Below are 230686 nucleotides of genomic sequence, written 5' to 3'. Positions count from 1 at the left end.
TCATTACAGTGGTACGTGAAGGTGCTTCTATAATCGGTATATTCTTTATGATGTTTTATTACAGTTGGCAATTATCGCTTGTCTTAGTAGTGATTGCACCTATCGTTTCTTTCGCTATTCGTTCAGTATCTAAACGATTTCGCCAAATTAGTAAGCGAATACAAAAATCTATGGGACAGGTAACAACTAGTGCTGAACAGATGCTTAGAGGACACAAAGAAGTATTAATTTTTGGTGGACAAAAAGTAGAAAAGAAACGTTTTAACAGTGTTAGTAATCGTCTGCGACAACAAGGGATGAAAATGGTAACAGCTTCTTCAGTCTCTGATCCGTTAATTCAATTTATTGCATCGCTAGCATTAGCATTCGTATTATATGCTGCAAGTTTTCCATCTGTCATAGACACTTTAACTCCGGGTACTATCACTGTTGTTTTTTCATCTATGATTGCATTAATGCGACCTTTAAAATCATTAACCAATGTTAATGTACAATTTCAGAAAGGCATGGCTGCATGTCAGACACTTTTTTCTATTCTCGACATGGAAACTGAAAAAGATAAAGGAATAATAGAAATAAAACGTGTTAAAGGTAAGATTAGTTTCGAACATGTAACTTTTTTCTATCCAGGTAAGGACATGCCATCTCTATTAAATATCAATTTTAGTATCCCAGCGGGACAAACTGTAGCATTAGTTGGTCGTTCTGGATCAGGTAAATCAACTATTGCTAACCTACTAACACGATTTTATGATATTAAAGAAGGAAAAATTCTGCTTGACGAAATTGATGTACGTGATTATAAACTTTCTTCATTGCGCAACCAGATATCTTTAGTTGCTCAGAACATTCATCTATTTAACGATACTATCGCTAATAATATAGCTTATGCTCGAAAAGATAAAGATAAATACTCTAGGGCACAAGTTGAAAAAGCTGCTCGTATGGCTGATGCCATGGAATTTATTGATAAAATGAGCAAAGGATTAGATACTATCATAGGAGATAATGGTGTATTGCTTTCTGGTGGTCAACGCCAGCGCATTGCCATTGCACGAACTCTGTTACGTGATTGTCCTATTCTGATTCTTGATGAAGCTACATCTGCGCTAGATCCTGAATCTGAACGAGCTATTCAAAAAACTCTTGACAAAATTAAAAACAATTGTACTTCTTTAGTTATAGCTCATCGATTATCTACTATTGAAAACGCTGATGAAATTCTAGTAATAGACAATGGTCAAATTGTAGAACGTGGAAATCACGCGCAACTTATGGCTCTCCAAGCTGTGTATGCACAGCTATATCGGTTGCAGTTAGTCAATGAAAACACAACGCATTTGGTCTAATACTTCTCCATTTTACTTTTTAATTCCATTTTCTTGGTTATATGGACTTATCACAACACTCATTCGATTTAGTTATCATTATGGATGGAAAAAAACTCATCATTTTCCATTTCCGATAGTAGTCGTAGGAAATTTAACTGTTGGAGGTAACGGGAAAACACCTCTAGTGTTGTGGTTAGTCAAAATACTACAGCAACGTGGTTGGCGAGTTGGAGTAGTATCACGAGGATATGGTGGATACTCATCATACTATCCACTTTTACTGAATGCATGTATTAATAGCGATCAGTGCGGCGATGAACCACTATTAATTTGGCGTCGTACTGGCGTACCGGTAGCGGTATCACCCCGGCGTACTGAAGCAGTAGCAGCTTTATTTAAGAAACATACTTTAGATATCGTGATATCTGATGATGGTTTGCAACATTATGCATTAGCACGAGATATTGAATTAGTAGTGATTGATGGTGATCATCGATTTGGAAATGGCTGGCGTCTTCCTGCTGGTCCTATGCGAGAATGTGCTAATCGTCTAAAAACAGTTCATGGCATTATTGTTAACGGTGGCAATGCTAAGCCTGGTGAATTACAAATGCGACTTCAAGCAGGTATTCCAATCAATTTATATAGTGGTGAACGTTTAGCCCTTACCAATCTGACTCCGGTAGTAGTAATGGCTGGTATTGGTCACCCATCTCGATTTTTTGCTACGGTACGTGCGGGTGGTGTGACTCCGATACGGGAAGTAAGTTTTTCTGATCACCAAAATTATAAACAAAAAATGCTTGATGAATTAACTCCACGACAAGAATTCTTATTAATGACAGAAAAAGATGCTGTCAAGTGCGGTTCATTTGCACGAGCTCATTGGTGGTATTTACCAGTCGATGCATTTTTACCTACCTGCGCAGAAAAAAAATTACTTATACTTATAGAAAAAGCAATAATATGTGCAAAATCAGAAAATGTAAGTATGATGAAGGATGTTTAAAAAACTGTATTAGAGTTATATATTAGCTCGGTAATATCAATGTATTTTACTATATTATTTAAAAGAATTTTCCAGATTTGTGGTCTTTATGATAGCTTTATTTTTATTTTTTTATGTAAAGGTCCTTTGGAGAGGAAAAATGGATAGTCGCTTACTAGAAATAGTTGTTTGTCCAATTTGTAAACATAAACTTTATTATAATAAAGAACAACAGGAATTAATTTGTAAGTTAGATGCGTTGGCCTATCCGTTACGGAACGGTATTCCCGTGCTTCTTAAAAGTGAAGCACGTATTTTAAATGAAAAAATTTAATGAATTTTATTGTAATTATTCCTGCTCGTTTTGATTCTAGTCGGTTGCCTGGTAAACCATTAGCAGATATTAACGGTAAACCTATGGTGATACATGTCATGGAAATAGCACAAAATTCTGGTGCTGATGAAGTGATCATTGCTACTGATCATTGCAGTGTAATGGATGTAGTAAAGCGCGCTGGAGGTGAAGCTTGTTTGACTAACCATAGTCACCAATCTGGAATTGAGCGTTTGGAAGAAGTGATTAATCTTTACGGATTCTCTGATAATCAAATTATTGTGAATCTACAAGGAGATGAGCCTTTAGTGCCATCAACCATTATTCGACAAGTAGCGAATGATTTGGCTACTGGTAGTACTATGTCTAGTATGTCAACATTAGCGGTGCCTTTCCTAACTGTAGAGGAAGCAGTAAATCCTAATGCAGTAAAAGTAGTTATTGATATACACGGTCATGCGCTCTATTTCTCTCGTTCTGTCATTCCTTTAGATTATACAGAAACGATCCGTAGTTGTTGCCATTATCATCGTAATCTCTGGCGTCATGTAGGAATCTATGCATATCATGCTAATTTTGTTCGTCGTTATGTAAATTGGCCCGTCAGTTCTTTAGAAAAAATCGAAGCGCTTGAACAACTACGTGTTTTATGGTACGGAGAAAAAATCCATGTAGTGACGATAAATACTTCATTTGGTTCAGGTGTGGATACACAGAAAGACTTAGATCGAGTCCGTTTTTTATTACAAAATGAAAATTTGTTGTAAATTAAAATTAAATGATTTATATGCTTTAAAAAAAACACTCAGAATTAAATAATTAGATAATTTAAAATGACTGAAAATATTATCATAATGATTGAAAATACTGGGAGCACATGAAGTACATTTTGTGCTCTATGATATTATGGATATTATGAACAGAAATATGAACAGAAAATGGATAAATATAGTGCGGGTAATCATTGTATTGTTAAAATTCACACATTTTAACACATAATGGATTTGTATATCCTTTTAAAACTTTAGAAGCATCTATCGATGCTTCTAAACATTATTATTAGTAGAATAAACTTCTTTCTTTAAACAATATATCAATCAAAAAGACAATGTTTTAATGAGAATGGAAATTCCTTATCTTTTCAAATCTATTAAAATACTCTACCTGTTTTTCTACTATCGACGATTTCCGAAAATACGCAATAGTGTTAAAAATAAATTAATAAAGTCTAGATATAAGCTTAGAGCACCAATTATAGCATGCTGACGAAATTGATTTTCATTATCTAATGACAGCTGTGCACCCATATTTTTCAATTTTTGAGTATCATAAGCTGTCAATGCAACAAACACTACTACTCCAATATAAGTTATTACCCACATGAATGCAGTGCTCTTTAGATAAAGGTTTACTAAAGATGCGAGTATCATGCCAATTAGTGCCATAAATAAAATATTACTGATACTGCTCAAGTCTCGTTGTGTAGTGTAGCCATATATTGTCATAGCACCAAACATACCGGAAGTCACAATAAATGTGCTAGTAATAGAAGCAGCGGTGTAAAGTACAAAAATACTAGATAACATCAATCCAGTTAATGCTGAATAAAGCATAAATAATGAAGTGGCTACCGTACCGCTTAATTGATTAACTATGCTAGACATAAAAAATACTAACGCTAACTGAACTATAATTAAACCAAAAAAAATGATTTGATTAGACAAAATCAATTGCAGTATTGCTGGGGTGCTAGTGGCATACCATGCAACAAAAGCTGTTAACAACAATCCACAGGTCATCCAACCATATACTTGTGTCATAAATGACTGTACTATATTACTAGCACGGCCAGTAATCGGACCATGAGAACGAGGAAATAGATTCATAAATATTACCTTTCAATTCAATAAAGAACAGGATACATACAAGCAACGGCTCATACGCTATTGCTTGTGGCATAACATTAGGCTTAACGAAATACGAGCCACATATATCACAAATAACATATTATATACTAAGTCTTTGCACAGAGCCACTACTTCCTATGTGATTGAATAATTTTTTCTAACAATTACGATTAATGCGTTATGCATTATATTTCAGAATAGTACATATTTATATAATAAAATCACATTACATTATTATTCTATATTAATATGCTCAATTTTAGTGAAATTCTTATACCTTGATATATAGGCTATATTTTAATATTAATCAATTTCTAATTTTGACAATATTTCAATTAAAGTGTTAAGAATGGATTATGATATAATAAAAATATTGTCAAGTATATTTTGAAATTAATCACTTACTATTCGTTATTTAATCTAAAAATAATGTGATCTAAACTAGAATTAAAATGAAACATACTAGCTAATATATCAAAGCTAGTAACTCATTAGTCTAAATGTAAAATTATTTTATTTTTTATATACTTATAGTTAGAAAAATTAGTCAAATTGAAAATGTCTATATTCTTATAGATAACTTCTTTAAAACTATTAATGCAATATTTTCTACCTCTTTGAGAGATTTAATTATACTACTAATTTTATATTTAATCCAAAACTTCTTGATTTAGGATTAGATAGGATCTAATCCTAAAACTATTTTAAGTTGGGGGTGGTGATTTATTAAAATACATGAATATGTACATCATGGATGATCATTGATCTATTTAATAGATATTCTTTAATGACATATAATACAGGATAAGATCCTGATTTTTTTGATTCTTGAATCAATATATTGATCTTTGATAGTAAGATTACTATATTGATGAATATCAAGTAAAAATTAGAATTAATACAACTATTAATATAATTAAGAATTTAATATAATTAAGAATTAAATAAATATGCTATAGTACAATAATCAAGTTATATTAAACCATGTAGAATAAATGTTCTAAACATTTTTTTATTTGATATTCTTCAAAAGAATTTTTTTATTAAGGAAATGTGTGATTGTTAGCCTAATTTCCGCTATAGCAACTGATCGTGTAATCGGTAAAAAGAATACTATACCTTGGTATAGTCCTGTAGATTTGGCTTGGTTTAAATGTCATACGCTTAATAAACCCATTATTATGGGACGTAAAACGTTTAATTCTATCGGTAAATTGTTAAAAGGAAGATGGAATATTATTCTGAGCCGACATCCTAACGATCATATACAAAATGTAACTTGGGTTACTAATTCAGAACAGGCGATAGCCATGGTAAAACATGTAGAAGAGGTAATGATAATAGGCGGAGGTCAAATTTATGAAATTTTTTTTCCACAAGCTAAGCGACTATATCTTACTCATATCAATGCTAAAGTAGATGGTGATACTTGGTTTCCTAATTTCAATCGAAATGAATGGTATTCTACTTTTAATAAATTCCATAGTGCTGATAAAAAAAATATCTATAGTTGTTATTTTGAAATTCTTGAACGCTATTGATTGTCATATTATCTGATAGATATTTCAACATTTTCTAGTTCTATTAGTTACTGACGTTATTTAATTGACTATGAATTATGAATAATGGTTACTATCAGGCATAATGAATGTTTTAATATTAGGTTGATAAAATCGTTTAAATGAAGGTACATGGAAAAATTGTTTATCCTCCCAACGCATCAAGGTTAATTTTCCTCCCCAGCAACAACCTGTATCTAGCCCGTAAACGTTTGGAGGCGTTCCTTTTCCCATTAATGTAGCCCAATGGCCAAATACTATACTATAGTGTTGTTCTAATACAGATCCAGACAAAGAAAACCAGGGATATAAAAAACGCGGTGCTTTGCTAGGCGTATCTTTACAGTGCATCTCAAGCTGACCATTAGGAAAACAATAACGCATAAGAGTAAATACATTATTACTAAATTTTAGACGCATTAAGTTATTTAGCTTTTTTTGTTTGATATGTTTTGAATGATCTCTAAAAATAGAATTTAAAAATAGTAAGTAATCATTGCTTTGTAATACTATTTCAATTTCACGAGCACGCAACTGAGCTATATTGATATTCCACTGTGGTGCAATACCAGCGTGTACCATCACTAATTTTTTTTCTTTATCTATTTGCAACATTGGTTGGTAGCGAAGCCAATTAGCTAATTCATTAGCATCTGGAGCTTCTAAAAACGACGTAATGCAATCTTCCAATTGATTTTGGATTATTCCAAAGTGAACTGCTAATAAATGTAAATCATGATTTCCTAGCACTATTCGTACACTATGACCTAAATTTCGTATTAAACGAAGAACTTCTAATGAATTTGGTCCTCGTGCAACTAAATCACCAGTTAACCATAATCTATCTATTGCTGGATTAAAACGAACTGTTTCTAACATTATTTTAAATTCTTCGTAACATCCATGAATATCGCCAATTAAATAAGTAGACATAATATATTTACAATTTGAGCAATAAATAAGTGTTAAGATATAATAATCTATATTTTTTATATATTATCATTAATAGTTTAATCTAAAACTAGATTAAATATTCATTTAAGATATCTAGTATAAATATTTTTACTGTTGTTAAAGACTATAAGTTATTGATATTATTAATATAATAAAGAAACGATTATAAATCGAAAGACTGTTTTTAATCGCAACAACACGATTTTTATTACAAGCAAAGTTAATATATTACTTGTATTTTCTATACAAGATTAGCCAATCGACAATATTGTTCAATCCTTATATTTTCTGCGCGTAAAGATGCATCAATGCCTTGTTGCATAAGTTGTTGCACACTGAAAAGATTACCTAAATTGTTACGCAATACTTTTCTACGACAACGAAAAGCTAAACTAGTAATCATGGATAATTTAGTAAAATCACATACCGGAAAAGGCATAGTAGTATAATTTTTAATCCGTACTACCACCGAATCAACTTTCGGTTCAGGATTAAAGGAAGATGGAGAAACTTCTAAAATTGGAATAATTTGAGTTTGATATTGAGCTAATATGCTTAAACGGCCATAAGCCTTGTTATTTGGTATTGCTACTAGTCGGTTAGCTACTTCTTTTTGTAGCATAAAATGCATGTCATGAATGACATGAGTATATTTGAACAAATGAAACATAAGCGGAGTAGAAATATTATAAGGTAAATTGCCAAAAATCCGTAATGGTTGACCTAATTTAGCATATAGCGCAGCGAAATCAACTTTCATAACATCTTGTTGAAGTACATTAATCTTGGAGCGCAAAAAAGGATGAGTAGATAAATAAGAGGCCAAATCTCGATCAAGTTCAATTACTATAATACGCTCAGAATGCTCTACAATCGGTTTAGTAAGAGCTCCAAGACCAGGTCCAATCTCTATAATTGCCTGGTCAGGTTGTGGATGAATGGCAGAAACAATAGATGCAATCACGCCACTATTACACAAAAAATTCTGACTAAAACGTCTACGCGAAAAATGTTTTCGACACACAAGATTATTCATTAAAATGTTTTACCATATTGATGGTTAGAGAAAGAGTTATTTGGAGACTATCAACTCTTATTTTTTGTGAACCAGCCAAATCTAGAGCTGTACCATGGTCTACAGATGTACGAATAAAGGGAAGTCCAAGGGTAATATTACTTGCTCGACCAAACCCCTGGAATTTAAGCACGGGTAATCCCTGATCGTGATACATAGCTAGGACTACATCTGCATACTGTAGATATTTTGGTTGGAATAAAGTATCAGCGGGTAGTGGACCGATTAAATTATAGCCTTGAGCACGTAATGCATTTAAAGTAGGTATTATGACCTCTATTTCATCTTGACCTATATAACCTCCTTCACCAGCATGAGGATTAAGTCCACAAACATAGATACAAGGTTGTATAATACCTAATTTTTGATCAAGATCATGCACTAAGATAGTAATTATTTCACTAAGTGATTGATAAGTAATAGCACTTGGTACTGATAATAGGGGTAAATGTGTCGTTGCTAGCGCTATGCGCATCGACTCTGTCGCTAACATCATTACTACTCTTTTACTACCACTACGTTTTGCAAAAAATTCGGTTTGCCCGATAAATGGAACACCATATTCGTTGATAATACCTTTGTGAACAGGCCCAGTAATCAATGCTGAAAATTCACCACATAAACAACCATCGCAAGCTCGAGTTAAAGTAGCTAAGACATAATCGCTGTTAGCAACATCAAGTTGTCCTGCTTTTACTGGAGCAGAGGAAGCAATGTCTAATACTGTTAATTCAGTGGCTGGACGAGGTGTAATCGGATAGTAAGGTTGATAAGGATGGAGTCGTAACGGTAAGCATAATTGCTTGGCTCGTGCCATCAAAAGTTTAGCATCAACGCAAACTACTAGTTCTACAGACCATGCTTGTTGGGCCAATAAAATGACAATATCAGGACCTATTCCAGCGGGTTCGCCAGGAGTAATAACAATACGATAATCATTATTCATTACTATTATCAAAAATTTTGATATATGCAGATGCACGTTGTTCTTGCATCCAAATTTGACTCTCTTCTGCAAATTTACGATTAAATAATAAACGGTAGGCACGATTTTTTTGCATGGAATCAGTTCGATCTACATCACGGATATCAATTAGTTGCATTAAATGCCACCCATCATCAGATGCATGAATTGGTTCACTGACCTCATTCTTTTTTAAGTTTATCAAAACGTTACGTAATTCTGGATCGAACTTCTCGATAGAGTGCCATTCTAAATCCATGTCTAAATCTGTTGAAGATAAATTGTCAGATAACTGTTTAGCAGCAGTGGTAAAAGTAATATGACCGTTTCTAATTTGATTAGATATATCTTTAAGTTGAGAAAGAATTTGATGGTGAGTCATGAGTATTGAAGGACGTAATACAATATGGCGTACTTGCACTTCCGTAATATTAACTTTTGGCTCACCGCCATAAATATCATTTACTTTAAGAATATGAAATCCAACACCGGAACGAATTGGACCAATTAAATTACCTTTTTGAGCATGTTCTAAATAGGTTACAAACAATGATGGCAGTTCTTCTAACTTATTCCAGCCTATATAGCCACTTTGTAGTGCTTGTTTATCGGCAGAATAAGACATTGCTAATTTACCGAAATCTTCGCCGTTTTTATGCTGCGCTATCAAACAATCAACTTGTAATTTTGCTTTTTCTATCTGATCTTGAGACGAATTTTCAGGCAATGGAATAAAAATATGACTTAAATTAAATTCAGTACTAGCATGTGTCTTTTTGGTAATTTGTTTTACCAGAGAATCTACTTCTTGTGGCATGATAGCAATACGACTACTAACTTTATCGTTTCGTATTTTAGCAATTAAAATCTCTTTACGAATTTGTGATCGATATGTTTCATATTCTATGCCTTCACAAGCTAAGCGGTTATGTAGTTGATCAAGACTCATATTATGTTGAGCAGCAATATTATTGATAACCTGATCTAGCTGTTGATCGCTGATACTAATGTCAGCATATTCAACCATTTGTAAAAGAAGTTGATCCATAATCAACTGATTGATAATTTGGCGACGTAGCTGTATATCATCTGGCATTTGATGACTTTTTTGTTGGAATTCATGTTTTACTATGTTAAACATCTTTTTAACATCACTTTCCAGAATAATATTGTTATTTACTATAACAACTATTTTGTCCAAAACTAATGGCGCTGCAATGACAGCTTGGACAACTAGGATAAATCCGAAGATACATTTTTTAAATTTATTCATATCTGTTATAAATAATACACAAAATTTTAGTCTATTCTTACCTAAATCTTAAAATTGAAGAGCACATTGATAAGGTAATATATCGGTATTTAGAATACTATCTGATGTTAAGTCAGGTATTTTTGTCAAACCACGCAGTTCAATCTTAAATGATGCTCTGTTCTTATATTTATAAGAATTACCAGTATATTTCCATTTAGCAAGCTGTCGTTCATAACCAAAATTTATCGACCAACAGCAGGTTCTGTATTGTAAGTTAATGAGTTGTTCTACTAGTTGTTTGGCTTTATTATCATAATAACATACATTTGCTAGAGACCAATGATTAGACAAGGGCCAGATACTAGTAATTCCAAACTGATCTATGCCTTGTCGATAACCATTATGCATAGCTTCGGATAATATTTGATGAATATATTGTGAACTGGCATAGCGGTAATTAAATTGAATGATGTGACTTTCATCTTTTCTATATTCTAACATTGCGTAGCCGATAAGCATATTACGATTACGCACATTATACTGCAAATTGCTACGTATCCCACATCGATTATTAATATGCAGGTAACTTTTTTCTGTCCATAGCATCATATTATTAATATTATTATATTGATTCCAGGACTTTATAATATGACAATTACCGGTCTTAAAAATATCGTGGTCTAAACCAATAGATATTTTAAATTTTTCAATATTTTGATTGTCATAAATTCGTGTGGTTACACCACTAGATAGTGTAGAGAAAGGTATAATATGGCTTAATTTGGTACTATAAAATCGATTGTATAAGGACTTATAGTAATCAGTTTGTAAATTAACAAAATTATAAGGGTTGGAAATATTTCGATTTTGAAAAAAAACATACATAGATTGCCCCCATGGTTCTAAAGTTTGTCTGTATCCTTGGAGATAACCTGTATCTATATTACGTTCAAAGATTATTTGACCATCAGTTTTTAACATTGGTAAAATATAGTTAATTGGCTGCATAATATGGTGATGTTTTTTAGTGGTATTGTGATAATTATCTATATGCTTATGATGGCAATAATGTGCCGCTATTACTTTTGCTTCAGTGTTTAAATGACCCCAATGATTAGCTAATGGTAGCCTTATTTCTGGTTCAATATATAATTGGACGGATAGCGGCACATTATTATTTAAGCTATTAAATTTAGTAATTTGATTTAATACTTTTATATCAAAAGGACCAAGATAATTTTTGTAGTAAATAACATCGAGTTGTTGGACAGAATGATAGGAATTAATTTTACTAGCATTTAGTGTTTGGAATTGTTTGCACGACAGAACAGTATCCCAATGTTTATTGGAATAACCAAAAATTAATTTTTGTATAATATATTCGTCAATATTTGTATATTTAACATTGAGATCATTAAAGTCACTGAATTGGCTAAGTTTAGTGTAATTAACATTAATACGCCAAACTTTATTTACGATGCCATCATGTTTCCAATGGAACAACCAGTGATTGTGATCATCACTATGATATCTGCGATAAATTTTCTTATTAGGTAACCAGTTAAATTTCACTAATCCTTTACTTGGCATAATTACGTAATGTAATGTATTGGCAAGTTTTATGCCATGTTTGATCATATACGTTGGTATAATCATAGAATTATAGTGAGGTGATAAATTAAAATAATATGGGGTACTAAATTCAAAACCATTTTCACTTCTATACTTCATAGAAGGACTTAAAAAACCAGATCGGCGAGTTTCTCCTATAGGTATTTTTAAATATGGAATATAGAAAACTGATATTTTTCCAATTTTAAATCGTGCGTTCCAGAGTTTGATGCTTTGATCTTGACGATCATGAATTATTTTGGAGCCTACTAAACTCCAACCTTTATCATTTGGTAGACAAGAAGTAAAAGTGCCTTTTTTAAGAATTATATAGCGCTTATTGTCACGTTGCTCTATAATTTTGGCACTTCCACGACCTTGACGTCCTATTAGTTGATAATGACCTTGATAAATATCAAAATCCTTATTATTGAGATTTAACCAGGCTTTAGAACCTTGAAAAAAAATTTCATTGCTGAAATAACTAATATTTCCTATAGCATTTATAGTGCCTAGTATTTTACCGTTAGCGTCTTGTTGCTGATGTAGTAATACTTGATCAGATTTTAATATACTGTTTCCATGTTGAATGTTAACATTGCCGGAAAATATTGATTTCTCTGGATAAGTGATCTGAATTTTGTCAGCTTGAATGTACATTGGCAAAGCATTAAGATCATTGTTAATTAAAGGATCAGAGTACGTTGAGCTATCCGTTAAACGTTGATTCGTTACATTAGCCAGTGTGTGTTGGCTGAACAATGTATACCAAATCAGACTGGTTAAGGGTGTAGAAAAACATTTTTTCATAATTTTATTTAGGTATTTTCTATGATTTGAAAATTTATCATAGAAGGTAATTAAAATCATAATATCTAACCAAATGTATTATAGAGGTGTTGATACTCGTGGTCTAAGCACATAAAATATATGCATTATTTCAAATATTTGTCCAGCAACTTTTGTCGAATGAAATATTCCGATGAATTTTTCGTTCGAACTATTTAAGTTGTGTGCTAGAGTATATACTTAGCATAGAACTCGATATCTTTATAAATAATCTAAAAATATTTAGAGTAATTTAATCGCATGAAATAAAGATTTTATTATCTAGTTTTACAAAGGAAATTAATGGAAATTGACAACGTATATATTAAAATAAATGGTATTTACCATAATTAAATACTTTTTTATACAAGAAAATTATATTCTTATATACACCCTTTAAATAAAATTCACTAAATTTATTTTAATAATTTTTGTCTTTTAAATTTAAAATTTAAAAATATTTTTTTGTTCTTTTAAATTTTAACTCTAAATTTAGACAATTTTATTTTTATTTTCAATATTTTAATAAAATTTCGTATTTTGATTTTAAATACTGAGCATGTAGGAGTATTATAAGATAATACATAGTGTTTAAAAAATAATTTTTTATAAAGGCTAGTAAAAATGATGTTTTAAAAATTTAAAAATTTTCGAAAATTGTAATATATTTATTGAAGTCACCGGATGCTATAATACTGTAAGTATAGTCTTATACTATAAGACACAATATGAAAAGCATTGTTTAAATTAATTAATAAACACATTACTTGACACGGATATAGTTAAAAAGATTTAAACAATTTTATTAGTGCTAATTATTAATAAATTGACTATTATCATATATATGTAAAATTTTAGTAGTATGTAAATTTAATTATTAATTTTGATTAATATGAACAGAATTAGATAAGTAAGAAACACTGTTTATTTTTTTATATAACTTTCTAATTTCACTCTGCTAGATTAGTTATAATTTAAGATTGTCTATGATAGATATTTTCTAAAAGTAAAAAGATATATTTTATAAAAATTTTATAAAATATGCTTTTCTTTATGTATTAATGTCATAGAAAGCGATATTAATTTATATAACATTATGAATACATATAATTACCTTTAATCCAATAATTGAAAATATTTAAACCGCGATATGAGCATTATGTTATTATATATCCTATATAATAATAAAATAAAAACATTGATAGTAAAATAATTGTAAAATTAATTAATCATATTTGCATATAATTTAGTATGTCGGATATTAGTCCAGAACTAATGAATCAAACAGCGATCAACTTAAAACATTTTAAAGTGATCTTTGAAAGAATTTAGGTCTAGAAATACATAATCAGTAAAGTAACAAGTTCGTAATAACATATACATTATGTTCTGTAGTGTTTATTATCACAGTTATTTTCCTATTCAAAAAAATATTATAAAGCATATTACAATACAATATAATTCAATTAAAGGTTAGAACATATTTAATAATCATTAACTCAATATATGAAGCCTATTTAATATAATAAATTCAGATTAACAAACACGTTATATATTTTATTTTAAAAAACATCAATGCAAGTAATATTAATAGATATTAAATTAATTTGGTACTATCACAATAGCGTTATCATTTTATAATATTAGTATAAAGTCAAATTTTGGATTAGATTAGACTTCTTTAATTGAAATGTAATATAATGGGAAATAACAGTCTCAGTCTATAATATTAAGTATAAAAATATTTTATTAACATTAAGGCAATAAAATTAGCGGTTTTTAATTAAACTTTCGTAAATATAAATTTACTAATAATATAGTAATTATAAGTAATCTTTGATTATATATAAACGTCATATGACGAAATGCTTAATATGATATGATATGTATATATCAGGTAGCTAAATTTATAATATAAAACATTGATAATAAGCAATCTATTAGATCTAATTTCATGATAGAGTCATTATGCCTCGATAATTATATATTTACTAAATAATTTTTTACATGTATATTTTTTTAATTAAAATTAATTGAATATATTACTTCAATAACGTAACGTTTCTAATTAAAAAATTAGTTGAAGATATACCTGAAAACAGGTATCATTGACACACATCAATGATTCTTAATTATCTAGTTAGACTGATTCATATAAATATAAAGATTATATAGTACTTACATTAATACGTATTGACACCTTACGATCATAAATAAAGATAAATTAAATATTTTACTAATTGCATAATGCACAACACGATTATTAATCGTGATAAAAAGCTGCCATGTTACATAACATGCTATGCCTATATTTATTACTGATATTGATATCATTCAGATTAAGTATTTCTATCAATATAAATACTCGTTAACTATATTCAATAAATTCAATAAAATTAATTTTTATTGAAGTAATAATGGAGTGTATCTTTTTAAAAGTATGTATCTTATCAATTTTAATGATAAATAGGTAAAGATTATCACCGGATGATTAATTGAATTATTATGATATTGCAATGTATCATCACATCTTATTTAAGATGTTTTTTTGAATATTCAATATCTTCAATCTATATTCTATATTAATAATTGTTGTCATGTTTAACCATGATCATAGAATCTGTAAAAAATTTTTGCATATAAACTATTTTTAACAACGATAATATATGAAATATGTGACATAAACGTAATATATAGTAATACTGATCCTACTATTAAATAGTCTATTAACTATAGAAGAAAATTACCATATTTTTTAATAAATTGTTTTTGTTATAGCGTGTAATAAACAGATATATCAACAAATACCATTATATATGGAAAATACAGAAAATTTACATTTTGATGACATGATTATGTCATTGTTATCCTGTTCTTTACTATTCGACTATAAATACCGACGATATTAGATCAAACCTAAAGTTACTTTTTTTAAAGTTACTTTTTTTAAAGTTTAAGGTATTGCTTTTTATAAAGGAACTTGTCTAAATTATGTAGAAACGTGCCTTATTAAAAAAGCAACTAGTATCTTTTTTACTGTTGTCATAATATAACTGTAGTGTTTTGATCAATGTTTTTAAAGAAGATTTATTTATCTTTATAAATTTATATATATTAAAAATATACGATCATTTAGATTAAGATATAAACACGTTTAATAATTTTATTGTGTATTTCAGCTATGTTTATCATTGATTTGACCCTTAAATTATACATATAATCGTCGTAATATATTAAACTGAAAATCAAAAAATTAACATATTATTATTTTAGATATAATAGAAATATTCCAATAATGTACTAAAAGGTAAGAAAACATGAAATTACTTCAAAAATATGGCATAACTTTAAATATTTTCCGATTTATGTAAATCAAAACAGATAGAAATAAATCGAGTAACGAAAATAATCAATGTCTTTCGAAGAAAGTAATGTCTTTCAAAAATGAGTAACGTATGGAAATTATTACTGTTATGAAAAAATTAAAAATAAAATTGGCTTGGCAAATTATTGTTGCATTAATCTTAGGTATTTTACTTGGGGCATTATTACATAATCAAGAAACATCGCGTGATTGGATGATTACTAATTTTCTCTCACCAGCTGGTGACATTTTCATCCGCATGATCAAAATGATTGTGGTACCTATTGTAATTACTACATTAGTAGTAGGCATTGCAAGTATTGGCGATGCTAAAACTCTCGGAAGTATAGGATTGAAGACCATTCTTTATTTCGAATTCATTACTACATTATCAATTCTTCTAGGTATTACCCTTGCTAATATATTTCGTCCAGGTTATGGAATCGATATGTCAACGCTAGCCATGGTAGATATTTCACAATATAAACAGACTGCACTTGAAGTGCAATTTGGAGATCATAGTCTAATAGGGACTATTCTATCGCTTATTCCATCTAATATTTTTTCTGCGATGGCTGCAGGAGATATGTTACCAATTATCTTTTTTTCTGTTCTATTTGGTTTGGGTTTATCATCATTACCATGCGATACTCGTGCTCCATTATTAGCCTTCTTTAAGGCAACAGCAGATACTATGTTCAAAGTAACACATATGCTAATGCGCTATGCTCCAGTAGGAGTTTTTGCACTTCTTTCAGTTACTGTAGCTACTTTTGGCTTTTCATCGCTTTTGCCGTTAGCCAAGCTTTTGATTTTAGTATACAGTGCCATTATCTTTTTTGCTTTGGTAATTTTAGGCGCCGTTGCACGAGTGTGCGGACTACGTATTGTAACCTTAATTTACATTTTAAAAGAAGAACTAATTTTAGCTTTTTCTACTGCTAGTTCAGAAAGTGTATTACCACGTATCATTGAGAAAATGGAAGCATATGGAGCACCGGCAGCAATTACCGGATTTGTTGTTCCTACTGGATATTCATTTAATTTAGATGGCTCAACTCTATATCAGAGTATTGCTGCGATTTTTATTGCGCAGCTTTATGGTATTAATTTATCTCTTAGTCAGGAAGTAGTACTGGTATTAACGTTGATGGTTACTTCCAAAGGTATTGCAGGCGTACCGGGAGTATCCTTTGTTGTGCTGTTAGCAACGCTTGGTAGCGTTGGTATTCCTTTAGAAGGTTTAGCATTTATAGCAGGTATTGACCGTATTCTAGACATGGCTCGTACAGCACTTAATGTAGTTGGCAATGCGTTGGCAGTGCTTGTGATTGCTAAATGGGAAAATCAGTACAATAAAGAACAAGGACTTGCATATGAGAAAAAAATTCTCGCCAATAAAGATTAATTTAGTCTAAAGCTATTATTTAAATAAAATTTAAATATATAAGAATGGTTAAAAACAAGTAGATGGTACATATTAAACATGTTTAATATATATTAACTCGCATGCATCAATGCCATTAAAAAAATTTTTCTAAAATCACTATACATCATTTTTTGTGTATTAAACTTAGTAATGGATTGCACATTATAGACATAATTTTATATTAATACTAAAATTATCAAAATCATTAGCTGGTTTCATAACGTTTTTTTTAGTGATTCTATTTTGTAGATACGTCACATTTAAAAAATTATATTTTTAGAACAATGTTAAAACTTAATGTCAATTATTCTGAATTATAATTCATTTAATTACTATATTCATCTGAATATAAGCAGATATCCGTTCATCAAATAAGAATATTTATTTTTCTTGAAGATTGTTTGTCATTTTTTTATTGGTTATGCTCATACGATAGTGATTTAATAATTATTTATAGTTAAATATTATTAATTTTTCTAATTAGCATAAGTGTGTTCTTGGTAACTAGAGCTACGAGTTGAAAATTAAATATTATAAATTAACCTAATTGCTAATAAATACATTTAAATAATGTTTACTTCACGATATGACAAAATAACTTAAAAAATAATATGTAGATATTATTAATTAATAGAAGGATACTACTACCCTAGTGCTGGTTACCATACTTTTCATGGTATAACATACATCGTATGTAGGTATTATTATGCACTACTAATTTAACAATATAGTTAACCAAATTTTTCTTTATCTGAAAATTATGCATTTTTTAAAAAACATCACATATTTATGTTTTAATAATCAAATTTTGTTAAATTATACATAGAAACTAATTCTCTACGATAATAAAATTGAGGAGAGCATGCCATGTTGGAAAAATACCGTAAGCATGTTACTCAACGTATTGCACAAGGTATTGTCCCTAAACCTCTCGATGCTATACAAATGATGTCTTTAGTGAAGTTATTAGAAATGCCACCAGACGGTGAGAAGGACTATTTATTACATTTATTAACGTATCGTGTACCACCGGGAGTAGATGAAGCAGCTTATATTAAAGCTAGTTTTTTAGCAGCTATTATTCAAGGAAAAGCACATTCTTTATTAGTAACAAAAGAAAAAGCTACTGAATTACTCGGTACCATGCAAGGTGGATATAATGTTGCACCTTTAATAGAAGTATTAGATAATGAGCAATTGGCTCCTATTGCCGCTCGTAAGCTGAAAAATATATTACTCATATTTGATTATTTTTACGATATTGAAGAAAAAGCTAAAGCTGGTAATCTATATGCTAAAGAAATCATATCTTCTTGGGCTGAAGCAGAGTGGTTTTCGTCCCGTCCATCATTATCAGAAAAAATTACTGTTACTGTTTTTAAAGTTGTCGGTGAAACAAATACTGATGATCTTTCCCCAGCGACTGATGCTTGGTCTCGTCCAGATATTCCATTGCATGCATTAGCAATGCTTAAAAATACTCGTGACGGTATTTTTCCAGATAAACCAGGAATTATTGGTCCTATAAAGCAAATAGAAACGTTGAAAAAAATAGGATTTCCACTGGTTTATGTCGGAGATATCATTGGTACAGGTTCTTCAAGAAAATCTGCGACTAATTCCCTACTTTGGTTCATGGGAAATGATATTCCCTATGTACCAAACAAACGTAGTGGTGGGATTGTATTAGGCAGTAAAATAGCACCAATTTTTTTTAATACTATGGAAGATGCTGGCGCATTGCCAATAGAAGTAGATGTCTCTAATTTTGAGATGGGCTCTGTCATTGACATTTATCCATTTTTAGGAAAGATATACGATCACAATCGTAACAAACTACTTGCTACTTTTTCTTTGAAAACCAATGTTCTTATAGATGAAGTGCGCGCTGGTGGCCGTATTTTACTAATCATTGGTCGAAATTTGACTGAACGTGCGAGAAGATCTCTAAAATTACCATTTTTAACAACCAGTTTTCAACGCTCTCGAAACATTATTTTTAATAATACAGGCTATACTTTAGCACAAAAAATAGTTGGTCGAGCCTGCGGTGTAAAAGGCATTAGTCCAGGTCAGTATTGTGAACCCAAAATAACTTCTATAGGATCTCAAGATACTACCGGTCCAATGACAAGAGATGAACTTAAAGATTTGGCATGCTTAGGATTTTCCGCTGATCTAGTAATGCAGTCTTTCTGTCACACTGCTGCTTATCCGAAGCCTGTAGATATAGAGCTTCATCATACTTTGCCGGATTTTATTATAAATCGTGGTGGAATTTCTCTACGTCCAGGTGACGGAATCATACATTCTTGGCTAAATCGTATGTTATTACCAGATACCGTTGGCACAGGCGGTGATTCTCATACTCGGTTTCCAATTGGCATTTCATTTCCGGCAGGCTCTGGCTTAGTAGCCTTTTCTGCTACTACTGGAGTAATGCCGTTAGATATGCCAGAATCAGTTTTGGTTCGTTTCAAAGGAAATATGTTACCTGGAATTACTTTACGTGATTTAGTACATGCAATTCCGTATTATGCAATTAAACAAGGTCTTCTGACAGTAGAAAAAATAAATAAACGAAATATTTTCTCTGGTCGAATTTTAGAAATAGAAGGATTACCAGAATTGAAAATAGAACAAGCCTTTGAATTAGCAGATGCTTCAGCGGAACGTTCTGCTGCAGGTTGTACTATAAAACTTAATTCAACACCAATTATTGAATACATGAAGTCCAATATTGTGCTGTTAAAATGGATGATTTCAGAAAAGTACGAAGATCGTCGTACCATAGAACGAAGAATCAAAGAAATGTATAATTGGTTGTCTAGTCCGTCGTTGCTAGAAGCAGATACAAATGCTGAATATGTGGAAATAATTGAGATTGACCTAGCTAAAATTTGTGAACCAATTTTATGTGCACCGAATGATCCTGATGATGCTCGTATGTTATCAGAACTTGAAAATATTAAAGTTGATGAAATTTTTATTGGATCTTGCATGACTAATATAGGTCATTTCAGAGCAGCGGGTAAACTTTTAAAAAATCATAAGGGTTCACTATTAACTCGACTTTGGATGGCACCACCAACTAAAATGGATGCCCTGCAGTTAATTAAAGAAGGCTATTATAGCATTTTTAATCAGAACAATGTACGAATGGAAATTCCTGGTTGTTCATTATGTATGGGAAACCAAGCACGAGTTACTGATAACGCAACAGTAATATCTACTTCTACCCGTAACTTTCCTAACCGTATGGGTCATGGTGCTAATGTCTATCTAGCTTCTGCAGAATTAGCAGCTATTACAGCATTATTGGGTCGCTTGCCTACTGTAAAAGAGTATCTACTACAAATGATGATGCTAGCCAACACAGAAACAACTTTAGATACTTATCGTTATTTAAATTTTGATACGCTAAATGAATACACGCATAAAGCTAATCAAGTGATTTTTCAAACTGCCATTATTTAAAATTAGCTAAGTAAAAATAAATCAGTATAATTTATTTTTACAAATTCTATCAACAAAGAGATATAAAGAAAGAAAATGACGGTGCGGACGGGGTTCGAACCCGCGACCACCGACGTGACAGGCCGGCATTCTAACCAGCTGAACTACCGCACCATTTTTTTAAAAATCTTTTAAGATCTTATCTTGAGATAGAATATTTATTGATTAATATAATCAACCTACTACCAAATACATAAATTTGAAAAAGTTTTTAAATATTTTATGGCTCTTATCTTAAGTTTTAATCTTTAACTATAATGAGTGACCTGGCAGTGTCCTACTCTCACATAGGGAAACCCTACACTACCATCGGCGCTACGATATTTTACTTCTGAGTTCGGAATGGAATCAGGTAGGTCTACCGTGCTATTGCCGCCAGGAAAATTTGTTCATTAAATGTACAATATTAACATGTTATATATTTTTTTAAAATATATGCGAATATTGATTTAATGTTTGATATCAAACATGTATAAATATATACATACATAATGTCAATGTAAATTTAAAATTTACATTGATGTCTTTTAAACAGCTTAAGTGTTGTGAAGTTAAGCCTCACGGGTCATTAGTATTGGTTAGCTCAACACCTCACAGTGCTTACACACCCAACCTATCAACGTCATCGTCTTTAACGTCCCTTTAGGAAGCTTATAGCCTCAGGGAAGATTCATCTTGAGGCAAGTTTCCCACTTAGATGCTTTCAGCGGTTATCTTTCCCGTACTTAGCTACCGGGCAATGCTATTGGCATAACAACCCGAACACCAGAGGTACGTCCACTCCGGTCCTCTCGTACTAGGAGCAGCCCCTCTCAATCTTCCAACGCCCACGGTAGATAGGGACCGAACTGTCTCACGACGTTCTAAACCCAGCTCGCGTACCACTTTAAATGGCGAACAGCCATACCCTTGGGACCTGCTGCAGCCCCAGGATGTGATGAGCCGACATCGAGGTGCCAAACACCGCCGTCGATATGAACTCTTGGGCGGTATCAGCCTGTTATCCCCGGAGTACCTTTTATTCGTTGAGCGATGGCCCTTCCATGCAGAACCACCGGATCACTAAGACCTGCTTTCGCATCTGCTCGAGCCGTCACTCTCGCAGTCAAGCTAGCTTATGCCTTTGCACTAACCTCACGATATCCGACCGTGATTAGCTAACCTTTGTGCTCCTCCGTTACATTTTGGGAGGAGACCGCCCCAGTCAAACTACCCACCAGACAGTGTCTTCGATCCGGATAACGGACCAGAGTTAGAGTATCAAATATTAAAGGGTGGTATTTCAAGGATGGCTCCATATAGGCTAGCGCTTACACTTCATAGCCTCCCACCTATCCTACACATTAAGATTCAATATTCAGTGTCAAGCTATAGTAAAGGTTCACGGGGTCTTTCCGTCTTACCGCGGGTACACCGCATCTTCACGGCGAATTCAATTTCACTGAGTCTCGGGTGGAGACAGCCTAGCCATCATTACGCCATTCGTGCAGGTCGGAACTTACCCGACAAGGAATTTCGCTACCTTAGGACCGTTATAGTTACGGCCGCCGTTTACCGGGGCTTCGGTCAAGAGCTTTTCCTTAACGGATAACCCCATCACTTAACCTTCCGGCACCGGGCAGGCGTCACACCGTATACGTCCACTCACGTGTTTGCACAGTGCTGTGTTTTTAATAAACAGTTGCAGCCAGCTGGTATCTTCGACTGGTTTCAGCTCGAGGAGCAAGTCCTTTCACCTAATACCAGCGTGCCTTCTCCCGAAGTTACGGCACCATTTTGCCTAGTTCCTTCACCCGAGTTCTCTCAAGCGCCTGAGTATTCTCTACCTAACTACCTGTGTCGGTTTGGGGTACGATTCAATATGATCTGAAGCTTAGAGGCTTTTCTTGTAAGCGTAGCATCAATTCCTTCATTACCGTAATAATTCCTTATCACGCCTCAATGTTAAGAAAGAACGGATTTGCCTATTCTTTCCATCTTCACGCTTAAACCGAGACAACCGTCCCTCGGCGAACCTAGCTTTCTTCGTTCCCCCTTCGCAATCATATTGAGTACAGGAATATTAACCTGTTGTTCATCGACTACGCTTTTCAGCCTCGCCTTAGAGGTCGACTCACCCTGCTTCGATTAACGTTGAACAGGAACCCTTAGTCTTTTGGCGAGCAGGTTTTTCACCTGCTTTATCGTTACTTATGTCAGCATTCGCACTTCTGATACCTCCAATATATTTTACAATATATCTTCACAGGCTTACAGAACGCTCCCCTACCCAACAAATACGTAAATATTGTTGCCGCAGCTTCGGTGCATAGTTTAAGCCCCGTTAAATCTTCCGCGCAGGCTGACTCGATCAGTGAGCTATTACGCTTTCTTTAAATGATGGCTGCTTCTAAGCCAACATCCTGGCTGTCTAGGCCTTCCCACATCGTTTCCCACTTAACTATGACTTGGGGACCTTAGCTGGCGGTCTGGGTTGTTTCCCTTTTCACGACGGACGTTAGCACCCGCCGTGTGTCTCCCATGATAACATTCTACGGTATTCGGAGTTTGTGTCGGATTGATAATCCGGGATGGACCTCTAACCGAAACAGTGCTCTACCCCCATAGATGAATTCATGAGGCGCTACCTAAATAGCTTTCGGGGAGAACCAGCTATCTCCCAGTTTGATTGGCCTTTCACCCCTAGCCACAAGTCATCCGCTAATTTTTCAACATTAGTCGGTTCGGTCCTCCAATTAGTTTTATCTAACCTTCAACCTGCTCATGGCTAGATCACTGGGTTTCGGGTCTATATCCTGCAACTAAGCGCCCAATTTAAGACTCGGTTTCCCTACGGCTCCCCTATTCGGTTAACCTTGCTACAGAATAATAAGTCGCTGACCCATTATACAAAAGGTACGCAGTCACATTTTAAAAAATGCTCCTACTGCTTGTACGTACACGGTTTCAGATTCTATTTCACTCCCCTTGCCGGGGTTCTTTTCACCTTTCCCTCACGGTACTGGTTCACTATCGGTCAATCAGGAGTATTTAGCCTTGGAGGATGGTCCCCCCATCTTCAGACAAGATATCACGTGTCTCGTCCTACTCGTTGAACCTACAACTGACTTATTTTCGGATACGGGGCTATCACCCTTTTTTGCCAAATTTTCCAATTTGTTCTCCTAATATATCAATTGATATATGGCTCTCGGGCTGTTCCCCTTTCACTCGCCGCTACTTAGGGAATCTCAATTGATTTCTTTTCCTCAAGGTACTAAGATGTTTCAGTTCCCTTGGTTTTCCTCGTTAAGCTATTGATTGACTTAACGATGATGCAACGCATTGCATCGGGTTTCCCCATTCGGATATCGTCGGCTTATAACGTTTCATATCGACTGACCGACGCTTTTCGCAGATTAGCACGTCCTTCATCGCCTCTGATTGCCTAGGCATCCACCGTGTACGCTTTTTCACTTAACTCCACAACCTTGAGCTGTCTATTATCGAATAATAGTAAAAACTATAGACTAAAGATTTGATAAAAAATCCTATAAATTTCAATATTTTTCAAATTGTTAAAGAACGACATTATATTTCTTGTATAATGTTAATTTGATGGAGCTAAGCGGGATCGAACCGCTAGCCTCCTGCGTGCAAAACAGGTGCTCTCCCAATTGAGCTATAGCCCCTCTATCATTGCAAAAAATTCGATTATTGATTTAAATCATATCAACATAAAAATGAAACTACATTATTATTTATTAACTTATATAAGATAATATACGCAGTAATATTTTTTATTTTAAAAATGAGAAATAAGATTCAATATATTGAATTTTTCAAAACAACTATTATATGTATAAACAATACCAATAAGATAAAAAGCTTTTGGTAGGCCTGAGTGGATTTGAACCACCGACCTCACCCTTATCAGGGGTGTGCTCTAACCATCTGAGCTACAAGCCTATAAAGGTTTTTATATATAGTCATATCAAGTAATTTGTGTGGACACATCATCTCGACATATCTCTAGTAAGGAGGTGATCCAACCGCAGGTTCCCCTACGGTTACCTTGTTACGACTTCACCCCAGTCATGAATCACAAAGTGGTAAGCGCCCTCCAATAATGGTTAAGCTACCCACTTCTTTTGCAATCCACTCCCATGGTGTGACGGGCGGTGTGTACAAGGCCCGGGAACGTATTCACCGTGACATTCTGATACACGATTACTAGCGATTCCGACTTCATGGAGTCGAGTTGCAGACTCCAATCCGGACTACGATGTACTTTGATGAGGTTTGCTAGCTCTCGCGAGATTGCTTCTCTTTGTATACACCATTGTAGCACGTGTGTAGCCCTACTCGTAAGGGCCATGATGACTTGACGTCATCCCCACCTTCCTCCAGTTTATCACCGGCAGTCTCCTTTGAGTTCCCGACCGTATCGCTGGCAACAAAGGGCAAGGGTTGCGCTCGTTGCGGGACTTAACCCAACATTTCACAACACGAGCTGACGACAGCCATGCAGCACCTGTCTCAGAGTTCCCGAAGGCACTAAAGCATCTCTGCTAAATTCTCTGGATGTCAAGAGTAGGTAAGGTTCTTCGCGTTGCATCGAATTAAACCACATGCTCCACCGCTTGTGCGGGCCCCCGTCAATTCATTTGAGTTTTAACCTTGCGGTCGTACTCCCCAGGCGGTCGATTTAACGCGTTAGCTTCGAAAGCCATGGCTCAAAGGCTACAACCTTCAAATCGACATCGTTTACAGCATGGACTACCAGGGTATCTAATCCTGTTTGCTCCCCATGCTTTCGTGCCTGAGCGTCAGTTTTCGTCCAGGAGGCCGCCTTCGCCACTGATATTCCTCCAGATCTCTACGCATTTCACCGCTACACCTGGAATTCTACCTCCCTCTACGAAACTCTAGTCTGCCAGTTTCAAATACAGTTCCTAGGTTAAGCCCAGGGATTTCATACCTGACTTAACAGACCGCCTACGCACTCTTTACGCCCAGTAATTCCGATTAACGCTCGCACCCTCCGTATTACCGCGGCTGCTGGCACGGAGTTAGCCGGTGCTTCTTATTGTAGATAGCGTCAATCAAAAACGCTATTAACGTTACTGACTTCTTCTCTACTGAAAGTGCTTTACAACCCGAAGGCCTTCTTCACACACGCGGCATGACTGCATCAGGGTTTCCCCCATTGTGCAATATTCCCCACTGCTGCCTCCCGTAGGAGTCTGGACCGTGTCTCAGTTCCAGTGTGGCTGGCCATCCTCTCAGACCAGCTAGGGATCGTCGCCTAGGTGAGCCATTACCTCACCTACTAGCTAATCCCATCTGAGTTCATCCGATGGTGTGAGGCCTAATACATAGGTCCCTCACTTTGGTCTCACGACATTATGCGGTATTAGCTACCGTTTCCAATAGTTATCCCCCTCCATTGGGCAGATCCCCAGACATTACTCACCCGTGCGCCGCTTGCCGGCAAAAAAGCAAAACTTTTCCCCGTTGCCGCTCGACTTGCATGTGTTAGGTCTGCCGCCAGCGTTCAATCTGAGCTATGATCAAACTCTTCAATTTAAAACAATCTTAATAATATATATTAAAACTAATAATAAGTTTTAATTTTTATCGATATTGTCTCGTTCTGTGTCCACACAGATTACCTGACAGATTTTAAAAGAACATCGGTGCTCGATTAAGATTATGAGCACAACCTATATATAATACATCTTGTTTATTCAGTGTCAAGTTTTTTCATTAATTTCTTTTTTAATTAGATAACTTATTATGAACATTATTAAACAATTAACAGATATTATATATGGAATTTATATAATATACAGTTTTTATGATTAAAATATCTAATAATATTAGATCTATATGACAATTATATAATGTAAATGAGCATATAACATATATTGTAATTATTTACTTATTTTACTTAATCAAATAAATGGAATTAATATCTATCATAGAGTGCCTTATTAAAAGATAAACTTTTATAATAAAAGGAATTTTATTTTCAATAGTTTAGTTTAATCCACTTAAATTTTATTTATTCAGTTAATTGAGTAGCAATTAACGCTATATGCTATTTTTGAAATTAAAATTTCTAATTAAATTAAAATATTATTTTAATTAAAGATTTAAATTTTAGTGAAAATATATCACTAATTTCAAAAGAAATTAATGAAAAAACTTGACACTGAATAAGCAAGATGTATTATATATAGGTTGTGCTCATAATCTTAATCGAGCACCGATGTTCTTTTAAAATCTGTCAGGTAATCTGTGTGGACACAGAACGAGACAATATCGATAAAAATTAAAACTTATTATTAGTTTTAATATATATTATTAAGATTGTTTTAAATTGAAGAGTTTGATCATAGCTCAGATTGAACGCTGGCGGCAGACCTAACACATGCAAGTCGAGCGGCAACGGGGAAAAGTTTTGCTTTTTTGCCGGCAAGCGGCGCACGGGTGAGTAATGTCTGGGGATCTGCCCAATGGAGGGGGATAACTATTGGAAACGGTAGCTAATACCGCATAATGTCGTGAGACCAAAGTGAGGGACCTATGTATTAGGCCTCACACCATCGGATGAACTCAGATGGGATTAGCTAGTAGGTGAGGTAATGGCTCACCTAGGCGACGATCCCTAGCTGGTCTGAGAGGATGGCCAGCCACACTGGAACTGAGACACGGTCCAGACTCCTACGGGAGGCAGCAGTGGGGAATATTGCACAATGGGGGAAACCCTGATGCAGTCATGCCGCGTGTGTGAAGAAGGCCTTCGGGTTGTAAAGCACTTTCAGTAGAGAAGAAGTCAGTAACGTTAATAGCGTTTTTGATTGACGCTATCTACAATAAGAAGCACCGGCTAACTCCGTGCCAGCAGCCGCGGTAATACGGAGGGTGCGAGCGTTAATCGGAATTACTGGGCGTAAAGAGTGCGTAGGCGGTCTGTTAAGTCAGGTATGAAATCCCTGGGCTTAACCTAGGAACTGTATTTGAAACTGGCAGACTAGAGTTTCGTAGAGGGAGGTAGAATTCCAGGTGTAGCGGTGAAATGCGTAGAGATCTGGAGGAATATCAGTGGCGAAGGCGGCCTCCTGGACGAAAACTGACGCTCAGGCACGAAAGCATGGGGAGCAAACAGGATTAGATACCCTGGTAGTCCATGCTGTAAACGATGTCGATTTGAAGGTTGTAGCCTTTGAGCCATGGCTTTCGAAGCTAACGCGTTAAATCGACCGCCTGGGGAGTACGACCGCAAGGTTAAAACTCAAATGAATTGACGGGGGCCCGCACAAGCGGTGGAGCATGTGGTTTAATTCGATGCAACGCGAAGAACCTTACCTACTCTTGACATCCAGAGAATTTAGCAGAGATGCTTTAGTGCCTTCGGGAACTCTGAGACAGGTGCTGCATGGCTGTCGTCAGCTCGTGTTGTGAAATGTTGGGTTAAGTCCCGCAACGAGCGCAACCCTTGCCCTTTGTTGCCAGCGATACGGTCGGGAACTCAAAGGAGACTGCCGGTGATAAACTGGAGGAAGGTGGGGATGACGTCAAGTCATCATGGCCCTTACGAGTAGGGCTACACACGTGCTACAATGGTGTATACAAAGAGAAGCAATCTCGCGAGAGCTAGCAAACCTCATCAAAGTACATCGTAGTCCGGATTGGAGTCTGCAACTCGACTCCATGAAGTCGGAATCGCTAGTAATCGTGTATCAGAATGTCACGGTGAATACGTTCCCGGGCCTTGTACACACCGCCCGTCACACCATGGGAGTGGATTGCAAAAGAAGTGGGTAGCTTAACCATTATTGGAGGGCGCTTACCACTTTGTGATTCATGACTGGGGTGAAGTCGTAACAAGGTAACCGTAGGGGAACCTGCGGTTGGATCACCTCCTTACTAGAGATATGTCGAGATGATGTGTCCACACAAATTACTTGATATGACTATATATAAAAACCTTTATAGGCTTGTAGCTCAGATGGTTAGAGCACACCCCTGATAAGGGTGAGGTCGGTGGTTCAAATCCACTCAGGCCTACCAAAAGCTTTTTATCTTATTGGTATTGTTTATACATATAATAGTTGTTTTGAAAAATTCAATATATTGAATCTTATTTCTCATTTTTAAAATAAAAAATATTACTGCGTATATTATCTTATATAAGTTAATAAATAATAATGTAGTTTCATTTTTATGTTGATATGATTTAAATCAATAATCGAATTTTTTGCAATGATAGAGGGGCTATAGCTCAATTGGGAGAGCACCTGTTTTGCACGCAGGAGGCTAGCGGTTCGATCCCGCTTAGCTCCATCAAATTAACATTATACAAGAAATATAATGTCGTTCTTTAACAATTTGAAAAATATTGAAATTTATAGGATTTTTTATCAAATCTTTAGTCTATAGTTTTTACTATTATTCGATAATAGACAGCTCAAGGTTGTGGAGTTAAGTGAAAAAGCGTACACGGTGGATGCCTAGGCAATCAGAGGCGATGAAGGACGTGCTAATCTGCGAAAAGCGTCGGTCAGTCGATATGAAACGTTATAAGCCGACGATATCCGAATGGGGAAACCCGATGCAATGCGTTGCATCATCGTTAAGTCAATCAATAGCTTAACGAGGAAAACCAAGGGAACTGAAACATCTTAGTACCTTGAGGAAAAGAAATCAATTGAGATTCCCTAAGTAGCGGCGAGTGAAAGGGGAACAGCCCGAGAGCCATATATCAATTGATATATTAGGAGAACAAATTGGAAAATTTGGCAAAAAAGGGTGATAGCCCCGTATCCGAAAATAAGTCAGTTGTAGGTTCAACGAGTAGGACGAGACACGTGATATCTTGTCTGAAGATGGGGGGACCATCCTCCAAGGCTAAATACTCCTGATTGACCGATAGTGAACCAGTACCGTGAGGGAAAGGTGAAAAGAACCCCGGCAAGGGGAGTGAAATAGAATCTGAAACCGTGTACGTACAAGCAGTAGGAGCATTTTTTAAAATGTGACTGCGTACCTTTTGTATAATGGGTCAGCGACTTATTATTCTGTAGCAAGGTTAACCGAATAGGGGAGCCGTAGGGAAACCGAGTCTTAAATTGGGCGCTTAGTTGCAGGATATAGACCCGAAACCCAGTGATCTAGCCATGAGCAGGTTGAAGGTTAGATAAAACTAATTGGAGGACCGAACCGACTAATGTTGAAAAATTAGCGGATGACTTGTGGCTAGGGGTGAAAGGCCAATCAAACTGGGAGATAGCTGGTTCTCCCCGAAAGCTATTTAGGTAGCGCCTCATGAATTCATCTATGGGGGTAGAGCACTGTTTCGGTTAGAGGTCCATCCCGGATTATCAATCCGACACAAACTCCGAATACCGTAGAATGTTATCATGGGAGACACACGGCGGGTGCTAACGTCCGTCGTGAAAAGGGAAACAACCCAGACCGCCAGCTAAGGTCCCCAAGTCATAGTTAAGTGGGAAACGATGTGGGAAGGCCTAGACAGCCAGGATGTTGGCTTAGAAGCAGCCATCATTTAAAGAAAGCGTAATAGCTCACTGATCGAGTCAGCCTGCGCGGAAGATTTAACGGGGCTTAAACTATGCACCGAAGCTGCGGCAACAATATTTACGTATTTGTTGGGTAGGGGAGCGTTCTGTAAGCCTGTGAAGATATATTGTAAAATATATTGGAGGTATCAGAAGTGCGAATGCTGACATAAGTAACGATAAAGCAGGTGAAAAACCTGCTCGCCAAAAGACTAAGGGTTCCTGTTCAACGTTAATCGAAGCAGGGTGAGTCGACCTCTAAGGCGAGGCTGAAAAGCGTAGTCGATGAACAACAGGTTAATATTCCTGTACTCAATATGATTGCGAAGGGGGAACGAAGAAAGCTAGGTTCGCCGAGGGACGGTTGTCTCGGTTTAAGCGTGAAGATGGAAAGAATAGGCAAATCCGTTCTTTCTTAACATTGAGGCGTGATAAGGAATTATTACGGTAATGAAGGAATTGATGCTACGCTTACAAGAAAAGCCTCTAAGCTTCAGATCATATTGAATCGTACCCCAAACCGACACAGGTAGTTAGGTAGAGAATACTCAGGCGCTTGAGAGAACTCGGGTGAAGGAACTAGGCAAAATGGTGCCGTAACTTCGGGAGAAGGCACGCTGGTATTAGGTGAAAGGACTTGCTCCTCGAGCTGAAACCAGTCGAAGATACCAGCTGGCTGCAACTGTTTATTAAAAACACAGCACTGTGCAAACACGTGAGTGGACGTATACGGTGTGACGCCTGCCCGGTGCCGGAAGGTTAAGTGATGGGGTTATCCGTTAAGGAAAAGCTCTTGACCGAAGCCCCGGTAAACGGCGGCCGTAACTATAACGGTCCTAAGGTAGCGAAATTCCTTGTCGGGTAAGTTCCGACCTGCACGAATGGCGTAATGATGGCTAGGCTGTCTCCACCCGAGACTCAGTGAAATTGAATTCGCCGTGAAGATGCGGTGTACCCGCGGTAAGACGGAAAGACCCCGTGAACCTTTACTATAGCTTGACACTGAATATTGAATCTTAATGTGTAGGATAGGTGGGAGGCTATGAAGTGTAAGCGCTAGCCTATATGGAGCCATCCTTGAAATACCACCCTTTAATATTTGATACTCTAACTCTGGTCCGTTATCCGGATCGAAGACACTGTCTGGTGGGTAGTTTGACTGGGGCGGTCTCCTCCCAAAATGTAACGGAGGAGCACAAAGGTTAGCTAATCACGGTCGGATATCGTGAGGTTAGTGCAAAGGCATAAGCTAGCTTGACTGCGAGAGTGACGGCTCGAGCAGATGCGAAAGCAGGTCTTAGTGATCCGGTGGTTCTGCATGGAAGGGCCATCGCTCAACGAATAAAAGGTACTCCGGGGATAACAGGCTGATACCGCCCAAGAGTTCATATCGACGGCGGTGTTTGGCACCTCGATGTCGGCTCATCACATCCTGGGGCTGCAGCAGGTCCCAAGGGTATGGCTGTTCGCCATTTAAAGTGGTACGCGAGCTGGGTTTAGAACGTCGTGAGACAGTTCGGTCCCTATCTACCGTGGGCGTTGGAAGATTGAGAGGGGCTGCTCCTAGTACGAGAGGACCGGAGTGGACGTACCTCTGGTGTTCGGGTTGTTATGCCAATAGCATTGCCCGGTAGCTAAGTACGGGAAAGATAACCGCTGAAAGCATCTAAGTGGGAAACTTGCCTCAAGATGAATCTTCCCTGAGGCTATAAGCTTCCTAAAGGGACGTTAAAGACGATGACGTTGATAGGTTGGGTGTGTAAGCACTGTGAGGTGTTGAGCTAACCAATACTAATGACCCGTGAGGCTTAACTTCACAACACTTAAGCTGTTTAAAAGACATCAATGTAAATTTTAAATTTACATTGACATTATGTATGTATATATTTATATATGTTTGATATCAAACATTAAATCAATATTCGCATATATTTTAAAAAAATATATAACATGTTAATATTGTACATTTAATGAACAAATTTTCCTGGCGGCAATAGCACGGTAGACCTACCTGATTCCATTCCGAACTCAGAAGTAAAATATCGTAGCGCCGATGGTAGTGTAGGGTTTCCCTATGTGAGAGTAGGACACTGCCAGGTCACTCATTATAGTTAAAGATTAAAACTTAAGATAAGAGCCATAAAATATTTAAAAACTTTTTCAAATTTATGTATTTGGTAGTAGGTTGATTATATTAATCAATAAATATTCTATCTCAAGATAAGATCTTAAAAGATTTTTAAAAAAATGGTGCGGTAGTTCAGCTGGTTAGAATGCCGGCCTGTCACGTCGGTGGTCGCGGGTTCGAACCCCGTCCGCACCGTCATTTTCTTTCTTTATATCTCTTTGTTGATAGAATTTGTAAAAATAAATTATACTGATTTATTTTTACTTAGCTAATTTTAAATATTGTTAATTATTTTAAAATTAAATTATTTATATTGCTAATCGATCATATAAAATAATTTTTTAATAAAAAAAGCATAGGTGAGAACAGTGTTTTTTAAAAAAATTAAATATATTATCATTAATAAGGTCAGTAATATTACGTTAACAAATATATATCCTATAAGTAAACGATATTATGAAATGGATACAATGTCCAGCGTTGTTTTCTCTACATTCTCTCTACATTATCGCTAGTTATAAAATCTAAAAAAATTATTAAAAATCTCGGTATATACAAAGGTATGACAGAATAATAGTTAGTGGAAATACCTTTATTAATGACGTATTAGAGGTAAATTATATTTGTAAAACTTTTCCAGAAGTAATTACTGTCGAAATAGAATCTGATATTCCACATATTAGTTTTAATAAATATGCTTCTGTAGCAGCATAAAGATCATCTCATCTAGCAATAAAAATGCTACAGTTTTTCATTGATAAAAATAATCATATGATTTAACAAAAATACATGTATTAAATTTAGACATTTTTAGAGATTAATGCTAGATTCTACTAAATTTTTTAGAGCTAGAGAATTCCATAGTTTTTATTTGTTTGTTTGATAATGAATGATGCATATTGTTATTATATGCTAATTTTTATTGGCTGTTTGCTATTATTTAATGTTATTTACATAATAATGATACAGTTCTACTGTTGAAAGCATACATGATTAAAATGAAATACAGGCGAAAAAATTTGGAATTACTTTGAATTGTCCTAAATAATCTATCCTAATACATACTATATATATTATTGGATTAGTTGATATACATATTAAAATCACATATAGTTAGTTATTATAATTTAGTTATTATCATTAATTTATTTTATTTGAAAACGTGTCAATTAGGCACGTCCTAGTGAAAAGGCTATTACCTCACTTAATTGATTAGCATGTACTGCTAACATTATTAATCTATCAATACCTAAAGCTATCCCTGAACACTCCGGTATTCCTTGTTCCAAGGCCATTAATAAATTTTTATCTATAGGTTGCTCAATAAGATTCAATTCAGATCGTTTACGATTATTTTCTATAAAACGTTGATACTGTTCATTTGCATCAGTTAATTCACGAAAACCATTAGCTAATTCAACGCCTTTAAAATATACTTCAAATCGATCTGCTACTTGCCGATTTTCAGTATTTAGTTTAGCTAATTCGGCTTGCGAAGCAGGAAAATGATAAACAAACACTGGTTTGTCATGTCCAATGTTCGGCTCTACAACTATTGAAAATAATAATTGCAGTAAAGTATCATGATCGTAATACTGTATATTTTTTTTTTCTATTACATTTAATCTAATCGCTACATCATATAGTGAGTGTGTATCTGAAGATAGGGGATTAATTCCTAGATGACGACTAAACAATTCCTGATAGGAATTTCTTTCAGCATTTTCACAATCTAAAATCTGTAGCAACAAGTCGTCCAATTCATCCATGAGATGAAACATATCATAATCAGGGCGATACCATTCTAAAATAGTAAACTCAGGATTATGATAGCGACCCATTTCTGTATTGCGGAAGCTACGACACAACTGAAAAATTGGCCCGCTTCCAGCGGCTAACAATCGTTTCATATGATATTCTGGACTAGTTATTAAATAAAGTGGAATGGTATCTATTCCTCCCGGTTTTATGAAATAGGTTTGAAAAGATGTAAGATGAATATCTGTTACAGTTGATTGACTCATGGCTGGTGTTTCTACTTCAAGAAACCCACGATTATTAAAGAATAGTCGAATCTTTTTTATAATCTTAGCCCGTTTGAATAAATTAATTATCGATGTACTAGGTTTCCAGTTAGTGAGATTGCTCATAATATTTTGTATGTATAGAAAAAAGAACATATTTCATTATTTGTTTTATATAAAGACTATGTAATGACATACTTTTTATATAATATAGATTACTCTAATTATAATTAGAGACACATGAGATTAATTGAATTCATATTTATATGAAATACTTCTTTTCACATTGTGAAACACATATTAATAATATTAATATATCACTTAGCATATATCCTCCTATCACTAGCAGATATTATACCAGTTTAACTATTGGCATATTGGTAAATGAAATATTTTTATTATCTGATTTATGCTACAGTGACCGATTTTGCCAAATTACGTGGCTGATCAATATTAGTACCTTTAACTAACGCGATATAATAAGCAAGTAGTTGCATGGGTATGGTATAAAAAATTGGTGCTGTGATCTGTTCTACGTATGGTAGAGAAATAATTTTTATATTTTTTTTCACAGTAAACTTAATGTTTTTTTCAGAGAAAATATAAAGTTTAGCACCTCGGGTACAAATTTCTTCAATATTAGATTTTAATATCTCTATTAATTTATTATTAGGAGCAATTACAATAACCGGCATATTAGTATCTATTAGTGCTAACGGCCCATGTTTCAATTCTCCAGCAGCATAAGCTTCAGCATGGATATAAGAAATTTCTTTTAACTTTAGCGCTCCTTCCATGGCTATTGGATATAGATCACCTCTGCCTAAAAAAATAGCATGATGAACATTTTTAAAATTTTTACTAATCATTTTAATAGATTTACCAAATAATAGAATTTGTTCTATCCGCATTGGCAACATTTGTAAAGCATCAATGATATTTGATTCTATCTGATTATCTATAGCGCGCAATTTATTAAAATAGGCTACTAACATTAATAATAATGTTAATTGAGTAGTAAATGTTTTAGTAGAGGCCACTCCAATTTCGATACCAGCTCGAGTCATTAGAACTATGTCTGATTCTCTAACTAATGAGGAAGAAGGAACATTACAAACAGTCAAAGAACCAAGAAAATCAAAATTTTTTGTTAATCGTAAGACTGCTAAAGTATCGGCGGTTTCACCGGATTGAGATACTGTGATTAGTAACGTATTTGGACGCAAGGCAAATTTTCGATAACGAAATTCGGAAGCTATATCTACGTCACAAGGTATATCAGCCAATGATTCAAACCAATATCGAGAAACCATAGCTGCATGGTAAGAAGTACCACATGCGATGATCTGTATGTGTTGTACTTGACTTAATACAATACTAGCAGATTGTTGATCTAATTCTGAAAATACAATGTTTCCATGATGTATACGACCTTTTAAAGTATCTTTAATTGCTTGTGGTTGCTCAAAAATTTCTTTTTGCATATAATGACGATATAAACCTTTATCGATTACTTCATATTTAACTTGTGATTGAATGACTGATCTCTGAATCATTCGTCTTGATTTATTCCATACTTGAATAGTATCAGAAGTGAGTTCAGCAATATCACCTTGTTCTAAAAACGTGATACAACGAGTTATAAAAAGAAAAGCTAACTGATCAGAAGCAATAAAATTCTCACCGATACCACGTCCGATCACTAATGGACAACCAAACATTGCTGCAATTAAAGACTTAGGATTACGGCTATCCATAATCACCGTACTATATTCACCATTCAATATATGAGATGCTCGTCGTACCGCTTCTACTAAAGTACCGCCTTTCTGATGTTGTTCCCAATGTATAAGATGTGCAATTACTTCCGTATCAGTGTCGCTAAAAAAAATATAACCTCGATCGCGTAATTGCTGACGCAAAAGTGTATGATTTTCAATAATCCCATTGTGTACTACTATGATATGATCAGAAACATGAGGATGAGCATTTCTTTCTGTTGGTTTACCGTGTGTAGCCCAACGAGTATGAGCCATGCCAATATTTCCCAACAGCATGTGCTGTTTAACAGCCGAAATTAAGACACTTACTTTACCTACTCGGCGCAAACGCTGTAAATAACCGTGTTGATCTACCACTGCTAAACCGGCTGAATCATAACCTCGGTATTCAAGACGAGACAATCCTTCCAATAAGATCTCAGTAATAGTACGTCGTGTAACTGCACCAACTATTCCACACATTGCACAAAATTTCCTGATTTAAAAGCACATATATCATTATTAAGTCCAAATATAATTAAACCGATTAAATATTATATACTATGATTCATAAAATTATTTCCAACCAAACAATAGGTAAAATTCCTTATGGGAGTCCTGTTTTTTCTATAACTGTGTCTTTATTTTTTTACTGGTCGTTTCCAGTGGGGAATTGGAAATTGACGTATTCGACTAATGATCATCTCTCCATTGGAGACATCTTGGGTTACCGTTGTGCCGGCACCAATAGTAGCACTATTTCCCACTGTTACTGGCGCTACTAACTGGGTATCAGATCCAATAAATACATCATCGCCGATAACAGTCTTATATTTATTAGCACCATCATAATTACATGTAATTGTACCAGCACCGATATTTACTTGTTCTCCAATTTCTGCATCTCCCAAGTAGCTAAGATGTCCACTTTTTGAGCCTTTACCCAACCGAGTATTTTTAAGCTCAACAAAGTTTCCCACATATGCTCCTTCTTCTAATTCACTACCTGGACGCAGACGAGCAAACGGTCCTATGACACTACGTGCTGCTAATCGTGCATCTTCTATGATCGTATAAGGTTGGATTGTCACATCATCTCCAATGATGACATTTTTCAGAAAACAACCTGTGCCAATCATTACCCGATTACCAATTATAATTTTACCCTCTAAAATCACATTGGTATCAATAGATACATCACTTCCATGCCATAATGTACCACGTAGATCAAATCTTTCTGGATCTACTATCATTATACCAGCGAGTAATAAACGTTCTGCTTGTTCGCACTGATACATTCGCTCTAACTGTGAAAGTTGAAGTCGATTATTTACTCCGATAATCTCGCTAAGATGGTCTGGTTGGACCGTGTTAATTTTACTTTTTTCTTGTCTAGCAATTTCGATGATATCTGTTAAATCACATTCCTCTTGTGCATTACGTTCGGTCAATTTCTCTAACCAACGTTTTAGATCAGCGCTGCTAGTTACTAATATACCTGTATTTATTTCTGCTATTTTTCGCTGCTGTTCATTAGTAGCTTTTTGCTCCACAATACGCATTACTATATCGTTTTCACGTATAATTCGTCCATATCCATCTGGATTAGGTACATGTGCAGTTAACAGTCCAATACCACCTTCTGAATAAGAAGCTAAAACTCGTTTTAATGTAGAATACGAAATTAATGGAACATCACCATATAAAATTAAAATGTTTTCTGTAAAATTGAGATATGGTAATATCTGTTTCATGGCATGACCAGTACCAAATTGCTCTGTTTGTTGCACCCAAAACAGATTACTGCTGTCTTGTTTTAAAACTTGTTCATACAATCTTTTATTTTCATAACTATGAACTAAATAAATGCAATTTTTATCTAATTGCTTAGCGGTATCAATGACATGTTGTAACATTGCTTTGCCCGCAATAGGATGTAATACCTTAGGTAAAGCAGACAACATACGAGTTCCTTTTCCGGCAGCAAGAACAGCTACACTTAGCTTTTTGTTTAACATTAACTTAACTGTCCTATTTAATAGATACTTTATTAACTGATAGTTTATTTATTCTAGAATTGGAAGTCTGTACTTTTAATTTTAATACATATTCATTATATTTGAGCACCTTTAAAAGAATTACAGTAAATTTATTAAAATTACTTAGAATGAAATAATTATATTATATGTAATATTGTAATTAACTATTCATTGTGTGAAACAATAATGTTTCTCTTATTATGAAAATATAATATGGAGTCTCTTATGGTAAGCTAATTCGCTTAACAAATAATATGAGTGTTTTAACTTAAAGTATACCTTTTATTAAGTATACCTTTTATTAAAAGTGTATAATAGAATTATGACTATCATATAAAAATCATCTTGACGAAGATAAAGATTAAAGGTTTTTAAAAAAAATTTAACGCAAAATGTCAATTTTATAAAGAAAATAGGCTGCTCGTATGAAATCATAAAATTTATGTCTTCTATAAATCTTATTTTTCTATAAATACCCTTAAATTATGACATAAGATATGAATCCTGCTTTTTATATAGATTAAAAAAAGTATGTTACATAATTGAAAATCTATAACTTTAATGAGTATAAATAAATTTTACTTTATATTGACTAAAAAGAATAAAATAACGTAGTTTAAAATGTTTGTTTTCCATAACACATCGATATATTGAATAATAACATTATCAGGAAATATAATCTTTTAAAAGATTGATAATAGATGGATTCCAACAATTATGATTTTCAGTAGTTGGTTAGTTTTTATATTCTAAGATAAATGAAAATCGTGAAATTTTATGAATACATGACTAAAATAATAAAAAATGCGGTGCAACAGTGTTCCAAAAAAATCGAATGTTAAATACGAATATTAGCTGTAGCTCGATACATTTTAAACATAAAACATAACAGTTAGAATTCAAAATTATTGAATTGCGCATAAAATATTACTCAATCCTATAATCAAACAAAATACTCTTTTTGTTTATCATTTTTTATTCGAAAAAAATAGAAATTTTATACAATTATATACAAACATATGTTTACATAAACTAGCATTCGTCTAATGAACTTTTGCCCAACTATTACCAATATTCACCATTACTTGTAATGGTACGTTTAGAGTATAACAGCCCTCCATCAATTCTTTGATCCGGGTTTGAATATATTGAATAGCATCATTTTGTACTTCAAATACTAATTCATCGTGGACTTGCATAATCATTCGTACCGGCGGTGCTTCATTTTGTATCCAGTGATCAATTGAAATCATGGCACGTTTAATGATATCGGCAGCAGTACCTTGTATTGAAGCATTGATAGCAACTCTTTCTACGTTTTTTTTTCGTGTACCATTCCGATCTACATACATATCGGATAAATAAAATCGACGACCATCTAGAGTTGAAACATAGCTTTGATCGCGAGCTAGTTTTTTAGTATGTTCCACATATTTTAGAACACCTGGATAAGATTGGAAATATGACTCTATATAGTTTTTTGCCTGCAAGTGCGATATTGATAATTGACGTGCTAAACCAAAGATGCTTATACCATACATTAATCCAAAATTAATAATTTTAGCCTTACGACGTTGCTCATATGTCACTTGTTCTAATGGTACACCAAATATTTTTACAGCAGTAGCACAATGAATATCTTTGCCAATAGAAAAAGCATGTAATAATCCTAAATCACGGGAAAAATGGGCCATGATACGTAATTCAATCTGTGAGTAATCTGCTGACATAATCAACATACCTGGTGGAGCAATAAATGCCTGACGAATTCGTCGTCCTTCAGAATCACGTATTGGGATATTTTGCAAATTTGGATTACATGAAGAGAGACGTCCAGTAGCAGTCATAATTTGATGGTATGAAGTATGTATTCTTTTTGATCTCACATTAATCATTTTAGACAATTTATCAACATAAGTAAATTTAAGCTTATATAATCTTCGATATTCTAAAATTATTTTTGCTAATGGATAACTTGATGCTAGCTTAGTTAATACTTCTTCATCAGTTGATGGCACTCCACCCAAAGTTTTTTTCAAAATTGGCATCTTGTACTTATCAAATAAAATTTTCTGAAGTTCTTTTGTCGAAGATAGATTAAAAGATTCGTTTGCTAATTGATATGCTTGATTTTTTAGTGTTTTTAAACGGATCGTTAATTCTGAAGAATGTGTAGTAAGAATGTTTTTATCAATTAAAACTCCAGCATGTTCGATACGAGACAATACTGGTATTAAAGGCATATCTATTTCTTGAAATACCTTTTTTAGATCCGGAAAGTATTCAATTTGAGACCACAACTGTTGATGTAATTTTAAAGTCATGTTAGTTTCAGAAATATGGATTGCAATACAGTTTCCCATACTTATTTGAGTATCAACAGCACATTTCTGATGTTTTATATGATCTTCATCTTTAAAATTCATGGTTTTATTACGTAACAAATATCTTTTTATTAAATTTCTTATATTGTAAGAATGTGTAAAATTATCTAATACATAAGATTCTAATACAATATCAAACGAAATGCCCTTTAACTCTATGTTATGGCGTTTTAATATCCTGTGATTAAATTTACAGTTATGACCAATTTTTAAAATACTAGAATCTTCTAATATAGGTTTCAGCATATCTAAAACTACTGTACAATCTAAATACTTTGACGTATCTAAATTTTTTTTAAAAGGAAGATAACTAATTATCCCTGATTTGATGGAAAAAGATAATCCTATTAAATTAGTGGTTAAGATATTTAATCCATCCGTTTGGATATTAAAGACAAATTGACCAGCTTGACGCAGTGTATTTATCCAAGTGTTTAAAATTACTAAATCATAAATAATTTGACATTTTGTTTGTAGTGAACTGGTAATCGTTCTATCATCGGTGATGGAATTATCTGTTGTTAATATCAATGGTGAGTTGACAGCACATTGTCTAGTACTTCTTATCCATGTATTTGAAGTCACATCACTTAACCAACGCTTAAATTCATATCGTTGAAAAAATTGTATTAGTACATTGATTATAGGTTGTTTAATTATTAGGTAATCATAAGGCAAATCCAGTGTGACATCAGTCTTAATTGTAGCCAATTGATAAGAAAGCAACACGGTTTTTTGATGTTGTTTCAACTTAATTGCCATAGTTTTAGCACCACGAAAATTTAAGTGTTCAATTTTATCTAATTGTTGATATATGACTTTTAAAGAGCCTAGTTTTTTCAATAATGTTTGAGCAATTATTTTACCAACTCCTGGAATTCCGGGAATATTATCAGACTTATCACCCATTAGTGCTAGATAATCAATAATAAGTTTCGGTGGAACTCCAAATTTTTTTTTTATTTCTTCTGGATCTAAAACTATACCTGACATAGTATTAATTAAAGTAATGTTTGATGATACTAACTGTGCCATATCTTTATCACCAGTACTAATTAGTACATTTTGCCCATTACGTACTGCTGATAGTGCTAAAGTTCCAATGACGTCATCAGATTCTACACCCTCTACAACTAAGAGAGGAATACCCATTGCCTTAATCATCTCATATAAAGGCGTTGTTTGACATCGTAACTTTTCAGGCATTGGTTCTCGATGAGCTTTATAATCTTTAAAAAGTTCATCACGAAAAGTTTTTCCTTTGGCGTCAAAAATTACTGCCATAGTAGTCGGGTTATATTTAATAAGCAGACTTTTAAGCATATTTAACACACCATATATTGCTCCAGTTGGTTCTCCTATGCTATTAATCAATGGGGGATAAGCATAATAAGCTCGGTAAAGATAAGAAGAACCATCTACCAAAATTAAACAATTTTTTTCAAATTTACTCATAATATATTTTCTTTTATTTAAAAGTCATACAAATAAACCATAATCGCTAATGGTAGAAGTAGAAATGGTAGTTGATATGAAACACTATAAAAATAATTGAATAAGATTCAACTAGCAGAATTTAAAGTTAAATTTATTTATAAATTAAAGTATGTGTACATTAATGTAATTAATTAGATTAGCTGTATGGTGCAAATCAACCTATTTTAAATGTTGATGTTGTTAATTTTAGATTTATTCACAAATAATTTCGTTTATATTGTTGAATATTAAGCTGATGTTGTGTGTTTTATCTAAAATATAACTTTTCATAAAAAGAATCAGAATATACAAATTATCTTTCCTCTTTGAAAAAAGGATATTTCGATAATGGTTAGTGCATATACTATATAATAAAAATTATTTTTTAGTAATCAAGAAATTTACAATATCAGCGAACTGTTTGATATAGCTATCTTTAGACGACATATCGCTGTCTGTTTTATCATGTATCTCTCATTTACAAATATGGCTGGTACGCCAATTAATTGCAAATCAACAACCGCTTTGTCTTGTTGTAACACTAAATATTTTACCATAACACTATTCCAAGTTACATCATGCTCTTCAGCACCAATACCAATTTTAATAAAGATTGCACGGATATCCTCTGATGTTTGTATTGTCTGAGTTTTATGAAGTCCATTAAAAAGAAGAGAGCTCACTTTATCTTCTATTCCTAGTACCATAGCTACTGCCTAAGCTTGTGTAAGTTGTTTCTCCATAGAACCCAAAATGGCCAACATGATATTTTATCATTTTTGTTGCAATTGGAAGTACTTTTTTATATTACTAGAAATATGATCAATTTCTTCGAAAAGAAAGCAGTGAGCACAGTAAAAAGAAAAAAATTCTAATACTTAAGGTTCATTAGTAATTTGTTTTTCCATCTGAGTATACTGATGTACTTTAGTAAAATTTATCGCTGCCGTGTTAAATGCTAACATGATGCTAATTAATACATACCATACTTTTTTCATAAAAATGTTCTTTTTAAATAAATATATAAGGATAAGTATTATTAATATGATGGCCTTATTTATTATGTAGAATCTTTATGAAGAATCCTGTAATCATTTAACTTTAATTAATAATTAATTTGCTGTATTTAATATTTCGTTTTAATTTTTTCGTATAAATTATAGATTTATTTTTACTAACTTTCGAAGATTAATTTTCTATATACTTTAAAATAATTAAATAACTATTTATAACAGTTACTGTTACAAATTATATATAGAATATTGGATAGTGAATGTATTGAAATGATATATTTAAAATTTAGAAATATTCTAATATAATATATTATTAGATTTTTTTAATATTTATTAAAAAGCTTAATGATCAATTAATGATCTATATTATCTATACATGAATGACAATTTATAGAAATTATGTAAAATAAACGCTAGCTTTATTAAATTTCAATAAATTACCATACGTTATGCCAAGTCTATTAGAAGGTAATATCATAAAATATTTTATTTTTTTATTTTAAAAATGATTTAAGATCTTTTAAATATTTATGAAATATATTTCATAAATGATTAATTATTGCATAATGTAATTATGATTCAATATCAGAAAAATCTTTTTTAAAAAATTTGACAAAATAGAAGTATTAACATATTTTATATGTGATCAATGGATAATTAAATTATTTTTTTATTTTTAATAATTATATTATCTAAGCAATAATATGTTCAATATTAATTGACATCATTATTTACATGATGATGTCGATCATAGATTATATCAATAATATTTTTATACTAAAAATATTAATAAAAACTATTTTATAATGCTTGTAATAAGTATTACATTTTATTCCAAAAATATTGGCTTTATTTAAATTTAAAAAAATAATTTACATAAATTTTATGTCTCCAATAATACTGGATTTAAAATAAAATATTTAAATTAAAATCTACTAATATTCATTAATATTATATATTATATAATGTTAATAACATACTAAAAAATTTTTTAACTTTTATCCAATATCACATTACTCAATATATATTAGAAAATATTTTTACATAAAATTTTAATGCTAATTAAATATTATATTTATATAATTTAATCAGCATACATATTTTTTATGCATCGGAAATTATTGCCTATATCGATAAATTATTTTATTTGCTAAGCCAAATTTTGGAATTTATGTAATATTAAACAAATAGAATGTAATATATTCTAAAAACAATAAAATAGTTTATGAATTTTATATTTATAGCAATTAGGATATCAATGTAATACTATACATATAGTAAAAAGAGCTACATAGAACTGAGATAATTAAATTATTGTAATGTAGTAAATATTACATAGACATTCATTTAATCATAATTATTTTACATTAAAATATTGACCGAGCATTACTTTGCAAAGATATGAAAATATATGATAATCTAACATTTACACCTAAAGTAACCAGACTGTGAGTAGCTAAATCGTGTTGATTAATATACACGAGATAATATACTACGTTTATAATCTATTCACCAAAAATGTTAGATGTAACTATATGTGTATAATACATTTTATTCTTCGATTGCTATGATTACCTTCAGAACTATTAATATAATATACGTTATTTCTAGAATAAATATCTTAAAAAATAGTGGATAAAATATAAAAATATAAGTATAATGAATTGGATAGGTTATATCGAAAATAAGATAATAATGAGCCTTATGCTAAGAATTAATGTTTTTTCATCGTTTATATAAATTTTAATAATTTTCTTTAAAATTGATTGATATTATATACATAATGTTAATTGAACTATGAATTGGTAAAATACGTATCAAATAGACTAAGAGTACACATAAACATAGAATATTATGTGTGCACTGATATTTAGTGATTAATAAATTTAGCACACATCTGTATATGATGCCACTTATTAAATCCTCAATTAATACATTTTTTAAAAATGTTTTTTCAAAAAACCTATGGGCGAAGTTATAATGAAAAATATACGTAACATCGCTATCATCGCGCATATTGATCATGGTAAAACAACCTTAATTGATAAATTATTACAGCAATCCGGTGCACTATCTAATTACAATGATGAAATTGAACGTGTGATGGATTCAAATTTTTTGGAAAAAGAGCGAGGTATTACTATTTTTTCTAAGCATACTGCAATCAATTGGCATAATTACCGTATTAATATTGTCGATACTCCAGGACATGCCGATTTTGGAGGAGAAGTTGAGCGCGTACTGTCTATGGTTGATTCAGTATTGTTATTAGTCGATGCTTTAGATGGGCCGATGCCCCAAACTCGTTTTGTAACCCAAAAGGCATTTGAATATGCTTTAAACCCGATTGTGGTTATAAATAAAATTGATCGTTTAGGCGCACGTCCTAATTGGGTAATTGATCAGATATTCGATTTGTTTGTCAATCTAGGCGCTACTGACGAACAGCTCGATTTTCCAATTATTTACACATCTGCACTGAACGGCGTAGCAGGTCTAGAATATGAAAACATGACGTCAAACATGGATCCATTATTTGAATTTATAATACAACATGCTAAAGCGCCACATATCGATATCCATGGCTCATTTCAGATGAAAATTTCTCAACTTGATCATAATAGCTATGTTGGTGTGATTGGTATCGGTCGTATTCAACGAGGCTCTGTCACACCCAATCAACATGTTGTGATAATTAATAAAAAAGGTCAATGCCGAAATGGTAAAGTTAGCCAAGTTTTTTGTTATATGGGCTTAAAACGTATTTCATCTAACTTATCTACAGCTGGCGATATTGTCGCTATTACTGGTTTAGAAAAATTACAGATTTCTGATACTTTATGTGATCCTACACAAATTGAAGCATTACCACCATTAATTGTTGATGAACCAACCATTTCTATGTCATTTGGAGTGAACACATCACCGTTTTGTGGGCAAGAAGGAATGTTTGTGACTTCATTTCAAATTTTTGAACGTTTAAAAAAAGAAATAGTACATAATGTGTCATTATGTGTAACTGAAACTGAAGATTCAAATACATTCCACGTTTCAGGCCGTGGTGCGCTTCATTTATCAATATTAATAGAAACTATGCGTCGTGAAGGATTTGAGATTACTGTATCTAGACCAAAAGTAATTTTTCGTACTGTAGACGGTGTTAATCAAGAACCGTTTGAGTTGGTTACTCTAGATATTGAAGAAGTGCATCAAGGTTTAGTGATGGAATCTATGGGTATTTGTAAAGGAAAAATATATGATATACTTCCAGATGGAAAAGGACGTATCCGACTAAATTATATGATTCCTAGCCGCGGATTAATTGGCTTTCGTACTAATTTTATGACTATAACATCAGGGACTGGTTTGTTGTATTCCACTTTTAGCCATTATGAGAAAGTATATCCATGTAATCTCGGTCAACGCCAAAATGGCGTATTGATCTCTAATGGTACAGGAAAAGCTGTTTCTTATGCCTTATATAATTTGCAGGATCGTGGACGTTTATTTTTAGATCATGGTTCTGAAGTTTATGAAGGTCAAATTATCGGCATCCATACTCGTAAAAATGATTTGACAGTAAATTGCTTAACAACAAAGAAATTAACGAATATGCGTGCATCTGGATCTGATTCAGCAACTGTCTTAATACCACCTATAAGGTTATCTTTAGAACAAGCTTTGGAATTTATTAATGACGATGAGTTAATAGAAGTAACACCCAAATCAATTCGATTACGTAAACGTTATTTGACTGAAAATGAACGTAAACGCGCTCACCATGATGATTTTTGTTATATGAAAAATAGATAATACATCGAAAATGGCATAAATAAAAAATAAGTATGGTATTTATCAAAACGATAAAATCACAAAAAATATAATTTTTATTCACTTTTCAGCTGAAAAAAATTCATATTTATATACTTTACTAGTATAGTAAGTAATATATTACAAAATAGATTAATGCATCATTTATTCATATAATAGTAAAAAATTAGCGATGATGCATTAATCACTTATTCACCAATGAATAAGATAGTACATTATATATGTAATTTGTTTCTAATCTGATAACTTAAAAACTGTATTATAGTTATAATAAAAATTAAGAAAGATATCAGGAATATTCGATATTTTATTTATTCATCTATAACAATTGTCTTTATCTAACCTAAAAATAAAACACTTTAAGTAAGCCAACGTACAATGTTCTTGAGAATACCTACACTATCTAGACCTAGATCAGAACGAATCTCTTCTTGTCCTCCTTGAGGAATAAACCGATCTGGTAATCCAATATTTAGCACTGGAATTTTTAATCGTTGGCGCATTAAAAATTCATTTACGCCACTTCCTGCACCACCCATAATGACATTTTCTTCAATTGTTACCAATGATTGGTGAGTGTTAGTAAGTTCACTTATTAATACTTCATCTAAAGGTTTGACAAAACGCATATCTACAAGAGTAGCACGCAGTTCTTGTGCTGCAAGTGCTGCTTGTGGTAACAGTGTACCGAAATTAAGAATGGCCAGATTTTTTCCCCATTGTCGTACTATTCCTTTCCCTAACGGCAAGGGCTTTAATTCACTAAAGTTTGCACCTATCCCTGTTCCTCTTGGATAACGTACCACGACTGGTCCTCCCTGATAATGATATCCCGTATATAACATCAGTCGACATTCATTTTCATCACTGGGTGCCATAATAACCATATTAGGAATACATCGTAGATAAGAGAGATCAAATGCACCTTGATGAGTTTGACCATCTGCACCTACTATACCACCGCGATCAACAGCGAACAATACTGGAAGATTTTGGATAGCTATGTCATGGATCACTTGGTCATAAGCACGTTGCAAAAAAGTAGAATAAATAGCAACAACAGGCTTATAGCCTCCAATTGCTAATCCAGCAGCAAATGTCACTGCGTGTTGTTCAGCAATTGCTACATCAAAATATTGACGAGGATATTGGCGAGAAAATTTTACCATGCCAGATCCTTCACGCATTGCCGGTGTAATTGCCATTAATTTATCATCATGAGCAGCAGTAGCACATAACCAATCACCGAAAATAGAAGAATAAGTAGGATAACTAGTACAATTTTTTGGTAAAGTGCCAATGTGAGGATCAAATTTTGGTACTGCATGCCAAGTTATAGGATCTTTTTCAGCTGGTTTATAACCTCGTCCTTTTTGAGTGATAATATGCAATAGCTGAGCTCCTTTAGAAATACGCATGTTCTTTAACGTATTTACCAAACCATAAATATCATGACCATCTATTGGCCCAATATAATTAAAACCTAATTTTTCAAATAACGTACTAGGTATTATTATACTTTTAATATGTGCTTGAGTACGTTTTATTAATTCTTTAATTGCTGGAATGCTAGATAATACTTTTTTACTACCTTCACGTAAGGTAGAATAAAGTTTACAAGACAAAAGATATGCTAGATGGTTGTTTAATGCTCCAACATTTTCAGAAATAGACATCTCATTATCATTCAGTACCACTAAAATATCATATTTAATATCTCCGGCATGATTCATTGCTTCAAAAGCCATACCAGCAGTAATAGCGCCATCACCTATGACACATACAATACGCCGATTTAATCCTTCATGTTTTGCCGCTACTGCCATCCCTAAACCAGCGCTGATCGAAGTAGAAGAATGACCTACTGACAGTATATCGTACTCGCTTTCATCACGAAATGGAAATGGATGCAATCCATTGCGCTGGCGAATAGTGAGGATGTTATTACGTCGTCCAGTCAAAATTTTATGCGGATAGGCTTGATGTCCAACATCCCAAATAAGATAGTCAAACGGAGTGTTATACACATAATGTAATGCTACTGTTAATTCTATTGTACCTAACCCAGATGCAAAATGCCCGCTTGAAAAGCTAACACTATTAAGTAAAAATTTCCGTAATTCTTCACATAAAATTAGCAATTTATCTTGAGGTAATTTACGCAACTCTATTGGGGTTTCAGCTAAGAATAAGGTCGGATATTGATTAATATCAAGATTCATTAAATACTCGCATTTAAAATGTTAAAAAACATTAATTACTTGTCACGTTCAATAACATAGCGTGCTAAAGCAATCAGTATATCGGTATCATACCCGAGTTTAGAAATATATTCTAAGGATGCAAGTGATTCTTGATATAATGCCTGAGCTTTCTCTCGCGCTATATTCAATCCTAGCAGCATTGGATAAGTATTTTTATCCCATGCTTGGTCCATACCTTGTTGTTTTCCTGTAATGTGACTATTACCTATAATATCTAGGATGTCATCCTGAACTTGAAAAGCTAACCCAATAGCAGCAGCATAACGATCGAGATAAGTCAATGTTGGTTCTTCAAATTTATTAGCTGCTAGTACGCCCATACGTACTGCTGCACGAATGAGTGCACCTGTCTTATTTTTGTGTATTGTTTCAAGATATGAAGTAGATACATGTTGTCCTTCTGACTCGATATCGAGTGCTTGTCCAAGACACATACCGTTAGCTCCACTTGCAGAAGCAAGGACAGAGATCATTTTTAATCGAGCCTTTGTAGATACATTTGGCATATCTTCATCAGCTAAAATGCTGAACGCTAAAGTTTGTAAAGCGTCTCCGGCTAAGATAGCTGTTATTTCTCCAAATTTGACATGACAGCTTGGTAAACCTCGACGAAGTACATCGTTATCCATTGCTGGTAGATCATCATGAATCAGTGAGTAGGCATGGATACACTCTATCGCCGCTGCTGGAGCATTTAGACTTTCAGGCGATAAACCGAATAACCGTCCGGTGTGATATACTAAAAACGGCCGTAGTCGTTTACCGCCTTGCAGTGCACTATATCGCATAGCTTGAATAAGCGATGTTTTTTGGTTAGACAGAGTACGGAGATAACGTTCCAACACTGTATCTACCTGCCAATGACTTTCTTGCAATGCACGAATAAAATCTTTCATGGTCAAGTTGTTTAACTTATAGAATGTTAGTAGTGGTACTTAAGCTTATTTTTAATAATTGCATCCATTTTTATTCTCTATAGGACTTTATGATGTTTTATAGGATCTATTCATATTTATGAACGATTTATAATCGTTTATTACAAGGAATAGAATTGACTAGATTTAAAAAAAGGATAATTGTTTTATATGAAATTTTATAAAAAATTGTAAAGCTATTAATTTATGTATATTTTTTAGTATGCTATCGTGAGCTCTATCTTCAATAGAAGATATTGTTATTTATATCAGATCAAATTCTATATTAGAATAAACTATTGGTCATTAATCATCAAATTAGAAATAGTATAATTATACTCCTTGCTATTATATAAATGGAGTAAATACAATGATCAACAATCATCATACATACGTTTTTATAACTTACTATTATGTCTTAATAATGATTAATAAAATGAAATTCATTATCAAATTATTTCCAGAAATCACGATAAAAAGTAGATCTGTCCGACTATACTTTATAAAAGTTCTAACTCGAAATATTCGTAATATTCTCAAGTATTATAGTGAATCAGTTACAATAGTACAGCATTGGGATCATATAGAGGTGTATAGTGCCTTACAGCAGCGCGATCAGATAATTGAAATTTTAATGCGCATACCTGGAATCCATCATATTCTAGAGGTAGAACAACGTATCTGGAAAACTATGCATGATATCTATCAATATGCGCTAGAGGTATATCATTCTCAATTACTTGGAAAAAGTTTTTGTGTGCGTGTCAAACGGCGGGGTAAGCATGAATTTACATCTCAAGATGTAGAACGTTACGTCGGTAGCGGTTTAAAACAGAATGTGGAGAATACTTATGTCAAACTAATTAGTCCTGATAAGACAATATTACTAGAAATAGATAATCATCAATTATTATTAGTAATTGGCCGTTTTGAAGGAATAGGCGGTTTTCCTATCGGTACTCAAGGAGATGTACTGTCATTAATTTCTGGTGGTTTTGATTCAGGTGTTGCTAGTTACATGTTAATGCGCCGAGGCTGTCGAGTACACTATTGTTTTTTTAATCTTGTTGGTAGTATCGAATATGAAATTAGTGTTCGGAAAGTAGCATATCATCTATGGAGTCGCTTTGGTTTTTCACATAAAGTACATTTTATTTCTATTAATTTTACTCCGGTAATGCATGAAATTTTGAATAAAATCGATGATAGTCAAAAAAGTATTATATTAAAACGCATGATGGTACGTACAGCATCAACTATTGCAAATAGGTATGGTATTCAAGTGTTAGTAACTGGTGAAGTCATAGGGCAAGTTTCTAGCCAAACATTAACTAATTTACATTTAATTGATAGCATGTCAAAAATGCTAATTTGTCGTCCGCTTATTTCTTATGATAAAGAAGATATTATCCATCTAGCTCGACAGATTGGTACCGAAGAATTTTCTAAAAAAATACCAGAATATTGCGGTGCGATTTCTAAAACTCCAACTGTACGAGCAACCAAAACTCGTATAGAACAAGAAGAAAAACAATTTGATTGTACTATATTAGATGCTTTATCAATAAAAGTTTTAGATATTCGTAAGTTGACTACGCAAGATAATGAATCTTTAACTGAAATAGAGATTACTAGTAAACTAAACATCGGAGATGTAGTACTAGATATCCGTTTTCCAGATGAACAAAAACATCATCCTCTAATGATAAACAATATAGTGGTGAAAAACTTACCTTTTTATAATTTATATAGCCAATTTAGCCTGTTAGATCAAAGTAAATCTTATTTACTATATTGTGATCGTGGAATTATGAGTAAGTTACAAGCACTATATCTTCGAGAAAAAGGATTTCGAAACATTAAAGTTTATCAACCTATTCTTATATGATTCAATCATTAATATTTGATGTATTCTTTGTATAAATACAATGCAAATTTTTTATTGAATAAAAAATTATTTTTTTGAGATAAAAATGAAATAGTTTTTAACTATATAGAGATAAGGTCTTATATTAATAAGATCAATAAGATTCAATTATCACCGATAATGATTATTTAAAAATATTTATTAAGAATCATGATTTTTGAATCTAATTATTAATTTTATTATTTTCTTTTTAAACTTATCGTATATATAGCACAGATAAAACTTAGTTTTGTATATACGAATGCACAGTTGATCACTTTGTTATTTTAACAGCAGACTATAAGACCTAAAATAAAGATGTTTTATTGCTAAAATAAATAAGATGAATTTTATACTGATCTTATATTTATTCTAACATTAATTTTCTAAATATATCATGAATTTTTTTACTTCTCGTATATAGATAGACATTATATTAGTGCGGAATAATTTTTTTGAAAACATTTTCTAGAAAATCTAAGTCATATAGAAATAGAGAAATTTATCTAACTTAACCGTAAAAATAAACACATGAGACGACATATCAACTGAACATATAATGAATGTACTTTTATTATCGTCTATATTACGTGCAGAAAATAAATTAGACCATTCTTTTGTCACTTTATTAGAACAACGTAGCAAAGATATTAAAATAAAGTATTTTATAAATTAAATTAGAAAATTTAATTGATATTAACCAAAAAAATAACATGTATGCATATCATATATATGAATAAATAATTTTTATTATAATCTGTAATTTATTAAATCTCTACAATTTATTCTTACTAGAAGATTGATTTATATCATTCGTAAGAAGTGAGCATTTTAGAATATCTATGATTTTTTTAAATTCTACTAAATTAATTTGTTTTTTATTAACTTTAATACAAACAATACGTTTTTCAGGCATAAAAATTTCCATTACACCAAGTTGTGACTTTAAGTACACTATTAATTTTTCATCTAATTCTATTAGACAACTGTCAGGTAAAGCGATATGTAGACTACTGAGCAATGGTTCACGTAATGTTGTGCTTACTAGCCACCATATTAGAGCTATTCCTGAAAATACTAAAAATACTAACCAAGCTCCGTAATATTGAAATAGCCAACCTCCAATCGTGCCTCCAAAAGCTACGCCAAGAAATTGACTGGTTAAATATATCCCCATCGCTGTTCCTCTATAACCCAATGAAGACTCTTTGCTAATTAAAGACGGTAGTAAAGCTTCTAAAACATTAAATGCTATAAAAAATAATTGCATGCCAGAAAATATTAACCATAACCGATCTTCTGAAGTCATTAATATTAATTCAGCTATTAGCAATAACGTGACACAACTTAAAAACATACGTTTTGTTTTTTGTTTGATTTCAGCATAAGCAATAAAAGGTACCATGGTGACAAAAGAGATTAATGTAACGATTAAATATACTTTCCACTGATTTACAGGTGGCAATCCTGCATAATTCATCATGGGTGGTAGAGCAACAAAACTAGACATTAACATTGCATGTAAGCAAAAAATACCGAAATTTAATTTCAGTAATGGTATATTAAATAATACTTTACCAAATCTACCACGTACAACATTTGATTTTTTATTTAAAGAATGCCTACTGGTAGTAGGCACTACAAATAGTATAATTCCAATTCCAATTAATGCCAGTGCTGTAATAATCCAAAATAATCCTTTGAGAGAAATAGTGTGAGTGACAATAGGTCCAATGACCATTGCAGCAGCAAATGTTACCCCAAAGCTAATGCCAATACAAGCCATTGCTTTGGTTCGATTGTGTTCTTGAGTTAATTCTGATAATAGTGCCATTACTGAAGCGGAAATGGCGCCTGATCCTTGTAAAGCACGTCCAATAATAACTCCATAAATGCTATCAATCAAAGCTGCAATAGCACTACCTAATGCAAAAATAAGCAAGCCGATGATAATGAGCGGCTTACAACCGATACGATCGGAAAACAATCCAAAGGGAATTTGGAAACATGCCTGTACTAATCCATAAACACCGATAGCCAAACCGATAAGTGATTCATTAGCGCCTTGCAATGCCATGCCATAAGTGGTTAAAACTGGTAACACTGTCAATGTTCCTAACATACGCAATGAAAGTACCGTACCTAAACTAAAAACAGCACGCCATTCTATACCAGTCATTTTAGTTTTCTGCATTTATTCTTTAAACCTTTATTCTTTAAACCTTAATATTTATTATACAGTAGTGAGTTATTATGTGAATAAGGTAACAGTATCATTGAAGGATCTAGCAAATATAACTAGGTTGATTATTGACATATGGTACCACAAAGTCTAATGACATCATGATGCTCAGTGATGTGATTGCGATAATTGAAAAAATGAACATTTTTTTTGCCCAAATTACATCATTAATAGAAGTTTTATAACCTTGTAATGCCATGCTAAACCAGATTATGTTGATTGTAACAGCGACAATGCAATATTTATATCCAACATATCCGTACAGCACCAACAGTAACGTTGCAACCATAAATCCTGTAATATATAAAACAATATGGTGCTTAGTTACAGAAATTCCTAGCCTTATTGGTAAAATAGGAATCGATGCTATTTGATAATCTTCGAAACGAAAAATAGCAATAGCATAAGAATGTGGCATTTGCCACAAGCTAAATATAAAAAATAAAATTAATGCACCGGCATCAAATTGATTACTGACAGCACAGTAACCAATAACCGGCGGTACAGCACCTGATATACTTCCTATTAAAGTACTATAGATAGATTTTCGTTTCATGTATAGACTATATATCCCGACATAAACGATAAAACCAATTACTGCTAACCATATAGATATATAGTTAAGTGCTAAACATAATAATGTAAAGCCAAAAATACCTAGAACTGTAGCATAAATTAGACTTTCTTTTGGAGAAACTAATCCCTTTACTAACGCTCTATTTTTTGTTCTGTGCATTTTTTGGTCAATATCACGATCAATATAGTTATTGAATATACAAGATGAGGCAACAATTAACGTTACACTAGCCAATGTATTAAAAAATAAATCATAATGAATTTGACCCTTAGAGGCTAGTAAAAAACCTCCTGTGACAGAAATTAAATTGCCAAAAATAATACCTGGTTTCATTACTTGTAGATATTTCATAATCATTATTGTCATATGTTTTTTAGCAGCTCATGAGATTAATGTGGAGATGCCACATAATCCATAAGGAACCGATAACCAATATTAGTACGATTAGGACCGTAAATAAAAAAGCCATAAGGTCCCAGTTTTGTTGAAATGATGTATCGAGATGCAAAAAATAAGTGAGATGTACCAAAATCTGTATTGTTGCACACACCACTAAAATGACAACAAGAATCTTGTGGTTTATGGTACTTTGTTGTATCACTAAGAAAAAGGGAATAATTGTGAGAATAATAGAAAAAATAAAACCTATTAGATAAGATCTTTGACTGTGGTGTCGACTAACACCAGTTTGCGTTATAGATGTATGATTCATTATAGAAATCCAATCAAGTATACGATAGTGAATAAACAAATCCATACTACATCTAAAAAATGCCAAAATAAACCCAAGCATCGCAGACGAGTTTGATTCATTATGGTTAAACCGTGATAGAATAATTGAATTATCATTACCAAAATCCAAATGAGACCACATGCTACATGAAGACCATGAGTGCCTAAAATTGTAAAAAATCCGGATAAAAAAGCACTACGATCTGGACCATATCCTTCAACAATTAAATACTGAAACTCATATAGCTCCATGCACACAAAAATTAAACCAAATAAGAATGTCAAACTTAACCAAGCATTAACTTGATTTAGTTTAGCTTGATTCATAGCTAATGTTGCTAAACTATATGTAATACTACTGAACAATAGAAAAAAAGTTTCAATCAATATAAATGGAAGTTTAAATATTTCTTTTCCTGTTGGTCCATCTGCTATACCATTACTTAATACAGCATAGGTAGAAAATAGGGCGGCAAATAAAATACAGTCGCTCATTAAATAAATCCAAAATCCAAAAACTCTGATAGATTCTGAATGTTGATGTTTGTGTTCAGTATCAGTATGAATAATATTTAGATGATTTTCGAATATTTTATTAGTGGACATTGTTTACGTCCATTTGGCTAATTTGTGCAATATGTTTATTCTCAATATGCTCAATGGTTTTTATCGGTACATAACAGTCTTTTTTTTCTTTAAAACTATGTACTATTAAGGAAGCTATGATACCGACAAGTCCAATAATAGCCAACCACCAAATATACCAAATCATAGAAAAACTAAATACCAAGCTGAATGCCGAAATTATCACGCCAGTACTAGTATTGTTCGGAATATGAATAGGTTGATAGACTAGAGGTCTATGATAAGCAATACCTTGTTCTTTCATCCGCCAAAATATATCGCGATGATTATTTACTTCTGGAATAACAGCAAAATTATATATTGGTGGAGGGGAAGTAGTCATCCATTCTAAAGTCCTACCATTCCATGGATCACCTGTAAGATCACGATTACGATCGTATAAGCTGACTATAAGTTGTATAATTTGACATAAAATACCTAATGCAATCAATATTACCCCTATCGAAGCTATCATTAGTGGCGGATGAAATATTGAATCAATTTGCTGGCTTAAACGACGAGTCATACCCATAAAACCTAGGCAATACAATGGCATGAAGGCTACATAAAAACCAATAATCCAAAACCAAAATGCACGTTTTCCCCAAGATTCGTTTAAGATAAATCCACATGCTTTTGGAAACCAATAAGTCATACCAGCAAAACATCCAAATACTACACCACCGATAATAACATTATGAAAATGAGCTATCAAAAATAAACTGTTATGCAGAACAAAATCGGCACCAGGCAATGCTAATAATACTCCAGTCATTCCACCTATAGAAAAGGTAATAATAAAACCTACAGTCCATAACATTGTAGAGTGTAATACTACTCGTCCTCGATAAATCGTAAATAACCAGTTAAATATTTTAACTCCGGTTGGAATGGCAATAATCATCGTCATGATGCCAAAAAAAGCATTAACGTTAGCGCCCGATCCCATGGTAAAAAAATGGTGCAGCCAAACACAGAATGATAATATTGTAATAGAGATGGTTGCCCATACCAAGGATGTATAACCAAATAAAGATTTTCTTGAAAACGTAGCAACCACTTCAGAAAAAACACCAAATACTGGTAGTACTAAAATGTATACTTCTGGATGCCCCCAAGCCCAAAATAAATTTACATACATCATCACATTACCACCCATTTCATTGGTAAAAAAATGAGTTCCTAAATAACGATCTAAAGTTAACAGCGTAATGGTAACAGTAAGAATTGGAAATGCAGCGATGATTAACACGTTAGTACATAATGCCGTCCAAGTAAAAACTGGCATCGACATCATCTTCATACCTGGTGCTCGCATATGTAAAATGGTGGCTAAAAAATTTACTCCGGTTAAAGTTGTACCAACACCAGCTACTTGAATACTCCAAATCCAATAATCAACTCCAACACCAGGACTATATTCTTTTTCTGATAAAGGCGGATAAGCTGCCCATCCTGTCTGAGCAAATTCTCCTAATCCAAGAGAAAGGTTAATAAGAATAACACCAACCATGAACAACCAAAAACTCAAAGAATTTAGAAAAGGAAATGCAACATCACGCGCGCCAATTTGCAAAGGTACTGCTAAATTCATCAAACCGATCACGAATGGCATTGCCATAAAAATAATCATAATAACGCCGTGAGCGGTTACTACTTGATCGTAATGATGTGGCGGTAAAAAACCAACTTCATTAGCGGACGATAAGACTTGATGAAAACGCATCATGATAGCATCGGCAAATCCACGAAGCAACATTACAAAAGATACTATAATATACATTATACCAATCTTCTTATGATCTACTGATGTAAACCATTCATGCCAAAGATATTGCCATTTATTGAAATAAGTGATAGTAGTTATCAATCCTAAACCAATCAACATAATGAAAACCAAGGTTATCATAATGATTGGTTCATGATACGGAATAGCATTAAGCGTTAACTTTCCAAGCATTATTCATTCCTCGGCATCTATGCATGAATACATATTCATGTTCATCATTATTTTATTAGCTATTAATTTTTCAAATTACCATTACATTTTCATTTATTCATGAATCGTTCAATCACTGTTTTGAAAAGTCCAGATTTAACATTGGAAAAATATTCAATTACATGACATTCGCTTGGTACTGTTAATTTCTCATAATCTTCCATGGTATCTAACGTATTTGGAGAGGTCTTAACTTTTTTGATCCATGTATCAAACATAGCCTGATCTTGTACGGCTATAGCAGTAAATTTCATACCAGAGAAACCATGCCCACTAAAGTTCGATGAAAAACCTTTATATTTTCCCGATTGATTAGCTATAAGATGAAGCGTGGAATTCATGCCGGCCATAGCATAGACCTGACTACCTAATTGAGGAATAAAAAAAGCATTCATCACCGAATTAGAAGTAATTTTAAATTTTACTGGAATACCTTTTGGAAAAACAATTTCATTTATTGTAGCAATACCCTGTTCAGGATAAATAAAAAGCCATTTCCAATCAAGGGCAATGACCTCAATGTTAATGTTTTTAAAATTTGAAACGATTGGCTTACTGGGATCTAAGTCGTGGGTTGATTTCCAAGTTAAAATAGCTAAGATAATAATGATAATTATCGGAATGGTCCATACTATCCATTCTAGTAAATGAGACTGGGACCAATTAGGTCTATATGCTGCTTTAGTATTGGATTCACGATATTTGATCGTAAATATCAAAGCCATAGTAATAGCAGGTACTACTACAATTAACATAAGTCCAAGAGCAATTAATATTAATGAACGTTGTTCTAGTCCAATTTGCCCTTTAGGATCCAATAATACCATATTATTGCAAGCACTAAGTGACATCACAGTCAATAATAATAATATTTTTAAACTTTTATTAGTGTATTTTTTGAGTCTCATTGCGAAACCTCAACAAATATATTAAAGGATTTTGTATCCTTACATATATAGACATTTTATATGAAAATTGCAAATTATAAATAATATGTTTGTCTTATTAATTAGTGAATGTATCTTTTATACGTAAATTGTTTTTTGATAGATATCAAGCAATTAAATAATTACTTAAAGAAAATAATTGACTACATAGTTAATATTTTTAGATAAAGAATGTACTAAATTTATCGACATTATTTTAATGTTGAATTTGATTGTTAAAATTGCCTATTGAAAATATAACTAGCCAATAAATTACAGCCATGTTTATGGCTTATCATGTAATGATTTTATAGTTAATTATTTAAATAAGTCTTTTTAATATCATTATTGTTTGAATAATAAACTATTATTTAATCGTGTCATGTTTTTTACTTTAAAAACTAATTATCTCTGTACGGAGATTCGTATTTCCATACCAAATTTATTAGTAAATGAATAATAAATATGTATAAATTCATAATACATTCCAATTGAATATAACGAGAGATATAAATATCATTATGTTTATAAAATATGATTTTTTCTGGAGTTTAGATAGTAAGATTAATTTTTTGAAAAAAGATAAAATTAAATGTTGGATTTTAACATTTAATATTAACGTTAAATTTAATATTTAAAGCAAGCAAATATGAACTTTGAATCATTGAAGATTAGTGTCAAAATTTGTTAAAATTTAATAAGCTAAATAAGATAAAGATGTGCTAATACGGAAATGTATGAGTAATGAAAACAATATTGAAAAATTAAGAAAATTGCCATCTCGTGCATAATAAACAGTCCTCATAAAAGACATAAGATAAATATTATAAAAAAGATATTAAATTACATATAAATCTTAAATTTATTTAATTGACATTGCATTAAGATTACAACAACTTAAATAGGATGTAAAAAAATAACATTTATACTAATTCAATATTATATTAATTAGGTCTTAGATTTTAAAAATTACTAAATATTACTAATACGCATATATATTATTCTAATAATATTTTCTAAATTTTATTTAAAAATAAAATAGCAATGTACTCTTCTTATAATTGTTAGAATTTTGTTAAATAAGTAGTAAAGTCTTTTCAAATTTTATTTGAAAATCTAAATATAAAAAAATAAAATAATTATTTTTTAACATAAATAAACTACAACAATGGTCTAATTGTGTTAAAACTGTTTATGTGCCGAGTAATTTAAATGACGTATAAGTTACAATACAATCTATTAATATACTCAAGTGAAGCTAAATATTGTATTCTTTTGTATCTGCTGATACCACCTCTTTTAAATTTTATTTATATTGCTCTTCTCTTATATATTTTAATAAATGATATTTTAATTGACACTGATACATAATATAAACGCACGATGTACTAATTATGTTCAGTCAGGTATGGTAACGACTTCTGATTTTGTGTTGTAATATTATCTGAATTTCATACCGGATGATCAGAATCAAATAGGTTAGTACGCATTTTGCTTGATAAAATCACTGATACTTCTATCATTAGATATTTCATTGAAAACATAATTTAAAATGGCGCTCATGGCGCATGCAATTTTATTATTAGTTGCATAAAATACTCCTTTCACGTTATGACAAGATTGGAAATGTTTTATTTTTCTATGACCATTATCCGCTTGCACAATGATAGCAATATCTGCATAGGTCGTGATACTGTGAGAAAAATTTCCTTCTCTGACATCAGAGTAAAATTTATGTATCACGATATTCAAATTTATGGGACCATTTGGTCCAACTGTATAACCACGAGCTAACATTTGTTTTTCAAATATTTCTTGTAATAAAAATCGCACATCGCGTGATGGCATTAATGCGATGCATTGTCCACCACGGTTCAATTTGGCTAATATTTTCTCTGAACGTTGATCGGCACTATTGATGCTCACCATAATGCCTAATGCTGAAGTAGCACACTGCGGTAAGTGGATATTGGGAATAATATCGAGTGTATTAATTCTAGACACTACACAGCTAGAGAGTAACATTAGAATTAATAGTAGAATTAGTAATTTTTTAAACATAATATAAATTTTTTAAGCGAACAGTTTTAATCTATTACAGAAATGAGGAAGATGATGTTACACGCATCATCATATTCACAATTCTCTGTTACAGGGCATATATTTTTATTTTAAAACTTTGAATTGGTAATTTAGAGATGTATAGTGTATTACGTACTACCTTGTAGTAAATCTTAAAAAAACCAACTTATAATTACATTTTTGCTATTTCATTTTACTTATAATGTTAAGAAAAAAAGTTTAAATAACGCAATTTTAGTACATATGAAATTATACATTTTTTAGTTTTTATAGAAGAATACGTATATAAGATTACAAGATAGAAATGTGATGTTGGTATATAGCTGATGCTTTTTTTATATTGCTTTATTTTTAAATACACCTAATCATTAGAATCATTAGCATGATATATTTTATATATTGTCTATTATCAATAATAAATCGTGCACATTATATAATATATCTATAAATTTAGACTTTGCCTTGCCAGATCTTTTGTTGATCTAGCTAGTATGCTGTTTTGTTAAAGAACAAGTTATCTATAATGTTTTCTTGTGTATATTCTCGAACACGTAATGTGTGATAAAAATTTTGCGTTCTATTGCAAATTTTACGAAAAATAAAATTAAATAGACAAAATTTTATTTTGTGCAAGTTTTCATAAAAACAATCGAAAAATTTTTTTGATTAGTCTGTATATAAAAAAATGATTGAAATTGTTAGTTATAAGTAGTTCCATTATGAAAATATTATTAATTTAACAAAGAAACGTATCTCATTTCCTCTATCTATATAGCATAAAATAAACAAGATGTGTATCTCGCTAAAGATTATGACAGACTTATCAAATCTAAATCAGCTAACCAGAACGCAATTAAGTTAATGCTACACGTGAATAATATTAGTTTAATAAACAAGTATACTTAATTATATCCTCTATTTTATTCCAATACTATATTTTCATTCTTTTTTTTATTATGTTCTAGTATCATAGATATATATGCAGTAATACGGTTATTGTTATTTATAGACAAAAAGATAATTTCTAATTTCTTACTGAGACTTATTTACAGATAATATAGTCTGTTAAAATGAATATCTACTTATTGTTGTCACGATGTTGTGACTCAGAGTTAATGGAATGACATTGCCATCAACAATCTTAAATTGGATTCATTTTATATGATATGTTTATCATGCTAATGACACCACTATATGCAGTACTGAGTGGATTAATTATATTTTTCAGTTTCCAATGCGAAATGAATGAAATATTTTCAAAAACAGTAAATTTAAAATTAGAGGAATATATTTAACTAAATTTATTGATCAACAAAACATGCTTGTATGAAAAAAGGATACAAAGTTTAATAAACTAAAATAGTTTATCGATAGCGTTTGATAGAACCTTCATTTTATTTATACAGTAAATCTTTGAATAAAAATTCAATCTGGTAAAAATTATTCACAAAATATTATTAATTGATAAATTATAAACCAATAAATTTTAGTTAGAATTCTACATACTACTAAAAAAATCATTTTTTAGTAACGTGTAACGAAAGATATGGAGATATATTATTGCGAGGAATGAGACAACTTATATTAAAAATTAATCCGGTCTATTATGATCTGTAAAAAAACGGAAATCGATCAACTATAGTAAATTTTACAATTCATTTCAAGTCAATACTAATGAATCATTATTTTAATGATGTATTTATTTTAAATTAGCTTTCTAAAAATATATAGCATACACAAAATACGAATTTGTTCAATACATGCATTATACTACATGTAACACATCTAATGAAAGATTAGATGATAATTTATAATATTTTTACATATCATCCGCATGATCTGATAACAGATATTGGATTAATGTTTCAAAAAAGATAATATATTTTGTTGAAAAGCTTTGTCAAAAATAAATATTTATTTTTTTGATTTTGACTTATTTAGACAAATAAATTTTGATTTTATGTACTGTTTAGTTTCACCAATCCCTTATAATTATAATTTTTCTTTATATGTTTGAACATATTCGAATGACTAGTGCATACTAGGATAATTGGTTTTATTTTATAAATTACGCACTAAACACCATTAATATGGTAAAATACTTAGTCCCCAAATCTATATTTTAAGGTTTCTTAAAATTAAAAAAAATACTTTAACATTTCGAGGTAGTAGAATGAAAGTTTATATTAAAGTTACTAAAGATTTGGTACGACGTGTGAAACTTACCATTTCTGCCGTAATAATTAAACAAGAAATGAAAAAATTAGAAAATATTGCTAAAGAATTCATATTGACGGATTTCGTCGAGAAAACATTCCTATAAACATCATAGCTCAACACTATGATTCTTTAATCTGTCAAAATATCTTACGGAATCTCATGCAGAGTAATTTTATTACGACTGTGTTTCAAAAAGAAATTAATCTTGTTGGCACACTAAATTATATACCATAAAAATATAAAATGGATGAAGATTTAAAGTATTTAGTAGACTTCGAAAATATATCTAGAAATAAAATTATTGGATTGTAGAGAACATGACAATTGAAAAACCGTTAGTAAAAATAAATGATACTGATATTGATCGGGTACTAAAAAACTTGTTAAAGCATAAGTCACTTGGAAACAAATAACCGACCTTGCTGATGTTAAACGATCGCGTAACTATTGATTTTACCAAGACTTTCGATGGAACGAAAACCATTGATTATCTACTAATTACAGGATAAGGTCGCATGATTGCTGATTTTAAAAGAAGTATTATAGGATATAAATTTGGTGAAAACTTCGATATTAATGTTATGCATCCAAATAATTATTTGGTAAAACATTCAAGGGATTAAACTATTAATTTTTTTATTCTATTAAATAACATTGAATAATGTATTCTTCCAGTAATAGATTTAATCTATATCAAACGTTTTAAGTATCGTCAATGGATCTATTACACACTTACGTAGGAACATTCGTAAAAATACGGAACGCGAATTGGAAGATATTATATGCACCAAGGTTAAAAATCAAATTTTCGATGCATTGCTAAACAATAATGAAATTTCTGTACCAACATCTTTAATTAATAACGAAATTAATATACTCAAAACAAGTGAAACACAACAGTTTAATAATTTAATAATAGTAAAAGAACAACTGTGGAATTATCAAGTAAACTATTTGAAGAAAAAGCTAAACGTCGTGTTAAAATTGCATTGTTTTAGATGCAGTAATCCAAAAATATAAATTAAAATCGGATGAAACTCATGTTAGTACTATGGTTAAAGAGATTTCTTTTGTCGGATAAGAATCCAAAAAAAGTAATCGAATACTATAGTAAAAATGACAAATTAATGAACAATATACGAAAATAATTCTAGAAGAGTAAGCAATGGACGCCTTACTTCTCAAGGTTCATATAATAAAAAAATCAAAAAATCCATTGAGTTAATATGACATCAGCAACCAATCATATAATGTACAATTATAATTTTTATTGATACGATTTAATCGTTAATTAGTAATATTTGCTTTCTATATATACAAAAATCCTATTTATTTTATAATATGGTATGAATCTTTGATAACTAATTATAATGAACTCAATTAATCTTCATTGATTATAAGCACGTCAGTAATACGGAACAAAAACTTCATATGAAGATCATGTATACACAAAAATAATAAAGTATACTTTTATTTTTCAATTAATATAATTTGTCCGTGATTAAATAGATATCATTGCAGTCACATACTATGTCTCATGCTATTATTTTTCTTTTTATGATCACTCAGTGAAGTATTTTTACCATTACATATTCTCAATATAGTATGATAGATGGATAAAAATAATACCCATTGCATCAATTTCAAAGCATTTTAAAGTTGTTTTAAAAATAATTCAAAAATTATTTTGATTAAGAATCATTAATCACTAATCCTAAATTAGTTAATAAGCTTAATATTATTATACTTGACGTATATATCGCGCATTTATCTTATACACAACATGAACACTTAAATATTGCATCACATTTGATTGCAAGGAAAATATAATGACATACAGTAATAAACAAGATGACTCTGCATATCATATGACCCTTGTACCAATGGTAATAGAACAAACTTTACGGGGGGAACGCGCATATGATATTTTTTCTCGTCTATTAAAAGAACGCATCATCTTTATAACCGGTCAAATCGAAGATTATATGGCACATGTAGTGATTGCACAAATGATGTTTCTAGAATCGGAAAATATGGAGAAAGATATCTATCTATATATTAATTCTCCAGGAGGTGTTATTACTGCTGGAATGTCCATTTATGACACTATGCAATTCATTAAACCAGATGTCAGTACATTTTGTATGGGACAAGCTGCTTCTATGGGAGCTGTGTTGCTGACAGCTGGAGCTAAAGGAAAACGCTTTTGTTTACCTAATTCAAGAGTAATGATTCATCAGCCATTGGGTGGTATTCAAGGACAAGCTACTGATATTGAAATTCATGCTAAAGAAATTTTAGCAACCAAAGCTAGGATGAATAAATTAATTGCGAAACATACCGAACAACCTATTGCATTAATTGAAAAAGATACTGAACGAGATCGGTTTCTTTCTGCAGAAGAAGCTGTAAATTATCACTTAGTAGATTCTATATTAAGCCAACGCACATAATACATATAACGTTATGTATTATAAATAGTATTAATCGTGACGAATATAAATATACCATCCAGACATACTCATGCATGTACTCTAGATTTGATTATCAATATTCATCATTACTCTATTCTAATGTTATGTCTGTATTCAAAATGAAATAAAAGGTTGACTGATAAAATGGATAAACAAAATGATGGTTCAGAACAGCTTCTGTGTTGTTCCTTTTGCGGTAAAAACCAACATGAAATACAGAAATTAATTGCTGGGCCGTCAATATATATTTGTAATGAATGTGTCGATTTATGCAATCATATTATTCGAGAAGAGATAAATAACACAATTTCTCCACATCGAAAATGTAGTACAATACCAACACCGAATGAAATCCGTAAGAATCTGGATGACTATGTCATTGGTCAGGCACAAGCTAAAAAAATTCTAGCAGTAGCAGTATATAATCATCATAAACGTCTATGTCAACGCGATAATAGCATTGAACTTAGTAAAAGTAATATTTTATTAATTGGACCGACAGGTAGTGGTAAAACTTTGCTAGCAGAAACGCTAGCTCGATTTTTAGATGTGCCTTTCGCTATGTCCGATGCTACTACTCTCACGGAAGCTGGATATGTAGGTGAAGATGTAGAAAACATAATTCAAAAACTATTACAAAAATGTGATTACGATGTACAAAAAGCACAGCGTGGTATCGTATATATTGATGAAATAGATAAAATCTCTCGTAAATCAGATAATCCTTCGATTACACGTGATGTATCTGGCGAAGGAGTGCAACAGGCATTGTTGAAACTTATTGAGGGTACCATAGCGTCAGTACCACCACAAGGTGGACGTAAACATCCTCAACAAGAATTTTTACAGGTAGATACATCAAATATTCTGTTTATTTGTGGAGGTGCTTTTTCTGGACTGGACAAAGTCATTGAGAAACGTATTATGATTAACTGTAGTATCGGATTTAATGCTAAGATAAAAAATGTATCAAAACAAAACACTGAAGGTAAGTTGTTACTACAAGTAGAACCGGAAGATTTAATTAAATTTGGTTTAATTCCCGAGTTTATTGGACGTATGCCCATTGTGGCAATTTTAGATGAACTGAATGAAGCAGCACTAGTTCAAATTCTTATAAAACCTAAAAATGCATTAATAAAACAATATCAAGCGCTTTTCAACTTAGATAGCGTCAGGTTAGAGTTCCATGATAAAGCGCTATCAGAAATTGCGAAGAAAGCTATTGCGCGTAAAACTGGTGCTCGTGGCCTACGTTCGATCATGGAAAATATATTGCTGGAAACTATGTACGAATTACCTTCTCAAGAAGGTGTTGAAAAAGTGGTGATAGACGAAGCAGTTATCATGGGTCAATCAAAGCCATTGATGATTTACCAAGGTCAATGTGAAAATCAGCATGCCTCTAGGAAATAAAACGTAATTCGTTAGTATGTTCAAAATCTTATCATATGGAAAATAAGGATTTTAATTGCTAGTGTTTCATTGCTAATTCCCGTTGAATGTAAGCTATTTGACCCCATATACTCAAATATCTGATTATTGAAATTGATAAATACCGAGTTTTTGCACATCCCACAAACCTAGCGGTAGCTAAATTAAGAGAGAGTTCTATGAATGCTGAGCATTCCGAACGTATACAAATCCCTGTATTGCCTTTGCGTGATGTAGTAGTGTATCCGCATATGGTTATCCCTTTATTTGTTGGTCGAGAAAAATCAATCCGTTGTCTTGAAGCAGCTATGAATAGCGATAAAAAAATCATGTTAGTAGCCCAAAAAGAAGCTTCAACCGATGAACCAGGTACCCATGATCTTTTTTCAATTGGTACAGTATCGTCTATTCTACAAATGTTAAAATTACCCGATGGTACAGTAAAAGTATTAGTAGAAGGATTGACCCGTGCTTGTATTGTTGAATTAACAGATGATAGTAATTACTTTACTGCTGAAGTAGGATACTTTAATACACAGGAATTAGATGAACGTGAACAAGAAGCACTGGTACGTACTTCAATTAATCAATTTGAAGGTTATATTAAACTCAATAAGAAAATTCCGCCTGAAGTGCTTACTTCTCTACATAGTATAGATGATGCTGCACGTTTAGCAGATACTATTGCAGCTCATATGCCTTTAAGATTGACTGATAAACAGTCTATCCTAGAAATGTCTGATGTAACTGAACGTTTAGAATATCTCATGGGTATGATGGAGTCGGAAATTGATATGCTACAAGTAGAAAAACGAATCCGTAATCGTGTTAAAAAGCAGATGGAAAAAAGTCAGCGTGAGTATTATCTGAATGAACAGATGAAAGCAATTCAAAAAGAATTAGGCGAAATGGATGATACGCCGGACGAAAATGAGATATTAAAACGTAAAATAGATGCAGCAAAAATGCCAAAGGAAGCTAAGGAAAAAACTGAAACAGAGTTGCATAAGCTCAAGATGATGTCACCGATGTCTGCTGAAGCAACCGTTGTACGAAGCTATATTGATTGGATGTTGTCTGTACCTTGGTATTTACGTACAAAAGTAAAAAAAAATTTACTTATGGCACAAGAAATTCTTGATAGAGATCACTACGGTCTAAAACACGTTAAAGATCTCATTTTAGAATATTTAGCAGTACAAAGTCGGGTCAAGAAAATAAAAGGACCAATTTTATGTTTAGTAGGGCCGCCAGGTGTAGGAAAAACTTCACTAGGACAATCCATCGCTAAAGCTACTGGACGACAATATGTACGTATGGCCCTTGGAGGTATGCGAGATGAAGCTGAAATTCGCGGTCATCGACGTACTTATATTGGATCCATGCCAGGTAAATTAATTCAGAAGATGTCTAAAGTAGGAGTAAAAAATCCACTTTTTCTATTAGATGAAATCGATAAAATGTCATTAGACATGCGCGGCGATCCAGCATCTGCATTACTAGAAGTTCTTGATCCAGAACAAAATATAGCATTCAATGATCATTATTTAGAAGTAGATTATGATCTTTCTGACGTTATGTTCGTTGCAACTTCTAATTCAATGAATATTCCAGCTCCTCTTTTAGATCGCATGGAAGTAGTTCGTTTGTCAGGATATACAGAAGATGAAAAACTAAACATTGCTTGTAAGCATCTGTTGCCTAAACAACTAGAACGCAATGCCTTAAAAAAAGGTGAACTCAGAATCAAAGATAGTGCATTAGTAAATATAATTCGTTATTATACTCGAGAAGCTGGAGTGCGTAATTTAGAACGTGAAATTGCAAAATTGTGTCGTAAAGCAGTCAAGATTCTTCTGATGCATAAAAGTACTAAAAACATCGATGTTGATTCTGATAATATAAAAAGTTTTTTAGGTGTACAACGATTTGATTATGGACGTGCAGAAGAAGAAAATCGTATTGGCCAGGTTACTGGCTTAGCTTGGACTGAAGTTGGGGGTGATTTGCTTACTATTGAAACTGCTTGCGTACCTGGAAAAGGTAAATTAATCTATACTGGTTCTCTGGGTGAAGTGATGCAAGAATCTATACAAGCAGCATTAACTGTAGTACGTGCACGGGCAGATATACTGAACATTAATCCTGATTTTTATGAAAAAAAAGATATTCATGTACATGTACCTGAGGGTGCTACTCCTAAAGATGGTCCAAGTGCTGGTATAGCCATGTGCACTGCGCTTGTATCCTGTCTCACAGGCAATCCAGTAAAAGCTAATGTGGCGATGACTGGAGAAATTACTCTTCGAGGTCAAGTATTATCTATTGGTGGTTTAAAAGAAAAGTTATTAGCGGCACATCGAGGCGGTATTAAAATTGTATTAATTCCCTACGAAAATAAAAGAGATCTTGAAGATGTACCGGCTAACATAATTAATGATTTGCAAATTTACCCAGTGCAAAAAATTGATGATGTTTTAAATATGGTTTTACACCATGCTCCATTTAGTATGTAGATTGCTGTTAATTAGAGAAAAAGTATGTCAGTAAACTAATAAATTTAATTTTTTATTTTTACTTATAGTTTATAGGGTGGTATTGAAATGTTTATCACAGAGTTTATTTCAGGTTATTTAGTGAATAAATCAAATATTTTTCAATGTACTATATCTAATACTCAGATGATATTGCATCATGTTGTATAGTTGTATAGGATATTTATTCAAGGAAAGAGCTTTATGTTTTTTACAATATCGTATAATACTTGCTAAATAAAAATATTTAATATTAATAAAATTGATTTTTAATAACTGTAACATCCTTTAATTAAGGATGTGCTGATTTTCAGTTAAATTTTATTTAAGTGTTAAATATTACATGTTTTAAATGTATATTATATTAAATGCAAACTTATAATATATGATATAATAGATATTATGATAATTTCTGTATTTTAAGATTGTTTCGATCACAGATAGTCACTATTCAAAATTTGATATATGTGGATATATATGTATGAAAATATAAACTTTTTGTATTGATATCTGAAAATTTAATGAGACATCCATAAACAATAAATGATTTTAATAGATATAGATATTATTAGTAGAATATAAAATATTTAACGTTTTTAGTAAAAATATATGCGTCATATACGTATTTTGTTATATTCGGTTAATATTAATTATGAATTACCGATTGTAATGTTTTTATAAAAAAACTTCAACATTATTAAATAAATCGAATAATATTCGAAATAAATTTTATCAATTTAAAGAACTATATGCGATTACCATGGTTGATATAGTCAATGACTTTATTTAAAATAAACATAGTAAAATGCAACATATATCAATTATCAATTTAGAATCGTTAGAAATAAAACTTATAAAATTATAAAAAATAAAAGATATAAAATATATGTATAAAAATAGTATGATTAATCTAAGTTTATAACATTTTATATTATCATTCTAAACATAATAGTTGAAACATTAATTTTATTAAAAAATATCAAATAAATAAACATCACATGATATTTATAAATATAATAAGTGGCATGCAATATTTGAAAATACTTAAAGGTATCATATTAAATCGTCTTGACTAAAAGATAAATTAATTAATTATATTTCTTAATTTGTCCATTATACAAGTTAACTTATTAATAATTAGTAGAAGAATATATAATATTTTTATTAAAAATTTTCATACTTAATTTTAATATGATATATATTTATACATATCCTATAATAGATTATTAACAATAGTTAATAATTTTTCCAACATCATGGCTAGATTCAGAAAAATTCTTTACCATTATGTATTAAAATTTACTTTACAATAATGAAGTAAATATCATTTTAATTCAGCAATATAATATTTAAGATATATTATTATTAATATTATGATGTCAATCATTAGTAATTTAGCATTGTGCTAGATATTGATACTTTAATAGAACATATTAATTACATACTTATGATATACATGTACATTTTTTCAATATTCTAATAATTTTAATCTAACTTGGAGCCGACTGAGAATGAATTATGACCAAAAAATACGTCATTACTTGGGATATGTTACAAATCTATACACGTACTATGGCTCAGCGTCTCCTTCCTACTAAACAATGGACAGGAATTATTACAGTTAGTCGCGGTGGTTTAGTACCGGGCTCTTTATTAGCTCGTGAACTTGGAATTCGTCATGTAGATACTGTTTGCATTGCTAGTTATGACCATGATAATCAACGTAATTTAAATGTGCTAAAACATGCAGCAGGAGATGGAGAAGGATGCATTATAATAGATGATTTAGTAGATACAGGCGATACTGCCAAAGCTATTAGAAAGATGTATCCTAAAGCCTATTTTGTCACTATTTTTGCTAAACCGGCAGGTCGTCCTCTTGTTGACGATTATGTTATTGATATTTTACAAGATACCTGGATAGAACAGCCTTGGGATATGGGCATGGTATTCGTTCCACCTTTAGTGGAAAAATGACTGTTATTATTAATCTGAGAAGGTCATTTTATAAATTAAATTTATAAAAAAGACAAAAAAGTATATCATAAGTTAACTTGTGATTAATATCATTAGTTTATGATAAAATAGCATTTTCAACACTGTGAAACATTACTTTACTTTTAGTATTTGACATTTTTATTAATTCTATCCAGTCTTGTATCTTATAGCACAATACAAAACAAGATTTATAATATTATATTTTTAAAATTAGCTACTGTTTGAAATGCCGATATAGCTCAGTCGGTAAGAGCGTCGCATTCGTAATGCGAAAGTCGTAGGTTCGACTCCTACTGTCGGCACCACATTATGTATAAAAGTTATGATATTTTAAACATCTTAAATTTTAAACATCTTAACATCACATCTTAAATTTTAAACATCTTAAAGTGTTGACTACAATATAGTGAATGCTCAATCAAAATTGTATTATTTCAATTGTCCATGACAATACTTAAATTTTTTTCTTGATCCACATGGACAAATGTCGTTACGTCTAATTTTTTTATTTCTATATTTTGTATTTATGCTTTCTGATATCATTACATGATCTGACTCCCATGTATAATGGCTAAACTTTTTTAATTTAGATAATGACTGTCTTTGTGCTATTTCGTGACCGTTATATTGATCTACTACTCCTTTTATGATATCAGTTTCTTCTACTGACATACGTACTTGTATTTTTCCTAAGACTCGGCTTACTTCATATTTCAAAGATTCTAACATAGCTGTAAACAGTAAAAATGATTCACGTTTATATTCTTGTTTTGGATCTTTTTGCGCATAACCACGCAAATGAATTCCTTGGCGTAAATAATCCATTGCTGCTAGATGTTCTTTCCACAATGAATCAAGAGTGTTTAACATAATGCTCTTTTCAAAGTTTCTTATTATTTTGGTTCCAAGAATATTTTCTTTGCGTTGATACTCCTTTACATTCCATTCTAATATACGTTGACGCAATATCTCTGCATGCAGTTCTACACTTTCAACTACCCATTCTGTGATGGGTATATCTAAATTAAAATCGTTTTTAAGACACTGTTCTAAGTCTGATATATGCCACATTTCTTTCAAAGACTGCGATGGAATATAAGTATCTAAAATTGTTTTTAATACATCGTCTCGAATTCTCTTAATCGTTTCACTAATATCCTCTACATTAAGCAGCTCATTTCGTTGAGCATAAATGGCACGGCGCTGCTCATTAGCTACATCATCATACTCAAGCAATTGCTTACGGATATTAAAATTATGATTTTCTACTTTGCTCTGAGCATGAGCAATCATCTTAGTAATCCATGGGTGTTCAATTGCTTCACCTAACTTCATACCTAGTTTTCGCATCATACCAGAAACACGATCTGAAGCAAAAATACGCATCAAAGAATCTTCCAGTGATAAATAAAAACGAGAAGACCCAGCATCTCCTTGACGACCAGAACGACCACGTAACTGATTATCTATACGACGTGATTCATGTCGTTCAGTTCCAATAATATGCAATCCACCAGCAGATAAAACGTTATTATGATTTTTCTGCCAAGCACATTTAATAGCTGTGATTTTTTTCTTATCAGATACTCCAAGCGCTGTAATTTTCGCTTGTAAACTACCACCTAAAACAATATCAGTACCTCTACCAGCCATATTGGTAGCAATAGTTACGGCTCCTGGCTGCCCCGCTTGAGCAATAATGTCTGCTTCCATAGCGTGAAATTTAGCGTTAAGTACCTTATGTGATATACCTTCTTTATTTAATCGATTGGAAAGTAATTCAGATTTCTCAATAGAGATTGTACCAACTAAGACAGGTTGGCCAAGAGCAGCACGCGATTTTATATCTTCGATAATAGCCTCTATTTTTTCTTTTTCAGTCATATAAACTAAATCAGGAAAATCTTTACGAATCATTGGACGATTAGTTGGAAGTACTATAGTATCTAAATTATAAATAGATCTAAATTCACAAGCTTCAGTATCTGCAGTCCCAGTCATTCCTGCAAGTTTTTCGTACAAACGAAAATAATTTTGAAATGTAATCGAAGCTAGGGTTTGATTTTCATTCTGAATAGCTACGTTTTCTTTAGCTTCTACTGCCTGGTGCAGTCCATCAGACCAACGTCGACCTGGCATAGTACGCCCAGTATGTTCATCTACTATGATGACTGCACCATCTTTAACAATATAATCTACATCTCGGATAAATAACACATGAGCACGAAGAGCAGCAGTAAAATAATGTACTAAAATAATATTGGCCGGTAAGTAAAGCGAATCAACTTTCTCCATAATAGAAGCTTTTACTAACAACTCTTCAACTAAAATAAGACCGCGTTCAGTTAAATATATCTGTCTTAATTTTTCATCTACATAAAAATGACCTTTTCCTTGAAAACTTTCTGAATCTTCTTTTTCCTGTCGTACTAAACATGGAATTAATGTATTAATTTGACGATATATTTCTGAACTATCTTCTGCAGGACCAGAAATAATTAATGGAGTACGTGCTTCATCTATCAGAATGGAATCAACTTCATCTAGCAAGGCATAATGGAGATCACGCTGCACACGCTCTTTCGGGTTAAGCACCATATTATCACGAAGATAATCAAAGCCATATTCATTATTCGTACCGTAAGTAATATCAGCAGCATAAGCAGCACGTTTTTCAGAAACAGGCATCCCCGAACGATTAATAGAAACAGTTAATCCAAGAAATTCAAACAATGGACGATTATTTTCTGCATCGCGCTGTGCTAAGTAATCATTTACTGTAATTATATGTACACCTTTTCCGCTTAAAGCATTCAAATAAGCCGGTAATGTCGCTGTTAAGGTTTTTCCTTCACCGGTACGCATTTCAGCAATACAACGTTCATTAAGCACTATACCACCTAAAAGTTGAACGTCAAAATGACGCATACCAAACACTCGCTTACTTGCCTCACGCACAACAGAAAATGCTTCCGGCAAAAGACTATTAACAGAAGAACCATTCTTGATACGGTTACGGAATTCGACAGTTTTAGCTGCAAGCTGCTCATTGCTTAATTGTTCTATTTCACATTCCATCTGATTAATAATATGTACAATTTTACTCATATGTCGTAAAGTACGATCGTTACGGCTTCCAAAAATTTTGGTAAGTAGTTTTAATAACATAGTCAATTATATCTCTATTATGACCTTATTCTATAGAGGTCAAAAGTAGTATTCAAAAATATTACAGCATTTTTAACAAACCATGCAAAACAACATGTTACTGGAAGTTATTCACAAAATAATATGTCAGCTGATATCAATATGTTGATTTTTTCGCTTCATGATTTAATAACAGATTTAAATTAAAATTACGATTAGTATTTAGGGTAATAGGTAGAAATCGAATGATATCTGTTGTATGAAATATTATAGCAACTAGTAAAAATAAACGATAAAATGAGACATCAAACTTTTTTTGAGCTATATTAATTCATCAAAAAAATCATGGTCTAAAAATATGCTAGTATCACATTTAATAAAAAATATGAATTTCTAATAATTTTTGTTAACATTATACTAGTAATGTAATGTATCCATATTGTAACAACATCTGAAATCTTTTTATTAAAAATTTTTATGCGAAATAGTCACCCATATTCAATCAATATTCTATTAAATAATCCTGTTAGCATAGGTCAGATATCTTTAGAAAAAATTCAAAGACGAACTATAATGCTGTTAAAACTTAATAAAGCAGTAACCGCACTGCTACCAGGCCCTCTTCGACCCTGGTGTCGAGTTGTTAACTTACGAAAAGGCATTATGATATTAGAAACAGCCAATGCTACTTGGAAGATGCGATTACGTTATGAGCAAACTCATTTATTATCCGTATTACGTTTACAAATTTTACCATCACTATCATCAATAAATATCAAGATTAATCCCCTCCTAGCGATAAAAGAAAATGTAAATTTTAAAAAAAATGAAGATGCTAAACCGTACCATTCTATTTTAGAGAAGCCAAAAACCTTAAGTATACAAAGTGCAGAATGTATTCGCCATATGGCAATACACAGCGAAGGAACATTAAAGAATGCACTAGAACGACTAGCAAAATTAGTAGAAAAAAACTTTAGATCTACTATTTATTAAAAGTAAAGACAATCTTCATTGTTTATGAAATAAGAAAAATATAAGAAAAATAAGAGATTTTTATTAATTCTTAGATAGATATTTTAGGCCATTACAAATGTTGGTTCTTTAAATGTTAATGGCAATTTTTCCTCATTTTCAAAAGTTATCAATTCCCAAGCGTCCTGACGAACAAGAAGTTTTTTTAATAACTTATTATTCATAGCATGCCCAGATTTAAAGGCTGTAAATGCACCGATAATATTGTATCCACACATAAATAAATCTCCAATGGCATCAAGTAATTTATGACGAACGAACTCATCTCTAAATCGAAGACCATCTTTATTTAATACTCGATATTCATCAACTACAATGGCACAATCAAAACTACCGCCGAGAGCAAGCCCTCGAGATTTCAAATTTTCTATATCACTCATAAATCCAAAAGTACGTGCTCGACTAATTTGACGAACAAATGATTCAGACGAAAAGTTTAAGACATAACGTTGAAAGCATCCTGAATTAATCGCAGGATGTTGAAAATCAATAGTAAAATCAAGCGTAAAACCATGAAATGGTGCTAATTCAGCCCATTTATCACCATCATCAATTCGTACTACTTGTTTAAGACGTAAAAACTTTTTGGTACTATTAAGTTCCTTAATACCAGCATCCAATAGCAGATAGATAAAAGGGCTGGCACTACCATCCATAATGGGAATTTCAGGCGCATTAACTTCAATAAAAATATTGTCGATACCTAATCCTGCTAATGCTGCATTTAAATGCTCAACAGTAGAAATGCGAACATCATATTCATTAATTAAACAAGTACATAGTTTGGTATCACGTACTAAGCTAGCATTTACAATAAAATTTACTGGAGGATTTAAATCAGTTCTACGATAAATGATCCCACTGTTTGCCGGTGCTGGACGTAATGTTAAAATGATGTTTTTTCCAGTATGTAGTCCTACACCAGTAACTTGTATCATACGTTTTAATGTCCGCTGTTTGATCATTTGTTGATCTCTAAATATTTTATTTACTAATTATTCTTAACAATATTAAGAAGAGATGGCTGATGAATCAAAAAAATAAAAATCAGCGTGTTTTAAAATATACTATTTAATCTGCTTTTTTACGTAAAAATGCAGGAATATCTAGATAATCAAGTTCATTATTATTTTGCTTTGTTTTTTTATTTATTACTTCAGACGTTAATCTGTGCTCCTGTGTTAACGAAGATGTACCTATTGCACTATCGCGATAATGATTAGTCGTTATAGATGGGTGAGTTTGTGTATTAGTTAGTAAAGTAATTTCAGGTTGTTTGTCTATACCGATACCAGTTGCAACTACAGTGACTCGAAGTTCATCATTCATGTCAGGATCGACTGAAGTTCCAATAACTACAGTAGCATTATCGGAAGCAAATGCGCGTATAGTATTACCAACAGTTTCAAATTCATCTAAACGTAAATCAAATCCAGCGGTAATATTAACAAGAACCCCCCGAGCCCCAGATAGATTTATGTCTTCTAATAAAGGACTAGAAATTGCTATTTCTGCTGCTTTTTCAGCACGATCTTCTCCACGAGCAATACCAGAACCCATCATAGCATAGCCCATTTCAGACATCACAGTTCGAACATCGGCAAAGTCTACATTTATCAAACCTGGACGCGTAATAAGTTCAGCAATACCCTGTACAGCACTTTTAAGTACATCGTTAGCAGTACCAAAAGCATCTAGTAAAGAGATTCCTCGACCTAATACTTTTAGTAATTTATCATTTGGAATTGTAATTAATGAATCTACATATTTAGAAAGTTCAGTAATTCCTTGCTCTGCAAATGTCATCCTTTTTTTGCCTTCAAAATTAAATGGTTTGGTGACTACAGCAACGGTTAAAATACCAATATCTCTAGCTATTTCTGCTATCACTGGGGCAGCTCCTGTACCTGTGCCTCCACCCATTCCTACAGCTAGAAATGCCATATCAGCACCTTCCAAAGCTACTCGAAGCGCTTCACGATCCTCTTCAGCAGAGTTTCGACCAATTTCTGGATCAGCACCTGCTCCTAATCCTTTAGTAATGCTACCACCTATTTGAATAGTTTGACCTACTGTCGTTTTACGTAATGCTTGGGCATCGGTATTGACAGCGAAGAAATCTACGCCTTCAATGCATTCACGTACCATATGCTCAACCGCATTGTTACCACCACCACCAATGCCGATGACCTTAATAACCGCATCGTTCGTTAATTCAATTGGCTCAAACATAATGTTTCTCCATTTATACTGGTTACTTTAGAAGTAACTTCTTATGTCGCTGTTTCATCTTTAAAAAAATTAAAATTCTTTTTTTAGCCAGTTAGTAAAGCATTTAAACCAAGTGCTTAAATATGTACTTTTTTTAGTTGTTATTGCATTACTTAAATATGATTCCTTACCGTATTGTAATAGTCCAATAGCGGTCGAATAATAGGGTTGTGTTACACAATCAGTGAGACCGGTAATATTTAAAGGTTGACCTATACGAACATGGGTATGAAATACTTGTGATGCACAAGCCATCAAACCATTTATTTGTGCAGCACCACCTGTAAGGATTATGCCTGCTGCTAGATGATATTTAATGCCCTTGTCTTTTAAATTTTCTTGTAATTGAATAATTTCCTTATTTACTAAACTTAACAATTCAGTATATCGAAGTTCAATTATGTCAGCTAATGTCTGTTGTTGGAGATTACGTGGCGGACGTCCACCAATACTCGGTACTTCTATGTAGTCATCTTTATTAATCATAGATCCTAATGCACAGCCGTAATGTATTTTAATAGCTTCAGCTTCTGTGATAGACGTGTTAAAAGCATAAGCAATATCATTAGTAATTATATTACCAGCATAAGGAATAACTTTAGTATGACGTAAAGCTCCGTCAGTATATACAGCCATATCTATGGTTCCACCGCCAATATCGATAATACACGTACCTAATTTACGTTCATCTTCAGTTAACACTGCATAGCTTGAAGCAAGACCTGAAAAAATTAATTGATCAACTTTTAAACCACAACGTTCTACTACTTTTACAAAATTCTTAGCTATATCGTTATGACAAGTAATTAAATGAACATTCACTTTCATCCGAATACCAGACAATCCAAGTGGATTTTTAATACCTGTTTGACAATCAATAGCATATTCCTGTGGAATTACATGCAAGATACGATGTTCACCTTTCATCCGTACCGATTTAGCGGTATGCACTACATTATCTATGTCTTCTTGGATAACTTCTTCTTTTGAGATGAGTGCCATGCCAGTCTCATTCCGACAACTAATATCGTGACCAGAAAGTGCAAGATACACTGATGAGATATGACAGTTTGCCATCGTTTCAGCCTGATCAATGGCAATTTGAATAGATTTTATTAATGATTCTACATCATTAACACAACCTTTATATATGCCACGAGATGGACAAGTACCAATACCAATGATATTTACTATACCTTCGGGTAAAATTTCTCCTATCAGGGCTGCTATTTTAGAAGCACCGACTTCTAGTCCCACTACCAGTTTCTTATCAGTTGACTTGATCATGGTTGTTTGATTTATTCCCATTTTGGTTCTAATTATTAATTATTATTCTCCGAACTAATATAAGTTTTAGGACCAACCGACAGCCATACCTGAATCATAACGTAAATCCACATAACTGATTTTCTTATTTTTACTCCAAGCTTGTTGGAGAAGAATTGGATAAACATCAATAAATTGCTTTAAGCACTCAATGTTATTGTTCCGATCTAATTGCAATTGAATATTATTTTTTAATATTAATTTCCATGAATTACGAGCGTTCATACTAATTGATTTAAGCCGAAACTTGGCTGCTGTTAAAATCTGATTCATAATATAATAGCCAGCAAGTACATTTTTCTCTTTACCTTTTGGACCATAGAGTTTTGGAATCTCTTGATTGATAATTCGATCCTCTGGTATTTTAAATATGTGACCATTATGGTCAATTAAATATAAATCATCCCAATATGCTATCGGTGTATATTCTATTAAATGTATTTTTAAAATATCTGGCCACTGCTTTCTTACGTAAGCTTTTTGAATCCATGATATATGTTCAATTTGATTTTGTATAACCTTAACATCTAGTGTTATAAAAGTACTTGGTGCACCTATTGTTAAAATTGCTTCACGGACATCATTATTACTAGTATAATAACGTTCACCTGTGATCACTAATCGAGCAAGCGTTAAATAATGAGTATGTTTCATCCAATTCATAACCATCCAAATTGTCCAAATAATAGTACTCAGTACTATTATAAAGAAACTCAAACCTGCAATTTGACCATTTTGTTTAATTATAATTTGTTTCATTGAAATATGGCTGTAGTTTTTTATCTGCTAGTCTACGAGCTATTTTACCTACCGTACCAGCTCCTTGCATTAGAACCAAATCATTATCTTGCAATGTCAGCGCCAATGTTTCTGGAAGTGCGTCTACATCTAGTACTAAAATAGGATTTATCCTCCCGTACCTTCGAATTGTATGACATAGAGATTGGCTATCGGCACCAGAAATTGGTATTTCACCAGCTGAATAAACATCTAACATCAGCAATACATCTACGTTTGACAAAACATGAGCAAAATTGTCATATAAATCTCGTGTACGAGTGTAACGATGTGGCTGAAAAACCATAACTAAACGTTTATCTGGCCAGCCAGCGCGTGCTGCTTTAATTGTAGCGTCTACTTCTGTGGGATGATGGCCATAATCATCAATTAGCATTACTTCACCTATTTTACCGTTGACTTTAATTAAATCATATCGACCTAAATCATCAAATCGGCGTCCAGTGCCCTGAAATTTTAACATCGCTCGTACAATGGTGTTATCATCAATACCTTCTTCTGTTGCCACTGCAATGGCTGCTGCTGCATTTAGTGCATTGTGATAACCTGGAGCATTTAACTCCACTTGAAGATCAGATTTATCTTGTCTATGGACGGTAAATTTGTTCAGATTACCTATCTGACGATAAGCAGTAAGATATAAATCCGCATCTTTACTGAAGCCATATGTAGTAATTTGTCGACCTATGAAAGGTTGTAATTCTCGAATAACAGGATCATCAATACACATTACCACTCGTCCGTAAAATGGCAGGTTATGTAAAAAATTGATAAATGTTTTTTTTAAATTTTCAAAATCTCCTTGATAAGTATCCATATGGTCAGCTTCAATATTGGTTATGATAGCAACCATTGGTTGCAGATGCAAAAAAGACGCATCACTTTCGTCTGCTTCCGCAATAAGATACCGACTACAGCCCAGACGGGCGTGTACTCCGGCAGCCTTTATAAGGCCGCCATTAACAAATGTAGGGTCAAGACCAGCTTCAGCATAAATACTGGTCACCATTGCTGTAGTGGTTGTTTTACCATGTGTACCAGCAATAGCGATGCCATGACGAAAACGCATTAATTCTGCTAACATTTCAGCTCTTTGGATAACGGGAATGCGCGCTTTCTTAGCTGCAATAATTTCTGGATTGTCATAAGGTATGGCGCTCGATATAACAACTACGCTGGCATTATTAATATTTTCAGGTCGATGATTAAAATAAATTTTTGCACCTAATATAGTCAATTGTTGCGTTACTGTATTCGCTGAAATATCGGAACCACTAATTTGATAACCTTCATTTGCCAGTACTTCCGCGATTCCACCCATGCCGGCACCGCCTATACCAACAAAATGAATTTGTCTGACACGGCGCATTTCAGGAATAAAAGTTCGAAGTCTAGCTAGCTGTTGTGTATTCACAATATTATCGCTTTAATAATAAAGACAAGGCTTATCCTAATTTTATCTATTCTATATTACTAATGTTATTTCTCGAGCTATCTGAATGGCTGAATCAAAAATTGCTGTTGCACGAGCGCGCTGAGCTAAAGTTAATAGTGTTGTTCGATCCCAATTAGATAAAATGTGGCTAATCTGAGCGGCAGTACATTTCTTTTGTTCTATAATTTTTGCTGCACCAATTTTTTCTAAAACGCGTGCGTTCCAATACTGTTGACGATCTTTATGTATAAAAGGTACAAATATAGCTGCTAAACCTACAGTAGAAATTTCACTTACCGTTAGTGCCCCAGAGCGACATACCACTACATCTGCCCAAGCATAAGCAGATGCCATATCATTTATAAATTCTACTATTTTATGCTTCTGTGCTCCACCAACTACTTTATAGGCTTGCGTAACCGTGTCTAATGCTCCTTTACCTACTTGATGCCAAATATTTATTTGGCCTGAAAGATTGGCAGCAACTAAAGGCATAATTTGATTCAGTATTTGAGCACCTTGACTACCGCCTATTACTAATACCCGAATAGGACCTGATCTATTTTTCATTCGTATTTTCGGTTCCGGTAATGCCAGTACTTCATCACGAATCGGATTACCTACTACATCAGCATAAGGGAAAGCACCTGGAAATGCCTGTAGTACTTTACAAGCAATTTTTGATAACACACGATTTGTAAATCCAGCAATTCTATTTTGTTCATGTAACACTACTGGAATATTACACATCCAAGCTGCTAAACTACCGGGCCCAGAAACATATCCTCCCATACCTAATACAACATCCGGTTTCCAAGTACGTATAATATGCCTAGCATGCCATATAGCTTGAAAAATACATATTGGTGTAATTAAATAGGCTTTAATCCCATTTCCACGACAGCTTCTGATACGTATAAAATCAATATCAATTCCATGTTGTGGAACTAATGTAGCTTCTATACGTTCAGAAGTACCAAGCCAGCGAATTTTCCAGCCCTGTGTTCTGAGGCAATGAGCAACCGCTAATCCTGGGAATACATGTCCTCCAGTCCCGCCAGCTATTATCATCAGTCGCCTATTTTTTTCTGTCATCATGGTTTCTCAAAAAAGCTTGTACGTTTGCTAAACGAGTTTCAAAATCAATTCTTAATAGTAATACAACTGCTGTTAACATGATTAAAAGGCTCGATCCTCCATAGCTGATTAATGGTAAAGTTAAACCTTTAGTAGGTAAAATACCAGCAGCTACGCCTACATTAATAAGTGTCTGAACACTGAACCAGATACCGATAGAACAGGCCAAAAATCCAGAAAAACGTTGATTTATTGCTAGTGCTTTCCAGCCAATAAGGATGGCTCGAAATGAAATTAGAAACACCATTAATAATGCTAATACCGCTCCGAAATAACCAAGTTCTTCGCTTAAAATAGCAAAAATAAAATCAGTATGCGCTTCCGGCAAATATTCTAGCTTCTGTATTGAATTTCCTAATCCCTGACCCCAGAGTTTACCACGTCCAAATGCCATCAAAGATTGAGTTAATTGATAGCCTTGACCAAAAGGATCATCCCATGGATTCCAAAATGATATGATGCGTTGAATACGATACGGCGCAGTAATAGTCAATAGTAATGCTATACTAATACCTAATCCTATAATAAAAAAACATTGCCACAGTTTAGCGCCTACTAAAAATAACATTGTCAACGCAGTAATAAATAAGACTACGACTGTTCCAAGATCAGGTTGTGCCAGTAGTAAAGCTGACAATATTATAATTATGCTTATTGGTTTACAAAAACCCCAAAAATTAGTACGAACTTCTTCTACTTTACGCACTAGATAACTAGATAAATAAACAAATAACGATAATTTAGATAATTCTGCCGGTTGAATATTCATTGGACCAAATACTATCCAGCGTGCTGCACCGTTAATTGAGTCACCTACTATAAGTACAATTAATAACATTACTATTGTAGCAAGTAACATTATTGAACTATAATTTTGCCAAACTATCATTGGAATACGCAGTATTCCTATCGATAAAAAAAATATTAAAACAAGAAAACATGCATTTCGTTTAGCAAAATAAAAAGGATCATTAGATAAACGTGTTCCGATAGGCATCGATGCTGATGTAACCATGATTAATCCAGTGCACACTAAACCTAATGTTAGCCAAAGTAATTTCCGATCATATAATACATTAATCGGTTTTTTAAATGATAGAATGTTTACCATCCATACTTTAAAATGATATACTAACTTTATTCTAGAAATGTACATCAGCCCACCTTGTGCGCTAAATCAGTAAATACTTCACCACGTATTTTAAAATTTTTAAATTGATCGAAGCTTGCACATGCTGGCGATAATAATACTAGGTCTCCTTTTTTAACTCGATGCCCGATAATATGCATTGCCTCTTGAAGAGTTTCGATGAATATAGAAGAATCAGGCCTAAGTAATGCCAATTTTTTACCATCTTGACCGAAACAGTATAACTGTATTTTCTTATTTTGTAGAAATGATGATAACGATGAAAAATCAGAAGATTTACTGTTTCCACCCAATAAAAGATGTAACGTACCCTTTACTTCAATTCCATTGAGTGCAGCTTTAAGACTAGCTAAATTAGTAGATTTAGAATCGTTGATCCAACGTACACCATTTCGTTCGAGTATGACATCACAACGGTGTGATAGTCCATGAAACTGCCGTAATGCCTTCAAACTAGAAGAATGTGGAATCCCAACTACATCTGCCAATGCTAATGCTGCTAGGGCATTGATGTAATTATGACGACCGACAATATTCATTTCTTGACAATCTAACAATCGTTCATTGTGTCTCATTAAATAAGTTCGACCATCATCTTCATCAAGATGATAATCAGAATCGGCATTAGAGCCAAAGCTAACACAGTAGTTTTTTTTTCTAAAAATTGGAAAAGTTAATGGATCATCCGAATTAACTATGCAAACTTTAGCATTATGATAAATTTTTAATTTTGTTGTGCGATAGTGTTGTAAACCAAAGGGATAACGATCTATATGATCGTCGCTAACATTTAAAATCGTTGCTGCAGTTGCTTTTAAGCTATAAGTTGTTTCAAGTTGAAAACTTGACAATTCTAAAACATAAAAATGACTCGGAGTATCTAATAGCATTAATGCAGGCAGACCAATATTACCTCCGACGCCTACCTGCCAGCCAGCACATGCCGCCATGTTACCTACCATTCTAGTGACAGTACTTTTTCCATTGGTACCGCTAATCGCCACAATTGGTTCTGTTACTTCTCGACAAAATAGTTCAATATCACTGATAATTTCTATTCCAGTTTTTTCAAGAAAGGTTAAATTTTCTAAAGAGACACCAGGGCTAATAATAATAAGTGTAGCATTTAACAACCATTTTTTATTCAATTTTCCTAAATAACATGGTACATTAGCTGGTAATTTATCTAAACCAGGAGGTGAAAGTCGAGTATCCATTATCTGGGGTGTAATGCCGCGAGTACGAAAAAAATTCACACAAGAAATACCAGTAATTCCTAATCCAATAATTACTACTCGTTCTTGCCAATAGGTTTTCATATGATTACCGTACCTTTAGCGTTGCGAGTCCAATTAGAACTAATATTAACGAAAGAATCCAAAATCGTACAATTACGCGTGGTTCAGGACATCCTCGTAATTCATAATGATGATGAATAGGAGCCATTCGAAAAAGGCGCTGACCAAGTAATTTAAATGATCCTACTTGTAAAATTACTGATAAAGTTTCGACTACAAATACTCCGCCCATTATAAGCAATAATAATTCTTGTCGTAAAAGAACAGCAATAACGCCGAGTGCTCCTCCAAGTGCTAAAGAACCGACATCGCCCATAAAGACCATTGCTGGATATGTATTAAACCAGAGAAAACCCAGTCCAGCACCGACAATTGCTGTACAAACTACGACAAGCTCGCTCGCAAAGCATACATGGGGTATATGAAGATAATTTGCAAAATTTACGTTACTTGTTGCCCATGCTACCAATGCCATACCAGAAGCAATAAAAATTGTTGGAACAATTGCCAGTCCATCTAAACCATCAGTTAAATTGACTGCATTACTAGTACCAACAATAACAAAATAAGCCATAACAATATACCATACTCCTAACTGTGGCATGATATCTTTAAAAAATGGAACTACTAATTGAGTGGTTAAAGTAGTTTTATTTGATGTAAACATGACAACAGATATCATTAATGCTATTATTGACTGCCAAAAATATTTCCAACGAGGAGAGAGTCCTTTAGTATCTTTACTTGATACTTTGCGGTAGTCATCTACAAATCCTATAACACCATATCCTACTAGTACAAATAATACATACCAAATATATGGATTAAATGGATAAGACCACATTAATACCGAAATAATGATAGACATCAAGATCAATAAACCACCCATAGTCGGTGTGCCGCATTTTCTAAAATGCGATTCTGGTCCATTTATTCTAACTACTTGATCAATTTGTAATTTGTGAAGCCATGATATTAAGCACGGTCCCATACAAAGTGATAAAAATAAAGCAGTAAGTAAGCTAATAATAGCACGAAATGTCAGATAAAAAAAAACATTAAAACCAGAATAAAATTTTATCAAATACTCAGAAAGACAGATTAACATGCTGCTTTCTCCTGTAATTTATGTACTATGCACTCCATTTTAGAATTACGTGAACCTTTAACTAAAATGGTAATAACTGTATGTTCAGATAAAAGTTGTATCAAACGCGATATCAGAGATACCGCATTTCGAAAATGCTCACCTCGAGAACTGGTTTCGCTGATAAAACAACTTAAACGACCGATACTTAAAATTTTGTCAATACTAATCTGTGAAATAAAATTACCAACTTGACAATGGTATGCAATTGTTTCACTACCTAAGTCTAACATGTCACCTACTACCATTACACGATAACCAGGCATATCTTTTAAAACTTGTGCAGCAGCGATCATAGAAGCAACATTAGAATTATAAGTATCATCTAACAACAGTCGTCCCATGCTGTTATCCAAAGCAATAGGACGTATCCGACCAGGAAGAGGTTTTAACTGTGCAAGTCCAGCGGCTACAGCTGGTAGTGTTGCTCCTACAGATAGTGAAAGTGCACTTGCAGCTAAGGCATTAGAAATGTGATGTCGACCTGGTAATGGTACATGCACCTGGCATGTACCTTGAGGACTATGCAAGGTAAACTGTGTGCTCCACTGATTATCTATAATATTACTGGCAAAAAAATCCACGTTATTGACAGTATGTAAGGCAAAACGCCAAATTACTTTATCATTTAATAGGTTTTTCCACTGAGACCAATCACAACTATCAGCATTTAGGATACCAATTCCATCATTTGATAAACCAGAAAAAATTTCTCCTTTAGCCTTCGCTACTCCTGACAAAGAACCGAAACCAGCTAAATGAGCTGCTGATACATTATTTACTAGTACAGTGTCTGGCTGTATTAATTCAACAGACCAAGCAATCTCACCAAGACAATTAGCTCCTAATTCGATAACTGAAAAATCATGTTGTTGTGTAAGATGTAAGAGAGTTAGAGATACACCAACATCGTTATTAAAATTTTCTTGAGTTGCTAGAACACATCCACATTGAGTTAAAATAGCAGTAGTCATCTCTTTAACAGAAGTCTTTCCTGCTGAACCTGTTAAAGCAACAATCCGCGTCTTTACCTGTTGTCGTATCCAAGCACCTAGCTGACCTAATGCTTGTCGGGTATCTGCAACAATAAGCTGCGGTACACGTAACGGTAATGGATAATTAACTAATAATGCGCTAGCACCTTTATCTACTGCTTGTGAAGCAAAATGATGAGCATCGAATCTTTTACCCTTTAACGCAATAAATAAACACTTACTTCCATAGTTAACGATTCGAGAATCAGTAGTAATTGACATAATTGTGCAATCTTCGCCTGTTCGTTCGGCATTAAGAGTTGATGCGATTCTACGTAAATTACACGGGATCATGCTAACACTCCAAGAAGATGTGCTACAGTTTCACGATCTGAATAATGAAGCAATTTTTGATCAATAATTTGATAATTTTCATGACCTTTACCTGCCACTAATACATAGTCTTCTTGTTTAGCCTGTGCAATAGCAGTAGTTATTGCATCAGTACGATCATAGATCACCCGCACATCATTTGCATTAAGTAGACCATTTTTAATATCTTTAATAATAATTTGTGCTATTTCATTACGTGGATTATCATTAGTAATTATCACATGATCAGCATATTTTTGAGCCATGGCACCCATTAAAGGTCTTTTTCCTTTATCACGATTTCCTCCACAACCAAATACACACCATAATTTACCATGGCAATGCAATCTAACTGCTGCCAGTGCTTGTTTTAATGCATCTGGAGTATGTGCATAGTCTACTATCACTGTAGGAAATCCTTGCGTATGGAAACTTTCCATACGACCGCATATACCTTTTAATAAATTAGCGGTATCTAAAAGTTTTGATAACTGATATCCAAGTACTAGTAACGTCGCTAAGGATAACAACAGATTACTAACATTGAATTTCCCTATTAACTTACTGTAAATTTTACCGTCCCCCCAATAGGATTTAAATGAAATATCAGTACCATGTGCATGGTAAGATATACTGTTAGCAAAAATCCATCGTCGGCTGTACCAATTAGCTGATAAACAACTTGCAACAGATACTGCGACTGCTTTTGGTAGCTGTTTTAACCAACGCTGTCCAACACTGTCATCAACATTGATAATATTATGTCCACTGTTTAATTCGCTGAAAAGACGCCATTTAGCTTGTTCATATTTTTTTATATTTCCATGATAATCTAAATGATCATGACTTAAATTAGTAAATACTGTAGCGGAAAAATTCAATGCATCAACTCTATACTGCACTAAGGCATGTGACGATACTTCCATAGCAACAAATTGAGCTCTTGGCTTGTGAGACAAAAACTCAGAGAGTAATCTCTGATTGTTAATGGATGATTCAGTGGTGTAATTAGTTTGATGAGTAGTGGTGTAATTAGTTTGATGAGTGTAGCCAATGATACCATGACCTATTGTGCCCATGACTGCGCTTATTTCACCCATCAAATATACCCATTGAGCCATAATATGGGTAGCAGTAGTTTTTCCATTCGTGCCAGTAACGCCTACCAAACATAATGAATGTGATGGTTGTTGATAAAAACGTCCCGCTAATGCTGATAAACGTTGATTAATATGGCGAAGATAAATAATCGGTACGCCACATAATTCGCTATATTCACCGTCTATCGCACAACCTTCTGCTTCTGCTATCACGGCAGCTACATTTTTTTTAATCGCCTGAGTAATATATGAACGTCCATCCCTTTGATGACCAACAATAGCTATGAATAAATCACCTTTAGATGCAGTCCGACTATCTAGTGTTATCGCTTTAAACATACATTTTGGAGCTTGTATTCTCCAAGGAGATAGTAATTCACGTAAATTATAGATGGTCACTATATACCTCTATTATAAATTTGTTAACAATGTCGATTTTTTGTATCTATGAAAATTACATGTCTGGTTTTACATTCATTGTACGTAATACGCCACCCATAATATTACTAAATACAGGAGCAGACACTATACCACCATAATAGTTATTACCTTTTGGATCATTTATCATCACTACTAACGTAAATCGTGGCTTACTAACAGGTGCAATCCCTACTGTATAAGCAATATATTTATTAATATAATGGCCATTTGATCCAACTTTTTTAGAAGTACCGGTTTTAACAGCTATACGATAGCCTTTGATGGCAGCTTTAGTACCTCCTCCGCCTGGAAGCGATACACTTTCCATCATACGTATTACAGTACGTATAAGCGGTTCAGGAAAAATTCGCTCTCCTTCTACTGGAGAATCTATACAAACAATAGATAGTGGACGAAGCACACCCATACTACCGATTGTAGCGTACGCTCGTGCTAATTGTAATGGAGTTACCATTAATCCATATCCATAAGAGAAGACAGCCCTATCTATGTCAGACCATCTTTTTTTACGAGGTACTAATCCACGATTTTCTCCAATTAAACCTACATTTGTCGTTTTACCTAAGCCAAAGCGCGAGTAAGTATCTACTAATACTGAGTATGGCATTGCTAATGCTAATTTAGAGACACCAACATTACTTGACTTTTGCAAAACCTCAGTTATACTTAATTCAGAATGACATGATACATCTTTAATTTTATGATTATTAATCATAAAAGGCAGTGTATTGAGCACGCTGTTTTCTCGTATCACTCCGTTATGAAGTGCGCTGATTATTACAAATGGTTTAACTGTTGAACCTGGTTCAAAAATATCAGTAATAGCACGATTTCGCATTACATCCGTTGTAGTGCCTAATAAATTATTAGGATTATAAGATGGACTGTTAGTCATTGCCAATATTTCGCCAGTATTAATATCTATTAATATTGCAGTGCCTGATTCAGCTTTATTAAACATCACTGCATTCTTTAATTCACGATATACCAAAGTTTGCAGTTTCTCATCAATGCTTAAGACTAAGTTATGAGATGCTTGACTATCTACAAATGATATATCTTCGATAATTCTACCACATCGGTCTTTACGTACTTTACGTTCACCAGGTTGACCAGTAAGTAAATGATCAAAACTCTTTTCGATTCCTTCAATACCTTGACCATCGATATTAGTAATACCGATAAGATGAGCTGTTATTTGGCCAGTTGGATAATAACGACGTGATGTTTGACTTAGATAAATTCCAGGCAATTTTAATTTTTTAATATAATTACTGATTATAGGATCAACTTGACGTGCTAAATAAACGAAACGGCCTTTAGAATGAGCCGTTATTCGGGCAATAATTTGATCAAGAGGAACAAATATTACATTAGCAAGTGCTTGCCATCGACTATCATTACTGATACGATCATAATCGTTGATTTCGTTTGGATCAACCCAAATAGCATTAACGGGCATATTGATTGCTAAAGGACGTCCAACGCGATCGCTTATGATGCCTCGGTCCGTAAGAATACGTTGTATACGTAAAGAACGCATATCACCTGCACGTATTAATTGTTTATTATTGATTACTTGTAGATATGCAACCCTAAATACTAAGCCTATTAGAGTGAACAAAATACAAACACAAAGCAAGGAAAATCGCCAGCTTACAAAACTAGGTCGAGTTTGTCGGCAGTTTAATGTCATTATTTTGACTATACTCATCTATCGTTAGTGATTCCCATTACATAACACTATGGTTGGATCAAAACATTATCTTCTAACGGATTTACATGTTGCATTTTCAATTTTTCAATAGCAATACGTTCTACAACACGATTATCTCCTAGCATATTTTCCTCTATAATGAGGTTACGCCATTCAATATCAAGAGTATTTTTTTCTAACATAATTTGTTCACGTTCTACAATTAACCAACGAATGTGATGTGTGGTATTTAGAACTAAAATGGCTGAAATTAATATCGCCACTAACAATACCAAAGGTAATTTACTATAATTCCATAGATCTTTACCGATGATACTGGTAAGTATATACCGTTCATAACTGTTCATTAACGCAGTTTTTCGGCACACCGTAAAATTGAGCTACGCGCGCGTCGGTTATGATTAATTTCTTTTTCTGAAGGACGTACTATTCTTATTGATTTTAATTGGCATTGTGCCTGATATTTTTCGGCTATTTGAGCTTCAGTGATCGGTAAATTATTGTCTAACTGAATGGGATAACTATGATGACGAATAAAACGTTTTACTAGTCTGTCTTCAAGAGAATGAAAAGTGATGACTGATAGCCGACCACCAGGAGCTAATATCTTTAGTGAAGCATTCAATGCTTGTTCAAGCTCTTTAAGCTCGCTATTGATATAAATTCGAATAGCTTGAAAACTACGTGTTGCTGGATGTCTTTGTTTTTTAGACAAAGGAATAATACTAGAAATTAACATTGCTAATTCATGGGTTCTAGTGATCAGCTTTTGACAATTTTGTTTAGCAATAGCGTGAGCAATACGATAGGCATTGCGTTCTTCTCCAAACGTTTTTAATACCCATATGATGTCCTTAGTACTTGCTTTCGCCAACCATTGCGATGCAGATTGGCCGCATGTTGTATTCATTCGCATATCCAATGGTCCATCTCTCATAAATGAAAAACCACGTTCGGGATCATCTAATTGTGGCGAAGATACACCTAGATCAAGCAAGATACCATCGACTTTTCCCAAACAATTTTGTTCGACCATGTAATCTTTTATTAAAGAAAAAGAACCGTGCATAATATTGAAACGTGGATCGTTAATGGTTTCGGCTGCTTGAATAGCTAATGGATCTTTATCAATTGCAAAGAGTCGCCCATGCTCATTTAATTGTAATAGAATTAGACGTGAATGTCCTCCGAGTCCGAAAGTTCCATCTAGATAGATACCATTTGATCGAAGTTTTAGACTATTTATCGCTTCATTCAATAAAACACTATTATGTATATATTTTTTTGACATAACTACATTAAAAATTTTAGTTAACTGGAATAGCGAATCTAATGCATTAATTTTACATTAAATATTTTTATATTTTCTACTTTAATTTTAATTTAAATTACGTCACTTTTTAAAAAAGCACGCTGTATTAAAGTTTTCAACAAAAATTTTTTTATTAAGTATTTGTTGTGATATCGAATAATTATTTCTTATTATCAAAAATACCAAATATATATTTTAACAGATATATAATGGATTAGATTGTAATATCTAAAATACTAATAACAATAATCATTTAATATGTGTATTAAAATAATCAATTATATATCATAAACCTACATGATTTTTTATGTAATTTTATTTATAATCAGTATACTTAGATGGATCTTAATTATATTTATATATGTTAATTAAGATATAACTATGGAACATATGAGTCTGAGATATATGAAAATATATTTCAATTTGTACAAAATTAAAATGTATAAATAACATTTAAATATTGTCAGGCAGCTAAATAATAAAAAAATATTATTTGTACTGATAATTATTTTTAGTCAATCATATAAACAACATATTGTTAAAATATTAACAATTATAAATAATTCTGACTTATTAACATGTTTTAACATGACTTGCAAATATTAAGATGTGAATATCTCATTAAATTATTCACTCAAAATTCTAATCACTCAATAACAATAAATGCAAAATAAGTATTAAGTTTTAGTGAAATAAAATCGTTATTATATTGTGTAAATCTGAATGTGAACTTATTAATTAATAATTGTATTGATTTAAAATAGCGCTTTTATATTTAGTTTAATATTTTACATTCAACTTAAGTAAAATCTGTTCTTTCACATTTAATACTTTTATAACATATTTATAGATACTTCTGTCCTCTATTTTTAGATTAACTAATAATTTAAATTTAAAAAATAAGAATAAAATTTAATATGAATGTATAAATAAATAGCATTATCATATTTTTTTTGACTATAAGATCAATCAAAATAGTTAAATTGATCACAATTTAGAAATGATTTGTGTTATAGTTTATTATACTGTTTATTAAAAGTATCTCACACTATTTAATAATTTTAAAAAAGTCTAATTATATATTCCATATTTATGAGTCAAATAAATACTATGTCATAGTTGACATATAATTAAAATATACCATATTGAATCTAGTTTTAATTTATAAGATATATTCGATTCAAAGAAGTCAATGCTCTAATAATTCAAACTATTGCTATATAATTATTAAAGATAGTATCCGTTTCTACAAACTAAGTAATTTAAAGGAATAATGTTAGTAATTTTATATTTATAAATAATATTTTTACTAAGTTCATTTAACATATAAAAATATGCTAGTAATTTAAATCACAATATTAATTTAAGAAATTATCTTCTCTGATTTATATAACGAATTTGATTGTTATTAACTATACTGTTCTTCATTAAAAATCACAAATATTTCATTGTACTAATTCACACCATACACACCGATGACGATTCATCAATTTATATTATTCATGAAATAAATATAAAACAGGCTTGTTGTTAATTTAATTGATTCTATAAAATAATGTTCTATTTTAATAACATATTTAAAATAAAGGGGAATTTAACTATTCAACTCACAAATTTTGTGTTTTAAAAAACACTCAATAAAAACATTGAATTCTCAAAATAAATTAATATTTATTTGATAAACTTGAGAAAGTTTGATTATATTATATATGTTATATCTAATAAGATTAGAGTCTTGTCCTACAATATTGGATAAGATTAAATTGTTTCCGCAACAAAAATAGTTCACTATCATTTTAAGAATCCTGTTGTTTAAATATAACTTTAACCAAAGCTCCACCAAGAGCGCTATCGCTAATAATGATCTTACCCTCGTATTGTTCAAGAATTTCAGCTGCTACAGAAAGACCTAAACCTTGTCCAGATCTCAACGTATCAGCACGTTGTCCCCGCTGAAAAATAAGCGTACGTTTTGATTTTGGAATACCAGGTCCATCATCTTCAATGATAATGTGTAATGCATTTTCTTTGTCATGTGCACTAATTTCAACAAATTCTAAACAATATTTACAAGCATTATCTAAAATATTGCCTATTACTTCCATAAAATCATTTTTTTCACCTACAAAGGTTAGTTCGGGTGAAATATCTAATGATAAGGACACTCCCTTACGTTGATAAACTTTATTTAAAGCTGAACATAAACTATCCAGAAGCGGTGGAATAGACTGTAGCTCACGACTTAATACATTATGATCTGAATGAATTGTTACACGATGCAAATAATAACCAATCTGTTGAGAAATACGACTAATTTGTTCCAACATAATAGGTTCTACTATCTCAATATTAGCATTATGATCAGTGCGAAAAGAACGTAATGTTGTTTGCAATACTGCTAGCGGTGTTTTCAAGCTATGAGTTAAATCTGATAAAGTAGAACGATATTTCTGATATCGTTGGTGTTCATTTTTCAAAAGAATATTAAAATTACGCACCAAAATATTTAATTCACATGGCAAATTTTCAGGCAATCGATCACGTTCTCCAATCTCTAGTTCACGTACTTGTTTAACTAATTTTTTGATTGGTTGTAAACTCCAATGCGCTGCTAGCCAAAGCAATGGTATTATTAGTAATATATTAGCTATTAATACGTAACTAAACCATTGCCAAACTAAATCAGTTCGTTGTAGTTCATGTGGAATAGTATCTACAACTACCATTGTTAATGGTGGAAAATGTTCGGTAAGCGGATACCGATTAACTACTGCTGAATAGGTGAAGAAGATATTGCCAATACTTCTGTTATTAAATTTTTTTAATTTGAATCTAGTACTAGAATTATTTTCTACTATAGTACTACTAGTATACAAATCAGCATCAAATTCAAAATAACCTGCTTTAGTAAGCCAATCATTTCGTAAACATAGTTCTAAAGCGGGAACATAACGCTGACGCCAGAGAATATGACCATTATTATCGTAAATTAATATCAATGCTGTAAAATTAACATCGATGTCAAGTGGCACAATCGCGAGTTGATTGTTTTTCCATTGAACGAGACTAAAAAGAAGATTACTTTCGCTTCGAAGCATGCGAAACGATGTTTTATCAAAACTAATACTATAATTAATTATGGCTACCATACCGTAGCATAAAGAAAGTGATAAGACTAAAAAAGCGGTAGCAAGCGAGAATCTAATGCGTAAAGAAAGTGGTTTTATATGTCGATATTGAAATAAAATCATAAAGCTTAATTAATATCAAAACGGTAACCTTTACCACGTACAGTGGTGATTACATCATTTAAGTAATGAGCTTGTATTTTTTTTCTCAACCGACCCATTAGCACATCGATGGTATGACTTTCACGTAATTCAGCATCAGGGTAAAGTTGTAGCATTAGCAAATCTTTACTAACGACTTTTCCTGTATTTCGTATTAAAGTTTCAATGATGGTATATTCAAAGGCAGTAAGTTTGATATTAACGTCATGAATCATAAGTTCGCGACGTGAAAGATCAATAAAGAAAGGTGGTAAAGCTATAACTTGTGAAGCCAAACCGCTATTTCGTCGCATCAAGGCTTGCATACGCGCTACTACTTCCTCTAAATGAAATGGTTTTGTAACATAATCATCCGCACCAGCTTCCAGCACTTTAACTTTATTTTCCCACCCTTCTCTAGCAGTAAGTACCAATAAAGGAATTTTAACTTGATGATTTCGCCATCTTCGAATTAAACTAAGACCATCCTCATCGGGCAAACCCAAATCAACAATAGCAATATCGGGAGAATTTTCATTAAGAAAATAGTCTGCTTCCTTGACGTCTTCTGCAGCATCTACTTGATGCCCCATTTCACGTATTTGGACCTTTAGATGATGACGCAGAATAGAATTATCTTCTATTACTAGAACTCGCATCGCAGCTCCTAAATAAAATTAACTTTGATAAATTAAGCAGATTAATTTGTTTTACTAAGTAATATTCATTGTGTTCTTAAAAAAGCATACACTTATAAATAGTAGTATTTCAGAAAATAGCTAAACTTTATATAAACAAAGACAGGACTTAATAAGATTATATACCCCCCCGATATAGTATATTTTACTTATAATATCTATTTATTTTAATTCATCAACCATGATTGATGCACGCCCGATATATTTACTTGGAGTTAGCATTTTTAACCGTACCTTTGCTTCTTCTGGCAAAGGTAAACTATCAATAATCATTTTCATAGTCTCGGCATTAAGACACTTACCATGCGTAAGTGATTTCAATGTCTCATAAGGTTTTTCAATGCCATATCGACGCATTACGGTTTGAATAGGCTCAGAAAGAATTTCCCAATTATGATTTAGCTCTTTCAACATATGTTCTTGGTTCACTTCTAGTTTACTTATTCCTTTCAATGTGGATCGATACGCGATCAATGAATAACCAATACCAATGCCCAAATTACGTAGTACGGTAGAATCTGTTAAATCACGCTGCCAACGTGAAATTGGTAATTTAGCTGATAGATGTTTCATTATTGCATTAGCTAATCCTAAATTTCCCTCTGCATTTTCAAAATCAATAGGGTTGACTTTATGTGGCATGGTTGAAGAACCAACTTCTCTAGATACTGTATGTTGTTTAAAATAATTTAGTGCTATATAACCCCAAACATCATGGTTAAAATCAATAACAATAGTATTGAAGCGCATTATGCAGTCAAAAATTTCAGCAATATAGTCATGAGGTTCAATTTGAGTAGTAAATGGATTCCACAAAATTCCAAGATTACTAACAAACTCTTCGCTAAAACTATGCCAATTTACTTCAGGATAGGCTACCATATGGGCATTATAATTACCTACAGCACCATTGATTTTTCCTAAAATTTCCACTTTTTTTAATTGATTAAATTGCCGAATCATGCGATACGCCACGTTTGCCATCTCTTTACCTAGAGTAGATGGTGTGGCTGGTTGTCCATGAGTTCGTGATAGTAAAGGTATATCACGATATCGTTTAGCTAACATTTTTATACATTTAATAATCTTACGCCATTCCGGCAATAGAATTACTTGACGGGCAGTGGATAACATTAATGCATATGCAAGATTATTAATATCTTCAGAAGTACAAGCAAAGTGAACAAATTCACTCACTGTTTTTAACGTAGGAAAATCAATGATTTTTTCTTTAAGAAAATATTCTACTGCTTTTACATCATGATTGATGACACATTCGATATTTTTAATACGTTCTGCATCTTGCATGCTGAAATTTTTAACAATATTATCAAGATACTTAGTTGTTTTATCATCAAAAGGTGGTAATTCTCTAATGGCATCACAAGATGATAATTTTTTTAACCAGTATACCTCTATTTGTACTCTAAATTTAAGTAATGCATATTCGCTGAATATGGTACGAAGAGGATTCAGTATTTCTCCATATCGGCCATCAATGGGTGATATAGCAGTTAATAAAGATAATTCCATTATTTTTTCGACTGCTCCTCAAAAAAAGGACTTAAAAAACATAATATTATTGCCTTTTTAGCTGAACGACATAGCTGACTTTGAGTAAATATTGGTTATAATTTTCCACATTTATATGCTGCTACAAAACAATAAAATGCATGTTAGCTAACAATATGGAATATATTTTAGCTTGTTAGGATCCTAAAGTTTTTAAAACTGTCAGTGCACTTGTAAATTTGCAGTTCTGATGATCTGATGAATTAATGATACGTCTCATCGTACTGATGAAAATAGTAGACATTCGATCGAAAATGATCAAACTGTAAATAAAAAATATTAGCACGCCGGCTTAATACCGTCTGAGCAATTTAGTATTATGTATCTTATGTTCTAATAATATTAGACTACATATAACAGATCAGTTTAGCACAAAAACCTATTTAAGAAAATGAATACAATATGTCTCGTAAATTTTACGATCTCATTTAAAAATTCTCAAAGTATTGTCATATATTGAGTCTATCGACGTAAGATTTAAATTAATTATCCACCCGTCAATAGTAAATTTTTAATTTTAAATTAATCTCAAGCTGTTGTATAGGAATTATATCAACTTAATAACGTTATTATTGAAATATATTTTTTTAACTGTTATTAACTGGTAGTTACGCAATTTTTGTTAGTACTTTCATACTTATAGTCTGCTAAAAGTTGACGTGATTTAATTATTCCACCTCCTAAACAACGTTCGGATAAGTAAAAAACCACTGATTGTCCAGGTGTGATGGCAGCTACTGGTTGATTAAATGTAACTCTTAAACTTCCATTTAACTGCGGCATTGCTAGACAACAGATATCCTGCTGACGATAACGAGTTTTTACAGTGCAACGAAGTGGTTTTATTAATTTTTCACGATTAACCCAATGTAGGTTTTCAGCAATTAAACTAGTAGACATCAAGCTCGGATGCGCATAGCCCTGGGCAACAATTAACCGATTATTCATTAAATCTTTATCTACCACATACCAAGGGGCATTACTACTATGACGCATACCACCTATGCCTAATCCTTTTCTTTGCCCGATTGTATAGCACATCAACCCTTGATGATGTCCAATTTTTTCACCATTTACCGAAATAATTTCCCCTAATTTTTTAGGTAAATAACAACTTATAAAATCGCAGAATTTACGTTTACCAATAAAGCAAATACCAGTAGAATCCTTTTTATTAGCGGTAACTAAAGCAAGTTCAGCAGCAATGTGACGCACTCTTAACTTCGATAAGGCGCCAACCGGAAATAAACAACGTGCAATTTGACAATGGCTTAAAGTATACAAAAAGTAACTTTGGTCTTTATTACTATCTATGCCTCGTATTAACTGACTTTTACCATTGACGTCCAAACGACGAATATAATGTCCTGTAGCAATATAGTCAGCTTCCAAAGTATCAGTGGCAAATTTTAGAAAAGCTTTAAATTTAATTTCCTTGTTACAAAGAATATCAGGATTAGGAGTACGACCTTTTTGATATTCAGAAAGAAAATTCTGAAAAACATTATTCCAATATTCATTGGAAAAATTAACAATATGCAGGACAATATTTAGCTGATCGCATACTGTTAAAGTATCTATTAGATCTTTTTCCGAAGTACAATGCCCTTTATGAAGATCTTCGTTCCAACTTTGTATGAATAGTCCTTCTACATGGTAATTTTGTTGCTGCAACAACCAAGCAGAAACTGAAGAGTCAACACCACCTGACATTCCAACAACTACTTTCTTTTTAAATTTATTGGACATTATGTCCTCACGAAAAGATACGAAAATATGCATCTCGTAAATTAGATTATAACACTATGATTAATTCATCTAGAATTTTTCTCCTTTTAAATCAAGTGTATAATTTATTTATAACCTAAGACAACGTTGATATTATCAAAAGATAATGAAGCTATAAATAATACAAGCATAACGAAATACTTGATCAATTACCAATATATAATTTAACAATGAATCAAGCTTATTAACAATAGATAAAATTATCTAATTAAATATGGATTATATCTGTTAATAGAATCACATAATTTCATCTTAACGTTTAAGAATAAAACATAAATTAATAAATTAATTTTTAATATATATTATTTACAGAAAACCAGTATTGAAAATATATTGTGTAGAAAAAATAAAATATTATTGATATAACTTATCGATTCAAAAAAAATAAATTCAAAAAATTTGATACATTTTATATATAAAACTATCCTTGTTATCTTCTATATATCATTATTTTTAATAAATTAAAGAAAACCATGTTATTATATTAATTTAAAATACATATGATCGATTCATTATTTGAGTAATGTATTTATTCTTGAATTTAATTTCGGATTAGTTTGCCACGTTAGAATAAATTATATCGAACACATATTAAATTTAGTTCAAGTCGATGAGGATCATCAAGACTGGAGAACACCAATTTAATGCTCATTAAATAACTTTTCGGTTACTTTAATTTACTATTAATACCGAATATTTTGAAAAGTTTAATAGCTCATTATCATAAAAAGTAGAAATTGCCAAATTATTTGGTACACGTCCACTTCATTGTAGTATAACATCTATTACTTCCCCTGAAGCAGCGAAGATGATGTAGTAAATACAATGTTTGTGTATTGTATTTCTAGATAATAGCTAAATAAATGAATAGTATTTGCACAATTATCATTATTGAAATAGTAATAATTGATTTCATTGATCTTATTTCCTATCTACGTTAAAATCCCTGTCCAAGTAAAAAATTTTTTGATCGTTCTGATCAAGCTCAAAAATAAAGTACATATTTTACTGGAAATATGTTCATTCTTTTAAAAAACATTGTTGCATCTTTTAATCAATCCCTACAATGTAGACAACATGATCACGATTTATTGCACAATCTAGAACAGTGATAGGCTAATTATTTACATTGGCTCAATGCTGATAAATTGCATATTCATGGTGGAAGCATGATAGAAATAATGATAGAGTCTACTTGGCGCTGAAAAGAGATTCCATACAACGCATTTCATTATCTCGCTCATTTTCTGAAAAGGTAATTGATAGCTGATAACCACTCTGATGTGATTGATATTCAAGATATTGCGCTATGCGAGAATATAGTTTAAATTTTTCAAATTGGGAATAATAATCAAACTAATATATCTGGTACATACGGCACGTAATCCAGATTACATCTTGGGATAATATTTATACTCCTTATGACTAGTCATAATTCTTTGGTTGTTTTATTATTGACTCTCGTTACTTCATTTGTTACTGTTGATCACGTGCTATCAATTTTTCGTAAAATATGAGTTAAACGCGCGATTTCATTCAGCTTTACATAATTCCCTCTTCTTTCATTTTTACGATTTTAAATTAACCTATTTTAGTTTTAATAGTTAAATTAGAGAGTTTAACCATGTTAAAACTACTGACATAAAATCCTAAGTGATACTAGAAAATGTATAAGTTTGAGATGTATAGTATAAATAGTTAAATATTAGTTAAACATTTATAATTAAAAATTATAGATGATCTAGTTTTATGAAAAAGTTATATATAAATTTTAAAATATTTCATTTTCTTTTAAAAATATTGAAATATAGATAACATAAAAAGTATATTTTTTATATTTTAGAGTACATTTCATACTTATCTAAAATAAATTTTTACATAATTATATAAAATCAAAGAAACTTGATAGGGTTGTAATATATTGGATATTGCTCCTATATTGTAATAGAAAATATAAAATGTAGGTTTTATTTTATAAAAAAATATGTAGGATACGCAACGCATAACAAGAAAATTAACTGCTGTTTGAGCATACTCTTTTCATTTTTTTGATATATGAAATAAATCTTCACTATTAAACTTATATATTTTCTATCAATACATCTTTTATTGTTCCATTACAAATATATTGATAAACAACACGAGATGAAAACATAATTATAATTATAATATTATATTTAATATTAAGAGGTAAAAAAAATGAATTATAATTGATTAATGTCACATTGATACTAATGTGGCACTTTTCTATTCATTTATATTAATACCATTGATTTTTTACTAATTATCTATGATATATCATTACATCTAGATATATAGGTAATGATTCGATAACTATCGAATTTAATATAATTTAATGTAGATAAAAAAATATAATGGATAAATCAATTTTTTACTAAACTGAATAAAATTCAGCATAAAGTCATATTAAACTTAACACTTAGCTTAGTTTATCTATCTGGATAAATAAAATAGCTGTTTAGATTGAGAATACAACAAAAAATCATATTTAAGATAATCGAAGTGTACTTAGGAACTTCAATGTACTCAATCATAGAGAGTGATAGTGCAATGCAATGTAACCAATATTTGAATTTTATAAGTTCTTTTTCAAAATTACTATACTCAAATAAAATGATTTCAAATATCATTTAATAGTAATTAAAGAGCAAGCTTATGATAACTTATATGTAGATTTAATCTATATTAATGTAATTAATATTTCATATTAATTCACAATAAATTATTTATTTTTCTGTTCCCTTATTATTTAAAGTTTAAGATACTAACATACTAGAATAGTTCTAATTTGCTTCTAATGTTTTCATATTAATGAAAAATTCAATCGATACTATTTTAACACTGGTAGATAACCTTATATTTTAGGAGATTAACGTGTTAACAAAAAAATGGTTATTTTGTTTACTGTTAACTTTTTCTACATCGATACTAGCTAAGTCCACTCTGACGATATATACATATCATGCATTTTCTTCTGAATGGGGTCCTAGACGAGAAATTCAAAATGCATTTGAAAAAAAGTACGATTGTAAACTTAAATTTATTACACTCGAAGATGGTATCGATTTGCTAAATCGGTTACGCATAGAAGGACACAATAGTCAAGCAGATGTAGTAATAGGATTAGATAACAATCTAATACAGGCAGCGCGGGAAACCGATTTATTTGCACCGCATGATATTAATATCCAAAACCTTAAACTGCCTGGTGGATGGAATGATAAAATTTTTTTACCTTATGATTACAGTTATTTTGCATTTATCTACGATAAAAGAAAACTACAAAATCCTCCTCGTAGCATGAATGAATTAATAAATAATCATTCATCAATGAAAATTATCTACCCAGATCCTAGATCTAGTACAGCAGGATTAGGTTTATTACTATGGATGCAAAAAATTTATGGTAATAATAATGCATCAGATGCTTTTAAAAAATTGTCAAAAAAAACCCTTACAATAACGAAAAGTTGGAGTGGAGCCTATAACCTTTTTTTAAAAGGAGAAGCAGATATAGTGTTAAGTTACATTACTTCACCAGCCTATCATATTATCAAAGAAAACAAAGATTACTATGTAGCTGCATGTTTTAGTGACGGACATTATCAACAGGTTGAGGTGGCTGCTCAATTAAAAATTAGTAAAAAAGCAGATCTTGCCAATCTCTTTATGCAATTTATTCTAACGCCAGATTTTCAAAAGAATATTTATACCAAAAGTTGGATGTATCCAGTTATTGATATACCCCTGCCAATAGGTTTCAAAAAACCTCCTCGAAAAATCGTAAGTTTTACTCCAAAACAAATAGCAACTGAACGTGTTAGTTGGATTAAAGACTGGCAAAAAGCCGTCAGTGTGTAGTAATTATGACAAATTTTTGGCGATATATATTTTAAGAACACAATAGAATGCACATGCGATTATTCCTTACAAAAATACGATGTAAATATTTTCCCTATTGGCTATGGCCAGGAATATTAGCATCTACATTAATTATATTTATCATTTTTTCAATTTTTGTTGCTATCTTATACCAGGCACAATCCCATCAATTTATTTCCATATTAGCTGATCGTTATTTATGGCATGTGTTACTTTTTACATTCACACAAGCTCTTATTTCAGCTCTACTTTCTACTTTGCCAGCTATATTAGTAGCACAAGCTCTATATCACCGCGACTTTCCAGGCCGTACATTTCTGCTCCGTTTTTGCAGCATGACATTAGTACTTCCAGTTCTTGTAGGTGTTTTCGGTATCATGAGTGTTTTTGGTCAACAAGGTTGGTTAGCACAGTTATGTCATGGTTTACATCTAACTTATAATGTTTCTCTGTATGGTCTTAACGGCATTGTTTTAGCACATGTATTTTTCAATTTTCCACTAGCAACTCGACTTCTGCTTCAAGCACTAGAAAGTATTTCAATTGAACAAAGACGATTGGCTATTCAATTAGGAATGTCTGCAAGTTCATTTTTTCGTTTAGTAGAATGGCCTTGCCTACGTTATAATCTTTTACCGTCAGTCATATTGATTTTTATATTATGTTTTTCCAGTTTTAGTATTGTATTAATATTAGGTGGTGGTCCACGTACAACGACCCTTGCAGTAATCATTTATCAGTCACTTAGATACGATTTTGATATGAGTCGTGCTGCTTTACTTGCATTATTACAAATGATGTGCAGCATTGGATTCGCCATCGTTAGCCAACGACTTACTGAAAAATTTCCAATTGGTGTTTCATATTACACAAGCCAATTTGATCAAAAATATGCGATTCAGGGTAGATTAGGAGATAACTTAGTTATTTGTTTAGCATTGTTATTTTTAATTCCACCCTTATTAGCAGTTATAATTAATGGTCTTAATAATAATTTTCTAACAGTAATACGAAATATAGAACTCTGGAAAGCTATATTTACCTCTCTATATGTTGCATTGGGATCAGGTGTGTTATGCCTCATTTTAACAGGAATGTTATTATGGAGTAGTCGTGAGTTACGTTTACGTCAATATAAATTGAGTGCGCAATTATTAAATTTAAGTGGAGTAGCGATTTTATCAATACCGAGTATAATTTTATCGACTGGATTATTTTTGTTATCTACAAAGTATAGTAGACTTTTAACATCACCGATACTAGTAGTAATATTAACTAATGCCCTTATGGCTATTCCTTATGCATTAAAAATATTAGAAGGTTCGATGCAAAATATTGCTGAACGTTATCATAAATTGTGTCTTTCATTAAATATTGGTGGTTTTAACCGACTATGTCTAATAGAACGTCGTGCATTACAACAATCTGTCGGCCAAACGTTAGCATTTGCTAGTATTTTATCATTAGGAGATTTTGGAAGCATTGCTCTTTTTGGTGATGAAAACTTTAGGACGTTACCACTCTATCTTTATCAGCAGATAGGATCTTATCATAACCAAGATAGTGCGGTTACTGCTCTTTTATTATTAACTCTGTGTTTTTTACTATTTAGTATATTAGAAAAATGTTCGAAAATTCATGATCATTCTGGATAGAATAAGCTGGTATTATCATCATAGTTTGAATCCTATGCAATTCAATTTACAATTGGATGCTGGTGAAAAAGTAGCAGTACTTGGACCAAGTGGTTCCGGGAAAAGTACTTTTTTACATTTGATCGCCGGATTTTTGCCATTACGTAGCGGAAATCTATGGTTAGATGGTGTACAACATAATGAAACTCCACCTGGGCATAGGCCAGTATCAATACTTTTTCAAGAAAATAATTTATTTTTACACTTGACGGTAGAAGAAAATATTGGCCTTGGATTAAACTCAGGATTGCATTTGACATCCTCTCAACGAAAAGATTTGAAATATATTGCACAACAAATAGGCATAGATAGTATATTAGATCAAAAACCGTTAAAGATTTCTGGTGGTCAACGACAACGAACTGCTCTCGCCCGTTGTTTAGTGCGTAAAAAACCTATATTGTTACTAGATGAACCTTTTTCAGCATTAGATCCAGCTTTACGTAAAGAAATGATTCATTTGTTAAATGATATTTGTATATCTCGAAAAATAACACTACTTATAGTATCACATAATCTAGATGATGTTCTCCAATTAGCACCACGCACCGTATTAATTGTCAATGGACAAATTTATTACGATGGCCTCACTATAAAACTGATGCATGGCGAAATCCCAGAAGCAGTTATTCTTGGTATTAATCCAACATCAATAATTCACTCTAAATATTAACAACTGTAATGAAATTATATAGATCCTATAGAAATCTATTTTTTTAATTTTTATCTTATTAATTTGTAAATTACTTAATAAATATTAATTAAAATTATTTTTCTTACTAAGGCGAATTTTATTTATTAATTTTTATTTGTCGTATATTATCAATATTCCGGATATTTTTTATTAAAGTCATAATGTCAATAACTTAGTTAAGTTACGTAATGAACTTATATTGACCATAGTTTTTGTATATTTTTTATAGAGTGTATATCACATAGTTAATAGATTATTTTAATATTTAAAAAATAATTATAAGTTATAAATTGACCATCGATAATTATTGCATTTACTAATATAAAGTATCAATTTGTTTAATGGGTTATATAGCCATATTATAGTATGTGATATTGATCAAATTATTCAATATAATACCATATACTTCATATATTAATAGTAAATTTATTTTCTCATTAACAATTCTATGTCAATTTATCGTATAACTAATGAATTAATCATGACTAGACTTCAATAAAAATTTTTATTTTTAGTGCGTTTAATGTTATAAACGTTAAACTGAAATAACATTTAAAACACATCATTTTAATGATGTCGATTTAATAATAGATTATTTTAATTTATTGCATTAAAATAATTTGAAGAAAATCATATCTATTATTGTTTTGAAAAAATATACATTTTAATTATCTCTATTTTTTTAGAAATGATCAATTTAATCTAGTCTAACTTAAAGTTAAGTTTACTTTTAAAAAAGTACTAGTTTAAAATATCAGCCACAACCAAATTTAGCCGATATCTTTTCTACATTAAATTTAATTATTTTAATGTGGATATTATTAGGATTTATATCCTTCCATCTGTTTAGACTGTACAGCAGTTAATGCAATCGTATACACTATGTCTTCTACTAAAGCACCGCGTGAAAGATCATTAACTGGTTTTCGCATACCCTGTAGCATTGGACCAATGGAAATTATATTTGTTGATCGTTGTACTGCTTTATAGGTAGTATTACCTGTATTTAGATCTGGGAAAATAAAGATCGTAGCTTTTCCAGCCACTGGAGAATTTGGTGCTTTCAATGAAGCAACGTCACTTAAAATAGCAGCATCATATTGCAATGGACCATCAATCATTAAATTTGGTCGTTTATTTTTTGCTAACTGAGTCGCTTTGCGTACTTTGTCTACATCATTGCCAGCACCAGAGTTACCGGTAGAATAGGATATCATTGCGACATACGGTTCAATGCCAAACGCCACAGCAGAATCAGCTGATTGAATAGCAATTTCTGCTAATTGCTCAGCAGATGGATTGGGATTAATAGCACAATCTCCATAGATTAAAACTTGTTCAGGAAGAAGCATAAAAAAAATTGAAGATACTAATAAAGATTTTTGAGAGATAGGCTTGATAAGCTGTAGAGATGGACGGATGGTATGTGTTGTAGTATGCACTGCACCAGATACTAAACCGTCTACTTTTCCTTGTTCTAACATTAATGTTCCTAGCATCACATTATCTTCTAGCTGCTCGCATGCCATGGATCTAGTCATCCCCTGTGCTTTACGTAATTCCATAAGACGATTCACATATTCTCTTCGAATCATTGAAGGATCGATAATTTTTATTGTTTTGCATAATTCAACATTGTGTTTTTTAGCCACGTGTTTGATTTGTTCTGGATCTCCTAGCAGGATACATTTGGCAATACCGCGCTTGGCACAAATAGAAGCTGCCTGTATAGTACGTTCTTCATCACCTTCAGGTAAAAGAATACATTTTTTTGCTTGACGCGCCAATGTATTTAAATGATATCGGAATGATGCTGCAGATAAACGCCGAGGTTTTTTTGATACATTTGATAAAGATTTAATCCAATCCACATCAATATAACTAGCAATATAATGCTGTAACTTTTCCATTCGGCAATGGTCATCAGGCGGAATACCTAAGCTAAAGTTTTGTAAATTAAGTGCAGTTTGCCAAATATTAGTTTTTACACTAAATATTGACATGCCAGTTTTTAGAGCACGTTCGCATAAATGTCGAATATGTAGCTCGATTTCACAACCATCGGTGAGTAAAATTGCAGTAATCTCTATGCCATTTAATGCAGCGAGACATGCGGCTATTAACATTTCAAAACGATCAGCCGGAATTATAAGTAATGATCCTGGCTTGAAATTTTCTAATATATTTGGAAAACCATACGTGCAGAAAACTACCGATTTTACTCGACGAGTATATATTGTACCTTCTTGAATTATTAATGCATCTAGATGACGCGCTATATCTATAGCCCGTACAGCGGTAAGATCAAAATTCCAAGGAATATAACCTAATATTGGTAATGAACTATTTTTAAATAGAGAATATTGATCCATAGTAGCATTATTTTCCGTATTATCATTTTCAAATAATTCTAATAAATTAGAATAAATTTGACCTTGCTTATTTATTGGGGCATTTATCTTGTTTACTATAATTCCAATTGTATTTTTGTTTTGACTATCACCAAAATTTAAGCATACAAGATTAATCAATTTATTTATATATTCAGCAGAATAATTGCTCAATTCTAGTACTAATATAATTTCAGCATTAAATGCCCATGCTATTTCATTATTTAGCATCATAGTAAATTGCTGTTTACTAGTAAGAATCAAACCTTCAATTAAGACTATGTTAGATTCTTGGATATTTTCATGATAGCAAGTTACAATTTTATCTATCAGTACATTTTGTTGATTAGAGCTGAGCAAATATTCAACATAATTCATAGACAAAGGAGGATTGCAAGGACGAATAATAGAGTCATTAAACATCGTCTTATGCACAGTAGATTCAAATTTCTTATTATCGAGTATAGGTAATCCGATAGGCTTAAATAAACTTAGACTAATGCCTTTTTGTTTTATGGCATAGCTCAGTCCAAGACTGATACTATTTAAACTGACATCAATACTAGTAGGAATTAACATGATCACACGAGACATAGATTATTATCTAACCTCATTACTTATAGAGTTTGAATTTATTAAGCAGTTAATCGCGCTGCATCTTGCGCGATAACTAATTCTTCTCTTGTTGGAATAACGATAGCGGGACGACTAGTATCAGTTGTGATGGTTCCGCTTTGTCCAAAGCATGTTTTTACATTCCGATGATCGTCTACCTCAAAACCAAGTAATGTTAATCTATTCAATGATAATTTACGCACCATTGCTGCATTTTCACCGATACCTCCTGTAAAAATTACCGCATCTAGATGACCTTCCATTAAGGTACTATAAGCTCCAATGTATTTAGCTAAACGGTGACAATATACATCCATAGCACGTCTAGCATTCTCTTTTTTTTGATAGTTATCTTCTAAATATCGACAATCGCTAGTATTGCCAGTTAATCCAAGCAAACCAGATTCTTGAGTCAATAATCTATTAATTTTATTAATAGACATTCCCAGGGTATTATGTAAATAGAATATGATTGCTGGATCAATGTCACCGCTACGTGTTCCCATGACTAGACCTTCCAATGGTGTTAAGCCCATAGATGTATCGACGCATTTTCCATTACAAATAGAAGATACAGAGCTACCATTACCTAAATGGCACGAGATTATATTGAGCTGATCAATTGGTTTATTTAATATTTTAGCTGCTTCTCGGCTAACATAAAAATGGCTAGTGCCATGAGCACCATAACGACGAATAGCATATTTTTGATATAACGTATAAGGAATGGCATAAAGATATGAAGCTTCTGGCATGGTTTGATGGAAAGCAGTATCAAAAACTGCTACATTTTTATTGGCCAATTTGGGAAATTGCTTTAAGGCTTCATGAATACCAATAAGATGTGCAGGATTGTGTAACGGTGCGAATGGGATAGCATTTTTAATACTTTGTATGACGTCATCATCAATAATGGTAGATTGAGTAAAACGTTCACCACCGTGAACAATTCGGTGACCAATTGCAGTTAATTGTTCCGATAGCTTTGGTTTCTGTTTTAGTATAGTAGTTACTAGAAAATGCAGCGATTCACGATGCGCACTATGAGTACCTAATGTTACTCTTCCCTGCTCAACGTTATCTAGTTTCCATTTGATACGTGCTTCCGGTAAGTTAAGACATTCAGCAAGTCCGGAAATATGCTCTTTACCATTAAAAGCATCAATAATAGAAAATTTCAAAGATGAACTTCCGCAGTTAAGAACTAGTATGAGTTTACTTGACATTAAAACACCTATCTGATATATATCATATACTATAACTCATTCATAAATATAGTAAAATTTAACTTTGATCTTTATGATATAGATCATATATATGATGATTTAATAATCATTAAATTAATAATATATCTAAATAGTGATGAATTTATGAAGCCCAAATATAATTGACAGAATTATAACGCAATAAAAATAATAGTTAGCTTAAAATTATATGTAAATTTAAATGAAGATAAATAGTCATAATAGATAACATATGCAAATACATTACCTATGAGTAATAGATAATGTATTTGCATATAAATAATATATAATAAAATAATATAAAAAAAGAACATATCACATTATGTAAATAAGTGAAAATTATGTGATATTTTTAATTGAGACATTATATAATACGATAATACTTATCGTTTAACCTTATATAAAATAAAAAAATTCTTATTAAATTTAAGAGGATTACTTAGTGTTTTAGAGTAATTAATCAACTAATGAATTCAATACGTTAACTTTTAAATAATCATATTTTTACATTAAAGAGCGCGTGTTAAACGACAGTAAAATTTTTTAATTTAAATTATTTTTGTTTTGCTTCTATGGCCGATTTAACAATTAATGAAAAAATTTCAGCTTGAAGTGAAGCACTACCAACTAATGCGCCATCAATATCTGAATATTTAAATAATTCTAATGCATTGTCAGCATTGACTGAACCACCATATTGAATAATAACTTGTTCTGAAATTGATATACTATACTGGGCAATATGACTTCGAATAAATTTATGTATCATCTGTACCTGCCACGGAATGGCAGGCTTTCCAGTACCAATAGCCCAAACAGGTTCATAAGCAATAACAGCATTTGAGAATGCTATAACACCTAACTTATTTAGTATTGCGTCTATCTGATTCGCACAGACAACTTTTGTTTGACCACGTTCATTTTCCACTTGTGTTTCACCAATACACAATACTGGAATTAACCCTAATTCTTTTAGTACGGAAAATTTTTTAGCAATGCATTCATCATTTTCTTTATGATAGGTACGGCGTTCATGATGACCAATAATAACATATTGAACGCCAATATCTTGGAGCATTTTTGCAGAAATTTCTCCAGTAAAAGCTCCGGATAAATGAAGATCAACATCTTGTGCTCCTATCGAAATTTGGCTTGTACCTAAATAATGCATTGCCAAGGTGAGATAAGTCGCAGGCGGTGCAATAACAACATCGCAATCAATCATGCTACTAAGTTTATTGCGTAGGGTTACAATAAACTCATACATCATATGTTTACTACCATTCAGTTTCCAGTTGCCTATCACTAACGGACGTCTCATGATCATTTCTCTAATCTAAAAAAATAAAAAGGTATCTTTTAAATGTTATTTACTAGATTAAGTTTACTAAAATAAATTTTATTATTAACTATAAGTAAGAAAGACAAGCAACTTAATATTAGTTAACTCTAATAAAACTTGATTGTTATTTTTAAGTATCTGGTATTTTTTAATGCAAATGTTGCGTTGTATTAACAAGTCAATCCATATATCATAATTTTTTTCATGTTGCTAATGTTGTACACTATAGCAATTTTCATTGATATCCTTATGTGCCGACTATTATTTATATAAATCAAAGTCATTGGGTATAATGACAAAAATGAATTTTTTTAAAAAAAGACAAATAACTTATTAGTTTTAATAACTTTATTTTTATTTTTTTTAAACTCAAAAGAAACAAAATAGATTTCCATGAACACATCAGAAAAAATGATGTAATCGTCTTCTCAATTCGAAATATTTTTTGATGAACGAAATTGCAATTACCATAATGTTGCCCCCTCAAAAAATAATGGAAATCATTATATATGACCACATAGTTGAATATCAGAAATTGTACTTTAAAGTTTATTTCCATCTATGTATATTAGTTTTTAATATACCTATTGGATCGGGTAACAACTAAACAATTACCAATAGTGTTCGCTGGTAACATGACCTGGTCTATGTTTAAAATTTTTATGCATATCATAGTTAATGTTAAGGAGTTGTTGTACATCATGTATCATTTTTGGGTTACCACATAACATCACATGACTACTGCGTGCATCAAGTTTGGTATCTACTGCTTTTTCTAAAGCGCCGTTTGTTATTAAGTCTGGAATACGACCAGTAATGGATCCTGGAGCTTGCTCACGACTGACTATTGTTTGAATACGCAGTTTTCCATTATAACTTCGTTGAAGTTCCAACATTTTTGTTAAATAATTTAAATCTTGAACAAAACGAGTTGCATGCACAAGTATTATTCGTTCAAACCTATCAAGATCATCTCTTTGATCGAGAATTGATAAATAAGGTCCTAAAGCAGTTCCTGTAGCTAGCATCCAAAGTTCTTTGCAAGATGGTATAGCTTTTAGAATAAAAGACCCAGATGAATCTTTCGTTATCATTAAACTGTTTCCAGGTTTAAGTGCATGTAATCGAGGACTCAGTTTTCCTTCAAGCACACTGATAATATAAAATTCTAGATTTTCATTATATGGTGCATTAACGTAGGAATAAGCACGCTGAATATTTTTATTATTTATATCTAATTTAAGTTTAGCAAATTGTCCGGCACTGAAAGTATTAATAGGAGCATGTATAACAAGGCTAAAGAGCCTATCTGTCCAGTATTTAATTTGTACTACATTACCAGTAACCCACTCAACCATAACTATATAATTTCCTGTATTGTCTAAATAATTTATCATTGTAATTAGAATCGTTCAATCTATGATTATAGCATAAAGTCAGATATAGTCAGTACCTTTTAAAAAAAATTTATATTCCATGTAACTTGTTTTTCATAGATTTTATGCAACACATACTTTATGTTAGTAGCTACTTTCATTAGCTTATTGAATTAAACTTTAAAACTCATATTGACAGTATATTAAATAATAATTTTTTCGATATATTATTAAATATTACAATATGCTAATAACATTAACTTAAAATAGAAGGTTAAACTAGACTTAGTCTATAATATGTGATATTCATAATATGGTGGGATTCTTTCAATAGACAAATTACTTGGTATGTTTCATAATTTATTTTTTATTCTAAACAATTTTATTTCTTATTCTGATTCAGTTGAACTGGTACTTCTATTTCTAGGTCATTTATTTAATTTATTATCATGACAAATTTGCGCCCAATTTATATTTTTCTGTTATTGATCGTCTTAGTAGCTGTAGGTCAAATGGCACAGACTATTTATATACCTAGCATTCCAAAAATTGCACGTGATTTATTGGTATGCGAAGGATCAATACAATGTTTAATGGCGGCTTATTTATTGTGCTATGGAATATCGCAGTTGATTTACGGTCCTCTTTCCGATCGAATAGGTCGTCGACCAGTAATTTTAAATGGTATGGCTATTTTTTGCTTAGGCACATTGCTAGCTATGTTTAGTAATTCATTGTTATTACTAACCTTGTCCTGTGGCATTCAAGGTATTGGAACTGGTGTAGGTGGTGTAATGGCACGTACTTTGCCAAGAGATATCTGTAATGGTAGAGCGTTACGTCGAGCCAATAGTCTTCTAAATATGGGAGTATTAGTCAGTCCATTGTTAGCTCCGATAATCGGTAGTGTATTATCTGATTGGTTTAATTGGCGTGCTTGTTTTTCATTCTTGTTATTTTTAAGTGCTAGTGTTACCTTATTGGTTTGGTTTTATCTACCTGAAACATGCCCTGCTTGGTCTATTACCAATAATTCCATTGTTGACTGTTATCGTTTATTACGTAATAAGACGTTCAATCATTATCTGCTCATGCTAATTGGTAGTTTAGCTGGCATAGTTTCATTTGAAGCCAGTAGTGGCATATTACTGAATAATATGGGGTTAACTGGTCAAGAAATTAGTATATTATTTATTACACCATTACCAGGTGCATTTCTCGGTGCTTGGTACGCTGGAAAAGCTTCCGCACCATTCAATGAACTAATGTGGCGGGCTGTACTATGTTGTTTACTAGCAAGCATTTTAATGTGGCTACCAGCTTGGTTTAGTATAATGAAAATCTGGACTTTAATATTACCGGCCATTTTATTTTTCTTTGGTGCTGGTATGTTATTTCCATTAGCAACTACTGGAGCTATGGAACCCTATCCTTATCTGGCAGGTACTTCTGGCGCTTTAGTTGGTGGTTTACAGAATATCGGATCGGGAGTAATAGCATATTGCTCCTCTTTGTTACCACAATATGATCAGTTTAGTCTTGGTATGATCATGTTCTCGATGGGAATGTTAATTTTAGTGTGCTGGTTACCTCTATCTCATATTTTTCATCGTCGAAGTTCTGAAACTATTTAACAACAAGTAGGTATATTATAGCATATTTATATATTATGTGAACATTAAGTTTTAATGAGAAAATTTTAATTTTTATTTATAATGCTAAATATAAAATTAGATTTAAAACGCTGCTATATAGTAGCGTTATCGCTCTTACAATATTTTTCTAGTACAATCAAACTATCAGAATTTCTTTATAACATTAGTATCAATAATACTTTTACTGACTGATTATTAAACAAATCATTTATTTTTTATTAAAAAGGATGATCTATGTTAGCAAATATTAATTAAGCATATTATTCAATAACTTTTAGTAAAATATGATTTAATAAAAAGACTGTAATTTCATTAAATGAGATCAAAAAAATAAATTAGATTAGTATGTTTCAATTTTAATTGGTTTTATTTTAAATAAAATAATATTTTTATTAATTTTGTTGTTGACAATAAGTTAACATTACTTAAATATAAAAACATTTATAATATCATTACTTATGTTATCAAAACATATTAAGAGCGCATATATAAAAATATAAGAGAGCTATATCAAATATTTTTATCTCTCTTACATATCTAAAAAATCAAAAAAATCATATGTGTTTGTACGGATGTTTATCGTTATTTAAAAAGCTCTAAAAATAATTTGTTATTATATTATTTATCATTAAAAGTTAGATATAACCTATTATTACAAAAATATTAATTTAAAAAAATTGCATCAGATGCATCTGTGTTAGTTTATTTATATAGTAATAATATATGTAATATATTAACTTTTAAAAATAAAATATTCACTTAATTTTAGTATCTTTTAGTATCTTCGGTATAAAATTTAGCCTTGATCCCTAGATATTGTAATGCATATTTTTATGAAAATATATGTACATGATTGTGTTTAAGTTAAGTGAAGCAGAGATTATTACATATTCAACAATATAATTAAATTTAATCTTACTGGTTCTTTATAGTCTTGTAATATATTTACTTTTATATTTTTTAAATTTATATGAATGAGTAAGGTAATTGAGATCTATACTCATAATCTTAAATTTTAGTTCATTTTCATTTCAATGAAAATAATGGTTTATTGTTTTTAAATTTCATAAGTTTTTCTACAGCCAATACTGTAATGTGAAGTTGATAAAGATTTGTATCGTTTTAAAAAAAGACGAAATCATAATTTTTATTATTAATTTTAAAAACAATATTTATTAAACTATTGATTTAAATCAATACATGATAACTTAAAACCTGTTTTTCTTATTTGAAAAATTTATAAACATAGCTATAGTAATAATAAGTTACATGATAATGTTCCAAAAGATGTATACGAATTATTCGCATGTTTTTTCAATTTGAAGTTTAATAATTTTTGTTGACGATATTATCGAATAATAATTTTGAAAAAATAAGCATCTTATGTTCTATATTTATTCGAACAAGCAAGAAGATTTTTCAAAAAACTAGGATAAAACTAATAGCGATGCATTCATGTCCTCTATTTATTAAGTAAGTATACTTTTATTAAATATAATATATTTTATTTCAATGTTGAACAGAAGAACAAACACGTTGAGTTGGCATACAATACCAGACTACTAATGTTAAAATAGCTAAGCATATACCAGAAGTAGTTAAAACTCGACTATGAGCCTGATTAAAAGCCATTTTTGCTTGTTGGCGAAGTAGATCAGCTTCTACGATATTTAGTCTTTCTGCTACCTGCAACGTGGCATTAATTGAAGAAGTTGCTTGAATCGCTAAGCCATCTGCTAATGTAGATGGGAGTACTAAAGTAGCGGAATAACCACTGGTTAGCATCATACCAAAAATAGCGACGCCTAGTCCAGCACCTAATTCATAAGCCATTCCTTCAATCGCTCCAGCTGCACCTGCTTTTTGTGGAGGAACAACACTCATGATAGCGGCAGTTGATGCTAGCAATGACATTTGCAGACTGAAGCCCAGTAACATCATCCATCCCCATGCAATTTTAATGTGATCCACAAAATCAATTTGTGATAAACCAAAAAAACTCAATGAACATAATGCAATACCATAGGATGATAGAATACGCAATCCCAATACAGATGCTAACCAGCTAACTAGTGGACTACAGATGCTAGCTGCTAGTGTTAGCGGCATCATAAACAAACCCGTTTGAAATGGAGTTTGCTGATGGATAAATTGTAGTTCTTGTGCCACAAGTAATTCAAAACCTACTAGTGTCATGAGAGATATTATTACCATGATAATCCCAGTACTCAAGACACATTCACGAAATAAACTAAGATCTAATATGGGTGTTGGCGATCTGAGTTGATGACGTAAAAAAACTATCAATATAAACGAACCAATTAAGCCTGCACTAAGTGTCTGCCATCCATCTCCGCAGAGTCCATGTTTAATTGCCAGAACCAGCAGTAGAATTGCTGTAATTAACATTAATGCTTGTTTAATCGACCAAGGTTGTGATGTACATTTTGGTTGTTTGGGCATGATTAGCCAACTTGCTGGCAATACAATGGCGATAACTGGTAGGTTAATTAAGAAAATTGATCCCCAATAATAATGAGTTAGTAACCAGCCGCCTATTAATGGGCCCATTGCTGCACCGGTGGTGCCGACTGAAGCCCAAATGCCTAATGCGATACCACGTTGTCTTTCATTTGTGAAAGTTTTACGTACTGCAGACAATGTAGCCGGTAATACCATAGATGCACCTATTGCCAATGCAGCACGAGCTAAAATGAGTTGTACAATAGTGTTGGCTAATGCGGCTGCTAAAGAAGAAAGAGCAAACCACAGCAGTCCATATATCCCTAAGCGTTTATAACCAATACGGTCGCCTAGTATACCCATCGGAAGTAATAAACCAGCCATAACCAGAGAATAAATATCGATGATCCATAGTAGCGCATTCCCACTAGCAGACAATGCTATACTCAATTTTGGTGCAGCAATATTCAGCACAGTCGTATCGATTGAAATTGGTAGGTACATCAGAATAATAACAGCTAAAATAAGCCATTTTTTAGACATATGTTGACTACTCGTGTGATAAAATATATATAATTGGCATATGTATATAACACTAATTATGTTTTGAATTACACTAAAATATTTATAAAACTAAATTTCACGGTTCATCTGTCCACTTCACAAGTAGTTAAATTTTAAATTTTTATAGTTACTTTAAGCTAAGATGGTCTACTCATAGTAGTAGGTTCGAATATTGATTCGCATTGTCACAATCAACGGAAGTGACGACATTATCATCTTTTAAAGAAAGAATAGAATTAACTAATTTATCGTCAAATAGATCACTATTATTCATTTTCTATAATGCAATGAGGTAGGAGGCATTTTACTTAAATACTTAGAAGTATTCTCCTTAAATATTGCTGATTTTTAGTAAACTACGTCTCATTCATCTCATGGTAAGAACGATAGTTAAAACTTGCAAACTGAGTATGAAGCAAGTTTATGAAAGGCGTACCTTCCTCTAGCTATGAAGCAATCACCGATTGTATTATCGAATCAAACACGAAATAGTATACATACATAATGTACTAATATTTATAACAACTAAATAATCAGAAGATAAAAGAAGACTATCTATATCGATCAATGATGTTGTTAATATTGCTTAGAAAGTAATGGATTTAGCTGTATAAATTATCCGTATAATCTCGTTTGTCTAACCTAATCATTAGTTAGAAATATATTGAGTGTTATCTAAACAATCAAAAAATATTTAAAAAGCATCATCTATTTATATGTGGTCTATTTTATAATAAGCTCGCAACTCATTATTTATCTTAGATTTTTTGAAGCCAGAGGTTAACATTAGTTATTTATAAAAGTATGATAGTAGCAACGAATGCACGTTAACATGCCTATACATTAATAATGTTTTGATTTTAATATAATATGACATCATCTTAAAAATTAAAAGCCATAACAACTATTATCACATATACACTGTTATTAATAAATCAATCAGATTAGAGTTAAATTAACTGTACGAATATGCATTAATAAATTTTATATCTATAATAATGAATTAATATACTGCTTCTCAAAAGAATGTTGATTTTAAAGAAATAATAATTTTTCTTTTAAGAGATATTACTCTTTAAATAACAAATTGTCATTATGTGGGCATTTTGATCAAAAAAACGTTATTACATTACAATATAGTACTTTACTATAATGCTATGCCGTTAATCACATAGTGTAACCATGAATTCGTAATCTATTAAAAACATAAAAACTCAATATTTGACTTGTGCTTCTACTATCAATGTTAGAAACATTAACATATTTGATATAGTTATAAAATAGTTTTATTGAATTTTGAACATACTACATTCATTCTGATTGTTATCATCAATTGAATACAAAATGCATATCCATTTCATTTGAAAATGAACACTTAAAATAGCAAGCATAAGAAATATGTAGCCTTTGTAAAATTTTGATAAAATAATTAATAATTATTTTTGAATAAATATACTAGTTTTATAATGATGCATAAGACGTCTACATTATCTAGTGGTATATCAGCTCAATGTATATCTTAAATTTTAATTTAATTAAAAATTAATTAGCCAATAATATAAATGCAACTAACAGTGTTCAATAATATCAGAAAATCCTCGAAAAATTTGTAGCGTCTCATAACTAACATGATGTTCAATTCCTTCTGCATCTCGGCGTGCTGTTTCTTCACTAATACCAAGCGCTAATAAGAAAGATTTTACAATTTGATGACGCATACTATTTTCATACGCCAATGTTTTTCCTTCATCAGTTAAAAAAATTTTTTGATAAGGTTGTTGTATTACTAATCTTGTAGTGACTAATCGCTTTAGCATTTTAGCTACTGTCGGTTGTGATACTCCTAATCTTGCCGTTAGGTCTATTTGGCGTGCTTCGCCACGATAGTAAATTAAATCAGCTATTAGCTCAATATAATCTTCCATCAGCTCTCGTCGGTGCGCTTCTCGTACTTGCAAAAATCCCTGTACATGCTCTTGTACATCAGTCAAAAGCATGAGATCACTGGATAGTGCAGAAAATAAATCATTTTGGGTCATACCTGTTCTCGTTATCGTCATAGATTACCAAGCTCATAGATATTATTTCACGGAACAAAATAAACACATAGCGTCTTGGTTTTATATTCTAAACAAAGAAAGGATAAGTACAAAATTTTTGAATTAATTTCTTTATTACTATTTAATATAGCCTATGCTATATCTATCTATTAAGTAATTAGCTTCACAGGTTTAACTTAAGGATAATAAAAATTATAGGATATAGATATAATTGTTATTTCATAAAAGTAAAATAATTCATATTTTAATATGTTAGTCATCAAACGAGATAATTTCCATGGCCAATATTCCACAGCCTGATCAGTTAACCAGATCATCCTTTATTTTATATTTTCTTTATTTCATTATATTATTATTATTTACAGGCAAAGTGTGGGCACAAAAGAAATTTCAAGTTATTACTACTTTTACTATCATTCAAGATATGGCTCAACAAATTGCAGGACATGCAGCTGAAGTTCATTCAATTACTAGGCCAGGTGCAGAAGTTCATAATTATCAGCCTACACCACGTGATATCGCTAAAACTCAAAAAGCAGATTTGATACTTTGGAATGGAATGAATTTAGAGTCTTGGTTTAGACGATTTTTTAATCATATTTATGATGTTCCCTCGGTGGTAGTTACTGAAGGTATTAATCCAATGTTAATCCGTGATAGTACTTCCCATGATACATTAAATCCGCATGCATGGATGTCACCGATAAATGCATTGGTATATATTGAAAATATTCTTAAAGCATTAGTAAAATATGATCCATCTCATACGGAAATTTATAATCATAATGCACGTAACTATGCGAAAAAGATTAAGGCTATTGATGCCATGCTACGCGCTAGATTAGCTAAAATACCTGACGATCAACGTTGGTTAGTAACCAGTGAGGGTGCATTTAGTTATTTAGCTCATAATTACCATTTACGTGAGGTCTATCTGTGGCCGATTAATGCCGACGAGCAAGGTACACCACAACAAGTAAAAAATGTCATTGATATAGTGCGACATTATCACATACCTGTAGTATTTAGCGAAAGTACAGTTTCTGATAAACCAGCACGTCAAGTCAGTAAAGAGTCCGGTGCAAGTTATGGCGGAGTTCTTTATGTAGATAGTTTATCTGCTGCTGGTGGACCAGTGCCCACATATCTTGATTTATTAAATATTACTGTTGATACTATCGCTAAAGGTTTCGGACAATGACTTCTGCAACACTGGTAATAAGTAATCTAACGGTAACCTATAATAATGGACATACTGCTTTACGTAACGCCAGTTTAACGTTACAAGGAGGCATGCTTTGTGCACTACTAGGAATTAATGGTAGTGGAAAATCCACTCTTTTTAAGAGTATTATTGGGATGGTAAAACCTAGTGATGGTTTTATTCGCCTTAATGGTTTTCCAGTAAAAAAAGCTCTACGTCAAAGTCAAGTAGCTTATGTACCGCAAAATGAGGATATTGATTGGAATTTTCCAGTTTTAGTAGATGATGTAGTAATGATGGGACGGTATGGAAAGATGTCATCTTGGCTACGTCGACCTTCCAAAGAAGATTATTATCAAGTAGATCAAGCACTGTCCCGTGTTGGTCTGAAAGAATTACGTAGGCGGCAGATAGGCGAATTATCTGGTGGTCAGAAAAAACGAGTTTTTTTAGCACGGGCATTAGCACAGCAAGCACAAGTATTACTCTTAGACGAGCCTTTTACTGGCATTGATAATCAAACGGAGGATAACATTATCACTCTATTACAAACGCTACGTGACGAAAAAAGATTAATTTTAATATCTACTCATAATATTGGGAAGGTACCTTATTTTTGTGACTGGGCAGTACTGATTAATGAAATTTTAGTAGATTCTGGTCCAATTTCAGACATTTTTACTATTGATAATTTACAACGTACATTTGGTAGTACATTTTTTCCGCCTTTGTCAGGAGTACCAAACAATGTTTGAATTAGCACTTGAACCACTAAACTATGCTTATATGCGAAATGCAATTATAGCCAGTGCGTTAGTAGGTGCCTCTTGTGCGTTTTTGTCGTCTTTTCTGATCCTAAGAGGATGGTCGTTAATTGGAGATGCTTTATCCCACTCTGTCATGCCTGGAGTAGCACTGGCTTATGTATTCAATCTATCCTATGTTTTTGGTGCTTTCGCTACTGGTATGATTGCAACATTAACTATGGCTCTAATGCGACATTTAACTTATCTGCGTGAAGATGCTATTATCGGCTATGTATTTTCTACATTTCTTGCAGCTGGGCTACTCATTATATCGCTGTATCCTACTTCTGCTAACGTACAAACAATTTTATTTGGCAATATTCTGACCATCGCGGACTCAGATATATGTCAAGTAAAGTGGATTAGCATCATAACGCTAATAGTACTAATTTGTATACGTAAAGATTTACTAGCAATTTTTTTTGATGAAATTCATGCTCGTTCTATAGGTTTAACACCTTTGTGCCTAAAATTAGTATTTTTTGGTCTATTAGGCATTAGTATTATTGTTGCATTAAAAACTGTTGGCGCAATCTTAGTAATGTCACTAGTAGTGACTCCGGGTGCTACTGCTTGGATGATAACTGATCGATTTTCATGGTTAATTTTATTTTCAATTAGCTTTGGTTCGTTTACTTGTGCTATCGGAACGTGGCTAAGCTATTTCATAGATGGAGTCACTGGTGGAGTGATTGTTACTCTACAAACTTTTCTTTTTTTAGTAAGTTGGTTAATTGCACCACGTCATGGCTTGTTAGCCATTCGACGACATCAACGACGTCGTTTTTTAGGAAAAGATTAATATTATGCTTATTGTTACATATTTAATTGAGCCTTTACGTCACTCATTTATGCAACGTGCGCTTTTAGTAGCGTTATTAATTGGCATTGTCTGTGCGGTATTATCTTGTTTTTTGGTTTTAAAAGGTTGGTCTTTAATGGGCGATGCAATTTCTCATGCTGTATTACCAGGAATAGTATTAGCTTGTGCTTCTGGTCTACCTCTGTCTTTAGGTGCTTTTATTTCTAGTTTGATCTGTGCATATACTATTGCTTATATTAAAAATCATAGTCACTTAAAAGAAGATACAGTAATGGGAATAATATATACCGGAATGTTTGGATTGGGTCTGGTTCTGTTCGCTCGTATTGATACAGATCAACATTTAAGCCATATTTTATTTGGAAATATACTTGGGATTCCTATACAAGAATTCTTACATATTCTAATTATTTCCATAACGGTAACTTTAATATTACTATTGAAGCGACGAGATTTAGTACTATATTGTTTTGATTTAAGACAAACAACAGTGTTGGGTTTTTTTATTCCATTATTACACTATGGATTTCTATCATTAATAGGACTAACGGTTGTAGCAGCCCTACAAGCCGTGGGTGTGCTTTTGGTAATCGCGATGTTGATTACTCCTGGAATTACTGCGTTAGTTTTATGTAAAAGCTTTGATGCAATGCTGAAATTATCCTTATTAACTGCGACGTTTTCTAGTATTAACGGTACTCTTCTCAGTTTTTATTGTGATGTGAGCACTGGACCATGCATTGTTTTGATTCAAAGCCTACTATTTTTAGTAGCGTTGACATTACGACGCTATATCATCAATAGACCACATAAATTAAAATATATTTAATTCAATGAATTAATAATACTATGATATGTTCAAGATTTAATCTTAAAATACTAAGTATTTGTATGTTTATAATGGTATGAAAACTTGATATTCATCAAAAAACATTTTTTAACATCAAATACATTGTCTATATTATATCAAAATATATATTTTCAATAATATAAATATTTTTATAATTTTTTTATAGGTATTAATTTTTTTGATGATGAATAGAATAAATATATGTTATATAGTAGTGTGATTAGATTTTATTCTTTTTAGAAAAATTAAACTCAAATTACATCTGGAATTATTATTTATAATATCTTGAAATATTTATCTTTTATATGTAGAAAAATTTCTTTAGAACACTTAGAAAACTATTAAATACACTTGGTAAGTGGACAAACTTGAATTAATTATTCAAAATAAAGTGCAATTAATTCAAAATGAAAATTTTATATTTAAAGTATAATAAAACAAACATTAACAATAATTTAAATTAATATTTAAATATTTTGTCTGTATTTTTTATTCATAGTTAATAAAATAGCTTTGAGAATACGAGGATTTCCAGCAATCATATTGCCTGAAGTAAAATAATTATGATCGCCAGAAAAGTCAGTGACTATACCACCTGCTTCGCGTATTATCAATTCTCCACTGATCACAGACCATGGTTTCAAACCCATTTTAAAAAATCCATCCATTCGTCCAGCAGCAACATAAGAAAGATCTAAAGCAACAGAACCTGTACAGCGAAAATCAACTTGTTGTATGTGCAAGTTACTCAATAGAATTAAATAATTATGATAATATTGTCTCTGTAGTACTGGAAAACCAGTAGCTAAAATTACGCCATCTAAAGTACGAGCAATACTTCCTCGCAAGCGATAACCATTCATCTGTGCTCCCTGGCCTCGCACAGCGGTAAAAAGTTCGTTTCGCATAGGATCATATACTACAGCAACTTCAGTATAGCCTTTAGTACGTACAGCAACGGATATAGCAAAATGTGGCAAGCGCTTTATAAAATTAGCCATTCCATCTAATGAATTTACAATCCATTGCACATTGTTATCTGTATCTAGCAACTGTGCATTTGCTTCACTAATGATAATGTGTTGCGGATAAGATTTGTGAATGATCTCAACGATTAAATGTTCTACTTTTTGATAAATGTTGGTAATAAAATCAAATTCTATTTTTTGGTTAACAGTGATAGTACTAGAAGTTTCATAATACTTAGCAATTAAATTTCCAGCCTTTCTTGCGCTACGACAAGCAATGTTCAGCATTGGATGCATAAAATATTTTACCCATGAAAATATTAAATATCCTGAGTGGTAAAGAGTTTACCAGAAATCAGAATACGTTTCCATCGTTCTTTAATAAACAAGCAGTTGTTTTACATCGATGTAAAACATTTATTTTATTTAAATTTACATTATTTTAATCAAAATCTTTTATATTTTGAAATTCATATTATCTTTTTTACTATAAAAGAGTAAGATATAGACAAGATTCTTGTATTATTTATATTAGCAGCATATAATTTTAGAACAATCCGATTTATAAAGTATATCTTTTCAATAAGGCAACAAGAGTTTTATTCTCGACATTCGGTGTATATAGTTTTTTAATCATATTAACAAGTGAATTATCAAGCAGATTAGACGCTAGAATCTAAGTACGGTGTTTTATGTCCTAATTAATATATTTAAATTTACTGATAGAAATTTTAAAAAAATTTTAAATGCTTCTAGTTTTATTTAGAACATTTTATTGGATGTTAACGACAGATAAATAATGGTAATTAACAACATTAAACTCGAATAATTAATTTAGAGTTAATTAACTTATGTAAATATTATTTAAATTAATAACGTTAGATGTTTAAAAACCTCATAGTATTAATCGATCTCAGTGATTAATGGACAAGAAAGATATTCTCATTATCTCTTTAATGGACTATTTTTTAATTTTACATAGCGCAATATGATTGCGATACATTATTTCTTATGAAATAAGATCGATTTGTAAAAATAATTAGTTTTTATAAATCGTTAATTTTTATGTTTTTTTATTGAATGTAGCTATTTTAAAGCTGTTTTATGCACAATAATTTTATTATACTTATGGCCGTTGTATTTTATAATCTTATGTGTATATTGTACACAGTATGTTATTTGATTATCAAAATCGTAATATATACTCAGCTTATTTAAAAACACATTGTTATAATATATGAAATAAAAAAATTTTATGAGATTACCAGTTTACCTTGATTATTCTTCGACGACACCGGTCGATCCTCGTGTTGTTGAAAAGATGATGCAATATTTGACTTTAGATGGAATTTTTGGCAACCCATCTTCTCGATTTCATCGTTATGGCTGGCAGGCAGCAGAATCTGTTGATATTGCCCGTAATCATATTGCAGATCTGCTAGGAGTAGATTCGCTTGAAATAATTTTTACTTCTGGTGCAACAGAATCGAATAATCTTGCTTTGAAAGGTGTCGCTCATGCTTATTGTAACGTAGGTCGACATATCATTACTGGTTTAACCGAACATCATTCAGTACTTGATACTTGTAAGTGTTTAGAAAAAGAAGGATTTACTGTTACATGCTTAACACCTCAGAGTAATGGCATTATCATGCCACAACAATTAAGTGAAGCCATACGTAATGATACTGTTCTTGTTTCTTTAATGCATGTTAACAACGAAACTGGCGTTATTCAAGACATTTCAGCATTGGGTGCATTATGCCGTTCTAGAGGTATACTTTTCCATGTAGATGCTTCTCAAAGCGTTGGAAAATTACCCATTAATCTTATGATACTACCAGTAGATTTAATGTCATTTAGTGCCCATAAAGTATACGGCCCAAAAGGGATTGGTGGTCTTTTTGTACGTCTTAAACCGCGGGAAGTACATATCGATGCCCAAATTCAAGGTGGCGGACATGAACGTGGTATGCGTTCCGGGACGCTTCCAGTACATCAAATTGTAGGAATGGGAGAAGCTTATCGTCTTGCATCTCAGGAATTACAAACTGACATGTTACGTTTACGTATTTTACGTAATAGGTTGTTAAAAGGTTTTCAAAAGATTGATGGAATGACAGTCAACGGTGATCTACAACAAAGCGTGGCGATATTACTTAATGTCAGTTTTAGCGACATAGACGGTGCTCAATTAATCATGGAGCTTAAAAATCTAGCTGTGTCTATGGGTTCTGCTTGTGCTGCATCAAGTTTTGAAACTTCTCATGTTTTGCGTTCTATGGGTGTATCTGATAAATTAGCCCGCAGTTCTATTCGTTTTTCATTAGGAAGATTTACTACTGACGAAGAAATAGACTATGCTATTATGCAAGTTCAAATGGCTATCTTGCGTTTACGTAAACTCAAAGCTTTTTCACATTAAGCAATATTATTAAATATATTTTATCCAACATGGTGTTGTTGCATTTACTAGTTAGTAAATGATCTACTTACGTATTCAAATTTGTTGATATCTTTAATTTTTTATCTAATTATTATAATACAATTTTATCACAAATATGATGATAATGTCATGATAATTACTTATTTTGACCGAATGATAATGACACAATATAGAATGACACAATATGGATTGTTTCTGGTAAGGTAACACACAAAAAAATATTTTATATGATATTATACTATTTTTTTGAGCTACTATTTAATCGGTTGTTTTTATACAAAACAAAAGTCAATGTAATGACTATGATATGGTTTTATCAATTTTACGATCATAATAAAATTGAAGAAATAAAAAAGGTAAATATGGATCTATATCTATTATTAATAGATGATAGTACTTTTTATTATTAAGCATAGATTTTTTTAGGGACACTATTTATTAAAAGTAAATAATATTGCTCAAATTAGCTGAAAATTTAAATTTTTAATAAAAATTCATCTAGTATTACATAATATAAAATTATCTTTGATTAGTTTATTTATAACCGTTCATTATAGTTTTTTAAAACTTTTAAAAATATTTAAAAGCTATTATTTTAAGTAAAGAGAAACATTCTAAAATAAAATTATTTTGACAATTTATTAAGAATAAATCACATCATATATTATCATAACTTAGCTTAACAGCAAACCAGGACACAACCACTGGCGCCGTGAATTCAGAAAATCTTGTACGGCCATTACTTTTGTCCCCGCTAGTTGTAAAGATTTAAGTATTAAGATACCCTTTCCAGTAGCAACATGAAGGCCAGTTTTATCGACAGAAAGCAATGTACCTGGTGGCTGTGAATATAATGTTTTAGCATCTATACTGGCTTGCCAAACTTTGATGTTTTGTCCTTCAAATGAAAAATAGCTCACAGGCCAAGGATTAAATGCACGAACACAACATTCAAGTTGTAGGGCAGATAACCGCCAATCAAGGCGTGCTTCTGCTTTGCTAATTTTTTTTGCATAGGTAACACAAGCTTCTTTTTGTGGTTTAGCCACAATTTTATCAGAAGCAATTTGTGCCAGCGTAATTAACAAGGATCTTGATCCAATCTTTTCTAATTTTTTGTATAGTGCTGCACTTGTATCGTGAGGTTCAATAGTACAAATTGCTTGATGTAAAATAGGACCAGCATCAAGATTTTCATCCATTTTTATAATTGTAATCCCTGTTTGCTTATCATTGGCCCATAATGCCCGTTGAATGGGTGCTGCGCCACGCCAGCGCGGCAATAATGAACCGTGTACATTTATACAACCGAATTTGGGCATATTGAGTATAGCTTGTGGTAAAATAACTCCATATGCTACTACAACTATAACATCTATGTTAAGATGAAGTAAATTTTGGACTGCAAACATATTCATTGCACAAGGCTGAAAAATCATTAAGTTATGTTGCTTAGCAACATATTTTACCGCACTGATAGCCAACTTATTACCACGTCCAGATGGACGATCTGGTTGTGTAAGAACACCAATGACATTATGGGGAGAAGAGTGTATTAGAGAATTTAGATGATGTGCTGCAAATTCTGGAGTACCTGCAAAGAGAATGCGTAAGGAGTTAGACACGACCATTATTCCTGTAATAACATGTAGATCACGCTTCTAACGTGGACTTATTTATATAATACTAATGTTTCTAAGTTTTACTTTTTATGAGCGCACTTACTTTTAAGTGGAGGCAAGTAATCTATAAATAACCTTCCTATTAAATGGTCCATTTCATGCTGAATACAAACCGATAAAAGATTATCTGCTTCTAGTTTAAATTTATTTCCATTGAGATTGTAAGCACATATTTTAATCTTTTTTGCTCGTGATACAAATCCACGTTGAGTAGGAATAGATAAACAACCTTCATCGAAGCTAATCTTGCCTTTTTTATTCAGAAATTCAGGATTAATAAGTATTAGCTGTTGATCTTGAGTATCAGATAGATCAATTACAATAATTCGTAGATGAATATCTACTTGAGTAGCAGCTAAACCAATACCTTTTGCAGTGTACATAGTTTCGAACATATCATCTACAATTCGTCGGATATCATCATTAACATTCACAATAGGAGCAGCAATTTTACGCAATCTCTTGTCTGGATAATATAATATCCGTAGCAACGACATAGTGGTTTCACTCTGAATTTTAAGTGCAAAATATTACTATTTATTAGTAAGTTATAAAAAATTGTTTAACATTATTAAATGTAATCGTTTCATCTTTGTAGTAAAAAATTAGGATTACGTAATACATACTATCGAAACAATTTTTATATCAGGTAGTAATAATGACATTAAAAAATAAAAGTACTTTTGTTCAGGCTATGCTACTACATCATGTATTTATTATGATATAATGAATATGTTATGACTGACGAATTTAGCGTTTATTTTTTTGTACATACCATTGGTATTACCTGTAATCAATTAATATTCCTTAATAAGATTGTGTCTTGATGTCTGTTAAGTGACATATATTCTACTACTCATTCATATATAGTAATATTCTTAATCATATCTTATATTAATTATATTTCAATAAATCTGTCATATCAAATATCTAATTTAACAAAAGACAGAAGTTGGTAATTTGTAACAAGTCGTAATAGTATATTCTGTTCGAATAAGTTAATAATTACAGTAGCTGTTATCTAAAGAATTATGACATTGTCTTGTCAATCTTGCTTTTTTATAAAAATCGGATTTTCACAAAACTAAGATAGAGCATTAGCTTCACTTTCCATTTACTGGCAGTAGAATGCACTAATCATTTATACCATTATTTAGAAATGAATTAATAATCGTTTATAGGTAATATGATTTTCTTCAACTCTTTAACTAAAGAGTTAAAGAGTTGAAATATTTTCAATCATATAAAACATATATATTATTTTATCAAAAAAAATAAATTATACATTAAGCTAAAATATAAGATATATACTATTACTTATATAGTAAATACATTGATTAATATCATCTATTATTAGCATTTCATATTTTATTTGATCCAATAAAATTTACTTTTATTAAAAAATAACTAAGCTGTTGTACGTTCATTGAAACAGAGTATAAATAAGAAAAACAAAAATAATTATAGACTAACTTTCAAAGTTACATTGCTATTTGTCGATATGTTGGCTAACGTAGAAGAAAAATTTATACCTGTTGACGTCGTCAATGAAGTGCCGGTCAACTTGGTGCCAAGATTATGATGCGATTAATAAAACTCAAGTGATTAAGATAGATCAAAGTTATATCTGGCAACTATGTCCGATTGGGGGAGGGTAAATGCATGTTCGACGTACTAATGTATTTGTTTGAGACCTATATCCATAATGAAATTGAAATGCGTGTGGATCAAGACAAATTGACGGATGATCTTACCCGCATAGGTTTTCATCGGAAAGATATTTTTAATGCTTTAAATTGGCTAGAAAAACTAGCTGATTTGCAAGATGGACAAGGGAAAGCTTTATTATTAAATATTGATCCGCTTGCTATGCGTGTTTATACCGAAGAAGAAAGTCAATTTTTAGATACAAATTGTCGCGGATTTTTGTTATTTTTAGAACAAATTCAAGTGCTTAATATTGAAACGAGAGAGATGGTTATTGATCGTGTAATGGCATTAGAAGAAACAGAATTTGATCTAGAGGATTTACAATGGGTCATTCTTATGGTTTTATTCAATATTCCGGGTTGTGAAAATGCTTATCAACAGATGGAAACTTTAGTGTTTGCAGAACATAAACATTGTCTTCATTAATAGTATTAAATATACTTAATCATTGTAAATGCACTTTTTATAAAATATTAAAATCTTTATATCTAAGATAAATGAAGTAATTTAGATTCATTTTAAGTAATGTAGTTTTTACTTAAAAAAGCACCGTCATTCTAAATAGAATGTGCATCCAATTGACGAAATAGAAAAGAATCGCCTACATTAAAATAATATTTAATGATTAGTGATGTGGTATCATATCGGTCTATATTATAGTAATTCACAAGTGATAGATTTATATAACTTTCGTTTACTGTAATTATTATATATTACTTCCATTATAATGCTTACTAAAAATCATAATGGTGTAGTTTTTTTGACTTATCTTAAGTTTAAAGGTCTTATTAGTACAATATGTTGTACGTCATTATTTCATTATTCAATAGATCATACTTGATATTAGTATTTCTTTTTGTGTATGGATAATATAATAAGTAATTATTTTTTGTACTTAACTAAAAAACATGACGAGAAAATTTTCTCCACAAGTTTAACACGCTTAGTTAGAGCTTTGCGACAACAACAAATTATTGCTTATCCAACAGAAGCTGTATTTGGTCTTGGATGTGATCCTGACAGTGAATCTGCGGTGAGGAAGCTTTTAACTTTAAAAAAACGTCCATGGCAAAAAGGATTTATTTTAGTGGCTTCTAATTACACGCAATTGATGCCTTACATTGACGATAGTGCATTAGATAATATTGCACGTGCACGGATTTTGAATCATCTATTAACTCCAGTTACTTGGGTGATGCCAGCCCGTCCAAATATTCCATTTTGGCTTACGGGAGATTGTTCATCAATAGCAGTGCGTATTTGCACATTCAAACCTGTATATCATCTTTGCCTTGCATTTAAAAAACCATTAATTTCTACTAGTGCTAATTTAACAGGATATCCACCAGCACGTACTGCTGTTGAGGTACATGAGCAACTAGGTAAAACTTTTTTAATAATGAACGAAGCTATCGAAGGTCGGCGAAATCCTTCCGAAATTAGAGATATTCGAAGTGGTGCATTAATTCGCCAGGGATAATAAAATGTGACAAGGAATCAGATTATGGATACCTTTGCTGTTTTTGGGAATCCTATTGAACATAGTCAATCTCCATACATCCATTCACTTTTTTCTGCTGAAACAGGAATTTTTCATCCATATGGACGAATATTAGCACCTGTAAATGATTTTGAAATACTGTTAAAGCAGTTTTTTGATAAAGGTGGTTTAGGCGCAAATATAACATTACCGTTTAAGGAACGCGCTTATTTATTTTGTAATCAGCATACTGAGCGAAGCTCCTTCATTGGTGCGATTAATACGATTAAAAAGCAGCCTAATGGTATATTGTTAGGAGATAATACTGACGGCATTGGCTTGCTTAGCGACTTACAACGTCTTAGTCTTTTGCGTCACAATAGTCATGTACTGTTAGTCGGAGCTGGTGGTGCTGCAAGAGGTGTCATTGCGTCACTTTTGTCTTATGGTTGTAAGTTAGTATTGACCAACCGAAATTTTTTACGTGCACAAAAATTAGTAGAGGTTTTTTATCATCTTGGAAATATTTGTGCTCTACCATTAGATCATTTAATGTATCCAGAGTACGATTTAATTATTAATGCAACATCAATTGGCTTACAAGGAAATATCCCTCCTATATTACCGGAATCTTTAATTACTCCATCCATTGGTTGTTACGATATGTTTTATCAAAAAGATGATGATACTCCATTTTTATCTTGGTGTCGTCGACAAGGAGCTTATCGCTGTTCAGATGGTCTAGGTATGCTTGTAGGACAAGCTGCTCATTCTTTTTATTTATGGCATGGTGTATTGCCTTCTATTTTATCAGTTCTGAAAACTTTTCAAAAAGAAAAGGCTATATAAAATACATAATTTATTTTCTAATACAATGACAGGATGCAAATCCTCCAGTATTGAGCTGGATGGTAATTTTACATTAATCATACTATTTGAATCGAACACAATATTTTTATAGTTAATTGATAGGTTAGTCAACAAAGTATAGATATTTTGCTATCAAAAAATTTTAAATAATTAAGTATTGCAAAGATATAAATTTAATACTTATTTATTATAGATTTTAATGCACAAGCTAATTATTAAAGTTTTAATATCTGAATATCTTTAAATATCATCTCTTACTATTGGATGATATATTGATTGGATCTTTTAAAATAAAATTTTAAAAAAGATTACTTTAATTTATATATAAATTTTTGTTAAATGCCGCACAAAATTTAAAAGTGTCTTAGTTTAAGTATTTTTATCTATTTTTTTAACAATGTAACGAAACGACATAAATAATATTTAAATAGATAGAACTAAAGTCTTTCTATAAATTTAATATTTCCTAAAATTTAATGTTTCCTAAAAAGTTTTATAGATTTTTCTTGTATTGTTTTTATATTTAAATAATACTGGTTTCTCATTATCATCTTAGTAGGTCTAATTTTTATATTAAATGGTATGTGATTGAATACTATGCATATGACGACTCGTATTAAATACGAATATTTTAAATTGTACACTTTGTAAATTTAGTAAATTTGCGTATTTATTTTAGTAAATAACAGAATATTGTATTTTTATTAATTACTATGTTTTCAATTCGACTGATCATTTTATTAAAAATACTAAAAATAACCCAGAATATCGAAGTATTCCCAATTAAATAATCTGTACTAATATATTTTAGTAATTCATTTTTTTGAAATTTAAATGAATGAAATATATCATATAATATTTTTATATTCTTTTTATAAAATATATTATATAAACAAAAAAATATAAATTATATATTGAATATATATGTTACTGTAAGTAAATAATAAAATGACGCATTAAGTCTAAGAATTTAATTATTTCTGTCCATATTTTCTGTGATTTTATGATAATTTTATTGAATTAATTATAATATTTGTAATTAAATAAATGCTAATTTAAAGCAATTAAATACAAATACTATGAATATATTTTAAGTTTTAATACTACTAAATTAGTACATTCACTTAACGTGTATAAATAATACGAAAATTATAAAATATTGCTTCATTAAGAAACCTAAAAAATAAATTATGATTGAGCTTAATATGACACAATATTGTATTAGTCTATAGTATACATAAACAATTCAATATTCCATATGATAATGTCATGAACTTACTTCAGTCTAATTAATGAATGTAATTAATTCACAATCTTTTCCTATAAAGATTCTACTGAATAACCTATAGTCTACCAACTGTCGTCGTACATAAGCAAAGTGTTGAAACTAATTTAAATGAGTGTAAATCAATGAACACAATATTGTATAGCATTATTTAATAATGTTAAACATTTTACTGACTGACTTCTTAACAGAATTGATATAGATAATACCTATAGATAGAATGATTGCCAATCAATCATAAATCATTAATCTATAAATGTGATAGATCATACTATGAATGATTTGCATGGTTCATAAAAAAATTTTTTATTTCTAACAATGTCGGTTATATAATTAATTGTTTTCGATAAAATATGTGTTCCTATTATTAATAGAAACTTTCAATAATTTATTGCTTATTATAAATAAGCGAAGTCACTTACTTTATAACAGGTTACGTTTTATGTTTAGTAAAAATATTGAATTGTTCATATTATTTAATATTTTTTTAAAATCAAGACAAGGATTTTTTATTTAAAGTTAAGTATCAACTAATAGTGCAGTTGATTATTTTTTAATAAACCTTTAAATAATACTACAAGATATACGTAGTAAAATACTACGACACGTCAAATATATACTAATATAATTATTCATTTATAGATAAATGAGCTCCAAGACATAAAAATCATAGGCAATTGATAAGAGGTGTTACTATATAAATTAATGAATATAACAGCAGTTATATTAATGTTGCACATTGTAATATGCAAGATGCTTTTGCATTGATTTACATATTCATACTAATATATATCATTATACTATATCTATAAGATTTTCTAGTTCACAACTATTCATTGTTGATCGTGCATGCAGTAATAGTCATTACCCTCTATAAATATATTAATGTAATAATATAATCACAACATTATTTCAATAATGCATTTTGATTTTTATATCAACATAGTTTAACTCTTATATTGACGTATAACAAGATTGAACAGAATGATTGATATAATTTAATATTATAGTATACAACCGTTGATTATTGCCCACTACTTTCTAGTTTATGAATCAAATTTCAGCACAATAATGTAGTAGTATTGATTGATTAATCATGATAAAAAGTTTATTGACTAGAATCATGGATTGTAAATAACGATGGATATATCAAACATTTGTATAAAGAATAAATTTATTTTTTAAGGAATGAGAACTAATTTAAATTTACTTAACATTCAACACACTATATTTTATTTATTTTAGCGTACTACTGAACATAATTAAAAATTTTATCTATTTCATACTTTGATGTTTGGTTTTTCATAGACTAAGCATCTTTAGTAATATTACTATTCTAATATCGTCATTATTTTAATTCTTCTATTAAAAAAATAAATTAATCCATTCATCCAAAATTTATATTTATAAACTTTTGATCATCTAATGATCGGACTAATTTCTTTAGAAATTCTACTGTATTTAAATTATTTATCAACTAACAGAGTGTATATAAATACAATAATAAAATTTTTTAAAATAAATAAATTGTTAAATTAATCAGCAATTAACTTATAATGTTATCTCAAGATAATATTATACTTTTCTTGTTTTGAATTATATTCAATAAGTTTTTCTCATAGTTGTTTAGAACAATAGGATGGTATTGTATCATTTAAGTAATATATCTTTATTTTTTATTTTCTAGTAAATAAATAAGCAGATTTTTTGTATGTAAGAAAATTACAAAACGATAATTATCAATTTTACTGTTATCTTATAAGATATATAATTAACAATATTACGTGTACTTTAAAGTTGTATTTTATTACAAAACACGTCACTAGCAACCTAACGTACGCGGAATAGAAAAAATTATTAGTGATACACTACTATCTTGTCACTCCTAATATGCTGTGAGTTCACGTAGTGCGTTTTTTAAGAATTGATGGTGTTATATTACATGCATTCCAGCATCCACTATAAAGTAGAAAGAGTATGATTTTCGGTAAAATGTACGCGTTTAAATTCGATAAATAAATACACTGTGAATAATTGGATAGCAAAATTAATGTTTTTCCAATCTAAAATTACATAGTTACCTAGTTAATACTAGGTGCTAGTGTACATAGAAATGTAAGGATGATCCAATTATTTTCCTGTGATTAAATTATAGTTTTGGAAAGAATCAATATTCTACTTCTATTTAGCATAGATAGTAACATCTTAAATACAGTCTTAATATCTTCATTAGCAAAATAATATTGGCGTATTAAAAAAACTTAGAAAAAAGAGTTTTAAAAAATATTGTTCAATTAGTGTATGATATACGCAATTTTAACATCAATTCCATCTGATAGTTAAAAGTTATGAAGAATAATAACTCTTTAAGTTTAGAGCAAGCAGATAGCATATATCGTACTCCTGCCCACTGGCAGACGTTAAAAATTGTCAGAGTTGTAATGCAATTTTCTAAAAATATTCTCTGTTTTCATTACTATAAAAAATACATTAGAAAATAACTGGATCTTAGCAATTTTAGTAATTAAAGCTAAAAAGCATGTAAAAATTTATTCAAAGTTTGATAAACATTTCAATATTGAACAAAAAAAATGGGAACTAGAAAATTTTTATTTTCAGTCTTTATATCCAAATGAATATAAATATATTGCAACACTGCTTCACGAAAGACATTTTAGCCATAAGAAATACATTGAAGATTTTGTTAATTTGTTACTTTGTAAAATGAAACAAGCAGGTTTAAAAGTAAAAATTTACGGTCGAATAAAACATATCTATAGTATATGGCGAAAGATGTGCCAAAAAAAATTAATGTTCGATGAACTATTTGATTTATTAGCAGTTCGAATCATAGTAGAATATCTACAGGACTGCTATACTGCTCTAGGTATTGTACACGCACATTTCCATCATCTACCAGATGTATTTGATGATTATATTACTAATCCGAAACCTAACGGTTACCAATCAATGCATACAGTAATAATAGGACCACACGGAAAAATACTAGAAATCCAGATTCGAACATACCAAATGCACAAAAATGCCGAGTTAGGTGTGGCAGCGCATTGGAAATATAAAGAAGGTAACGTAAAGTAAACATCAACCATTTAAATTATGAAAATTGTATCTTTAATTTTCCTTGATACGACTAGTTTTCGGGAAAATAAAATTAAATTTAAGTAACAAACGTTTATAAGTAAGCGTCTAAATATATAATGAATAATTGAACATATATTGTATGTCAAAAAAAGATATAATGGATCCGAGTCTAACTCTAAATTCTTAGAATTGTCTTTTTATTATTACAGGGAGTAATAGATATTTTCTTTTCAATTCTAATTAAATTATTACTAAACATGACTATATTAATTTTCCACCACAGCATGACTAAGAAATAACATTTTCTCAAACATTAATTGCTGTAAGAAAAGTTAGAAATAGTTGGAATATGTCAGTATAAAAACATCTGAATAAATTATAAATATTATTTATAGTTATTATACTTTTAATCATATCTTTAAAAGAGATTAAAATTGACTGACATCCGTTTTCGATATCTTATGCACTGTTGCTAATATTTTAGTCAAGAATTACAAAATATAACTTATTATAAAAAATCGAAGATTTATTCTTTCTTTGATTAGATGAATATAAATAAATATGTTGTTACTACGAAATAACAAAGATAAATTTATAGAACAATAGAATCTATTATCTTTATAAAAATGATCAATCATGTTTTTTAGTATGTTATTACATTTTTATACGTTTCAATATTTGTAATATAATTAGATTTTAAGTATACTTCTTTTCCCGTTTTCAGTTATTTAGACTTTGTACCTTATGTCTTAGGTTTTTAGCATGATAACTAATTATATTTTTGTTACTGGCGGGGTGGTATCCTCTCTAGGAAAGGGCATTGCTACAGCTTCTCTAGCAGCTATTCTTGAAGCAAGAAACTTAAAAGTTACCATTATGAAGTTAGATCCTTATATAAATGTAGATCCAGGTACTATGAACCCTATCCAACATGGCGAAGTTTTTGTAACTGAAGATGGGGCTGAAACAGATCTAGACTTGGGGCACTACGAACGTTTTATTCGGACTAAAATGTCACGTCATAATAATTTTACTACTGGACGTATCTACTCTGACGTTTTACTTAAAGAGCGTAGAGGTCATTATCTCGGTGCCACCATTCAAGTAATTCCTCATATTACGAATGCTATTAAAGAACGTATTATTGAAGTTGGTAAAGACTATAATATAATTCTAGTAGAAATTGGAGGTACGGTAGGTGATATTGAATCATTACCTTTTTTAGAAGCTATCCGTCAAATGGCAATAGATATGGGACGACAACATACACTTTATGTACATTTAACTTTAGTGCCGTATATAGCTTCTGCAGGTGAAGTTAAAACTAAACCTACTCAACATTCGGTAAAAAAATTGCTTTCTATAGGAATTCAACCTGATGTTTTGATCTGTCGTTCTGATCGGGTTGTACCAAGCAATGCACGTAAGAAGATTGCTTCATTTTGTAATGTATTAGATAATGCAGTGATTTCTTTAAAAGATGTTGATTCAATTTATAAAATACCAATATTATTAAAATCGCAAGGATTGGATGAGTATATTTGTAAACACCATAATCTTCACTGCCCTGAAGCAGATTTATCTCAGTGGGAGCACGTAATTTACCAGCAGGAAAATCCACTTGGCAAAGTAAATATAGGAATAGTAGGAAAATATATTACATTACCAGATGCTTATAAATCAGTTGTTGAAGCTTTAAAGCATGCTGGACTAAAAAATCGCTTAACAGTGAATATTCAACTCATTGATTCACAAGATGTAAAAATTAGAGGTTTTAAAATTTTAAAAAATCTAGATGGAATTTTAATTCCTGGCGGATTCGGATATCGAGGTGTAGAGGGAAAAATCATAACGGCACAATATGCTCGAGAAAAAAAAGTTCCCTATTTAGGAATTTGTCTAGGTATGCAAGTGGCATTAATTGAATTTGCTCGTCACGTAGTTGGAATGCAAGATGCAAATTCCACCGAATTTATGCCAAATTGCAAGTATCCAGTAGTGGCACTTATTACTGAATGGAACGATATAAGCCTTCAAAAAGAAATTTGTACTAATCAGAATAAGTTAATTGGTACTATGCGCTTAGGTAGTCAATCGTGTTATTTATCAAATGATAGCTTGTCGAGACAGTTGTATGGAAAAAATAATATCATAGAACGTCATCGTCATCGTTATGAAGTTAATAATATGCTATTAAAACCAATCGAAGATTCTGGATTACATATTGCTGGATGGTCAGGTGACAATAAGTTAGTAGAAATCATTGAATATCTTAACCACCCATGGTTTATTGCCAGTCAATTTCATCCAGAATTTACATCAACGCCACGTGATAGCCACCCATTATTTTGTGGATTCATAAGAGCTGCTAGTAAATATAAGAAAATAGCCCTGAAGTAAATTTCAGAAAATTATGAACAAAGAGAAAAATACTTAATCCCCTATTCTACAAAGGATTATACTTCTAATACATTGTATTAAGGCAATACACATGTCAAAAATTATAAAAATTATTGGTCGAGAAATCATCGATTCTCGTGGACATCCGACCGTAGAAGCAGAAGTGCATCTAGAAGGTGGTTTTGTTGGTTTAGCTGCTGTTCCATCGGGCGCATCTACAGGCTCTAATGAAGCTTGGGAACTTCGTGATGGTGATCAATCCCGTTTCTTTGGAAAAGGCGTAACTAAAGCAGTTAATATGGTCAATGGATTAATCAAAAAAGCACTCATCGGTAAAGATGCTATAGATCAAGTTGCATTAGACGAAACTATGAATCATTTAGATGGTACTCAAAATAAATCTAAACTTGGCGCAAATGCCATTTTGGCTGTATCATTGGCTGCTGCGAAAGCTGCTGCAGCTTCTAAAAAAATGCCATTATATGAACATATTGCAGAAATAAGTGGTACACCAAATACATTTTCTATGCCATTACCCATGATAAATATCATTAATGGAGGTAAACATGCCGATAATAATATCGATATTCAAGAATTTATGATCCAGCCAATTGGAGCTAAGACGATCAAAGAAGCTATTCGAATGGGTTCCGAAATATTTTTTAACTTATCAAGTGTACTAAAATCCAAAGGCATGAGTACTTCTATAGGCGATGAAGGTGGTTATGCACCGAATTTAAAGTCTAATGCAGCTGTGTTCTCCGTGATAAATGAAGCAGTAGAAAAAGCTGGATATGCGTTTGGTAAAGATATTACTTTAGCAATAGATTGCGCAGCTTCTGAACTGTTTGATAAAGCTACCGGGTGCTATCACTTAATAGATGAAGAACAAGTGTTTACTTCGAAGGAGTTCACGCATTATCTAGAACGTTTAACAAAACAGTATCCGATTGCTTCCATTGAAGATGGCCTTAATGAATCTGATTGGGAAGGTTTTGCCTATCAAACTAAAGTTTTAGGTGATATGATTCAACTAGTTGGTGATGATTTATTCGTCACTAATACTGCTATCTTAAAAAAAGGCATAGAAAAAAGTGTTTTAAACTCCATTCTAATTAAATTAAACCAAATTGGTACACTGACCGAAACACTAGATGTAATTAAAATGGCTAAAGACGCAGGTTATTCCACCATTATTTCTCATCGTTCTGGTGAAACTGAAGATGCTACTATTGCTGATCTTGCAGTAGGAACAGCAGCTGGTCAGATCAAAACAGGTTCAATGAGCCGTTCTGACCGTATAGCAAAATATAATCAATTAATTCGAATTGAGGAAATATTAAGCGAACGCGCACCTTTCAATGGTTTAGGAGAATTGAAAAAATATAAGATTAAATCCTAAATTTTTGTGTCTTGTTTAAATGAAGAAGAAAGTTAATTTCCAACTTATGTCTAGTTTAGAACTAAATTGATATAAACTTCAATATATTTATATATTTTTAATATATTCTAGATAAGAATCTATGGCTCTATTATTGCTTGGAAAAAAGTACAAATCATATAAATTCGTTGCTTTATAAAAATAGATTTAAAAAAATTTATTATTGGGAATGTAATATGTTTTATAATAAGTTGACGAATTTAGACATCGATTCTATTGATGTGCTATCACACATAGCTAATGTGAAATGAAATTCAGTGATAATCAACAGAATATGTACATTCATATTAATGAATGCCGATCTTTAAGTTAAAAATCAATATGTTTTACTCACTTACAATAATGAGATATTGTTATATTTTCTTCTGTTAGAAACTTTTATTACTAATATTAGTATTAGTTAGTAAGCATTACTAGTAATTATGTGCTTTTAAAAAAGATATATACCTTATAAATAGAACAGTATAAGAAAATAAAATACTTTATATGATTTTCGAAGCAAGAAATAATATTTATTACAATGAAATGCTTAACTTTACTTTATTGAGTAGCTAGATCCTAATAAGTAGAATAAAACAATGAACACAGCAATCAAATTTCAAAAACAACATCATCAATTAGCATTGAGTATTTTTACTGCTACTAATTAATAGTAATGACAATGTAGTGCATGATAATTAAGGAAAGATAAATGACCGTTAGTAAGGTCCAACTTAAAGCGATTTCTTACTTATTGGTATTTTTATTTATTATTATGATTATTCCATTACATCTATTTCCTTGTTTTGTTGCAGGATTTTTAGCTTATGAATTAATTATTTCTTTAACACCATGGTTTGAGAGTTTTGTTGGCAGTGACCGTGCAAGATGGGTAGTAGTCACATTAATTGCTGGATTTGTTGTAATAGCTATGATATTTGGAATTACTAGTTTAACTGGTTTTTTAAATTCTGGTGCAGAATATCGTATTAACGTTACATTAGCAATTAATCGTATATTTTCTGAACTTAAGAATCATATTCCTGATTATTTACCTTCTTTTTTTCCCGAAAGCGCAGAAGAATTAAAAGAACAAATATTCACGTTAGTGGAATCCAATTTAATCATTATCCGTAACATGAGCCGTACTGTTTTACATGGATTAGTTACCATTTTCGTAGGATTGATTATTGGATCAATCATTTCATTAAATAAACCTTCGAAATATACAACATACTTTATACAACAGTTATTGGAACGATTAGATTATTTATCTAAAGCATTTCGTAGTATTGTGTTTGCTCAAATTCAAGTATCATTGATTAATACTCTATTAACATCTATTATGATTTTAGTCATATTGCCTATGTTTAATATATTTTTTCCCATGTATAAAATGTTAATTTTTATGACTTTTATATTAGGTCTATTGCCTATTATTGGTAATATTCTTTCCAATATTATGATTATAATTTCGGCTCTTTCCATTTCATTTACCGTTGGAGGAGTTATGCTACTATATCTTATTCTCATTCATAAATTGGAATATTTTTTGAATGCTAAGATCATCGGTAGTCGAATTAACGCCAAATCTTGGGAATTACTTTTAGTAATGTTGATATTTGAAGCTCTATTTGGCATTGAAGGATTGGTAGCAGCACCAATTTACTATGCCTATTTAAAAACTGAACTTCGGGCCCAGGATATTATATAATCACTAGTTATATAATTATATTAATGAATTAAAAAATCAAGAATAATATAACTTTTTTTATAAAACATTAATTTTATTACTCTAAGCTTAATTCGTTCATGGTAGTAATACTAAATCCTCCATCAACATGAATTATTTCGCCAGTAATACCTGCCGATAAATCAGAGCATAAAAAAGCAGCGACATTACCAACATCTTGAATCGTTACCATTCGTCGAATAGGTATAACTGATTTATAATAAGAAAACATTTTTTTAAAATTTTTTATTCCAGCTGAAGCCAATGTTGGAATCGGTCCTGCTGAAATAGCATTAACCCTTATGTCTTGTTTACCCATAGCATTAGCCATATAACGAGTATTAGCTTCTAAAGAGGCTTTAGCAAGACCCATGACATTATAATTAGGAATAGCACGTTCTGCACCTAAATAGGTTAGAGTGAGTAATGCGGAATTTGGATTTAGTATAGCACGGCTAGCTTTTGCCATGGCAACAAAACTATAAGAACTAATATCATGTGCGATTACAAAACCTTCTCGGGTTACAGCATTTACATAATCACCATCTAATTGTTTACTAGGCACATAAGCAACAGCGTGTACAAATCCGTCAAACGTTGGCCAAATGTTAACTAATTTACTGAATAATGATTCGATACTATCGTCTTGTGCCATGTCACAAGGCAAAATAATATTTGAATGAAAATTCATAGCAAATTCTTTTACTCGCAATTTTAATTTATCATTCTGATAACTAAAGGCCAATTCTGCACCTTCACGGTGCATAGCTTGAGCGATACCATAAGCAATAGAACGATGACTTGCGATTCCTGTAATTAAAATACGTTTTCCACTAAGAAATCCCATAGTATTAATCCTTTTAATCTATTATTTTATATTGTTTCGTATGTTGTATTAACGTATTTTACGATATTACTATGTTACTTCACCTATTTATTTATCTACATAATATCGAGATACGTAATGTCAGTAAAAAATTTTTTCTATTCTAACGCATAATATATGCAGAATTTCATCATCACTACACTGTAACTCATAAAAATTTTTATCAAATTTAATTCGACTTTGTTAGATCATCTTCAATTGAAACAATATTATGTAATATTCTATTTTAATTGTAATTTATCATTATTGTTTAATGATCACTTGCAATATATTAGGTTAATTTAAAGAATAATAGAAATGCTTTATGTTATCGTTTAGCTTAAAATTGATAAGATAAATAAATTTTGATAAAAATATCACTTATATTTCTACTATTTAAAATAGTAATAGGCCAAAGTATTACGACATCTATAATGATGTATCACTTTTTTAACAGATATCTAATAAATTTAGATACTTACTATTAATAAAATACGTTTAAATTAATAGAATTAGCTGGTATAAAACAAAAATTTAGTTTTAAACTATATTATAGAACATCACAAAAACACTAATCTGGCGATTGAAAACCATGATTTTCAAAATAACATTTTTCTATAATTTATATTATTACGAATAAGTTGAATTTTTATTCTTTATACATTGTCGATACACGTTTTGTGATTTTATATTGTAATGATAAAAGTAAAAGTAATTAAAATTAAATTAAATACATCCTATTTGAACAGGATGCTCATCTTAACAATCTACATTGTTTAGTAAATTATTTTTGGTACAACATAAGATAACGTTATCTTATTTTTTTGATAAAGATTATTTTTTAACCTAACATATATTTTATATATCTTATATTTTATATATCTTATTATTATTTACCATGTGCAATAGAATAGTTAAGTAAAACTTAATAAAAACCTTTTCTATAGTTTTGCTAGATGTTTCTGTGCCTGTTTAGCAGCGTCTGCGCTAGGATATAATTTACCAACCTGTTTAAATACTGCTCTAGCTTTATCATTTTGGCCTTTTTCTTGCATTATGATACCAACTTTTAACAAAGATTCAGGCGCTTTAGATGATTGAGGATGTTCTTTAACCACTAAAGCAAAGTAATAAGCTGCACTATCTGAATTCCCTTTTTTATAATTTAGTTGACCTAACCAATAATTAGCATTTGATTGATAAGTTGAATTAGGATGATTTTTAATAAAATTTTGGAATGCGATAATCGCTTGATCATATTGCTTTTTCTTCATTACTAATGAAAGTGCTTTATTATAATCTGTATCGGCATCTCTATGTTTAGATAAATAGAGATCTTTTGCATTCTCTACTAAAGACAAGTGTTTGATATTTTCTTTGGAAGAATATATAGGCGTTTTTATTAGATGTTCTGTTTGTATGTCCACCTGTTTCTTCTGATTCACATATTGAGATAGCTGATATTGATTTTCTTGAATCTGTCCCCGAAGCTGATCAATTTCACGCTGATTATCAGCAACTTGTTGCTGCAATTGAATTAATATCTGACCATGTGCATTAAAAACACGTTCGAGTTGAATCATGCGCCCAACTAAACCAGGTTTGATATCACTAATCGGCGCTTGAGCCATAGCTATAGGATTTGACAAGAAAAACAATAACAATAAATTTGTTGGATCCAATGTGAAATTATTTTTCACAATATGGTTAATATACCAGCACTGCTCGCCGATTTTTAATATAAGCTTCCTCATCATGACCCAGTACGGCTGGTTTCTCCTTACCATAAGAAATAATAGTGATTTGATCAGCAGAAATTCCTTTACCTTGTAAGTAATTTTTTACAGAATTAGCGCGACGTTCACCTAAAGCAATGTTATATTCCGACGTTCCTCGTTCATCTGCATGGCCTTCAATGGTGACTTGATAATGTGGATTATTGCACAGAAAATTTGCATGTGCATCTAATACTTGAGTAAATTCAGAACGTATGTTGTATTTGTCTAAATCAAAATAAATGCAGCTGTGCTGAAGTTTTTGTATTTGTAAATGAGCTCGTTCATCGGTAGATATATTATTATTGCTATTTAGTATTTTTGTACGTAAAGCTGTATTGGTATCTATAGAATTTTCGTCATCGTTATTAGCATTTTTTTGAGTACTGCATGCAGTAATAGTTATTACAAATGTTACAAAAATTAGTTGTTTCAACATATTGCTTATGTTCATCTTGCACCTTTTATATTTTTTTGATCTTGTGATATTATATCACATTTATTTAATGTGTTTCACAAATATGGAGACCAAGCAGGAAATTTGATTTGTCCGTTAATTTCTAAAAGACGTATTTTATAATTTCCATTATTTGATACTAGCTGTAATACGGAATTTACTCCTTGAGTGGTGCTATAAATAACCATTGTTCCATTAGGAGAAATACTAGGTGTTTCGTCCATAAATGTGTCTGTTAAAACCTGAATTGATCCCGTTTCTAAATCTAGCTTAGTAATATGTTGTTCAGCATCTTTTCTACTAACCATAACTAAAAATTTTCCATTTGAACTCACATTTGCATTTTGATTTTGTGTCCCATTCCAAGATAGACGTTGAGGCACACCATCATTAATATTAATTTTGTATACTTGAGGGCGCCCACTTTGATCAGAGGTATATGCTAAAGTTTGATTATCCGGAAACCACGTTGGTTCTGTGTTATTATTACGACAATCAGTTATATGACGAATATGACCTGAATTTAACTCCATTATATATAAATTCAAACTACCTGTTTTCGATAAAGCAAAAGCTAGTTTGGTTCCGTCTGGAGAAAAAGACGGTGCGCCATTATGTCGCGGAAAATTTGTAATTTGACGGATCATTCCATTATCCAATGCTTGCATTAACAAGGCAGATCGACCACTTTCAAAACTTACATAGGCTAGTGTTTTACCGTCTGGTGACCAAGATGGTGACATCAGTGGCTGTGATGAACGATGTATAAGTTTTTGATTAAATCCATCGTAATCGGAAATAAGCAATTCATATGGATATTTTCCACTATTTTTTTGAACTACGTATGCAATACGAGTACGAAAGGCACCCTGAATACTAGTCAATTTTTCAAAAATTTCATCGCTAGCAGTATGAGCAGCATAGCGTAACCATTTTTGCATAACTTTATATTTGTTTTGTGCCAAAATAGTTTTTTGATTACTAGAAGTATCGATGAGTTGATAAGAAACAATATAACTGTTATCGTCAGTATTAGCTTGTACTTGTCCTATGACAACAGCACTTATACCGACTTCCTTCCAAACAGTTGAGATTATTTCCGATACAGTAGTTGGATGTTGCGGTTGATTAAAGGTATCAAGTACATTAAATTTACCACTATTGCGTAAGTCAGCAGCAATAATCTCACTAATATCTTCAGATTTAATAGAATTAAATGATACCCATTTAAATGGTACTACCCCGATTGGTCGTGCTATATCCATTCCTTGGGTTATTTGAATACGTATGCTTGCACATAGTATAGAGCTCCATAAAATTAATAATCCTAATATTGATTGAATTATCCTTTTCATTTCATTTCATCTCCCAAATTTTCGTGAGAGCGCCGAGTCAACGTTACATACATCAGACTATCTAGTCACATAATATGACATTGTACCCTAACGTAATAGAATCTACATAGTAGAACATTACCACATAGTTCTGCTATTGTGGTACGAATTCGAGTATTGCATCTTTAAATACTTCATATACTTGTAAGTCAGGCGGACGTGGAAATTGTGCTGCTTTAGCTGCGGTAATGGCTGCTTGGCATAGTGCTAAATCTCCATTAACAGAAGTAATTGAAAGTAGCGTACCATCAGGTGTCAATGTCATTTTTAAATGACATGTTTTCCCTAAAAAACTAGTATAATCATAAAAATTTTTTTTTATTTCATTTTTAATCATAGTTTTGTAGAAATCAATTGCTTCTGATCTAGCATTGCTACGTTTATTGATATCCAAGTACGGTTTATTTTTAATCTTTTTAAAATTTTTAATATCGGTAAGTTCATTTAATAAATCATCTACTTTTTTAGTAGTTTGTTTAGATAATTCTACAATAGTCTGCTTTTTTACATTATCAGTTGATTGAACTTGAACTGTAACTTTAGGAAGCTTTTTTTGATATCTTTGAATATTTTTACTTATTTCTACTTGTTTTTTCTTAACTTGATTATTTTGATTTGGTTTATCTATTTTTTGCATAGAAAAGTGATGTTTATTAAGTTCTGTTAATCCCTTTTTCTCAGATAATAATGTATTTTTCAATTGTTTTGATTGTTGATGATCCAAATGATTTTCATAATAATGTTGTTGTATTATTTTATCTGGATTAACCATCACAGCATTCACAATAGCAATGTTACTCCTATATTTGTTTATTTCTTTAGGTCGATAAATTGAGCGATAAATTAATGCAATTACTAAAATGAAATGTAACATCATTGATAGAATCATAGCATTTTTAAATTTATGTTTATTTGTAGTAGTATTCAATACAATTTCTTCTTTGATTAACTAATTAGCTAGATACTAACGATTTCTACAATAGAAAACAATCAGATAGGCTGAGTAATAAGACCAACTGACTGAATACCAGCCTGACGAAGCAAATTGAGTGCCTTAATAATTTCATTATAAGGAGCATCTTTAGCTCCACCTATCAAAAAAACCGTTTTAGGATCCTTTGTAATATGAGTACTTATTTCAGTGAGTATTTTTTCAGCAGGCAGATACTCTTGACGTTGATTATTAATGATTAAACTATATTGACCTAAGCGAGAAACTTCAATTATCACAGATTGATAATTATCATTAGTGATAATTTTGGAATTGGCAGAATTAGGTAAGTCTACTTCAACGCTCTGACTAAGAATTGGTGCTGTTGCCATACAAATTAATACTAAAACTAGCAGTACATCTAATAATGGAATGATGTTAATCTCAGATTTAATCTCTCTGCGTGCTCTTTTTCTAATCATAATTAATCTCTTCTGTTCTATATATCATTATTTGAGGATTGACGGTGTAGGATGGCAATGAATTCTTCAATGAAATTGATATATTGTTGCTCAAGTTTATTAATCTTTAAGCTTAAGTTATTAAATGATATCAAAGCTGGGATCGCAGTGAATAAACTTATAGCAGTAGTAATCAAAGATTCAGCAATTCCTGGTGCAATCATCTGCATCGTGGCTTGTTTAATTTCTCCAAGTCGGATAAAAGCATGCATAATGCCCCACACTGTACCGAATAAACCGATATATGGACTAATTGAACCAATTGTTCCAAGAAATGGAATATGAATTTCTAACATTTCTAATTCTCGATTCATTGATATGTACATTGCACGTGAAGCATTTTTAACTATTGTTTCGTGAGTACAACTAGAGGAAGTGCAATGTAATCGAGTAAATTCTTTAAAACCAGAATAAAAAATTCGTTCAGAACCGGTTATAAGATCTCGGCGCATTACGCTATCTTGATAAAGACGGGATAATTCGGTACCGGACCAAAATTTATTTTCAAATGTCTCTATTTCACGAAAAGCGGAAATTAAAGCACGGGAGGATTGGATAATAAATGCCCAAGATGAAATAGAGAGGCAAACTAAAATAAAAATGACGATTTTTACTAAAAATCCTGATTTTAAAAAAAGATCAAAAATGCTCATATTAGTCACTACTTGAACTCCGCAAAAAGACTAAAAAATACAATAAATTCTATTAAAAACAGTTCAACATTCAATGTGAATATTGATATGGCTTGAATGGAAATATGCTCCATTAGCATAAGCATATACAACGTTTTTGAAAAGGTCAGAATAGTTTTTTAGAAGAAAATATTCTTCTTCAATGTGAAAGAAACTTCTGAGATATACAGTGAAAAATATTTTATTATTTGTTCTATACCGTATTAATATAGATAATATGTACGAGTAATAATGAATATTATATGATATTGATATTCAATGTTTGAATATCATCTCCATGGACTTTTTATATTTATTTATAGATGAGAAAAATCTACTAAAAACATTCACTCTGTGATTTAATAATTGTTTAAACAAATTTCAACTCCAATGTGTTTTGGATAAAACTTAAAGTAATAACATGAAAATATGCGGTTTTCTGTTAAATTTAAATTCGTAGTTCAAAGACACTTTGAATACAATGTGTAATTAAATACAATTTTATCATCACTAAAAGATTACGTTAATAATATTACCAAACTAACTTTATTAAAAAAACAAATTAATTAGGCTAATTCATCTTATATTCATTATATAACGTAATTTGAAGATTAAAATATAGCGTTGTAAATCAAGAAATTTAATTTTTAAATTAATTACATACCACCAATTTATCTGTTTTTTATATTATTTGTAGTAATAACGTATGTATTAATTAATTAGAAATACAAAAAAGACTAGTTTTATTATTGTACCGTCTTTTCATCAAGTAAAAATTGTTAATAAATTAAAACGTTAAAGTTAGTATCATGCTTATGATCTAAGATCAATAAAGCACTGTAATTTATTGAGATATAATGATCGAAAAACAGATTCAAATAGGTCGTGTAAGATAAAATCTTTTTAAACAACTGAAATATTATTTCTAGGACTAATACGCATAAAATGCATAATTTGATACATACACTTGTATTGTCATTTTTAATATGTAGTTTTTAATGGAGTAATAATAAATTTATTAACATTGTTCATTTTTCAATGAAAATTGAAGTTTCTAAAAAAATGTCAGTATATAAATATAGTAAATTTCTAATATTAAAACTTATTTATATTGTCCTTGAACATACATTGGAAAAACTATTTCTATATTAAGTTAAAAATTTTGATTTAACGTAATATGCGTGGAATACATTAACAAATTGTGTTTTTAATAGATTAAAACATTAGCATATATATGTCAATTGAAAAACAACTTTTTAATACACTATTAAACATTATTAAACATTATATTGCATTAATATTTTTAATTCAATCTAGCATTTTATAGAATATTTAATTCTATTAAATTATACCGATAGTTATCTAAATTTTATAAATATATAAAAAAATTAAAAATTTTGTTCAACAACGTAATAATATATAAAAATAAAAATTTTAATTATTTATTATATAATAATTATTATATATATATTAATAGCCTCTTATATTAGAAATATTATAATTAGTCAATAGTGTGTTACACATTAATATAATATATTGATATCACGTTGATCTGTAAATCAGCTTTATTTACATAGTTTACTTACATATTATTGTGCATTGTTCACTAGGAAATATAACGAATTATTATAAGTTATGTTGTTATATCATTTAGTTTAAGTACAATATATTATACATAAAATATATTTTTTTTGATAGAGATTTCATTTGGTCTTTGCACCTGAATATTACCGATACTTTTATAGTATAAAATTTATATATTAATTATCCCTATAACATTTTATTAAAATGTTATGATTAATCTCAATATGTTAATATAAACCATACAGTAATAAAGGTTGCTTGTATCAACCCAACATAATAACATTTACAGAACTCAAAGGTTAGTATTAAAAAGTTATAACGTACTTAATCTTGCCTGTTCATTAACGTTTAATTATAAACTAAATTAGTTTCTTCTTATAATCTTCTATAAGAGCTTATAAAATACTCAAATTATTAAAAATTTCTATTTGTTGAATAGAAAAAATTTATATAGAATGTTAAGATAATATCTTTATCAAATAGTATAAATCATTTTCTAGAAAACACCAAATATAAATGATAAAATCATTATTTTCATATTCTAATTAAATAAAACAAAAACTAGCATTTATTTTAAATAAAGAACTGATATTAGTTTAATTGCTTATTATATATGATAAATCATAATAAGAAGATTAATGGTCTTTACGTTTCTACATATTAATTACATAAATCTTTATTTAAGTTAATTTAATAAAATATCTCCATATATACGTAATTTTTAGTTAAAAAATCAATAGAAAATTAAAATAAATGATTTTATGGATTCAACAAAAAAAGTCCGTGTAAAACATATATGATACCAACCAAATACGAACATAAGTCTGTATCTATCTTGCATTTAAATATATTTGAATCAACGCTATATTGTAAAATTGATTACTCTTTAATTTTAAAAATTTTACGTTTTAAATAAAATTAGCTTAATGTGAACAAGATAAAGAATATCTATTATTTTAGATTGTTTAATCATATGTTAATAAATGTTATTTTAACATAAAATGGATTATATACTTAAAATCGAAATATCTTTTTAAAATTTTAGTACATAACAACATACCACTTAATAATCTTTCATTGTTGACTCTCTTCTTTTTTAAGAGAGCAATCGTATGCCTGTTTTAATTATAACATATGTTTAATCACGAATATTTACGTAGTTAGTAATCTTTTAAAAATACTTGTTTTTAATGGATATTAAACTAATTTAATGAAATTAAATTCTTTTTTAAATTATATATTTCTAATATTTTAATTTTATTGATCTTAATCAGTCAATTCAATTTACACTTATATGTGCTATCTATTAATAAATAAAGTACGATGTTAATTAAGAATATAATAACATTTATCTAATATTTTTACATATAAGTGATCATACACAAAAAAATACAAAAAATTAAAATAATCAAAAGCAATTCTTTCCATTTCACAATGAGATTACTTAGTAGTTTTGAGTTGTCTTTATGTTATTAAATGTTTTATTAGTTAATAATTATTAACACTTTTATGGTTTTTTAAAAAAAATTTTGGAGTATAATATACTTTTCAAAACATTACAAATATTTAATTTCATACTGAGATATTTCTAGTATATTAGAAATAAATAATAAAGATCTTAATATATTCATTGTTATGATTATCATAAATATAAAAATAATAATTTAGGCGATCCATTTTTATTTTATATGACAATAAAATGCATTTTCGCCATATATCTTATCATGACGAAATTGAAAAGGTGGAAAAGGTAATTCAATGGAATGTTCTCGGTATCCTGCTAACACAAGAATATGTACCTGATGGCGTAGTGGCATACGGTGTCCCATTTCAGCAGCGTACATACGCAATTCAAACAAAGGAAGTCCTTGCTGTAAATCAACTAAAAATACTTCTGGTGCTGGAATCTCTAAAACTAAAGGACATTGACGTGCTGCATGTACTAGAATATGGGTGATCTGTTCAATATTAGCTTCTGCAGGAGCCGGAACGTTTAGTACGACACGTGTGACTGTATCCGACAATGACCAATTAACAAATTGTTTAGTAATAAAAGTTTTATTAGGAATAATAATCTCTTTTCGATCCCAATCGGTAATGGTTGTAGCTCGAGTATTAATTCGAGTGACATTACCAGTCAAATTATGAATTGTAATGGTGTCACCGATCCGAATTGGTTTTTCAAATAGAATCATCAGACCAGAAATAAAATTAGCAAAAATTTCCTGTAAACCAAATCCTAGCCCTACTCCTAAGGCTGCAACCAACCACTGTAATTTAGACCACTCAATACCTATCATGGCAAAACCAATTATTCCTCCGACAATCATAAGAGCATATTTTGTCAGAGTGGTGATAGCATAACCAGTACCTGGCGTAAGATCTAAATGCTGCAATAGCGCAAGTTCTAAAAGAGCAGGAAGATTTCGTACCATCTGAGTTGTTATGATTAAAACTAAAATAAAAATTAAAACAGCACCTAATGTAATCGGTTGCACGTTATCCACACCTTGTATGGTATTAGTTGCATCCCAAAGAGTAATATTCTCTAAAAACCCAAATGCTGAATGTAGCTCAGACCATAATAATATCACAGATATTAGTGCAATTAATGCTAATATGGAACGTACAAGTTGTAGAGATTGAGCACTGATAGTATCAAGATCTAACACTTTTTCATCTACTTCAGCAGCAGCTTCATTCAACTGTGATTGAGATAAATCTTCATTGCGTGCTCTTTGTGCAAGCATTTCTGCACGTCGTTGTTTGGCACGTTCAAAAGCAATACGTCGACGTTGAATAAACATCCAACGTCGGATAATGTGATAAATAATCAGCAATAAAAACCAAATAGCCACTGACGTTTCCAAACGTGCCAATAGGGCTTGTGCAGTAGCTAAACGGCCTAAACAAGCTGAACACGCTGCAACGATAGGTGCACAGATCATCAAATTCCATAAAGAACGATTTACAACATTATCTTTTGCTGCATACTTGTCCAAGTATAATAACAATCCTGCACGTTTTAAACTGCTAGTTACCAACGATAAGCAAGCACAAAACAACACAAAACATAATCTTCCCAGAGTGCCAACAAATTCCCGATCGCTATAATTATCAAAGGTAATCAGCATCATCATTAGTGGAACGATCATTCCAACAGATAATGTATAATGACGCAATGCACGTTTTACTTGTTGCTGTGGCCATCCAAAATGCACTACAAATAATCCAAGAGGATGCGCAAAATAAGCACATACCATGAAAGCTAATAATACTGGTACTGTAGCACTCACACCATATCCAATAGCTACTGCCACTGGGTAGGGCCAAGCATGACGTAAACCGTAGCCTAATGCAGCCCACAATACCGGAAGCGGTAACGCTACTAATATAGACCAAAATACGTTATGTAAAGTTAAGTAAAAATGGTCCTGGTTAACTTTTCCCACTCGTCCGCTAGAACGTCCAAGAAATGTATAGTAATGACGGCGTGAACTGAGACTAAAACCAACTAATAGCAAAGCACAAAATATTAAAATTAGTGTTTCCTGGCTGGTAAACATCATAACAAGTGCATTAGTAATCTGATTAAATGTATCCAACGTTAGCAATCGACGCAAATCTTGACCTACTTGCAGTGGAAAAGATACGCTAATTGGATTGACATCAGCTACCCAAAAAAGATATCGGTGAGCGGCTTCCTTAATTTCTTTCATTGCTTCTTCAAGCTGGCCATTAGCAACTTTAAGTTTGGTTAATTCTACAATTTGAGTATCGCAACCAGTTAACAGTGAATTAAGTACATTGCGCTGGATAGCCAATTGTGTATCAAGAATATGTCGATGTTCTGGAATCAGATGTAAACTATCATTTTCTATGCCATGAGTTAATTGAGGTAGTTTATTCATTAATTCTTCAAAATGAAGGCGCTGAAAGCGCAACTGTGCCATATCGCTATCAAGCTGTTGTGATTTCGGCATCTCTGGTAGTCTAGATACTTGAGCTCGTAGGGTTTCTCCTAAGGCTGGAGACTCTCCAAGCCATTGTGCTTGTTCACGTAACGTGCTTAGTGCCTGGCGTACCTGTAAGATTTGTGATGCGGCTTGGCGTTGCTGTGAAGCAATAAGATTCATCCGTTGAGTTTGTTTGTTTAGTGTAATAGAGAGTTCACGATTAGTTTTAAATAGATCACTGATTGACTTTGGTAACGTTCCAACTTGTTCTGCCAACATTTCAGTATGCTCTAAAGCTTGCTCTGCTTCTTGCTGACGTAAACTGTTAATCTGATTTCGCAGTGTTTGTAAAGTATGATCTACTTGATCATAACTTTTTTTTAAGAATTCGGTGCGTAGTCGAGATAGTGCCTGTCGATTATTAGCGCTTAGTTGTGCAAGATCTAATTCTTCTACTTTTAATTGACGAGTGGTATATTCTGTTTGAAGAGCATTAAATTTTGCTTTCTCCAGTGGAGTTTTAGGAATTGGTAGTGTTTGCAATTGAAGTTTGATATCATTCATTACTTTTCGTGCTTCAGTTCGTTGTTGAGGTAATAAACTGAGCGAATCGCTAATAGCACATGTTTGATCTTGCTCATGTTGTAGCTGACCGGATAAATCTATTAATTGATTGTTAGCTTGAAAAAGTAATTGATTCAAACTTCTTTTAGAAAGGTCTGAATTAATATTGATAGAAGTATCTAAAGTACGATCTTTTTCAATCCATAACTGACGTGTTAGTGTTGAAAAATCATCAATAGCTGTTTGATATTCTTTTATTTTAGCTTTGGACGCTTTTCCTTCAGCAATATTATTTAAGGCCGATTGAAGCGCTTCAATAATAGCCATTTGGTTAGGAGTAGTTTTGCTATCTCGTGTTTGTTGCAAAGTTTTTTTAATCTGATTTTCGTCAGAAAATGCAGCAGTGAAAGCTGGGGTGGCACATAACCATCCAAAAAGAAACAGCATAATCAGGTAAAAAGGTAACATGGCTCTTATTAACCAGAAATTACTGTTAGTATGTTAGTCTTTTTTCACGGTACCGTAGGCTAATTTTTGTCCAACTCGGGTAATACACCGAATGTACAGATGATCACTTAACAATACGTGCTTACCAGAAAAAAGATTAATAACAGTTGATCCAATCTTAAAACGCGCCATCTCCTGTCCTTTCAGTAATACTATTGCTTCAACAGAATCTGCTGTAGGATAAAGCCAGCGTTGAACATTTCGCTTTCGTGGTGGTATAACGGTTCCAGCCCAAACTGTCTCGATACTTCCAACAATAGTTGCTCCGACCAAAATTTGTGCCATTGGTCCAAAATTAGTATCAAATACACAAATGATCCGCTCATTTCGAGCAAATAAATTAGCGATATTCGATACGGTTGTTAGATTAACTGGAAATAAATTTCCTGGAACATGTAACATTTCGCGCAGCACACCATCACAAGGCATATGCACGCGATGATAATCTTTTGGAGCTAAATATGTTGTAGAAAAGTTGCCGTCAAGAAAGTGAGCGACTAGTTCTTCTCTTCCAACTAACAATGCTTTTAAACTATAATGATGTCCTTTTGCTTGAAATATCCATTTATCTTTAATTTGTCCAAATTGAGAAAGTATTCCATCTGCAGGTAATACTAATACATTAGGATCAGTATTAATAGGACGGGAGCCACTGCGTAACGATCGTACAAAAAAATCATTAAAAGTTGAGTAAGTAGCTATGTCTGGTTGTTGAGCTTCCTGCATGTCAACATGGTATATTCGTACAAAAAGCATGATAATACTGCGCGTTAACCACCTACCCTGGCGTTCTGCGCCCCAACCGACTAGCTTTGTAAGCCACAGTTTAGGTAATAAATGTTGGATTACTATTTTTATTTTGTACAGCACAAGGAGCCTCGTACGTTATTAGTTTGTTAAAAGGCTTTTTGTATTCTTGGTAGAAGAAATGAACATCAGTTATTTAATGATTAAACTTCTCATATTATATATATTCAGTATATCTTAGACTAATGGATATCTATTGCAATTAAATAGTGACGTTATTCTTAAAAGACCAATATTTATAAACTGAATTTTCATTAAAATAAAAAATTAATTACATCACTATAACTATAGCAATATAAAATGTTTACATCAATTTCTCTTATTTTCCATCTTTTATCTTTTATATTGTATTTAATTACCATCACTTAAAAGTGTTTGCACGATTAAGTACCAGTATTTTTTTAACAAATTGATTAATTTTAAAAAATTATTTGTTAAGCAAATTAAGCTTTTTACTTCATTTTTTTTAAAAAATAGAGATATCCATTGACAGCATTACTCTAAATAAATTTTATTGACAGTATTACTCTAAATAAATTTTTTTGATATGACCTATTTATTTCATTCTACCATCTTATTATTTATATTATTTCAAATAAATGAAGAAAGAATGATCAATAATATCGTCTATTTATAATAGATCATTTATAGTATAAAGTGTATCATAGATAATATCTATCACCTAATCTTCTAAAAATTTTCCAGTGTTCATAGCATGAAATACAGTGATACAATAGCTTTAAACATACTTTAATATGAATATAAATTACTCATGAAGATAATAAAAATTATTATTTTGAATAAACTATGTAATCCATCATTAAGATGAATAATATGCCAATAAGTGATCAAAATTTAATTTGGATTGATTTGGAAATGACCGGATTATCTCCTGAATATAATCGCATCATAGAACTTGCAACGTTAATTACCGATAAAAATCTAAATATTCTTGCAGAAGGTCCAGTATTAGCAATATTTCAACCTGAAAAACATTTAAAATTAATGGATGAATGGAATATATGTACCCACACCGCTAATGGATTGATAAATCGCGTTCGATGCAGTCAATTAAATGAGAAGATGGCAGAAGAACAAACGCTAATGTTTATTTCTAAATGGGTACCTATCGGAAAGTCACCTATTTGTGGTAATAGCATTGGTCAAGATAGACGATTTTTATTTCGATATATGCCTAATTTAGAAGCTTATTTTCATTATCGTTATCTTGAAGTAAGTACTCTAAAACTTTTAGTAGATCGATGGAAACCTGAAATTCTATCTGGTTTTAAAAAGAAAAATACCCATCATCCATTAGATGATATTCGTGAATCGGTAGCAGAATTATCTTACTATCGAAAGTATTTTATTTGTCTTTAATTTTTATCCATAATCATATATTGTATGTTATGTATTATATCTCAGTCATGATCATTCTACTTCAGTAAGCTGTGCTTTAAAATGCAATATATGCCACATAATGATTATTATGTAGGTAATATCATGTTTTTATATAACGTATTTTAATAAAAAGAAATTTTATAAAATTACAACTGTAAATATAATCATCATTGAATAATGCCATGTTACGATTTGAATTAAAACAACTAAATATATGGAAAATAAGAACGAATGTATTTATCATATGGCATGCAAAAGACTACTATTAGATATAGTATTGCATTGATAGATAGTTTTTAACAATCCATTTTTTATTAAATCTTGATGATATGTAATTTAATACATCAGACTATCTATCTTTAATTTTCAAAGATCTAAATTATTAGAGAGAATAGGATTCTGTCCTATACTTAGACTATTGACCAAACATGGCGCTCTATACAATCCTATATAGAATTGTATAGTTTTTCGGATTTCAATTTTATTGATCTGTTTTTAGAAAGAAAATGATGATGTCATTGTGACAAAATTTATATAACCTTCTTATGATATAAAAAAGATATGTTTAAGATTTTATCTTAGGTATTTGACATGATCAACATCATTAAGACTAATGTGATTTATATCAATATATCAGTTAGATGTCGAATCTATATAAACAATGTTTCATTGTGAATTCAATTAACACTATTTGTAATAGTTTTTATAAACCATTAACTTTAAAATTAATTAAATGAATATATAGAAAATATGACATATTATTTAAATGATACTAGGATGGCGTTTTTAATGACTTACCATTATTTAAAACACGAGATAGTTTAGCATTAATCTCCTCTACTGTTTGTGTGCCATCAATAACAAAATAATTAATATATCCTTCATCTGCTCTTTTTTTATAAAAATTGATCAAAGGCACTGTATTTTGATGATAGCTTATCAAGCGTTGACGTATAATGTTTTCTCGATCATCTTCACGGATAGTCAAAGATTCACCAGTCATATCATCTTTACCTTCTTGCTTAGGTGGATTAAATTTAATATGATATACCCGACCAGAGGGTATATGCATCCGTCGGCCTATTACACGATCAATAACCAATGTGTCCGGTATCGAAAATTCTAGTACGAAATTTATGCTTATATCATGTATAGCCATTGCTTGTGGAATGGTACGAGGAAAGCCATCTAGTAAAAAACCATTACAACAATCATTTTGATTGATCCGATTTTTTACCAGTGAGATAACTAAGTCATCACTAACTAGTTTACCAGAATCGATAAAATGTTTATTAAATTTAGATTTCATCTTCAATACATTTCGTAACATGTCGCCAGTAGAAATTCTAGGAATGTTGTACTTCTTTATAAGAAATTGTGCTTGAGTGCCCTTACCAGCTCCAGGAGCGCCCAAAAGAATGATACGCATTAAGAAAAATTTCCTTAAAAATATTATAAAAGCTAAAAAATAATACAACCTATTATAGATAAAACTTCCATATTATTTAATAATGTGACTTTTTAATCTCAAAATAGTTTAAAAAATTAAAATTCATCAATATATGTCTGTATTTAATGCAATACAGTAGAAATTTATTTTTGAATAATTATTAACTAAGAGCTTAATAGTTGATTAACACGACGGATAAATTGATTTGGATCTTCCAATGAACCACGTTCAGCTAATAATGCTTGATCTAAGAATAGTTCCATCCATTCTCCAAAAATTTTGTTGTCATCAATATGGGCAACACGTTTTACTAGTGCATGCTCTGGATTAAGCTCAAAGATATATTTTATTTCAGGAGTAGACTGACCCGCAGCCGCAAATAGCTTAGCCATTTGTGTAGTCATATCATTAGCATCAGTAACAACGACTGCCGGTGTATCCATAAGACGATATGTTAATTGAACTGTTTTAATTCGCTCACCAAAATAAGATTTAACGCGATTTACAAAAGGTTCTAATACTTTATCGGTATCTTTTTGAACTTTAATTTCTTCATTTGTTAGTTTATCAAGAGATGAATCGACTTTACTGATTGATTGAAATGCCTTACCGTCGAATTCTGTCAGATAACTCATCATCCATTCATCAATACGATCAGACAACAGCAGTACTTCAATGTTTTTCTTTCTTAGGAGTTCCAAATGCGGACTGCTTTTAGCAGCAATATAGCTATCAGCAGTAACGTAATAAATTTTTTCTTGATTTTCTATCATTCTCTTTCTGTATTCTTGCAGCGATACATTTTGTATAGCATCTTCGCTATGTGTGGAAGAAAAACGCAACAATTTAGAAATGATTTCCTTATTTGTAAGATCTTCTGCAGGTCCTTCCTTCAGAACTAATCCAAACTTCTGCCAAAACAATTGATATTTTTCTTTATGGTCTTCAGCTAATTTTTCTAACATTGATAAGACACGCTTCACCAGTGCATTTTTTAAATTTTGTGTAACATGACTATTTTGTAAAATTTCACGAGATACATTTAATGGCAAGTCGTTGGAATCAATAAGACCCCTTACAAATCGCAGATAACGAGGCATAAACTGTTCTGCATCGTCCATGATAAAGATACGTTGAACATAAAGTTTCAATCCATGTTTATGATCACGATTCCATAAATCCCAGGGTGCTTGTGCTGGAATGTAAAGGAGACTAATATATTCTTGCGTTCCTTCAACACGATTATGGCTCCAAATTAGCGGGTTTTCAGAATCGTTAGAAAAATTTTTGTAAAATGTTTTGTATTCTTCATCGCTGATATCGTTCTTATTACGGGTCCAGAGCGCCTGTGCTTTATTGATTTGTTCCCAAATATAAACGATTTCTTCGTCTTTATCGTCTGTTTTATTTATTTTACGCGTCTTGATTTCTACTGGTAAAGATATATGATCAGAATATTTATTGATAATGCCTTTAAGCCGCCAATCATCTAGAAATTCACTTGCATTTTCGCGTAAATGTAAAATAATTTCTGTTCCTCGTTCCGGCTTAATTATATCTGAAATGGTATATTCTCCCTCACCAGTTGATTCCCACAATACTCCTATATTAGCACCAGCTGCTCGAGTTTTTACGGTAACTTTTTTAGATACTATAAAAGAAGAATAAAATCCAACACCAAATTGACCGATCAATTGGCTATTTGTTACTTGATCAGACTTTATAGATTCAAGGAATGTTTTTGTTCCAGATTTAGCAATTGTTCCTAGGTTATCAATTACTTCATCACGATGCATACCAATACCGTTATCATGTAAAGTAATTATGCGTTTGTCTTTGTCATAAGATAAACGGATACGCAGCTCAGTATCTCCCTCATATAATTCTGGTTTTGAAAGGGCCATAAAACGCAGTTTATCCGCTGCATCTGAAGCGTTGGATATAAGTTCTCGAAGAAAAATTTCTTTATTGGAATAAAGCGAATGGATCATTAAATGCAATAATTGCTTTACTTCAGATCGAAATCCGCGAGTTTCTTGTCCTGTCATACTATATTGTACCTTACTTTAAAATGAAACTAATCAATTGTTTAAAATAATAATGGGATTAAATTAAAATATTTCAAGCATCAACTAAAAAAAAGGAATACATATCACATTAGTAATGTGCTTGTATTGAAATAATTGGAATTTTTTATCTTTTAAAAAACATTGTAATATTGCTAGCATACTTTTAATGCTAGCTATTGTTTGTACTTAGTCGCAATGCTGTACATCCGAGCTACATTAGTTTATTCATTGTATTAATTGATTCATACAAAACGTTTACCATTTATTTAAAATCAGTTGATAGTTGAATTACTAAATATCTTAATATAATTGATTGACAATCATGTGGATATTTTATCCATAATTCCTTGGAATTGTAAATTTGATGCTTTTTAATCAAATATTCTTACCGAAAAGAATGTTATTGATTGTATTTTTATTAAGGTAATCTTAATATTATGGAATTGTAAGACCATAAGGAAGTGGTATTCCATTAGACATAGATGCCATTTTTTCTTTTTGGATGTCAGATATGCGACGTGTAGCATCATTAATTGCCGCAGCAATTAAATCTTCTAAAATATCGTGTTCTTCTTCTATAACTTGAGAATCTATTTTAACGCTACGGCATTGATACATACCATTAATAGTTACCTTTACCAAACCAGCTCCTGATTCACCAGTTGTTTCTAGTTTCGAGATTTCTTTCTGAACTTGCTGTATTCTTTCCTGCACTTTTTGAGCTTGTTTCATTAGATTGTCTATGCCACTTTTATCAAACATACGTCTGCTCTCTAAAATTATATGTATGTACAATTACGTAATGCTAGTTTTTTGTATTTAATTCAGAATAAACATTCTCAAACAGTCTAAATTGTTTGATATGATCTGAATTTTTTCTATACATAAGATCGATGATCTTAGATATGTTTTGTGTTGCTGTTACAATGATGTATTTATTTCCAGATGCAGCATCCTTTTTTTTAGGAATCAATAACTTTATCAAATCTTATAGTTATCCATTCAATATTTTGTAATATCAAAAATTTAAATAATGTTTTGAACAACATCTATGTAAGAAAAAATTTTATAGAGTGCGATTGACTTTTAAAATTTATAAGGCTATTAATTTATTAATATTCTTACACTGAACCTGTTTTGCTTAGAGTTGACTTTTAAGTGATTTTATTACTAGGTGTAATACATAATTCTATAATTTTCATGTTTTAGTATCGTATGTAATATAGTACAGATGGAGTGATAATATTAGGATTCCTAATTTTTCATTTGTCTATTATGTATTTTTTTATTTTTATTTATCTGTGTGTATTGGTGTCTGACCTAACATCATCTACCGTAGGATGAAATGCTAATGCACGTAATAGTGTCATTTCTACACCCATTCTCTGATCTGGTGCATAAGGGAGTTCTTTACGTCCAATCAAAATAATTTGATAGTATAATTGCAAATCAGTCGGAGGAATACATTGTTCTAATTTCTGCAAACGTCGTTGTATACTTTGCTCTTCTTCATCATGTAATTCATTAGATAATAATTGACCCATTGCAATACGATGTAGCAAAGATAGCATTTCTACTAACAGTTGTTCCCAGTCTATTCCACGGGCATAGCACTGCTCGAGTTGTTCCATCATTTTGTTGCTGTCAGAAGACACTATTGCTTCAATAAGTATCAGCGGCTGCTCAGTATTTATTAATCCAAGCATTTGGTTGACACAATCCCAATTAATTACTCCTTGTCCCATAGCGATAGCCTGATCAGTTAAACTAAGAGCATCACGCATGCTACCCATAGCAGCACGAGCGATTAATTGTAGAGCACGAAACTCTGTTTTCACTCCTTCCTGTTGAAGTACGAAAACAAGTCTATCTCTAATATGTGTAACATCAAGCGCTTTTAAATGAAATTGTAGACATCGAGAAAGTACGGTCATTGGTAGTTTTTGTGGATCAGTAGTAGCTAGTAAAAATTTAACATGTGGTGGTGGCTCTTCTAAAGTTTTAAGCAATGCATTAAAACTATGTCTGGATAACATATGAACTTCGTCAATAAGATAAATTTTAAAAGAGCCACATGCCGGAGCGTATTGAACATTATCTAAAAGTTCTCGAGTATCCTCAACTTTCGTACGAGAGGCAGCATCTATTTCGATTAAATCAATGAAACGACTTTGCTCAATTTCTTTGCAATTCTTACATTGACAGCAAGGAATAGCTGTAATACCAGTTTCGCAATTTAACCCCTTAGCTAACAGTCGGGCAATGGTGGTTTTACCCACACCGCGGGTGCCTGATAGAAGATAAGCATGATGAATTCTGCCTAGAGAAAGGCAATGTTTTAAAGCAGTTAAGATATGTTTTTGACCTACTACGTCTTCGAATGTTTTCGGACGCCATTTAAGAGCAAGCACTTGATAGTTCATGAGTTATGAATTACAGTTAGAATGGTTACCATGTTTCACCATAAATCCACCATATAATGCTGGATTTATGAATTGGTACATTAATAATTTTATTGTGCACTAATATTCTTCAAACATAGTATCACTATGAAATAAAAAATTAATTATAAACCTATATTGTCTTGTTTTCCAGATTCTAACTGATTTTATCTATAGTGAACGGATTACGCGCTTTTTTTAAGTGAGAAAATATCCATCATTTATTAGCAACATACTTAAGAAATACAATCCTTAATATATTTAATGTACTATTTACTTATTTTAGTGATAAATTGTTTAATTTAATGTGCTGTTACCAAACTTAGTAACAGCATCATAACTAATATGATGGACAGAACATTATATCATGTCATACTGATGATGATTGAGTTAAAATTTTTACAATAATTCATTAATAATAATTAAAAAAGTATTTAGCTTAATAAGTGAATGATTATTGAAAATAAAATGTTATATTATAAATAAGGCTGATTTATTTTTTTAACTAAAATAAGTTAGTAATCTATAGCAAGATTAAGACATTAAATGCAACTTAAAATTCAAGATGTCTAAAAATATCATCATTTTTGATGATCATTTAAGTTTTATATATCATAAAACTAAGCCAGTAAGTAATCTTCTTTAATTTTGGATTATGGATGATAAAAACAGGTGTTATTTGTTGGAATAACATTCCAAATATATTTGTCATAGTTGACATGATCAAAACACGAAATATTAATATCTACTGATGATTGATTATTTTAGTTAATGAAATAAGCATTATGAATATGGAGTGATGAAATATCATATCACATGTTATATTTTATAGTTTAAAACCGATTATGTCTAATATTTTTATAAAAATTTTTAAATGAGTCAAACGACACTAAAAATTAATTTTTTCAAAACATATTATTATTAGTGGCACTAACAGTTTTCTATATAAAAATATATTGCCTTATTTATTGTATACTTTTTAAGTCAATCTATAACAGAATAACATTATTCTAAAATATAAATTTATAAAGTTAATATGATAATATTTATACAATAAAGTTAAACACACAACGTGTAAAATGCACAAATAATTTAAAACATAAAATAAGCATAAAATCACTAAAATTAAAGATATCGTATAATTATCTAACAATTAGAACATGTTCTTTATAGTGAGAGCATATATCATCATTCTATGATAGGTACGTTGTTATTTAGTCTAAATTAAAATATTCATAATAATAGTTGTCTGTCTTTACATTCTGAAAAATAATATAATCTGAAAAATAATAAAATATAACTTAATAATAAACTTAAATTTGGATATGTCTTAGATCATAGTAAATATCTGATTATAGTTTATAGTATATATAGGTGCCATAGAAGAGTCTATTTTGTATATTGCGTTACAATTATAGCCGACGAGAAGTATCGATATTGCGTGATTATCTATAATCTAACTTTCAAATTATATAATTATAATGTATAATGTATAGCGTTTTATTTGAAATTCTGTTCAATTAAAATATATTAATAAATGATATCATTTAATATATAACCATTTTATTCATTTTCGTATTTATATCAGTAATATTTATTGATTGATAAAATACTGTATAATTATTAATTATATCACATAAGTTATTCTGTAAAATAGAGATAAATTTATTATTTAGTATAAATATTATTATAACAATTATTTTTTTAATTTATATCAGTTGTTTTATGTGATGATCGAATATCATCTAACGATATTCTATGCTCATGAATCGTCATAATTCATCTTGTTGATGATATAGTCAGTATAAATAATAGTATGTTGATATTGCAATATCATGTATTCTCACAGTTTGAAAACTTCAAGTCAGATGTATTTTTGAAAAAATTTTAAGAATATAAAATCTAATAATGTAAACTATATTTATATAATCAAATAATTTTTAATAAAATGTTATTGATATCAATTGATGATATTTGTAAATTAAAACTAGAATATTTGTATTGTATTAGAAATATAATATTAAACTCTAAATTTTAATATAGATTCAAATGATATAATATTTTCTACATCAATAAGTTGTTAACTCTAACACATGTATTTTAAATTTTTGATATAACTGATTTAGCGAAAGTTAATATAATTGAACTATATTGATATATATTTAAAATACTAATTTGGTATTCATAATTATTTGTATAATGTTAATTATTGGATTTTTAGGAAGACAGTATCTTAGTTTTTGACTAAGACTGATAGCACTTAGTTTATTTGTATAGATTATGTAATGTGATTGTTTTTTATTCACATACAAAATTATATAGAAAAATAATAACAATATATGCTTTAACTGAAATAATTTATGTAGATAGTAAAAACTACTACTATAGTGCTAAAACATTATATCTATCAGCTTATTAAAATATTACGATTAATGAAAATATAAAAGTTATATAAAAATAACTATTGAATGGTTTACCATGTTTGGTACGATATTATAATCCCATAGAGAAAACCAATCTAAATTGTAAACAATAAAATACAAAATTACATGCTTAATCATTAAAACTTAAATAATATTTTATATATTATTTACTTTAAAAAACAAATATCTATATATACTTCTTGATTGTTATTGTTTGTTAATGCAACATAATTATATGTTATTAGAATATTTCTATTAATTATAATTAACTATTTTTAATACATTCATTTTTAAAAAATTTCATTTTATCTAGATGAAATTTAAAAGAAAAGGATCGTTATAGAGTATAAAACAATGTAACTGAATGTTTCAATGATTGTAAAAAATAGAAGTGAATATATAGAATTATTTTCTACTATGTTTAATAGTTCATATCTAAAATGAAAAATATTAATAAAAATTAAAAATGTTATAATCCTTGAATCACAGCTAATAATATTAGTATATATTTTTAGTAAATAAAAATATATTTTTATATATAAAACTTTTACCTTTTATACTAAAGATTTCTAAATAAAAATCTTAGCAGCTCAGTTCAAAAAGTTTTAAAATATATCTTATCTACCTTAAACTTAATATTCAATTTTGATTTTTTATATCGTCTATAAATTAATTATTTCACTTCAATCCCTTGAGATTGTAAATCTGCATGATAAGAAGAGCGTACAAAAGGTCCGCAAGCAGCATGGGTAAATCCCATCGCTAGAGCTTCCTTTTTCATCTCATTAAATTCTTTCGGACTAACATAACGTCTGACAGGGAGATGATGACGACTCGGTTGCAAATATTGACCTAATGTTAGCATTGTAACACCACAGTTACGTAAATTATGCATAACTTCAATAATTTCTTCATTTGTCTCACCTAATCCTAACATTAAACCAGATTTCGTCGGTAAATGTCGATTAGCTAATTTAAATCTTTCTAATAACTTTAGTGACCAATTATAGTTAGCACCTGGACGAACTTGACGATATAATCGAGGTACATTTTCTAAATTATGGTTAAATACATCTGGTGGCGTAATATTAATAATTTCTAGAGCTTGCTCCATGCGACCACGAAAATCCGGTACAAGTATCTCAATTTGGATCGAAGGATTTTTTTTACGGATTGCGCTAATACAATTAGTAAAATGTTGCGCACCTCCATCTCTGAGGTCATCGCGGTCAACAGATGTTACTACAACATAGCGTAACTTCATATCAAAAATAGCCTGTGCTAATCTTTCTGGTTCATTGATATCTGGTGTAATAGGGCGTCCATGCGCTACATCACAAAATGGACAACGACGAGTGCAAATCGTGCCCAAAATCATAAATGTGGCAGTACCATGATTAAAACATTCTGATAAATTCGGACAAGAAGCTTCTTCACATACAGAATGTAAACTATTTTTTCGCATAATTGCTTTAATTTCTTGAATACGAGTAGAGTCAGCTGGAAATTTAATTTTTAACCAGGAAGGTTTATTCAAATTTAGTTGATGATTTTCTGTAATACTTTTAACAGGAATTAAATTTTTTTTACCAGTATTGAAATATATAGATTTAATCATGGATAGTATAAATATAACCTCGCAGTTAAATATTTTGAAGAGCAAAGAAATTAGCTTACGACACAAATATTACATGAACTTGAGATATTACATTAGAACATATCGTTCTATAACATGCATAGATAATGTCATTTTAACAAAATAGATATTCATTAAACAATAATATATTGTACAGCATTACATACCATATTGTGCAGTAATCCAGGATTGTATGTTGCCAGAACTTACATTTAATTTTTGTAAACATTCTGTTAATAACACTGGCACAACGTCATCAATATCAGTGTCAGGAGAAAAATTACTTACTTGTGTCATTTTTAAACCAGCATAACCACAAGGATTAATAAAAAGAAAAGGTGTTAAGTCCATTTTTACATTAAGTGCTAGACCATGAAAAGAACAGCCGTTTCGGATACACAGGCCAAGTGAACAAATTTTTTCATTACCAACATATACACCAGGTTTGTCGATACAAGAATGAGAGTCAATAGAGAAATTCGATAAGGTAGAAATGACTATTTGTTCTAGTAAAGTCACTAATGATCGAATCCCGAGCTGACGTCGTCTAAGATCTAAAAGGACGTACATTATTTGCTGACCAGGTCCGTGAAAAGTTATTTTTCCTCCCCGATCACTCAAAATAATTGGAATATTTCCAGACATTAAAATATTGTCGGATTTTTCTTGTTTACCCTTCTTACCCTCAGTAAATACTGGTGGATGCTGCACCAACCAAATCTCATCAGCACTGGCAGAATTTCGCATATCAGTAAAGCGATGCATTGCCAGAGAAACCAACTCAAATTCTTGAAGACCAAGCTGGCGCACAACCACTCTATCTGACACAATACACTCCTACTTTAAAATATATACATGAAATCTTAATTACGGACTATAGAAAACATACTGTTTAATGAACTAATGTAAACAAATGGCAATAATCATGGAAATAAATAGTCATTTCTTTTTCGATCGGCATTTGGTAAATGTTCAGAACATATTTGATTATAAACTTTCAATCTTATAAATAACTAATATTCAGTGAATAGATATGGCTTTAATTTTACTTAAATCCCATAGTGAAAAAATATTCAATCGATATCTGACATGATATCATACACTAGAAAAATAATTGCTTATCAAGTAATATTAATATATTGACAACGAAGTTTTTAGATATTATTGAAATATAAACTATTTTTTAACTTACTGAAATAAATTATTATAGTTCTTGTATATATAATAAAATATGTATAAAAAAATAAAAGCACACATAACTTAATAAGTTGTTGAATCATAAAAATATTCACAGGAATATCTATTTTTTATCAAACAGACATGATCTTTATTATAGATAACATACTTTTGTAAAGTACAACAATTCATTTTCTATTTTTTATCAAATTTAGTACACATAGACCACCTATAGCTTTATATTTATAAAATATCAATTTATTTAAAGTAATTAATAAAAATCTTTTAAAATTATAGCAATGAATATTGTATTGCTATATGAAATACACATTCATAAATTGTTAGATAACATCTTTCGATGCGTATGTATTGACATAATGATACCAAAGCCAGCCATTACAACGATCAATGCTGAACCACCATAACTTATTAATGGTAGTGGGACTCCAACAACTGGCATAATACCACTAACCATACCAATATTTACAAATATATAAATAAATAAAATTAACATTAAACCACCAGCTATGACACGACTAAAGGTGTTTTGTGCTCTCGTTGCAATTGTCAAACCACGGATAATTATACCAAAATAAAGAAAAAGTAACACTAAAACTCCAATAAGTCCTAATTCCTCTCCTAGGACTGCAAATATGAAGTCAGTATGGCGTTCCGGCAAAAACTCTAATTGTGATTGAGTACCTTGTAACCAACCTTTTCCTGTTAAGCCTCCAGAACCAAGAGCAATTTTTGACTGAATAATATGATAACCGGCTCCAAGTGGATCTATTGCAGGATCAAATAACATCATCACTCGATTTCTTTGATAATCATGCATTAAAAATAACCATAAAATAGGAGTAAATGCAGTTACTAACAATGCTGCTGTCGCAATTAACTTCCAGCTCATACCTGATAAAAATAATATCAATAAACCGGAAACAGCAATAAGAATCGAAGTTCCTAAATCTGGTTGCATTGCTACTAATAGTGCTGGTATAAAAATTAATATTAAGGCAAAGATAGTATCTTTTAAAGATAATGGAATATTTTTTCGATTAGTAAATCGTGCCACCATGAGAGGTCCAGCTATTTTAGCCATTTCTGATGGTTGAAATCGAATAAAACCTAGATCTAACCAGCGCTGTGCTCCTTTACTGATCTGACCATACACTTCTACCAGTCCTAACAAAAAAATACAAAAAATATATAGATAAGAAGCCCAAAACTCATACATTCGAGGCGATACTTGCGCTAAAACCAACATTACTAGAAGTCCTATGCTAATCTGAATGATTTTATTTCTCATTATATATATATCTTGTCCACTTGCACTCCACATAATGAATACACTGTATATTAATAATAATATTATAAAAAATAAAAGTGTAACATCTGTGTGCAATTTTTCCCACAAGCTAATTTTTTTTAAACGATTAGTCATAATTAACTCACAGTTTTCTTTTTAGAAGAATAAAGATAAGCTGTATCGATAAGTTAACGATTATTATTTTTTAATAAAACATAATCTAAAATTTGACGAGTTATAGTGCCTACAGTCGGTCCAATGCCACCATTTTCTAAAATTACCACCACAGCCACCGTTGGATGTTCAAATGGAGCAAACGCAGTCATCAATTTATGGTCACGTAATCGTTCTACTACCTTATGGATATTATAAGTTTCATTAATTTTTAAACTACATACTTGGGCTGTTCCAGATTTAGCTGCTGCTTTATAAGGAGTAGAGGTAAAACTTTTGCATGCTGTTCCATTAGGACGATTGGCTACACCAAACATACCGTCTTTAGCAATTTTCCAAAAAATGGAATGAGGATCACCAATTTGAACATGTTCGGTTTGACGATAAGGTACCTGTTGACCATTTTCCCAAGTACTATTCAATAATCGAGGTATACGTGTTGAACCATCATTAATAAGCGTCATCAATGCTTTAGACATTTGTATTGGTGTAGCAGTCCAATAACCTTGACCAATACCAATAGGTATGGTATCGCCTTTATACCAGGGTTGTTTAAAACGTTGCATTTTCCAATCTTTGGTTGGCATTACTCCATCATCTTCTTCAAAAATGTCTATACCAGTGGATTGTCCATATCCAAATTTGGTCATCCATTCGGATAATCGATCAATGCCCATATCATATGCTATTTGATAAAAAAAAGTATCTGCCGATTCTTCTAAAGCTTTGGTAATGTTTAACCAACCGTGTCCCCATCGTTTCCAATCTCGATAACGCTTTGCTGAACCGGGTAATTGCCACCAGCCAGGATCAAATAATAAAAAATTTTTATTGATTATACCAAGGGTTAGTGCCGATACTGAAATGTATGGTTTTACCGTAGAAGCTGGCGGATAAGCTCCCTGAGTAACGCGATTTATGAGTGGACAATTTTTATCTGTTAGTAAAGCATGATATGCTTTACTGGAAATTCCGTTAACAAACAAATTGGGATCATAGCTTGGGTTAGATACTAACGCACGAATGCCACCATCTCTAGGATCAGCTACTATAACGGCAGCTCGGCTGCCAATTAAAAGTGTTTCTATGTATTTCTGAAGTTCTAAATCTAGTGTCAAAGTAATGTTGTTTCCTGCCTGTGGCGGCTGTGCGTATAATTGTCGAACAATTCGACCACGGTTATTCACTTCTACCTTTTCGTAACCCGGTTTACCATGTAACATGTGTTCGTAGTAACGTTCAATACCCAATTTTCCGATATTATGAGTAGCAATATAATTTGATAAGATGCCTTGCTTATCTAATAATTTAATATTGTAATTATTTATTCTAGATACATAACCAATGACATGTGTTAGTGAGGTACCATAGGGGTAATAACGGCGCTGTAGACCTTTTATTGCAACACCTGGAAATTGATATTGATTGATAGCAAAACGGGCCTTTTGTATTTCTGTCAAGCCTATTTTAATCGGCAATGAAGAAAAATGGCGAGAACGTTTTCGTTTTTTTTCAAAAAGAGCAATTTCATCATCTGTTAAATCAACTATTGAGCGTAAGGAATTAATAGTTTCTTTCAGGTTATTTACTTTTTCCGGCACTAGTTCTAATTGATAAATAGTTCGATTAAGTGCTAATGGGATTCCATTTCGATCAGAAATAATACCTCGACTAGGTGCGATGGGCAGTAATTTAATACGGTTTTCATTAGATCGAGTACGATAATTTTCAAAACAGATTATCTGTAATCGATATAAATTAGCGATTAATATTCCAGTTAGCAGCAAAATCACTGCGAGCGCTACAAGTGCTCGGTGAAAAAAAAGTGCTGATTCAGCTGAATAGTCGTGGAAGGGTTTATATTTTATTTTCATTCAGCAAAATTATTTCACATGAACTATCTTCACGGCCTTACTTTATAATGCCAGAAACAAATAATTAGTCATAATATTATAAATATATAATTATATGATTGCCACATATTCACTCCAAACTGATAAATATATTATAAATGTAGTACTGAGAAACCAGGGATTTGTTATTAATAATTACATTACGAATCTAATTTAAATTGAAGTTGAACCAAGTAATAAACTGACATTATTATGATATTTTATTTTAATTTCAAAGTTCCAACTATCATCCTAGTTGGGTGATGTTCTACTATATAAATCATAACAGCATGAAATCATGACAGCTTCACGACATAAAATAGCTGCTATTTCAAATATAGCATAATCGTGATATATTATAAATGTGAATTGTTATTGGATATAATAATATTAGATTAATAATCTAGATTATTATCATTATAAAATGATATTTCATCTCATGGAACTATAAATTGTTAATATTCTTAATAAGAACCAGTTACTGTAAAAGAAAAATACATTCACATTCTGTCTAAGTCAATCAAATATCAATCTGTATTACATACGATGTTAATAATGTTAACGATATAATCCTTGTTCATCAATATAAGCTTGAACAGAAACAGGTAATAAGCTTTCACAAGATAAATTCGCTTGATAGCGTGTTCGGATATTACTAGAAGAAATAGTAAATTTTGGTGTTGTAGCACAATAAATCAATCCAGATGGTTTTTTATATAAAATATTAGGATTTTTAATTAAAGAATAATTATGATATCGATCAGTTAATTGATTAGAATAGCCGGGACGTGTGCATACTAAAAGATGGCATAATCCTGATAGTTCCCAACTATACTTCCATGTTGGCAATGTTAATAGCGAATCTTGTCCTATAATAAAGGCAATTGGCACTGTAATGCCATGTTGTCGTCGTAAAGCTTTAAATATTTCTACTATCCAAGACGAAGAACTCTTATGTAATACTTGTTTATCAATGATAAACAAATTATTGGCTATTTCGATAGTCGCTAAACGTACCATTTCTACTCGTTGCCAAAATGAAGCAATGGGTGCTGATCGATATAAGGGTATATTACTAATCAGAATAATTATTTTTTTTAGATCTAAGAAACGTGCTAATGATATAACAGGCTTTAAATGACCGTAATGGATAGGATCAAAAGTTCCACCATAAAAAGTTATAAGTGCATCGTTAGTCATGATTAATTATTACCCTAGGTAGAACATCTCCACATAATAGTAATATTAGTGCATTAAAATCAAGCCAGGGGCAATAATTGTAATGTTTCTTTATTGTCAATTCTATTTTACTCGTTAAAGAGATTATGTCTCTTAATTGATTTAATGTAAGACGTTTCAATGCCTGTATTACTAAAAGACGACGATGCTGCCATACTTTATATTGATTGAATAAATCCTGTATTGGTATATTAGTCATTTGTCGCTTCAAAGTTAATAATAACAAAACTTCACGTTGTATACTATATAGTAATGCCATTGGTTCAAAAGCTTCTTTTTTTAATTGTTGTAATATATGTATAGAACGTTTTTTTTTACCTGCTAGCACTGCGTCAATCCATTGAAATAACGTAAAATACGTTGCGTCATAAACTACATTTTCCAATTGCGGAAGGATCAAATTTTCATTAGGATACATTATTGATAATTGTTCTAATACTTGAACTAATGCTAACAGATTACCTTCATAGCAATAACATAAAAGATGACATACGGCATCGTCAAGTTTTAATTTCATTTGCTTTGCCCTGTTGTCTATCCATTTTGGTAATTGAGTTTCTTCTGGCGTAGTACAATTTACCAATATTGTATATCGTTTAATTGACTGAAACCAAGCACTTTTTTCTTGAGCATAAGTTAATTTATTACTTTGTAGAATCAAGAGCAAATCTTTATGTAATAACGATGCTAACTGAAGTAAACAATTTTCTATAGTTCTAGAAATATTGTTATCTGGTAAAATCAACAGTAAAATTTGTCGACTGGAAAATATATTTAAAGATTGACAAAATGTGAATATAGAATCCCAATCAGTACTCATATTAATTTTTAGATTTAAAATTTCATTAAATCCTTGTATTTTAGCTTGGTTACGAATGATATTTTGACTTTCCTGTAATAACAATGGATCATTACCCAGTAAAAAATAGCATTGATATAATGATTGTTTTAGTTGCACACTAAGTTGTTCAGGATGAATTCGAATCATAAATTAATCTATCAATTGAATGAAAATACATGTTTTAATAGGTATGTATTGTTAGTATTTTACGCACCAGTTGTTGTGCTGCTTTTTGATACATAGCTTGTCGTATGGAATCTATGTCAAGATTTTTGTTTAGGGCTGTTAAAAAGTTATTAAAGCATGAGCGATAAATTTTAACGTTGATAGAGTGTGCATTCTTGCCAGGTTTACATATTTGTGCCTGTACATTGAGTATTATTTGATATTCAGCGATTGTTCCATCTTGGAATATTGAGGTACTCACTTGATTTTCTAACGCATTTATAATGTGCACTGATGACACTGTCTCGCTTTTAATCTCTGTAGGATCAGCAATAGCAATGTTGTGTAAACGACATGCCATACGAACAGCGCGAGTTAATGGTCCATATGGATCATAGCTATTCAAAACTATAATTTTCTGGTTATTTTCTACTTGATAATCCATGGCATCTTTCAGGTGAAAACCACAACCTGAAATAACCATCAGTACAAAACAAAGAGGATATAAAAAAACTAATAAGCGCACAATATGCATTCCTTAATCTACTACTAAATTAAGGATTTTTCCTGGTACATATATTACTTTTAGAATAGTTTTTCCTTTCAAATATTTTTTTACTAAATGTTCTTTAAAAGCATATTGACGAATTAATTTTATGTCTGCATCTATGGAAACAGTAATTTTCCCTCGCAATTTTCCATTTACTTGAATTATGATCTGTTTAAATTTATTCATGATAATTCTATTGTTTGCAATTGGCCAAGGTGCATGATCAATGTCTCCTTTACCACCTAACACCTTCCAGAGCGTAAAGCAAATATGTGGAGTAAATGGATAAAGCATTTGAATGATCGCCATTAAACCTTCTCGTAACACAGCGCAATCTTGGTTAGTATTCTGTTGAGCACGCACCAATTTATTAGTTAGCTTCATAATAGCTGCAATGGCAGTATTAAAGGTTTGTCGCCGGTCAATATCGTCAGTTACTTTGACAATTGTTTTATGTATATCACAAAGTAGATTACTTTGAACATTACTTAACATGGCTTTTTCTAATAAATGTGATGACTTTAATTGTATATAGTTGTATACTAACTTCCACATGCGTTTTAAAAATCGATGTGATCCTTGTACACCGGATTCTTGCCATTCAAGAGTTGCTTCAGTTGGTGAGGCAAACATCATAAATAGGCGTACCGTATCAGCGCCGTATTTTTCTATCATTTTGTTTGGATCAATTCCATTGTTTTTAGACTTTGACATTTTTCTCATGCCTGCGTAAATTAGTTTTCTTCCTGAAGAATCGGTGGCTTTGATAATATGACCTATTTTATTTCTCTTTATATTCACATCAGCTGGAGATACCCAGATTCGTTCACCACTTGTAGATGAATAATAATAAAATGCATCAGATAGCACCATACCTTGGCAAAGTAGCCGCTTAGCTGGTTCATCAGAGATTATTAGTCCGGCATCTCGTAACAATTTGTGATAAAATCTAAAGTACATTAGGTGCATAATTGCATGTTCAATACCACCGATATATTGATCTACTGGAAGCCAATAATTAGCAGCGACAGGATCTAACATACCGCAATCATAAGTGGGACAAGTATAGCGAACGTGATACCAAGAAGATTCCATAAAAGTATCGAAGGTATCGATTTCACGAAGAGCAGGCCGGCCATTATACGTGGTACAGATCCACTCAAAAAATTTTTTGAGTGGATTAGACATGTTTTTCATGACTACATTTTCTGGGAGTATAACAGGTAGCTGATCTTCCGGTATTGGTACTATAGTGCCATCTTCAAGTGTTATCATAGGAATCGGAGTACCCCAATAGCGTTGTCGAGAAATTCCCCAATCTCGAAGACGATAATTGATTTTACGTTTTCCTATTCCACGTGCTACCACAGCATCGGAGATAGCATTAAAACTAGCTTGGAAATCTAATCCATCAAATTCACCAGAATTAAATAAAACGCCTTTATTAGTCATTGCCTGTACGTGAACATCTGGTTCACTACCATCTTCATTTCGAATTACTGATTTTATAGGTAAATTATATTTACGAGCAAATTCCCAATCAATTTGATTATGACTCGGTACAGATACAAGAGCATCCGTGTTATCGTCTTGCATTAAAAAAAAATTGGTAACCCATATCGGTAATATTTCGTTGTTCAGCGGATGGATAACATATAAACCAGTGAACATACCTTCTTTTTCCATAATATCTATATCTTCTCCTGCAACTTTATTAGAGCAGCAAGACTGAACAAACTTGGCAAGTTTTAGATTATTTTCCATGGCTTTTAATAATAACTTATGATCTGAAGCTATGACGATATAGGTAATGCCCATTATGGTATCAGGACGAGTAGTGTAAGCAGTCAACTTGTCGGCACCATCTGTAAGGCAAAAGATAATTTCTATTCCTTCCGAACGTCCAATCCAATTACGTTGCATGGTTTTTACTTGTTCTGGCCAATCTTTTAAATTTTCTAAATTTAACAATAATTCATCAGCATAATTAGTTATTTTCATAAACCATTGTGGAATTTTTTTACGTTCTACTTTTGTATTGCAGCGCCAGCAGCAACCTTCAATTACCTGTTCGTTGGCAAGTACTGTCTGATCTTGAGGACACCAATTAACTGCAGATGTTTTTTTATAAACTAAATTTTTTTTATATAAATAAGTAAAGAACCATTGTTCCCATCGATAATACTCTGGCCGACAAGTAATTATTTCACGATTCCAATCGTAACTAAAACCTAGTAATTTAAGCTGATTTTTCATATAAGCAATATTAGAGTAAGTCCAAAGTGCTGGTGCAATCTGATTATTAATCGCCGCTCTTTCTGCAGGTAATCCAAAAGCATCCCATCCAATAGGATGTAGAACGTTTTTTCCCAACATACGCTGATAGCGAGCGATAACATCGCCGATTGTATAATTTCGCACATGCCCCATATGCAAATTACCTGAAGGATAAGGTATCATGGAGAGGCAATAATATTTTTTTTTACTTAGATCTTCTACAACCTTAAATGTTTCTTTTTCCTTCCAATGTTTTTGGACAGAAGATTCTATTTCCTTTGGAGAATAAAATTCTTGCATGATAATCAATTATCCTTAATAAATAGACTTACGTTTATTTATAATAATATATTACATACTGCATAAGATTGCAGCTGCGCTATTGTCTTATATTAATATTCTGTTTTAAAATTTTAGAATTATTTTTTAAGAAATATATAAGTCATGATAGTGGAATATTGTACTTTTACATTTAGACTATTATCTTCTCGAAAAATTTTTTTTCACAATATGATCCAATTTGGAGTCATTTCTCTGAATGAATAATGTAAATTAATATTACTTGCAATATGATGATTACATATTATCAATATACTTCAGTTAAAGTAGCATTTTAATTACATGGAACTAACGTGAAAATTAAAAGTTATTCTATATAAAACAGAAAGAGAAAGTTAGAAGAGATTATAGGATATATATTTTGAGTTTATATGATGTGATCTAACAAATGAATATAAAACGAACATAGTGGCGTTTAATTAATCAGTAATCGATCTTGAGGTATAGAAGTGAAATCGTGTAATATCCACTACATTAAAGAAATGAAATTATCTTTTATAAAGATATTGATTAGCATTTAATTTTATTTTAGATCGTATAATAAAATAAAAAAATACCGCACCGGTCTGCCGCTGTAAAGTTCGGCGGCAGAACTACCATACTGTGTACAGAGAGAATGCTAGAAAATCAATGTATAAAATCAAACAGCAGTAACGTCAGCGGCCGAAGGGCCTTTGGCGCCATTAGTGATTTCAAATTCTACACGCTGACCTTCAGTCAAAGTTTTGAATCCATTGCTCTGGATAGCCGAAAAGTGTACAAAGACGTCCTTACTGCCATCTTCAGGAGTGATAAAACCAAATCCTTTAGACTCATTAAACCACTTAACATTACCTTTAATCTTAGACATCAAACTTACCTTTAAATAAATGATAAATATAAATTTTACTTCGGAACATAATACAGCAATTGACTAGCATGTTGTCCAGTATTATATCATAAATCCGTGATATATTTCTAAAAAATTTAATATACAGTTTATGTATATGCTAGAAAACGTATACTAACACCAACAGTTTAATAGTGTATATCTTTTAAAGTAAAATTACTACTAGTATTATACTTCTTTTCAGCCATTTATCAAGTTTTTCTTCTTTTTTATGTCATATGAAAAATATACTATTTTATCTAATATTCATCAAAATAATTACGTTAGACAAATTTATTATCTGTAGATAATGTTTCTATTGACTAAAATAATACAGCTAAAATAGCTTATAGAAAGTTATCATGATGCATTCTGATTATTTTTATAATAAATATTATAGCAACTTAAAAAATAAAATGGAATGAATTGCGTCTCTGAAAAAGAATTGTGTATCTATGATTAAGATCATTGTCTTATTAAAAATTTTACATGATCATTCAATATTATAAATTTTATGTCTATATTTTATTTTTTGTTTTTCTTCTTAATTTCATGAAATTAACATGGCATATTTGAACATATAGCATTACAAATTGGATTTGTATTCAAAATAACACTGTTGAAATAATTCTTAATACCAAATTTCATAATAAATGAAATTTAAATTTTTTAGAATCTAATAAGCACTAAACATGCTAAACAAGTTAAATTGTACCATATATTAGGATATGTTTTACATCAAACATGTCGGGGTTACGTCAAATATTTTAACAACATCGCTTGCAATTTTAATTCATTAAATTTTAAAAGCTAAAGCAATCTTTTTAATTCATTCTTTTTAATTCATTGCTTCAATGAATGTTCAAATATTTATTGACATTTCTATTTCATAGTTTCTATAATGTTATTAGATAAGACTTTGACGATCAATCAAAAGAGTTTGATTATATCGTTTTTGTCTAAACGTAAAGCGACACCTCACCGTAAGGACATGTCTTAAAACAACAATGCAGCCAAAGATATTGATTGAATTTACGTAAAATTTATTGCTCAATAAGCCTGTAGATATAACGGGTAACTTTCATTCATCGTCTTTAAAATACTCTATTAATTGCCCTTGAATTAATATGGCTGATATAAGTTAAAGACTAGCCAGCCGAACAAGAGCATGAACACCGCGTGTTGTTGCTGTTTTAGAAACTGCAAAAAATGGAGAAAAGATACTATTTCGGGTCCATAATATTGATCTGGTGTAAGCCACACTGTTTTACCTTTCTTCAGTATTATACTTCTTATTAATTTTGGTTATAGCATTATTAGAACACATACGTCTCCCATTTCTGAATTAGTTCCTCATCACGTTATTATTGTGAAGGCGATACATTGCTGTAATTGGTTGATATAGTCCCATCACTCGATCTCCTAATTCCAACGACAAAAATGAATGCCGATAATAATGATTCCCCCCCTATCATAAACGGTTGATTTATGAAGCTGCTGTAAAACCAGATACATTAACCACGTTTCATTCGAGTATCAGATCAGAACCATGCCATACCAGTTTCCATCAGTCCAATACCTAAAAAAGTGAAGATATTGATGAGAAGAGCTATATCAAGTTATCTTTGATTCATTTTTGAAAAATACAGTTTAAGATTACGATGGGTAATCTGTATACATTGTTTAAGAAAACAGATTTATTTTTGATCTAACTTAGTACCTAACCAATATAATAGAGGATCAGATAGTGTTACCAACAACTAAAATATATCCAAAACCAAATCAAATAAAAAACCAAATCAAACCAAATAATCCAATATTTCGGATAAATAAAGGCGAAAGCAAACTTATTAAGTTTAAATTGAAACATATTTTCAATAATGTGTTGTCATTTGACATGATTAAATCAAAAGTAAATAAAGAGTAGCATAGTAGTATATTGCATGAAAATACCCATTGATTCATAGAATATAGTTCTTATTTTATTTAGCTTTTAACAAGAAAGCTATAAATAATACTGTTATTATGAGCTGATAAAAATTTTTGGATGTAAATTAGTTACTTCAAAAAAATATTATAGAATTATAATATTTAGTAATAATATGATTAAAAAAACGAATAGAATGTAAGTTCTACATTTTGATATAATATAAACCATAAATAGTAATTCTATTGTTAAAGTAAGTATTTTTTAATTGACGCATCGCAAACATTTAGATGAATATAGTTGGTTTTAAATTAATTGATCTGTACAGTTTAGAAGAAATTATTTTTTAAAGTTGATTCATATAAATGCAATCTAATATAGTAATGAAAACTATATTTATTTTGTCCAAAAGTTATATGAATATATCTTATGAAACTAAATTACTTTGCATGTATAATGTTGATGATTTTACAAATCGATACGATATCTATCGTCTTAGATATATATTGAATAAAGGAGAATGTTATATGTTAAATTAAAAAATGACGCTATGGTAGACTAATTGATATTTATATTAAATAATATATTGAAATATATAGTAAATTAAATTTTAATTGTACATTATCTGACGAATATTGCCTATTTACTTAACCGTAGTTTTTAACTGTTTTAATATGTTAGTAACAACAATATAATAAAACTATTCTGTTAATAATATCAAAAAAATTTTTTCACATTTATTTTTAATATTGAATAAATTTAAATTAAAATATAGTTGAACAGCATAACTGCTATCTAATTAAAATAATCAATCAATTTCTAAATATCAATATCATATCGATATGAAAAATCATCCAAAAACAAAATGTTATAGTTGCAGTTAATAAAATACTTCCAAGTATCCATATAAAACAATGAATTGCTAAACTGAGATGTCGAGTCATAGCTGATATTTTATAAAAAGTACTTTACTTTGGTATTAAAATAGTAAAATGGCGATTATTGATTCACCTAAAATTTTAATGATTCTTAAAATACTTAGATTAATTGTAGCTACTAATTAAGTGGTTAGTAACATAAAAACGCAGAAGTAATCTTTCCTACTACATTAATAGAAATCTGATTATCACAGGTATGACAAAATGAAACCACAAGGCCATGAAATATTAGTTCCAATGAAAATGTCCTAAAAATCATGCAATGACAATAAAAGGAATCACTAATCCTAGTGAAGCTGTGAACGGATTATTAAAATGATTAGCTAAATAAGATAATATTGAGATATTTTTCTTTATCTTTCTGCATATTTTGAGAAGTTAGGTTGAGGACACAACTAAGAGTAAAGAATGTTACAGTCCAAACCATAATCGCATAATTACACATAAGAAGCTAAGATAAGATAATATTTTTTCAACCATAATACCATATTCTTCATAATATTTAGATAAAGAAAATGAAGAAATAATGGGAAAATGATTAAAAGAAAATACCATAATTGGGATTGCCAATCCATAATATTCTAAAAATTACTATTATTTTGATAATAGTGTTATTAGTAATTTTTGTAAAATTGAAAAACTTCAACTTCAATAGAGAATTTAATAATATGCTCAATAAAGACACTAATCACCCATACTTGTATTAACAGTTAAAAACACACGTCTGCGCCAATAGCCATACCATAAAATCCTAGAATTTAAATCGTATCAGTTTTTGCTAAACATGTGAGATATAAAATCATCTTTTTCGAAAAAATTCTTTGTTGCACTCATATATTCTGAGTATATAAAATATAACGAAGATAATCAAAAAATAAAATGATATACACCATACTTAACAATGATTATCAATCCTGATAACCTTAGATTTACGCTCATGTGGCAGTATGGATAATATAAGTAAAAGCTCATCAGATATTTTCACTGAAATTCGTATAGTAACGCATTGGTGATTTTAATATCACATTAAAGTTAATGAAAATATTATCCATAATCTTTGATCTCTAAAAGAGTGTCTGTCATAAGAAATATTCTTAATGTTATAGGACTGTAACTATTAAATCAGAATAATAGTCAATTATTTTGAATTAAATGATTTTAATTGAAAATAAATTACAGTATAGATAGAGTAAAATGATATGTAATCGTATTAGCATTTTTTATTAAGACCATAAATATGCTCACAAATAGCACATAAAATCATCCAATCTTAACCAATCTTAAAATTAAGAATTTTAACTGTTAATAAAATAACTAATCTAGTTAGATTTTTAATATAAAATTGTAGTCTCAATAATAATTTTATTTAACCATTTAGTATCTTATTAATTTTCCTGATCTAATTTATATAAATTATCAATATGATTGCATTCTATTCAATAATTATAGTTATTAACATTCTGGTGCATTTTAAGATAAAATACAGTGATACGAATAATTGTATTTTGTTAAAATTTAAAGATAAAATAGTATCGATATACTCTCTAATAATAACTTTTTGAAATTATTTTCATACATATTAATTATTATACATCTAATAATAATACTAGTTGTCAATCTAGTTAATTTAGATATGCTTAATTATCAAAAATACTTAAAAACAGCACATTGTAATTTTCAATAATATTACAATGTGAAACAAAGATAAAATACACAGAGTACTTTTTAGATAAATTCCTCCGCAATGTCCATTGCTATTTATTTTTTAAAAAATTTGATATATATCTACCTAAATTCTCACTAGTGTGTATTAATTAGCAATGCATTTTATAATAACGTTTCAAACACATCGCGATATATTGTATTCGTCTCCCTCTAAGATATACTATAAAAATACGGTGTGTCCCCTAGGGGATTTGAACCCCTGTTGCCGCCGTGAAAGGGCAGTGTCCTAAACCCCTAGACGAAGGGGACAGAAATTATACATACATAGATGATACTTCAAAGTAAAACGTTGTAAAGAGATTACTAACAAAATACTTAAGTCAAGTTTTTCGTTTTATCTTTTTTATCTTTAAGGTGTTATTTCTTATTTATTTAATGTAATTAATTATTATTAATAATATATATAAAGTTATATACTCAAATTATAGTAATATATATTTGTCCTACCTTCTTTAGAAGGTAGAATATATAACGAATCATGCCAACGCTATTCTATTAAATAGAAGGCCTGAATCAGATTAGATTATATAATCTATCATACAATGATATGCATGCATGTTAAAAAAATCTATCTTGTTTATAGTGATAAACCATGCGTTAATTTTCTTTTTTTCCAATTATAATAAATAGTTAGCTATTATTTAATGAGTACTAAATTAATTTAATGATAAATGTATATGTAATCATGCTTTATTATATTAAAAGCAAGTTTTCAACTGTGCAATAGATGCATACTTTACATCAATATAAAATAAATAAAACTACGTTTATATTTATATATCATTAAATATATCAAATTATGTAATCTGTTTGTTAAATGCTCGCTGTATGACATGCATATACACTATATGTATATCCATTGTTTCACATAAATGTGAATAAATATAATTTAAAAAAGCTATTACTTCAATAAGCATGGAAAATATCAAATTAATTTATAATTTAATATTAATATTTAATATTATATTAATTCATGTACTTTTATTTTTTTAGAAAGAATTTATTTAAAATAAAAAATGTAAATTATTACTAATAATAATTAAAATATTAGTATATTGTAATCAGACAACATTCATTGATTGCAGATACTTTAAATTAAGATAACAATGTTGCTATTAATAAAGTTAAAAACACACAACGAGACTTGAGCTAATAGATCAATTGAGACGTGTGACTCTTTTTGCTTTACTGATTAATAATAATATGATTATTATATCTATCTAGTTTAATTAACTTATTGGGTAAAAGTTTCCCAGATAGAATCTTTTGAGATAATGGATTTGTAATTTCTTGTTGTATCACACGCTTTAATGGACGTGCACCATAAACAGGATCAAATCCAAGTTTGCCTAAAAGCTCTAATGCTTCATCACTAATAGTGCTATTATATCCTTTTTCTTCTAAACGACGATATAAATGTCGTAACTGAATTTGTGCAATTTCAGTGATATTTTGACGACTTAATGGATGAAATACGACTATTTCATCTATTCGGTTAATAAATTCTGGACGAAAATGGTGGTTGAGTACATCAAGCACTATTTTTTTCATTTGCTGATAATTAATTTGATCAAAGCGTTCTTGAATTAACTCTGATCCTAAATTAGACGTCATAATAACTACAGAATTACGAAAATTTACTGTGCGTCCATGTCCATCAGTTAGACGACCATCTTCTAATACTTGTAGAAGAATGTTAAATACATCTGGATGTGCTTTTTCAATTTCATCAAGCAAAATAACTGTATAAGGACGGCGTCGCACTGCTTCAGTTAAATATCCTCCTTCTTCATAACCAATATAACCTGGTGGAGCACCGACTAAACGAGATACCGAATGTTTTTCCATTAATTCAGACATATCAATACGAACCATAGCATTGCTACTATCAAACAGAAAATTAGCTAGTGCTTTACACAGTTCTGTTTTTCCAACTCCAGTTGGACCAAGAAACATAAATGAACCAATTGGTCTATTAGGGTCAGATAAACCTGCTCGACTACGGCGAATGGCATTAGATACCGATTCCACAGCTTCATTTTGTCCAATGACTCGTTGATGTAGATCATGTTCCATGCTAAGCAATTTTTCCCGTTCAGTTCTAAGCATACGAGAAATTGGTATTCCAGTCCAACGAGCTAATACTTCAGCAATTTCAACGTCAGTTACTCGATTGCGAAGGAGACGCATAGTCTTACCTTCTAATTGTGAAGCAGCTGCTAATTTTTTTTCTAATTCAGGAATTTTTCCATATTGTAATTCGGACATCTTAGTTAAATCACCGACTCTTCGTGCTTTTTCAATTGAAATTTTTGCCTGTTCTAATTCAAATTTTAAATTTTGTGTACCTAACAGTGAAGCTTTTTCTGCTTGCCATTCTTCTTCTAATGTAAAATAATCACGCTCTTTTTTTTCTAATTCATCATTTATTATATTTAAGCGTTTCATGCTAGCGTCATCTGATTCTTTTGTTAACGCCTGTTGTTCCAATTTTAATTGGATAATACGTCGTTCCAAACGATCAAGTTCTTCTGGCTTAGAATCTATTTGCATACGGATGCTAGATGCAGCTTCATCGATAAGATCGATTGCTTTATCAGGTAATTGTCGATCAGAAATATAACGATGAGATAAAGTTGCAGCGACAACAATAGCTGGATCGGTAATTTGAACATGGTGGTGAAGCTCATAGCGTTCTTTTAATCCGCGCAAAATAGCAATAGTATCTTCAACATTTGGTTCATCGATAAAAATTTTTTGAAAACGTCGTTCTAATGCAGCATCTTTTTCAATATATTGTCGATATTCATCTAAAGTAGTTGCACCAACACAGTGTAACTCTCCCCGTGCCAAAGCAGGTTTAAGCATATTGCCCGCATCCATTGCACCATCTGTTTTTCCAGCACCCACCATAGTATGCAATTCATCTATAAATAAGATGATTTTACCTTCTTGTTTAGATATATCATTTAGTACCCCTTTCAAACGTTCTTCAAACTCACCACGGTATTTTGCTCCAGCTAGTAGAGATCCCATATCTAATGATAGAACTCGGTTATTTTTTAATCCTTCAGGCACTTCTCCATTAATAATGCGCTGAGCTAATCCTTCTACGATAGCAGTTTTTCCTACACCGGGCTCCCCTATTAATACCGGATTATTTTTAGTACGCCTCTGCAGTACTTGAATAGTACGTCTAATTTCTTCATCACGACCAATAACTGGATCAAGTTTTCCTTGCTCAGCGCATTTTGTTAGATCGATAGTAAAATTTTTTAGCGCTTGCCGTTGATCTTCATCACCTTGGTTATTTATTTTTTTACCACCACGCAATTTCTCAATTGCTTGAGTTATATTGAATGTAGATGCTCCTGCCAATTTTAATAGTTTTGCTACAGTACCTTGATATTCTAATGTTGCTAGAACAAAGATTTCAGAAGAAATAAAACTATCAGCATTTTTTTGTGCTAATTTATCACATAAATTCAGCACACGTATAAGGTCTTGAGATAGCTGTACGTTATTATTCATACCTTCAATTTTTGTTAAACGATCACATTCACGTTCTATTTCAATGATAAATTGAGAAACATTAACGCCAACTAATTGTAATAATGGACATACAGTACCGCCTTCTTGTTTTAAAAGGGCGTCCATAACATGTACAGGTTCAATAAACGGATTATTGTGCCCAAGAGCTATGGATTGTGCATCGATAATAGCAAGCTGCAATTTATTAGTAAGACGCTCCAGATGCATAACTCTTCTCCCATATTAATGACAAATATTTCTTATACAGAGTGAGGTTACTTTTTTAAAAATCAAGTATTTTTCATAATTAAATAAAAGATAATATCATTTATTCTAGAATAATGGACAATAAAATTGTATTAGATCAATAGAAAATTGATGTATATTGATAATTTTCTTTTGTCTAATGATAATGTAACATATTGTTATTACTTTAAATTATGCTAATTTTTAGTAAAAACATAAATTGTTGTTACCATATGACCATATGCTAGAACATTAACATATGGCCTAAATTGTTAATGAATGTTATTTAAATTAACGTATCGTATTAAATAAAGCTTATAATTTTTAAAATTTATATTTTTATTTTTCATCCAAAAATCGGGCTATATGAGATAGTCATAGTCCGGCTAAAGTTAAAATAATTGCTACATTTATAATCGGTAAATCACTTTTTTCTTATGAAAATTGAAAATTCAAATAGATGTGTTGTGAAGTACATCAAAAATATCTTTTAAATATTTTCTTTACATTGTGAATTAGCTGTATTAGACATGAAAATTACAGTCATATTTCTTATATAAAATATCATTTTATCTTATTTATCTAATGTATAGACAAAATAACAACCTGGTTTATAACCAATCTATTTATTCTGATACTGTTTAGTATCGTCTTGCAAAACTCTCACCAATTCTATCATATCTTTAGGTAACGGTATGCACCATTCCATTTCGTTATTACTAATAGGATGGTGAAATCTTAGAAAATTAGCATGCAACGCTTGACGATCAAAACGACGCAGTATATCATTAAAAATCTCAGAAGCTCCTTTTATTGGTCGTACACACCCTCCATACAGAGGATCGCCTACTAAAGGATGGTTAATATATCTAATATGTACACGAATCTGATGAGTACGACCAGTTTCTAACCATACATTCAGGCGTGTATGATTTCGATAACGTTCTAAAATACGATAGTGAGTTACTGCCGGTTTACCCATAGGATGTACTGTCATTTTTTTTCTTTTAGTAGTATGGCGAGCAATAGGTTGCTCTATGGTTCCGCCTGAAATTATTGCACCGGTCGCAATTGCTTCATATTTACGTAGTATTGCCTTCGTAAGGATTGAGTACACCAAACCAATATGTGCTTTTATCGTTTTTGCCACGATCATTAAACCAGTAGTATCCTTATCTAAACGATGTACAATACCTGCTCTAGGTACAGCAGAGATAGGTGGAAAATAATGTAATAATGCATTTAACATAGTGCCATTAGGATTGCCTACTCCTGGATGTACTAAAAGATTGCGTGGTTTATTGATTATCAAAATATCATCATCCTCATAAATAATATTTAAATGAATATCTTGTGCTTCCCAATGCCGTTGTTTTTTAAAAGTAGCTTGTATCTCAACCAATACTCTATTAAGTATTTTTTGTTTAGGTTTTGCTATGACTATTCCATTCACTTTTACTAAACCGTCAAGAATCCAAGATTGTATCTGTGATCTTGAATAACAGGGAAACCAATCAGTTATAATTTGATCTAAGCGTTTTCCAAATTGGGATTCATCGACTATTTTATCAAAATACTTATGCAGCTCCATACTATATTTTCTCTGGAATATCATTCCAATATTATTATTGTATTATAATATACTGTTATAATCAGCAGTATATTTCTGTATTAAATATAGAATCTAGTAACATCATCCTATTATTAAGGATAATAACACATCATGGTACATGTAAAAATTATCATAGTGACTACCATATTAAGTTTTATACTATTAGGTTGTGTTAATAATAAAGATGGTGCGATAGATAATACTCCTATCCATCTTTATTCTTTAGCAAAAAAAGAATTAATAAATGGAAATTATAAGCGTGCTATCAAAGAACTAGAAAAAGTAAATCAATGTCATCCATTTAGTATATACGCTCAAAAGGCGCAAATTGATTTAATTTACGCTTATTATAAATCTGATGATTCATCTTTAGTAACCACTTTTTCTGATCGCTTTCTTCGACTGAACCCTACTCATCCTAATATTGATTATATATTATATATACGTGGATTAACTAGCATGGAAATGGATGGCAATCCAGTATTTGGATACTTTGGATTAGATCAATCTTGTTGCAATCCTGAACATGCCAAAATAGCATTTCAAGATTTCAAAAAACTAATTTTGCATTATCCACATAGTCAATATGCTCTAGATGCTACTAAACGCCTTATTTATCTTAAACATCGATTAGCGAAACATGAACTGTGTATAGTAAAGTATTATACTGCTCGGGGAGCATATGTTGCGGTAATTAACCGTGTAGAAAAAATGTTGCAGGATTTTCCTGACACGCAAGCCACACTTAATGCATTACCATATATGGAAAAAGCTTATCGAGCATTACAGTTAAATAATTTAGCTAATAAAGTAGAAAAAATTATTGAGATCAACCGCCGTGTTTGAAAAAACATATTTAATATAAGTCTAATTAATTTTTTAAAGAATGTTTTCTTTATTATGCAATAGATAAAAATAGTATTCTTATTGAATTGAACTGCTTTAGTTATATTTACGTGAAATATTTCTAAAAATAATTTAAATCATTATTATATTGTTTTCAACAACTACTATTTTTAAAATAATTATTTTTGACGTTACGTTTAGTAACATATCGCTTTAAATTAAAATAACGAACGTATAGAGCTTGATTAAGCTAATGAAAAACATGATATTTTTGTTCTTTAATTTTAGATGTAAAATTTTTATACGTTTTGTTGAAATTGATTTAATAGATAGACATTATTCACAACAATCATCAACTTGATGCAACAGTATCTTGCTTTTTTTAAGAAAAATTTTAGTGTAATTACCTAGCCATAAAGCAATGTCTTCAAATTGAGCAGTGAATGTTTGACTATTTCCTTGTTCTAATAAATTTAGAGCCATACCGACATATTGATGATAAAGCTTTATTAAAAGAATATTATCCTCTGATGCAAAGATAATATTAGCGTATAGTTTTGGATTGTTTGAAAAAAAACGTCCAATCATTATTAAATCTATTCGATAAGAAGGTGATGCTAGTGCGAGCAATTTTTTGATATTGACATTTTCTTTTGCCAGAAACATACCATACGTAAAAGTAATAAAATAGCGTAATGCTTGTATAAATGACATATTATGATCATGCTCTAAGGTATTACTGTGATACAAATGTGCTCCCCATAGTTGCATTTGTTTTAATAGCCACTGATATGCTTCAGGTTTACGTCCCTCACAAAATATTATAACTTGTTTTGCTATACTATCAACGTCAGGACCAAACATAGGATGAAGACCAAGTACTGGTCCGTTATGTACCGATAACATCGCTTGTAATGTTGCATGTTTAATAGAAGCTAAATCTACTAAGATACAGTCTTCTGGTAATGGTGGTAATTTTTGAATGATCGATATAGTCAGATGAAGAGGAACACTAATAATTACCATTCCTGCATTTGATAGCAAAGAATTTGAATACAACCAATCTTCTCTACCCAATATATGCACCTGATAGCCAGATAGTATTAACATTTTATTAAATAAACGTCCCATTTGTCCTCGACCACCAATAATAACTATTTGACGTAATTCTGGAAACAAAGTTTTAAAACCTTTATTGTTTTCGGTAATATAAGATTCACGCATCACTCTGCGAAGAATATCTTCGATCAAATCAGGAGAGATTCCTAATGTAGAAGCTTCTTGACGACGAGAAGTTAGCATTGTCATCTCGCGATCATGATCGTAAATTGGTAATCCATGTTGTATTTTTATTTTTCCAACTTTATTAACTAATGCTAATCGCTTAGAAAGTAGGTTTAAAAGCATTTTATCTATTTTATCAATTTCTTTTCTTAAAATGTCTAGTTTTATCATTTTACTATTTTTCCTACTTTCTATTATGGTAATTCATTATGTAGTTGATACAATAAATTATTGGTACTTTTCCAATCAATGCAAGCATCGGTAATCGATACACCATAGCGCATATCTTCGCGTGGTAATTCTGCAGATTGATTACCAGCATTAATATAGCTTTCAAGCATCAGACCAATAATAGAACGATTACCTTCTTTAATTTGTGCAAGTACCGATTGCGCTACTTCTGTTTGACGACGATAATCTTTACTAGAATTGCTGTGACTACAATCAATCATTAACGATATTGGAATTTCTGCTTCTGCCATTTTTTTCTCGCAACTGATAATATCTTTTGGGTAATAATTAGGTTTATTGCTACTACCTCGAAGAATGATATGGCCGTTTGGATTACCATAAGTTTGTAGTAAACAAAGCTGACCAGCTTGATTGACACCCATAAATCGATGAGACAATGCAGCTGCACGTATTGCGTTAATTGCTGTTTCTAAGTTGCCATGTGTTCCATTTTTAAAACCTACTGGTGTGGCAAGAGCAGACGCTATTTCACGATGAGGCTGGGATTCTGTAGTTCTAGCACCAATAGCTGACCAACTAAATAGATCGCCGAGATACTGAGGATTATTAGGATCTAACATTTCCGTTGCTAATGGTAGGTTTATTTTGATTAATTTTAGAAGTAGGTTACGGGCTATTTTTAATCCTGATTCAATATCTAAAGAACCATCCATATATGGGTCATTAATTAATCCCTTCCATCCGATAATAGTACGTGGTTTTTCAAAATAAACACGCATAGCAATATATAGCTTGTTGCTTAATTTCATTGATAAATCTTGTAACCGATAGGCATAGTCACAAGCAGCATCAATATCATTGATAGAACATGGACCACAAATTACTAATAGTCTCGGATCACGACCATGTATGATATCTGCAATTGTGTGTCTAGATTTAGTAATGGCATTTTGATCAATTTTACTTAAAGGAAATTGACGTTTTAATTCATTAGGAGTAATGATTATTTTTTCATCGATGAGATGAAGATTATTGGATATATTTTGTAACATACTATTTTCCTGATTAAAGTGATATGGATGCTAAGTTGCTATATTGAGCATAACACTGTAGTTAATGACCAGATACTTTAACCAAAAATTGTAAATATTTCAATCCATAATTGTAAATAATTTATTACTATTTAATTTCAGAGAAATGCAACTACAAGTATTGAGTCATAGATGTAAACTAAATAAAACTCAATCATGTAATAAATATTTGATTTTGAATTATCAATATATTGTTATAGATACAATAATTATTGTTCTATTTAAGATAAATACTAATTTTTAGTATACGTTGATAACGATACGATTATGTATATTACCTATACTTATACTCTTACTTATACCCTTGATATTTTATAATATATATATAAAAAATATATTTTTATAATGATAACGTGAAACACATAATTTTATATGTTCTTTACAAGAAAAATTGTACTAAATAGAATTTAGATTAAATTTAAATAACATGGTATATGTCTCCAACATTTAGCATGTTATCAATAACAATGACTAATACCTTATATAAAACAGTGAATACTACCAGATATAATTCTATATTACTATGTTATGTTTCAGTTTAGTAAAAATTGAATTATAGTATTATCAACACTATAATTTATATTATTAATCTCATGTAAAATTATATCAAATGATAGTACATGTAATCAATGAATACATTACAATTATACATCAAAATCCATGGTCTTATTTTCTAGAATCTTTATGGAAAATTAATAAAATATTCAATGTAAAGATTATATCCATTTTGGATATACTTTACCTCATGAAAAAAATAGACTAAAGAATAGATGGTATAATACTTAATTAAAAGTATCATCTTATTTTGTTTGATAAGGTAAAAAGTAATGTACAATTTTTAATAAAAACATATTCATTATAATAAATGTGCTATCGATAATATTATAAATCACAATGTAGGAAAACCTAAACATTTTTATGTTCTTATATAAAAATATATTTTGTACATATACTATTTTAGTATAAGAACATATGATAAATAGCTTCATAAGCTGAGTAGACACTCAGAATCTGAATAATTTCAATAATTAAATTATGATTACATTGTTTTATGTTTTAACTTTAGTAAAATTACTATTTATATAATAAATAAATGATTAGTATATATTATAATAACTGAAGACTTTTAAGTAACATAATATAAATTTTCTTGGTAATTAATAATAATAAAATTAAATTATATATGGTCTTCTAAAAAAAGTATATTATAGTAATTTATATTGCAGAAAAATTTATTTTTTAGTTACTAACTAATAATACTAAATAAATATTTAAGTATAATATTCAATAGCATAGCTTTAAAATATGAACAACATTATATTACTTTAAGTTACTATTAATTTGATTGCTGTAAAAACGATCATTAGAATTTTATACTTTTAATAAAATTCTCTAAGAATTGAAATCTTTTATTTGCATACAAAATAAGAATATTGAATTTTTTTAACACAACCTTTATTAAATATAGTGTTACTTGGTAATATAGTCTAATAAATTATTGATCTTAATTATATTTAATCAGTTGATAATGGTTTTAAAACCATATAAATAATGCTTCTTACTACTTTGATAATAGTACAATAATTATGAGTAAAAATTTAAAATACTTGCTTGATAACTCATTATAAAAGGACAATAGCAGAAAACTATAATCATTAACACATTGTAGACTATAGCTTATTTTTATGGATATAAAAAAAGAGATTTTATTTTATCTGATGCATCAGTACTAATTTTCAACCGAAAATACTTTTTTAATATTTATTACATAATATCAAAGAATTTTCAAAAATGTTAAGTTATTAACTTTCGCATTTTTAATCTTTTATTACGAAACATAAAAATACTTAATGTTCATATAGTTCTTATCTATTCCTTTTTGAAAAACGATACATATTTCCTACTATAGACCGGTTTTCTATTAATTAGTAAAAATTTTAAGCCATGCTTCTTTAAATTTTTTAACTAATTAGTGCATCGACGAATGTCAAATCATATAAGGTATGTATCTTTTTCTGTATAGTATATAAAAATTTTTATCTACGATAAACAATAGATTAATTATGTTCAGTTTGATAGTAAAAATTGCTATAGATTATATTAAATATAACGTTTTATTTATATAGCCAACACAATGATGGATATAATTGATGTGAAACATATTTTCAATCATTTTATTTAATATTTCGTGCTGTAAAAAAGTGTACCTTATGTAAAAGACAAAAAAAGTAAAAATGAGAAATACGTTATTTTGGCACTGATGGTATATACAATATATCCTATAAATTTTTTGTGTAGTTATTTTAATTTTTTAATATATTAATATTATTTAAACATTACAAATACATTATTTAATGAATTAAATAATAGAGAATATAATCTTGTAATAGATTTTCGATGAACTTTATTGTTGTATTTGATAATAGACGCGCATTTTTTTGATATACATCAAAACGATATAGTTGAAAATATAGGAAAAATCTTTACTTTCCTAATCATTTTCATATTTTTTCTAGAAAATTTTTAAATAAATATAATGAAATTAGGTTATATTTTTAATTTTTAAGTTTATAAAAAGTAAAAATATAGTTTTTTAAGATTAAACCACACTGTCATATTACTTAATTTTTTTAAAAAATTCAGTTTATATGATAATATGGTAAGATTGTCAAATATACGTATTAAATATTTTAAGAATATGGATACGATCTGAATTCTAAATTTTTAGAATATGATTCCACCATATTTTCATATAACAAACGTAGCTAAATAAAAACATTTAAAATAAGTCAATTTTGAAACTAAGATAGTTGTATTATCTATTCGAATTTAAGTATAAGTATATATGTTTATTGCGATAAAAAGAAGCATCTAAATTTAAAAATCTATAATCTATACATGAACTAATTAAATAAATATTTTTTGAAATGTATATTTATAAGAAAGTAATTTTATTTTAGGAGAATAATTTAAAATGAATAAAATATTATCGCTGACAGTAATTCCAGAAATAATTAAAAAATTAAACAATATATCATTCAGTAATAGCCTTCAAATTCATTATTTAATTCTTAATTTAATACAATATAAATAAACAATATACTATTGTTAAAAACAATATATTTTTTACTGATTTTAGTAGCGTATAAATGCTTAATTAAAATATTATTTTTTATATTTAAAAATATTACAGCAATATACAAAGGTATTCCTAATGCTCTAGTGCATTACTAGCATCTTAATGATGGAATTAAGATGTTAATTTAAATTAACTTAGTTCTCCTCTTGCTTTATAGATCGAACTATTACAATATAATAATCAATTTAATAAAGGTTAACTATGATATATTATTGTAGTTGTATCCTGTCATTGATTATATGTAGCTATGTCGCACATCAATTCGAAACTAAATTTATCGCCAATTCTTTAATTTAATAAAAAATTAATTTTCATTAAAACATTGCTATGAATATGTATAATATATTTATTTTATACCAAGTTAAAATGAATAATGCTTATATTAAATTAGATTAATAGAACGTATCTTCTTATTTTATTTTTATCATATAAATTTTAGAAAAACTCAATCTTTGATATATCTAATGATATATTAGCATTCTTGACAATACATCATCACTCTATTTGTCATCAAATATCTTGATGCAGCGTCATTTAAATTCAAAATCTAAGTTGATTTTTGTCAATAATTCTTATATTTATTATTAATATATATACTATGTTATATAATGTGCTGTGTTATTTGTTTAAATGCTATTGTCCTATGGACCTTCAAGTAGTCTGAAATAAATCAAAATATATCTATTTAGTGGCTAGCTATAAAGCTTTATAGAATTATTTAAAGTTACCTCAAATTATTTATAATAATTTTCAATAATTTTGTTAAATAAAAGACTAAAAAATATATTTGTGTAGTCAAATTATCCATTTAATATTTAATAAATATTTAAAATATATATTATCAATATACACATTAAACTTGATAGAAAATTTCATTTCTGAGAATAAATTCCGATCTTTTTTATAAACTATTTTTAAAAGACTAGGACAATTATCTATGAAATAGAGATTTTTTATATCCTTCATATAGTTATCCGTATTATAGCATTGATATGCTCAATCACTGAAATTCTAACACATGCTTTTAAATTAATATGCATTATGCAAAAAAAGAAAAATATCTCATAGCCATGTTATTAGCATGTTTAAATAAAACGTAAGATATGCTACTTATCGGATGACAATTAATATAACAACAAATGTTGTTACATAAATATATGTCTAGTATAAAAAAATTTTCAATTCATCATCCGATTTTATTTTAATGAATGATGCTTGATAATAAAATGTCAATACAAGACATTCTTATGAATTATAAATATTCATTTTTTTCAAATCAGAGATTTATATACTAAATTTTATTTTTTTGTGATAAGAAAGAACATATATTTCATATTTTCTTTTTCCTTTCCTCTGTTGTCGCAGATAATGCAATCTGTTTATGTCCAAATAATGGCGTCGTTTTTATGCTATATTTATTCACCGGTTTAGAATTACATACCGGTTTCATGTTAGTGCTTACATTAATTTTTGTTTTATTGTATGAAGTTATTAATGGCTTTCATGATACCGCTAATTCCGTAGCCACCGTGATCTATACCCGTGCTTTACGATCTCAATCAGCAGTTATTATGTCAGGAATATTGAATTTTTTTGGTGTAATAATGGGAGGTATAAGCGTAGCTTATACTATCATTCATCTATTACCAACTGATCTGCTACTTAACATTAGTTCTACTAGTGGATTGGCAATGATGTTTTCAATATTACTGTCAGCAATCCTATGGAATCTTAGTACTTGGTATTTTGGATTACCGGCCTCTAGTTCGCATACACTTATTGGTGCAATTATTGGTGTTGGTTTAACTAATGCCCTAATAACTAATAGTTCAATAATGAAAGCTATGAACATTCCTAAGTTAATTGAAATTTTTTTGTCACTTATTATATCTCCGATAATAGGATTATTATTAGCAGGTTTAACAATTTTTTTTCTTCGTCGAAATTGGAAAAACAAAAAAATTTTTGGCGGTATTCATATTACACCTGAAGAATGGGAACAAAAAAATGGAAAACGTCATCCACCATTTTGGACTCGCATAGCACTTATTCTTTCTGCCGCTGGTGTAAGTTTTTCTCATGGAGCCAATGATGGACAAAAAGGAATAGGACTTATTATGCTAGTACTAATCAGTGTTGTTCCCGCAGGATTTGTTATTAATATGAATGCCAATAGTTACGATATTCATCGTATTAAAAATGCTGTGAATTACTTACAGCAATATTGTATTCAACATCATAAAATTTTTTTTCAATTTAATGATGCAGAAGAATGGTGTAGCATACCACGAATAGCACAACATACTTTCATATCTCCTCTAAGTACTGGACAAAACCTATTAGAAAACCATCAAAATTTAACTCAAGAAAATACAAAAAAAAAGAATCACTGCTGTAATATAGAACATCAAGTATTATTAGTAATCGATAGCACTGTTTTAGTACTAAATCATTTAGAATCTTATAATCAATTGAATCCATATCAACGTTCTTATGTGCGTCGTGTTTTGATATATCTTACTGATGTTATTGATAGAATAATAAAATTTTCAAAAATGACTGCTGAAGATAAATATTTTTTAGCGAATCTTCGTCGAGATTTACTATGTACGATAGAATATTCCCCGGTGTGGATCATTATTGCGGTCGCATTATCATTATCATTGGGTACTATGATCGGTTGGCGACGAGTCACGATCACTATCGGTGAAAAAATAGGTAAAAAAAATATGACTTATGCACAAGGATTATCAGCACAAATAACTACAGCAATTTCCATTGGAATTGCTAGTTATACTGGTATGCCTGTATCAACTACCCACGTTTTATCATCAGCAGTAACGGGGACTATGATAGCAGATGGAAATGGTATACAAGGTAGTATGGTGAAACAAATTTTATTGGCTTGGATACTAACTCTTCCAGTGGCTATAGTGCTATCAGGTAGTTTATATTGGTTAGTTCTAAAATTGATATAATATTTCTCATTTATATTACATAATATAAAGTATTCATTAATACATGTGATGTATAGGATCAAAAAATAAAAAATTTCACTGTACAATACACATTGATAATACCTTAATAATTACATTAAATAATTACATTATATCATCATGATGTAATAGTTGTTCCATAAATAATATATATTATATTAAATAATAAAAATTATATAATATATTGTATTAGGCAGAAATTTTTTCTATATAAAAAGAATATATATCAATATGTAAAAATTCAGTCTTTTTAATCAAGTAATCTTATATAGAATGTTTCTATAAAATTATTACTTATTAAACGTAATAAGATTACATTATTTCTTCTGTTTGAGAAGGGATACGTATTTTTTTAATTTAATATTTCTAATAATTACTTTTAAAACAACATCACAATTACTTCCAATCACCACTCATGAATAATAATTATTAGCAGTTTTAAAATATCAACAAATACCAAAGATATGATGAAATTTACATCTGTTATTAAATATAATCAATGATATAATAATCATTTAGGCATCAAATAAAAATTATCATATATCTGCTATTTTAGCACTTTATTTAATTATGAAAAAATTTCTCTCTTAAAAAGAAAAAATGCATTTTATATATTTCGAAAATAGAATATTCATACATTTTTATAATTTAAAGATATAAGTGATTTATCTCATAGATAGAAGAAATATAAATCTTATAATTTTATCAACTAAATAAAATTGATAAACGTATTTTTAATCATGCTTTAAATACATTTTAAAATGTTTTATATTTAAATATAATACTTACTAATCTATCCATTAATTAATAGAGTACATAGATTATCTTATCTTAAAGATAAAAAAAAATGAAAAGATAAATTTAAAATAAAAATTAATTCGTCCATATAAATGGTTGTTCTATTTTTATAGAAAAGTCCATTATACTCTAATCCATAAAGTATAAATTTCATTTAATATATAAACTTGAGATTTTATTGAGATAATTTATCGAAATCTGACATTCGCATTAAAGAATGACGCACGACTTTTTAGTTAAAAATATTTCTTCATATTTAATATAGATTAAATCTATTTTCATTAACTATATAACGCAATTACAATTTCAAAATTTTTACTTTAAACAATTAATCTAAATCATTAAGCATTACTATTAAAACGGCGGCGATTTATTGGCATAGACATCGTATTTTTACGATGTCCACTGAAATGACGACTGTTTCCTTCATTTTTTTCATTACCGTAATGCACACGACTATTAGTAGTTGTTTGACGATTATTATGAGATTGTACTTTACCTAAAAATTGTAAATTCATCGGTTTATTTAAAATTCGCATACGAGTAAAATGGGATAATGTTTTACCAGAGATTTCCTTTGAAAGTTCAATAGTTGAATGAGAGGCAAATAATTTAATATTACCGATATAGCAACCACTCATATTTCCTTCGTTAGCAATTGCACCAACGATATGACGGACTTCAATACCGTCATTGCGGCCTACTTCGATACGGTAAAGATCCATTTCACTTATATTGCATCGTTCACGGCGCAATGAACGTTCATTCTTTTCCTGACAGGTGTTATCTTGAACATGTAATGCGCGTCGTGAACGATGCCCCAATATCGGATTAGACGGTAAAATCAATGGGCGTTCTCCTTGAGCTATTTTCAATAAGACTGCAGCCAACATTGTGATATCTAAATTTTCTTCTAACTGTAATTTTGATAGCAATGCATGATACATATTTAGATCATTACTTTGAAGATGAATTCGAACTTTTTCTGAAAATCTTTCTAAACGGCGAGCGCTAAGCATATCAGAGGTTGGCAAGTCTACTTCTTGAATGGTAAGTTTCATGATACGTTCAATGTTACGTAGCAGTCGTCGTTCATACTTTTCTACAAATAACAAAGCACGCCCAGTGCGCCCTGCACGCCCAGTTCGGCCAATACGGTGTATATACGATTCCGAATCCATTGGAATATCATAATTTATTACCAAACTAACCCGATCAACGTCTAAACCTCGAGCAGCAACATCTGTTGCAATTAAAATATCTAAACGTCCATCTTTTAAACGATCAAGTGTTTGTTCACGTAATGTCTGATTCATATCACCATTGAGTGCAGCGCTGTTATAACCATTTTGTTCTAATGTCTGTGCCACTTCCAATGTAGCACTTTTCGTACGTACAAAGATGATAGCAGCATCAAAATCTTCGGTTTCTAAGAAGCGAACAAGTGCTTCATTTTTTCTCATGCCATAGACGATCCAATAACTCTGTTTAATATCAGGAGTAGTAGTTATGTTAGAACGAATACATACCTCTTTCGGTTTATTCATAAAACGACGGGTAATACGTCGAATGGCTTCTGGCATAGTGGCAGAAAATAGTGCTGTTTGATGTTGCGCAGGAATTTGTGCTAAAATATTTTCTACATCTTCAATAAAACCCATGCGCAGCATTTCATCAGCTTCATCAAGTACTAGACCAATTAAATTAGATAAATCTAATGTTCCACGTTTTAGATGATCTAACAATCGACCTGGTGTGCCAACTATAAAATGTTGTCCTTTTTTTAGTGCACGAAATTGAATATCATATCTCTGACCACCATATAAAGCAACCACGTTAAGACCTTTAATATATTTAGCAAAATCAGTACAAGCTTCACTTACTTGCACTGCTAACTCTCTAGTTGGTGCTAATACTAATACCTGAGGTGCGCTTAATTCTGCGTTGATATTATGCAATAAAGGTAAAGAAAAAGCTGCAGTCTTTCCACTACCAGTTTGCGCCATGCCAAGTACGTCATGTCCGGCTAATAAATGCGGAATACAAATAGTTTGTATAGGTGATGGTTTCTCGTAACCGAGATCGATTAATGCTTTAAGGATAGGAGCTTTTAATCCCATATCAGTAAAAGAATGTTCTGTTTTAGACATATATAGATGCCTCTTTTAAATTGTGACTAATCTCAATGTTTTACTATAGTGAATTTTAATTTAAAATATGTATTTGGTCTAAATTTTGGTTGAATTAAAAAATTTAACTCTCACAAGCAAGAGAGAATGCAAACTACTTTAATTTTTTCAATATTAGTATTAATCTTACTTTAAAATATTTCTAATGATTCTGAATTTCCTTTAATAGGATATAACATTACTTAATTGAATATTTATTCATTATAAAATAACAAATAAATGATTTATCTTTTAATAAAGTTAATTAAAAAGTTATTGCAAAACTGTGTTTTCTGTAGTTAAGTAATCTTTAATTAATTTTTGTAATAAATGAGTCGAATAAAGTTATTAGCCATGTAACGATGATTGATAATCACAAATCTGATCTATTGTATCGATTCGATACAAACATATTGTTGATATTTCTTAAATTATACTTTTATACTTATTTTCTAATGTAATTTTGTTACATACCATGATGTTTTATCGTTATTTGTTTTAACAAGTAATAGTTACCTATGTCTTGAAATATAAAATCAAATTTTTTTCACAAGAATAGCATCATAATTAATTAATGATATGTGATTATTATTACAATATGATAGAAGAATTGGACATATGAAATTAGATTTCGCAGGACAGTTTAAAAATTTTAATATGTTGTGTGGTTAAGATTCCAAATCTAAAAATATATCATGCAATTCCGTACAATCTATAACAGATATATTCGTATATTACTATCACTAATTATCACTATATAAAGACACTTTTACATGTGTTAAATGTACTATTTTCTATTTTTTAGTTAAGCAATTGATATAGACTAAAAATAAAATTGTTCTATATTCTTCGGTCTTTTTTAACACATGGTAGCATACTATCTATGTTTTTTAAAAGGATCTGACATAATACCGTTGTACTGAAAAACTCACATTAAAATTTCTATTTTATTTTAAAAAATCACCCTTTACTGTATAGATCGCTATGATTCTTCAGATAAAATTGAAAATTAATAATAAAATATTATTTCAAATATTTTGTTCTATACACTATTATATCTTTTTTAGAAAGATTCGCTTCCTTAATACTTAGACGTACTCGACCTTGACGGTCTACTTCCAGTACTTTAACTGGTAATTCTTGGCCTAATTCTAAATAATCAGCTACTTTTTCTATACGTTTATCAGTAATTTGGGATATGTGCACTAAACCTTCTTTACCGGCGCCAATAGAAAAAAAAGCACCAAAATCAACAATACGTGTTACTTTTCCATTATAAATACGTCCTATTTCAATTTCAGCGGTAATTTCCTCGATACGTCGCATTGCGTGATGAGCTTTTTTAATATCAGTTGCCGCCACCTTGATAGTTCCATCATCTTTAATTTCAATATTTGTACCAGTTTCTTCAGTCAATGCCCGGATCACTGAACCGCCTTTTCCAATCACATCCTTAATTTTATTAGGAGTAATTTTTATTGTATGAATACGTGGTGCAAATTCTGAAATATCGCCACGTGATGTACTAATTACTTTTTCCATGATATCCAATATATGCATTCGCGCATTTTTAGCTTGATTCAGTGCTATCTTCATAATCTCACGGGTGATACCTTTAATTTTAATATCCATCTGTAATGCAGTAATACCTTGACGGCTTCCAGCTACTTTAAAGTCCATATCGCCTAAATGATCTTCATCACCTAAAATATCAGATAATACAAAAAAATTATCAGAATCCTTCATAAGACCCATAGAAACTCCGGCAATTGCTGCTTTAATAGGCACTCCAGCATCCATTAGCGCTAAGGATGCACCACATACGGAAGCCATAGAAGAAGAACCATGTGACTCTGTAATTTCAGATACCACTCGTACAGTATACGGAAATTCATTGGCATTAGGCATGACGGCTAAAATACTGCGTTTTGCCAGACGACCATGTCCAATTTCTCGACGCTTCGGTGATCCTAACATACCTATTTCACCTACACAGTAGGGAGGAAAATTATAATGTAGCAAGAAACGATCTATTCGTTCACCTGTTAATTCATCAATATTTTGAGCGTCTCGTTCAGTACCAAGAGTAACAGTAACTAAAGCTTGAGTTTCACCTCTTGTAAACAATGCCGAACCATGAGTACGTGGTAATATACCAATGCAAGCATTTATACATCTGATCGTATCTTTTTCACGACCGTCAATTCGAGGTTTACCGCACAAAATGCGACTACGTACAATAGTTTTTTCTAGTTGTTTTAAACTATCTTTTATCTTATCCTGATCTACATTATTATCTTGATTAGTTAGAATTTCAATTACATTGGCTTGGATGGATTCGATTGCCGTATAACGTTCTTGTTTAGTTACAATACAATATGCTTCTCTTAAATGAGATTCGGCTAATTCTGTAATTTTAATGTATAAGGCATGATCAACTGCTTTAGGTTGCCACTGCCATTTTAATTTATCATCATCTTTAATTACTAGTTGCCTGATATTATCAATCACTATCTGCTGCTGCTCTTGAGCATACACTATAGCATCCAATATTTGCTCTTCGCTCAGAATTTTTGCTTCTGATTCCACCATTAATGTTGCATTAGACGTACCAGAGACTATTAAATCAAGTAAACTATTAGATAATTCAGTAGTTGTTGGATTTAGTACATATTTATTATTGATGTATCCAACACGCGCAGCTCCTATAGGTCCATCAAAAGGAAGATCAGATATACTCAACGCAGCTGAAGTACCAATGATTGCTACAATATCTGGATTAACTTGCGGATTGAGCGACATCACAGTCGCAATTATTTGAATTTCATTCAAGAAACCATCTGGAAATAATGGACGAATCGAACGATCAATCAGACGGGAAATAATCGTTTCATTTTCACTGGGGCGTGTTTCACGACGAAAAAAATTACCCGGGAAACGGCCAGCAGCATAAGCGCGTTCTTGATAATGCACGGTTAATGGAAAAAAATTGTGTCCTGGTTTAACTGTTTTTGCTTTGACAACTGCAATAAATACTGCAGTATCATCCATAGTTACCATAACTGCAGAAGTGGCTTGACGTGCCATATTGCCAGTTTCTATTGTTACAGTATGACGACCATATTGAAACTTTCGAATAATTGAATTTAACAAAATTCTTTCCTTTTTAAAAGTATATGATACTCTATTTTAATAGCATTATTCATTGTTTACTTCCCGAAAATAATAGGAGCTAATTTATTTAATGTATTCTTGTGCATGTTACTGATATTAACTCCTATCCGTCACGTCCATACATAGATTCTGTACAAGCAGAAAGGGGCCTTTTATATGGCCCCTCTCTTATAAAAATTCACTTATCAAATTAATGACGAAGACCCAAACGTACGATTAAATTACTATAACGTACGATATCTTTATCTTTTAAATAATCCAGTAATTTTCGACGCCGAGATACCATACGGAGAAGACCACGGCGACTGTGGTGATCTTTCCGATGTTTTGAAAAATGATTTTGCAAAAAATCAATTTGATAACTTAAAAAAGCAATCTGTACTTCAGTTTTTCCACTATCTTTGGATATACGGCCAAAATTAGAAATAATTTCCTTTCTTTTTTCAAGACAAAAAGACATTAACATACTCCAACTTTATCGAGGAATAAATAGATTATATTCTCTTAATATAAATATTCGTTGCATACACTTTGCTAGTGTAACCTTAGATCTTTGTAATCGCAAGATAATCATTGTATTATAAAAATATTTTTTCGATCAAATAACGTATATCGGCGCATTAATTAAAAATTATGCTTATTTTTTTGTCAATTATTTATGATACACTGAATAAGAACTGCACGATAACTTTTTATTCTTTCTTAACTCATATACTTTTATAAAGTAGTCTCTAATAAAATTGTGGTTAAAATAATATATCTTTAACCACAGTCTCTATTGGTAATAATAATGTATCAAGTCGATTCAGCGTCTCTTGTGACTTTGGTTCAATGGATGTAAGTATTTGCAATGCTTTCAGTGTTATCATACGCGTATTAGAATACGGGAATATTGCTAAGCGACGAAGAGATTTAACATGTGCACCACAACCAAGTCGTTCTCCCAAATCATCGATCATAGTTCGTATGTAGGTTCCTTTAGAACAGTGAATATCTAATTCAATTTGATCGTGGTTCCACCATAGTAATTGTAAACTATAAATTTGAATTAATCTGCTTTTACGTGGGACAAGTATTCCTTTTCTAGCATATTCATATAATGGTCGACCTTTATGTTTTATCGCCGAAAACATTGATGGAACTTGATAAGTTTTTCCGAAGAAATAATCTAATTCAGACTCTAAATCCTCTTTTTTTAATACTACCGGTCTAATACTAACAATTTGGCCGTCAGCATCAGAAGTATCAGTACGCTCACCAAGCTTAGCAATAACTCGATAATATTTATCAGCATTCAATAAGTATTGAGAAAATTTAGTTGCCTTACCAAAACAAATAGGCAGCATACCAGTTGCTAAAGGATCCAATGCGCCAGTATGACCTGCTTTATTAGCACAAAATAATTGCTTGACTATTTGTAATAGTTTATTAGACGACAAACCAGATGGTTTGTCCATCAATATAACTCCATTGATATCACGATGAATGTGATCAAGATGATTCTTCACTTTATTTTTCCTGGATGTATTCGATATAGTTGAACTTTATTCACCTCGGCAAAAATAATTTATTTATTTTACATGATTAAGCAATCGTGATATTTGCATTCCTTTTACTAAAGAAGAATCATAAGAAAAAGTCAATGCTGGTACTATACGTAGGTGCATAGTTTTAGCAAGCAAACTGCGTATGAAACCAGATGCACACTGCAACCTCCTTATGTTCATACCAATTTGTTTAGGTGTATTGCTATTTAAAAATGTAACAAATACCTTAGCGTATGCTAAATCACGTGATATTTCTAATCCAGAAACCGTGACCATGACAATACGAGGATCTTTAATTTTACATTGTAAAATAATAGCTATTTCTTTTCGAATTTCTTGAGCAATACGTTTGGTACGGCTATATGTTCTTAACATTCAATGCTCCAATGTTAAGTAATGTAAGAAAATAATTATATACATTGTGTTAATAACAGACATATCAAAAAATGTTACGTTGAGTTTCAATTGTGCCAAAAACTTCGATTATGTCTCCTGAACGAACATCATCATAGTTTTTTACTCCAATACCACATTCCATACCATTTCGTACTTCATTAATATTATCTTTAAACCTGCGAAGAGATTCTAACTCTCCTTCATATATGACTACGTTTTCACGTAATACCCGAATTTTGTTATAGCGTTTAATTAGACCTTCCGTTACCATGCAGCCTGCAATGGCACCAAATTTTGGTGAACGAAACACACTACGTACTTCTGCTACACCAATAATTTCCTGTTTATATTCTGGTTTTAGCATGCCTGTCAATGCTTGTTTAATTGAACTAATCAAATCATATATTACTGAATAATAACGTAAATTTACATTTTCTTTTGCAATAATATGACGAGCAGAGGAATCAGCACGAACGTTAAAACCTAATAACATAGCATTAGATGCTGCTGCCAAAGTAGCATCGGTTTCAGTAATACTTCCTACTCCAGAATTAATGATATTTATCTTTATCTCATCAGTTGATAAATTTTCTAGAGCATTTTTAATAGCTTCAGAAGATCCCTGCATATCAGATTTTAGCACAATATTCAATTCAGATTGTTTTCCTGCATTTACTTCAGCAAAAATATCCTTTAGCTGAGATTGTTTTTGACGTGCTAATTTTATTTCACGAAATTTACCTTGACGATAGAGTGCTACTTCACGAGCTTTTTTTTCATCACGTACTACAGTTACTTCATCCCCAGAAACCGGTACGCCAGATAGGCCAAAAATTTCCACAGGAATTGAAGAACTAGCACAGCCTACATCTTGACCTAATTCATTTCGCATAGCTCGTATACGGCCATATTCGAGACCACATAATACAACATCACCACGATGTAAAGTTCCTTCACGTATTAATATAGTGGCTACCGGGCCACGGCCTTTATCTAAAAAAGATTCAATAACTACTCCAATAGCCATTCCTTGTTTAATGGATTTGAGTTCAAGAATTTCTGCCTGTAATAAAATTGCATTTAATAGCTCTTCAATGCCTTCACCAGATTTCGCAGATACATGTGCAAATTGATTGTCACCACCCCATTCTTCGGAAATAATTCCGTATTGAATTAATTCTTTTTTAATTCTTTTGGGTTCCGAATCTGGCTTATCAATCTTATTTATTGCAACTACTATTGGAACTTTTGCTGCTTTAGCATGTCGGATAGCTTCAATTGTTTGCGGCATTACGCCATCATCGGCTGCTACTACTAAAACAACGATATCTGTAACTTGAACACCACGGGCGCGCATGGCTGTGAATGCTGCATGTCCTGGCGTATCTAAAAAGGTTATCATGCCGTTATCAGTTTTAACATGGTAAGCGCCAATATGTTGAGTAATTCCACCAGCTTCTCCTGCAGCTATTTTTGTTGATCTAATATAATCTAACAAAGAAGTCTTACCGTGATCGACATGTCCCATGATAGTAACCACCGGAGCTCTAGGTTCAGGTTCAGTAAATTTTAAAGTATTTCGATCTGATATTATTGATACTTCAAGCTCATTTTCATGACGTAGACTGACCTTGTGACCCATTTCTTCTGCTACTAATTGAGCTGTTTCTTGATCGATAACTTGATTAATAGTTGCTATAGCACCCAGTTTCATCATTACTTTAATAACTTGTGAACCTTTTACTGCCATCTTATTAGCCAATTCAGCTACAGTAATAGTTTCGCCAATGATTACATTTCTATTTATTATCTTAATTGGCTTAGTAAAACTCTGCATCAGAGTACTTAATTTATTACGCTTGCTTTTATTATTACGACCCATCATAGCACGCGCTTCTTCACGATCAGATTTTAGTTCTGATAGCCGATTTGCTTTCTTGTTCTTACTCAGTTTACCAACTCGGATTCGACGATCATATTCTACTTTACGATCATTTTCATCCTCTGCTTCTCGAGCGTGTTGAAAGGTAGTGATATGATAGTCAGTGGTGCTATCCTCTTCATCTATATCTAGAGAATCACTCTTCCAAATGCTATGTTCTTCAGCCATACGACGTGCATCGTCTGCTATTTGGCGAGCTCTTTCTTCAATCTTTCGATATGTTTCTTCTTCTGCCTTTCGTATTAACTCTGCAGCTTCAATTTCACGCCGAGCTTTTATAGACATTTGCAATGTTTTTATCGTTGTATTAAGCGGTCGATTAGTTAATTTATTACTTTTCGTTTCAACAAACTTTTTTTCAATGTGCTGTTGAACTGATTTTTCTATTTTAAGTTGTTTGTCTTCTTGAAGATCCGGTTGTAAATACGTATGTTTTTTACGAACCTCAATTTTTACTGATTTACTTTTACCACCTGTACTAGAAATTTTTAAAGTACTATGTGTTTTTCGCTGTAAAGTTAATTGATTGGGGCCTTTATTTCGATTACGATTTAAATACGCTATTAATATTTCTTTTTCTTGTTGACTTACAGAATCCAATACAGTTTTATTGACTCCAATGTCATAAAATTGTTGTACTAGGAAATCTGCTGAAATCTTCATTGCTTCAGAAAGCAATTTTACGGTTGTATCTGTCATGCTGTTCCTTCAATTCTATAATTGATTACGTAATTTTTTTAAACCAGCAAATATTGCGTGCAGCCATAATTAATTCACCGGCTTTTTTACTACTTAATCCTTCAATATCTGACAGTTCATCAATGCCATGTTCAGCAAGTTCTTCTAAAGTGCAAATACCATGCTCCGCTAATTTAAATGCTATTTCGCACTCAAGCATAGGCAAGCCGAGTAGATCTTTAGATGGAACATTTGTTCTTCGAAACTCTTTCTGAGTAAGAGTTTGTGTTATCAATGCACGTTTTGCTCGTTCGCGTAATATTCCTAGTGTTTTTTTATCTAATCCTTTTATTTCTAATAATTCATTTATTGGTACATAAGCTATTTCTTCTAAAGAAAAAATACCTTCATTTACCAATAATGCGGCGCATTTTTCATCAATATCCAAATTCTGAGTAAAAATGTTAATTGCTGTATTAGCTTCAGCCTGATGTTTTTCTTGTAGGTCATCTATCGTCATTACATTAAGATCCCATCCGCTAAGCTGTGAAGCTAACTTCACATTTTGCCCATTACGACCGATAGCTTGAGCAAGATTACTTGCCTCTACTGCAATATCCATTATATGTTTATCTTCATCTACCACGATAGAAGAAACATCAGCAGGTGCCATGGCATTAATAACAAATTGAGCTGGATTATCGTCCCATAGTACAATATCAATTCGTTCACCGCCAAGTTCACTGGAAACTGCTTGGACTCGTGCACCTCGCATACCAATGCAAGCTCCGATTGGATCAATACGTTTATCATTTGTTTTAACGGCAATTTTAGCTCGTAAGCCCGGATCACGAGCTACAGCCCTAATTTCGATTACTTTATCACCAATTTCGGGTACTTCAATACTGAAAAGCTCAATTAGCATCTCCGGTCGAGAACGACTGATAAAAAGTTGCACACCACGCATTTCTGGACGTATCGAATATAATATGCCACGAATTCGATCACCTGGTCTAAAATTTTCTCGTGGCAGCATATCCTCGCGTCCAATGATTGCTTCTGCGTTATTGCCAAGATCTAAATTAATACTATCCCGATTAATTTTTTTTACCACGCCTGTGACAATCTCACCCTCACGGCAACGAAATTGATTGAGTACCATTTCTCTTTCAGCTTCACGTACTTTTTGAATGATTACTTGTTTGGCTGTTTGGGTAGTTATACGATCAAACGATATAGATTCAATATTATCTTCAACATAATCACCAAGTTGCATGTTCTGACTTTCAAACCGAGCTGCCGCCAATGTTATTTCTCGTGTGGGTTGAGTTACTTCGTTTACAATCATCCAACGGCGAAAGGTATTAAAATCTCCTGATTTACGATCAATACTGACACGCACTTCTATGTCTTGTGTATATTTTTTCTTTGTTGCCGTGGCTAATGCAAGCTCTAAAGCTTCAAAAATTTTTTCACGCGGAATAGCTTTTTCGTTGGAAACTGCTTCTACAACTGCAAGAATTTCTTTATTCATACTAGTTGCCTTAGTAAAACATTTTAAATGGGATACTAAATTCGCTTTTTTAATATTTTAAAGGCGAATTGTTTATTTTTTAAATCCATTATTATACTAACTATTACATAATAGACTATTTTAGTGATGTCTTTTTGTTCACAGCGATTATGTATCATGATGTTTAATACTAAGCTAACTTTGTTATCGATAAATCGATTTAAAATGTACTTCTCTATTCATGCCAAATTTAAACAAGGAAACATATAGGTTATAGAGATACAATTTTTAACATCTAGTACAATACCAATTTATTAGTTGAGTTTGGTATAATTATTTTTTTAACTCTTTGTAAAATAAACAATATTTATTTTTATATACATTTATAGATGCCCATAAGAAAAGAATCAATAAATTTAATAATATTGCAATGAAACAATAAAAAACCCCGAAAATCGGGGCGTCAAAAAATTAGATACTATATACACAGTATAGCGGCTAGAAATATTATGTAGTAAAGTATTTTACTAGAAAAACTTTCAAAGTTAGCTAAATACTATAACGCCTTGAGACAGTATATTAAAAATAATATTATTATGGAATTCAGTAATAAAATAACTAGATTTATAGCCGATAATTTTAAATTTTTAAAAAACTTTCTAGAAAAAAAGAAACATAATGGCTAAAAAAAGGAATGAATCATAATTAATAATTATAGAAAGTTATCAAAGAAAACTTTGGTACCGAGGATGGGACTTGAACCCATAAGCCCAGTTAGGCACTACCACCTCAAGGTAGCGTGTCTACCAATTTCACCACCTCGGTATATCAATATATTATTAATAACACATTTATTCTATTGAGGAATATCGTGATTCTGTTGTGTAGACATGTCTTTTGACATTATCTCTGGCTTATGGGATTCATGTAAAACATTCCATTGGATATCCTTTTTATTATGACGACTACTCAGATTACCTAATAGTAAACTCAGAATAAAAAAAAGTATTGCCAGTATCGTTGTCATATGGGTTATAAAATTACTAGAACCGACAGAACCAAATAAAGTACTCGAAACACCTGAACCAAAGGCTGCCCCTATATCATTAATACTTTTTCCTTTTTGTAGAATAATTAATGCAACTAAGCTAATTGCTATTAATGAAAATATTACTAATAAAATCTCGTACATCATTCTTTAGATCTCTCTACAAAGTGTATAATACTATAAATTTATAAAACTCTCAGGACTATTTTCAATACATTTAAATATTTCAACATTAATGATTTAAATACTTTAATAATCAAAGAATGCTTAGTTATTAATTTAATGATGACAAAATGCAATAAACTAATTTATTCGTAAATTATCTTGTTTTCATTATTATAATTCACAAAATTCAATTTGCAGTTTCTAACGCGGAAGCGATGCGACGTGCAAGTGTTGTAATTTGTTCAGCGTCTTTTCCTTCTACCATAATACGAATTAAAGGTTCAGTGCCTGACTTTCGTAACAATATCCGTCCTCGGCCAGCTAATTGTTTTTCAACTTCAAAACAGGTTTCTTTAACTACTTCTGATTCTATAGGATTACTTTGTCCAATAAAACGAACATTTATTAATGTTTGTGGTAATAACAACATATCGCTGCATAAATCATGTAAATTAACGTGATTACTAATCATAGCTGATAATACCTGTAGACCAGCAATAACACCATCACCAGTGGTGGTATGATCTAACAAGATCACATGTCCAGAGTTTTCTGCTCCAATACGCCAACCTTTTTTTTGCATTGTTTCCAACACGTAGCGATCACCAACTTGAGCGCGAATAAAAGGCACCCCTAGTTGTTTTAGTGCTAACTCAAGGCCCATATTACTCATAAGTGTTCCGACTACACCACCAAATAGCTGACCTTGTCGTAATTTTTCTCGTGCAATTATGTACAGGATCTGATCTCCATTTATTTTTTTTCCTAAATGATCCACCATAATTATTCGATCACCATCACCATCATAGGCAATACCTAAATCAGCTTTTTCTTCTAACACCAAATTTTGTAATAGATGCACATCAGTAGCGCCGCATTCTTGATTAATATTTGTGCCGTCTGGTTGACAACCTAAAGTAATCACTTCTGCGCCAAGTTCACGAAATACACTAGGTGCGATGTGATAAGTGGCACCATTAGCACAATCTACGATAATTTTTAGTCCTTTCAAACTGAAAATGCCAGGAAATGTACCTTTACAGAACTCGATATAACGTCCAGCTGCATCAACAATTCGGCTTGCTTTTCCTAATTCTGATGATTCAACACAAGTTAATGGCTTCGTTAATTCTATCTCAATAGCCGTTTCTACATTGTCTAGCAATTTTGTGCCTTCAATAGAAAAAAATTTAATGCCATTATCATAAAATGGATTATGTGAAGCAGAAATGACAATTCCTGCTTCTGCACGAAAGGTTCTCGTTAGATAGGCAATGGCCGGTGTCGGCATTGGACCAGTAAAAGCAGCGGATAATCCAGCAGCAGCTAAACCTGCTTCTAACGCTGATTCTAGCATGTAGCCTGAAAGACGAGTATCTTTGCCTATAATGACTTTACGAGAACCATGACGTGCTAACACTTTACCAGCAGCCCAACCTAACTTAAGGACAAAATCTGGCGTGATAGGTATATCTCCCACTTTACCACGAATACCATCAGTACCAAAGTATTTATGATTACTCATATAAACTTTTTCCTTCCTTCATTGCAATAGTAGTTTTAACTACATGCAATGCTTCTACTGTTTGCTTAACATCATGTACTCGTATTATTTTTGCTCCTTGCAGTGCAGCTATAACTGCACAAGCAATGCTACCTGATACTCTATTTTCAATAGCACAATTTGCTAATTGGCAAACCATAGATTTTCGTGACATTCCGACCATAATTGGTAAACCAAGATAATGAAACCTTGAGAGTTGAGCTAAAAGTTGATAATTATGTGACAAAGTCTTACCGAATCCAAATCCTGGATCAAGCAGTAGTTGATCTTTCTTAATTCCAGCTTCTTCACAACAAGCAATTTTTTTTATGAAAAACTCTTCGACTTCCGCCTGTACGTTCTTATAATAAGGAGCTTGTTGCATAGTACGTGGATTGCCTTGCATATGCATCAAACATATTGGCAGTTGTGCAGCTGCAATAACTTCTAAAGCTCCAGGTTCACTGAGTGAACGAACATCATTAATTAAGTGAGCGCCGGCTAATATGCTTTCCTGCATTACTAATGCCTTGGAGGTATCTACAGAAATAAAAATATCAAATCGTTGAGCTAATGCCCCGACTACAGGAACTACTCGTTCTATTTCTTCTTCTTCACTAACTGCATGAGATCCTGGTCGTGTAGATTCTCCGCCAACATCAATGATCAATGCTCCAGCGTTAATCATGTCTGCAGTGTATTCGATAGCATTAGGCAGCTGATTGTACTTTCCGCCATCGGAGAATGAGTCAGGTGTTACATTAAGGATGCCCATGACTCGAGGAACGGAAAGATCGAGAATACGTTCATGAGAGATAAGTTGCATAATTTTAGGCTCCTATAACCACCTAAACTGCAAGATTGTTATTTTAATACTTTTAATAAAAAGCAAAAATTAATCATAAATGTTGCGTAATATGTCTAATGGCCATTATGTTGTTCGGATATAGTGTTACTGGGGTTTAATGAACACGATTCATCCATAGATGGAAGGGTACGCGGCGTACCATTACTTCCATTATTTTTAATATTATCATCGTTCCATCCAGCTGGAGGACGAACTGTTTTACGGCTCATTAAATCTTCTATCTGGGGCGCATCAATGGTTTCATATTTCATTAGTGCATCTTTCATGGCATGTAAAATATCTATATGTTCTATTAATAATGTTCGGGTACGATCATAGTTACGTTCAATAAGTAATTTTACTTCTTGATCAATAATGCGTGCTGTTTTATCAGACATATGTTTCGTTTTTGCTACTGATCGACCAAGAAATACTTCACCTTCTTCCTCTGCATATAATAATGGACCTAATGTTTCTGAAAAACCCCACTGTGTTACCATACTTCGAGCAATTGAAGTTGCTACTTTAATATCGTTGGACGCGCCAGTAGATACTTTATGTATACCATAAATCATCTCTTCAGCTAGACGACCACCATATAAAGTAGAAATTTGACTTTCTAACTTTTGTCGACTAGTACTTATAGCATCTCCTTCTGGCAAAAAAAAGGTTACTCCGAGTGCACGACCACGTGGAATAATCGTTACTTTATGTACTGGATCATGTTCTGGCACTAATCGGCCAATAATCGCATGACCTGCTTCATGATAAGCAGTATACTCTTTTTGTGCTTCAGTCATTACCATTGAACGACGTTCAGCACCCATCATTATTTTGTCTTTAGCTTTTTCAAATTCTACCATAGATACTACATTTTTACTGTTTCTGGCAGCAAACAATGCCGCTTCATTGACTAAATTAGCTAAATCAGCACCTGAAAATCCAGGAGTTCCCCTTGCAATAACGGAAGCATTCATATCAGGTGATAATGGTACTCGGCGCATGTGTACTTTCAAAATTTGTTCTCGACCACGCACATCGGGAAGACCAACGACTACCTGTCGGTCGAAACGTCCTGGACGTAAAAGGGCCGGATCTAGTACATCAGGTCTATTAGTTGCTGCAATGACAATAATACCTTCATTTCCTTCAAAACCATCCATTTCTACTAACATTTGATTTAAGGTTTGTTCTCGCTCATCGTGACCTCCACCAAGTCCAGCGCCCCGATGACGACCTACAGCATCAATTTCATCAATGAAGATAATACACGGTGCCATTTTTTTTGCTTGTTCAAACATATCTCGTACTCGAGAAGCGCCCACGCCAACAAACATCTCAACGAAATCTGAACCAGATATGGTGAAAAAAGGTACTTTAGCCTCGCCAGCAATAGCTTTAGCCAATAGTGTTTTACCTGTTCCAGGCGGACCGACCATTAAAATACCTTTTGGAATCTTACCACCTAATTTCTGAAAACGACTAGGTTCACGTAAGTAATCGACTAATTCTCTCACTTCTTCTTTTGCTTCATCGCAACCAGCAACATCAGAAAAGGTTATTTTAATTTGATCCTCTGTAAGCATGCGCGCTTTGCTTTTTCCAAAAGTCATTGCACCTTTACCACCACCTTGCATTTGCCGCATGAAGAAAATCCAAACCCCAATCAATAATAGCATCGGAAACCAAGAAATAAAGATTGATGCTAATAGACTAGGTTCTTCTGGTGGCTCACCTACTACTTTGACACTTTTGTTTAAAAGAATGTCAAGCAATTTTGGATCATTAACCGGAATATAGGTAGTATAACGATTACTATCTTTTTTAGTAACAGTAATTTCACGACCATTAATACGTGCTTCCTTAATTTGATCCTGATTTAACTCAGACATAAAAGTGGAATAATCTATTTTACGTTTACTTGATTCACTGGGTCCAAAGCTCTGGAATGCTGACATTAATACAACTGCAATCACCAACCAAATAATCAGGTTTTTTGCCATATCACTCAAGGAATAATCCTCATATTACAAGGTATTAAAATTAGTATAGAATACTATATTTTTCGCCCTGTCGCTACAACGTATATTTCTCTAGAACGAGTTCGGGAAGAGTGTGGTTTTCGGATTTTTATCTTCATAAAAAGAGCGTGAATTTTGTGTAGACATACATCAAACTCTTCTCCTTGAAAAACTTTCACTAGAAAGGTTCCGCCTGGTGATAAAATATCACGGCATATCTCTATCGCTAATTCTACAAGATGTATAGCATTACTAGTATCAACTAATGGAATACCACTCATATTCGGTGCCATATCGGATAAAACTACTTGAACTTTTTTTTCGCCTACTAATTTTAAAAGAGTCTGTAGCACCTGGGGATCACGTAGATCTCCTTGTATGAATTGAACACCTGTTATCGCATCCATAGGTAAAATATCACAAGCGATAATACGTTTTTCTCCACTTATTTGATTAGCAATGAACTGCGACCACCCACCCGGTGCCGAACCCAAATCAACAATAGTCATTCCAGACCGAAATAGTTTGTCACTTTTCTGTATTTCATTAAGTTTAAACCAAGCACGAGAACGTAATCCTTTTTTTTTGATTGTTGAACATATTGGTCGCTGCAATGTTCGTGCAACCAGCGTTTAGAACTTGTCGAAAAATTTTTTCTTATCATTTTTATTTTCCAATAAATTTTATAAAACGTATATAGCTATGAATAAGATTAATGATTCATGTATTCACATTATCATGAGATGTTTTAAAAATTAAATTAATACGTTTGTAGAATATTTCATGTTATCCTCAATTTAAATAAATTATAGAAATAAATTTTAATAATGAGTAAAACAACATATTAAAGTCAAAATTAATTTTTTAATTCACAAGAACCGTTCCTATATATTTTTATAAAGTCATTAACTTTGAGGTCATCTTGTAAAAATTTTAAATTTATCTATGTATAATTTTATTAATTCAATGAGTTTAACAGTGTTAAGTTTCATATCAATAAATGAGTATTAATCACTTTAATATATCTATATCAATGGTATAATATGGAGTATTAGATAATTTATTGACAGATAATGTATTGATTGAAATATAAAAGACATGTTAAACATGTATATAATGGTATGTATTCAAAATATTAAGACAGTAAAAAATTGTGTTTAGATTATTGCAGCTGTTTTAAAAAAATGAATAAGATTCTGCATATATATTTATTTTTTAAAAGCATATCTTATTTATTTAACCAATAAATACTTAAAATTGTTGATTTTTAAAATCAATTGATAAATATAATTTTATATCACTCTGTAAAATTTTATAAATATCTTACTTTAAGAATTTGATATTCTACTTTACCCCTGGGTGTTTGGATAATTACAATTTCCCCTTCTTCTTTGCCTATTAATCCCCTGGCAATAGGAGAATTTATAGCGATTAAATTTTGTTTAAAATCAGCTTCGTCATCACCTACTATGCGATAGACTTTTATTTCTTTATTATTTAAGTGTTGCAAACTAACAGTAGCGCCGAAAATTACACGTCCGTTTGGGGATATTTGCATTATGTCAATAATATGCGCATTGGCTAATTTAGCTTCTATTTCCAAAATTCGACCTTCACAAAAGCCTTGTTGTTCTCTAGCGGCATGATATTCAGCGTTTTCTTTTAAGTCGCCATATTCGCGGGCATTAGCAATAGCTTGTATGATTTTAGGACGATTAATGTTTTTGAGATATTCAAGCTCTTTTCTCAATTTTTCAGCACCACGTAGTGTCATTGGAATTTGATTCATAATCATTCCTCTATAAATTATTTCCGATATAAATAACCGATTCACTATTATAGATGAGATGGTAGTATTTATAATATTTCACATATATTCTTTATTACCTTGTGTATAGAACACAGTATTTTCAATACTTCTGATTGAAAGTTACTGTGCCATTGTGATATATATCTCGTAAAGTGTTGTGTGGGTCATGGATTATTTTACTCTATTTATCTATTACATGTAACAGTATGTTATTTTTAATGTTATTTTTAGATTGGAAAGTATTTATTTTATTTGCATTAGGAGAAACTAAGATGCACTAATATAATATCTCATATATTTATATTCGAATATGTTAGTTTTAGTTAAAAACTATATTAATCATGCTAAATTTAAGTATGTTAATTTTTACATGGTGGCAATGGCAATGAAATATTAAGAACTAAAAATTGTCGTCTCACCATTTCTTATCACATCTTCTGATAAATTTATCAGCAGCGCTAATATGGATTTATTCACATCTTCAATAAGATATACAACTGAATAAAAATTCTAGTGTTATTTTATTTTGACCAATTGAATAGACGCTTCGGTATGAAATTAAATTTTTCTGACTTTTATGATATACTAATGGTTATAGAAATAAAAAAATTTATCTGTCTGATAAATGAAATCAATTGTCTTGTGAATATGCTACTTAACATACGGATTTTAAAAGTAACCTCTTCAAGATCTTTCATCTATGCATAAATAAATAATTAACATTTATTTCATTGGTTAGGTATCCGATATAATGTTTATTGCCCCCCCTCAACTAAACAATGTAAATTTCATAAAAACACTCTATATTATATAATAGCATTCATGTTATTGAATTCGATTGAATATTTTATTGGTGTTTCATAAATCCATATAATGGATAATGGAATTCATTATCTAATTTAGATTACGATATAAATATTTTTATTTAAAAATCAAAATTAATTATGTGTTAATAACACATTTCTTTTGTATTATTTTTATACCATGTTCACTACCTATAAGTGCAATATCTGCGCCACGACGAGCGAATAATCCTACGGTAACAACTCCTGGAATATTATTAATTTGTGCTTCAAGTTCAATAGGATTAACAATTTTAAAATTATGAGCATCTAAAATAATATTGCCATTTTCAGTAATAATCCCTTGGCGATATTTAGGAATACTACCTAATCGTACTAATTCACGCGCTACTAAAGATCTGGCTGTAGGAACAACTTCAACTGGCAGAGGAAAATTACCGAGCATATCTACTAGTTTACTAGCATCTACAATACAGACAAATTTACGTGCTACAGCAGCGATTATTTTTTCATGAGTGAGTGCAGCACCACCACCTTTAATCATGTGCATATATGGATTGATTTCATCAGCACCGTCCACATAAAGATCAAGCATGTCTACAGCATTTAGATCAACTAATGGAATACCTAGTTTCTTTAATTTCATGGAAGATACTTTAGAACTAGAAACTGCACCTTTTATTTGATGTTTTACGGATCCAAGTGCATCAATAAAATGATTGGCGGTAGAGCCAGTACCAACTCCTACGATAGTACTGGTCTGAACATATTGCAATGCTGCCCAACCGACCGATTTTTTAATCTCATCCTGTGTCATAATTCGCTATTCATCCTAAATCTACATCGTATTTTCAGTGTAAATCCATTATTAAAACAATTGCATAAATATTGTCATTACTTTTTTTATAAATCTTTATGTAAGATGAGGTTATGTACCTAGTTAAAGTGAGCAAAAATTTTTTAGCATAGATAGAAAAATGGCAAATTAATCTTTTTAAAATATAAAATAGATATAGGAAGCTATACAGCTATTTATTTGATGTATTTCGTACTTGTAATGATAAATAAAAATATACATATTAAAAAATAAATAATCAATTTACCATTTAATGAATAAATAGTTAAGCTATTTAAAGTTTTCTATGCTATATAAAAATCATTGGAATATAATATTTTATATAGGCAAAATAGTTAATTTATATTTATTACTAACCTGTTTGTGTATCATAAATTCAATAGTGATAATTCTGATTATTATTAAATTAATCAACTAATATTATAAAGTGCAGTATGTATTATTACATGTTTAATACTCAATCATATAAAAATATATTTACTACTTTTAAAATTAATTGTTAAACAGCTAATGCATCAAATCAATAGTTAGCAAATATAATCAGAACAGACATAAACAAAGAACGTTACGATATTATAATAACATAATATGCATATGAAGCAATGTAGCTTAAAAAATATTTATATAGCATATTAATGCTTTTCATTTTAAAAAATGCTCATAGTCAATATGACGCAATTGCTATTTTATATTTAATTTTTTCTTTACCTTTGATAAACATTTTATATTCATGCAGTTATTATTTAATATATAGTTTTGTGATAGTTTTTTTTGTTTTTATATTGTAACACATTGATTATATATTTATAAAGAGTAAAAATATTGTTGTAGTGAGAATTTATTGATAAATTTTCATAATTTTAAATAACTATCATTATAACATAGAAGAGAATAACCAATTATAATAAATTGGAATACTTGTATCAAGCGCATATATACAAGGACAATATACCTATGACAATGTGCTATTAATACGTAAAATTATATTGAAAAAGTATTTTTTCCTATGGAAATATAATGATTCTTACGATTTCAATTTCAATAACATTATGAGTTGATGGTCATGCACATCATGATATTTTTAAAACCGAAGAATTTTATACAGCAATCTAAATAAAATATTCAAAATAAATACAATGTGTTATGACGAAAAAGATATGACCTCATGAAACATTTTCAGTATGAAATACTTTCAATTCATAAAATATATAATATTTCATGAACAATATTTCTATAATTTCACTGAAAAACAAAACTAAATTTATGATAGTTAAATAATGTGATTTTTTCTCAGAAGTAGTTTTCAATCATTATTGATATAACAGGAAATCAACTTCCTAAAATACTATTTTAAATAATTAATGGTAAAAAATAATTAGTATGTTAGATAATTATATGTACAATTTCATATTTCTTTATCTATTGCTCTTTCTCTCTGAAAGAGAACCTGCTAATCATTATCAAATATTTATAATAACACAATATGAATAGGTAATTATTCATATTGAACGAACGACCGTTATCTCTATGCTTGCATAAAACAATTATTTCTTATTATCATGTGAATCTCTAATTACTTAATTAATTTTATATAAAAACCATTCGATGAGATGTCAGAGTAATTCACTCTTTATGTTATCTATTAATTAGATTGAAAATAATTAAGTTATTTATACCACATGAAAATTTGAATACTAATTTTCTTTATTTATCGCGTAATAGCAATTCAGCACATTACAGAAAATATTGTATATGATAATCATAAATGAAAATATATATCACGCACATTTAAACGTTTTAAAATATATTAATTTAATGCGTTATGAAATTTAAAAAAAAGTAATATTTTCTCTATTTCTATTTTTTATTCAATAGCAATTAACATATAAATTAATTGTAATATTCCAAAGAATATTTAATAAGTCTTATAATTTTATTCTGGTGGGATGACAGACTTTTAGCATAACGCATATAAAATTATAATTCTCTGTGGAAGAAAGTTCACTATATATAATTAAAATTCATTAGTATATAATTAAAATTTATTAGTAATGCGATTTGAAACGGCTATACGTCCAAAAGGATTAGCTATTAAAAATGCTAATAAACTTATTGTTAAGGCTAAAACGACAGGATGAAAACCACCTGGCTGTAGGTCCATTCCGACCATTAATGTATAGCTTGTACCACCAACTACCATGCTACTCCAAGCGCCAGTGGAGTTAGCACGTTTCCAATAGAGACCAAATACCAATGGCCACATAAACACCGATTCCATGCCACCAAACGCTAATAAATTAAGCCATATAATCATTTCTGGTGGATGCCAAGAAGTTAATAACAATAATAAACCCAATGCAAATGTCACTAGGCTAGATAAGTATCTTAAACGACACTCATTGTTGGTTTGTTGCGGATGCAAACTGAGATACAGATCCTTCATGATAGTAGCAGAAGACTGTAATAATTGTGCATTAATTGTTGACATAATGGCTGCTAGTGGTGCTGCTAAGAAAATTCCTGCTACAAATGGTGGTAATAACTTTACCATTAAGGTTGGTACAACTAAATCCGGTACAGTCAATCCGGGTAAAATTGCACGTCCTAATGCACCAGCTAAATGCATTCCAAGCATTAATACTCCAATGAGTATTGTACCAAGAATCGTGCCGACATGAATCGATTTACTATCACGACAAGAAATACAACGAATTGCAGTATGTGGTAAACCAATGACTCCAAAACATACTAAAATCCAAAAAGAAGTCACAAATTTTGGCGATAGCACATTGTCGGCTCCAGTTGGAGATACTAAAGCTGGATCTATGTTGTGAAGTGTTGTTACTGCTGCGCTAATACCACCAGAAGCATAAATAACTGCTATCAAAAGAATTCCAGTTCCAAGCAACATAACTATTCCCTGGAATGCATCGTTCAATACACTGCCACGAAACCCTCCAAAAGTAGTGTACAATACGATGCTAATGCCGAAAATTAACAAATTAATATCATAAGAGATTCCAGATACAGTTTCTAATAATCTAGCACCACCAACAAATTGCACTGTCATAGCGCCAATAAATGCTATTAATAAACTAATACTGGCCAGCCATACTAATAACGGGCTTTCAAAACGTGCTAGAAGTATATCGTTTAATGTGATTGCATGATAGCGCCGAGCAAGAATAGCAACTTTTTTTCCAATAACACCTAACGATAACCAGATTGCCGGTAGTTGAAGAAGAGATAACAGTACCCAACCCAAGCCATATTTGTAGGCTGCACCTGGGCCACCAATGAATGAACTTGCACTAATATACGTAGTAGTGATAGTCATCGCCAGTAAAAAACCACCCATTGAACGATTACCAATAAAATAATCCTGCAAGCAACCATTTTTTACACGACTGAAATAAGCATAAAATGTAAACGCAAAAACTAACGATAAATAAGTAATTAACGGGAGCATCATGTCAATGCACATCTGGATCGTCTTCTAATACAATATTACGATAAATGACCCGTACCATCAACCAACAGAGAAAAATAAACAATATCGGAATACATAGACAAGCTAATTCAAACCAGTGAGGAAATCCAGTAATGCCCTGTGCATTATCTGGATAATATGCAGCAAGTAACCAAAAAATCAAATAGGCTATCGTTAGACCAACAGTCCACCGTGCTTCATAGTTAGCTTGAAGATATCGCTTATCCATTTTGTGATTCACTAAGTTAATTAATGTTCATTAGAACTTAATAAGTTCATGTTACTCGTATCATTTTGCTAACTTATGTGATTAATAATAAAAAAATCAGGTTATTGCTAGCTTTATCATAGTCGTATATCATACAGGCATAGTTGTGCAATAGCTAGATTAAGTCTTTTTCAAACCAAATTTTTTTTCCAGGTAATTAATATTGGTACTACCTTGCTGAAAATATTTATCATTCATTATTTCAAGTTGTAAATCAATATTAGTTTTGATGCCATCAATAATTAATTCTGCCAAGGCATTTTTCATGCGAGCAATAGCTACTTGTCGTGTATCTCCAAAACAGATAAGTTTACCAATCATAGAATCATAGAATGATGGTACTGAATAACCAGCGTAAATATGTGATTCCCAACGAACTCCAAAACCACCTGGTGCATGGAAACGAGTAATTTTGCCAGGACTAGGTAAAAATGTCACAGGATCTTCAGCATTAATACGACATTCAATTGCATGCCCGAATACTTTTACATTTTCTTGTTGTATAGACAAAGGTTGACCAGCTGCGATACGAAGCTGTTCTTTGACAAGATCTATTCCAGTAATCATCTCAGTAACAGGGTGTTCCACCTGAATTCGAGTATTCATTTCAATAAAAAAAAATTCGCCATTTTTGTATAAAAATTCAAAGGTTCCTGCACCCCGATAACCAATATTCGCACATACTTTAGCACAACGTTCACTAATATCTTGGCGAAATTCATCAGCAATGTCAAATGCCGGTGCTTCTTCTATCATTTTTTTATGAGAGCGCTGCATAGAACAATCTCGATCTGATAGATAAATGACATTTCCTTTATCATCGGCAAGCACCTGAATCTCAATATGGCGTGGATTATCTAAATATTTTTCTATGTAGACCATGTCATTGTTAAATGCAGCTTGTGCTTCTAAACGAGTCATATAAATTGAGGATGCTATCTCTTCATCAGTCTGTGCGATACGCATACCACGTCCACCGCCCCCGCCTACTGCTTTGATGATTACTGGATAACCAATATTATTAGCTATAGCACAATTTTTGTCTACATCCGTTCCTATTAAAACATTAGAGCTAGGCAAACAAGGTATGCCATCTTTTTTCATCACATTGATTGCAGAAACTTTATCACCCATTAGTCTAATTGTTTCAGATTTAGGTCCGATAAAGATAAAACCGGAGCGTTCAACCTGTTCTGCAAAATCAGCATTTTCAGACAAAAATCCGTAGCCTGGATGAATAGCCATTGAACCCGTAATTTCTGCTGCAGAAATAATAGCAGGAACATTGAGATAACTTTGGATAGAAGGTGGTGGGCCAATACAAATAGTCTCATCTGCTAATAAAACATGTTTTAGATCACGGTCAACAGTAGAATTTACTGCCACAGTTTTAATACCTAATTCTTTACATGCACGTAAAATACGAAGCGCAATTTCACCACGATTTGCTATGACAATTTTATCTAGCATTTGCTCTCTCATCATTCAAGAATAACCAGAGGTTCATCAAACTCAACTGGTTGACCATTTTCTAATAGAATAGCTTTCACTATACCAGATTTATCTGATTCTATTTTATTCATCATTTTCATTGCTTCAACGATACAAAGAGTATCACCAATGTTAACTGTTTGACCTACTTCAATAAATGGTTTTCCATTAGGGTTTGAAGCACGATAGAAAATGCCTACCATTGGAGAGCGAACAATATGATTATTTATACTCGGTGAGATGCTTGCAATGGGAATAGTAGTAGAAGAAGACTGTTGAGACGTAGGTCCGTAAATTTGTTGCGTCGCTGAAGTTGATTGCACTGTGGCACGACTAATACGAACTGATTCTTCGCCTTCAGAAATTTCTAATTCCACAATACTAGAGTGTTCAACTAATTCAATCATTTTCTTTATCTTACGAATATCCATGAATAAGTTCCATATGCTAATTAATTTGATTTAGATAGCAGTTTTACTGCTGCCTGTAAAGCAAAGTAATATCCCTCAACACCAAGACCACATATTACGCCGACCGAAATATCTGATAAATAGGAGTGGTGTCGAAATGGTTCTCTTGAATATATATTGGAAAGATGAATTTCAATAAACGGAATATTTATTGCTAACAGTGCATCACGTAAGGCAATACTGGTGTGAGTCAAAGCTGCAGGATTGATTAAAATAAAATCTGTATTTTCCCGTGCTTGATGAATACAATCGATCAATTCATTTTCAGCATTTGACTGAAAATGATTAAGTTTTATCCCCATTTTACTAGCCATGTCACTTAAATATACGATGACATCATCCAATGTAGTATGCCCATATTTATCAGGTTCGCGAAAACCAAGCAAATTTAGATTTGGTCCATTGAGAAGCAAAATATGGAACTTGTTATTTTTTGTTATGTGATGAACTATTTTCAATTTATGTCACCCTATGAAATACACGATAGTACACTATTGATTATTTTGCTAACGTTATCGATAAGAATTTGCAATCTAGATCAAGTATTATCACACAGTTACTATTGAGAATATTAAAATCAATCTCACTATGCAAAGATATGTAATATGTGTTTTTTAAACCTGTTTAAAAAAACTCAATAAAACGAAATTAAATAATGAAATTGTTATTTATTATGGATATCGTAATATATTTTTATAGAATCAATTAATACATGCATTATGCAATAACATATTGTATAAATTTTTAAATTAAAAACATTTAATCAAACTACATGAACAATTTTCATTATTTACTGTTAGCTAACTATATTTAAAACCTCCAGGTTAAAATCATAAGTAAGTTAGAATCTAAGAAATTATGACTATTCCATAATCATTCCAAGTCGATTGAATTAATTATGATAACTTTAAAAATCAATTAATAGAGGTTATGTATAAGTTAACACAACAGAGTGAGAGCATATGTTATGCTATACAGTGAATGAAATAGTACAAATTCAGTATTTATTAATATAAAAACATAGAAGAACAAATGTCTGATCATTGTCGATAACTTTATTAAATTCAGAACACTTTATTTTTACTACATTTATTTTTCAATTGTCCACAGTTAATTACGATGACTTATATGTCAATACGGATTAACATGTTCTCTTGATACTGTCAAATATTAAGTTAATAGTTAATCGACACCCACATGTTATAGATATGGGTTATAATGTTTTATACTAGGACTAACATCGTGATATTAACAGATTTATCGAATTAAAATACTTATTAAGGGTCAAGAGATGAGCTTCAATTCTAATGCTCTAGTAAAATTACTGAATATTTCTTGTGAAATACAGGATATGTATGTATATGCTCATCTTATTAGTATATAGTAATTCATAATAATAAGGATAGCTAATAAGATTATTGTTACCTAGTGTTTTTTTTAAAAACATCACAATGTAGTATGGGCATAATGTTTACAGATATTATATTTGATTAATTGGCTCAATAAAACTTTCATTTTATCTGAAAAGGTTTATATGAATAATTAAATATGATATTTGATCAACAAATATGCTTATTTGAAGATAACTTCTTTGGTTCCGTGTTTAATAATACTATTATGGTAACTGAAATAATAATACATGTACTTTAAAAATGTAATTATTTTAAACGTTGAATATCATTCAAATAAATTTAATAATAGAATTATTGCTGGTTTGAAGGAATTCATTGCATTACTAATTCACTATAATTATTAAAAATTAGCATAGTTTATAACTTATGTTAACTCTCTTTTAATTTCCCTTTTAAATACCCTTTCTCAGGCTAACATACTGATTAATTATCTCGATTAAGATCAAATTTTATTTCTTAAATTTTGATCAGTTACACCATGTAGTATCTTTAAAAAAATCTGCATAATATGTTGCTTATAACGACAGTATAATGGAAAATATTAAGTAATATCAAAAAGTATAAATCTTAACCAATGCACTCTCTATCTATTGTTTTAAAAGTCTATTAATAAGGATACTTACAATTTAATGTAGTCATTTTTTAAAAAAAATGTCGTTTTACAACGTAGTGTTTTTTAGTATACAGATATAAAAATGCTAAAAAAATTCTATAATTTATAGGCACTTTAACTAAAGCACTATATCAGTACTTTTATAACAGAGTGTAATAAAAGATTTATTATTTTACTTTTAATGCTAAATAGGACTAAAAGTTAATTATTCATACCATATATTTAAAACATTCAGCATTTTGACATATTCTTAATACAAGATGTCAGTATACTTACATGTCAATGAATATTTTTTAGACGATGTTTGATTATACACACAAAACAATATGGTATTTTCTTTTTATAATGTATAGTAGTATCAAAAGATAATTTATGCATAAGATATGCATCTTTTAATTTTATTTTTTTATGTAAAGTCTAAAAAATTAGCATTAAATATGTATTGAATGTTTTATACAAAACCAATATATACAATAATCGACTAAACTAATTGAATTAAGTTAGATTCAATTTGCAAATATTAAAGAGGACATTATTACGGATTACGCGTTTTATTACACTTTATTACTGTTTTTACTATTTTTTGTTATTGGTATAATGAATAAATTTCATTTCGTCCCAGTGTGTAGGATTATTCTTTAACTATGTTTAAAAAATTTCGAGGCATATTTTCCAATGACTTGTCCATCGATTTAGGTACTGCTAACACGCTCATTTATGTTAAAGGACAAGGTATTGTCCTCAATGAGCCCTCCGTTGTTGCTATTCGTCAAGATCGTTCTGGTACTCCAAAAAGTGTTGCATCTGTCGGACATGCAGCAAAGCGAATGCTTGGTCGTACTCCCGGTAATATTGCTGCTATTCGCCCAATGAAAGATGGAGTAATTGCTGATTTTTTTATTACTGAAAGAATGCTGCAACATTTTATCAAGCAAGTCCATAGTAATAATTTCATGCGTCCTAGTCCACGTGTGTTGGTTTGTGTTCCAGTAGGAGCAACTCAAGTAGAAAGACGTGCGATCAGAGAATCAGCCCATGGAGCAGGAGCACGAGAAGTATTTTTAATTGAAGAACCAATGGCAGCCGCAATTGGTGCAGGTTTGCCAGTTTCTGAAGCTACTGGTTCAATGGTGGTTGATATTGGTGGTGGCACCACAGAGGTCGCGGTCATATCACTTAATGGTGTAGTATACTCTTCCTCCGTACGTATTGGAGGTGATCGTTTTGACGAAGCTATCATCAATTATGTTCGCCGTAATTACGGTTCATTAATTGGTGAAGCAACGGCTGAGCGTATAAAACATGGTATCGGTTCTGCGTATCCAGATGATGAAATACGTGAAATTGAAGTACGTGGACGTAATTTAGCAGAAGGAGTCCCGCGTAGTTTTATTTTAAATTCTAATGAAATTCTAGAAGCACTACAAGAACCACTAACTGGTATTATAAGCGCAGTGATGGTAGCATTAGAACAATGTCCTCCGGAGTTAGCTTCCGATATCTCTGAGCGAGGCATGGTACTGACTGGTGGAGGAGCGCTTGTACGTAACTTTGATCAATTAGTAATGAAAGAAACCGGTATTCCTGTAGTAGTAGCAGATGATCCGCTCACTTGCGTTGCTCGTGGCGGTGGAAAGGCACTTGAAATGGTTGATATGCACGGTGGCGATTTATTTAGTGAAGAGTGACATTATTCGCAAGGAAATTCACCGTAACAGGTAGCCATTCCTATTATCATACAATATCATTCTTACTTTAATCCTTATTTTTGTTTAGGATAATACATAGCTTATGAAGCCTATTTGTAAAAAAGGCCCTGTTTTTCAATTTCGAGTTTTTTTAGCAGTTGTAATGTCGTTTTTCATCATAATTACTGATAGTCGGCGAGAAACGTTCATCAAAATCAGAAGCTATATGGACACCGCTATTAGTCCTTTCTATTTTTTAGCTCATAGTTCACGCCAATTACTAAATTATATATCTCAAGCGTTGACAACACGTACTCAATTGGAACATGAAAACTGGACTTTACGCCAAGAGCTCTTATTAAAGAACAGCGAACAATTATTACTGGGTCACTACAAAGAAGAAAATGCTCGTCTTCGAGCATTGTTGGGTTCTCCATTACGTAAAGATGAACAAAAAATGATCACGCAAGTGATCTCTATTAGTGCTGATCCCTATAGAAATCAAATCGTAATTAATAAAGGTCTAGATCATGGTGTTTATGTTGGCCAAACGGTTATTAATGATAAAGGTGTAGTAGGTCAGGTTATTGCTACTAATAAACTTACCAGTCGAGTGTTATTAATATGTGATTCTTCCCACGCATTACCAATCCAAATACTACGCAATGATATTCGTTTGATTGTTGCTGGAAATGGTTCTACCGAACATTTACAACTGGAACAGTTACCAGGTAATGTCGATATCCGTGTTGGTGATATATTGGTAACATCTGGTCTTGGAGGTCGCTTTCCAGAAGGCTATCCAGTTGCTACTGTTTCATCGGTAAAAACAGATGCGAAAACTGCTTATACTATTATGCAGGCACGACCAACTGCTAAATTACAAAGTTTACGACATTTGCTGTTACTATGGGATACTGAATCACATGGTAATATAACACGGCCACCAGAAATAATACATCATATAGCCAATGAGCGGTTAAAGCGTACAATTCCACAGGTTCTATCACTATCAAATACCGTAGTCTCTCCTGTGCAGGCAACCAATTCGACACAAACCAAAGGTCATTATGCAGTTCAAACTTCAGATATTGATTGTTTTGAACAGT

125 protein-coding genes, 9 tRNA genes, 6 rRNA genes and 8 pseudogenes (2 of these 148 running past the window's edge) are annotated in these 230686 nt (G+C 31.1%); 46 read left to right on the top strand and 102 right to left on the bottom strand.

Annotated features, from left to right (window positions below; translation table 11 throughout):
* The 4 genes from msbA to kdsB form a co-directional block, all read left to right on the top strand.
* A protein-coding gene (gene msbA, locus ACICP0_RS03360; RefSeq protein ID WP_395479903.1) for a lipid A ABC transporter ATP-binding protein/permease MsbA crosses the window boundary here: on the top strand, positions 1–1349 show its 3' portion. 427 nt of this gene lie to the left of the window's left edge; only the last 1349 of its 1776 coding nucleotides appear in the window; the start codon falls outside the window, past its left edge; its stop codon occupies positions 1347–1349.
* Complete coding sequence (gene lpxK / locus ACICP0_RS03355) at positions 1324–2340, top strand: tetraacyldisaccharide 4'-kinase (protein WP_395479902.1); 1017 nt, start codon at positions 1324–1326, stop codon at positions 2338–2340. Before msbA ends, lpxK begins: the two co-directional genes overlap by 26 nt.
* Before the next feature lie 139 nt (positions 2341–2479).
* Positions 2480–2653 (top strand): Trm112 family protein, encoded by a 174-nt coding sequence (locus ACICP0_RS03350; RefSeq protein WP_395479901.1) that lies wholly within the window; start codon positions 2480–2482, stop codon positions 2651–2653.
* Positions 2653–3420 (top strand): 3-deoxy-manno-octulosonate cytidylyltransferase, encoded by a 768-nt coding sequence (gene kdsB, locus ACICP0_RS03345; RefSeq protein ID WP_395479900.1) that lies wholly within the window; start codon positions 2653–2655, stop codon positions 3418–3420. Before ACICP0_RS03350 ends, kdsB begins: the two co-directional genes overlap by 1 nt.
* A gap of 408 nt (positions 3421–3828) precedes the next feature.
* On the opposite strand, the gene ACICP0_RS03340 is transcribed toward kdsB, so the two are convergent.
* On the bottom strand, positions 3829–4539 hold the full coding sequence (locus tag ACICP0_RS03340; RefSeq protein WP_395479899.1) for a Bax inhibitor-1 family protein: 711 nt from the start codon (positions 4537–4539) through the stop codon (positions 3829–3831).
* A 1076-nt stretch (positions 4540–5615) separates the two neighbouring features.
* Between ACICP0_RS03340 and folA the strand changes: the two genes are divergently transcribed.
* Entirely contained in the window at positions 5616–6101 is a 486-nt protein-coding gene (gene folA / locus ACICP0_RS03335; protein WP_395479898.1) for a type 3 dihydrofolate reductase, read from the top strand.
* 75 nt (positions 6102–6176) lie between these two features.
* Here folA and apaH read toward each other — a convergent pair whose 3' ends face one another.
* The 5 genes from apaH to lptD all read right to left on the bottom strand — a co-directional run bounded on the left by apaH (position 6177) and on the right by lptD (position 12788).
* The gene (gene apaH, locus ACICP0_RS03330; protein ID WP_395479897.1) at positions 6177–7052 is read right to left on the bottom strand and encodes a bis(5'-nucleosyl)-tetraphosphatase (symmetrical) ApaH; all 876 of its coding nucleotides are present in this window, start codon (positions 7050–7052) and stop codon (positions 6177–6179) included.
* 262 nt (positions 7053–7314) lie between these two features.
* Entirely contained in the window at positions 7315–8109 is a 795-nt protein-coding gene (gene rsmA, locus ACICP0_RS03325) for a 16S rRNA (adenine(1518)-N(6)/adenine(1519)-N(6))-dimethyltransferase RsmA (protein WP_395479896.1), read from the bottom strand.
* On the bottom strand, positions 8102–9094 hold the full coding sequence (gene pdxA / locus ACICP0_RS03320; protein WP_395479895.1) for a 4-hydroxythreonine-4-phosphate dehydrogenase PdxA: 993 nt from the start codon (positions 9092–9094) through the stop codon (positions 8102–8104). Before pdxA ends, rsmA begins: the two co-directional genes overlap by 8 nt.
* Positions 9087–10385: a peptidylprolyl isomerase SurA gene (surA, locus tag ACICP0_RS03315; RefSeq protein ID WP_395479894.1), complete on the bottom strand. Its 1299-nt coding sequence runs from the start codon at positions 10383–10385 to the stop codon at positions 9087–9089. The genes pdxA and surA overlap by 8 nt, the downstream gene beginning before the upstream one ends.
* A 48-nt stretch (positions 10386–10433) precedes the next feature.
* Positions 10434–12788 (bottom strand): LPS assembly protein LptD, encoded by a 2355-nt coding sequence (gene lptD / locus ACICP0_RS03310; RefSeq protein WP_395479893.1) that lies wholly within the window; start codon positions 12786–12788, stop codon positions 10434–10436.
* A 3491-nt stretch (positions 12789–16279) separates the two neighbouring features.
* On the opposite strand from lptD, the gene gltP reads away from it, so the two are divergent.
* Together gltP and acnB are read left to right on the top strand one after the other, a co-directional pair.
* Positions 16280–17578, top strand: a complete 1299-nt coding sequence (gene gltP / locus ACICP0_RS03305) for a glutamate/aspartate:proton symporter GltP (protein WP_395480267.1) — start codon at positions 16280–16282, stop codon at positions 17576–17578.
* Between the two features lie 888 nt (positions 17579–18466).
* Positions 18467–21076 carry a bifunctional aconitate hydratase 2/2-methylisocitrate dehydratase gene (gene acnB / locus ACICP0_RS03300; protein ID WP_395479892.1) on the top strand — a complete coding sequence of 870 codons (2610 nt, stop codon included), beginning with the start codon at positions 18467–18469 and terminating at the stop codon, positions 21074–21076.
* 79 nt (positions 21077–21155) lie between these two features.
* On the opposite strand, the gene ACICP0_RS03295 is transcribed toward acnB, so the two are convergent.
* From ACICP0_RS03295 to ACICP0_RS03270, 6 genes are all read right to left on the bottom strand, one after another.
* A tRNA-Asp gene (locus ACICP0_RS03295) sits at positions 21156–21229 on the bottom strand.
* 150 nt (positions 21230–21379) lie between these two features.
* Positions 21380–21495: ribosomal RNA gene (rrf, locus tag ACICP0_RS03290) — 5S ribosomal RNA — on the bottom strand.
* Positions 21496–21662: 167 nt separating this feature from the next.
* Positions 21663–24577, bottom strand: a 23S ribosomal RNA gene (locus ACICP0_RS03285).
* Between the two features lie 136 nt (positions 24578–24713).
* A tRNA-Ala gene (locus tag ACICP0_RS03280) sits at positions 24714–24786 on the bottom strand.
* 200 nt (positions 24787–24986) lie between these two features.
* Positions 24987–25063: transfer RNA gene (locus ACICP0_RS03275), tRNA-Ile, on the bottom strand.
* A gap of 67 nt (positions 25064–25130) precedes the next feature.
* Positions 25131–26683: ribosomal RNA gene (locus tag ACICP0_RS03270) — 16S ribosomal RNA — on the bottom strand.
* 793 nt (positions 26684–27476) lie between these two features.
* On the opposite strand from ACICP0_RS03270, the gene ACICP0_RS03265 reads away from it, so the two are divergent.
* The 6 genes from ACICP0_RS03265 to ACICP0_RS03240 all read left to right on the top strand — a co-directional run bounded on the left by ACICP0_RS03265 (position 27477) and on the right by ACICP0_RS03240 (position 33004).
* A 16S ribosomal RNA gene (locus tag ACICP0_RS03265) occupies positions 27477–29029 on the top strand.
* A gap of 67 nt (positions 29030–29096) precedes the next feature.
* Positions 29097–29173 (top strand) — tRNA-Ile (locus ACICP0_RS03260).
* A gap of 200 nt (positions 29174–29373) precedes the next feature.
* Positions 29374–29446, top strand: a tRNA-Ala gene (locus ACICP0_RS03255).
* 136 nt (positions 29447–29582) lie between these two features.
* A 23S ribosomal RNA gene (locus tag ACICP0_RS03250) occupies positions 29583–32497 on the top strand.
* A gap of 167 nt (positions 32498–32664) precedes the next feature.
* A 5S ribosomal RNA gene (rrf, locus tag ACICP0_RS03245) occupies positions 32665–32780 on the top strand.
* Between the two features lie 150 nt (positions 32781–32930).
* Positions 32931–33004: transfer RNA gene (locus tag ACICP0_RS03240), tRNA-Asp, on the top strand.
* 974 nt (positions 33005–33978) lie between these two features.
* Here the strand turns inward: ACICP0_RS03240 and epmA are convergent.
* From epmA to dsbA, 5 genes and pseudogenes are all read right to left on the bottom strand, one after another.
* The gene (epmA, locus tag ACICP0_RS03235; RefSeq protein ID WP_395479891.1) at positions 33979–34959 is read right to left on the bottom strand and encodes an elongation factor P--(R)-beta-lysine ligase; all 981 of its coding nucleotides are present in this window, start codon (positions 34957–34959) and stop codon (positions 33979–33981) included.
* A 281-nt stretch (positions 34960–35240) separates the two neighbouring features.
* On the bottom strand, positions 35241–37076 hold the full coding sequence (gene glmS, locus ACICP0_RS03230) for a glutamine--fructose-6-phosphate transaminase (isomerizing) (RefSeq protein ID WP_395479890.1): 1836 nt from the start codon (positions 37074–37076) through the stop codon (positions 35241–35243).
* A gap of 158 nt (positions 37077–37234) precedes the next feature.
* Positions 37235–38611 carry a bifunctional UDP-N-acetylglucosamine diphosphorylase/glucosamine-1-phosphate N-acetyltransferase GlmU gene (gene glmU, locus ACICP0_RS03225; RefSeq protein ID WP_395479889.1) on the bottom strand — a complete coding sequence of 459 codons (1377 nt, stop codon included), beginning with the start codon at positions 38609–38611 and terminating at the stop codon, positions 37235–37237.
* A gap of 1064 nt (positions 38612–39675) precedes the next feature.
* Positions 39676–42471, bottom strand: coding sequence for a DNA polymerase I (gene polA, locus ACICP0_RS03220; protein WP_395479888.1), 2796 nt, complete (start codon positions 42469–42471; stop codon positions 39676–39678).
* 399 nt (positions 42472–42870) lie between these two features.
* Positions 42871–43490 (bottom strand): annotated as a pseudogene (gene dsbA / locus ACICP0_RS03215) (thiol:disulfide interchange protein DsbA).
* A gap of 1992 nt (positions 43491–45482) precedes the next feature.
* Here dsbA and typA point away from each other — a divergent pair.
* Positions 45483–47318 (top strand): translational GTPase TypA, encoded by a 1836-nt coding sequence (typA, locus tag ACICP0_RS03210; protein ID WP_395480266.1) that lies wholly within the window; start codon positions 45483–45485, stop codon positions 47316–47318.
* Between the two features lie 377 nt (positions 47319–47695).
* On the opposite strand, the gene dxs is transcribed toward typA, so the two are convergent.
* Positions 47696–49558, bottom strand: coding sequence for a 1-deoxy-D-xylulose-5-phosphate synthase (gene dxs / locus ACICP0_RS03205; RefSeq protein WP_395479887.1), 1863 nt, complete (start codon positions 49556–49558; stop codon positions 47696–47698).
* 35 nt (positions 49559–49593) lie between these two features.
* The gene (ispA, locus tag ACICP0_RS03200) at positions 49594–50496 is read right to left on the bottom strand and encodes a (2E,6E)-farnesyl diphosphate synthase (RefSeq protein ID WP_395479886.1); all 903 of its coding nucleotides are present in this window, start codon (positions 50494–50496) and stop codon (positions 49594–49596) included.
* Between the two features lie 454 nt (positions 50497–50950).
* On the opposite strand from ispA, the gene thiI reads away from it, so the two are divergent.
* The gene (gene thiI / locus ACICP0_RS03195) at positions 50951–52402 is read left to right on the top strand and encodes a tRNA uracil 4-sulfurtransferase ThiI (protein ID WP_395479885.1); all 1452 of its coding nucleotides are present in this window, start codon (positions 50951–50953) and stop codon (positions 52400–52402) included.
* Positions 52403–53195: 793 nt separating this feature from the next.
* Here thiI and ACICP0_RS03190 read toward each other — a convergent pair.
* From ACICP0_RS03190 to ACICP0_RS03160, 7 genes are all read right to left on the bottom strand, one after another.
* Positions 53196–54614, bottom strand: coding sequence for an MFS transporter (locus ACICP0_RS03190; protein ID WP_395479884.1), 1419 nt, complete (start codon positions 54612–54614; stop codon positions 53196–53198).
* 91 nt (positions 54615–54705) lie between these two features.
* Positions 54706–55596: a heme o synthase gene (gene cyoE, locus ACICP0_RS03185; protein WP_395480265.1), complete on the bottom strand. Its 891-nt coding sequence runs from the start codon at positions 55594–55596 to the stop codon at positions 54706–54708.
* Positions 55597–55612: 16 nt separating this feature from the next.
* Positions 55613–55951, bottom strand: coding sequence for a cytochrome o ubiquinol oxidase subunit IV (cyoD, locus tag ACICP0_RS03180; protein ID WP_395479883.1), 339 nt, complete (start codon positions 55949–55951; stop codon positions 55613–55615).
* Positions 55951–56577, bottom strand: coding sequence for a cytochrome o ubiquinol oxidase subunit III (gene cyoC, locus ACICP0_RS03175; RefSeq protein ID WP_395479882.1), 627 nt, complete (start codon positions 56575–56577; stop codon positions 55951–55953). Before cyoC ends, cyoD begins: the two co-directional genes overlap by 1 nt.
* A complete protein-coding gene (cyoB, locus tag ACICP0_RS03170; protein ID WP_395479881.1) occupies positions 56567–58555 on the bottom strand; it encodes a cytochrome o ubiquinol oxidase subunit I in 1989 nt (662 codons plus the stop codon). The genes cyoC and cyoB overlap by 11 nt, the downstream gene beginning before the upstream one ends.
* Before the next feature lie 89 nt (positions 58556–58644).
* A complete protein-coding gene (gene cyoA, locus ACICP0_RS03165; RefSeq protein ID WP_395479880.1) occupies positions 58645–59502 on the bottom strand; it encodes a ubiquinol oxidase subunit II in 858 nt (285 codons plus the stop codon).
* Between the two features lie 1497 nt (positions 59503–60999).
* Complete coding sequence (locus ACICP0_RS03160) at positions 61000–61581, bottom strand: YajG family lipoprotein (RefSeq protein ID WP_395479879.1); 582 nt, start codon at positions 61579–61581, stop codon at positions 61000–61002.
* Positions 61582–63775: 2194 nt separating this feature from the next.
* On the opposite strand from ACICP0_RS03160, the gene ACICP0_RS03155 reads away from it, so the two are divergent.
* From ACICP0_RS03155 to ACICP0_RS03120, 8 genes are all read left to right on the top strand, one after another.
* A complete protein-coding gene (locus ACICP0_RS03155; protein WP_395479878.1) occupies positions 63776–63925 on the top strand; it encodes a hypothetical protein in 150 nt (49 codons plus the stop codon).
* The gene (locus tag ACICP0_RS03150; protein ID WP_395480264.1) at positions 63886–64056 is read left to right on the top strand and encodes a trigger factor; all 171 of its coding nucleotides are present in this window, start codon (positions 63886–63888) and stop codon (positions 64054–64056) included. Before ACICP0_RS03155 ends, ACICP0_RS03150 begins: the two co-directional genes overlap by 40 nt.
* A 534-nt stretch (positions 64057–64590) precedes the next feature.
* On the top strand, positions 64591–64842 hold the full coding sequence (locus tag ACICP0_RS03145; RefSeq protein ID WP_395479877.1) for a hypothetical protein: 252 nt from the start codon (positions 64591–64593) through the stop codon (positions 64840–64842).
* Between the two features lie 809 nt (positions 64843–65651).
* Complete coding sequence (gene clpP / locus ACICP0_RS03140) at positions 65652–66275, top strand: ATP-dependent Clp endopeptidase proteolytic subunit ClpP (protein ID WP_395479876.1); 624 nt, start codon at positions 65652–65654, stop codon at positions 66273–66275.
* Positions 66276–66440: 165 nt separating this feature from the next.
* The gene (clpX, locus tag ACICP0_RS03135) at positions 66441–67712 is read left to right on the top strand and encodes an ATP-dependent Clp protease ATP-binding subunit ClpX (RefSeq protein WP_395479875.1); all 1272 of its coding nucleotides are present in this window, start codon (positions 66441–66443) and stop codon (positions 67710–67712) included.
* A 197-nt stretch (positions 67713–67909) separates the two neighbouring features.
* Positions 67910–70246, top strand: a complete 2337-nt coding sequence (gene lon, locus ACICP0_RS03130) for an endopeptidase La (protein WP_395479874.1) — start codon at positions 67910–67912, stop codon at positions 70244–70246.
* Positions 70247–71782: 1536 nt separating this feature from the next.
* Positions 71783–72241 (top strand): xanthine phosphoribosyltransferase, encoded by a 459-nt coding sequence (gene gpt / locus ACICP0_RS03125; RefSeq protein ID WP_395479873.1) that lies wholly within the window; start codon positions 71783–71785, stop codon positions 72239–72241.
* A gap of 249 nt (positions 72242–72490) precedes the next feature.
* Positions 72491–72567: transfer RNA gene (locus tag ACICP0_RS03120), tRNA-Thr, on the top strand.
* A gap of 124 nt (positions 72568–72691) precedes the next feature.
* Here ACICP0_RS03120 and ACICP0_RS03115 read toward each other — a convergent pair.
* Together ACICP0_RS03115 and secA are read right to left on the bottom strand one after the other, a co-directional pair.
* Positions 72692–72805: an SEC-C metal-binding domain-containing protein gene (locus ACICP0_RS03115; RefSeq protein ID WP_395480263.1), complete on the bottom strand. Its 114-nt coding sequence runs from the start codon at positions 72803–72805 to the stop codon at positions 72692–72694.
* A gap of 117 nt (positions 72806–72922) precedes the next feature.
* Positions 72923–75430: pseudogene (gene secA / locus ACICP0_RS03110) on the bottom strand (preprotein translocase subunit SecA); the annotation flags it as partial.
* Between the two features lie 456 nt (positions 75431–75886).
* Between secA and ACICP0_RS03105 the strand changes: the two are divergent.
* Complete coding sequence (locus ACICP0_RS03105; protein ID WP_395479872.1) at positions 75887–76405, top strand: DUF721 domain-containing protein; 519 nt, start codon at positions 75887–75889, stop codon at positions 76403–76405.
* An 83-nt stretch (positions 76406–76488) separates the two neighbouring features.
* Here ACICP0_RS03105 and lpxC read toward each other — a convergent pair whose 3' ends face one another.
* From lpxC to mnmA, 18 genes and pseudogenes are all read right to left on the bottom strand, one after another.
* Entirely contained in the window at positions 76489–77409 is a 921-nt protein-coding gene (gene lpxC / locus ACICP0_RS03100) for a UDP-3-O-acyl-N-acetylglucosamine deacetylase (RefSeq protein WP_395479871.1), read from the bottom strand.
* A 106-nt stretch (positions 77410–77515) separates the two neighbouring features.
* The gene (gene ftsZ / locus ACICP0_RS03095) at positions 77516–78676 is read right to left on the bottom strand and encodes a cell division protein FtsZ (protein WP_395479870.1); all 1161 of its coding nucleotides are present in this window, start codon (positions 78674–78676) and stop codon (positions 77516–77518) included.
* Between the two features lie 69 nt (positions 78677–78745).
* Positions 78746–80002 (bottom strand): cell division protein FtsA, encoded by a 1257-nt coding sequence (gene ftsA, locus ACICP0_RS03090; RefSeq protein WP_395480262.1) that lies wholly within the window; start codon positions 80000–80002, stop codon positions 78746–78748.
* Positions 80003–80068: 66 nt separating this feature from the next.
* Entirely contained in the window at positions 80069–80800 is a 732-nt protein-coding gene (locus ACICP0_RS03085) for a cell division protein FtsQ/DivIB (protein ID WP_395479869.1), read from the bottom strand.
* Entirely contained in the window at positions 80781–82253 is a 1473-nt protein-coding gene (gene murC / locus ACICP0_RS03080) for a UDP-N-acetylmuramate--L-alanine ligase (protein WP_395479868.1), read from the bottom strand. Before murC ends, ACICP0_RS03085 begins: the two co-directional genes overlap by 20 nt.
* 51 nt (positions 82254–82304) lie before the next feature.
* Positions 82305–83369, bottom strand: coding sequence for an undecaprenyldiphospho-muramoylpentapeptide beta-N-acetylglucosaminyltransferase (gene murG / locus ACICP0_RS03075; protein ID WP_395479867.1), 1065 nt, complete (start codon positions 83367–83369; stop codon positions 82305–82307).
* A pseudogene (gene ftsW, locus ACICP0_RS03070) lies at positions 83353–84489 on the bottom strand (cell division protein FtsW); the annotation flags it as partial. The gene murG and the pseudogene ftsW, both read right to left, overlap by 17 nt.
* Positions 84490–84566: 77 nt before the next feature.
* On the bottom strand, positions 84567–85880 hold the full coding sequence (murD, locus tag ACICP0_RS03065) for a UDP-N-acetylmuramoyl-L-alanine--D-glutamate ligase (protein ID WP_395479866.1): 1314 nt from the start codon (positions 85878–85880) through the stop codon (positions 84567–84569).
* Between the two features lie 4 nt (positions 85881–85884).
* A complete protein-coding gene (gene mraY / locus ACICP0_RS03060) occupies positions 85885–86967 on the bottom strand; it encodes a phospho-N-acetylmuramoyl-pentapeptide-transferase (protein ID WP_395479865.1) in 1083 nt (360 codons plus the stop codon).
* Positions 86961–88334, bottom strand: coding sequence for a UDP-N-acetylmuramoyl-tripeptide--D-alanyl-D-alanine ligase (gene murF / locus ACICP0_RS03055; RefSeq protein ID WP_395479864.1), 1374 nt, complete (start codon positions 88332–88334; stop codon positions 86961–86963). The genes mraY and murF overlap by 7 nt, the downstream gene beginning before the upstream one ends.
* Positions 88331–89791, bottom strand: a complete 1461-nt coding sequence (gene murE, locus ACICP0_RS03050) for a UDP-N-acetylmuramoyl-L-alanyl-D-glutamate--2,6-diaminopimelate ligase (RefSeq protein WP_395480261.1) — start codon at positions 89789–89791, stop codon at positions 88331–88333. The genes murF and murE overlap by 4 nt, the downstream gene beginning before the upstream one ends.
* A gap of 121 nt (positions 89792–89912) precedes the next feature.
* A pseudogene (gene ftsI, locus ACICP0_RS03045) lies at positions 89913–91607 on the bottom strand (peptidoglycan glycosyltransferase FtsI); the annotation flags it as partial.
* Positions 91608–91636: 29 nt separating this feature from the next.
* The gene (gene ftsL, locus ACICP0_RS03040) at positions 91637–91957 is read right to left on the bottom strand and encodes a cell division protein FtsL (protein WP_395479863.1); all 321 of its coding nucleotides are present in this window, start codon (positions 91955–91957) and stop codon (positions 91637–91639) included.
* Positions 91957–92901, bottom strand: a complete 945-nt coding sequence (gene rsmH, locus ACICP0_RS03035) for a 16S rRNA (cytosine(1402)-N(4))-methyltransferase RsmH (RefSeq protein WP_395479862.1) — start codon at positions 92899–92901, stop codon at positions 91957–91959. Before rsmH ends, ftsL begins: the two co-directional genes overlap by 1 nt.
* Positions 92902–94718: 1817 nt before the next feature.
* The gene (gene phoQ, locus ACICP0_RS03030) at positions 94719–96173 is read right to left on the bottom strand and encodes a two-component system sensor histidine kinase PhoQ (RefSeq protein WP_395479861.1); all 1455 of its coding nucleotides are present in this window, start codon (positions 96171–96173) and stop codon (positions 94719–94721) included.
* A 5-nt stretch (positions 96174–96178) separates the two neighbouring features.
* Entirely contained in the window at positions 96179–96850 is a 672-nt protein-coding gene (gene phoP, locus ACICP0_RS03025) for a two-component system response regulator PhoP (protein ID WP_395479860.1), read from the bottom strand.
* A 201-nt stretch (positions 96851–97051) separates the two neighbouring features.
* Positions 97052–98422 (bottom strand): adenylosuccinate lyase, encoded by a 1371-nt coding sequence (purB, locus tag ACICP0_RS03020; RefSeq protein WP_395479859.1) that lies wholly within the window; start codon positions 98420–98422, stop codon positions 97052–97054.
* Positions 98423–99058: 636 nt separating this feature from the next.
* Complete coding sequence (mnmA, locus tag ACICP0_RS03015; RefSeq protein ID WP_395479858.1) at positions 99059–100210, bottom strand: tRNA 2-thiouridine(34) synthase MnmA; 1152 nt, start codon at positions 100208–100210, stop codon at positions 99059–99061.
* Between the two features lie 2934 nt (positions 100211–103144).
* Here mnmA and thiB point away from each other — a divergent pair.
* The 3 genes from thiB to thiQ are packed head-to-tail and all read left to right on the top strand — an operon-like array spanning position 103145 to position 106519.
* Positions 103145–104131, top strand: coding sequence for a thiamine ABC transporter substrate binding subunit (gene thiB / locus ACICP0_RS03010; RefSeq protein WP_395479857.1), 987 nt, complete (start codon positions 103145–103147; stop codon positions 104129–104131).
* A gap of 53 nt (positions 104132–104184) precedes the next feature.
* Entirely contained in the window at positions 104185–105807 is a 1623-nt protein-coding gene (thiP, locus tag ACICP0_RS03005; protein WP_395479856.1) for a thiamine/thiamine pyrophosphate ABC transporter permease, read from the top strand.
* Positions 105791–106519, top strand: coding sequence for a thiamine ABC transporter ATP-binding protein ThiQ (gene thiQ, locus ACICP0_RS03000; protein WP_395479855.1), 729 nt, complete (start codon positions 105791–105793; stop codon positions 106517–106519). The genes thiP and thiQ overlap by 17 nt, the downstream gene beginning before the upstream one ends.
* 842 nt (positions 106520–107361) lie before the next feature.
* Here thiQ and pta read toward each other — a convergent pair.
* The 4 genes from pta to fpr all read right to left on the bottom strand — a co-directional run bounded on the left by pta (position 107362) and on the right by fpr (position 113489).
* Positions 107362–109524, bottom strand: a complete 2163-nt coding sequence (gene pta, locus ACICP0_RS02995) for a phosphate acetyltransferase (RefSeq protein ID WP_395479854.1) — start codon at positions 109522–109524, stop codon at positions 107362–107364.
* Between the two features lie 41 nt (positions 109525–109565).
* Positions 109566–110771 (bottom strand): acetate kinase, encoded by a 1206-nt coding sequence (locus ACICP0_RS02990; protein WP_395479853.1) that lies wholly within the window; start codon positions 110769–110771, stop codon positions 109566–109568.
* 571 nt (positions 110772–111342) lie between these two features.
* The gene (gene tpiA / locus ACICP0_RS02985) at positions 111343–112110 is read right to left on the bottom strand and encodes a triose-phosphate isomerase (RefSeq protein ID WP_395479852.1); all 768 of its coding nucleotides are present in this window, start codon (positions 112108–112110) and stop codon (positions 111343–111345) included.
* A 632-nt stretch (positions 112111–112742) separates the two neighbouring features.
* Positions 112743–113489: a ferredoxin--NADP(+) reductase gene (fpr, locus tag ACICP0_RS02980; protein WP_395479851.1), complete on the bottom strand. Its 747-nt coding sequence runs from the start codon at positions 113487–113489 to the stop codon at positions 112743–112745.
* A 467-nt stretch (positions 113490–113956) separates the two neighbouring features.
* On the opposite strand from fpr, the gene emrD reads away from it, so the two are divergent.
* Complete coding sequence (gene emrD, locus ACICP0_RS02975) at positions 113957–115141, top strand: multidrug efflux MFS transporter EmrD (protein WP_395479850.1); 1185 nt, start codon at positions 113957–113959, stop codon at positions 115139–115141.
* A gap of 1530 nt (positions 115142–116671) precedes the next feature.
* On the opposite strand, the gene ACICP0_RS02970 is transcribed toward emrD, so the two are convergent.
* Complete coding sequence (locus ACICP0_RS02970; protein WP_395479849.1) at positions 116672–118168, bottom strand: MFS transporter; 1497 nt, start codon at positions 118166–118168, stop codon at positions 116672–116674.
* 1589 nt (positions 118169–119757) lie between these two features.
* The gene (gene mntR, locus ACICP0_RS02965; protein ID WP_395480260.1) at positions 119758–120228 is read right to left on the bottom strand and encodes a manganese-binding transcriptional regulator MntR; all 471 of its coding nucleotides are present in this window, start codon (positions 120226–120228) and stop codon (positions 119758–119760) included.
* 298 nt (positions 120229–120526) lie between these two features.
* On the opposite strand from mntR, the gene ACICP0_RS02960 reads away from it, so the two are divergent.
* Genes ACICP0_RS02960 through ACICP0_RS02945 form a run of 4 tightly spaced genes read left to right on the top strand, consistent with a single transcriptional unit; the run spans position 120527 to position 123911 of the window.
* A complete protein-coding gene (locus tag ACICP0_RS02960; protein ID WP_395479848.1) occupies positions 120527–121450 on the top strand; it encodes a metal ABC transporter substrate-binding protein in 924 nt (307 codons plus the stop codon).
* Positions 121447–122208, top strand: a complete 762-nt coding sequence (locus ACICP0_RS02955; RefSeq protein ID WP_395479847.1) for an ATP-binding cassette domain-containing protein — start codon at positions 121447–121449, stop codon at positions 122206–122208. The genes ACICP0_RS02960 and ACICP0_RS02955 overlap by 4 nt, the downstream gene beginning before the upstream one ends.
* Positions 122201–123061 carry a metal ABC transporter permease gene (locus ACICP0_RS02950; RefSeq protein ID WP_395479846.1) on the top strand — a complete coding sequence of 287 codons (861 nt, stop codon included), beginning with the start codon at positions 122201–122203 and terminating at the stop codon, positions 123059–123061. Before ACICP0_RS02955 ends, ACICP0_RS02950 begins: the two co-directional genes overlap by 8 nt.
* Positions 123062–123065: 4 nt before the next feature.
* Positions 123066–123911: a metal ABC transporter permease gene (locus tag ACICP0_RS02945; protein ID WP_395479845.1), complete on the top strand. Its 846-nt coding sequence runs from the start codon at positions 123066–123068 to the stop codon at positions 123909–123911.
* Between the two features lie 488 nt (positions 123912–124399).
* On the opposite strand, the gene suhB is transcribed toward ACICP0_RS02945, so the two are convergent.
* On the bottom strand, positions 124400–125197 hold the full coding sequence (gene suhB, locus ACICP0_RS02940) for an inositol-1-monophosphatase (RefSeq protein ID WP_395479844.1): 798 nt from the start codon (positions 125195–125197) through the stop codon (positions 124400–124402).
* A 958-nt stretch (positions 125198–126155) separates the two neighbouring features.
* Here suhB and ACICP0_RS02935 point away from each other — a divergent pair.
* Positions 126156–127325 carry an IscS subfamily cysteine desulfurase gene (locus ACICP0_RS02935; protein WP_395479843.1) on the top strand — a complete coding sequence of 390 codons (1170 nt, stop codon included), beginning with the start codon at positions 126156–126158 and terminating at the stop codon, positions 127323–127325.
* Positions 127326–128020: 695 nt separating this feature from the next.
* Here ACICP0_RS02935 and fmt read toward each other — a convergent pair.
* Together fmt and def are read right to left on the bottom strand one after the other, a co-directional pair.
* The gene (gene fmt, locus ACICP0_RS02930) at positions 128021–128971 is read right to left on the bottom strand and encodes a methionyl-tRNA formyltransferase (protein ID WP_395479842.1); all 951 of its coding nucleotides are present in this window, start codon (positions 128969–128971) and stop codon (positions 128021–128023) included.
* Positions 128972–129048: 77 nt separating this feature from the next.
* Positions 129049–129525, bottom strand: coding sequence for a peptide deformylase (gene def, locus ACICP0_RS02925; protein WP_395479841.1), 477 nt, complete (start codon positions 129523–129525; stop codon positions 129049–129051).
* 929 nt (positions 129526–130454) lie between these two features.
* Between def and ACICP0_RS02920 the strand changes: the two genes are divergently transcribed.
* The 8 genes and pseudogenes from ACICP0_RS02920 (at position 130455) to ACICP0_RS02885 (ending at position 143009) form a co-directional block, all read left to right on the top strand.
* Positions 130455–130610 (top strand): hypothetical protein, encoded by a 156-nt coding sequence (locus tag ACICP0_RS02920; protein ID WP_395479840.1) that lies wholly within the window; start codon positions 130455–130457, stop codon positions 130608–130610.
* 80 nt (positions 130611–130690) lie between these two features.
* Positions 130691–131164, top strand: coding sequence for a DUF494 family protein (locus tag ACICP0_RS02915; RefSeq protein ID WP_395479838.1), 474 nt, complete (start codon positions 130691–130693; stop codon positions 131162–131164).
* Positions 131165–131627: 463 nt separating this feature from the next.
* Positions 131628–132218 carry a Sua5/YciO/YrdC/YwlC family protein gene (locus tag ACICP0_RS02910; protein WP_395479836.1) on the top strand — a complete coding sequence of 197 codons (591 nt, stop codon included), beginning with the start codon at positions 131628–131630 and terminating at the stop codon, positions 132216–132218.
* Between the two features lie 24 nt (positions 132219–132242).
* Complete coding sequence (gene aroE / locus ACICP0_RS02905; RefSeq protein WP_395479834.1) at positions 132243–133067, top strand: shikimate dehydrogenase; 825 nt, start codon at positions 132243–132245, stop codon at positions 133065–133067.
* Between the two features lie 3826 nt (positions 133068–136893).
* Positions 136894–137460, top strand: a pseudogene (gene relA / locus ACICP0_RS02900) (GTP diphosphokinase); the annotation flags it as partial.
* Positions 137461–138237: 777 nt separating this feature from the next.
* Positions 138238–139875, top strand: a complete 1638-nt coding sequence (gene pyrG, locus ACICP0_RS02895) for a glutamine hydrolyzing CTP synthase (protein WP_395479832.1) — start codon at positions 138238–138240, stop codon at positions 139873–139875.
* Between the two features lie 91 nt (positions 139876–139966).
* Positions 139967–141277, top strand: a complete 1311-nt coding sequence (gene eno, locus ACICP0_RS02890) for a phosphopyruvate hydratase (protein WP_395479830.1) — start codon at positions 139967–139969, stop codon at positions 141275–141277.
* Positions 141278–142007: 730 nt separating this feature from the next.
* Positions 142008–143009, top strand: coding sequence for an AI-2E family transporter (locus tag ACICP0_RS02885; RefSeq protein ID WP_395479828.1), 1002 nt, complete (start codon positions 142008–142010; stop codon positions 143007–143009).
* A gap of 76 nt (positions 143010–143085) precedes the next feature.
* Here the strand turns inward: ACICP0_RS02885 and fabI are convergent, their stop codons facing one another.
* The 9 genes from fabI to asd form a co-directional block, all read right to left on the bottom strand.
* On the bottom strand, positions 143086–143874 hold the full coding sequence (gene fabI / locus ACICP0_RS02880) for an enoyl-ACP reductase FabI (RefSeq protein WP_395479826.1): 789 nt from the start codon (positions 143872–143874) through the stop codon (positions 143086–143088).
* A gap of 959 nt (positions 143875–144833) precedes the next feature.
* Entirely contained in the window at positions 144834–145592 is a 759-nt protein-coding gene (ybgF, locus tag ACICP0_RS02875; RefSeq protein WP_395480259.1) for a tol-pal system protein YbgF, read from the bottom strand.
* Positions 145593–145599: 7 nt separating this feature from the next.
* The gene (pal, locus tag ACICP0_RS02870) at positions 145600–146121 is read right to left on the bottom strand and encodes a peptidoglycan-associated lipoprotein Pal (protein ID WP_395479824.1); all 522 of its coding nucleotides are present in this window, start codon (positions 146119–146121) and stop codon (positions 145600–145602) included.
* Positions 146122–146180: 59 nt separating this feature from the next.
* The gene (tolB, locus tag ACICP0_RS02865) at positions 146181–147479 is read right to left on the bottom strand and encodes a Tol-Pal system beta propeller repeat protein TolB (RefSeq protein WP_395479822.1); all 1299 of its coding nucleotides are present in this window, start codon (positions 147477–147479) and stop codon (positions 146181–146183) included.
* A 133-nt stretch (positions 147480–147612) separates the two neighbouring features.
* On the bottom strand, positions 147613–148395 hold the full coding sequence (tolA, locus tag ACICP0_RS02860) for a cell envelope integrity protein TolA (RefSeq protein WP_395479820.1): 783 nt from the start codon (positions 148393–148395) through the stop codon (positions 147613–147615).
* Positions 148396–148508: 113 nt separating this feature from the next.
* Positions 148509–148931 (bottom strand): colicin uptake protein TolR, encoded by a 423-nt coding sequence (gene tolR / locus ACICP0_RS02855; protein WP_395479819.1) that lies wholly within the window; start codon positions 148929–148931, stop codon positions 148509–148511.
* Positions 148932–148948: 17 nt separating this feature from the next.
* Positions 148949–149632 (bottom strand): protein TolQ, encoded by a 684-nt coding sequence (gene tolQ, locus ACICP0_RS02850; protein ID WP_395479817.1) that lies wholly within the window; start codon positions 149630–149632, stop codon positions 148949–148951.
* Positions 149633–152904: 3272 nt separating this feature from the next.
* Positions 152905–156213 carry a miniconductance mechanosensitive channel MscM gene (mscM, locus tag ACICP0_RS02845; RefSeq protein ID WP_395479815.1) on the bottom strand — a complete coding sequence of 1103 codons (3309 nt, stop codon included), beginning with the start codon at positions 156211–156213 and terminating at the stop codon, positions 152905–152907.
* 33 nt (positions 156214–156246) lie between these two features.
* On the bottom strand, positions 156247–157122 hold the full coding sequence (gene asd / locus ACICP0_RS02840) for an archaetidylserine decarboxylase (protein WP_395479814.1): 876 nt from the start codon (positions 157120–157122) through the stop codon (positions 156247–156249).
* A 771-nt stretch (positions 157123–157893) separates the two neighbouring features.
* Here asd and orn point away from each other — a divergent pair.
* On the top strand, positions 157894–158439 hold the full coding sequence (gene orn / locus ACICP0_RS02835) for an oligoribonuclease (protein ID WP_395479812.1): 546 nt from the start codon (positions 157894–157896) through the stop codon (positions 158437–158439).
* 793 nt (positions 158440–159232) lie between these two features.
* Here the strand turns inward: orn and adk are convergent.
* The 16 genes and pseudogenes from adk to rluD form a co-directional block, all read right to left on the bottom strand.
* Positions 159233–159889 (bottom strand): adenylate kinase, encoded by a 657-nt coding sequence (gene adk / locus ACICP0_RS02830; protein ID WP_395479810.1) that lies wholly within the window; start codon positions 159887–159889, stop codon positions 159233–159235.
* Between the two features lie 185 nt (positions 159890–160074).
* Complete coding sequence (htpG, locus tag ACICP0_RS02825) at positions 160075–161958, bottom strand: molecular chaperone HtpG (protein WP_395479808.1); 1884 nt, start codon at positions 161956–161958, stop codon at positions 160075–160077.
* Positions 161959–162414: 456 nt separating this feature from the next.
* Positions 162415–162741 carry a YbaB/EbfC family nucleoid-associated protein gene (locus ACICP0_RS02820; RefSeq protein ID WP_395479806.1) on the bottom strand — a complete coding sequence of 109 codons (327 nt, stop codon included), beginning with the start codon at positions 162739–162741 and terminating at the stop codon, positions 162415–162417.
* Between the two features lie 575 nt (positions 162742–163316).
* Positions 163317–164402, bottom strand: a pseudogene (dnaX, locus tag ACICP0_RS02815) (DNA polymerase III subunit gamma/tau); the annotation flags it as partial.
* A gap of 3114 nt (positions 164403–167516) precedes the next feature.
* Positions 167517–168461, bottom strand: a complete 945-nt coding sequence (gene lipA / locus ACICP0_RS02810) for a lipoyl synthase (protein WP_395479804.1) — start codon at positions 168459–168461, stop codon at positions 167517–167519.
* Positions 168462–168638: 177 nt separating this feature from the next.
* Positions 168639–169310 (bottom strand): lipoyl(octanoyl) transferase LipB, encoded by a 672-nt coding sequence (gene lipB / locus ACICP0_RS02805; protein WP_395480258.1) that lies wholly within the window; start codon positions 169308–169310, stop codon positions 168639–168641.
* Between the two features lie 676 nt (positions 169311–169986).
* Positions 169987–171099, bottom strand: a complete 1113-nt coding sequence (gene mrdB / locus ACICP0_RS02800) for a peptidoglycan glycosyltransferase MrdB (RefSeq protein WP_395479802.1) — start codon at positions 171097–171099, stop codon at positions 169987–169989.
* Positions 171100–171152: 53 nt separating this feature from the next.
* A complete protein-coding gene (gene mrdA, locus ACICP0_RS02795; protein WP_395479801.1) occupies positions 171153–173012 on the bottom strand; it encodes a peptidoglycan DD-transpeptidase MrdA in 1860 nt (619 codons plus the stop codon).
* Positions 173013–173588: 576 nt separating this feature from the next.
* Positions 173589–174230: a nicotinate-nucleotide adenylyltransferase gene (gene nadD, locus ACICP0_RS02790; protein ID WP_395479799.1), complete on the bottom strand. Its 642-nt coding sequence runs from the start codon at positions 174228–174230 to the stop codon at positions 173589–173591.
* Positions 174223–175257, bottom strand: coding sequence for a DNA polymerase III subunit delta (gene holA, locus ACICP0_RS02785; protein WP_395479797.1), 1035 nt, complete (start codon positions 175255–175257; stop codon positions 174223–174225). The genes nadD and holA overlap by 8 nt, the downstream gene beginning before the upstream one ends.
* Positions 175258–175291: 34 nt before the next feature.
* Positions 175292–175801: an LPS assembly lipoprotein LptE gene (gene lptE / locus ACICP0_RS02780; RefSeq protein ID WP_395479796.1), complete on the bottom strand. Its 510-nt coding sequence runs from the start codon at positions 175799–175801 to the stop codon at positions 175292–175294.
* 12 nt (positions 175802–175813) lie between these two features.
* Complete coding sequence (gene leuS, locus ACICP0_RS02775) at positions 175814–178402, bottom strand: leucine--tRNA ligase (protein ID WP_395479794.1); 2589 nt, start codon at positions 178400–178402, stop codon at positions 175814–175816.
* Between the two features lie 679 nt (positions 178403–179081).
* On the bottom strand, positions 179082–179291 hold the full coding sequence (gene cspE, locus ACICP0_RS02770) for a transcription antiterminator/RNA stability regulator CspE (RefSeq protein ID WP_395479792.1): 210 nt from the start codon (positions 179289–179291) through the stop codon (positions 179082–179084).
* A gap of 4784 nt (positions 179292–184075) precedes the next feature.
* Positions 184076–184148 (bottom strand) — tRNA-Glu (locus tag ACICP0_RS02765).
* 936 nt (positions 184149–185084) lie between these two features.
* Complete coding sequence (gene clpB / locus ACICP0_RS02760) at positions 185085–187658, bottom strand: ATP-dependent chaperone ClpB (RefSeq protein ID WP_395479791.1); 2574 nt, start codon at positions 187656–187658, stop codon at positions 185085–185087.
* A gap of 640 nt (positions 187659–188298) precedes the next feature.
* Positions 188299–189267 (bottom strand): 23S rRNA pseudouridine(1911/1915/1917) synthase RluD, encoded by a 969-nt coding sequence (gene rluD / locus ACICP0_RS02755; protein WP_395479789.1) that lies wholly within the window; start codon positions 189265–189267, stop codon positions 188299–188301.
* Between the two features lie 132 nt (positions 189268–189399).
* On the opposite strand from rluD, the gene bamD reads away from it, so the two are divergent.
* Positions 189400–190134, top strand: a complete 735-nt coding sequence (gene bamD, locus ACICP0_RS02750) for an outer membrane protein assembly factor BamD (protein WP_395479788.1) — start codon at positions 189400–189402, stop codon at positions 190132–190134.
* A gap of 336 nt (positions 190135–190470) precedes the next feature.
* On the opposite strand, the gene tyrA is transcribed toward bamD, so the two are convergent.
* Positions 190471–191589 (bottom strand): bifunctional chorismate mutase/prephenate dehydrogenase, encoded by a 1119-nt coding sequence (gene tyrA / locus ACICP0_RS02745; RefSeq protein ID WP_395479786.1) that lies wholly within the window; start codon positions 191587–191589, stop codon positions 190471–190473.
* Positions 191590–191612: 23 nt separating this feature from the next.
* Positions 191613–192662 (bottom strand): 3-deoxy-7-phosphoheptulonate synthase, encoded by a 1050-nt coding sequence (locus ACICP0_RS02740; protein WP_395479784.1) that lies wholly within the window; start codon positions 192660–192662, stop codon positions 191613–191615.
* Positions 192663–197246: 4584 nt separating this feature from the next.
* Between ACICP0_RS02740 and pitA the strand changes: the two genes are divergently transcribed.
* A complete protein-coding gene (pitA, locus tag ACICP0_RS02735) occupies positions 197247–198818 on the top strand; it encodes an inorganic phosphate transporter PitA (protein WP_395479783.1) in 1572 nt (523 codons plus the stop codon).
* Between the two features lie 1157 nt (positions 198819–199975).
* Here the strand turns inward: pitA and ACICP0_RS02730 are convergent.
* From ACICP0_RS02730 to aroQ, 20 genes and pseudogenes are all read right to left on the bottom strand, one after another.
* The gene (locus tag ACICP0_RS02730) at positions 199976–201784 is read right to left on the bottom strand and encodes a DEAD/DEAH family ATP-dependent RNA helicase (protein ID WP_395479781.1); all 1809 of its coding nucleotides are present in this window, start codon (positions 201782–201784) and stop codon (positions 199976–199978) included.
* 1041 nt (positions 201785–202825) lie between these two features.
* Positions 202826–204955, bottom strand: a complete 2130-nt coding sequence (pnp, locus tag ACICP0_RS02725) for a polyribonucleotide nucleotidyltransferase (protein WP_395479780.1) — start codon at positions 204953–204955, stop codon at positions 202826–202828.
* A 211-nt stretch (positions 204956–205166) separates the two neighbouring features.
* Positions 205167–205436, bottom strand: a complete 270-nt coding sequence (rpsO, locus tag ACICP0_RS02720; RefSeq protein WP_395479778.1) for a 30S ribosomal protein S15 — start codon at positions 205434–205436, stop codon at positions 205167–205169.
* A gap of 298 nt (positions 205437–205734) precedes the next feature.
* A pseudogene (truB, locus tag ACICP0_RS02715) lies at positions 205735–206433 on the bottom strand (tRNA pseudouridine(55) synthase TruB); the annotation flags it as partial.
* 114 nt (positions 206434–206547) lie between these two features.
* A complete protein-coding gene (rbfA, locus tag ACICP0_RS02710; protein WP_395479777.1) occupies positions 206548–206898 on the bottom strand; it encodes a 30S ribosome-binding factor RbfA in 351 nt (116 codons plus the stop codon).
* A gap of 64 nt (positions 206899–206962) precedes the next feature.
* Positions 206963–209560 (bottom strand): translation initiation factor IF-2, encoded by a 2598-nt coding sequence (infB, locus tag ACICP0_RS02705; RefSeq protein WP_395479776.1) that lies wholly within the window; start codon positions 209558–209560, stop codon positions 206963–206965.
* 25 nt (positions 209561–209585) lie between these two features.
* Positions 209586–211073 carry a transcription termination factor NusA gene (nusA, locus tag ACICP0_RS02700; protein WP_395479774.1) on the bottom strand — a complete coding sequence of 496 codons (1488 nt, stop codon included), beginning with the start codon at positions 211071–211073 and terminating at the stop codon, positions 209586–209588.
* A gap of 717 nt (positions 211074–211790) precedes the next feature.
* A tRNA-Leu gene (locus ACICP0_RS02695) sits at positions 211791–211877 on the bottom strand.
* Positions 211878–211908: 31 nt separating this feature from the next.
* Complete coding sequence (gene secG / locus ACICP0_RS02690) at positions 211909–212247, bottom strand: preprotein translocase subunit SecG (RefSeq protein WP_395479773.1); 339 nt, start codon at positions 212245–212247, stop codon at positions 211909–211911.
* A gap of 205 nt (positions 212248–212452) precedes the next feature.
* Entirely contained in the window at positions 212453–213790 is a 1338-nt protein-coding gene (gene glmM / locus ACICP0_RS02685) for a phosphoglucosamine mutase (RefSeq protein WP_395479771.1), read from the bottom strand.
* On the bottom strand, positions 213783–214634 hold the full coding sequence (folP, locus tag ACICP0_RS02680; RefSeq protein ID WP_395479770.1) for a dihydropteroate synthase: 852 nt from the start codon (positions 214632–214634) through the stop codon (positions 213783–213785). The genes glmM and folP overlap by 8 nt, the downstream gene beginning before the upstream one ends.
* A 95-nt stretch (positions 214635–214729) precedes the next feature.
* On the bottom strand, positions 214730–216658 hold the full coding sequence (gene ftsH / locus ACICP0_RS02675) for an ATP-dependent zinc metalloprotease FtsH (protein ID WP_395480257.1): 1929 nt from the start codon (positions 216656–216658) through the stop codon (positions 214730–214732).
* 53 nt (positions 216659–216711) lie between these two features.
* A pseudogene (rlmE, locus tag ACICP0_RS02670) lies at positions 216712–217340 on the bottom strand (23S rRNA (uridine(2552)-2'-O)-methyltransferase RlmE).
* Between the two features lie 648 nt (positions 217341–217988).
* Complete coding sequence (gene greA / locus ACICP0_RS02665) at positions 217989–218465, bottom strand: transcription elongation factor GreA (RefSeq protein WP_395479768.1); 477 nt, start codon at positions 218463–218465, stop codon at positions 217989–217991.
* A 963-nt stretch (positions 218466–219428) separates the two neighbouring features.
* Positions 219429–220106, bottom strand: coding sequence for a ribose-5-phosphate isomerase RpiA (gene rpiA, locus ACICP0_RS02660; RefSeq protein ID WP_395479767.1), 678 nt, complete (start codon positions 220104–220106; stop codon positions 219429–219431).
* Between the two features lie 2074 nt (positions 220107–222180).
* The gene (panF, locus tag ACICP0_RS02655) at positions 222181–223629 is read right to left on the bottom strand and encodes a sodium/pantothenate symporter (protein ID WP_395479765.1); all 1449 of its coding nucleotides are present in this window, start codon (positions 223627–223629) and stop codon (positions 222181–222183) included.
* Positions 223619–223864, bottom strand: coding sequence for a YhdT family protein (locus tag ACICP0_RS02650; protein WP_395479764.1), 246 nt, complete (start codon positions 223862–223864; stop codon positions 223619–223621). The genes panF and ACICP0_RS02650 overlap by 11 nt, the downstream gene beginning before the upstream one ends.
* A gap of 159 nt (positions 223865–224023) precedes the next feature.
* Positions 224024–225373: an acetyl-CoA carboxylase biotin carboxylase subunit gene (accC, locus tag ACICP0_RS02645; protein ID WP_395479763.1), complete on the bottom strand. Its 1350-nt coding sequence runs from the start codon at positions 225371–225373 to the stop codon at positions 224024–224026.
* 11 nt (positions 225374–225384) lie between these two features.
* Positions 225385–225825, bottom strand: a complete 441-nt coding sequence (gene accB / locus ACICP0_RS02640) for an acetyl-CoA carboxylase biotin carboxyl carrier protein (protein ID WP_395479761.1) — start codon at positions 225823–225825, stop codon at positions 225385–225387.
* A 20-nt stretch (positions 225826–225845) separates the two neighbouring features.
* Complete coding sequence (aroQ, locus tag ACICP0_RS02635; RefSeq protein ID WP_395480256.1) at positions 225846–226304, bottom strand: type II 3-dehydroquinate dehydratase; 459 nt, start codon at positions 226302–226304, stop codon at positions 225846–225848.
* Positions 226305–228533: 2229 nt separating this feature from the next.
* Here aroQ and ACICP0_RS02630 point away from each other — a divergent pair.
* The gene (locus tag ACICP0_RS02630) at positions 228534–229577 is read left to right on the top strand and encodes a rod shape-determining protein (protein WP_395479760.1); all 1044 of its coding nucleotides are present in this window, start codon (positions 228534–228536) and stop codon (positions 229575–229577) included.
* A 103-nt stretch (positions 229578–229680) separates the two neighbouring features.
* Positions 229681–230686, top strand: the 5' portion of a protein-coding gene (gene mreC, locus ACICP0_RS02625; protein ID WP_395479759.1) for a rod shape-determining protein MreC. 2 nt of this gene lie beyond the right edge of the window; the window shows 1006 of its 1008 coding nt (coding positions 1–1006); its start codon is at positions 229681–229683; only part of the stop codon is in view: it crosses the right edge, with 1 base visible at position 230686.

The organism is Candidatus Curculioniphilus buchneri endosymbiont of Curculio glandium, from assembly GCF_964275155.1.
Taxonomy (GTDB): Bacteria; Pseudomonadota; Gammaproteobacteria; order Enterobacterales; family Enterobacteriaceae; genus Curculioniphilus; species Curculioniphilus buchneri.
This window is presented reverse-complemented; position numbering and strand designations above follow the sequence as displayed.

Bases quoted from the DNA above. Each gene is read 5' to 3' on its own strand.
- lpxK (WP_395479902.1), top strand. From the start codon at position 1,324: ATGAAAACACAACGCATTTGGTCTAATACTTCTCCATTTTACTTTTTA.
- ACICP0_RS03350 (WP_395479901.1), top strand. From the start codon at position 2,480: ATGGATAGTCGCTTACTAGAAATAGTTGTTTGTCCAATTTGTAAACAT.
- kdsB (WP_395479900.1), top strand. From the start codon at position 2,653: ATGAATTTTATTGTAATTATTCCTGCTCGTTTTGATTCTAGTCGGTTG.
- ACICP0_RS03340 (WP_395479899.1), bottom strand. From the start codon at position 4,539: ATGAATCTATTTCCTCGTTCTCATGGTCCGATTACTGGCCGTGCTAGT.
- apaH (WP_395479897.1), bottom strand. From the start codon at position 7,052: ATGTCTACTTATTTAATTGGCGATATTCATGGATGTTACGAAGAATTT.
- rsmA (WP_395479896.1), bottom strand. From the start codon at position 8,109: ATGAATAATCTTGTGTGTCGAAAACATTTTTCGCGTAGACGTTTTAGT.
- pdxA (WP_395479895.1), bottom strand. From the start codon at position 9,094: ATGAATAATGATTATCGTATTGTTATTACTCCTGGCGAACCCGCTGGA.
- surA (WP_395479894.1), bottom strand. From the start codon at position 10,385: ATGAATAAATTTAAAAAATGTATCTTCGGATTTATCCTAGTTGTCCAA.
- lptD (WP_395479893.1), bottom strand. From the start codon at position 12,788: ATGAAAAAATGTTTTTCTACACCCTTAACCAGTCTGATTTGGTATACA.
- gltP (WP_395480267.1), top strand. From the start codon at position 16,280: ATGAAAAAATTAAAAATAAAATTGGCTTGGCAAATTATTGTTGCATTA.
- acnB (WP_395479892.1), top strand. From the start codon at position 18,467: ATGTTGGAAAAATACCGTAAGCATGTTACTCAACGTATTGCACAAGGT.
- epmA (WP_395479891.1), bottom strand. From the start codon at position 34,959: ATGAGCAATCTCACTAACTGGAAACCTAGTACATCGATAATTAATTTA.
- glmS (WP_395479890.1), bottom strand. From the start codon at position 37,076: ATGTGTGGAATAGTTGGTGCAGTTACACGACGTACTATTACTGAGATC.
- glmU (WP_395479889.1), bottom strand. From the start codon at position 38,611: ATGTTAAACAAAAAGCTAAGTGTAGCTGTTCTTGCTGCCGGAAAAGGA.
- polA (WP_395479888.1), bottom strand. From the start codon at position 42,471: ATGAGTAAATTTGAAAAAAATTGTTTAATTTTGGTAGATGGTTCTTCT.
- dxs (WP_395479887.1), bottom strand. From the start codon at position 49,558: ATGAATCTTGATATTAATCAATATCCGACCTTATTCTTAGCTGAAACC.
- ispA (WP_395479886.1), bottom strand. From the start codon at position 50,496: ATGAAAGATTTTATTCGTGCATTGCAAGAAAGTCATTGGCAGGTAGAT.
- thiI (WP_395479885.1), top strand. From the start codon at position 50,951: ATGAAATTCATTATCAAATTATTTCCAGAAATCACGATAAAAAGTAGA.
- ACICP0_RS03190 (WP_395479884.1), bottom strand. From the start codon at position 54,614: ATGCAGAAAACTAAAATGACTGGTATAGAATGGCGTGCTGTTTTTAGT.
- cyoE (WP_395480265.1), bottom strand. From the start codon at position 55,596: ATGATTATGAAATATCTACAAGTAATGAAACCAGGTATTATTTTTGGC.
- cyoD (WP_395479883.1), bottom strand. From the start codon at position 55,951: ATGAATCATACATCTATAACGCAAACTGGTGTTAGTCGACACCACAGT.
- cyoC (WP_395479882.1), bottom strand. From the start codon at position 56,577: ATGTCCACTAATAAAATATTCGAAAATCATCTAAATATTATTCATACT.
- cyoB (WP_395479881.1), bottom strand. From the start codon at position 58,555: ATGCTTGGAAAGTTAACGCTTAATGCTATTCCGTATCATGAACCAATC.
- cyoA (WP_395479880.1), bottom strand. From the start codon at position 59,502: ATGAGACTCAAAAAATACACTAATAAAAGTTTAAAAATATTATTATTA.
- ACICP0_RS03160 (WP_395479879.1), bottom strand. From the start codon at position 61,581: ATGTTTAAAAAATTACTAATTCTACTATTAATTCTAATGTTACTCTCT.
- ACICP0_RS03155 (WP_395479878.1), top strand. From the start codon at position 63,776: ATGAAAGTTTATATTAAAGTTACTAAAGATTTGGTACGACGTGTGAAA.
- clpP (WP_395479876.1), top strand. From the start codon at position 65,652: ATGACATACAGTAATAAACAAGATGACTCTGCATATCATATGACCCTT.
- clpX (WP_395479875.1), top strand. From the start codon at position 66,441: ATGGATAAACAAAATGATGGTTCAGAACAGCTTCTGTGTTGTTCCTTT.
- lon (WP_395479874.1), top strand. From the start codon at position 67,910: ATGAATGCTGAGCATTCCGAACGTATACAAATCCCTGTATTGCCTTTG.
- gpt (WP_395479873.1), top strand. From the start codon at position 71,783: ATGACCAAAAAATACGTCATTACTTGGGATATGTTACAAATCTATACA.
- ACICP0_RS03115 (WP_395480263.1), bottom strand. From the start codon at position 72,805: ATGATATCAGAAAGCATAAATACAAAATATAGAAATAAAAAAATTAGA.
- ACICP0_RS03105 (WP_395479872.1), top strand. From the start codon at position 75,887: ATGCGAAATAGTCACCCATATTCAATCAATATTCTATTAAATAATCCT.
- lpxC (WP_395479871.1), bottom strand. From the start codon at position 77,409: ATGATCAAACAGCGGACATTAAAACGTATGATACAAGTTACTGGTGTA.
- ftsZ (WP_395479870.1), bottom strand. From the start codon at position 78,676: ATGTTTGAGCCAATTGAATTAACGAACGATGCGGTTATTAAGGTCATC.
- ftsA (WP_395480262.1), bottom strand. From the start codon at position 80,002: ATGATCAAGTCAACTGATAAGAAACTGGTAGTGGGACTAGAAGTCGGT.
- ACICP0_RS03085 (WP_395479869.1), bottom strand. From the start codon at position 80,800: ATGAAACAAATTATAATTAAACAAAATGGTCAAATTGCAGGTTTGAGT.
- murG (WP_395479867.1), bottom strand. From the start codon at position 83,369: ATGACAGAAAAAAATAGGCGACTGATGATAATAGCTGGCGGGACTGGA.
- murD (WP_395479866.1), bottom strand. From the start codon at position 85,880: ATGAAAACCTATTGGCAAGAACGAGTAGTAATTATTGGATTAGGAATT.
- mraY (WP_395479865.1), bottom strand. From the start codon at position 86,967: ATGTTAATCTGTCTTTCTGAGTATTTGATAAAATTTTATTCTGGTTTT.
- murF (WP_395479864.1), bottom strand. From the start codon at position 88,334: ATGATCCCGTGTAATTTACGTAGAATCGCATCAACTCTTAATGCCGAA.
- murE (WP_395480261.1), bottom strand. From the start codon at position 89,791: ATGTTTAAAGCGATAACACTAGATAGTCGGACTGCATCTAAAGGTGAT.
- ftsL (WP_395479863.1), bottom strand. From the start codon at position 91,957: ATGAACAGTTATGAACGGTATATACTTACCAGTATCATCGGTAAAGAT.
- rsmH (WP_395479862.1), bottom strand. From the start codon at position 92,901: ATGTCAAAAAAATATATACATAATAGTGTTTTATTGAATGAAGCGATA.
- phoQ (WP_395479861.1), bottom strand. From the start codon at position 96,173: ATGATTTTATTTCAATATCGACATATAAAACCACTTTCTTTACGCATT.
- phoP (WP_395479860.1), bottom strand. From the start codon at position 96,850: ATGCGAGTTCTAGTAATAGAAGATAATTCTATTCTGCGTCATCATCTA.
- purB (WP_395479859.1), bottom strand. From the start codon at position 98,422: ATGGAATTATCTTTATTAACTGCTATATCACCCATTGATGGCCGATAT.
- mnmA (WP_395479858.1), bottom strand. From the start codon at position 100,210: ATGTCCAATAAATTTAAAAAGAAAGTAGTTGTTGGAATGTCAGGTGGT.
- thiP (WP_395479856.1), top strand. From the start codon at position 104,185: ATGCGATTATTCCTTACAAAAATACGATGTAAATATTTTCCCTATTGG.
- thiQ (WP_395479855.1), top strand. From the start codon at position 105,791: ATGATCATTCTGGATAGAATAAGCTGGTATTATCATCATAGTTTGAAT.
- pta (WP_395479854.1), bottom strand. From the start codon at position 109,524: ATGTCTCGTGTGATCATGTTAATTCCTACTAGTATTGATGTCAGTTTA.
- ACICP0_RS02990 (WP_395479853.1), bottom strand. From the start codon at position 110,771: ATGTCAAGTAAACTCATACTAGTTCTTAACTGCGGAAGTTCATCTTTG.
- tpiA (WP_395479852.1), bottom strand. From the start codon at position 112,110: ATGAGACGTCCGTTAGTGATAGGCAACTGGAAACTGAATGGTAGTAAA.
- fpr (WP_395479851.1), bottom strand. From the start codon at position 113,489: ATGGTTGAGTGGGTTACTGGTAATGTAGTACAAATTAAATACTGGACA.
- emrD (WP_395479850.1), top strand. From the start codon at position 113,957: ATGACAAATTTGCGCCCAATTTATATTTTTCTGTTATTGATCGTCTTA.
- ACICP0_RS02970 (WP_395479849.1), bottom strand. From the start codon at position 118,168: ATGTCTAAAAAATGGCTTATTTTAGCTGTTATTATTCTGATGTACCTA.
- mntR (WP_395480260.1), bottom strand. From the start codon at position 120,228: ATGACCCAAAATGATTTATTTTCTGCACTATCCAGTGATCTCATGCTT.
- ACICP0_RS02960 (WP_395479848.1), top strand. From the start codon at position 120,527: ATGGCCAATATTCCACAGCCTGATCAGTTAACCAGATCATCCTTTATT.
- ACICP0_RS02955 (WP_395479847.1), top strand. From the start codon at position 121,447: ATGACTTCTGCAACACTGGTAATAAGTAATCTAACGGTAACCTATAAT.
- ACICP0_RS02950 (WP_395479846.1), top strand. From the start codon at position 122,201: ATGTTTGAATTAGCACTTGAACCACTAAACTATGCTTATATGCGAAAT.
- ACICP0_RS02945 (WP_395479845.1), top strand. From the start codon at position 123,066: ATGCTTATTGTTACATATTTAATTGAGCCTTTACGTCACTCATTTATG.
- suhB (WP_395479844.1), bottom strand. From the start codon at position 125,197: ATGCATCCAATGCTGAACATTGCTTGTCGTAGCGCAAGAAAGGCTGGA.
- ACICP0_RS02935 (WP_395479843.1), top strand. From the start codon at position 126,156: ATGAGATTACCAGTTTACCTTGATTATTCTTCGACGACACCGGTCGAT.
- def (WP_395479841.1), bottom strand. From the start codon at position 129,525: ATGTCGTTGCTACGGATATTATATTATCCAGACAAGAGATTGCGTAAA.
- ACICP0_RS02915 (WP_395479838.1), top strand. From the start codon at position 130,691: ATGTTCGACGTACTAATGTATTTGTTTGAGACCTATATCCATAATGAA.
- aroE (WP_395479834.1), top strand. From the start codon at position 132,243: ATGGATACCTTTGCTGTTTTTGGGAATCCTATTGAACATAGTCAATCT.
- pyrG (WP_395479832.1), top strand. From the start codon at position 138,238: ATGATAACTAATTATATTTTTGTTACTGGCGGGGTGGTATCCTCTCTA.
- eno (WP_395479830.1), top strand. From the start codon at position 139,967: ATGTCAAAAATTATAAAAATTATTGGTCGAGAAATCATCGATTCTCGT.
- ACICP0_RS02885 (WP_395479828.1), top strand. From the start codon at position 142,008: ATGACCGTTAGTAAGGTCCAACTTAAAGCGATTTCTTACTTATTGGTA.
- fabI (WP_395479826.1), bottom strand. From the start codon at position 143,874: ATGGGATTTCTTAGTGGAAAACGTATTTTAATTACAGGAATCGCAAGT.
- pal (WP_395479824.1), bottom strand. From the start codon at position 146,121: ATGAACATAAGCAATATGTTGAAACAACTAATTTTTGTAACATTTGTA.
- tolB (WP_395479822.1), bottom strand. From the start codon at position 147,479: ATGAAAAGGATAATTCAATCAATATTAGGATTATTAATTTTATGGAGC.
- tolA (WP_395479820.1), bottom strand. From the start codon at position 148,395: ATGATGTTACATTTCATTTTAGTAATTGCATTAATTTATCGCTCAATT.
- tolR (WP_395479819.1), bottom strand. From the start codon at position 148,931: ATGATTAGAAAAAGAGCACGCAGAGAGATTAAATCTGAGATTAACATC.
- mscM (WP_395479815.1), bottom strand. From the start codon at position 156,213: ATGTTACCTTTTTACCTGATTATGCTGTTTCTTTTTGGATGGTTATGT.
- orn (WP_395479812.1), top strand. From the start codon at position 157,894: ATGCCAATAAGTGATCAAAATTTAATTTGGATTGATTTGGAAATGACC.
- adk (WP_395479810.1), bottom strand. From the start codon at position 159,889: ATGCGTATCATTCTTTTGGGCGCTCCTGGAGCTGGTAAGGGCACTCAA.
- htpG (WP_395479808.1), bottom strand. From the start codon at position 161,958: ATGACAGGACAAGAAACTCGCGGATTTCGATCTGAAGTAAAGCAATTA.
- ACICP0_RS02820 (WP_395479806.1), bottom strand. From the start codon at position 162,741: ATGTTTGATAAAAGTGGCATAGACAATCTAATGAAACAAGCTCAAAAA.
- lipA (WP_395479804.1), bottom strand. From the start codon at position 168,461: ATGATTAAATCTATATATTTCAATACTGGTAAAAAAAATTTAATTCCT.
- mrdB (WP_395479802.1), bottom strand. From the start codon at position 171,099: ATGACTAATCGTTTAAAAAAAATTAGCTTGTGGGAAAAATTGCACACA.
- mrdA (WP_395479801.1), bottom strand. From the start codon at position 173,012: ATGAAAATAAAATATAAACCCTTCCACGACTATTCAGCTGAATCAGCA.
- nadD (WP_395479799.1), bottom strand. From the start codon at position 174,230: ATGACTAACGATGCACTTATAACTTTTTATGGTGGAACTTTTGATCCT.
- holA (WP_395479797.1), bottom strand. From the start codon at position 175,257: ATGATTCGAATTCATCCTGAACAACTTAGTGTGCAACTAAAACAATCA.
- leuS (WP_395479794.1), bottom strand. From the start codon at position 178,402: ATGCAAGAATTTTATTCTCCAAAGGAAATAGAATCTTCTGTCCAAAAA.
- cspE (WP_395479792.1), bottom strand. From the start codon at position 179,291: ATGTCTAAGATTAAAGGTAATGTTAAGTGGTTTAATGAGTCTAAAGGA.
- clpB (WP_395479791.1), bottom strand. From the start codon at position 187,658: ATGCATCTGGAGCGTCTTACTAATAAATTGCAGCTTGCTATTATCGAT.
- rluD (WP_395479789.1), bottom strand. From the start codon at position 189,267: ATGGAGCTGCATAAGTATTTTGATAAAATAGTCGATGAATCCCAATTT.
- bamD (WP_395479788.1), top strand. From the start codon at position 189,400: ATGGTACATGTAAAAATTATCATAGTGACTACCATATTAAGTTTTATA.
- tyrA (WP_395479786.1), bottom strand. From the start codon at position 191,589: ATGATAAAACTAGACATTTTAAGAAAAGAAATTGATAAAATAGATAAA.
- ACICP0_RS02740 (WP_395479784.1), bottom strand. From the start codon at position 192,662: ATGTTACAAAATATATCCAATAATCTTCATCTCATCGATGAAAAAATA.
- pitA (WP_395479783.1), top strand. From the start codon at position 197,247: ATGCTATATTTATTCACCGGTTTAGAATTACATACCGGTTTCATGTTA.
- ACICP0_RS02730 (WP_395479781.1), bottom strand. From the start codon at position 201,784: ATGTCTAAAACAGAACATTCTTTTACTGATATGGGATTAAAAGCTCCT.
- rpsO (WP_395479778.1), bottom strand. From the start codon at position 205,436: ATGTCTTTTTGTCTTGAAAAAAGAAAGGAAATTATTTCTAATTTTGGC.
- rbfA (WP_395479777.1), bottom strand. From the start codon at position 206,898: ATGTTAAGAACATATAGCCGTACCAAACGTATTGCTCAAGAAATTCGA.
- infB (WP_395479776.1), bottom strand. From the start codon at position 209,560: ATGACAGATACAACCGTAAAATTGCTTTCTGAAGCAATGAAGATTTCA.
- nusA (WP_395479774.1), bottom strand. From the start codon at position 211,073: ATGAATAAAGAAATTCTTGCAGTTGTAGAAGCAGTTTCCAACGAAAAA.
- secG (WP_395479773.1), bottom strand. From the start codon at position 212,247: ATGATGTACGAGATTTTATTAGTAATATTTTCATTAATAGCAATTAGC.
- glmM (WP_395479771.1), bottom strand. From the start codon at position 213,790: ATGAGTAATCATAAATACTTTGGTACTGATGGTATTCGTGGTAAAGTG.
- folP (WP_395479770.1), bottom strand. From the start codon at position 214,634: ATGCAACTTATCTCTCATGAACGTATTCTCGATCTTTCCGTTCCTCGA.
- ftsH (WP_395480257.1), bottom strand. From the start codon at position 216,658: ATGGCAAAAAACCTGATTATTTGGTTGGTGATTGCAGTTGTATTAATG.
- greA (WP_395479768.1), bottom strand. From the start codon at position 218,465: ATGAATCAAATTCCAATGACACTACGTGGTGCTGAAAAATTGAGAAAA.
- rpiA (WP_395479767.1), bottom strand. From the start codon at position 220,106: ATGACACAGGATGAGATTAAAAAATCGGTCGGTTGGGCAGCATTGCAA.
- panF (WP_395479765.1), bottom strand. From the start codon at position 223,629: ATGTGCATTGACATGATGCTCCCGTTAATTACTTATTTATCGTTAGTT.
- ACICP0_RS02650 (WP_395479764.1), bottom strand. From the start codon at position 223,864: ATGGATAAGCGATATCTTCAAGCTAACTATGAAGCACGGTGGACTGTT.
- accC (WP_395479763.1), bottom strand. From the start codon at position 225,373: ATGCTAGATAAAATTGTCATAGCAAATCGTGGTGAAATTGCGCTTCGT.
- accB (WP_395479761.1), bottom strand. From the start codon at position 225,825: ATGGATATTCGTAAGATAAAGAAAATGATTGAATTAGTTGAACACTCT.
- ACICP0_RS02630 (WP_395479760.1), top strand. From the start codon at position 228,534: ATGTTTAAAAAATTTCGAGGCATATTTTCCAATGACTTGTCCATCGAT.